The organism is Clostridium paraputrificum AGR2156 (assembly GCF_000424025.1).
Taxonomy (GTDB): domain Bacteria; phylum Bacillota; class Clostridia; order Clostridiales; family Clostridiaceae; genus Clostridium; species Clostridium paraputrificum.
In genome coordinates this window covers 346027-576712 of the sequence record NZ_AUJC01000001.1, presented here as the reverse complement: position 1 = coordinate 576712, position 230686 = coordinate 346027, and the positions used below count along the sequence as shown (strand labels likewise).

General features: G+C 29.5%; 221 protein-coding genes, 5 tRNA genes, 1 pseudogene, 2 riboswitches and 1 other annotated feature (2 of these 230 running past the window's edge). Of the genes and pseudogenes, 177 read left to right on the top strand and 50 right to left on the bottom strand.

The genetic code is table 11. The features are described 5' to 3' along the window. Positions 1-805: the start of a cohesin domain-containing protein gene (locus tag G594_RS0102785; protein WP_027097169.1), read on the bottom strand. The gene continues 2033 nt to the left of window position 1, outside the view; the window shows 805 of its 2838 coding nt (coding positions 1-805); the start codon lies at positions 803-805; the stop codon falls past the left edge of the window. Positions 806-1032: 227 nt separating this feature from the next. Here G594_RS0102785 and G594_RS0102780 point away from each other — a divergent pair, with 227 nt between their 5' ends. Genes G594_RS0102780 through G594_RS0102760 form a run of 5 tightly spaced genes read left to right on the top strand, consistent with a single transcriptional unit; the run spans position 1033 to position 6982 of the window. Next, entirely contained in the window at positions 1033-2154 is a 1122-nt protein-coding gene (locus tag G594_RS0102780) for a glycosyltransferase family 4 protein (protein WP_027097168.1), read from the top strand. A 4-nt stretch (positions 2155-2158) separates the two neighbouring features. Then, entirely contained in the window at positions 2159-3325 is a 1167-nt protein-coding gene (locus tag G594_RS0102775; protein WP_027097167.1) for a glycosyltransferase, read from the top strand. A gap of 50 nt (positions 3326-3375) precedes the next feature. Beyond that, complete coding sequence (locus tag G594_RS0102770) at positions 3376-4359, top strand: SDR family NAD(P)-dependent oxidoreductase (RefSeq protein WP_027097166.1); 984 nt, start codon at positions 3376-3378, stop codon at positions 4357-4359. Between the two features lie 17 nt (positions 4360-4376). After that, a complete protein-coding gene (locus G594_RS0102765) occupies positions 4377-5483 on the top strand; it encodes an ATP-grasp domain-containing protein (RefSeq protein WP_051195885.1) in 1107 nt (368 codons plus the stop codon). Next, complete coding sequence (locus G594_RS0102760) at positions 5483-6982, top strand: flippase (protein WP_027097164.1); 1500 nt, start codon at positions 5483-5485, stop codon at positions 6980-6982. Before G594_RS0102765 ends, G594_RS0102760 begins: the two co-directional genes overlap by 1 nt. A 165-nt stretch (positions 6983-7147) precedes the next feature. Here G594_RS0102760 and G594_RS0102755 read toward each other — a convergent pair whose 3' ends face one another. Together G594_RS0102755 and G594_RS0102750 are read right to left on the bottom strand one after the other, a co-directional pair. Then, positions 7148-8926, bottom strand: coding sequence for a hypothetical protein (locus G594_RS0102755; protein ID WP_027097163.1), 1779 nt, complete (start codon positions 8924-8926; stop codon positions 7148-7150). A 21-nt stretch (positions 8927-8947) separates the two neighbouring features. Continuing rightward, positions 8948-9604 carry a hypothetical protein gene (locus G594_RS0102750; protein ID WP_027097162.1) on the bottom strand — a complete coding sequence of 219 codons (657 nt, stop codon included), beginning with the start codon at positions 9602-9604 and terminating at the stop codon, positions 8948-8950. Between the two features lie 181 nt (positions 9605-9785). On the opposite strand from G594_RS0102750, the gene galE reads away from it, so the two are divergent. The 4 genes from galE to G594_RS18210 all read left to right on the top strand — a co-directional run bounded on the left by galE (position 9786) and on the right by G594_RS18210 (position 14675). Continuing rightward, positions 9786-10796, top strand: coding sequence for a UDP-glucose 4-epimerase GalE (galE, locus tag G594_RS0102745; protein ID WP_027097161.1), 1011 nt, complete (start codon positions 9786-9788; stop codon positions 10794-10796). A 21-nt stretch (positions 10797-10817) separates the two neighbouring features. Next, on the top strand, positions 10818-11924 hold the full coding sequence (locus tag G594_RS0102740) for a glycosyltransferase family 4 protein (RefSeq protein ID WP_027097160.1): 1107 nt from the start codon (positions 10818-10820) through the stop codon (positions 11922-11924). Positions 11925-12058: 134 nt separating this feature from the next. Then, a complete protein-coding gene (locus G594_RS0102735; protein ID WP_027097159.1) occupies positions 12059-12958 on the top strand; it encodes a transposase in 900 nt (299 codons plus the stop codon). 346 nt (positions 12959-13304) lie between these two features. After that, entirely contained in the window at positions 13305-14675 is a 1371-nt protein-coding gene (locus G594_RS18210) for a sugar transferase (protein WP_034865806.1), read from the top strand. A gap of 29 nt (positions 14676-14704) precedes the next feature. Here G594_RS18210 and brnQ read toward each other — a convergent pair whose 3' ends face one another. After that, positions 14705-15952, bottom strand: a complete 1248-nt coding sequence (gene brnQ, locus G594_RS0102725; RefSeq protein WP_027097158.1) for a branched-chain amino acid transport system II carrier protein — start codon at positions 15950-15952, stop codon at positions 14705-14707. Positions 15953-16187: 235 nt separating this feature from the next. On the opposite strand from brnQ, the gene galU reads away from it, so the two are divergent. Continuing rightward, positions 16188-17054, top strand: a complete 867-nt coding sequence (gene galU, locus G594_RS0102720; RefSeq protein WP_027097157.1) for a UTP--glucose-1-phosphate uridylyltransferase GalU — start codon at positions 16188-16190, stop codon at positions 17052-17054. Between the two features lie 23 nt (positions 17055-17077). Here galU and trpS read toward each other — a convergent pair whose 3' ends face one another. Together trpS and G594_RS20050 are read right to left on the bottom strand one after the other, a co-directional pair. Next, positions 17078-18082, bottom strand: coding sequence for a tryptophan--tRNA ligase (trpS, locus tag G594_RS0102715; protein ID WP_027097156.1), 1005 nt, complete (start codon positions 18080-18082; stop codon positions 17078-17080). Between the two features lie 113 nt (positions 18083-18195). Next, positions 18196-18363 (bottom strand): hypothetical protein, encoded by a 168-nt coding sequence (locus tag G594_RS20050; protein ID WP_155849278.1) that lies wholly within the window; start codon positions 18361-18363, stop codon positions 18196-18198. Positions 18364-18503: 140 nt separating this feature from the next. Here G594_RS20050 and G594_RS0102705 point away from each other — a divergent pair, with 140 nt between their 5' ends. Next, on the top strand, positions 18504-19058 hold the full coding sequence (locus tag G594_RS0102705) for an ECF transporter S component (protein ID WP_027097155.1): 555 nt from the start codon (positions 18504-18506) through the stop codon (positions 19056-19058). Positions 19059-19112: 54 nt separating this feature from the next. Here the strand turns inward: G594_RS0102705 and G594_RS0102700 are convergent, their stop codons facing one another. Next, on the bottom strand, positions 19113-19274 hold the full coding sequence (locus G594_RS0102700) for a zinc-ribbon domain-containing protein (RefSeq protein ID WP_027097154.1): 162 nt from the start codon (positions 19272-19274) through the stop codon (positions 19113-19115). Positions 19275-19423: 149 nt separating this feature from the next. Next, complete coding sequence (locus G594_RS0102695; protein WP_027097153.1) at positions 19424-20506, bottom strand: GerAB/ArcD/ProY family transporter; 1083 nt, start codon at positions 20504-20506, stop codon at positions 19424-19426. Between the two features lie 93 nt (positions 20507-20599). Here G594_RS0102695 and G594_RS0102690 point away from each other — a divergent pair, with 93 nt between their 5' ends. The 5 genes from G594_RS0102690 (at position 20600) to tyrS (ending at position 26501) form a co-directional block, all read left to right on the top strand. Further along, positions 20600-22021, top strand: coding sequence for a spore germination protein (locus G594_RS0102690; protein ID WP_027097152.1), 1422 nt, complete (start codon positions 20600-20602; stop codon positions 22019-22021). After that, complete coding sequence (locus G594_RS0102685) at positions 22002-23117, top strand: Ger(x)C family spore germination protein (protein WP_034865805.1); 1116 nt, start codon at positions 22002-22004, stop codon at positions 23115-23117. Before G594_RS0102690 ends, G594_RS0102685 begins: the two co-directional genes overlap by 20 nt. Positions 23118-23251: 134 nt before the next feature. Continuing rightward, on the top strand, positions 23252-24331 hold the full coding sequence (locus G594_RS0102680; protein WP_027097150.1) for a sensor domain-containing diguanylate cyclase: 1080 nt from the start codon (positions 23252-23254) through the stop codon (positions 24329-24331). Between the two features lie 396 nt (positions 24332-24727). Then, positions 24728-25138, top strand: coding sequence for a hypothetical protein (locus G594_RS0102675; RefSeq protein ID WP_027097149.1), 411 nt, complete (start codon positions 24728-24730; stop codon positions 25136-25138). A 142-nt stretch (positions 25139-25280) separates the two neighbouring features. Continuing rightward, a complete protein-coding gene (gene tyrS, locus G594_RS0102670) occupies positions 25281-26501 on the top strand; it encodes a tyrosine--tRNA ligase (protein ID WP_027097148.1) in 1221 nt (406 codons plus the stop codon). A gap of 74 nt (positions 26502-26575) precedes the next feature. Here the strand turns inward: tyrS and G594_RS0102665 are convergent, their stop codons facing one another. Next, the gene (locus tag G594_RS0102665; protein ID WP_027097147.1) at positions 26576-27205 is read right to left on the bottom strand and encodes a GntR family transcriptional regulator; all 630 of its coding nucleotides are present in this window, start codon (positions 27203-27205) and stop codon (positions 26576-26578) included. 128 nt (positions 27206-27333) lie between these two features. Here G594_RS0102665 and G594_RS0102660 point away from each other — a divergent pair, with 128 nt between their 5' ends. The 3 genes from G594_RS0102660 (at position 27334) to G594_RS0102650 (ending at position 30224) form a co-directional block, all read left to right on the top strand. Next, a complete protein-coding gene (locus tag G594_RS0102660) occupies positions 27334-29202 on the top strand; it encodes a hypothetical protein (RefSeq protein ID WP_027097146.1) in 1869 nt (622 codons plus the stop codon). 64 nt (positions 29203-29266) lie between these two features. Next, positions 29267-29530, top strand: coding sequence for an EscU/YscU/HrcU family type III secretion system export apparatus switch protein (locus G594_RS0102655; RefSeq protein ID WP_027097145.1), 264 nt, complete (start codon positions 29267-29269; stop codon positions 29528-29530). Between the two features lie 7 nt (positions 29531-29537). Beyond that, entirely contained in the window at positions 29538-30224 is a 687-nt protein-coding gene (locus G594_RS0102650) for a metallophosphoesterase (RefSeq protein ID WP_027097144.1), read from the top strand. 52 nt (positions 30225-30276) lie between these two features. On the opposite strand, the gene G594_RS0102645 is transcribed toward G594_RS0102650, so the two are convergent. Together G594_RS0102645 and G594_RS0102640 are read right to left on the bottom strand one after the other, a co-directional pair. Further along, on the bottom strand, positions 30277-31239 hold the full coding sequence (locus G594_RS0102645; protein ID WP_027097143.1) for a methyl-accepting chemotaxis protein: 963 nt from the start codon (positions 31237-31239) through the stop codon (positions 30277-30279). A 75-nt stretch (positions 31240-31314) separates the two neighbouring features. Beyond that, positions 31315-31989 carry a DUF2225 domain-containing protein gene (locus G594_RS0102640; protein ID WP_027097142.1) on the bottom strand — a complete coding sequence of 225 codons (675 nt, stop codon included), beginning with the start codon at positions 31987-31989 and terminating at the stop codon, positions 31315-31317. Between the two features lie 135 nt (positions 31990-32124). On the opposite strand from G594_RS0102640, the gene yjbM reads away from it, so the two are divergent. The 13 genes from yjbM to G594_RS0102575 all read left to right on the top strand — a co-directional run bounded on the left by yjbM (position 32125) and on the right by G594_RS0102575 (position 46643). Next, positions 32125-32919: a GTP diphosphokinase gene (yjbM, locus tag G594_RS0102635; protein ID WP_027097141.1), complete on the top strand. Its 795-nt coding sequence runs from the start codon at positions 32125-32127 to the stop codon at positions 32917-32919. Between the two features lie 109 nt (positions 32920-33028). Continuing rightward, on the top strand, positions 33029-33808 hold the full coding sequence (locus G594_RS0102630; protein ID WP_027097140.1) for a hypothetical protein: 780 nt from the start codon (positions 33029-33031) through the stop codon (positions 33806-33808). A 15-nt stretch (positions 33809-33823) separates the two neighbouring features. After that, positions 33824-34900, top strand: a complete 1077-nt coding sequence (locus G594_RS0102625) for an AAA family ATPase (protein WP_027097139.1) — start codon at positions 33824-33826, stop codon at positions 34898-34900. 17 nt (positions 34901-34917) lie between these two features. After that, on the top strand, positions 34918-36264 hold the full coding sequence (locus G594_RS0102620; RefSeq protein WP_027097138.1) for a vWA domain-containing protein: 1347 nt from the start codon (positions 34918-34920) through the stop codon (positions 36262-36264). 63 nt (positions 36265-36327) lie between these two features. Then, on the top strand, positions 36328-36984 hold the full coding sequence (locus G594_RS0102615) for a hypothetical protein (RefSeq protein ID WP_027097137.1): 657 nt from the start codon (positions 36328-36330) through the stop codon (positions 36982-36984). Between the two features lie 242 nt (positions 36985-37226). After that, positions 37227-38261, top strand: a complete 1035-nt coding sequence (locus G594_RS0102610; RefSeq protein ID WP_027097136.1) for a galactose ABC transporter substrate-binding protein — start codon at positions 37227-37229, stop codon at positions 38259-38261. A gap of 88 nt (positions 38262-38349) precedes the next feature. Next, positions 38350-39849: a galactose/methyl galactoside ABC transporter ATP-binding protein MglA gene (gene mglA, locus G594_RS0102605; RefSeq protein WP_027097135.1), complete on the top strand. Its 1500-nt coding sequence runs from the start codon at positions 38350-38352 to the stop codon at positions 39847-39849. Between the two features lie 16 nt (positions 39850-39865). Beyond that, positions 39866-40888, top strand: a complete 1023-nt coding sequence (mglC, locus tag G594_RS0102600) for a galactose/methyl galactoside ABC transporter permease MglC (protein WP_027097134.1) — start codon at positions 39866-39868, stop codon at positions 40886-40888. Between the two features lie 8 nt (positions 40889-40896). Beyond that, positions 40897-41064, top strand: coding sequence for a hypothetical protein (locus G594_RS20045; RefSeq protein WP_155849277.1), 168 nt, complete (start codon positions 40897-40899; stop codon positions 41062-41064). A 163-nt stretch (positions 41065-41227) separates the two neighbouring features. Continuing rightward, positions 41228-42826 (top strand): response regulator, encoded by a 1599-nt coding sequence (locus tag G594_RS0102590; RefSeq protein WP_027097133.1) that lies wholly within the window; start codon positions 41228-41230, stop codon positions 42824-42826. Between the two features lie 9 nt (positions 42827-42835). Further along, complete coding sequence (locus G594_RS0102585; RefSeq protein WP_027097132.1) at positions 42836-44620, top strand: sensor histidine kinase; 1785 nt, start codon at positions 42836-42838, stop codon at positions 44618-44620. Beyond that, entirely contained in the window at positions 44613-45572 is a 960-nt protein-coding gene (locus G594_RS0102580; protein ID WP_051195884.1) for a substrate-binding domain-containing protein, read from the top strand. Before G594_RS0102585 ends, G594_RS0102580 begins: the two co-directional genes overlap by 8 nt. Positions 45573-45599: 27 nt before the next feature. Beyond that, on the top strand, positions 45600-46643 hold the full coding sequence (locus G594_RS0102575; protein ID WP_081663516.1) for a galactose ABC transporter substrate-binding protein: 1044 nt from the start codon (positions 45600-45602) through the stop codon (positions 46641-46643). 45 nt (positions 46644-46688) lie between these two features. Here G594_RS0102575 and G594_RS0102570 read toward each other — a convergent pair whose 3' ends face one another. Continuing rightward, positions 46689-47021 carry a HesB-like protein gene (locus G594_RS0102570; protein WP_027097129.1) on the bottom strand — a complete coding sequence of 111 codons (333 nt, stop codon included), beginning with the start codon at positions 47019-47021 and terminating at the stop codon, positions 46689-46691. A 208-nt stretch (positions 47022-47229) separates the two neighbouring features. On the opposite strand from G594_RS0102570, the gene G594_RS0102565 reads away from it, so the two are divergent. After that, a complete protein-coding gene (locus tag G594_RS0102565; RefSeq protein ID WP_027097128.1) occupies positions 47230-47985 on the top strand; it encodes a methyltransferase in 756 nt (251 codons plus the stop codon). A gap of 97 nt (positions 47986-48082) precedes the next feature. Here G594_RS0102565 and leuS read toward each other — a convergent pair whose 3' ends face one another. Further along, complete coding sequence (gene leuS, locus G594_RS0102560; protein ID WP_027097127.1) at positions 48083-50530, bottom strand: leucine--tRNA ligase; 2448 nt, start codon at positions 50528-50530, stop codon at positions 48083-48085. Positions 50531-50583: 53 nt separating this feature from the next. Next, positions 50584-50789 (bottom strand) — a binding site (T-box leader). A gap of 48 nt (positions 50790-50837) precedes the next feature. Further along, positions 50838-51734, bottom strand: a complete 897-nt coding sequence (locus G594_RS0102555; protein WP_027097126.1) for a TraB/GumN family protein — start codon at positions 51732-51734, stop codon at positions 50838-50840. 415 nt (positions 51735-52149) lie between these two features. Between G594_RS0102555 and G594_RS0102550 the strand changes: the two genes are divergently transcribed. Next, the gene (locus G594_RS0102550) at positions 52150-52512 is read left to right on the top strand and encodes a YccF domain-containing protein (protein ID WP_027097125.1); all 363 of its coding nucleotides are present in this window, start codon (positions 52150-52152) and stop codon (positions 52510-52512) included. A 47-nt stretch (positions 52513-52559) separates the two neighbouring features. On the opposite strand, the gene G594_RS0102545 is transcribed toward G594_RS0102550, so the two are convergent. After that, positions 52560-53888, bottom strand: a complete 1329-nt coding sequence (locus G594_RS0102545) for an amino acid permease (protein WP_027097124.1) — start codon at positions 53886-53888, stop codon at positions 52560-52562. Between the two features lie 272 nt (positions 53889-54160). On the opposite strand from G594_RS0102545, the gene G594_RS0102540 reads away from it, so the two are divergent. Both G594_RS0102540 and G594_RS0102535 read left to right on the top strand, forming a co-directional pair. Then, positions 54161-54703, top strand: coding sequence for an NADH peroxidase (locus G594_RS0102540; RefSeq protein ID WP_027097123.1), 543 nt, complete (start codon positions 54161-54163; stop codon positions 54701-54703). A gap of 243 nt (positions 54704-54946) precedes the next feature. Beyond that, positions 54947-55489 (top strand): NADH peroxidase, encoded by a 543-nt coding sequence (locus G594_RS0102535; protein ID WP_027097122.1) that lies wholly within the window; start codon positions 54947-54949, stop codon positions 55487-55489. Positions 55490-55513: 24 nt separating this feature from the next. Here G594_RS0102535 and G594_RS0102530 read toward each other — a convergent pair whose 3' ends face one another. After that, positions 55514-56461, bottom strand: a complete 948-nt coding sequence (locus G594_RS0102530) for an alpha/beta fold hydrolase (RefSeq protein WP_027097121.1) — start codon at positions 56459-56461, stop codon at positions 55514-55516. 162 nt (positions 56462-56623) lie between these two features. Between G594_RS0102530 and cls the strand changes: the two genes are divergently transcribed. From cls to G594_RS0102470, 12 genes are all read left to right on the top strand, one after another. Next, a complete protein-coding gene (gene cls / locus G594_RS0102525) occupies positions 56624-58057 on the top strand; it encodes a cardiolipin synthase (protein ID WP_027097120.1) in 1434 nt (477 codons plus the stop codon). A gap of 90 nt (positions 58058-58147) precedes the next feature. Further along, positions 58148-58279 (top strand): hypothetical protein, encoded by a 132-nt coding sequence (locus G594_RS20620; protein WP_271804954.1) that lies wholly within the window; start codon positions 58148-58150, stop codon positions 58277-58279. 113 nt (positions 58280-58392) lie between these two features. Beyond that, positions 58393-59406, top strand: a complete 1014-nt coding sequence (gene aroF / locus G594_RS0102515) for a 3-deoxy-7-phosphoheptulonate synthase (RefSeq protein WP_027097119.1) — start codon at positions 58393-58395, stop codon at positions 59404-59406. A gap of 18 nt (positions 59407-59424) precedes the next feature. Further along, positions 59425-60489 (top strand): 3-dehydroquinate synthase, encoded by a 1065-nt coding sequence (aroB, locus tag G594_RS0102510; protein WP_027097118.1) that lies wholly within the window; start codon positions 59425-59427, stop codon positions 60487-60489. Further along, complete coding sequence (gene aroA / locus G594_RS0102505) at positions 60489-61787, top strand: 3-phosphoshikimate 1-carboxyvinyltransferase (RefSeq protein WP_027097117.1); 1299 nt, start codon at positions 60489-60491, stop codon at positions 61785-61787. The genes aroB and aroA overlap by 1 nt, the downstream gene beginning before the upstream one ends. Further along, positions 61765-62859, top strand: coding sequence for a chorismate synthase (gene aroC / locus G594_RS0102500; protein WP_027097116.1), 1095 nt, complete (start codon positions 61765-61767; stop codon positions 62857-62859). The genes aroA and aroC overlap by 23 nt, the downstream gene beginning before the upstream one ends. Further along, the gene (gene pheA, locus G594_RS0102495) at positions 62847-63986 is read left to right on the top strand and encodes a prephenate dehydratase (protein ID WP_027097115.1); all 1140 of its coding nucleotides are present in this window, start codon (positions 62847-62849) and stop codon (positions 63984-63986) included. Before aroC ends, pheA begins: the two co-directional genes overlap by 13 nt. 10 nt (positions 63987-63996) lie before the next feature. Then, positions 63997-64803, top strand: coding sequence for a shikimate dehydrogenase (gene aroE, locus G594_RS0102490; RefSeq protein WP_027097114.1), 807 nt, complete (start codon positions 63997-63999; stop codon positions 64801-64803). 15 nt (positions 64804-64818) lie between these two features. Next, on the top strand, positions 64819-65334 hold the full coding sequence (locus tag G594_RS0102485) for a shikimate kinase (RefSeq protein ID WP_027097113.1): 516 nt from the start codon (positions 64819-64821) through the stop codon (positions 65332-65334). 4 nt (positions 65335-65338) lie between these two features. Continuing rightward, a complete protein-coding gene (aroQ, locus tag G594_RS0102480) occupies positions 65339-65767 on the top strand; it encodes a type II 3-dehydroquinate dehydratase (RefSeq protein WP_027097112.1) in 429 nt (142 codons plus the stop codon). A gap of 124 nt (positions 65768-65891) precedes the next feature. Then, a complete protein-coding gene (aroF, locus tag G594_RS0102475) occupies positions 65892-66905 on the top strand; it encodes a 3-deoxy-7-phosphoheptulonate synthase (RefSeq protein WP_027097111.1) in 1014 nt (337 codons plus the stop codon). A 20-nt stretch (positions 66906-66925) separates the two neighbouring features. Then, positions 66926-67759 (top strand): prephenate dehydrogenase, encoded by an 834-nt coding sequence (locus G594_RS0102470; protein ID WP_027097110.1) that lies wholly within the window; start codon positions 66926-66928, stop codon positions 67757-67759. A gap of 105 nt (positions 67760-67864) precedes the next feature. Here G594_RS0102470 and G594_RS0102465 read toward each other — a convergent pair whose 3' ends face one another. Next, positions 67865-68398: a class IV adenylate cyclase gene (locus tag G594_RS0102465; RefSeq protein ID WP_027097109.1), complete on the bottom strand. Its 534-nt coding sequence runs from the start codon at positions 68396-68398 to the stop codon at positions 67865-67867. Between the two features lie 168 nt (positions 68399-68566). On the opposite strand from G594_RS0102465, the gene deoD reads away from it, so the two are divergent. The 4 genes from deoD (at position 68567) to G594_RS0102445 (ending at position 72964) form a co-directional block, all read left to right on the top strand. Then, a complete protein-coding gene (deoD, locus tag G594_RS0102460; protein ID WP_027097108.1) occupies positions 68567-69274 on the top strand; it encodes a purine-nucleoside phosphorylase in 708 nt (235 codons plus the stop codon). A gap of 35 nt (positions 69275-69309) precedes the next feature. Continuing rightward, the gene (gene srtB / locus G594_RS0102455; protein ID WP_027097107.1) at positions 69310-70083 is read left to right on the top strand and encodes a class B sortase; all 774 of its coding nucleotides are present in this window, start codon (positions 69310-69312) and stop codon (positions 70081-70083) included. 158 nt (positions 70084-70241) lie between these two features. Next, positions 70242-71849 (top strand): Na/Pi cotransporter family protein, encoded by a 1608-nt coding sequence (locus G594_RS0102450; protein WP_027097106.1) that lies wholly within the window; start codon positions 70242-70244, stop codon positions 71847-71849. A gap of 74 nt (positions 71850-71923) precedes the next feature. Then, entirely contained in the window at positions 71924-72964 is a 1041-nt protein-coding gene (locus G594_RS0102445) for a nucleoid-associated protein (RefSeq protein WP_027097105.1), read from the top strand. Between the two features lie 59 nt (positions 72965-73023). On the opposite strand, the gene G594_RS0102440 is transcribed toward G594_RS0102445, so the two are convergent. Then, positions 73024-74064, bottom strand: coding sequence for an FAD:protein FMN transferase (locus G594_RS0102440; RefSeq protein WP_027097104.1), 1041 nt, complete (start codon positions 74062-74064; stop codon positions 73024-73026). 104 nt (positions 74065-74168) lie between these two features. Beyond that, the gene (locus G594_RS0102435; protein WP_027097103.1) at positions 74169-74615 is read right to left on the bottom strand and encodes an FMN-binding protein; all 447 of its coding nucleotides are present in this window, start codon (positions 74613-74615) and stop codon (positions 74169-74171) included. Positions 74616-74971: 356 nt separating this feature from the next. Between G594_RS0102435 and G594_RS0102430 the strand changes: the two genes are divergently transcribed. The 4 genes from G594_RS0102430 to G594_RS0102415 all read left to right on the top strand — a co-directional run bounded on the left by G594_RS0102430 (position 74972) and on the right by G594_RS0102415 (position 78878). Next, positions 74972-76843, top strand: a complete 1872-nt coding sequence (locus G594_RS0102430; RefSeq protein ID WP_027097102.1) for an FAD-dependent oxidoreductase — start codon at positions 74972-74974, stop codon at positions 76841-76843. A gap of 128 nt (positions 76844-76971) precedes the next feature. Next, positions 76972-77370 (top strand): NusG domain II-containing protein, encoded by a 399-nt coding sequence (locus G594_RS0102425; RefSeq protein WP_207735469.1) that lies wholly within the window; start codon positions 76972-76974, stop codon positions 77368-77370. Between the two features lie 12 nt (positions 77371-77382). Next, the gene (locus G594_RS0102420; RefSeq protein ID WP_027097100.1) at positions 77383-77901 is read left to right on the top strand and encodes a Gx transporter family protein; all 519 of its coding nucleotides are present in this window, start codon (positions 77383-77385) and stop codon (positions 77899-77901) included. A gap of 11 nt (positions 77902-77912) precedes the next feature. After that, a complete protein-coding gene (locus G594_RS0102415) occupies positions 77913-78878 on the top strand; it encodes a polyprenyl synthetase family protein (RefSeq protein WP_027097099.1) in 966 nt (321 codons plus the stop codon). A gap of 8 nt (positions 78879-78886) precedes the next feature. On the opposite strand, the gene G594_RS0102410 is transcribed toward G594_RS0102415, so the two are convergent. Then, entirely contained in the window at positions 78887-79774 is an 888-nt protein-coding gene (locus G594_RS0102410; RefSeq protein WP_027097098.1) for a LysR family transcriptional regulator, read from the bottom strand. Positions 79775-79902: 128 nt separating this feature from the next. Between G594_RS0102410 and G594_RS0102405 the strand changes: the two genes are divergently transcribed. Then, positions 79903-81042 (top strand): ABC transporter substrate-binding protein, encoded by a 1140-nt coding sequence (locus G594_RS0102405; RefSeq protein WP_027097097.1) that lies wholly within the window; start codon positions 79903-79905, stop codon positions 81040-81042. Here the strand turns inward: G594_RS0102405 and G594_RS0102400 are convergent. Then, positions 81031-82158: a glycosyltransferase family 4 protein gene (locus tag G594_RS0102400; protein WP_027097096.1), complete on the bottom strand. Its 1128-nt coding sequence runs from the start codon at positions 82156-82158 to the stop codon at positions 81031-81033. The two genes, G594_RS0102405 and G594_RS0102400, sit on opposite strands and share 12 nt — an antisense overlap. A 121-nt stretch (positions 82159-82279) precedes the next feature. Here G594_RS0102400 and G594_RS0102395 point away from each other — a divergent pair, with 121 nt between their 5' ends. The 3 genes from G594_RS0102395 to G594_RS0102385 are packed head-to-tail and all read left to right on the top strand — an operon-like array spanning position 82280 to position 85093. Further along, entirely contained in the window at positions 82280-83275 is a 996-nt protein-coding gene (locus G594_RS0102395; protein ID WP_027097095.1) for a CotS family spore coat protein, read from the top strand. A 41-nt stretch (positions 83276-83316) separates the two neighbouring features. After that, entirely contained in the window at positions 83317-84021 is a 705-nt protein-coding gene (locus G594_RS0102390) for a hypothetical protein (protein ID WP_051195883.1), read from the top strand. 16 nt (positions 84022-84037) lie between these two features. Continuing rightward, the gene (locus G594_RS0102385) at positions 84038-85093 is read left to right on the top strand and encodes a CotS family spore coat protein (protein ID WP_027097093.1); all 1056 of its coding nucleotides are present in this window, start codon (positions 84038-84040) and stop codon (positions 85091-85093) included. 54 nt (positions 85094-85147) lie between these two features. On the opposite strand, the gene G594_RS0102380 is transcribed toward G594_RS0102385, so the two are convergent. Then, positions 85148-86278: a glycosyltransferase family 4 protein gene (locus tag G594_RS0102380; RefSeq protein ID WP_027097092.1), complete on the bottom strand. Its 1131-nt coding sequence runs from the start codon at positions 86276-86278 to the stop codon at positions 85148-85150. 104 nt (positions 86279-86382) lie between these two features. On the opposite strand from G594_RS0102380, the gene G594_RS0102375 reads away from it, so the two are divergent. The 12 genes from G594_RS0102375 (at position 86383) to rho (ending at position 99758) form a co-directional block, all read left to right on the top strand. After that, entirely contained in the window at positions 86383-87381 is a 999-nt protein-coding gene (locus G594_RS0102375; RefSeq protein WP_027097091.1) for a CotS family spore coat protein, read from the top strand. 273 nt (positions 87382-87654) lie between these two features. Beyond that, complete coding sequence (gene yabG, locus G594_RS0102370) at positions 87655-88518, top strand: sporulation peptidase YabG (protein ID WP_027097090.1); 864 nt, start codon at positions 87655-87657, stop codon at positions 88516-88518. Positions 88519-88759: 241 nt separating this feature from the next. After that, the gene (locus G594_RS0102365) at positions 88760-88996 is read left to right on the top strand and encodes a Veg family protein (RefSeq protein WP_027097089.1); all 237 of its coding nucleotides are present in this window, start codon (positions 88760-88762) and stop codon (positions 88994-88996) included. 379 nt (positions 88997-89375) lie between these two features. Then, positions 89376-90938, top strand: a complete 1563-nt coding sequence (locus tag G594_RS0102360) for a DUF3794 and LysM peptidoglycan-binding domain-containing protein (protein ID WP_027097088.1) — start codon at positions 89376-89378, stop codon at positions 90936-90938. Positions 90939-91123: 185 nt separating this feature from the next. Beyond that, positions 91124-91969 carry a cyanophycinase gene (locus G594_RS0102355; RefSeq protein WP_027097087.1) on the top strand — a complete coding sequence of 282 codons (846 nt, stop codon included), beginning with the start codon at positions 91124-91126 and terminating at the stop codon, positions 91967-91969. After that, on the top strand, positions 91941-94556 hold the full coding sequence (gene cphA / locus G594_RS0102350; protein ID WP_027097086.1) for a cyanophycin synthetase: 2616 nt from the start codon (positions 91941-91943) through the stop codon (positions 94554-94556). The genes G594_RS0102355 and cphA overlap by 29 nt, the downstream gene beginning before the upstream one ends. A gap of 133 nt (positions 94557-94689) precedes the next feature. After that, entirely contained in the window at positions 94690-95532 is an 843-nt protein-coding gene (gene ispE / locus G594_RS0102345) for a 4-(cytidine 5'-diphospho)-2-C-methyl-D-erythritol kinase (RefSeq protein ID WP_027097085.1), read from the top strand. Between the two features lie 57 nt (positions 95533-95589). Continuing rightward, a complete protein-coding gene (gene spoIIR / locus G594_RS0102340; RefSeq protein ID WP_027097084.1) occupies positions 95590-96228 on the top strand; it encodes a stage II sporulation protein R in 639 nt (212 codons plus the stop codon). A gap of 87 nt (positions 96229-96315) precedes the next feature. Next, complete coding sequence (locus G594_RS0102335; protein WP_027097083.1) at positions 96316-97296, top strand: queuosine synthesis; 981 nt, start codon at positions 96316-96318, stop codon at positions 97294-97296. A gap of 12 nt (positions 97297-97308) precedes the next feature. Beyond that, entirely contained in the window at positions 97309-97728 is a 420-nt protein-coding gene (locus G594_RS0102330) for a YwiB family protein (RefSeq protein ID WP_027097082.1), read from the top strand. Between the two features lie 238 nt (positions 97729-97966). Continuing rightward, a complete protein-coding gene (locus G594_RS0102325) occupies positions 97967-98254 on the top strand; it encodes a hypothetical protein (RefSeq protein WP_027097081.1) in 288 nt (95 codons plus the stop codon). A 115-nt stretch (positions 98255-98369) separates the two neighbouring features. Further along, entirely contained in the window at positions 98370-99758 is a 1389-nt protein-coding gene (rho, locus tag G594_RS0102320) for a transcription termination factor Rho (protein ID WP_027097080.1), read from the top strand. Between the two features lie 15 nt (positions 99759-99773). Here the strand turns inward: rho and G594_RS0102315 are convergent, their stop codons facing one another. Together G594_RS0102315 and rpmE are read right to left on the bottom strand one after the other, a co-directional pair. Further along, on the bottom strand, positions 99774-100889 hold the full coding sequence (locus G594_RS0102315; RefSeq protein ID WP_027097079.1) for an MGDG synthase family glycosyltransferase: 1116 nt from the start codon (positions 100887-100889) through the stop codon (positions 99774-99776). A 133-nt stretch (positions 100890-101022) separates the two neighbouring features. Beyond that, entirely contained in the window at positions 101023-101235 is a 213-nt protein-coding gene (rpmE, locus tag G594_RS0102310) for a 50S ribosomal protein L31 (RefSeq protein ID WP_027097078.1), read from the bottom strand. A 174-nt stretch (positions 101236-101409) separates the two neighbouring features. On the opposite strand from rpmE, the gene G594_RS0102305 reads away from it, so the two are divergent. From G594_RS0102305 to mreB, 26 genes are all read left to right on the top strand, one after another. Beyond that, the gene (locus G594_RS0102305; protein WP_027097077.1) at positions 101410-102000 is read left to right on the top strand and encodes a thymidine kinase; all 591 of its coding nucleotides are present in this window, start codon (positions 101410-101412) and stop codon (positions 101998-102000) included. 12 nt (positions 102001-102012) lie between these two features. Then, positions 102013-103803, top strand: a complete 1791-nt coding sequence (gene prmC / locus G594_RS0102300) for a peptide chain release factor N(5)-glutamine methyltransferase (protein WP_027097076.1) — start codon at positions 102013-102015, stop codon at positions 103801-103803. A 62-nt stretch (positions 103804-103865) separates the two neighbouring features. Continuing rightward, the gene (gene prfA / locus G594_RS0102295; RefSeq protein ID WP_027097075.1) at positions 103866-104948 is read left to right on the top strand and encodes a peptide chain release factor 1; all 1083 of its coding nucleotides are present in this window, start codon (positions 103866-103868) and stop codon (positions 104946-104948) included. A gap of 57 nt (positions 104949-105005) precedes the next feature. After that, positions 105006-105593: a hypothetical protein gene (locus tag G594_RS0102290; protein ID WP_027097074.1), complete on the top strand. Its 588-nt coding sequence runs from the start codon at positions 105006-105008 to the stop codon at positions 105591-105593. A 17-nt stretch (positions 105594-105610) separates the two neighbouring features. Next, the gene (locus tag G594_RS0102285; protein ID WP_027097073.1) at positions 105611-106660 is read left to right on the top strand and encodes an L-threonylcarbamoyladenylate synthase; all 1050 of its coding nucleotides are present in this window, start codon (positions 105611-105613) and stop codon (positions 106658-106660) included. 12 nt (positions 106661-106672) lie between these two features. After that, complete coding sequence (locus G594_RS0102280) at positions 106673-107107, top strand: arsenate reductase/protein-tyrosine-phosphatase family protein (RefSeq protein ID WP_027097072.1); 435 nt, start codon at positions 106673-106675, stop codon at positions 107105-107107. 60 nt (positions 107108-107167) lie between these two features. Further along, positions 107168-107617, top strand: coding sequence for a ribose 5-phosphate isomerase B (gene rpiB / locus G594_RS0102275; RefSeq protein ID WP_027097071.1), 450 nt, complete (start codon positions 107168-107170; stop codon positions 107615-107617). A gap of 16 nt (positions 107618-107633) precedes the next feature. Next, the gene (gene upp / locus G594_RS0102270; protein ID WP_027097070.1) at positions 107634-108263 is read left to right on the top strand and encodes a uracil phosphoribosyltransferase; all 630 of its coding nucleotides are present in this window, start codon (positions 107634-107636) and stop codon (positions 108261-108263) included. Between the two features lie 264 nt (positions 108264-108527). Further along, positions 108528-109022: a deoxycytidylate deaminase gene (locus G594_RS0102265; protein WP_027097069.1), complete on the top strand. Its 495-nt coding sequence runs from the start codon at positions 108528-108530 to the stop codon at positions 109020-109022. A 24-nt stretch (positions 109023-109046) separates the two neighbouring features. Continuing rightward, positions 109047-110195 (top strand): non-hydrolyzing UDP-N-acetylglucosamine 2-epimerase, encoded by a 1149-nt coding sequence (gene wecB, locus G594_RS0102260; protein WP_271815509.1) that lies wholly within the window; start codon positions 109047-109049, stop codon positions 110193-110195. 117 nt (positions 110196-110312) lie between these two features. Continuing rightward, on the top strand, positions 110313-111494 hold the full coding sequence (locus tag G594_RS0102255) for an acetyl-CoA C-acetyltransferase (RefSeq protein ID WP_027097067.1): 1182 nt from the start codon (positions 110313-110315) through the stop codon (positions 111492-111494). A gap of 588 nt (positions 111495-112082) precedes the next feature. After that, a complete protein-coding gene (locus tag G594_RS0102250; RefSeq protein ID WP_027097066.1) occupies positions 112083-112439 on the top strand; it encodes a hypothetical protein in 357 nt (118 codons plus the stop codon). Between the two features lies 1 nt (position 112440). Then, positions 112441-113124, top strand: a complete 684-nt coding sequence (locus G594_RS0102245) for a F0F1 ATP synthase subunit A (RefSeq protein WP_027097065.1) — start codon at positions 112441-112443, stop codon at positions 113122-113124. A 27-nt stretch (positions 113125-113151) separates the two neighbouring features. Next, positions 113152-113370: an ATP synthase F0 subunit C gene (gene atpE / locus G594_RS0102240; RefSeq protein ID WP_027097064.1), complete on the top strand. Its 219-nt coding sequence runs from the start codon at positions 113152-113154 to the stop codon at positions 113368-113370. Positions 113371-113417: 47 nt separating this feature from the next. Continuing rightward, complete coding sequence (locus tag G594_RS0102235; protein WP_027097063.1) at positions 113418-113897, top strand: F0F1 ATP synthase subunit B; 480 nt, start codon at positions 113418-113420, stop codon at positions 113895-113897. 2 nt (positions 113898-113899) lie between these two features. Further along, entirely contained in the window at positions 113900-114439 is a 540-nt protein-coding gene (locus G594_RS0102230) for a F0F1 ATP synthase subunit delta (RefSeq protein WP_027097062.1), read from the top strand. Positions 114440-114449: 10 nt separating this feature from the next. Further along, on the top strand, positions 114450-115964 hold the full coding sequence (atpA, locus tag G594_RS0102225; RefSeq protein WP_027097061.1) for a F0F1 ATP synthase subunit alpha: 1515 nt from the start codon (positions 114450-114452) through the stop codon (positions 115962-115964). Between the two features lie 37 nt (positions 115965-116001). Then, positions 116002-116853, top strand: coding sequence for an ATP synthase F1 subunit gamma (gene atpG, locus G594_RS0102220; protein WP_027097060.1), 852 nt, complete (start codon positions 116002-116004; stop codon positions 116851-116853). A gap of 16 nt (positions 116854-116869) precedes the next feature. Next, positions 116870-118261, top strand: a complete 1392-nt coding sequence (atpD, locus tag G594_RS0102215) for a F0F1 ATP synthase subunit beta (RefSeq protein WP_027097059.1) — start codon at positions 116870-116872, stop codon at positions 118259-118261. 13 nt (positions 118262-118274) lie between these two features. Beyond that, the gene (gene atpC / locus G594_RS0102210; protein ID WP_027097058.1) at positions 118275-118682 is read left to right on the top strand and encodes an ATP synthase F1 subunit epsilon; all 408 of its coding nucleotides are present in this window, start codon (positions 118275-118277) and stop codon (positions 118680-118682) included. A 146-nt stretch (positions 118683-118828) separates the two neighbouring features. Continuing rightward, on the top strand, positions 118829-119470 hold the full coding sequence (locus G594_RS19500; RefSeq protein WP_027097057.1) for a hypothetical protein: 642 nt from the start codon (positions 118829-118831) through the stop codon (positions 119468-119470). Between the two features lie 21 nt (positions 119471-119491). Then, positions 119492-120745 (top strand): UDP-N-acetylglucosamine 1-carboxyvinyltransferase, encoded by a 1254-nt coding sequence (gene murA / locus G594_RS0102200; protein ID WP_027097056.1) that lies wholly within the window; start codon positions 119492-119494, stop codon positions 120743-120745. 181 nt (positions 120746-120926) lie between these two features. Then, entirely contained in the window at positions 120927-121970 is a 1044-nt protein-coding gene (gene spoIID / locus G594_RS0102195) for a stage II sporulation protein D (RefSeq protein ID WP_027097055.1), read from the top strand. A gap of 148 nt (positions 121971-122118) precedes the next feature. After that, positions 122119-122823 (top strand): M23 family metallopeptidase, encoded by a 705-nt coding sequence (locus G594_RS0102190; RefSeq protein ID WP_027097054.1) that lies wholly within the window; start codon positions 122119-122121, stop codon positions 122821-122823. A 98-nt stretch (positions 122824-122921) separates the two neighbouring features. Continuing rightward, the gene (spoIIID, locus tag G594_RS0102185) at positions 122922-123173 is read left to right on the top strand and encodes a sporulation transcriptional regulator SpoIIID (RefSeq protein ID WP_027097053.1); all 252 of its coding nucleotides are present in this window, start codon (positions 122922-122924) and stop codon (positions 123171-123173) included. A gap of 88 nt (positions 123174-123261) precedes the next feature. Beyond that, positions 123262-124296 (top strand): rod shape-determining protein MreB, encoded by a 1035-nt coding sequence (mreB, locus tag G594_RS0102180; protein WP_027097052.1) that lies wholly within the window; start codon positions 123262-123264, stop codon positions 124294-124296. A 55-nt stretch (positions 124297-124351) separates the two neighbouring features. On the opposite strand, the gene yyaC is transcribed toward mreB, so the two are convergent. Continuing rightward, complete coding sequence (yyaC, locus tag G594_RS0102175) at positions 124352-124891, bottom strand: spore protease YyaC (protein WP_027097051.1); 540 nt, start codon at positions 124889-124891, stop codon at positions 124352-124354. A gap of 106 nt (positions 124892-124997) precedes the next feature. Between yyaC and G594_RS0102170 the strand changes: the two genes are divergently transcribed. The 6 genes from G594_RS0102170 (at position 124998) to metK (ending at position 127633) form a co-directional block, all read left to right on the top strand. Further along, a complete protein-coding gene (locus G594_RS0102170) occupies positions 124998-125462 on the top strand; it encodes a hypothetical protein (protein ID WP_027097050.1) in 465 nt (154 codons plus the stop codon). A gap of 165 nt (positions 125463-125627) precedes the next feature. Further along, positions 125628-125712 (top strand) — tRNA-Tyr (locus tag G594_RS0102165). 7 nt (positions 125713-125719) lie between these two features. Continuing rightward, positions 125720-125795, top strand: a tRNA-Val gene (locus tag G594_RS0102160). Positions 125796-125823: 28 nt separating this feature from the next. Beyond that, positions 125824-125898, top strand: a tRNA-Thr gene (locus G594_RS0102155). A gap of 3 nt (positions 125899-125901) precedes the next feature. Continuing rightward, positions 125902-125986: transfer RNA gene (locus tag G594_RS0102150), tRNA-Tyr, on the top strand. Between the two features lie 293 nt (positions 125987-126279). Then, a riboswitch (SAM riboswitch) is annotated at positions 126280-126381 on the top strand. 76 nt (positions 126382-126457) lie between these two features. Further along, the gene (gene metK / locus G594_RS0102145; RefSeq protein ID WP_027097049.1) at positions 126458-127633 is read left to right on the top strand and encodes a methionine adenosyltransferase; all 1176 of its coding nucleotides are present in this window, start codon (positions 126458-126460) and stop codon (positions 127631-127633) included. A 40-nt stretch (positions 127634-127673) separates the two neighbouring features. On the opposite strand, the gene nagA (G594_RS0102140) is transcribed toward metK, so the two are convergent. Then, complete coding sequence (nagA, locus tag G594_RS0102140; RefSeq protein WP_027097048.1) at positions 127674-128810, bottom strand: N-acetylglucosamine-6-phosphate deacetylase; 1137 nt, start codon at positions 128808-128810, stop codon at positions 127674-127676. A gap of 103 nt (positions 128811-128913) precedes the next feature. On the opposite strand from nagA (G594_RS0102140), the gene recD2 reads away from it, so the two are divergent. The 12 genes from recD2 to G594_RS0102070 all read left to right on the top strand — a co-directional run bounded on the left by recD2 (position 128914) and on the right by G594_RS0102070 (position 146932). After that, positions 128914-131136, top strand: a complete 2223-nt coding sequence (gene recD2 / locus G594_RS0102135; protein ID WP_027097047.1) for an SF1B family DNA helicase RecD2 — start codon at positions 128914-128916, stop codon at positions 131134-131136. Between the two features lie 16 nt (positions 131137-131152). Beyond that, positions 131153-132154: a hypothetical protein gene (locus tag G594_RS0102130; protein WP_034865804.1), complete on the top strand. Its 1002-nt coding sequence runs from the start codon at positions 131153-131155 to the stop codon at positions 132152-132154. After that, positions 132136-132777: a ComF family protein gene (locus G594_RS0102125; RefSeq protein WP_027097045.1), complete on the top strand. Its 642-nt coding sequence runs from the start codon at positions 132136-132138 to the stop codon at positions 132775-132777. Before G594_RS0102130 ends, G594_RS0102125 begins: the two co-directional genes overlap by 19 nt. A 685-nt stretch (positions 132778-133462) precedes the next feature. Beyond that, entirely contained in the window at positions 133463-134005 is a 543-nt protein-coding gene (gene hpf / locus G594_RS0102115; RefSeq protein WP_027097044.1) for a ribosome hibernation-promoting factor, HPF/YfiA family, read from the top strand. A gap of 185 nt (positions 134006-134190) precedes the next feature. Continuing rightward, positions 134191-136716, top strand: a complete 2526-nt coding sequence (secA, locus tag G594_RS0102110; protein ID WP_027097043.1) for a preprotein translocase subunit SecA — start codon at positions 134191-134193, stop codon at positions 136714-136716. A 59-nt stretch (positions 136717-136775) separates the two neighbouring features. Then, a protein-coding gene (prfB, locus tag G594_RS0102100; protein WP_099313579.1) for a peptide chain release factor 2 occupies positions 136776-137877 on the top strand; the annotation gives its coding sequence in 2 pieces (ribosomal slippage) (positions 136776-136853 and positions 136855-137877; 1101 coding nt in all). A gap of 26 nt (positions 137878-137903) precedes the next feature. Then, positions 137904-138560, top strand: coding sequence for an HAD family hydrolase (locus tag G594_RS0102095; protein ID WP_027097041.1), 657 nt, complete (start codon positions 137904-137906; stop codon positions 138558-138560). 58 nt (positions 138561-138618) lie between these two features. Beyond that, positions 138619-139110 carry a TVP38/TMEM64 family protein gene (locus G594_RS0102090; protein ID WP_242829698.1) on the top strand — a complete coding sequence of 164 codons (492 nt, stop codon included), beginning with the start codon at positions 138619-138621 and terminating at the stop codon, positions 139108-139110. Between the two features lie 123 nt (positions 139111-139233). Beyond that, entirely contained in the window at positions 139234-139941 is a 708-nt protein-coding gene (locus tag G594_RS0102085; RefSeq protein ID WP_027097039.1) for a GNAT family N-acetyltransferase, read from the top strand. Between the two features lie 17 nt (positions 139942-139958). Then, positions 139959-140903, top strand: a complete 945-nt coding sequence (locus G594_RS0102080; protein WP_027097038.1) for a hypothetical protein — start codon at positions 139959-139961, stop codon at positions 140901-140903. A 300-nt stretch (positions 140904-141203) separates the two neighbouring features. Further along, positions 141204-146222 carry a S8 family serine peptidase gene (locus G594_RS0102075; protein WP_027097037.1) on the top strand — a complete coding sequence of 1673 codons (5019 nt, stop codon included), beginning with the start codon at positions 141204-141206 and terminating at the stop codon, positions 146220-146222. Between the two features lie 152 nt (positions 146223-146374). After that, positions 146375-146932 (top strand): GNAT family N-acetyltransferase, encoded by a 558-nt coding sequence (locus tag G594_RS0102070; protein WP_027097036.1) that lies wholly within the window; start codon positions 146375-146377, stop codon positions 146930-146932. Positions 146933-147060: 128 nt separating this feature from the next. Here the strand turns inward: G594_RS0102070 and G594_RS18200 are convergent, their stop codons facing one another. Beyond that, a complete protein-coding gene (locus tag G594_RS18200) occupies positions 147061-148428 on the bottom strand; it encodes a M28 family metallopeptidase (protein WP_034865803.1) in 1368 nt (455 codons plus the stop codon). A gap of 66 nt (positions 148429-148494) precedes the next feature. Next, the gene (locus tag G594_RS0102060; RefSeq protein ID WP_027097035.1) at positions 148495-148830 is read right to left on the bottom strand and encodes a hypothetical protein; all 336 of its coding nucleotides are present in this window, start codon (positions 148828-148830) and stop codon (positions 148495-148497) included. Between the two features lie 363 nt (positions 148831-149193). Here G594_RS0102060 and G594_RS0102055 point away from each other — a divergent pair, with 363 nt between their 5' ends. After that, positions 149194-149607 (top strand): hypothetical protein, encoded by a 414-nt coding sequence (locus G594_RS0102055; protein ID WP_027097034.1) that lies wholly within the window; start codon positions 149194-149196, stop codon positions 149605-149607. Positions 149608-149658: 51 nt separating this feature from the next. Here G594_RS0102055 and G594_RS0102050 read toward each other — a convergent pair whose 3' ends face one another. After that, positions 149659-150462: an MBL fold metallo-hydrolase gene (locus tag G594_RS0102050; protein WP_027097033.1), complete on the bottom strand. Its 804-nt coding sequence runs from the start codon at positions 150460-150462 to the stop codon at positions 149659-149661. Positions 150463-150605: 143 nt separating this feature from the next. On the opposite strand from G594_RS0102050, the gene G594_RS0102045 reads away from it, so the two are divergent. The 3 genes from G594_RS0102045 (at position 150606) to G594_RS0102035 (ending at position 154597) form a co-directional block, all read left to right on the top strand. Continuing rightward, positions 150606-151328, top strand: a complete 723-nt coding sequence (locus tag G594_RS0102045; RefSeq protein ID WP_027097032.1) for an HAD family hydrolase — start codon at positions 150606-150608, stop codon at positions 151326-151328. A 77-nt stretch (positions 151329-151405) separates the two neighbouring features. After that, complete coding sequence (locus G594_RS0102040; protein WP_027097031.1) at positions 151406-153577, top strand: Tex family protein; 2172 nt, start codon at positions 151406-151408, stop codon at positions 153575-153577. A 113-nt stretch (positions 153578-153690) separates the two neighbouring features. Then, positions 153691-153807, top strand: a riboswitch (FMN riboswitch). A gap of 202 nt (positions 153808-154009) precedes the next feature. After that, positions 154010-154597, top strand: coding sequence for an ECF transporter S component (locus G594_RS0102035; RefSeq protein WP_027097030.1), 588 nt, complete (start codon positions 154010-154012; stop codon positions 154595-154597). A gap of 281 nt (positions 154598-154878) precedes the next feature. Here G594_RS0102035 and G594_RS20035 read toward each other — a convergent pair whose 3' ends face one another. After that, positions 154879-155037 carry a hypothetical protein gene (locus G594_RS20035; protein ID WP_155849276.1) on the bottom strand — a complete coding sequence of 53 codons (159 nt, stop codon included), beginning with the start codon at positions 155035-155037 and terminating at the stop codon, positions 154879-154881. A gap of 129 nt (positions 155038-155166) precedes the next feature. Beyond that, the gene (locus tag G594_RS0102025; RefSeq protein ID WP_027097029.1) at positions 155167-156522 is read right to left on the bottom strand and encodes an aminotransferase-like domain-containing protein; all 1356 of its coding nucleotides are present in this window, start codon (positions 156520-156522) and stop codon (positions 155167-155169) included. Positions 156523-156693: 171 nt separating this feature from the next. On the opposite strand from G594_RS0102025, the gene G594_RS0102020 reads away from it, so the two are divergent. The 7 genes from G594_RS0102020 (at position 156694) to G594_RS0101990 (ending at position 167101) form a co-directional block, all read left to right on the top strand. Continuing rightward, entirely contained in the window at positions 156694-157998 is a 1305-nt protein-coding gene (locus G594_RS0102020; protein ID WP_027097028.1) for a 6-phospho-beta-glucosidase, read from the top strand. A 51-nt stretch (positions 157999-158049) separates the two neighbouring features. Continuing rightward, a complete protein-coding gene (locus G594_RS0102015; protein ID WP_027097027.1) occupies positions 158050-159378 on the top strand; it encodes a PTS sugar transporter subunit IIC in 1329 nt (442 codons plus the stop codon). 69 nt (positions 159379-159447) lie between these two features. Then, complete coding sequence (locus G594_RS0102010; RefSeq protein ID WP_027097026.1) at positions 159448-160341, top strand: ROK family protein; 894 nt, start codon at positions 159448-159450, stop codon at positions 160339-160341. Next, on the top strand, positions 160338-161075 hold the full coding sequence (gene chbG / locus G594_RS0102005) for a chitin disaccharide deacetylase (RefSeq protein WP_027097025.1): 738 nt from the start codon (positions 160338-160340) through the stop codon (positions 161073-161075). The genes G594_RS0102010 and chbG overlap by 4 nt, the downstream gene beginning before the upstream one ends. 154 nt (positions 161076-161229) lie before the next feature. Then, positions 161230-163257, top strand: coding sequence for a C40 family peptidase (locus G594_RS18195; protein WP_027097024.1), 2028 nt, complete (start codon positions 161230-161232; stop codon positions 163255-163257). Between the two features lie 299 nt (positions 163258-163556). Next, on the top strand, positions 163557-165353 hold the full coding sequence (locus G594_RS0101995) for a S8 family peptidase (protein ID WP_027097023.1): 1797 nt from the start codon (positions 163557-163559) through the stop codon (positions 165351-165353). 8 nt (positions 165354-165361) lie between these two features. Beyond that, positions 165362-167101 (top strand): S8 family peptidase, encoded by a 1740-nt coding sequence (locus G594_RS0101990; protein WP_242829690.1) that lies wholly within the window; start codon positions 165362-165364, stop codon positions 167099-167101. 77 nt (positions 167102-167178) lie between these two features. Here G594_RS0101990 and G594_RS0101985 read toward each other — a convergent pair whose 3' ends face one another. From G594_RS0101985 to agaV, 3 genes are read right to left on the bottom strand one after another with little or no spacing between them, the layout of a single operon-like run. Continuing rightward, entirely contained in the window at positions 167179-168006 is an 828-nt protein-coding gene (locus tag G594_RS0101985) for a PTS system mannose/fructose/sorbose family transporter subunit IID (protein ID WP_081663508.1), read from the bottom strand. Then, complete coding sequence (locus tag G594_RS0101980; protein WP_027097020.1) at positions 167996-168811, bottom strand: PTS mannose/fructose/sorbose/N-acetylgalactosamine transporter subunit IIC; 816 nt, start codon at positions 168809-168811, stop codon at positions 167996-167998. The genes G594_RS0101985 and G594_RS0101980 overlap by 11 nt, the downstream gene beginning before the upstream one ends. 22 nt (positions 168812-168833) lie before the next feature. Beyond that, positions 168834-169310 (bottom strand): PTS N-acetylgalactosamine transporter subunit IIB, encoded by a 477-nt coding sequence (gene agaV / locus G594_RS0101975; protein WP_027097019.1) that lies wholly within the window; start codon positions 169308-169310, stop codon positions 168834-168836. Positions 169311-169661: 351 nt separating this feature from the next. On the opposite strand from agaV, the gene G594_RS0101970 reads away from it, so the two are divergent. Continuing rightward, the gene (locus G594_RS0101970; RefSeq protein WP_027097018.1) at positions 169662-170828 is read left to right on the top strand and encodes an AraC family transcriptional regulator; all 1167 of its coding nucleotides are present in this window, start codon (positions 169662-169664) and stop codon (positions 170826-170828) included. A 125-nt stretch (positions 170829-170953) separates the two neighbouring features. On the opposite strand, the gene yajC is transcribed toward G594_RS0101970, so the two are convergent. The 3 genes from yajC to G594_RS0101955 are packed head-to-tail and all read right to left on the bottom strand — an operon-like array spanning position 170954 to position 172891. Further along, positions 170954-171232, bottom strand: a complete 279-nt coding sequence (gene yajC, locus G594_RS0101965; protein WP_027097017.1) for a preprotein translocase subunit YajC — start codon at positions 171230-171232, stop codon at positions 170954-170956. A gap of 2 nt (positions 171233-171234) precedes the next feature. After that, a complete protein-coding gene (locus tag G594_RS0101960; RefSeq protein ID WP_027097016.1) occupies positions 171235-171666 on the bottom strand; it encodes a PTS sugar transporter subunit IIA in 432 nt (143 codons plus the stop codon). 46 nt (positions 171667-171712) lie between these two features. Then, on the bottom strand, positions 171713-172891 hold the full coding sequence (locus G594_RS0101955; RefSeq protein WP_081663505.1) for an SIS domain-containing protein: 1179 nt from the start codon (positions 172889-172891) through the stop codon (positions 171713-171715). A 171-nt stretch (positions 172892-173062) separates the two neighbouring features. On the opposite strand from G594_RS0101955, the gene nagA (G594_RS0101950) reads away from it, so the two are divergent. Genes nagA (G594_RS0101950) through gatY form a run of 3 tightly spaced genes read left to right on the top strand, consistent with a single transcriptional unit; the run spans position 173063 to position 175597 of the window. After that, positions 173063-174202, top strand: a complete 1140-nt coding sequence (nagA, locus tag G594_RS0101950; protein WP_027097014.1) for an N-acetylglucosamine-6-phosphate deacetylase — start codon at positions 173063-173065, stop codon at positions 174200-174202. After that, complete coding sequence (locus G594_RS0101945; protein WP_027097013.1) at positions 174202-174726, top strand: hypothetical protein; 525 nt, start codon at positions 174202-174204, stop codon at positions 174724-174726. The genes nagA (G594_RS0101950) and G594_RS0101945 overlap by 1 nt, the downstream gene beginning before the upstream one ends. A gap of 19 nt (positions 174727-174745) precedes the next feature. Then, positions 174746-175597 carry a tagatose-bisphosphate aldolase subunit GatY gene (gene gatY, locus G594_RS0101940; protein WP_027097012.1) on the top strand — a complete coding sequence of 284 codons (852 nt, stop codon included), beginning with the start codon at positions 174746-174748 and terminating at the stop codon, positions 175595-175597. A 159-nt stretch (positions 175598-175756) separates the two neighbouring features. Here gatY and G594_RS0101935 read toward each other — a convergent pair whose 3' ends face one another. Continuing rightward, positions 175757-177388: a GxGYxYP domain-containing protein gene (locus G594_RS0101935; RefSeq protein WP_027097011.1), complete on the bottom strand. Its 1632-nt coding sequence runs from the start codon at positions 177386-177388 to the stop codon at positions 175757-175759. 170 nt (positions 177389-177558) lie between these two features. Between G594_RS0101935 and G594_RS20725 the strand changes: the two are divergent. From G594_RS20725 to G594_RS0101905, 7 genes and pseudogenes are all read left to right on the top strand, one after another. Next, positions 177559-177747 (top strand): annotated as a pseudogene (locus tag G594_RS20725) (immunoglobulin-like domain-containing protein); the annotation flags it as partial. A 6-nt stretch (positions 177748-177753) separates the two neighbouring features. Further along, the gene (locus G594_RS19495) at positions 177754-178584 is read left to right on the top strand and encodes an NPCBM/NEW2 domain-containing protein (RefSeq protein ID WP_027097010.1); all 831 of its coding nucleotides are present in this window, start codon (positions 177754-177756) and stop codon (positions 178582-178584) included. Then, a complete protein-coding gene (locus G594_RS19490; protein WP_027097009.1) occupies positions 178581-178799 on the top strand; it encodes an NPCBM/NEW2 domain-containing protein in 219 nt (72 codons plus the stop codon). The genes G594_RS19495 and G594_RS19490 overlap by 4 nt, the downstream gene beginning before the upstream one ends. Beyond that, positions 178796-178984 (top strand): hypothetical protein, encoded by a 189-nt coding sequence (locus G594_RS19485; protein ID WP_027097008.1) that lies wholly within the window; start codon positions 178796-178798, stop codon positions 178982-178984. The genes G594_RS19490 and G594_RS19485 overlap by 4 nt, the downstream gene beginning before the upstream one ends. Positions 178985-179041: 57 nt before the next feature. Beyond that, on the top strand, positions 179042-179575 hold the full coding sequence (locus G594_RS19480) for a leucine-rich repeat domain-containing protein (protein ID WP_027097007.1): 534 nt from the start codon (positions 179042-179044) through the stop codon (positions 179573-179575). Positions 179576-179762: 187 nt separating this feature from the next. After that, positions 179763-180746, top strand: a complete 984-nt coding sequence (locus G594_RS0101910) for a 1,4-dihydroxy-2-naphthoate polyprenyltransferase (protein ID WP_242829689.1) — start codon at positions 179763-179765, stop codon at positions 180744-180746. 146 nt (positions 180747-180892) lie between these two features. Further along, positions 180893-181045 (top strand): zinc-ribbon domain-containing protein, encoded by a 153-nt coding sequence (locus G594_RS0101905; RefSeq protein WP_027097005.1) that lies wholly within the window; start codon positions 180893-180895, stop codon positions 181043-181045. Between the two features lie 90 nt (positions 181046-181135). On the opposite strand, the gene G594_RS20275 is transcribed toward G594_RS0101905, so the two are convergent. After that, on the bottom strand, positions 181136-181300 hold the full coding sequence (locus G594_RS20275; protein ID WP_167539545.1) for a hypothetical protein: 165 nt from the start codon (positions 181298-181300) through the stop codon (positions 181136-181138). Positions 181301-181570: 270 nt separating this feature from the next. On the opposite strand from G594_RS20275, the gene G594_RS0101895 reads away from it, so the two are divergent. The 8 genes from G594_RS0101895 (at position 181571) to G594_RS0101860 (ending at position 189356) form a co-directional block, all read left to right on the top strand. Next, the gene (locus tag G594_RS0101895; RefSeq protein ID WP_027097004.1) at positions 181571-183649 is read left to right on the top strand and encodes a molybdopterin oxidoreductase family protein; all 2079 of its coding nucleotides are present in this window, start codon (positions 181571-181573) and stop codon (positions 183647-183649) included. Between the two features lie 13 nt (positions 183650-183662). Then, entirely contained in the window at positions 183663-184079 is a 417-nt protein-coding gene (locus G594_RS0101890) for a 4Fe-4S dicluster domain-containing protein (protein WP_027097003.1), read from the top strand. Continuing rightward, positions 184076-185299, top strand: a complete 1224-nt coding sequence (locus tag G594_RS0101885) for an NAD(P)/FAD-dependent oxidoreductase (RefSeq protein ID WP_027097002.1) — start codon at positions 184076-184078, stop codon at positions 185297-185299. The genes G594_RS0101890 and G594_RS0101885 overlap by 4 nt, the downstream gene beginning before the upstream one ends. 118 nt (positions 185300-185417) lie before the next feature. Beyond that, positions 185418-185849: a hypothetical protein gene (locus G594_RS0101880; protein WP_027097001.1), complete on the top strand. Its 432-nt coding sequence runs from the start codon at positions 185418-185420 to the stop codon at positions 185847-185849. Beyond that, on the top strand, positions 185803-186417 hold the full coding sequence (mobA, locus tag G594_RS0101875; RefSeq protein WP_027097000.1) for a molybdenum cofactor guanylyltransferase: 615 nt from the start codon (positions 185803-185805) through the stop codon (positions 186415-186417). Before G594_RS0101880 ends, mobA begins: the two co-directional genes overlap by 47 nt. 113 nt (positions 186418-186530) lie before the next feature. Then, positions 186531-187862: an FAD-dependent oxidoreductase gene (locus tag G594_RS0101870; RefSeq protein WP_027096999.1), complete on the top strand. Its 1332-nt coding sequence runs from the start codon at positions 186531-186533 to the stop codon at positions 187860-187862. A 71-nt stretch (positions 187863-187933) separates the two neighbouring features. Beyond that, positions 187934-188416, top strand: coding sequence for a GNAT family N-acetyltransferase (locus tag G594_RS0101865; RefSeq protein WP_027096998.1), 483 nt, complete (start codon positions 187934-187936; stop codon positions 188414-188416). 211 nt (positions 188417-188627) lie between these two features. Continuing rightward, positions 188628-189356: a DeoR/GlpR family DNA-binding transcription regulator gene (locus G594_RS0101860; protein WP_027096997.1), complete on the top strand. Its 729-nt coding sequence runs from the start codon at positions 188628-188630 to the stop codon at positions 189354-189356. A gap of 241 nt (positions 189357-189597) precedes the next feature. On the opposite strand, the gene G594_RS0101855 is transcribed toward G594_RS0101860, so the two are convergent. Together G594_RS0101855 and G594_RS0101850 are read right to left on the bottom strand one after the other, a co-directional pair. Next, complete coding sequence (locus tag G594_RS0101855; RefSeq protein WP_027096996.1) at positions 189598-190194, bottom strand: 4Fe-4S binding protein; 597 nt, start codon at positions 190192-190194, stop codon at positions 189598-189600. After that, positions 190194-190394 (bottom strand): 4Fe-4S binding protein, encoded by a 201-nt coding sequence (locus G594_RS0101850; protein ID WP_027096995.1) that lies wholly within the window; start codon positions 190392-190394, stop codon positions 190194-190196. Before G594_RS0101850 ends, G594_RS0101855 begins: the two co-directional genes overlap by 1 nt. A gap of 136 nt (positions 190395-190530) precedes the next feature. Between G594_RS0101850 and G594_RS0101845 the strand changes: the two genes are divergently transcribed. Continuing rightward, the gene (locus tag G594_RS0101845) at positions 190531-190851 is read left to right on the top strand and encodes a rhodanese-like domain-containing protein (RefSeq protein WP_027096994.1); all 321 of its coding nucleotides are present in this window, start codon (positions 190531-190533) and stop codon (positions 190849-190851) included. Positions 190852-190864: 13 nt separating this feature from the next. Beyond that, positions 190865-192565 (top strand): FAD-dependent oxidoreductase, encoded by a 1701-nt coding sequence (locus G594_RS0101840; protein WP_027096993.1) that lies wholly within the window; start codon positions 190865-190867, stop codon positions 192563-192565. A 39-nt stretch (positions 192566-192604) separates the two neighbouring features. On the opposite strand, the gene G594_RS0101835 is transcribed toward G594_RS0101840, so the two are convergent. Continuing rightward, positions 192605-193258 carry a Crp/Fnr family transcriptional regulator gene (locus G594_RS0101835; protein ID WP_027096992.1) on the bottom strand — a complete coding sequence of 218 codons (654 nt, stop codon included), beginning with the start codon at positions 193256-193258 and terminating at the stop codon, positions 192605-192607. Positions 193259-193397: 139 nt separating this feature from the next. Between G594_RS0101835 and G594_RS0101830 the strand changes: the two genes are divergently transcribed. Beyond that, a complete protein-coding gene (locus G594_RS0101830) occupies positions 193398-194000 on the top strand; it encodes an HAD family hydrolase (protein WP_027096991.1) in 603 nt (200 codons plus the stop codon). 204 nt (positions 194001-194204) lie between these two features. Here G594_RS0101830 and rimI read toward each other — a convergent pair whose 3' ends face one another. From rimI to tsaE, 3 genes are read right to left on the bottom strand one after another with little or no spacing between them, the layout of a single operon-like run. Beyond that, on the bottom strand, positions 194205-194645 hold the full coding sequence (gene rimI, locus G594_RS0101825; RefSeq protein WP_027096990.1) for a ribosomal protein S18-alanine N-acetyltransferase: 441 nt from the start codon (positions 194643-194645) through the stop codon (positions 194205-194207). After that, a complete protein-coding gene (gene tsaB / locus G594_RS0101820; protein ID WP_027096989.1) occupies positions 194638-195342 on the bottom strand; it encodes a tRNA (adenosine(37)-N6)-threonylcarbamoyltransferase complex dimerization subunit type 1 TsaB in 705 nt (234 codons plus the stop codon). The genes rimI and tsaB overlap by 8 nt, the downstream gene beginning before the upstream one ends. Further along, positions 195339-195800, bottom strand: a complete 462-nt coding sequence (gene tsaE / locus G594_RS0101815) for a tRNA (adenosine(37)-N6)-threonylcarbamoyltransferase complex ATPase subunit type 1 TsaE (RefSeq protein WP_027096988.1) — start codon at positions 195798-195800, stop codon at positions 195339-195341. Before tsaE ends, tsaB begins: the two co-directional genes overlap by 4 nt. Positions 195801-196033: 233 nt before the next feature. On the opposite strand from tsaE, the gene G594_RS18185 reads away from it, so the two are divergent. The 5 genes from G594_RS18185 (at position 196034) to G594_RS0101790 (ending at position 199315) form a co-directional block, all read left to right on the top strand. Further along, positions 196034-196924, top strand: coding sequence for a metal ABC transporter substrate-binding protein (locus G594_RS18185; RefSeq protein ID WP_051195881.1), 891 nt, complete (start codon positions 196034-196036; stop codon positions 196922-196924). A gap of 145 nt (positions 196925-197069) precedes the next feature. Beyond that, positions 197070-197144 (top strand) — tRNA-Trp (locus G594_RS0101805). A gap of 433 nt (positions 197145-197577) precedes the next feature. Next, positions 197578-197742: a hypothetical protein gene (locus G594_RS20030; RefSeq protein ID WP_155849275.1), complete on the top strand. Its 165-nt coding sequence runs from the start codon at positions 197578-197580 to the stop codon at positions 197740-197742. Positions 197743-197896: 154 nt separating this feature from the next. Next, a complete protein-coding gene (locus G594_RS0101795) occupies positions 197897-198379 on the top strand; it encodes a GNAT family N-acetyltransferase (protein ID WP_027096987.1) in 483 nt (160 codons plus the stop codon). A gap of 189 nt (positions 198380-198568) precedes the next feature. Beyond that, complete coding sequence (locus G594_RS0101790; RefSeq protein WP_027096986.1) at positions 198569-199315, top strand: polysaccharide deacetylase family protein; 747 nt, start codon at positions 198569-198571, stop codon at positions 199313-199315. Positions 199316-199466: 151 nt separating this feature from the next. Here G594_RS0101790 and G594_RS18180 read toward each other — a convergent pair whose 3' ends face one another. The 3 genes from G594_RS18180 to G594_RS0101775 all read right to left on the bottom strand — a co-directional run bounded on the left by G594_RS18180 (position 199467) and on the right by G594_RS0101775 (position 203713). After that, complete coding sequence (locus G594_RS18180; protein ID WP_242829688.1) at positions 199467-200162, bottom strand: IS3 family transposase; 696 nt, start codon at positions 200160-200162, stop codon at positions 199467-199469. Positions 200163-200527: 365 nt separating this feature from the next. Next, the gene (locus tag G594_RS0101780; protein WP_027096985.1) at positions 200528-201832 is read right to left on the bottom strand and encodes an MATE family efflux transporter; all 1305 of its coding nucleotides are present in this window, start codon (positions 201830-201832) and stop codon (positions 200528-200530) included. Between the two features lie 405 nt (positions 201833-202237). Next, entirely contained in the window at positions 202238-203713 is a 1476-nt protein-coding gene (locus G594_RS0101775; RefSeq protein WP_027096984.1) for a helix-turn-helix transcriptional regulator, read from the bottom strand. Positions 203714-203998: 285 nt separating this feature from the next. Between G594_RS0101775 and G594_RS0101770 the strand changes: the two genes are divergently transcribed. The 18 genes from G594_RS0101770 to G594_RS0101685 all read left to right on the top strand — a co-directional run bounded on the left by G594_RS0101770 (position 203999) and on the right by G594_RS0101685 (position 224824). Continuing rightward, positions 203999-205030, top strand: a complete 1032-nt coding sequence (locus G594_RS0101770) for an HD domain-containing phosphohydrolase (RefSeq protein ID WP_027096983.1) — start codon at positions 203999-204001, stop codon at positions 205028-205030. After that, the gene (locus tag G594_RS0101765; protein ID WP_027096982.1) at positions 205014-207101 is read left to right on the top strand and encodes a hybrid sensor histidine kinase/response regulator; all 2088 of its coding nucleotides are present in this window, start codon (positions 205014-205016) and stop codon (positions 207099-207101) included. The genes G594_RS0101770 and G594_RS0101765 overlap by 17 nt, the downstream gene beginning before the upstream one ends. 33 nt (positions 207102-207134) lie before the next feature. Next, on the top strand, positions 207135-207491 hold the full coding sequence (locus G594_RS0101760; protein ID WP_027096981.1) for an Hpt domain-containing protein: 357 nt from the start codon (positions 207135-207137) through the stop codon (positions 207489-207491). Continuing rightward, positions 207488-208267: a response regulator gene (locus tag G594_RS19475; protein WP_051195880.1), complete on the top strand. Its 780-nt coding sequence runs from the start codon at positions 207488-207490 to the stop codon at positions 208265-208267. The genes G594_RS0101760 and G594_RS19475 overlap by 4 nt, the downstream gene beginning before the upstream one ends. 116 nt (positions 208268-208383) lie before the next feature. Beyond that, positions 208384-211167, top strand: coding sequence for a sigma-54-dependent transcriptional regulator (locus G594_RS0101750; protein ID WP_027096979.1), 2784 nt, complete (start codon positions 208384-208386; stop codon positions 211165-211167). Between the two features lie 252 nt (positions 211168-211419). Beyond that, the gene (locus G594_RS0101745) at positions 211420-211725 is read left to right on the top strand and encodes a PTS sugar transporter subunit IIB (RefSeq protein WP_027096978.1); all 306 of its coding nucleotides are present in this window, start codon (positions 211420-211422) and stop codon (positions 211723-211725) included. Between the two features lie 25 nt (positions 211726-211750). After that, positions 211751-213076: a PTS sugar transporter subunit IIC gene (locus G594_RS0101740; RefSeq protein ID WP_051195879.1), complete on the top strand. Its 1326-nt coding sequence runs from the start codon at positions 211751-211753 to the stop codon at positions 213074-213076. Positions 213077-213109: 33 nt separating this feature from the next. After that, positions 213110-213418 (top strand): PTS lactose/cellobiose transporter subunit IIA, encoded by a 309-nt coding sequence (locus G594_RS0101735; protein ID WP_172458910.1) that lies wholly within the window; start codon positions 213110-213112, stop codon positions 213416-213418. A gap of 95 nt (positions 213419-213513) precedes the next feature. After that, a complete protein-coding gene (gene bglX / locus G594_RS0101730; protein ID WP_027096975.1) occupies positions 213514-215718 on the top strand; it encodes a beta-glucosidase BglX in 2205 nt (734 codons plus the stop codon). Positions 215719-215734: 16 nt separating this feature from the next. Beyond that, a complete protein-coding gene (locus G594_RS0101725; RefSeq protein WP_027096974.1) occupies positions 215735-217159 on the top strand; it encodes a 6-phospho-beta-glucosidase in 1425 nt (474 codons plus the stop codon). A 288-nt stretch (positions 217160-217447) separates the two neighbouring features. Next, complete coding sequence (locus G594_RS0101720) at positions 217448-218002, top strand: accessory gene regulator B family protein (protein ID WP_051195878.1); 555 nt, start codon at positions 217448-217450, stop codon at positions 218000-218002. A gap of 22 nt (positions 218003-218024) precedes the next feature. Further along, the gene (locus G594_RS20615; RefSeq protein ID WP_271806361.1) at positions 218025-218150 is read left to right on the top strand and encodes a hypothetical protein; all 126 of its coding nucleotides are present in this window, start codon (positions 218025-218027) and stop codon (positions 218148-218150) included. 21 nt (positions 218151-218171) lie between these two features. Next, positions 218172-219431, top strand: a complete 1260-nt coding sequence (locus G594_RS0101710; RefSeq protein ID WP_051195877.1) for a sensor histidine kinase — start codon at positions 218172-218174, stop codon at positions 219429-219431. 221 nt (positions 219432-219652) lie between these two features. Then, positions 219653-220915: a sensor histidine kinase gene (locus tag G594_RS0101705; RefSeq protein ID WP_051195876.1), complete on the top strand. Its 1263-nt coding sequence runs from the start codon at positions 219653-219655 to the stop codon at positions 220913-220915. 284 nt (positions 220916-221199) lie between these two features. After that, the gene (locus tag G594_RS0101700) at positions 221200-221772 is read left to right on the top strand and encodes a sigma-70 family RNA polymerase sigma factor (protein ID WP_027096970.1); all 573 of its coding nucleotides are present in this window, start codon (positions 221200-221202) and stop codon (positions 221770-221772) included. Beyond that, a complete protein-coding gene (locus G594_RS0101695; RefSeq protein WP_027096969.1) occupies positions 221765-223054 on the top strand; it encodes a hypothetical protein in 1290 nt (429 codons plus the stop codon). The genes G594_RS0101700 and G594_RS0101695 overlap by 8 nt, the downstream gene beginning before the upstream one ends. Before the next feature lie 80 nt (positions 223055-223134). After that, positions 223135-223641 (top strand): RNA polymerase sigma factor, encoded by a 507-nt coding sequence (locus G594_RS19470; RefSeq protein ID WP_081663494.1) that lies wholly within the window; start codon positions 223135-223137, stop codon positions 223639-223641. Between the two features lie 19 nt (positions 223642-223660). Further along, positions 223661-224824, top strand: coding sequence for an anti sigma factor C-terminal domain-containing protein (locus G594_RS0101685; RefSeq protein WP_027096967.1), 1164 nt, complete (start codon positions 223661-223663; stop codon positions 224822-224824). 41 nt (positions 224825-224865) lie between these two features. On the opposite strand, the gene G594_RS0101680 is transcribed toward G594_RS0101685, so the two are convergent. After that, positions 224866-225714 carry a S66 family peptidase gene (locus G594_RS0101680; RefSeq protein WP_034865802.1) on the bottom strand — a complete coding sequence of 283 codons (849 nt, stop codon included), beginning with the start codon at positions 225712-225714 and terminating at the stop codon, positions 224866-224868. Positions 225715-225840: 126 nt separating this feature from the next. On the opposite strand from G594_RS0101680, the gene G594_RS0101675 reads away from it, so the two are divergent. From G594_RS0101675 to G594_RS0101660, 4 genes are all read left to right on the top strand, one after another. After that, a complete protein-coding gene (locus G594_RS0101675) occupies positions 225841-227613 on the top strand; it encodes an aminopeptidase P family protein (protein WP_027096965.1) in 1773 nt (590 codons plus the stop codon). Positions 227614-227797: 184 nt separating this feature from the next. Beyond that, the gene (locus tag G594_RS0101670) at positions 227798-228931 is read left to right on the top strand and encodes a site-2 protease family protein (protein WP_027096964.1); all 1134 of its coding nucleotides are present in this window, start codon (positions 227798-227800) and stop codon (positions 228929-228931) included. Next, positions 228924-229427 carry a hypothetical protein gene (locus G594_RS0101665; protein WP_027096963.1) on the top strand — a complete coding sequence of 168 codons (504 nt, stop codon included), beginning with the start codon at positions 228924-228926 and terminating at the stop codon, positions 229425-229427. Before G594_RS0101670 ends, G594_RS0101665 begins: the two co-directional genes overlap by 8 nt. A 94-nt stretch (positions 229428-229521) precedes the next feature. Further along, entirely contained in the window at positions 229522-229707 is a 186-nt protein-coding gene (locus G594_RS0101660) for a hypothetical protein (RefSeq protein WP_027096962.1), read from the top strand. A gap of 151 nt (positions 229708-229858) precedes the next feature. Here G594_RS0101660 and G594_RS0101655 read toward each other — a convergent pair whose 3' ends face one another. After that, positions 229859-230551 (bottom strand): GntR family transcriptional regulator, encoded by a 693-nt coding sequence (locus tag G594_RS0101655; RefSeq protein ID WP_242829687.1) that lies wholly within the window; start codon positions 230549-230551, stop codon positions 229859-229861. Between the two features lie 124 nt (positions 230552-230675). On the opposite strand from G594_RS0101655, the gene G594_RS0101650 reads away from it, so the two are divergent. Beyond that, positions 230676-230686, top strand: the 5' end (the start) of a protein-coding gene (locus tag G594_RS0101650; RefSeq protein WP_027096960.1) for a glycoside hydrolase family 1 protein. The gene runs 1387 nt beyond the window's last position; 11 of the gene's 1398 nt are visible here — the first part of the coding sequence; it begins with the start codon at positions 230676-230678; its stop codon lies beyond the right edge, outside the window.

Sequence of the window (230686 nt, the reverse complement as noted above, 5' to 3'; positions counted from 1 at the left end):
AAAACAATTTTTGATTTACAGTTGTAGATGAGTAAGTATCAACAGAGTACTTAACACCATCCACATAAACATTAGCAATTCCTTTATGTTCATTAGCTAAACCATACCACTTAAAACCAGAACCATTAAATGAAAAACTTATAGTAGCGTTCTTTTGATTTGAATATTTAGAACTGCCACCACTATAAGAAGGTAATGATTCAGTAGTCCAGTTACCAGAGTAATGTACAAGGGGATTATTTTCTTCATAGCTATTTATAGTGCCGTTAATAAAAGAAAAACTATTATTATCTGAGTTATACGACACTGGATTTCCAGACTTATCAGATAATTTTATAAGAGAATTCTTATTATTTAAACTAAAATCGCTATTCTTATTTGTAGTAATTAAATTTAGTTTACCTTCTTTTAAAATTTTTGCTTTTATTTTTACAATCGATCCGCTACCTGATATTGGACTGTTATTGCCTGTTGAAGTGAACCAAAAATAAGCATGTCCTTTTTTATTACTTACATTTGTTGTTACTTTACTATTAATAAGAGAGCCTGGTTCAATAGAAATAACATCTAATAAATTAGAGTCGTATAGTAAATCCCATGAACCACCATATAAGTTGTTGATATTAGAAATATTTACCTCGATATCTATGGTATCTCCAACAAGTCCATTACTAGATAAAGCATAACTTAAGGTTGGAGTTGTAGATGCATATGTTGGAATGCTTCCCAAACAAAAGTTTACAATGAATAATATCAAAAAAGTAAAAGAAATATATAATTTATGTATTGCTTTGTATTTTTTCATGTTTCCACCCTTTCATACTATATGATGTTAATTTATATTATAATATAAATGCAGACAAATATATATAATCATCTATTATTATACAAAAAAATACTTGTGTTATATATAATTACAGTTATAAATAAATACATCATTATAGTATACAATTTTTTTGTTATGTGTTAATAGTTATGCGGATATGATATAATTTAATGGTATTTAAAAATATAAGAAAATGGTGAAGTTTTATGAAAAAATGTATTCATATTTTGTTAAGAGATAAATTAAGTGGTGCTGAAAAGATGGCATTAATTTTATGTGAAAATTTAAATCGGTATGAACCAATAGTTATTTGTGGTGGCGATAATTTAAAAAAGGTTTTTGAAGATAAGGGAATTGAAAGTTATTCACTAGAATTTTCAGTTAAAAAAATTTTGACATATATAAAAAAGCTAAAAAAAATAATTGAAAAAAATAATGTTACTATAATACATGGACATGATAACTATGCATCTATAGTGGCATATTTAATAAAAAGAATATATGGACTTAATATAAAAGTTATTTCTCATATACATAGTTGTTATCCGTTCTTAGAGAGTGGGGGAATTGCTAAGAAAGTTGATAGTGTAGTAAGACCAAAATATGATTTTAATATTATATGTGGTAAAGATGTTGAAGAGTATTACTTTAGGTATGCAAATTATATTGATAAGAATAGATGTACAGTTTTGTCTAATGCTATAGATTTACTGTCTATAGCCAATTATTCTTCTTCGGTAAATATAGAGAGCTTAAAGAAAGAATTAAATATAGATAAAAAAAATAAGGTTATTGGATTTGTAGGTAGAATTTGTGATATAAAAGGTATAGTACCTTTTATAAAAGCATTAGGAACTAACAAAGAGAAATTTGATGATAGTGTTATCCTTTTAATAGGTAGTGGCGAGCAAGAAGAAGAAGTGAAAAATTTAATTAATGAACTTGATTTGAATGATATTGTAATTATGTTGGGATATCAGACTGATGTGTACAAATATTATCCGTTAATGGATATTTTTATACTGCCATCTAAATATGAAGGTTTACCTATGGTAATTTTAGAAGCTATGGCATTTAAAAAAGCAGTGGTTGCAATGAATGTAGGTGGAATTGGAGAAGTAATCACTGATAAAACTAATGGGATTTTAATTTCAAAAGATAACTATTATGAATTTGTTAGTAGATTGGCTTTATTAAAAAATGATAATGAGTTAATTTTAGAGATGTCTGAAAATGCCTATATGAATATAAAAGATAATTATGATATAGAAGTATATGATAAAAAGTTAGAAAAAATATATGATATGTTTATTGCTGGGAAGGAGTAACAAAGTGAAAAATTTAGCTATATTAATACCTACGTTATCTATAGGTGGGGCTGAAAGAGTTGCTGCAAATTTATCAATTGGATTGAGTAGGTATTATAATGTTTTTATTATAGTTTATAATAGAACTGAAAATGAATATGCTCACAATGATAATATAATTTGTCTTGAAAGTAAATTCTATAAAGGTGTATTAGGTAAAGCTTATGGATTTTTCAAAAAGATTTTTCAAATTAGAAAGATAAAAAAAGAGTACAATATAGATATATCATTAAGTTTACTTGATATGCCTAGTATTCTTAATATATTAAGTAGATATAGAGATAAAGTTATTGTATCAGTAAGAAATTATAAATCAAGAGAGGTTAATGGGATTACTGGCAAAATTGACAAAATGATGATTAGTACCTTTTATAATAAAGCTGATTTAGTTATAGCTTGTTCTGAGCTAATTAAGGAGGATATGATAGAAAATTTCAATGTAAAAAGAGAAAAGATTATAACTATATATAATCCATATAATATTGAAGATATCAAGGAAAAGTGCAAGGAAGAAATTAGTGATTATGATGTTAATAATAAGAAGTTTATTGTTAATGTAGGTAGATTAACTAATCAAAAAGGTCAAGATCACTTATTAAGAGCGTTTAAGATAGTAAAGCAATCAATAGCAGATATAAATCTTGTTATTGTAGGAGTGGGAGAGTTAGAGGAAAGCTTAAAGAAATTAGCAATAGACTTAGGAATATTTGATAGTGTATTTTTCGTTGGATTTGAAAAAAATCCATTTAAGTTTATAGATAAATCTGAAGTATATGTTTTAAGTTCGCTTTTTGAGGGATTTCCTAATACAATGTTAGAAGCTATGATATGTGGAGCACCTATTGTTTCTACAGATTGCAAGTCAGGCCCAAGAGAAATATTATGTGATATATATGATAAGAATAAAGTATATAATAAATTTACAGAGGCGGACTATGGAATTATAACTCCAGATTTCGTGGAAAGTAATAATATTGAAAGTTGTGAAAAAGAGCTCGCTGAAGCAATAATATTATTATTAAAAAATGATGAACTTAAAAAGCATTATTCTAAAAAAAGTAAAAGTAGAGGGGATGAATTCTCCTTAAGTTCTATTTCGGATAAATATTATTCAGAATTGGAAAAGCTATAAAAGTAGTTACTTAATTATTATTTGTTAGGCAATAAGAGGAGGAAAATAAAGTGAAAACAATTTTAGTTACTGGTGGAGCAGGTTTTATAGGCTCTACATTAAGTGAAAGACTAGTATTAGAAGGAAACAGGGTTGTTGTTATAGATAACTTTAATAGCTTTTATGACCCTAGTATAAAACATTCTAACATTGCAGCTGTTAGAGAAGCTATGAAGAATAATAATATATCATGTGAAAATTTTATACTTTGTACAGGAGATATAAGAGATGAGGCATTCTTAGCTAAGGTATTTTCAGAGAATAAAATAGACTCTATAGTACATTTAGCAGCTATGGCAGGGGTAAGACCATCTATAGAAGATCCTAAGTTATACTATGATGTAAATATAGTAGGTACGTTAAATATATTGGAAGAGTGTAGAAAAAATAATATTAAAGAGGTTGCATTCGTTTCAAGTTCATCTGTTTATGGTAACAATGAGAAGGTACCATTTGCTGAAACAGATCCGGTAGATAATCCAATATCTCCTTATGCATCTACTAAAAAGTCAGGAGAATTATTATGTTATACATACCATCATTTATTTGATATAAGTTTTGCCTGTTTAAGATTCTTTACTGTATATGGACCAAGACAAAGACCAGATTTAGCTATTAATAAATTTACAAAGCTAATTTTAGAAGACAAGGAAATACCGTTTTTTGGAGATGGAAGTACTTCAAGAGATTATACTTATATAGATGATATTGTAGATGGTATCATTAAAGCTACAGAGTGGTTAAGTGCAGGTGAAGAAAAGAAGTATGATATATTCAATTTGGGTGGAGACAAAACTGTATCGTTAAAGAGAATGGTAGAAGTTATTGAAGAAACTTTAGGTAAAAAGGCGAGAATAAATCAGTTATCTATGCAACCGGGAGATGTTAATAGAACATGCGCTGATATTTCTCATTCAAAAGAAGTATTAGGTTATTCGCCTAAAACAACATTTGAAGAAGGAATATCAAAGTTTGTAAAGTGGTTTAAGAAGTAAAAAATTGGGGGATTTATATGAAGATAAAAAGCGTTTTTATCAATAAGTTTGTAAGGAATATTGCATTTAAGTTTAAGATTAATGACTTGAAATATGTGGAGGATTATGATCAATTAAGTACTGCAGAAGATATTTTATTAAGTGACAATGTTAAAAAGAATATTAACATAGGGATTGTTAAGGATATAGATTCTGCACCATACTATACTAAGTTTGAAAGGCTATTAAAGAAAAACAATATAAACTATAAATTCTTTAATATACATAGTGCAAATTGGTTAGGGGATGTAAAAGAGTTTGATTGTGTAATTTGGAGACCTTTATCGGTTCCATGGGAGCTAGAAGAAGCTAGGGAGAAAATATATATATTAGAGAAGTATATGGGGAAGGTGGCTTATCCTTCTTATTCAGAAATACTTTTTTATGAAAACAAAACATATCAGTATGATTTGTTAAAGCTAAAAGGGTTTCCTGTAATAGATACATTTATTTCCTATGATTATAATGAGTGTATAGACTATATTAATAATAAGTTAGTTACACCATGTGTATCAAAAATAAAAGCAGGTTCAGGATCAGAGGGAGTTGAATTGGTTAAGAGTAAATCCCAAGCATTATCGATAATAAAGAAAGCTTTCTCGGATGGAGCAAAAACATATTGGCCATTTATTAGGCAAAAAAATTATATATATTTTCAAAGTTTTGTAGAAAACTATGGATTTGATTTGAGAATAATAGTTGTTGATAAGGATAATATATTTGGATATTTTAGAAATACTGTAAAAAATGAATTTAGAGCTTCAGGATATGGGATTGTAGAAAAGAAAAATTTACCTATAGAAGCGGTTAAAATTGCATTAAAAGTAAAAGAGGGATTAGGTTTTAATAATCTAGCAGTAGATTTTCTACAATCAAAAGTAGATGATAAATTTTATATAATAGAGTGTTCTAATTTTATTAGAATTGATACAGATATTCAGTTGGAAGTAAGTTCTATTGCGGGAAGATATTCTTATAATGAAAAAGAAGATAATGTTACCTTTAAGGAAGGAAGATATTGGATACAAGAGCTAATATTAAAGAATTTGATAGAAAGTAATTTTTCTGATGGAAAGGTAGAGTAATGAGTAGTAATAATGAATATTTAGGAAAAGCTGCGAATGAAGCTAGTAAAACCTTTATTATAAAAGTAATAAGTTATGTTATAGCTTTTTTATCACAAATATTATTTGCTAACATGTTAGGTTCAGATCTATTAGGATTATATCAAACTTGCATGAATATTGTCATGATGTTACTAATGATAAGTGTATTTGGTATGGATAGCGCAAATATTAGATTTATAAGCCAACATAATAATAATGGAGAAAAGGGGAAAATTAAGTCTTACTTTTGGTATTCAATTAAGATGACAACCATATTTTCTTTAATATGTAGTTTGGTTTTAATAATCTTTAGAAGTTATATAGCTGAGAATATTTTTAATGAATCAAGATTGATAAATATATTGCCGGTTTTTGGATTTGTATTAATTACATATTCTTTAATCGAAGTAATAGGTGGATATAGTAGAGGCATAAAATCTTCATCAGATTACTTTTTATCTCAGGAATTTATTAATAAAATAGTTAAGGTGGCTATTTTTGTATTATTGTATTTAGTTAACTTTAGATTATTTGGATTGATAATTGGTACTATTTTGGGATTTATAGCATCATTAGTATATTTGTTCATTAGAGTAAGAAAATCCTCAAGTTTTTTATTTAATAGGGATATTCATAAAGAAGAAATTGATAAAAAACAATTTTGGAGATATTCTTTTTCAATGTCAGTAGTATATTTTACGAACTATCTGATGTTATATGTAAATTCAACTATAGTTGGTATGTTTTTAACTTCATCGGAGGTAGGGATATATAGTAATGCTCAAACGTTATCTTCATTTATAATATTTATATATGTTTCCTTTAATTCTATATTCGTATCTATGGTTTCGGAATTATACTATAATAAGGAATATGAACTATTAAATAAATTATATATAGATATAACTAGGATAATTTTGGTTTTATCTATACCAATAGTGTTAGTAATGGTATTCTATTCAAAATCAATATTATCTATTTTTGGTGGCGAATTCGTTGGGGGAAGTACTGCATTAATAATCCTAGTGATCGGTCAATTAGCGAATATTATAGTAGGTCCTAATGAATCGTTATTATCAATGAGTGGCAATCAAAGATATTCAATGATGAATGGGGTAGTAATTGCTTTTGTTAATATCTCTTTAAACTTTATATTGATACCCAAGGTAGGCATAGTTGGTTCTGCAATTGCAGGAGCAATTGCAGTGTTTACAGGTAATTTGTTAAAAACTATTCAGGTAAAGAAAGTTATGAATATGGTGCCTTATGATAAAAGTATATATAAGGTAGTTGTTGTAATTGTAATAGATACTATCATTCTAATTTTATCTAGAATGTTGTTTAAAGATACTTTTATTATGGCGGCTATAGTAGGTGTAACAGTTTATATTATGTCACTATTAATATATTACAAACTTGGGTTGACTGAGAGTGAGTTAAGCCTTATGCAATCTTTAATTAATAAGATAAAGAAATAAAAAAAGTATAATCTTTACCATATATAGTATAGTGGTCGTTAAAAGGTAAGTTATAAGCATTTAAATTAATAAATTAAAAAGCTGATTTCTGCCAAATGCAGAAGTCAGCTTTTAGTTTTTTTTACTCTTGATATAGGTATTACTCTATAATAGGAGTTTTTTATTTTAATTAAGTTTTTTTAGTAAATTAGAATTACCAAATAACTTACATATTCCAAGTGATATTAATAGATATTGATATGGAAGTGTCTGTAGCTGTATTCTTAAGAACCAGCCACCATATTCAATTCTATAAATAAGTATTAATCCAAATATAAATGCCAGTATTGATATTACAAATTCTCTATTTACTTTCAAACCTTTTATAATACCAATAATGAATGCAGGAAATGAAATTATAAGGAATAGAGTTTCAGGGTATAATCCTCTTAAACCAATTAGTTTAACTGATTCATATAGGTTGGCATTTGTATTTGATAGAAAATCTAAGTTAACAATACTTAAAAACAATCCTTTAATTAAATTAGATATACCTAAGGAGTTTATATAGTTTTCAATCATAGAAATAATATCAATAGAATATACAGTAGTTATTAGTCTTAATACCAAGGCAACAGATAAAAATATAGTAGATAATGTTATCATAATACTAATTTTTTTTCTATTAGATAATTTTAATATAGTATAAAAAATACAAATACCAATTAAAATTAGCGCAGCAAATTTTCTTAAGAACCAAAGTGATACAACCCCTAAAAATAGGATAAAGATGTTAGAAAAGTTTCTTTTTAAACCATATTTGTTGAGCTTTATAGTTTGTAATATTATTATACACATGCATAAAGAAATAAGAATATCTCTTAATGCAAAGTTAGAGAATAATGCGAAAGTAGGCATAATACTCATAATTATAGTAGTTAAATTTGAAACTTGCTTATTTTCTGTTATTGAAAAACTTAAATCATAAGTTATAGGAATAAGTATTAAGCTAAAACATACATTTATTATTTTTACAGTAATAAAGAAGTCTTTTCCTGTTAAAGCGTTTATAAATCCTAAGAATAGATTATAACCGTACTGGTCAACTCCTGTAATAGCCTTTAAATCTGGCCAAGAGAAGTTTCTTAAATAATTTCCTATAGTATCACCTGAAGAGTAATAAAAAATTTCATCTGGTTGCAAATAAGAATAAATACTACCATATTTAAATAAGTTTAAGGTCATTAAAGCTATACCTATAATCAATCTTATTGAAATTGCTAATATTAGTAGTTTAACAATATTATCTTTAATATTTAATTTTTTTGAATAATGATAGATTAATGATGCTGTAAATAGAATAGCTGACATCATTAATGATAAGTTAAGTAAAGTTGATAATATAAAAAATATAGCGTATATTATAACATTTCTTTTATTTATTAATGATTTTTTTTCGCTATTAAGTAAGCTTACTAGTAATAAAGAAGATATAATCAGAACGAGAGTTTTTATATAATTCCAAATTATATTATTTATATTTGAACTTATATATAGATAGTCGTTATTTTCTATATGAGAAACATGATATAATTCTGGGATTTTCTCTAAAAGTATGTCTTTAAATGTAGAATATATTTTATTTGTTGTATTGTCATCGATATAGTTATGAGACTGTATTGATATTTTGTATTGATTTTCTCCACCTGAGATTGGAGTAATATCTACACTTAAGTTTTTATCTGAATAACTTTTTTTGAAAGTTGTATTTAATGAATTTATAGTCTTTAAAAGAGATTTATCTACGGAATTCGAAACTTTATAATTAGGGAAGTAATAAAACCTTACTTCCATTTCTTTTAAATATTTTTTTGGAGTTATTATACCTAAAATAAGAGGTAATAATAATATAATACATACTAATAATTTGTATTGAGAAAATATATATTTTATAGTTTTTTTCATGTTCATCACCTTTAATACTTTCTAATTAGTAAATTTATTAATAAGTTCTGTATAAAAATTCGAAGATTTTTTTATAGATAAATAAGTTTTTTGTTCAATTATGTTATTTTCTTCATCCTTAAGCTGTAAAAACATTAAATTAGAATTTTTGCTAGCTTCATTTTTAAATACAATTCCCATAAAAGAAGGATCTTCTAAAATAAGCGATTCTATATTATTTGAAGAAATTATATTATCTTGTGTTATGTAGTTATCTTTTTTCAATAAGTTAAATGCTCTATTGGATAATAATAGCTTAAAATCGTTTTCTCTGTGATTAGGATTATTTAATATATTTATTATATCTGTAAAAGATAAATTTGAGTCTATTGTAGAGTTATATATTAAATATACAGAGTCAGATGAATATGGTAAGTATGTATATTCGGAGCTTTCTGTTTTTCCATATTCAAGAGTAATATCAGCATATTTAGAATCTGAAACATATTGAACTGTTGTACCTAAAGAGTCAGCAACTTCCTTTAATTCATTCTTTAGAACATCATTATTTGTTGTTTTTAAATAAACTTTAAGAGTTTCTATATTATCAGAGGCTATATTCTCTATTTCTGGCATCAAAATGAATAGAGCAGCTAAAAATATAATTAACGATACTAATAGATTTTTTATATTCTTCATATTTTTTCTCCTAATTTACAATTTTTATATACTACGTTTAGAATTATAATTGATTTTCAAATATATAACAAGTTGTTAACCTAATATATAAAAAAAAATGTATGTTATAATAAAAAAAAATATTTTTGTGGTATTATATAAATAGAATATATAACTTTTTAGAATATGTGGAGGTGCAAATATGGCAGTTTTAGTAACCGGAGGTCTTGGATACATTGGTAGTCACACTGTAGTTGAATTGTTAGAAAATAATGAGGAAGTTGTTATTGTTGATAATTTACTAAATAGTAAGTTAAGTGTAAAGGATAGAATTGAAGAAATCACTAATAAGGGAGTTAAATATTATAATATTGATTTAGTAAATGAAGAGGATGTTAGAAAGGTTTTTAACGAAAATAGAATAGAGTCGGTAATACATTTTGCTGCCTTGAAGGCTGTAGGTGAATCAGTAGAGAAGCCTATAGAATATTTTCATAATAACTTAGTAAATACTTTAGTAGTTTTGAAAATAATGAAAGAATTTAGTGTTAAAAATTTTGTGTTTAGTTCGTCTGCAACAGTTTATGGTAATGCAAAAGAGATGCCTATAAAAGAAAATTTCTCTCTTAGCGTTACTAACCCTTATGGAAGAACAAAATTAATGATTGAAGACATACTTAGAGATGTTTACTTTAGTGATAATTCATGGAATATAGCTATTCTAAGATATTTTAATCCTGTAGGGGCAAATAAAAGTGGTCGTATAGGCGAAGATCCAAATGGGATACCAAATAATATTATGCCATATATTACAAAAGTAGCAATTGGAGAATTAAAACAAGTTAATGTTTTTGGTAACGATTATCCAACTATAGATGGTACAGGAGTTCGTGACTATATACATGTAGTAGACTTGGCTAAAGGGCATATTAAAGCATTAGATAAATTAAAATCTAATTGCGGTTTGGTAACCTATAATTTAGGTACTGGTAAAGGTTACAGTGTTTTAGAGCTTATAAAAGCCTTTTCTGAAGCAAGTGGAAAGGAAATACCTTTTGAAATAACTGAAAGAAGAGCTGGAGATGTTGCAATTTGTTATGCAGATCCAAGTAAAGCAAATTCAGAACTAGGTTGGAAGGCTGAAAGAGATATAAATGATATGTGTAAAGATTCATGGAAGTGGCAAACAATGAATCCTATGGGATATCAATAATAGAGGAAAAGTGGAGATTATATGAAGAAGATATTATACGTTTCTAGAGATTTAACGCATATGTATTTTCATATAAAGTACTTAATGCATTTAAGGGATAAAGGATATGAAGTTCATATAGCATGCAATATAAATAAGGATATAGATGAATTTATTAGTGAAGGCATAAAAGTTCATAATATAGATTTTGCAAGAAGAACTATAAGTAAAGATCATTTGTTGGCGTATAAACAGCTGAAACAATTACAGAATGATGAGAAATTTGATTTGGTTCATTTTCATACTCCAATAGCAGCATTTATAGGAAGAGCAGCTTTAAGAAAGTTTGATGTTAAGACAATATATACTGCACACGGATTACATTTCTTTAAAGGATCGCCTATAGCTAATTGGATAATATATTACCCATTAGAGAAAATAGCAGCAAGGTGGACAGATGCTATTATATTAATAAATAAAGAGGATTTTAATCTTGTAAAGAAAAATTTCTCTTTAAGAGGTAATAAGATATTTTACATTAATGGAGTGGGCATAAATGTAAGTGACTTTAACCATAGTGATAAAGAAATATATATATATAAAGAAAAGTTATTCATATCAGATGATGAGTTTGTAGTTACTTGTGTAGGGGAATTGAATAAAAATAAGAATCAAATTCAATTGTTAAAGGCCTATAACATGTGTAGAAATAAAGATAAAATTAAAGTTTTTATTGTAGGTGAGGGAGACCTAGAGCAAAATCTAAAGGAATATTGCAAAAATAATAGTTTGAATAATGTTACCTTTTTGGGGTATAGAAGAGATGTAGCACAAATACTTAGTGTTTCTGATATATTAGCTTTAGTTTCTAAGAGAGAGGGGCTGCCTAAAAGTTTAATGGAAGGAATGGCCGCTGGTGTTGCTTTATTAGGAAATAATATAAGAGGTACACGAGATGTTATATCTAAAAATAATGGATATATAGTTGAAGTAGATGATTATAAAACTTTAAGTGCAAAAATAGACTATATGTATGAAAATATTGATAAGCTAAAAGTTATAAAGCAATACAATAGGACAGATGCAGAAAAGTATGATATAAATATAATAAATAAAGATTTAGATGATATTTTAAGAGATATGATATAAAGTTATAAAATAAGGAGAAAGAGGTTATCTTTCTCCTTATTTTCAGACTGCTGACAAAGTGTCAGCAGTCTTTATTTTTATTTAAAGTTATGATAGAATCTCAAAGTTATAATTTAAGATTTTAGGAGAAAATTATGATTCACGAGAGAGAAAAAGTTCAAAATGCTATGGAAATAGTTATGCTAGAGCAATTAGTTCCACAAGACCATATTTTAAGGAAAATTGATAGATATATAGATTTTTCATTTATAAAAGATCTAACTTATGATTTGTATTGTCATACAAATAGTCGACCAGGTGTAGATCCAATTGTTTTGTTTAAAATGCTTTTTATAGGGTATTTATTTGGCATTCGCTCCGAAAGGCAGCTAGTAAAAGATATTGAAGTTAATTTAGCATATAGGTGGTTCCTAGGATATTCTACTAATGCTATTTTTAAAGGACTTGTTGATAGAGATTTACTCCCTGTAGTTGCATATAGACGATCGCCTCATAAAAAAGGAATGTTTACTAAAAATAAGTTTATATATGATTTTGATAAAGATATCTATATTTGTCCTAATAATTTTGATCTTATATATAAAACTACGACTCGTGAAGGGTATAGAGAATATAGGTGTTTTGAAGAAATATGCGCTAATTGTCCAGTAAAAGATAAGTGTATTAACGAAAAAAGTAAATATAAAATAGTTAGGCGTCATGTATGGGAAGACCATAAAGATGATAATAAAAGCTTTTTAAAAACAGAAAAAGGTAAAAATATATATAAAAGAAGAAAAGAAACAGTTGAGCGAAGCTTTGCGGATTCCAAGAATCTCCATGGGCTTCGCTATGCGCGTATGCGCGGAAATGAAAATGTTCGAGAACAATGCTTGCTAACAGTAGATGTTCAGAACATGAAAAAGATAGCTACTAAGCTATTTTCTAGATTTAAAGAAATCGGTATTGATTTTTTATGTTATTTAGAAAAATACTTATATAATTTTTCATTAATTTATGCCTATAATTATGCAAGAAAAACCCTCTGTTTTTAACAGGGGGGTCAACAAACTGAAAATAAGGAGAAAGAGGTTATCTTTCTCCTTATTTTATAAAAAAGTATTTTACAATTGAATGTTAATGTACTGACATTGTCTTTTTAGTGAATATATGTTACGATAAAAATATTGATTCTAAGTAATGAATCTGTTAAGATAATATGAAAAAAAGCTTTGTTTTTCATATAATTACTCGTTTTTTTAAATTATATAGTTTTTATGTTTTATTCAATTCTTTTCTTAGTTGATATTGATTTTATTGTAAAACTTATTATGTTTCTTTTAGTTTTAAAGAGTAATAGTCAAATGACTTAACAGATAAAATAATACAATGGAGGTATTTATGAAAGAAAAAGTAATGGGATTAAAAAGAACTGTCATGTTTATAACGACAGTTATAATTCTGCTAGCCACAACACTTTCCTTTTATTATATATGGGATAAATACTATAGTGAAACAATAATAATACCTTTTTATAAAAAGGGTAATTTTTTAATGGTAGCACTTTATTGCTTACTATTATATATATTTACAAAAATCTATAATGGATATAAGGTTGGATTTTTAAAACTTTCAGAAATAATATATTCACAGGTAATTTCAATGATGTTTGTGAATTGTATTACATATATTCAAATAAGTCTAATAGGAAGAGCTTTTTTGAACATAATTCCAATGATAAAGTTAACTATATTACAAGGAATAATAATTACTTTATGGGCAGTTATATCAAATAAGATATATTTTTGGATTTATCCGCCAAGAAAGACAATGTTGATTTATGATGGATCTGATTCAGAAGCTATAATGAAGAAGATGATTAATCACAAAGAAAAGTTTACTATAACTCATAAAGCGTCTATAAAAGAAGGAGTTAAACATATATGTGATTCTCTAGAGGATTTTGATGCAGTAGTTATTAGTGGAGCAGATGTTAAGGATAGGAACTACATAATCCAATACTGTTACGAGAGAAGTATTAGAGTTTATATAATACCTACAGTAGAAGATATTATAATAAGCAATAGTAATACAATACATCTGTTTGATACTCCAATGTTTTTACTTAGAAATAGGGGATTATCACCAGAAAATAGATTTGCTAAAAGATTAATAGATATATTATTCTCAGGATTTGCTTTGATCATATTGTCTCCTATTATGATTATAGTTGCGTTATTAATTAAGTTATATGATGGAGGGCCAGCTTTATTTAAACAAAAACGTCTTACTATAGATGGAAGAGTTTTTGAAGTGTATAAGTTTAGAAGTATGATTGTTGATGCTGAAAAAGATGGTGTTGCTCGATTAGCTAGTAAAAATGATAATAGAATAACTCCAATAGGTAAGTTCATTAGAGCGGTAAGATTAGATGAACTTCCACAGTTGCTAAATATTTTAAAGGGAGATATGTCTATAGTTGGACCTCGTCCGGAAAGACCAGAGATAGCTAAAGAATATGAAAAAACAATGCCTGAATTTGCATATAGACTAAAGGTTAAGGCAGGATTAACAGGATATGCGCAAATATTAGGAAAGTATAATACAACACCAAGAGACAAGTTGTTATTAGATATGATGTATATTGAAAAGTATTCGTTATTTCTAGATATTAAGCTTATGTTAATGACTATAAAGATTTTATTTATGTCTGAAAGCACAGAAGGTATTGATGAGGGGACAATATTACCATCAGATTTGAAAGAGAAATAATAAAAAAATAGACCCTAGGGTCTATTTTTTTATGACTTTTTTAAGGCGATATTACCTATTAATATAGCAACTATTGTTGGAATTAACCAAGCAAATCCTAAACTAGCTAATGGAATGAAACTTAAATCAAAAACTTTTATTTCAGCTAAAATACCAAAAATAAGAGAAGTATAAATTCCAAGCCTTATAGCTTTAATATTTGTAAGATACTTATTTAATAATGTTGTAACAATTAATGTTATTGCCACAGGATATAGTATGTTAAGAATAGGGCCAGATATTTTTATAATATTATCAACACCTAGTGCGCCAATTACTATACTTATTAGAGATATTACTACTGCATTAACTTTGTATGGAAGTTTTCCTTTTGATACTTTTTCAAAGAAGCTTGATCCAGCTGTTAGTAAACCAATAGATGTTGTTAAACAAGCAAGACTCATAGCTATTGCAATTATTGTTCTTCCTATATTGCCCAATACTCCATGAGCTATAAAAAGTAGTAATGAAGTTTTTGAAATATCTGTAGATACAAGTGTAGTTGTTTGCGCACCAAGTATAGTTAGTCCACCATAAACAAATGCTAAACCTAAAGCAGCTATTATACTAGCTCTTAAAGCCATAGGAACCATTTGATCTTTATTATAACCTTTTTCTTTTAAAGTATTAGTTATTACTGCTGCAAAAAGTAATGCAGCTAAAGCATCCATAGTTTGGTATCCTTCAATTAGTGAATTTGATAGAACAGATGCAGCACCAGTAGTGCTGATTTCACCAAGAGGAACTATGATACCTTTAATAATTACAAAAGAAAGTATTACTATTAATGTTGGAGTTAAATATTTACCAATTGTATCTATAACTGAAGATTTGTTTAAAACAAAAATCAGATTAAAAGCAAAGTATATAATCATAAATAAAATTGGTGAGAATGATGGAAATAATGGTTGTATAGTTATTTCAAAGGTTGTTGCTGCAGTTCTAGGAATACCTAGCATAGGTCCTATTGCAATAAATAAAATTGAAGCAAAAATAATTGAAAATTTAGGTCCTATTTTAGATGCTATTGTTTCAAAGGTTCCATCCCCTTTTAAACAGGATAATATAGCTAATAGTGGTAATCCTACCCCTGTTATTATAAATCCTAGCATTCCAATTATATATTCACTTCCTATAGCGTGTCCTAAGTATGGAGGGAAAATTAAATTTCCAGCACCAAAGAACATAGCAAATAGTGCAAAACCTATAATCAATATATCTTTATTTTTATTATTCATCTTAAGTCCTCCTTCAACAATGACTGTACTATTAACAATAGTACCATTTAATTTTATGAGTATCAACAAAAAGATACAATATAAGACAAAAAACTGAGAAATTAATATTAAAAATAATATGTTTTTATTAAAATGTAAAAATATATATAGTTATTTGTTTGATTATATTTTGTTAACATAATTATTTAAATATGATAGAATATAATTGTATGTAAAAGAAGGAAGGGGAAGTATTATGAAAGTTAAAAAGGCAATAATACCAGCTGCGGGATTAGGAACAAGATTTTTACCAGCTACAAAGGCACAACCAAAGGAAATGTTACCAATAGTTGATAAACCAACAATACAATATATTATAGAAGAAGCTATTGCATCAGGAATAGAAGAGATACTTATAATTACAGGAAGAAATAAGAAGTGCATAGAAGACCATTTTGATAAGTCAGTAGAACTTGAAATGGAGTTAGAGAAAGCAGGAAAGTCAGAATTACTTGAGTTAGTAAGAGATATATCAGATATGGTTGATATTCATTATATAAGACAAAAGGAACCAAAAGGATTAGGTCATGCTATTCATTGTGCAAAGACATTCGTTGGTAATGAACCATTTGCAGTCCTATTAGGTGATGATGTTGTTGATAGTGAAGTACCATGTTTAAAGCAATTAATAGACTGTTACTCAGAGTATAAAACTACCATATTAGGAGTTCAAACAGTTCCAGAAAGTGAAACTAATAAGTATGGTATAGTAGATGGTATTCATATAGAAGATAGAGTATATAAGGTTAAAGACTTAGTAGAGAAGCCATCAGTAGATGAAGCACCAAGTAATGTTGCTATCTTAGGTAGATATATAATTACTCCTCAAATATTTGAAATTCTTGAGAATACAGAGCCTGGAAAGGGTGGAGAAATCCAATTAACAGATGCCCTTAAGACTTTAATTAGCCAAGAAGCTATGTATGCATATAATTTTGAAGGAAGAAGATATGACGTAGGAGATAAGCTTGGATTCTTACAAGCAACAATTGAATTTGCTCTTAAGAAAGATGAATTAAGAGATAGATTTTTAGATTACTTAAAAAGTAGAGATTGGGAATAAAAAAGGAAGGTGAAAACCTTCCTTTATTTTTGTATGAATCCAACTTTCTTTTGCATTTTTCTTAAAGTTTTATTTGCAACATAAGATGCTTTTTGAGCACCGCTTTGATAAACTTCTTCAAGATATTTTTTGTTAGATAAAAGCTCTTTTACTTTTTCTTGGATTGGAGATAGTTCTCCTATAATAGCTTCAGCAACATCTCTCTTTAAATCAGCATATCCTTTTCCTTCATATGATTTAACTAAATCTTCAGGTGAGATACCTTTAATAGCTGATAATATATTTAATAGGTTTTTAACTCCTGGTTGTTCATCTGTATAGTTTATAATTCCTATACTATCAGTAACTGCTCTGCTAATCTTTTTTCTTATTATGTCAGGAGAATCCATAATTAAAATAAATGAGTTTGGATTGTCTGATGACTTAGACATTTTTTTATTAGGTTCTTGTAAGTCCATAATTTTAGCTCCAGCCTTAGGTATATACCCTTCTGGTATTTTAAATGTAGGACTGTAGGTATTGTTAAACCTTTCAGCTAAGTCTCTAGTTAGCTCTAAGTGTTGAGTTTGATCTTTACCTACAGGTACTAAATCAGTATTATATAGAAGAATATCAGCTGCCATTAGTGCTGGATAAGTAAATAACCCTGCACCAATAGATGAACCCATCTTTTGAGATTTATCCTTATATTGAGTCATTCTACTTAATTCACCCATATAAGTGTTACATGTTAATAACCAACAACATTCAGCATGTGCTGGAACATGTGATTGGATAAACAATGTATTTTTTTCTGGATCTATTCCAGCAGCTATATATATTGATAAAAGTTCTAAAGTTCTTCTTCTTAAATCAGCAGGAGTTTGTCTAACCGTTATTGCGTGCATATCTACAACACAGAAATAACAATCGTATTCGTCTTGTAGCTTAACCCAGTTTTTTAATGCTCCAAGATAGTTGCCTAAAGTTAAGTCGCCAGATGGCTGAATGCCGCTAAAGATTATTTTTTTGTTAAGGTTTTCTGACAATAGAAACACCCCTTTCTAAACTTAAATGTAATAACTATATTATAGGATTTACCAATATAACTGTCAATTAATCAGAATTTAGTATAAAATAAAAAGTCAACTTTAATAGTTGACTATTGATAGTGCTTTTTTTCTTTTCTTCTATTTTGGATGAGAGATAGTATAAAAACACCAAATGCAATTATGATTATTAGATTAATTGAAACTTCTCCATACTCTAGTATAAGAAATGATAGAGCTAGAAAAATTATTAATCCCAGTAGCCATTTAGCTACCTTCATAAATATCCCTCCTTACATGTATTAATATTATTATGTGCATAATCTTAAAAAAGATACATAAACATTGTATCGGTATATTTGCAAAAGATGTTTGTTAAAAATATAATGCTTTATATAAATAAGTTAAGGGGGTTAGATATATGTATAATATTAATAGTAAAACTAGGGATTTAATTCTTACAGCTTTAATGATTGCATTTGTATTTATAGCAACTATGATTATAAAGATACCTACGGTAGGTGGTTATGTGCATCTTGGGGATTGTATGGTGTTTTTATCAGTTGTAGTACTTGGTAAAAAAAGAGGGGCTTTTTCAAGTGCTATAGGTATGGCTTTAGTTGATATTACATCAGGCTACTATGTATGGGCACCATTTACATTTGTTATTAAATGGGGAATGGCATATATAGCTGGAGCTATTCTTGAAAAGTTAGACAATGGGGAAGAGCATAAAGTAATAAAAAAAGATGAAGTTATTGCCTTTTCTATAGGTGGTATATTTATGGTAATAGCCTACTTTTTAGCAGGAACTATTATAGCTGCTTTTTTAACAGGTAATGTAGGATTAATTCAGGGGCTGGTATTAGCAGCTAAAGATATAGGTACTAATATTGTTCAAGTTTCTGTTGGAATAGTATTAGCTATGCCTTTAAGCTTGATATTAATACCTATAAAGAAAAGAATATTTAATTAGAATATATAAAAAAGCTCTAGTCAATATTGACTAGAGCAAAATAAACATATTAAATTATCTTCTAGAATTCATTTTTTGAGCTTTTCTTGCTCTTCTGCAATCAGGGCATCTTACAGGATCATTTTCAAATCCTTTTTCTTTAAAGAATTCTTGTTCACCTACAGTAAATACGAATTCCTTTCCACAATCTTTACATATAATCTTCTTATCTTCCATTGATAAACCTCCTTAAAATTCATAGGATTATTTGACTTGATAATAATACCTCTCTTGAATTTTGAAGGGAAGTCTTAGTATCAGATAGAAAAATACCTACTTATTTTTATTATATTTATTATACCATAATTGGAATTAAATTCAACAAACTATTTGTATATTTTAACAGATTTTTTGTGTTTAAAGTAATGGGTAGTAAAGGCTATTACAGGGATTATGCTAAATGGTATAAGCAAAAATCCTTGCAATAATTTCAGTGAATAAAAAAGAAAGTACTGACCTTCTGTTAAGTACCATGAACATATAAAAACAAGAACACTGAATATGCCTATAAATATTTTTTTATTTTTTATTTTATCTTCATATAGTAATAGGATTCCATAAGAAGATAATAGGTATTTTATAAACCACATGCATACGCTTCTAAATATATAAAATATTTCACCAAATTCTAAAAAGTGTGCAATTTGTACCCTTTGAGCTTCAACATATTCTGGGTAGAATATATTTCCTGCTCTTGCAGGACCAAAGAAAGTAATTATAGAAATAAGTGAGCTTATAACTAGAGAAACACAAATAATTAAAGAAAGAGAAACATCTGTTTTTAACCCTTTTTCCTTTGTTAAGAATTTTAAGAAAGGAAAAGAGATAGCTACTGAAGAAAGTGAACCAAGAACTAAAAATATACATATCCAATTTCCTTTAGTCATACCTTCTCCTAATATTGGAAGTAAATAATTAAAATCTAGATATTTACTTACTAATGCTAATAAAGCGACATCCCCAACTAATGTAAGTGTTACAGTAATAATTACTAATATTAGAATTGTGTTCATTTGCTTTGTTAATATATATGCTGCAGGAATTATCAAAAACAATAAGCAATACCAGTTAGGCGTAGAAAGAAAGAAATTAGTGTGTATAGAACTTGCCTCTACAGAAGCAGATTCAACAGCACATGAAAATAAACCTACTGCAAATATAAACATATATATTTGGCCTAACCAATTGGATGATGAAAAGAAAATATCTTTTATATTAAATGTTTGAGATTTAATGCAAATATTTAAAAGATACATTGTAATAATTATAAAAATTATTGAAGCAAAAAAAGCAAGAATCCAAGTATCTCTTCCCCCTAATCGGACAAATATAGAACTATAGCTTCTAAGGGCTATCATGCTACATCCTAATATAAAAAACATAAAATGTTTACTTGATAATTTATCCATAATTAATACTGCCTCCTTTTAATTCAACATTAGTATTAACAAAAAAGGGAATATTAAACCTTCATAGAGGAATAATATCTTTGGGTGATGCTTATGAAAAAAGATGTAGAATATGTTAAAAAGAGATTTGAGGGTGCATTTGACGTAAAATATAGGGAGATCATGACTTCATTAGGATTGTGCACTTTAGTCTTTATAGATGACTTATGTAGTGTTCAATTTATAAGTGAGTATATTGTTACGCCTTTAGGCAAGAAGGATTATAAATGTTGGAGTGTGGAAGATGTAATTCCTAATGTTTTAGGGATAAATATTGCAAACTACGCAAAGGATGTTGAAGATGCAATTCTTCATGTGTTATCAGGAGACGTAGTTTTATTATTTAATGACCATGAAAAAATAATTTATTGTGAAGTTAAAGGTTTTGTAAGAAGAGGTGTTGGTATACCAGTTACAGAATCAGTAGTTAAAGGGCCAAGAGAAGGGTTCACAGAGTTATTTGTAGATAATGTTTCTTTAATTAGAAGAAAAATAAAGAACTCTGATTTAAAGTTTGAACCTATATATGTCGGTAATAGGAGTCAAACTGTTGTCTGTATTTCTTATATAAAAGGAATTGCACCAGATTATTTAATTGAACATGTAAAAGAGATAGTAAATAAATTAGATTTAAAATTTATATTAGATACTAATTATATTGAAGATGCCCTTAGAAAGAAGAAAAGTGTATTTGATACAGTAGGATATACTGAAAAGCCAGATGAAGTAGCAGCTAAGATGTTAGAAGGGAGAGTTGCCATATTAGTTGATGGGACTCCCTTTGTTATAACTGTACCATATTTCTTTTTGGAAAATTTTCAAGCACCAGACGATTACTACTTAAATAAGTATTTTGTGAATTTCACAAGAGTAATTAGGTGGATTGCATTTTTCTTAGCTACATTTATGCCTGGTTTGTATGTTGCAATATTAACTCACCATTTTGCATTAATACCGTCCTTATTTGTATTTAGGTTGGCTGTTTCTAGAGCAGGAGTTCCATTACCTACAATAGTAGAGGTATTAATCATGATGGTGGCCTTTCAATTAATAAAGGAAGCAGGATTAAGGCTTCCGCAGCCAATTGGTGGAGCAATGAGTATAGTTGCAGGTTTAATATTAGGTGATGCTGTAGTTGGTGCAGGTATAGCATCAAGAATAACAATAATTGTTGTAGCAATTAGCACATTAAGTTATTTCTTAACACCTAAGTTATATGGAGCTATGTCCATATGGTCTCTTATTATAACTGTGGTAAGTTCTATGTTTGGATTGCCAGGATTCTTTATAGTGGCTTTAGTTTTAATTGCAAAATTAGCAGATTTAGATACTGGAGGATATTCTTATTTGTTCCCTCTTGGTAGCGTAGAAACATATAAGTTTAAAGATATTATATTTAGAGGGGATTTAAGGCATATATCACAACATGTAGTAGAAAAGGGAGGGGAAGATAATAATGAAAAGAAAACTAGCTAGCATTTTATCTATTATTATCTTTTCAATTTTATTTATAGGTTGTTTTAACTATAGAGAAATAAATAAAATTACATTTGCAACATCAATAATATTTGATAGAGATGAATATGATAATGTGATTTTGTACATAGACTGTGTAAGACCATATAGAAATGCCAATGAAAGTTCAGATAGAGGTAGAAGAGTTATTTTTAAGGGAACAGGTAAAACTTCATTGGAGGCTATTAGGGAAATGAACGTAAAATCAAGTAACAGAATAAACTTTAGTCAAGTAAGAGCTTACATATTTACAGAACAAGCAGCAAGAAAGGGTGTAAAAAAGTATATTGACTTAATTAATAATGATCAAGAGTTTGGGTTTAAACCATATATGTTTACGTATTTTGGAGATGTAGATACATTACTAGATGTTACTAGTAATGATGAAGAATATCTTGGATTATATTTAGATCAACTAGTAGAGAAAAATAGAAATAATGCAAAAGTAATTAGCGCAAATGTTAATGATTATATAACAAAAAGTTTAGTAGCAAGTAATATAAGTTATATGGGGGCTTTTATTATAAATGAGGATGCTTTAGATAAGAAGATAGAGTTAAATGGTGGAGTTATAATGAAAGATAACCATATGATAGATAGATTGGAACAAAAGGATGTAGTAAGTTATAATCTTTTAACTAGGAGAGTAAATGATGGGACTTTAGAAATTCCTAATCCAGATGAAAAAGATAAGTTTGTTACACTAGATATATTAGAAGATAATCTTAATACAAAGGTAAGAATAGATGGGGATAAAGTAATATTAGAAAAGAATATAAATTTAAAGGTATCTATAGGTGAAATACAAGGAAGCTTGATTGTTGATGATGAGGCTTTAGAAACTTTAAAAGTTGATGAAGAAGAAAAAATAAAGATATATTTAAATGATTTCTTTAAAAATTATAAGGAAAAAGGAATAGATATATTAGGAGTTAGAAGGTTGGTAGAGGAATATTATCCTGTAAATAGTGTTGAGGATATATTAGGTTCCACAGAATTAAAATTAAATATTGACCTGGTGATAGATGGAAGCAGTTTGGTTAGAGATAGTTTATAAAAATCATATAATTAAAATAAATTTTAATAAAAAATTAGATGTTATTGAAAATAAATGGTAAATAAAGTATTATATATGTATATGGAGTGATTAAATTATATTATAGTTCAATCCATATTAGGTGGGGTGTTAAAATGGGAGAATATAAAGAAAGATATGAGAAGTTAAAGAAAGAATATGAAACATATCAAAGTTTTGTTGAACTGCAAATGCAAAAACTATCTAATAGAAATATGAAGTTAGAAAAAGATATGAATGCTTTAACAAATATTGTTGAAATAAGTAAGTATATAAATTCATTTTTAAGTGATGAAAATTTAATTGCTATGATAAATGATATGATTCTTGGCTTATTGGGAGTTTCTAAATCAACAATTTTACTAGAGGAGAACGGTGAATTAGTGGTTAAAGCTACTAATATAAAAGAAAAGGATATTTGTTGGAGCAATGATGAATATAATTACATAAGGATAGGAAAGAGTTATCTTATAAATTCTAAAGAAGCACTAAGAGTTTATAGTGAATATGATTTGGAAATACGATCAGCAATGGGGATGCCTATTAAAATTAGGGATAAATTTATAGGTTTCATAGTTGTAGAACATAGCGTTTATAATTTCTTAGATTTAGAGCATGAAAAGTTTTTAAGGTCAATAGCAAATCAAATTGCTGTTGCAATAGAAAATTCTATGCTTTATAGGGAGTTACAGCAGACTGCAAAAATGGATCCATTACTTGGTGTGTATAACAGGAAATATTTCTTTCAAGTTGCAGAAAAGCATAATAAAGAAAATCCAGATAAAGAATATGCAATAGTAATGGTTGACTTAGATAACTTTAAAAAGTTTAACGACACATATGGGCATCAATTTGGAGATGAAATATTAATTAGAACAACTGAAGTTATAAAAAATATGTTAGAACCTGATGATATAATAGCACGTTATGGTGGTGAGGAGATTATAATATATATTAATAACGTCTTAGGTGTAATGGATGTTTATAATAGAATAGAGACCATCAGAGAGTGTGTTGAAAATAATAATGTTATAAAAGATAATATAGCAAGAAGTATTACAGCAAGTTTTGGAATAGGATATTATCCTAAGGATGGAAAAGATATAAGTGAAGTAATAAAAGTAGCAGATAAGTTTTTATATAGAAGCAAAGCAATGGGAAAGAATATGGTATTAATATCAGATTTTTTGAAGTAGAAAAAAGCACTCTTAATTTATAGGAGTGCTTTTATTGTTTAGATAAGTAAAATAGATTTTTAAATATGAATTCAAATGATAAATATTTTTGAAAAATGGGAATATATATTAGTAAGGGGAGTAAAAATTTCCTGATAGAAAATGCAGGTATAATTTATATTGATAAATATTATCCTGTTTGAGGTAAATAGAATAGGTGAAAAAGTAGCCGTATATCAAGTGGTTATTTAGAGATCAATAACTGTATAGAGGTGATTATGAATTAGGAAATTAGGGGAGTATTTAATGTATTAGAAAAAAAGGATATTTTTTAATTTAAATTGTAAAAATATTCTGAATATTATATAATTAGTCTAACGATTTATATCGTAAAAAAATAAATAAGGAGTGGTCCTAATGATTCAAGTATTTTGTAACAAGAGAGGCTCAGGAAAAACTAAGAAGCTAATTGATTTAGCAAATGGCCAACTATTAAGATCTAAGGGGGATTCAGTTTATATTGATGATGATTCCAGTTACATTAGGCAGGTGGACAGAAGGATTAGGTTTATATCAACAGGGGAATTTGGCATAATGGATTGTGAAAGTTTCTATGGTTTGATTTGTGGGATTATTTCAGAAAACTATGATATAGAAAATATCTATATTGATGGGGTTTTAAACATTGTTTCATGTGGTATAAAGGATACAGCTTATTTATTTAAAAAAATATATGATTTATCAAATAAATACAATTTTAATGTGTATATGAATATTAATTATGCAGAGGAAGAGATACCGGAGTTTATTAAAGAATACGTCGCTTAAAATGAAAACAATTACGTTTTATATAGATTAGGTATAAAAGAGAGGGGGAAGCCCTCTCTTTTTCTTTCTTGATAAAAGAGGGCATTAAGGTTATACTAATAAATATATATTCAAAAATGGAATTGTATTAGGAGGTAAAAAAATGTCTAATGTATTAGATGAGTTATTGGACCGTGGATACATAAAGCAATTTACTCATGAAGCGGAAACAAGAGAGTTGCTAGAAAAGGAGAAAATAACTTTTTATATAGGATTTGATCCAACAGCTGATAGTTTACATGTTGGTCACTTTATTGCGTTAATGTTTATGGCTCACATGCAAAGAGCTGGACATAGACCAATTGCTTTACTTGGTGGTGGAACTGCTATGGTAGGAGACCCAAGTGGTAAAACTGATATGAGAAAGATGCTTACAAAAGATCAAATACAACATAATGTTGATTCTATTAAGAAGCAAATGGAAAGATTTATAGACTTTTCAGATGATAAAGCTATATTAGTAAATAACGGAGATTGGTTATTAAATCTTAACTATGTTGATTTCTTAAGAGATGTAGGTACTCACTTCTCTGTAAATAGAATGTTATCAGCAGAATGCTTTAAACAAAGATTAGAAAAGGGATTATCTTTCTTAGAATTTAACTATATGCTAATGCAAGGATATGATTTTTACGTATTAAATCAAAAATATGGATGTAAAATGCAATTAGGTGGAGACGATCAATGGTCTAATATGATTGCTGGTGTTGAGTTAGTTAGAAGAAAGGCACAAGGGGAAGCTTTTGCAATGACTTGTACTTTACTAACTAATAGCCAAGGTCAAAAAATGGGAAAAACAGTAGGGGGAGCTTTATGGTTAGATGCAGAAAAAACATCACCATTTGATTTTTACCAATACTGGAGAAATGTTGACGATGCAGATGTAGAAAAGTGTTTAGCATTATTAACATTCTTACCAATGGATGAAGTAAGAAGGCTTGGTTCACTTGAAGGGGCTCAAATAAATGAAGCTAAGAAGGTTCTTGCATATGAAGTAACTAAGTTAGTTCATGGAGAAGAAGAAGCTAAAAAAGCTCAAGATGCAGCTAATGCTTTATTCTCTGGTGGAGCAGATATGAGTAATGTTCCAACAGTTACTGTATCAAGAGATGTACTAGGAACTTCACTTCTTGATGTTTTAGCTAACAATAAGATAGTTCCATCTAAGTCAGAAGGTAGAAGATTAATCCAACAAGGTGGTTTATCAATTAATGGCGAAAAGGTTGCTGAGGTAGCTAGAGCATTAACGGAAGAAGACTTTAAAGATGGTTCTGCCTTAATAAAAAGAGGTAAAAAGAATTATAACAAAATTGAATTAGCATAGTTTATTTTATATGAATTTAATAAAAAAGTGGGCTATTGCACTAAATAATTAGTGTAACAGCCCTTTATTAATTTCTATTTTACTTGTGAAGTTATATAGTTATTTACATTTTCAATTACTTCGCTTTCACCTACATAAACAATAATATCTCCATTTTTTATAGCGAGATAAGGTCCTGGTGACAGATATAATTTACCTTCTCTCTTAACTCCAATTATTGTAGCACCTGTATTATTCCAGAAATTAAGTTCACCTAAAGTTTTTCCAATAATTAAGCTGTTAGGTTCTACTAAGCTTTCATAAGGAACTATTAATCCTACATTTCTAAGTTGGGTAGCAAATTCAATAAGATCATTAATTTTATTTTCAAGTTTACTTTCAAGTTTCTTTTTATCTTCAATTAATGAATATATATCATGCTTAATTGTAGCAAATTCATTTTTTGTTTTAAATTTTTCAAGAAATGAACTAGCATTGGTTTTACTTTTTATAGTTATACCACTTTTCTCTTCAACAACTACTACGTCCATATCTTGTAGTAAAGCGATAGATCGTCTTATAGTCTCAGGAGAAACATTATAAATGCCAACTAGAGTTGAACGACCAGATAGCTTTTTACCTTCAATAAAGTCACCATTTACTATTCTTGATGCTATATCTAATGCAATCTTTAAATAGGCAGGTGAATTTGTTCGCCTTGACATGATGATACCTCCACATAACTTTTATATAATAAATTCTACCATATAAGAATTAGAAATAATAGTATGTTAAATATTTACTACTTAAGCACGATAAATATAATATCAAATAGAGAATGAGGGAATGAATTATGCCTGCAATTTGGAATGTAAATAATAGTTATAATGTAAATAATAAAAAATATTCAAGTAAGTTAACTTTTGAAGTAGGAGAAAAATTTAGTGGGAAAATTATTTCTAAGGGTGAAGGAAATGAAGCCACAGTAAAACTTGCTGATGGATGGCAATTTTCTGCAACTATAGATGGAAGTATAGAAAGTGAAGAAAATGTTCCTTTGCAATTGCAAGTGGAAGGATATGAAGATGGAAAGTTAAAATTAAAAATAGTTAAGAAAGAAGCAGATTCTAATAATCTTGCCAATGATAGCCTTTCAGAAGTTATAGATAAAGAAGGGTTAGGTAAAGAGGATGTAGATATACTAAAAAAAATGATGAAACATAATATACCATTAACTAGAGAAAATATAACTTTTGTTAAGAGTTTACTTCAATTTAATACAAAGATTAATATGGACAATAATGAGATTGATAATTTTATATTAAAATATATTGACAGTAAAGGAATAAGTGGAGAAAGTGAACAAGGAAAACAAATAATAAATACTCTGAAAGAGTTTTTTGTTAATTTTAAGAATATGAAGCCAGAAGAAATATTATTTTTCTTGGAGAATAATATTGAATTAACCTCTGAGAATATAGAAAGCTATAACAAACTATTTAGTTCTAATGGAAATACAGTAAAAGAATTTTTTGATAATATAAAAAATGATTTTGCTGGTATTGAAGTGGAAATGAAAGAATTAGAAGACAATATTTCAAATTCTAAAGTTGGAGAAAAACATTTAGATAACTCTATTAAGGCTTTAGGGGAAGAAATAAATAAAGATAAGCTAGGATATAATTCTTTAGTATCTAAGCTATATGATTCTAATGATATGTCAAAATCAAAAGTAAGTATGTTGGCAGTTTTGAAGTCTATGACTGGTGGAGATGACAATTTATTAAGGGAGCCTATAAAAGATATTTTAATAGGAAAAAAAGAGCAGTTTACAACAAATGAATATAATACTGCTTTAGGTAAGATAAATAATTTATCAGATGAAGATTTTATTAATATAGTGAAAGATGTATTAGGGAAAAGTGGGGAGATAAAAGAAATTTCAAAGGATACTGTTAATATTATTTTACGTAGCTTTTTTGGTAAAGATATAGAAGTGGGAGAAGTAGAATTAAGAAAGATACAAGATGTTATAGAATATAAATTTCAAGAACTTGAGTTAAATAATGAAGGGGTTAATGAAGAGAAGCTAATAGGTAATAATATTGCTAACAAAACAATAACTACATTGGAACAAGAAGTTATTACAGGGGGGCACAAAAAAATACTATCTGCAAATGAGCTTATAAAAAATGATATTAACAAAAAGATAGATGGTATAAAGGACATAATAAAAGAACTTTTAGTAGCATCTAAGGGGGAAGGTGAAGGGGCAGATAAAGTGATTCAATTACTTAAAAATAGTATAAGTGAATTTAAATTGTTTAATACTATCAGTAATGAGTATTATTATTTAGATGTTCCAATTAATAGAGAAATGACTGAATATCCTTGTAAGTTAATTATCAAGGATAATAGAAAAGATGGCAAAAAGATTGATAGAACGGATGTTAAAATAGTGGTAACAGTAAAAACAGTTAATTTAGGAGTAGTAGATGGATTCTTGTCTGTAAAAGATAAGGGATTAGATGTTGAGTTAAAATGTGATAAAAATTATATGAAGGTTTTAGAACTATCAAAAAGTAAATTATCAAATGATTTGCAGAAATTAGGATTTAATATTAATATTAAAGTATCTATGAGAGAAGAAGATATAACCTTAGCTAGTTGTAGAGAGTTCTTTAACGATAAAGCCGTGAGTGGAATAGATATTAAGGTTTAGAATGTTGATTGACCATATAGGGTTAAGGATATAATATAAAAGAGAATCATTTTAGGGGGATAACATGAAACAAAGAAGAAAGGCTGCAGCTTTAACTTATGAACAAGGCTTTGATGCACCCATTGTTAGTGCAGCAGGGGTAGGAGTAATAGCGGATAAAATAATAGAGAAAGCAGAATCAAATGATGTTCCTATTGTTTATAACAAAGAACTTTCAGATCTTTTATGCAATGTAGATGTAGGGGAATATATTCCACCAGAGTTATACGATGCTGTAGCTCATGTTATTGCTTATATTACTGATTTAGATAAACTAATAGAAAGGTGATTACTTAATGGCAATTTATGCTATATCAGATTTACATTTAGCTTTCAGTTCAGATAAACCTATGGATATATTTGGTGAAAAGTGGGTACAACATGATGAGAAAATAAAAAATAATTGGATAGAAAAAGTTACTGAAGATGATTTAATCCTAATTGCTGGAGATATATCTTGGGCTATGAATCCAAGTGAAAGTAAGGAAGATTTAGATTGGATTGATAAGTTACCTGGAAAAAAGATTATTTCCAAAGGAAACCATGATTATTGGTGGGGAAGTATAACAAAATTAAATAAATTATATGAGAGCACCAAGTTTATTCAAAATAACTTTTATGTATATGAAGATTATGCGATTTGCGGTACTAGAGGATGGATATGTCCAGGCTCAGATAAATTTACATCAAAGGATGAAAAAATATATTTAAGAGAATTAATTAGATTAAGATTATCTTTAGATGCGGCTAAAGGCGCTGGATATCAAAAAATTATAGTGATGTTACATTACCCGCCTACAAATGAGAAGTTTGAAGAGTCTGAAGTGCAAAAAATATTAAAAGAATATAATGTAGAGAAAGTAATTTATGGTCATTTGCATGGGGTGGCGTTATCACGTGTTCTAAATGGAAATATTGATGGGATTGAATATATATTAACATCAGCAGATTTTATAAATTTTTCTCCTAAAAGGATATTATAAAAGAAGGTTTGAAATAAACCTTCTTTATTTATATATTTATATGTTTATATATTTATTCAGCAACTTTTTTTGCTAATGAATTTAAAGTTGAATTAAATTCTTCTATGTTACTTGTTTGAAGATCCATTGTTGCAGCAATCTCTTCAGCTAAGGCAGTATGTTCTTGAGAGATAGAATTTGCTTTTTCTACTGCAGTTAATACTTCTTCCTTTTGAGCTGAAGCCATGGCAAGATTTTCTATACAATCATTAATTTCATTAGTAGCATCATCTATAGAAGACTTTATACATTGGAAGCTATCTTTTGTTTCAGTTAAAGTTTCTTGTTGAATATTTATAGCTTCATTTCCTCTATTCATTGCTGCGGAAGCATTAAGTATATCCTTTTTAATTTCTTCAAGTATTTTAGTTATGCTTTGTACTGCTTGTTTAGAATTATCTGCAAGCTTTCTAACTTCCCCTGCAACTACTGAGAAACCTTTACCAGCTTCACCTGCTCTAGCAGCTTCTATAGCAGCATTTAGAGATAGTAAGTTTGTTTGTCCTGCTATTTGGCTAATGGAATCAGTAATTGTATTAACAGATTCTAACTTAGATACTAATTCGTTTACTGTTGAACTTGATACAGTAAATGCACTTTGTAGGTCATTTAATGATGAATCTAATTTTTCAATAGAAGTTATACCTTTATTGGATAGTTCATCAGTATCATATACTTTAATTTGAACATTAGTTACATTATAAGCTAACTTTTCCATGTTATCGCTGAAGTCTCTAAGTATTGTTGCAGCAGTATCAATCTCCTGACTTTGAGAAACAGTAGCGTTACTTAAAGTATTTACTGAATCAGTTACCTCATTTATTGATGAAGCAATATTATTGCTTGTACTTCTTAAAGAATTAATTTCTTGTTTTACTTGATCTGTTATTACAGATGTAGTGTTTGATTCAGTAGTAGTATTTTCTACTGGTACATTAGAAGTAGGTATAGTTTTTTTGTTTGTAAATAGTCCCATAATAATCCTCCCTTTATATTCCTATAAAATGTATTATAACATAAAGTAACTAAATAAATTACAAATTTCTCTAGTTTAATTACCTTTTATTGAATCTTTACCTGTTCTTGCAAGTTCTTTAAGTCGATAGGAAGCGCCAATTGTAGTGATTACTTTAGAATACCATTGGAGAGCTGTATCATTATTATTTAATCTCCTATTCAAGTCACCAATTAAATAAGTTAGTGAATCACGATCAAGTCCATACATAGGAAAGTTTTCATTAATATAAGCTTTTTCAAATGCAGTTAATGCTTGTGAAATATATTTTAATTCTTCTTCGGTATTATTTAATAATCTATACATCCAAGATATTTTTAATAATATCATTCCTATTGTGCTATTTTGTTTTTCCATAGACAAAGCAGTAATAAGAGCTAGTTTATACTTTTCAATAGCTAGTTCTTCAGTCATAATATCTGGATATATTCTAGGCTTCCATTTAGATGTTATATTTTTTAAAACTAAATCTTTTTGGTAACTCTTTATTTGATGGAAATCTACTTTCATTGCTGAATATCCACAAGAGTTACATATCCACACATCATAAAAATAAGGGTTAATACCTTTATATCGTATAAAAAAGTCACTATCTTTAGATAATATTCTTGGAGATTTAGATTTTACACATTTGATTTTAAATTTACTTGAACAAACAGGGCAAGTTATTGCTTTGTCAAAAGTATGTTCTAGTACATCTAGTTGTTTCATTTACACACCTCTACATATTTCTATAATATATACTAAATTATAACATATTAAAAAATCTATTAAAGATAAAAGATTATCTACAATATTATAAGTTTTTGATATAATGTATCTGAAGGAATATACGAGGGTGATTTTATGGCTATTAATGATTGGAAGAGTTTTCTTATGCCCTATGAACAAGCAGTAGAGGAATTAAAGGTAAAGCTGAAAAGTATAAGAAAAGAGTATAGAAGAAAAAATGAATATTCTCCTATAGAGTTTGTAACGGGTAGAGTGAAAGAAGTATCTAGTATTTTAGAAAAAGTAAATAAGTTTGGAATTCCTATAGATAGAGTTGCATATGAACTAGAGGATATAGCAGGAATAAGAATAATGTGTCAATTTGTTGATGATATAGATACTGTTGTACAAATACTACGTGGTAGAAGAGATATGCAGATATTATATGAAAAAGATTATGTAATGAATGTTAAGCCTAGTGGATATAGAAGTTATCATATGATAATTAAGTATCCAGTAAATATGGCAAGTGGACCAGTAGAGATTTTAGCAGAATTTCAGATAAGAACTCTATCTATGAACTTCTGGGCAACAATTGAACATTCTTTAAATTATAAGTATAAGCAACAAATACCTAAGGAATTAAAAGATAAACTAAAGAGTGCTGCAGATGCTGCTTTTAGGCTTGATGAAGAAATGCTTGAAATTAAAGATGAAATTAAGGATGCTCAGAAGTTATTTGAAGTTAAGTCAGATATTATATCTAATATTATGAGTGGTATTCTTACACTAACATCTTTAGGTAGAGGAGCAGAAGCCAGTAGGCATGAAAAGGCTTTAAATAAATTGATTGAGGATGGAGAAGTGTGGGAATTAAATAATCTTCTTTATGCTATAAAGAAAGATATAGAAAAGTATAGAGACAGTTAGAAAAAGTTATTGCAAATTTGCAATAACTTTTTATTTGTTAATTCTATTACTTGATAATAATTATTAAATAATATAAAATTATAATATATTATATTTTGGGAGAAAAGCAATGGAAGATAAAGTTTTATTAAAACAAGTAAAAGAAAATCCAATGATTATAGAAAACTTAGAAAATCCAAGTTACGAGATTTTAGAGGTGGCAGTTAAGAAAAGTGGAATTGCTATTAAGTTTATAGATAATCCATCTTTTGAGTTAAAAAAGGAAGCAATAAAAAGCAATCCTTTATCAATAGAATATATGGAGAATTTAGAAGAAGAGCTTCAAATAATGGCTGTAAGACTTCTTTGGAATTCACTAAAATTAATAGAAAATCCATCATATAAAGTGCAGGAAGAGGCTGTAAAGACAAAGGGGTGGGCAATTCAATACATAGAAGCTCCAAGTGAGGAACTATGTATTATCGCAGTTGAAAAAGATTATGATTCTATTAAATATATAAAAAATCCATCTGAAGAGGTGCAGCTAAGAGCTATTGATAATTACTGGGGAGCTATAAGATTTATAGATAATCCTTCAATAAGAGTAAATAGAGAAGCTATAATGAAAAGTGAGGAAGCAATTCACTTTATAAACAATTATGATTTGGATGATTTAAAGATTTTTATTGGTGATAACATAAATATAGTAAAGTACCTTTATGAATCAATAGAGCCTGAGTTAGTGGTTGAAGTATTAGTAGAAAAGTTAGAAAAAGACGATATAGATGAAGAATATATGAGAAGCTTCTTAGATTTAGAGGTGCTTGAGATGGATAAAGGTAAATTAGTATGGGATTTTGGTAGTAAGAGGGCTAAAAAACTAGTGGTAGATCACATACTTTCAAAATAATCAGGAGGAAGAAAAATGAAGTTTACAGAAGTATTAGACACAATTAAATTAGTAATAGAATCTAGAGAAGTACCTCTTGTTATAGGTGAAAGTGGAATAGGGAAAACTGCTTTAGCTCATAGAGTTGCTAAAGAATACAATTATCATCTAGTGACTATTGATGCTAACCTTTTAAAAGAAGGAGAAATTGGAGGTCTTCCAACAGTAATAAATGGGTTTACAGTATATGCTACTCATCACAAATTAGCTGAAATAAGCGAAGCAGTTAAAAAAGGGGAGGAAGTATTATTATTTATAGACGAATTAAATAGATGTGACCATGCAGTTCAGCAAGAACTTATGAACTTAATTCTTAATAGAGAAATTAATGGATATAAATTAGATAAAGGTGTAAATATAATTGCTGCAATGAATCCATCTAACAGATATGAAGGGTTTTATGAAAGTGAATATCAAGTTGTAGATATGGACCCGGCTCAAGAAGATAGGTTTGTTTGGTTACAAATGGAGTCAGATATTAAAGAATGGATAAAGTGGGGAATGAATAATGGAAATATATATCCTGATATAATTGAGTTTATATCTACATTTCCAGAATATCTTCATACACCAGGTTCAAGAGAAAGCTTAAAGGCTACTCCAAGAAGCTGGGAGAGAATATCAAAGGCTTATAAGTTATATAAAGCTAAAGGTTCTAGCTATTCAATAAATACATTATTAAACGTAGTTAGAGGAAATGTAGGTGAAAGTATAGCAACAGATTTTGCTAATTATATCTCTAATATTAAAAAGCCATTAATATCAATGGAAGATTTATTTGCTCATGAGGTTTTACCAGTTGAATTAAGAGATGATTTATTAAATGAGTCACATTCAAGACTATATATTTTAGCTAAAAATTGCTTAAACTATTTAGGGGATAATATGAAAGATTCAAATATAGAGTTATTCTCTGATTTATTAATGGTATATCCTAGAGATTTAAGATTAGGAATAATGAAAGAAATAAAGAAGGATTACCCTAAAGATTTATATGAAAAATTATTAGATTGTGATGGATTTATAGATGCTTTCTTTAATATTTATCTATAGTCTGAATAGGTGATAATATGACATTTATAGAAGAAAGAGATGCCTTGTTTAGCAAGGCATTAAAAATTGAAAAAAATGAAGATATAAGGGATGATTTTAAAAGAGAGTTTTTTGATTTAGTTGGAAAAGTAATAATAGATATGCTTAGTAGTGAAGATAATTTCTTTGGTGGCTTTATGATAAAAATTGAAAGAGAGATAAGAGTTGATATTACATGGCCATTAGCAACAGTACCAAAGATAAATGGGTTTACTATGTACTTTAATCCATTATTATTTTTACAATGTGATAAAAAAGAAATGGCAGCTTTATTTAAACATGAAATATATCACATGATGTATATGCATTATGAAAGAGTAAATAATCTGAAAAATAAATATAGCAATGAAGTAATATCGATGGCTATAGATATTTCTATAAATCAGTTTGTAAAGAACATGCCAATGGAAGCTTATAGGATAGAGAGAGTAAATAGAGAATTTAATATTGAATTGAAAGAGAACAGAAGTATTGAGGAGTACTCAAAAGAAATTCAGAAAGCTATTGAGGAACGAATAGAAAAGTCATCAAAGGACAAAAATAGTGATACTTTAGCAAGGGAGGTAGATATAGCTAAGGCTCATGAAATTTGGGATAACATAGATGTAAGTGATAGTAGTGTAAAAGAAAATGTAAAAAAGATAGCTTTAAGTCTGAAAAGTAGTGGAAAACCAGATGAAATATTAAAGCTAATAAGTAAATTTGAAGAAAAAGAAGAATTGTCATGGCAGAATATACTTAAGAGAATGATTCCTACTGTTAAATCAGGTTATAGAAAAACAATAACAAGAAGAGATAGAAGACAGCCTGATAGGATGGATTTAAGGGGAAAGCTTGCAAATCATATTCCTGAATTAATTATAGCTATAGATATTAGTGCTAGTATGACTGATGAAGATATAAGAAAGATAATGGTAGAAATATTAGCTATAGTAAGAAATAGAGAAGCCCAAATTACTGTGGTAGAATGTGACAATGAGATTAGAAGGGTATATGCGTTAAGGTCTCCTAAGGATATAAAGCCAAGGTCAGAAAAAAATGGTTCAACTGCATTTTCTCCAGTTTTTCAATATATTAGAGAAAAGAATTTAAGTGATAGCATTGTCATATACTTTACTGATGGAGTTGGTGAAAAGGAATTAAAGGTTAAGCCATTAAATAAAGGGATTATTTGGGTATTAACTGGGGATGAAGAGTTTTCACTAAAGAATCCATTAGGCGAAATACAAAGAATAAATAAAAAAAGCAAGGTAAATGAAGACAAAGTTTTTGCCTTAGATTTAGTAAGAGAAGTTGTAAGAGATATGAACAGAGAAACAACTTAGAAAGTAACTATGGTTAAAAGGGGAGTTTTATGATAAAATTAAATAAAATAGGGGGGATATAATATGTTTAAGAGGGTCAGGAGACCAGGTGACTATATGTTATTTGTAGTTCTTGTTTTATTGGTGAGTTTTTTAGTAAACGTTTATATTTCTATAGATAACTATAAATTTAGATACAGGGTTGGTAGAGAATCATATACTAATATAGAAAAGATTAAATCTACAAATAAAACTAATAACGAAATACTAAATAATGCTATAAAGGCCGGTTGCCTAGATAACATGGAGTTATTAAAGTTATACAAAAACTATGGTGAATTATCTGATAGTATGGTTAGCCTTTGGGATGAGTATTCTTTTTATGAAGAGAACATATTCATATTAGATTTTGGTAAGAAAAAGATAGATAAAAATAATGTAGTGTTTAATGATATATATGGAACCATAGAAGAATACTTTAGAAGTTTAATGGACGAAGAGATGAAAACTCAATCATATAAAGTTGAATTAACAGGAAAAACATTAGAAAATTTTAATTCTGTTTTAATAATATCTAATAAGATAGATAGCTATTACGATGAATTTTATGCTAAAAACTTATCTTCAATCGATATAGAGGATAGAGAAAAAGCTATTATAAAAAAATATTACTGGATAGATATGTTAGAAGACATAAATGAAATTAATCAAAAGTACATAAATAGTGATTTTACACTTTAGAGAGCTTTAAGGCTCTCTTTTTTTATTACCTTAAGTACGATGGTAATAGATATTTATATTTCTGTTACTTGGAGTACAGCGACGGAACAAGCAAAATAAATATCGGCCTCAGCTTTTATATAACATCTTAGAAATTCGATAAAAGTGTTAAGAATTTTGTATGGAGTAAAAAGGAAATTAGAATTAAAATGAAAACGTAATCAAGATTTCAAAAGATTTCAATTATGGATGGAGGGTAAAAAATGAGAAAGATTAAAAAATTACTTGCTATGGCTACAGCAACTTTAATGATTGGTGGCTTATTCGTTGGATGTGGAGGTAAAGATGGTGGAAGTACAGCATCTGGTGATCCAGTAAAGGTAGGAGTATTCCTATACAAGTTCGATGATACTTATATTTCAACAGTACGTCAAAGCTTACAAGAAATTCAAAAAGAAAATGAAGGTAAGGTTGAATTTGAATTTATTGATGGTAAGGGTGACCAATCAATACAAAACGATACTATAGATACAATACTACAAAAAGATATTGATTTATTAATGGTAAACCTTGTAGATACTGGTGCAGCACCAACAGTAATTAAGAAGATACAAGATGCAGGAAAACCAGTAGTTTTATTTAATAGAGAGCCGGCTACAGAGTCTATAAAAGCTTATGATAAAGCTGTATTTATAGGAACTAATGCACAAGAAGCAGGTGTTTTACAAGGTAAAATTCTTGCAGACCAATGGAAAGCTAATCCATCTTTAGATAAGAATGGTGATGGAGTAATGCAATATGTAATGCTTAAAGGTGAACCAGATAATCCAGAAGCTATTGCAAGAACTAAGTACTCTGTATCTACTATAAATGATGCTGGAATTAAGACAGAAGAATTAGCAAACCAAGTTTGTAACTGGCAACAAGATTTAGCTCAAAACAACATGGAAGCATGGTTATCAAGATATGGTAACGGAATTGAAGTGGTTATTGCTAATAATGATGGTATGGCTCAAGGTGCAATAGCAGCTCTTCAAGCAGCTGGATATAACAATGGTGATGCAGCTAAGACTATTCCTGTTGTAGGTGTTGATGCAACAGCAGCAGCTCAAGATTTGATAGCTAAAGGATTTATGACAGGTTCTGTTCTTCAAGATGCTCCAGCTATGGCAAAAGCTCTTTATGAATGTGGTATGAATTTAGCATCTGGTAAGAGTGCTACAGAAGGTACTGACTATAAGTTTGATGATACAGGTGTAGCAGTTCGTATTCCTTATCAAGAATATATAAAGAAGTAGTCTTTAAAGAAGTTAGTTAAAAGTTACACTATATTTTTAAAATATAGTGTAACTTATAAAATATGCAAAAAGAGTGGTGAAAGCAGTTATGGAAAAATCGAAGTATGTGTTAGAGATGATTGATATATGCAAAAGCTTTCCAGGGGTAAAGGCCTTAGACCATGCACAACTTAAGGTACGTCCTGGTACTGTACATGCCTTAATGGGCGAAAATGGTGCAGGTAAATCGACATTAATGAAATGTTTATTTGGTGTTTATATAGAAGATGAAGGTGAAATTCTTATAGATGGAGGAGAATGTAAGTTTTCAAATCCAAAGCAAGCGATGGAGAATGGTGTTTCAATGGTACACCAAGAATTAAATCAAGTTTTACAAAGAGATGTAATGGATAATATATGGCTTGGAAGATATCCAAGTAAAAATGGAATTGTAAGTCAGAAAATAATGTACGAAGAGACTAAAAAAATCTTCGATGATTTAGAGATAGATGTTGATCCAAGAGAAAAAATGGCCAAGCTTTCTGTTTCACAAAGACAAATGGTTGAAATAGCGAAAGCAGCTTCATATAATGCTAAGATTTTAGTACTTGATGAGCCTACTTCATCTCTTACTCAAGAAGAGGTTGATCATTTATTTAAAATAATGAATAAGCTTAAGGCAAAAGGGTGTGGTCTTATTTACATATCTCATAAGATGGAAGAAATTCTTCAAATTTCAGATGATGTTACAATTATGAGAGATGGAAAGTGGATAGACACGTTGCCAGCAAAAGAGCTAACAACAGATAAAATTATTAAATTAATGGTTGGTAGAGATTTAACTCATAGATTCCCTCCTAAAACTAATAAGCCAGGAGAAACAATATTAGAAGTTAAGAATCTTACAGGTGCATATCAGCCATCAGTAATTGATGCATCATTCAAGTTAAGAAAAGGAGAAATTTTGGGTGTTGCAGGTCTGGTTGGATCTAGAAGAACTGAGTTAATAGAAACTATATTTGGTATAGCTCATAAGAGTAGTGGGGAAATTTTACTACATGGAAAACCAGTAAATAATAAAGATTCAAGAGCAGCAATTAAAAATGGATTTGCATTATTAACCGAAGAAAGAAGAGCAACAGGTATATTTGGTGGCTTAGATATAAAGTTTAATGCAACAATAGCCAATATTGATAGTTATAGTAAGTTTGGTGTCTTAGATAATAAAAAAATGACAGAAGATACGAAGTGGACAATCGATAGTATGAAGGTTAAAACTCCAACTCAAAAAACTGCCATTAGAAGTTTATCTGGAGGTAATCAACAAAAGGTAATCATAGGTAGATGGCTATTAACCAATCCAGAAATATTATTGTTAGATGAGCCTACTAGAGGTATTGATGTAGGAGCTAAATACGAAATATATCAACTAATAATTGATTTGGCTAATAAAGGTAAAGGTGTAATTATGGTATCTTCAGAAATGCCTGAGTTATTAGGTATATGTGATAGAATTCTTGTAATGTCAAATGGAAAAGTTGCAGGAATAGAGGACACAGATAAATTAGATCAAGAAAAGATAATGACTTTAGCAGCTAAATATATTTAAGATTGAGGTGTAGAAGATGGAACAAGCAAAAATAAACAGAGAAAAGGTAACGAATTTTTTAGTTAATTATGCTTTATATATAGTTTTAGCAGCAATGATAGTATTCTTTATAATAAAGGAGCCATCATTTTTATCAATTAGCAACTTTACAAAGATTTTAAGCCAAGCATCAACTCGTGGTATCTTAGCACTAGGGGTTGCAGGACTTATAGTATTACAAGGTACAGACTTATCAGCAGGACGTATTTTAGGGCTAACAGCAATTGTATCAGCATCACTTTTACAATCTACGACTTATGCTGCAAGAATGTATCCTGATTTACCAGCATTACCATTAATACTACCATTATTAGCAGCAGTAATTATAGGTGGTATTTTTGGAGCAATTAATGGATTTGGTGTGGCTAAACTTAAAGTACATGCCTTCATTATTACATTAGGAACTCAGCTTATTGCTTATGGTATATCATGTCTATATATAGATAGACCTCCACTAGGAGCACAACCAGTTGCGAATTTAGATGAGAGATATACAAATTTTGTTAACGGATCAATTAAGTTAGGACCAATTGAACTTCCTTATTTAATAATATATTTAGCAGTTGTAGCAGGAATAATGTGGTTTATTTGGAATAAGACAAAGCTTGGTAAGAATATGTTTGCAATAGGTGGAAATCCAGAAGCAGCAGCCGTATCTGGTGTTAACTTAGCTAAGAATATAATGATAATATTCATAATTTCAGGTATTCTTTACGGTGTTGCTGGATTCTTGGAAGCAGGTAGAGCTGGTTCAACTACTACAGCTACTGGTTTAAACTATGAACTTGATGCTATAGCAGCCTGTGTTGTAGGTGGTGTGTCATTTACAGGTGGTGTAGGTACAATACCTGGAGTATTAATAGGTGCAGTACTTCTTCAAGTTATCAACTATGGTCTTAATTTCATTGGAGTTAATGCTTATTGGCAATTTATAATAAGAGGTTTAATTATTATAGTAGCAGTTTCATTGGACGTTAGAAAGTATCTAACTAAAAAGTAGGTGATAGTATGAGTAATGAAGTTACAGATGAAAATGTACCAGAAAAAGAAGTAAAAAAAGATTTTAGAGATTGCTTATATGGAAAGATAGATGTATCTGTTGAAAGCGTTGACAAATTTATAGTTGGAGTTCTAGTTCTTTTAGGGTTCTCAATATTATTTGGAGCAATATTTTAATAGATAGTAGAAGTAGAGGATTTTATATTCTCTACTTTTTGTCGTATAAAAATAAGTTTAATATAAAATTATTACGTTGAATATATATTAATGTGATGAGATAATATTTTCAGGTATAAAATGTATCAAAAGAAAAAATCTATCATAAATAGGAGGTAGGTTCATGAACTTGTATAAGGTATTGATAGTAGATGATGAGGAAGAAATAAGGCATGGAATAATAAAGAAGATTGATTGGGAGAAGTATGGATTTACAGTAGTAGGTGATGCTGAAAATGGAAAGGATGCCATAGATAAAGTTGAAAAGTTTCAGCCAGATATAATTATGACAGACATTAAGATGCCTTTTATGGATGGATTGGAATTGGGGGAATATGTATATAAGGAATCTCCATCAACTAAGATTATAATTTTTTCAGGCTCTGATGATTTAGAATATGCCCATAAAGCTATTAAAATAAATGTAGTTGAATATGTTTTGAAACCTATAAATTCTATAGAATTAATTGAGGTTTTAAAGAAGTTAAAGAATACTATGGATGAAGAGTATAATGAAAAAAAGAATTTTGAGAAGTTAAATAAATATTATCTTGAAAGTCTTCCAATAATGAAAGAAAAGTTTTTGGTTGGGACTATAGAGGGAAGAATAGAAGGTAACAGTTGGGTACAAGCCGGTAAGAAGGTTGGAGTAGAGTTTAATTTTCCATACTTTGCTATTGGTGTTCTATATAACGATAAACTTATAGTTAGTAATGAGCATAAAGAAAACGATTTTGTTGATATATCAATTAAACAAATAGTTGATGAGATATTAGTTAATTATTGTGAAACTATTAGTTTTATCTATTCTGGAAAGGTTATCATAATTAGTAATTTAGATAATAAAGATGGAATTATAAATTTGATTAATGGATTGAATGAAGTTTGTAAAAATTGTGAAAGAGTATTAGGGCAGAAAGTATCCGCCGGCATAGGACAGATAGTTAGAGAGTATGAGGGAATTAGATTTTCCTATAAAATGGCCAGAAATGCACTCCATTACAGAATGGTATTAGGAACAGGAAAAGCTATATATATTGAAGATGTGGAACCAGATAATTCAGTTCAACTTCAATTTGATGAAAATGATGAGAGAGAGCTATTAAATGTTATTAAGTTAAAATCGGGTGGAGAAATAAAGGACTCTATAAGCAACTTATTTTGTAGAATAGAAAAGCTGCTATTGCCTTTTAATAAGTACAAAATTTATTTTATAGAAATAACAACATCCTTATTAAAAGTGGTACAAGCTTACAATATTAAAGTGGAAGAGATTTTTGGGGAAGGTTTTAATTGTTATAGTCACTTAGATGATTTTAATTCTATAAATCAAGCTAAAGAGTGGTTTATAGAAAAATCAATAAGAATTAATAATTTAATTAAAAGAGAAAGAATGGATTCTTCCAAATTATTAATTGAAAAAGCAAAGGAATATATTAACCAAAATTATAGTAATCCTGAACTATCTGTTGAAGCTATTTGTTCTCAGCTACATGTTAGTCCAACCTATTTTTCTACTTTATTTAAAAAGGAGACTGGTAGTAATTTTATAAACTATCTAACAAGTATCAGATTAAATGAGGCTGTAAATTTACTTAATACAACAGACTATAAGTCATATATGATAGCAGAAAAAGTTGGATATACTGAAGCTAATTATTTTAGTTATGTATTTAAAAAGAAATTTGGAGTATCTCCCTCAAAGTATAGAAACGTTAAGTAGGTAATAACTATGAAGAAGATAAATTTATATAAAAACAAAAGTATACAATACATAATTTCCATATCATTCACAATAATTGCTGTAATAGGAATGATTACATTAGGTGAAATTTTATATATTAGATTTGTTAGATTAAATGAAGAAATAATATCTAAGAATAATAAAGCTATAGTTAATCAGGTAAATTTAAATTTAGATAGCTACCTAAGAAATATAATGAAAATATCTGATGGAATGTACTATAACGTAATTAAAAAAGTAGATTTTTCTAAAGATAGTATAGATAATGAATTGAATTTATTATATGAAACTAATAAAGATTTTCTTGTAAGCATAACGTTATTTTCAAAGTATGGAGAAATAGTAGCAGGATATCCTTTTAAGGAATTAAAAGAATCCATAGAGCCTAGAGATAATGCTTGGTTTATTAATGCTGTAAATAAAAAAGAAAATCTACATTTTTCTACGCCACATGTACAGAATCTTTTTGTAGATCCATCATATAGATATCGGTGGGTTGTTTCATTAAGTAGGGCTGTAGAGTTAACCTATAATGGTGAGACAAGCCAAGGTATATTATTAGTAGATATGAATTTTAGTGGGATAGAGCAAATATTTAAAAATATAGATATAAGTAAATCAGGATATGTTTATTTAGTAGATAGTAAGGGGGAGATAATTTATCATCCAAGGCAACAGCTTATCTATTCCAATTTGATGAATGAAAATAATGAGGAAGCTGTAAATTATGAAGATGGAACTATAGTAGAAAGTTTTAATGATGAAGAAAGAGTAGTTACAACAAAAACTGTTGGGTATACTGGGTGGAAGATAGTAGCAGTAACCCCTATGAAAGATATTACAGAAAATTATAGCCATATGAGAATATTTTTAGTTCTAATTATATTCTTTGGTGTATTAATATTAACAATAATAAATATAGTAGTATCATCTAGAATAGCAACTCCTATAAAAAGTTTAGAAAATAAAGTTAGAAAATTTGAAGAGGGTGTAAGAAATATTGATTTTTCTACATCAGGTTCATATGAAGTAAAACACCTAGGTAAAGCTATAAACTCAATGGTAGCTCAGATGAATTTACTCATGGATAATATAGTTAGAGAGCAAGAGTTAAAGAGAAAGACTGAACTAGATGCTCTTCAAGCGCAAATAAATCCTCATTTCCTTTATAACACATTAGATTCCATAGTGTGGATGGTAGAAGGGGAAAGGTATGAAGGAGCAGTAACTATGGTTACAGCATTAGCAAGATTTTTTAGAATAAGCTTAAGTAAAGGAAAGAATGTAATAAAGCTAAAGGATGAATTAGAGCATGTAAGCAATTATTTAACAATACAAAATATACGTTATAAGAATAAGTTTTCATATAAAATACAAGCTGAAGATGATGTTTTAGATTTAGCATGTATCAAATTGGTAGTACAACCGTTAGTAGAAAATGCTATATATCATGGTATGGAGTATATGGATGGGGATGGAGAGATAGATATTAAGGCTTATAGTGAAAATAATGAGGCTATTATTGAGGTGAGGGATAATGGACCTGGAATGACAGAAGATATTGTAGAATCATTGCTTAAAAAGGTACATGCTAGCAAAAAAGGCTCTGGTGTTGGAATAAGAAATGTTAATGAAAGAATAAAATTATATTTTGGATCTATATATGGACTAGAGATTAATAGTGAGCCAGATGAGGGAACCTCTATAAAAATACACATACCTATAATAAAGTATGATGACTATGAAAAGGGGGGAAACAAGAAAAATGAGTAAACAAAAGAAGAAGATATTTGTAATTTTTATAGGAATAGCAATAATACTATTTTTGTTTATTCTAGACTTTTTATTAAGACGTGATAATAGAGAAGTAATATATAATATTGCTTATATATCGGATACAAGCAAGAGTGAAGATATAAAAGTAATAGCAGAAGGTATAAATCAAGCTGCCAAAGACATGAGAGTAGAAGTTAAAAGTTATATTTTAGCTAATGATAATGAAGTAGAAGCTCAAATAGATTTAATAAAAAAAGAAGTTAAAAGTAAGGTGGATGCAATATTATTGGATCCATCAGATAGTAATAAGTTAACTGAGACGATTAAAGAAGTATATAAAGATGTTCCTATTGTCTTAATAAATTCTGAGATTACTGATTTTGAGAGTATGCCTATAATATCCTGTGATAATGAAGAAGTTGGTAAAGAGATTGCAGATGAAATTATTAGAAACGGAAATACAAGAAATAACATAGGAATAATAGTAACTAATAAAAATAAAAGTAATTTGCAGGATATGTACAGAGGATTTTTATCGGAAATGAACTATAGTAAAAATAATTGTAAAGAGTTAAATGTAGAGAGAAATATTGGTACTTTTGGTCAACAGATAAATAGTTTTATAAAGTCAGAAGATATAGATGTTTTAGTTACATTTGAAAGAGATATATTAGAAGAATTAGCTCAGATTAAAAAGGGAAATAAATTAGAGTTAGAGTTGTATGGAATGGGGAGAACAAACAAAATATTATCTTATTTAGAAGAAGATATCATTAATTCAGTTGCGGTACAAAATGAATTTAATTTAGGCTATTTGGGGGTAAAGATAGCTGTAGATAAACTAAATAATAAAGATACTAGTGGCAAAACAATAGACTTTTCTATTATTAATAAAAGTAATATGTATTGGAATGATAATCAAAAAATACTATTTCCTTTTATAAAATAGAAATAATATGGTTAGGATGGTATAAAGATGAGAAAGAGTATGAGAAGATTTATATTAGTATTATCAACTATTTATATGTATAGTTCATTAATTTCATGTAATAGCCGTAATAATGAAGAGGAAGATTTAAATGATATAAAAATAGGAATAAGCGTATATGAGCAAGATGACATTTTTATTTCTAGCATTATATCTAATATAGAAAATATAACAAAAGAAAAAAGAAGTGAGGGGAGTTATAGTATAACTTTAAATGTAGAGGATGCAAAGTCTAACCAATATAATCAAAATGAGCAAGTCGATATGTTTATTGATCAAGGATATGATGTAATGTGCATAAATCTTGTTGATAGAAGATCTGCGGCAACAATAATTAATAAAGCAAAAAATGCTAATATACCAGTTATCTTTTTTAACAGAGAACCAGTAGAAGAAGATATGAATATGTGGAATAAAGTATATTATGTTGGTGCGCAAGCAGAACAATCAGGGATGATGCAGGGAGATATAGTAATAGAAAAATATAAAAATAATCCAAGTGATGTTGATAAGAATGGTGATGGAAAAATACAGTATGTTATGTTAGAGGGAGAGCAAGGACATCAAGATGCTTCAATAAGAACTGAATATAGCATAAAAAGATTAGTAGACAATGGAATTAAAGTAGAAAAGTTAGGTAGTGAGGTTGCTAATTGGTCAAGAACTGAAGCGTCAGAAAAAGTGGCCAGATGGATTGAAAAATATAACGATAAAGTAGAACTTATTATTAGTAATAATGATGATATGGCTTTAGGAGCAATAGATGTATTAAATAAGTCTAAAATTAAAAATAATATGCCTTTAATTGTAGGAGTAGATGGAATTAAGGATGCTCTTAAAGCAATAGATAATGGAGAAATGACAGGGACAGTAATTAGTGATGCCTATAAACAAGGTAAAGCTATATTTGATACTGCTTTGAGAGTGTCATCAGAAAGTATATTAGATAAGGATAACGGTATAGATGCAAGATATATAAGAATTCCACATGTAATTGTTACAAAAGAAAATGTAGGGGAATATATTAGATAGAGTAAAGGATGTTGCTAAAATTGCAACATCCTTTTTATGCTTAAATTAGTGACAACCGCCACCGCAGCTTCCACATCCGCTACCTTCTGGAGCGATTACTGGTTTTAATGAAAGTCCTCTACCTTGATTTTCTTCGCTTGAAACGATAATGAATCCACCGAATTCATCAACTAAGCTCTTTTCCATAATAAAAGTAATGTCGTTAACAACTTCTGTTACATCTGCATCTGTTGCTTCACTTACAGAAATATTAAAAACAGGACCGCTACATGCATATCCTCCTAAGTTGATTCTAATATTATAAGATTCAACTTTATTTTCGTCTAAGAATTCTTTAAATTCTTTATATGCTTCTTCGTTTATAGTTATATTTTTCATTAACTTCACCTACTTATAATTTCTATTAATTGATAATATATATCACTACAACTAGTATAACATAACTTCAAATTTTTTCAAGAAGTTTTTATATTAATACTATTCATAGTTATTAGTTATGGTTATAATATTATCATGTATAGTTTAACTAATATGTAAAGTTATTATACTTGAAATACAAATAACTACAGCAAGGGGAATTGATTTAATGTTACCGTATAATAAAGAATTTATAATAGATAAAATAAAAGAGTATGAAGATAAAATAGATAGTGGAGCAATAGGGGGATTTGAAATTTTAAAAAGAGATTCTTTAAATGGTAAAGTTGAAGGATACTTATATACGAAATATGATAATATTACTGGACCAATACCAGAGTTAATAGGAGAGAATAAGAGAGTTTGGATGAGATTAAGTCCTAAAGAAATAGAAGGATCATACGAATTTATAAAATTTGCAACTGGTAAAGTTGGTATTGTAGGTTTAGGATTAGGATATGTAGCTCAGGAGTTAGCTAAAAAGCAAGATGTTGAAAAAGTAGTTGTGTATGAAATTAGTGAGGATGTAGTTGAGCTTTATAAAAGAAATTTTGGAGAAAATGAAAAGATAGAAATTATAGTAGGTGATGCATTCAATGCATCAAAAGATAGCTTTGATTTCTTTTATACAGATATATATGAATATAAATTATCTATGCAGGTAGTAGAAGATTACATTAAGCTTAATAAATTACATGATATTAAAGAATATTCCTTCTTTGGGATGGAACACTTTTTATTGAGCTGTAAATATGATGAAATAGTTTGGGTATATGTACCAGAGACATGGATGGCTATGTGTAAGGATTTATCAGAAGCATTAGATCAATCAGGATATATTAAGTTCTATGAGCAGTTAGATGAAGAACTAGTAAGTAAGGTTTTAGCTGGATTTAAAGAAGTACTTAATCAAGGGATGGAATAGTTAATAGTAGAACAACCATTAGTTACGGCTATAATTAATGGTTGTTAGTACACAAAGATAAAAGAGTGTATCTAAATTTTTAGATACACTCTTTCTATTACTTAACAACTATATTAACTAATCTACCTTTTATAACAATTACCTTAACAACTGTTTTTCCTTCAGTATTTTGTTTAATAACGTCATCGTTTAAAGCAGCTGCTTTAATTCCTTCTTCATCAAGGTCAGAAGCAACATTTATTCTATTTTTTATCTTACCATTAATTTGTATAGCTATTTCTACTTCATCCTTAACTAAAGCCTTAGGATCAAAAGTCGGCCAAGCTTCATTAAATACTGATGTAGCGTTGCCAGCTAAGTTCCATTGTTCTTCAGAGAAGTGAGGAGCAAATGGTGCAAGTAATCTGATGAAGTCTAAGATAACTTCCTTTAAGAAATCAAGATTCTTAGTTTCTTCTTGCATGTATTTTGATAATGCATTTACGAATTCCATCATTCTTGCTATAGCTGTGTTAAATTGCATCTTATCTCCATCTTCAGAAACACCCTTTATTGCAGTATGTCTCCAGAAGTTTAGTTCTTTTTCAGCCTTATCTATAGTAGACTTACCATTTCCAGCTTTAATAGCTTCATTAGCAGAATCAAGAGTTCTTTCAATTCTATCTACGAATCTAGCAACAGACTTAATTCCGTCATCACTCCAAGCTCCGCCTTCTGTGTAAGCAAAACCAAACATTAGGTACATTCTAAATACATCAGAACCATGTTGCTTGATATAATCATCAGGAGAAATTGTGTTTCCCTTAGATTTACTCATCTTTAGACCATCAGGTCCTAGGATTAATCCTTGGTGAGTAAGAGATGTAAATGGTTCATCAAATGTTAAGTATCCCATATCTCTTAATGCCTTAGTTATGAATCTAGCATAAAGAAGGTGCATACAAGCATGTTCAGGACCACCAACATATTTATCAACTGGTAGCATTTTATTAATTATTTCGGGATCAAATGCTTTTTCTGAATTTTTGCTATCAGGATATCTTAAGTAGTACCAAGATGAACATACGAAAGTATCTAAAGTGTCACATTCTCTTGTAGCTTCTCCACCACATTGTGGACAAGTACACTTCTTAAATTCTTCACTCTTAGCAAGTGGTGATTTTCCATCTGGAGCAAATTCAACATCATAAGGTAACTTAACTGGAAGTTGATCTTCTGGGACTGGAACAGTTCCACATTTATCACAGTAGATCATAGGAATTGGAGCTCCCCAGTATCTTTGTCTTGAAACTAACCAATCTCTTAATCTAAAGTTAACCTTCATTGAACCTAAGTTTTGAGAAGCTAGTTTTTCAACTATCTTTTCCTTAGCTTCAGCTGTTTCTAATCCATCAAATTCACCTGAGTTAACTAAAACACCATGTTCGCAGTATGGAAGTTCAGTTTCTTCACCTTTTTTAGCTGCAATAACTCTTTCAATTGGTAGATTAAACTTTGTAGCAAAAGCAAAGTCTCTTTCATCATGAGCTGGAACAGCCATAACTGCACCTGTACCATAAGTTGCAAGTACATAGTCAGAAATCCATATTGGAACTTCTCTACCATTGATTGGGTTAATAGCGTAAGAACCAGTGAATACCCCAGTTTTTTCTTTAGTGATTGATTGTCTTTCAATTTCACTTTGCTTAGCAGCAAGTTCTTTATATTCTTCAACAGCAGCCTTATTCTCATCAGCAGTAAGTTTATCTACTAGCTTATTTTCTGGAGCTAAAACAACATAAGTTACACCATTTAACGTATCAACTCTTGTAGTAAATACATCAAAGCTTAAATCAGAGTTTTTAACTTTGAAAGTAACTTCTGCACCAGTAGATCTACCAATCCAGTGCTTTTGCATAGCTACAGTTTTTTCAGGCCAATCTAAATCATCTAATTTATCTAATAATTCATCAGCATAATCAGTTATTTTTAAGAACCATTGAGTAAGTTCTTTCTTAGTAACTTCAGTATTACATCTTTCACAAGCACCATCAACAACTTGTTCGTTAGCTAAAACTGTATTACAAGATGGGCACCAGTTAACAGGTGCATTCTTTCTGTAAGCTAATCCTTTCTTATAAAGTTGAAGGAATAACCATTGAGTCCACTTATAATATTCTGGATCACAAGTCACTACTTCGCTTTCCCAGTTAAACATAGCTCCCATAGCCTTCAATTGTTCTTCCATAGTTTTTATATTCTTATAAGTTGAATCTTGAGGGTGAATACCGGTCTTTATTGCAAAGTTTTCAGCTGGTAAACCAAAGGCATCAAATCCCATTGGTTGGAATACATTATAACCTTGCATTCTCTTAAGTCTAGCCCAAGTATCAACTGGTCCATAGTTAAACCAGTGACCAGCATGTAACTGGCTACCTGAAGGATAAGAGAACATTTCTAAAGTATAAAGTTTCTTATCTAAATTTTCAGGATTAAACTTATATAATTCTTCTTTTTCCCATTTTTCTTGCCATTTTTTATCAACAGCAGTTCCGTAGTTTCCCATTAAAAAATCCTCCTTAAAATCTGTAATAAAAATAAAAACCCTTCATCTCTATATTAAGAGACGAAAGGTAAAATTTCCGTGGTACCACTCTTATTAGGATAAAAAATATCCTCACTCAATAACTATATCGGGCTTACCCGTACTTGTTTTTACAAGTATGCTCATAGACAAGTTCCCAAGTTTACAACACTATTTTCCACCAACCAACAGCTCTCTAAAGTTATAATTAAATGGTACTACTTCTAATCAACGCACTAAAATATTCAATAGTATAAATAATTATATATTTTATATGAGTTAAAGTCAACTATAGTCTATTTATAGTGTAGCCTCTCTTTTCTAATTCTTTTAAAACGCTATCTTCACCAATAAAGTGCTTGCATCCAACAGCTATAGTATGATTTTTTCCATCTTCCACTAGCTTATCAATATTTTCTGCCATTTTTATATTTCTTTGAGTAACTAAAGCATCATAGAATTCAGGAACTTCCTTCTTCATATTTGCAACATCTTCTTCTAGAAATTCTATATTCCCATCAACATATGCGTTAAAAGTATCTTTTAGATATTTAATAGTTTCTTCTTTTTTTGTAGAATCAGCAACTGTTGATATAGTGGCTTTTACATCATCCCAAGTATATAAGTTATTCAATAAATCAAGTTGGAAGTCAACACTTTCAAGTTCATGAAGTTCAATACCTTTTTCTTGAGATTTTTTTATTAGTAGTTCATCAAAAGAAGTAGTATAATTTTCTCCTTGATACATAGTGCTTTCAAGTATAGATACTATACCAGCAGGAGTTAATACAGATAAAGCACTAATGTTCATATTAGATGGTGCCAATATTTCATTAACTTTTTTTATTTCATCCTCAGTCAATTGATTTTTAGCTGTTTTATCAGAAGTGTTTAGCAATTTATCTTGAGAAGCATTAACTTTAGCCATATCAGTAATATCAGCTTCTACAGATAGAACATCTGTATTTTTTAGTATTTTAGTTACCTTTTTATTAAAGAAGTTATGAGTACTAGGAGCAGGATGCATAGTACCAATTAAATTAATTGTTATATCCCCTTTAGTAGCAGTCCATAAATATCCTTCAGCTACAGGTGTTTTATCTCCACATCCAATTAAACCGACAAGTGTAAAAACACCTAGTAATAAAGTAGTAAATGGTTTTATAAGCTTTTTAGTAATCTTCATGTTATATTCCCCCTATAATCAAATCGATAAGTTTATTATACCAAATATTTACATGGGGCACATGGTTTTATACATTCCCAAGTGTATTAAATAATGCAAATATTACAAACAGATATTATAAAAAGTATAAGCTTAGACAAAGTTTTTCTTGGAATAGTATTTAGAACATTTAATTCTGTAATTTTTTCACAAAATTTAAATCATCTATCATCTGAATTTCTTTTCCTTTATATTAAATAAATTAATCTTTTATATATGATATCCTTTAATATTTACATTGTATGAAAGTACTTTTGTATATTCAGTCGTAAAAAGTTAAGTGTGTTTCAAATTTTTATATTATATTAAGAAAAAGTTTATTCAAAACTTAAAAATGTAGTATATAATATATAAATAAAATCGTAGGGGGATAAAGATGAGTTGTTTAGGCAATATTATATGGATTATATTTGGAGGATTCTTTAATGCATTGGGATGGTTATTTGCAGGATTACTTTGGTGCTTAACTATAGTAGGAATACCAGTTGGATTGCAATGTTTTAAAATGGCAAGTTTACAATTTGCACCTTTTGGTAAAGAAGTAGTTACTGTAAGCGATAGTGCAGGAAATCTACTATTGAATATATTATGGTTATTATTTGGTGGTTTAGCGTTATGTATAGGTAATTTAGTAAGTGCAGTTTTATTATGTGTAACTATTGTAGGAATACCATTTGCTGCACAATGTTTTAAGCTGGCAAAGTTATCATTAATGCCTTTTGGAAAAGAAATTAGATAAAATAAAAAAATAGCTGTAGTGCATATATTGCACTACAGCTATTTTTATTAATTATTATTATCTTGTAATTTTTTATATACGTAAAATGGTATTCCTATAAGCATTAATATAAACACCCACATTGCAGAAACAGATCCTGATCCATAGATTATATATAGTGAATATGCAAATGCTAATAAGGAAAAGAAGGCATGCTTTATAAATCTACCAAAGCTTAATCTATTTCCTGATTTATATGTAAGGATAATTTCAGCACAAGCACTTAAAGCATAGGCTGGAATAAATGATAAAGTTGCAAGATTTATCATAAAGTCGAAAGCTGAAGTTAAACTTGAAACATAATTAGCAATTAAAAGTATGTTAGTACAAAGTGAGGATATAAATAAAGCTACTACAGGAGTTTTAAACTTTGAATGTAATTTACTGAAGAATTTAGGAAATAATCCATCAGTACCGGCAGCATAAGCCATTCTTGCTGTTGTCATTATCCAACCTGAACAAGCTCCAGCAGCTGAAATAACTACTCCAAGAGATATAAATGTTCCACCCCAAGTGCCTCCAGTTATATTATTTATTATAGATGATAAAGGTGCATTAGATGAAGCAAGATCTGCTTGTGATAATCCACCCATAGCTAAAATTGAAAGCAATAAGTATATAATAGAAGCAAAAATTGTTCCAATTACTGTACTTCTTCTAATATTAACTTCAGGATTTTTTATTTCACCACCTGAAACAACAGCACTTTCTAATCCAACAAATGACCATAAGGTAACAGCTATTGCAGGTGCAAGGGATCCTAATCCAGTAACCTCAGAAGAAGAATAAGTCTTAAGATATTCAGGGTTAAATCCAATTACAGCTATTATTAAGAATACAAGTATAACTAGTAATTTTAATGTAGTAGTAATTATTCCAATAATTCCAGCTTCTTTAACACCTTTATAATTTATATAGGTCATTATCCATAAGAATGCAGAAGAAACTAAAAAAGCAATTAATCCATTTGAAGATAGTATTGGAAAAAAAGGAGTTAAATATCTAATTATTGCTGTTATTATAGCAGCATTACCAATCCATGAACCAATCCAAAATGTCCAAGCTACTAAAAATGCAGTAAATTCCCCAAATGCTTTATGGGTGTATACTATAGGACCACCTGTTGCAGGGTACTTGGTTCCTAAGTTAGCAAAAGAAAGAGCTAGTAGAACAGAACCTATTCCTGTAATTATCCAAGCAAGAATTGTTGTTGTTGGGTTTGCCACTTGAGCAAGACTTTGGGGGGAAGTAAAAATACCTGATCCCATCATATTTCCGACAACAATAGCTGTAGCTGCAGTTAGTCCAAGTTCTCTTTTTAAATTATTATCTTCCATATTTTTCTCCTTAGTTTAATATGATTAATTTATTAACAATAAAATTATATCTTCATATATAAAAGATGTCTATTAAAATAATTATTTGCAAAAAATAAGAATCCTATTATATAATAGGATAAAAATAGAAAAAAATAATGAAAAAAAGTGTTTACAAACAATAATTATTATTATATAATAACAAATGTAGAGCAGAAGAGAATAAATATTAAGAAACAAAAGATGAATTTTAAAAGTTAATTAATGTTGTATATATAGAGGAGGAGAATGATATGAAAAAATTTGTTTGTACAGTATGTGGATATGTTCATGAAGGAGAAAGCGCACCAGAAAAGTGCCCATTATGCGGAGTAGGACCAGAAAAGTTCATGGAACAATCAGAAGATATGGCATGGGCTGATGAGCACAGAGTAGGAGTAGCTAAGGATATAGATCCAAGAGTTATAGAAGGATTACAAGCTAACTTTATGGGAGAATGTACAGAAGTAGGAATGTACTTAGCAATGTCAAGACAAGCTGATAGAGAAGGATTCCCAGAAGTTGCAGAAGCATATAAGAGAATAGCATTTGAAGAAGCAGAACACGCTGCAAAGTTCGCTGAGTTATTAGGAGAAGTAGTAGTAGCAGATACTAAGACTAACTTACAAATGAGAGTTGATGCAGAGCACGGAGCTTGCCAAGGTAAGAAAGATTTAGCTACATTAGCTAAGCAATTAAATCTAGATGCAATTCATGATACAGTTCATGAAATGTGCAAAGATGAAGCTAGACATGGTCAAGCATTCAAGGGATTATTAAACAGATATTTTGGTTAATAAATAGAGAAAGATAGACGAACCAATCGTCTATCTTTTTTTGATTTGAATAAGAAAATCCTTAACTTCAAATTAGAGTATTTTCTAATGAAATTGAAAATAAAAAAATAATATAAAAAAATAACAAAAAAACTATTTACAAGTAATAATTATTATTATATAATAAAAAATGTAGAGAATAACAAAAAGATTTTACTAGATAAGATTAAAATATAAGGTTTAAAATATAGGAGGAGAAAAGATATGAAAAAATTTGTTTGTACAGTATGTGGATATGTTCATGAAGGAGAAAGCGCACCAGAAAAGTGCCCATTATGTGGAGTAGGACCAGAAAAGTTCATGGAACAATCAGAAGATATGACATGGGCTGATGAGCATAGAGTAGGAGTAGCTAAGGATATAGATCCAAGAGTTATAGAAGGATTACAAGCTAACTTTATGGGAGAATGTACAGAAGTAGGAATGTATTTAGCAATGTCAAGACAAGCTGATAGAGAAGGATTCCCAGAAGTTGCAGAAGCATATAAGAGAATAGCATTTGAAGAAGCAGAACACGCTGCAAAGTTCGCTGAGTTATTAGGAGAAGTAGTAGTAGCAGATACTAAGACTAACTTACAAATGAGAGTTGATGCAGAGCACGGAGCTTGCCAAGGTAAGAAAGATTTAGCTACATTAGCTAAGCAATTAAATCTAGATGCAATTCATGATACAGTTCATGAAATGTGCAAAGATGAAGCTAGACATGGTCAAGCATTCAAGGGATTATTAAATAGATATTTCGGTTAGTAAATAGAAAAAAGTCCTAGAAGATTAATCTTCTAGGATTTCTTTTATTGCAATTAAAACAACATCTTGGTGAGTATGATGAATAAAGTGATCGGCTCCCTTAACAAATACTTGCTTACTCCTTGAAGACCAAGTGATTAAGTCTTTTTGGGTGTTAACCCAAGCGGCCTTTTCTTCTTTGCTGAAGTTTTTTTCATTTTCTGCTGTTAGAATAATTAAAGGTATATCTCCAATAGACTGAGATTTATCTAATACTTTAGTACAATTAGAAGATAAGTTCTTAAGTTCGTTAATCATATCTTCATTCCAAAAGTTTCTTGTAAATAAAGCTTTTTTTATTCTATTTACTTCATCAGCCATATTATTAATTTGAAGTTTATTTTTAAAATAGGGAGTTAAAGTTAATAATCTTAAGATACCAGTATATTTTAAAATTTGTAGAAGGCGAATTGATATAATGCTTGTTTTTTTCTTGTGTTCTATGAACCAAGGATTTAATGCATCAATCATAACTATTCCTTTTACTTCGTTAGGATATAGTTGAGCAAAACGTAATGCCTCTAATCCTGCCATAGAGTGGGCAACTATTACATATGGAGGAGTGTGACCTGATGCTTTTAGAGATTGTCTTAAATTTTCAACAATGGCATCTATATTAGCATCATATTCTACATTGTCACTAAAACCATATCCATACCGTTCAAATAATGCTGTTTTTGAGAACTTAGATACATTTTCTTGAAGCTTATAGTAATCACAATAAGGGCTAGTTACTCCATGACCTGATGTAAATACTACAGTATTGTTTCCATTTCCTTTAGAAAATATATGAGTATTACCGGTGTTTAACTTTATCATATCTCCCGGAGCTTTCAGATTTTTATTTTCAAGAAAGGATAAGAGTTCCTCGCATATTAAACCTATAATTAATAAAATGACAAAAACTAAAAGAATGTATAATAAAATAATCATAATAAACCTCCTATATAATGTAATTTTAGTATACTTTCAATTTACAAAATATGTCAATAAAGTTAATGGAAAGTTTACATAAGTTATATATTTAAATTTGATTACTATATTCAAAAAAGATATAATTTTAATAATTAGTATAATTAGGAGGATAGAATTATTATGAAAATAGCAATTGCTATAGGTATTCTTATTCTAGTGATGAATATAGTCTTTTCTTTCTCTCTTATTTTTATAGAAAGAAAAGATCCAACAACAACATGGGCATGGTTGTTAATAATGATATTACTTCCTGGAATAGGATTTATTATATATCTTCTTCTTGGTCAAAATCTTAGTAGAGAAAGATTGTTTAAAGAAAAAACAGTTCTTGATGAAAATAAAAGAAGGGAATTATCTATTCAGTTTACTGAGTCCAGTGAAGGTCATTCTGGAAATGATGAATATTTAGATTTAATGAGAATGAATTACAATCATTCTGGAGCTAAATATACTATAGGAAATGATATTGAAATATATTATGATGGAGAAGATAAATTCGCAAGGTTATTAGAAGATTTAAGAGGTGCAAAGAAATACATACATATTCAATATTATATATTTAGAAAAGAAAGTATAGGCAGAGAGATAATAAAAGTATTAGAGGAGAAGGCTGCTGAAGGTGTAGAAGTAAGATTTTTAGTTGATAGTATGGGCTCATATAAACTTACAAAAAGAAGTTTAAAAAAGTATATACTAAATGGAGGGAAGTTTGAAATATTCTTTCCAGGAATATTACCTCATATAAATACCCGTATTAACTATAGAAATCATAGAAAAGTTGTAGTTATTGATGGTGAATATGGCTATACTGGTGGCTTTAATGTTGGAAAAGAATATGTTAATTTAGATGAAAAAGTAGGATTTTGGAGAGATACTCACGTAAGAATAAGAGGGGAAGCAGTAAATGATTTAAATGAAAGATTTCTTCTAGACTGGTGTTATGCTTCTGGAGAAAAAATAGATGATTTTACAGTATTTTATCCCAAATATCCTTACAAAGATGGAGATAAAGGAATACAAGTAGTTACAAGTGGACCTGACCATAAAGAAGAGTATATTAAGCATGCTTACATTAAAATGATTAATAATGCTAAAAAGAATATATATCTTCAAACTCCATATTTTATTCCCGATGAACCTATGTTAGAAGCATTAAAGTTAGCGGCTTTGTCAGGTGTAGATGTTAGAATAATAATACCAGGAAAGCCTGATCATATATTTATGAAATGGGCTGCAAGTTCATATATAGGAGATATTATTGAAGCTGGTGGTAAGGTATATACCTATGAAAATGGATTTATACATTCTAAAACTATTGTTGTTGATGGGCAAGTGGCTAGTGTAGGAACAGCTAATATGGATATACGAAGTTTTAAGTTAAATTTTGAAGTTAATGTCTTTATATATGATGCAAATGTAGCAAGGGATATGGAAAATCAATTTTTTGTAGATATAAATGATTCAGAGCTAATTACTAAAGCAGAATATAATGGAAGGAGTAACTGGCTTAAAATGAAAGAATCTATAATAAGATTACTTTCTCCAATTTTGTAAAAAAATATAAAAAAATATTGACACTGGAAGTGAGTTTGATATAATTAATGAAAAAAGATACCGTGTTTTTCACATGGGATGGAGGATATTATGAAAGGAATTATAGAAGCATTAGTGGCAAAATTTTATAGCTTTATATACTTTATATTCTGGGGCTTTTACTTTAGCGCTGGCTACTTCTTCTGCAAAAAAATAAATAATTCTTTTCAAATGAGTATTTAATAATTTAAGTTAAGGTTGAATATTTTTATATGTAATTATTAGAGAGAGCTCATTAAAGGCTCTCTTTTTTATTAAATAAAATTAAATATTATATATTTTAAGGGGGCAAAAACATGATAGTAATTTTAAAACCAAACACAGAGCAAAAAGAGATTGACAGATTAACAGAGGCTCTTAAAAACAAGGGAGTTGAGGTTAATCCTGTAGTAGGAAAAGATTTAATTATATTAGGGTTGGTTGGAGATACAAGTAGATTAGATCCTACACAAATAGAAGCAAATAGAAATGTAGAAAGAGTAATGCATGTAGCAGAGCCTTTCAAAAAAGCTAATAAAATGTTCCACCCTGAACCAACAATTGTTGATGTAAAAGGAAATAAGATAGGTGGAAAGAAGCTTGCTATGATAGCAGGGCCTTGCTCAGTTGAAACAGAAGAACAAATTTGTTCAATTGCTGAAGATGTTAAGAAATTAGGGGCAAATTTCTTAAGAGGTGGAGCATTCAAGCCTAGAACTTCACCATATTCATTCCAAGGATTAAAATATGATGGATTAGAATTACTAAAGATAGCTAGAGAAAAGACAGGACTTCCAATAGTAACGGAAATTATGTCACCATATGATATAGAGGTATTTGAAGAGAACGTTGATGTCATTCAAGTTGGTGCAAGAAATATGCAAAACTTTGATCTTTTAAGAGAATTAGGAAAGACATCAAAAACTATTCTTTTGAAAAGAGGATTATCTGCTACTATAGAAGAATGGTTAATGTCAGCTGAATATATAATGGCTGGTGGCAATGAAAATATAGTTCTTTGCGAAAGAGGTATAAGAACATTTGAGACATATACTAGAAATACATTAGATTTAAGTGCTGTTCCAGCAGTTAAAAAATTAAGTCACTTACCAGTTGTAATAGACCCAAGTCATGCAGCAGGAAAGTGGTGGATGGTAGACCCACTATCAAAAGCAGCAGTAGCTATAGGCGCAGATGGTTTAATAATTGAAGTACACAATGATCCAGCTAATGCATGGTGCGATGGACAACAATCAATTAAACCAGATGTATATGGTAATTTGCTAGAAGAATTAAGAGTTATTGCTAAAGCAGTGGGAAGAGAAATTTAATTAGAAGGATGATTATAAGTGAAAAAAAATTTATTTGTTGATCTAAAAGAAAATAGCTATAACATCTTAATAGAAAAAGGATTGTTAAACAAGTTAGGTGAAGAACTTAAGAATATATATTTTGGTGAAAAGATATTTATAATTACAGATGAAAATGTAGATAAGTATTATGGTTCTAAGGTTAAAGATGAATTAGATAAGATCGGTTATAAAACTAGAAAAATGGTTTTAGCTCCAGGGGAGAAGACCAAGTCATTTAGCACATTACCAAGTATATATAATGAACTTTTAGATTTTAAGCTAACTAGAAAAGAACTTATAATTACTTTAGGTGGAGGCGTAATTGGAGACTTAGGAGGCTTTGTAGCCTCCACTTTCCTAAGAGGAGTTTCATTTATACAGATTCCTACATCTTTGCTTGCTCAAGTAGATAGTTCTGTAGGAGGTAAGGTTGCTGTAGACCTGGAAAAGGGAAAGAATTTAGTAGGAAGTTTTTATCAACCTAAAGCAGTTTTTATAGATCCTGATGTACTTAATACCTTGCCTGAAAAATTTTATAAAGATGGGATGGCAGAAGTAATTAAATACGGATGTATTAAGGATAGAGATTTCTTCTATATGCTTAAATCATTAAAATCAAGAGAAGAAGTTATGAATAATATAGAAGATATTTTATATAAATGTTGTTATATTAAAAAGTCTGTTGTAGAAAGAGATGAAAAAGATTTAGGAGAAAGAATGCTTTTAAATTTTGGTCATACCTTAGGTCATGCAATAGAAAAATATTATAATTTCACTGGATATAGTCATGGTGAAGCAGTGGCTATTGGAATGTATAATATTTCTTTAAAAAGCGAAGATGAGGGGATAACTGAAAAAGGTGTAGCTGAAGAAATAAAAGAAATTCTTATAAATTATGACCTTCCATATAAAGTTGATATTAAAGATAATAATAAGATTATAGATACTATTTCTTTAGATAAAAAGAATATAGGAAATGTTTTAAAGGTAATTTTATTAAAGAGTATAGGTGAAAGCATTATATATGATACAACATCAGATTTCTTTAAGGTGGTGAGATAGTGGCAGATATAAAGGTATATCCAAGTAGACTTAATGGAGAAGTGAAAATTCCACCATCAAAGAGTATGGCACATAGAGCTGTAATATGTGCGGCATTAGGAGATGGACTAAGTAAAATTAGTAATATAGATTATTCAGATGACATAATAGCAACTATAAATGGGATGAGAGCTTTAGGAGCTGTTATTGAGGAGAAAAATGAATGTTTAGAAGTAAGAGGGATTAACTCTAAAGAGTTAAGTGTTAATAGAGATTTTGAAAGGGTAGTGGACTGTAATGAGTCTGGATCTACATTAAGATTTTTAGTACCTATTTCTCTAGCATTTGAAGGTGTAACAAGATTTGTTGGAAGAGGGAACCTTGGAAAAAGACCGTTAAAGACGTACTATGATATTTTTGATAGTCAAGGCATAGAGTATAGCTATTTAAATGGTGTTTTAGATTTAGTTATATCGGGGAAATTAAGGGCAGGAACTTATGAAGTAGAAGGAAATATAAGCTCTCAGTTTATAACAGGTTTGCTATTTACATTACCATTACTAGATGGAGATTCTAAAATTTCTATTACAACAGAGCTAGAATCTAAAGGATATTTAGATTTAACTCTTTCTGCTATGAAGGACTTTGGCATAAAAGTTATAAATAATGAATATAAAGAATTTATTATTAAAGGTAATCAAAGGTATAGAAGTAGAGACTATAGAGTAGAGGGAGACTATTCTCAAGGTGCATTCTTTTTATCAGCCGATGCTTTAGGAAATGAGGTTACAATACTTGATCTTAAAGAGGATTCTCTTCAAGGTGATAGAGAAGTGGTTGATATATTAGAAAGAATGGGGGTAGTAATAGAAAAGACTAATTTAGGAATGAATGGACAAGTTAAGCATTTAAACTCTACATTAATTGATGCATCTCAATGTCCAGACATTATACCAGTATTATCAGCTGTGGCAGCATTAAGCAATGGGAAAACAGAAATTATTAATGCAGGAAGACTTAGAATTAAAGAATGTGATAGACTTGCAGCAGTTACACAGGAATTAAATAAATTGGGAGCTAAAGTTACTGAAAAGTCAGAGGGATTAATTATAGAAGGTGTTGGGGAACTAGAAGGTGGAGTAGAAGTTTGGAGTCATAAGGATCATAGAATAGCAATGACTTTAGCTATTGCTTCAACAAGATGTAAGGCTCCTATTATTATAAAAGACTATGAGTGTGTATCAAAATCATACCCACACTTTTTTGAAGATTTTAAGAAGCTAGGAGGAAGATTAGATGAGTGGCATATGGGGAAATAACATAAAGGTATCCATATTTGGAGAGTCTCATGGAAATGCTATAGGAATAACTATAGATGGTCTTCCTTCGGGAATAGAATTAGACTTAAATAAAGTAGATGATGAAATGAAGAGAAGAGCACCAGGTAGAAGCAAATTATCTACTCCTAGAAAAGAGGGTGATGTTCCTGAAATTTTAAGTGGGTTCTTTGAAGGCAAAACAACTGGGACACCTCTTTGTGGAATGATAAGAAATAGAGATACAAGATCAAAAGACTATGGGAAGTTAAAGGATTTAATGAGACCAGGTCATGCCGACTACACAGGTAATATAAGATACGCTGGTTTTAATGATTACAGAGGGGGAGGGCACTTCTCTGGAAGAATTACAGCACCTTTAGTATTTGCAGGAGCTATATGTAAACAAATATTAGAAGCTAAAGGGATATATATTGGTGCTCATGTAAAGAAAATTAAGAGTATAAGTGATGAATCATTTGATTATACCGACATATCTAGAGAACTATTAGATGAACTTAGGAAGAAAGAATTACCTTTATTAAAGCCTGAAAAGGAAGAGGAAATGAGAAAGGTTATTTTGGAAGCTAAATCTAATGGAGACTCCGTTGGAGGCGTAATTGAATGTGGTGTCATAGGGATAGAAGCAGGACTTGGTGATCCGTTCTTTGATTCAGTTGAATCAACATTATCGCATCTTTTATTCTCAGTTCCAGCAGTTAAAGGAGTAGAGTTTGGATTAGGTTTTGATATTGTTGAATTATATGGATCAGAAGCTAATGATGAGTTTTACTATAAAAATGAGGAAGTAAAAACAAGAAGTAACAATAATGGTGGAGTACTAGGAGGTATTACAAATGGTATGCCTATTATATTTAAATGTGCTATAAAGCCAACTGCATCTATAATAAAGGAGCAAAATACAATAAATATAAGAGAACATAAAAATGAATCTTTAATCATTGAAGGCAGGCATGATCCTTGCATAGTTCAAAGAGCTATACCCGTAGTTGAGGCTGTGTGTGCAATAGGAATTCTTGATTTAGTAAAGGGGCGATATGGATGGGAGCTTTAGATGACTATAGAAAAGAGATTGATGATATAGATAGAGAGCTTACTAGTTTGTTTGAAAAAAGAATGAACGTCGTACTTAATGTTGCTAAGTATAAAAAAGATAATAAATTAGAAGTTCTTCAAAAAGGAAGAGAAGCAGAAGTAATACAAAAAGCAGTAGATACATTAAATAATAAAGACTATTCAGATGAAGTAGTTAGATTTATGAATGCGACTATGGAAATAAGCAGAGGGCTGCAAAAAAGAAAAATCCAAGATGAGGAAAAGTTTAAGGATATAAATATAGAAAGAGAAAGTATTAATAAAAATAAGAAGGTGGGATTTCCAGGAGTAAGTGGTGCATTTACAGAAGAGGCTTTAATAAAGTTCTTTGGAGAAGAATGTGAAAGAGGTGCTTATGAAGAATTTGAAGATGTGTTTATTGCTCTTCAAAATAGAGAGGTAGATTATGGAATTATTCCTATAGAAAATTCTTCAACTGGAGGAATATCTGATACTTATGATTTGTTAAGAAAGTATGGATTCTATATTTTAGGTGAGGAATGCATTAGAATTGAACAGCACTTAGTAGGATTAGAAGGTTCTATAGTAGAAGAAATAGATGAAATATATTCCCATCCACAAGGTATTGAGCAAAGTAGTGAATTTTTAAAGCAGTATCATCATTGGAAACTTATACCTTTCCATAATACCGCAATAAGTGCAAAGCTTATTAAAGATCTTGGTGATAATACAAAGGCAGCCATTGCAAGTAAAAGAGCAGCTGATATTTATGGACTTAAAGTAATAAAAGAATGTATTAATAATCAAAAGGATAATTTTACAAGATTTATTGTTATATCAAGAGAGCTTAAGGTGGTAGAAGAGGCAAATAAGGTGAGTGTAGTCTTCTCACTTGAAAATGAAGCTGGAACATTATATAGATTATTAAGGCATTTTGCAGAAAATAATATTAACCTTATAAAGATAGAATCTAGACCAATGAAAGATACTTCCTGGAGATATTTCTTATACTTAGATTTCGAAGGAGATATAGAAGGTAAAGAAGTTAAGAATGCGCTAAGACTTATAGAAGAAAATTCAGCATACTTTAAATTGTTAGGTGCTTATGAAAGAAAAACTAACTAAGGAGTGTAGTATGGAGTTTTATGGTTTATTAGGAGAAAAGCTATCTCATAGTTTATCACCACAAATTCATAATAGAATATTTGATTTAATAGGAATTGAAGGGGCTTATAAACTATTCCCTATACCTAAGGATAAGGTGAAGAAGGTTGGAGAGAGTATAAAGATATTTGGAATAAGGGGTATGAATGTAACAATTCCTTATAAAAAAGAAATTATGGATCAGCTAGATTTTATATCGGATGAATCTAGAAAGATTGGGGCAGTAAATACTATAAGTTTGGAGAATGGAAAACTTTATGGTTATAATACAGATTATTATGGATTTGGCCTTATGCTAGATATTAGTAAAATTGAAGTTAAAGATAAAAGAGCAGTAGTACTAGGAACAGGTGGAGCTGCAAAAGCAGTTGTTACGTATCTTCAAGACAAAGGAGTAAAGGAACTATTTGTAGTAAGTAGAAATAAGATGAAGAATAATTGGAGTGGTGAAGTTAATCTAATAGATTATTCTGACTTACAGAGTTTAGAAGGTGACTTACTTATTAACACAACTCCAGTTGGTATGTATCCTAATGTAGGAAAATCTCCTGTGGGTGAAAATGTTATAAAAAGATTTGAAGCTATAGTTGATTTAATATATAACCCAAGAGAGACAGAATTGTTGAGGCTAGCTAAATTAAATGGTAAAAAAAGTTGTGATGGATTATATATGTTATTAGGTCAAGCAGTGAAGGCACAAGAAATATGGCAAGACATGAATATAGATAATAAGGTAACAAATATTATTTATGAAGAACTTAATGGTGAATTCAACTAGAAAAGGAGAATTTTCATGAGTATGTTAAAGGATAGGGTATTTTTAATAGGAATGCCTGGGTGTGGAAAAACTACAATAGGTAAAGTACTTGCTAAAGAGCTAAATTATACATTTTATGATATGGATAAATATATAGTAGATATATCAGGAAAAGAAGTCCATGAATTGTTTAATGAAGGTGAAGAAGTATTTAGAAAGTGGGAGACAGAAGCTTGTAAAGAGCTTTCTAAAAAGAGAAATAGCATAATTTCTACTGGGGGTGGAGTGATAAAAACTTCCATAAATAGAGAAATACTAAGAAGTAATAGTTTAGTAGTGTTTATAGATAGACCTGTTGAAAATATTATTGGAGATGTAGACATAAATACAAGACCTTTATTAAAAAATGGAGCTGGTGAAGTTTATAAGCTATATGAAGAAAGATATGAATTATATAAAGAAACTTCACATATAAAAGTTTTAAATGATGGATTTATAAGAGATACCATTGATAATATTAAGAAAAGCCTTAATGGTAGAATCAAGGAGTAAAGTTATGAAGATTATGGTTATTAATGGTCCTAACTTAAATATGTTAGGTATAAGGGAAAAAAATATTTATGGAACAAAAGATTATAAAGATGTATGCAAATATATAGTGAATGAAGGTGAAAAAAGAGGTCACCAAGTAGAAATTTTTCAAAGTAATATAGAAGGCGAAATTATTAATTTTATTCAGAAAGCTTATTTTGAAAAATACGAAGGGATAGTAATAAATCCAGGCGCGTTTACTCACTATAGTTATGCCATTCATGATGCAATTAAAGGAGTGGACATACCAACTATTGAAGTACATTTATCTAATGTACATAAAAGAGAAGAATTTAGAAAGATTTCAGTTACTGCACCAGCATGTGTAGGTCAGATAGCTGGTTTTGGAGAAGTTGGATACATACTAGCAATTAATGCATTAGAAAGTATGTAAAAAAACTAATATGTAGGATAGTAGGATTGTTTTATACACCTTTGTGGCATTATAATTTATAATATGTAATTTAAATGAAGCAAAGGTGGTAGTAATAAATATGGTTAGTATAGGAGGAATAGATATGATTATTATAATGAACCCTAAATGTGGAGATGAACAAATTAACAAGGTGGTAAATATAGTTGAAGGAAAGGGGTTACAAACCAACCTTTCTAAGGGATCAACTTATTGCATAATAGGATGTGTTGGAGATACTGGAATATTAGATCCAGATAAGATGCTTAGAATTGATGGCGTTGATAAAGTATTAAAGGTACAAGAGCCATTTAAGAAAGCTAATAAATTATTTAAGCCAGAACCAACAATAGTCGATGTTAATGGAGTTAAAATTGGTAGAAGCCATTTGGGAATAATGGCAGGTCCTTGTTCTGTTGAAAGCGAAGAACAGATTGTAGAAGTAGCGAAGAGTGTTAAAGTATCAGGTGCAAACTTCTTAAGAGGTGGAGCTTTCAAGCCAAGAACATCACCTTATAGCTTTCAAGGTCTTGAGTTAGAGGGACTTAAGCTATTAAAGGTAGCTAAACAGGAGACTGGTCTTCAAATAGTAACAGAAATAATGTCTACAGATTATATTGATGATTTTGTAGAAAATGTAGATGTAATTCAAATAGGTGCAAGGAATATGCAAAATTTTGATTTATTGAAGCAAATAGGTAAAACTAATAAACCTATACTTTTAAAGAGAGGTTTATCAGCAACTATTGAAGAATGGTTAATGTCAGCTGAATATATAATGGCTGGTGGTAATGAAAATGTTATTCTTTGTGAAAGAGGAATAAGAACATTTGAAACATATACTAGAAATACTTTAGACTTAAGTGCAGTTCCAATGGTTAAGAGATTATCTCATTTACCTATTATAGTGGATCCAAGTCATGCAGGAGGATACTGGTATCTTGTGGAGCCACTTGCTAAAGCAGCTATTATGGCAGGAGCAGATGGATTAATGATTGAGGTTCATAATGATCCAGAAAATGCTTTAAGTGATGGTCAACAATCTATTAAGCCTGAAAGCTTTAAGAACTTAATGGATAAGGTTAAGGTTATAGCAAAGATGGAAGGTAAAGATATTTAATCTTATTAGGGGGATTATAGATGAATATTGTTATAGTAGGTCTTGGGGTAATTGGTGGTTCCTTTGCCATGGGACTAAAAGAGGCTGGATATAATAACGTATTTGGTGTCGATGTAGATGAACATACATTGACTAAGGCTAAAAGTCTAGGGCTAATAAAAGAAGGGTGCAAGACTGGAGAAAGTTTTTTTAAAGAAGCTGATTTGACCATACTAGCAATTTATCCTAAGTTAGTTAAGAAGTTTATTGAGGACAATAAGGAGAATTTCAAGCCTGGCTCTGTAATAACAGATGCAACTGGTATAAAAGAAATGTTTATAAAAGACATTATTGAAATTTTACCTAAAAATGTAGATTTTATTTTTGGACACCCTATGGCTGGTAGAGAAAAAAAGGGAATAGATTTTGCAACTAATGATGTGTTTAAAGGAGCAAATTATATAATAACTCCAATAGAAAGAAATAAAAAAGAAAATTTAGATTTAGTAGAAAATATAGCATTGAAAATGGGATTTAAAAGAGTAAAAAGGATAACTCCAGAATTTCATGATGAAATGATAGGTTTTACATCACAATTACCACATGCTATGGCTGTAGCTCTAATTAATAGTGATGAAGAAGGTAGAGATACAGGAAGTTTTATTGGGGATAGTTATAGGGATTTAACTCGTATTGCTAATATTAATGAAGAATTATGGAGCGAACTTTTCCTTGGAAATAAGAATAATTTGTTGAAAGCTATCAATAATTTTGAGTTAGAGCTAGATTTGATAAAAAAGGCTATACATGATAACGATAAAGAGACTCTTATGAAGTATTTTAGAAAATCTTCTGAAAGAAGAGAGAAACTTTAATGTATAATTATAAAATAAATAATGAATAACTTTGGTGAAAACTCCGCTTTTGCGGAGTTTTTATAAATAAAAAGAGAAATTGCATTAGCAATTTCTCTACCTTAATTATTCATTTTCTTCAATTAATTCATATATTGTTTTAGAAGTTGTATCTTCCATAGTATATCCTAATAACCTAACTATTCTTTCCAACTTTTCTTCTGAGTCAGTTTCTATTTCTATATATGGAAAGGGGCAGAATGTAGTATCGTTTATGTCAATTTCTACTAGTCCATCTTCTAATTGATAGCTTTCCCTATATTTCTTTATAGATTGATGTAATTTTAGTCCTAGTACTTCATACATTCCTTCTGCTGTTTTTTTATTATCTACTTCAAATTCATATTCTTCCATCTCTTTAAATTTACCTTGGGAAAGCATTTTTTTTGCTGTTATGTAAATAACTTCTTTATTATTTAATATATCAGATACAGTTCTAATTCTAGCATATCCTTTTTCAGCTAATAGTCTTCCGTCTTCAAAGTCATATATATCGTTTATTTGATTTTCAGCCTTAACTTTAAGAGCACCATTTTCAACAAGTGTGTTTCTAATGGCAGCTACATCAATTTTTATTATTCTAGTTTCTAGTTCTTTCATAATAATCTCTCCATTAAATTATTTTATTTACTATTATATCATATAGTTTTTCAAATTTAACAATTTCTAGTCTTGTATTTAACTTTAAAAGGAATTAGAATTTACATATTAAAATAGGATATAATAAAAACAAAGAATTTATTACATTTTTGTTAGGAGGATTTTATTATGGCTAAACATTTACACATAATGGCTGAAGAAGGAGCTATAGCAGAAACTGTATTATTACCAGGAGATCCATTGAGAGCAAAGTTTATAGCAGAAAATTATTTAGAAAATGCAAAGTGTTATAATGAAGTTAGAGGAATGTATGGATATACAGGAACATATAAAGGTAAAAGAGTTTCTGTACAAGGTACAGGTATGGGATTGCCATCTCATTCTATATATGTTAATGAGTTAATTAGATTTTATGGAGTTAAGAGATTAATAAGAATAGGTTCAGCAGGATCTATGAATGAAGATGTAAATGTTAGAGACATAGTTTTAGCGCAAAGTGCATCAACTAATTCAGGAATTAACAGAAGAAGATTTCATGGAATGGATTATGCTCCAACAGCTAGTTTTGATTTATTATTAGAAGCATATAATATTGCAAAAAGTAAGGGAGCAAATGTAAAGGTAGGGAATATATTATCATCTGATTTATTCTATGATGATACTGATGTATCCATAAAGCTATGGGCAGATTATGGATGTTTAGCAGTAGAGATGGAAAGTGCAGAATTATATACATTAGCTGCTAAGTATAGTGTAGAAGCTTTATCAATACTTACGATTTCAGATCATATTTTTAAGGGAGAGGAAACTACTCCAAAAGAAAGACAAGATAGCTTTACTGAAATGATGGAGATAGCATTAGAGTTAGCTAAATAGTATTTATAAATAAAAGGATATTTTGGGGGATTTATATGAGTAAAAAATGGAGAGAAGTTATTAGAAAAATTATTTTTGTTATTGCTTTGATAGTTTTTATATGGTCAGCTTATGAGCTATTTACTATTTTTAATGAGTATAGGAAAAATGCTAGTAGTTATAAGGATATTGAACAGTATGCTCCACAGGTAGTAGAGAATAATGATAATAATCCTAAAGATAAGGAAGATGTTAAAGCATATGTATTTAAGGAAGAAGATTATAATAAGCTTTATGAGATAAATAATGAATTTAAAGGATGGATTATGATACCTGGCACTAAAGTTAATTATCCAGTGCTTCAGGGAGAAGATAATGATTATTATCTTACTCATAACTTCAAGAAAGAATATAATGCTGGTGGAGGAATATTTATATCTTGTGATAATCCAGACCCTTTCAATGAAAAAAATACAATAATACATGGACATTATATGAAGGATAAGAGTATGTTTGGTTCACTTCATAGCTATAAGGATAGTGAATTTGCAAAATTAAATAATAAGTTTTATATAACTACAAAAGATGGAACTTTAGAGTATGAGATATTTTCAATATACATTGAGCAAGCAAATACTAATCCATATAGATTTAATTTTAGTTCAGATGAAGAGTATGTAAAGTATTTGAATGAACTTAAGAACAAGTCTATGCATAAACTTGTGGATTATGAACTTACAAGTGAGGATAAAATAGTAACTTTGTCAACATGTTCCTATGAACAAGAAAATAATAGGCTTTTAATCCATGGAAAACTAATAAATAAATAGATTTAAATATATAGTTTAAATAAAAAATGTAGAAAGTCGTAGGTGTTTCTACATTTTTTTATGTTCTAATTGTTAAATTCACGTTATAATATTGTTAGAAAAATTAAAAATGTATTAAGAATAAGTTAAAAAGAGCATTTTGAAGGAGAGATATTATAGTGGACAAGTTCAATATGATCATTGAATTATTTGGAGGATTAGGTTTATTTCTATTTGGTATGAAACTGATGGGAGATGGCCTAGAGAATGCAGCAGGAAATAAGTTGAAAAATATTCTGGAAAAGGTTACTAGTAACAAGTTTATTGGAGTATTAGTTGGAGCAGTTGTAACTGCTGTAATACAAAGTTCAAGTGCAACAACTGTAATGGTTGTAAGTTTTGTTAACGCTGGATTAATGACTTTAAGCCAAGCAACAGGAGTAATAATGGGTGCATGTATAGGAACTACTATAACAGCACAAATGGTTTCTTTTAATTTAAATCAATTAGCACCTATTTTCGTAGGTATTGGTGCAATAGCTCTATTATCAGTAAAGAAAAAGAAATCTAAAGATTTAGCTTCTATTGTATTAGGGTTTGGTATTTTGTTCTTAGGGATGGGTATAATGTCTGGTGCTATGAAGCCATTAACACAATCAGATGCCTTTAAGAATGTTGTTGAAGTAATGGGAAGTAATAGATTCTTAGGCGTTCTAGCAGGACTTGGAATGACAGCTATAGTTCAAAGTTCATCAGCCACTACAGGTATGCTTATAGCTCTTGCAACAACAGGTTCTATAGATATACATGTAGCCTTACCTATCATATTAGGATGCAATATAGGAACATGTGTAACAGCATTATTGGCTTCAGCTAGTGCTAATAAAAAAGCAAAGAAAGCTGCAATAATACATTTATTATTTAAGGTGATAGGTGTAATAATAGTATTACCATTCTTAAATTATCTTGCTATTATAGTTGAGTATATAAATCCTACAGATGTAGCAAGACAAGTTGCTAATGCACATACTATATTCAATGTTTCTGTAACATTAATCCTATTGCCATTAAGTGAGTATCTTATAAAGATTGTAGATGCTATGATGCCGGAGAATGAAGAGGATGAAGTAGAAACAGATAGATCAATATATCTTGATAAAAATTTACTAGAAACTCCTATATTAGCTATTGGACAAGCTTATAAAGAGACAGTTAGAATGGGTGAGATAGCAAAGAAGAATATTGAAGAGGCAATGGATGCACTTTTAAATAGTAATGAAGAAAAAGTAAAAGAGGTTTATAGGAGAGAAAAGGTAATAAATAATTTAGAACAAGAAATAACAGACTATCTTGTATTATTGTCATCACATGAATTACCAGAGAAGGACAGTAAAATATTAAGTGCTACATTCCACGTTATTAATGATATAGAGAGAATTGGAGATCATGCTGAGAACATAGCTGATATGGCAATTGAAAAGATGAATAAAGAAATATCTTTTGGAGAAGAAGCTACTGAAGAAGTGGTATCAATGTATAATAAGACACTAGAGGCATTAACTTTAGCTATAGAGAGTTATAAGAATGAAGATAGTGAGGGTGCAAAAAGTATTTCTGTTATAGAAGAAAGAATAGATAAGTATGAAAAGAAGCTTAGAAATAATAATATTAAGAGATTAAATGAAAAATCATGTAATGCTAATTCTAGTACAATGTTCTTAGATTTAATAAGTAATTTAGAAAGAATAGGAGATCATTCTAATAATATTGCTGAAGCAATTATGTAGTTAAGACTCTTTACCTTGTTAATATAAATTTTCATTGTTAAAATAATAATGGAATAATAATAGAGGTGAAGATAATGGATTACGTTAATGACATAAATATAAATGAAGCTGTTATTCATATATTAGATAACAATAGCATAGAGCCTATCTTAAACGAATATAAGTTAGAGATGGAAGAAGATACATATAAATTTATATATAAACATATAGAGAAATGTTTTAATGATGAAGAATTAAAATATGCTAAATTTAATGAAGAGAGAAATATTGTTAAAGAAATTGGTCAAGATTATCTTAATGGAGAGAATAATGATTTAATTACTCTTTCTAAAGAATTGTCTAGGCAGTTATTTTCTATAATGAAGGGAAATGTAAATATACCTTCTTGTGATTTAATTGTGGCATCTATAATAACAGACCAAGGCCCTATGATTGCTATATTAAAGATGGATTATGTAAAGAATTTTACTCATGAAATAGAATTTGTTGATGATAAGATTGGAATTGGTATAGTTCCACAAGCAGCAGGTTTACCTGGAAGTGGTCAGAAGATACAAAAAGCAGCATTTATAAAACCTATAAAAGAAGAAGATACATATAATTTAATGGTGCTAGATAAACAGAAGAAGAGCAAAGAAGAAGATGAATATGGGGCTAATTATTTTATAAACAGCTTCTTAGGTTGTACTATTGTAGCTAATGAAAGGGATATGACTAAAACATTTTTAAAAGCTGCAGAAACATGGACTAGAAAAAACTTTTCTGAAGATGCTGTTACTGCAGAAAAGGTAAGAACGACTGTAAAGGGAAAACTTAAGGAAGAGGATATAGTTAACATAGATGAACTATCTCATGAATTGTTTAAGGATGAGCCAAAAGCAAAAGAAGAGTTCTGCACTTTTGTAAAAGCTCAAGGATTAAATGATGATGTTCAAGTAGATAAAACATGGGTAGAAAAGAAACTAAAAAGAGTAAGGCTTAAGATAGATAAGGATATAGATCTTTACATAAATGAAGAAGTGTATCATGATAATAATAGATTTGAAATTCAACGTAATGGAGATGGAAGTATAAACATGATAATAAAACATGTTATGAATTATATAGAAAAATAGGTACAAGGTACAAAAAGCTCGCCGAATGGCGAGCTTTTTTCCTTACCTTTTTACCTTAATTAGTTCATTATCTCAAAATCATCATTTGTTAATTTAAATATTTCTTGAGAACCTTCTGTTAAGTAAATCTTATGGTCCTTTGTGATAAAGATTGCTTCTGTATCAGGTTGTGAGTTTATAAATTCCAATCCTTTAGTTATTCCCATAGAAAAAACTGAAGTAGAAAGGGCATCGCCATCTATAGATTTATCACTAATTATAGTAACTCCAGCTATTTCATTATCATAAGGATATCCGCTTTCTGGAGATAAGATATGATGATATTTCACTCCGTCTTGTTCTATGAAACGTTCATATATTCCAGAGGTAACTATTGACTTATCTTTTACATTTATGGATCCTACTATTTCTCCACGAGTTTGATCAGGGTTTTGAATTCCTATTCTCCATAGTGTATTTTCAGATTTTTCGCCTAATGCATAGATATTTCCTCCTAAGTCGATAATAGCTTTTTCTACGCCTTCATCTTTTAGGGTTTGAGCAATAACATCTGCAGTATATCCTTTTGCTATTCCCCCTAAATCTATAATCATACCAGGTTTTTTTAAAAATACAGTTTTTTCAGAATCATTAATTTCTACATCTTTATAGTTTATGTATTTAAGGGTTCCTTTTATTTCATCAAGTGTAGGGACTTTTGCTTCTGGTAGTCCTATACTCCATAGTTTAACTAGGGGACCAATAGTTATATCAAAGGAGCCATTGGTAAGACTAGAGTATTCTAAACCTTTTTTTATTATATTATAAGTATCATCACTTACTTTTACAGGTTTTATTCCAGAGTTATTATTAACTTCATCTAGCTCAGTACCATCCATATTTATACTAACAAGTTGTTCTATTTTTTTTACTTCTTCAAAAGCCTTATCTATTATTTTTTCACTTTTATTATCATATAGGGTAACTGTTACAACAGTTCCCATGAAATATTCAGTTTTAGAAAGTGGTTTTGAATCATCTTTACTATTAGTACATCCGATAAGAGAAAAAATAAGAAAAATTCCTATTAATAAGCTGATTACTTTATTTCTATTTTTCATAAGTTACCTCCTAAGATTTATTATATTTAGTATTCCCAAAGATAATATAATATGTAGAAAAAAAGACCTTAGGGAATCCCTAAAGTCTTTGAATATGGATTAAACTATTCCACTATAGCCTTTTCAGTATTTCCAGCTGTAGCATTTTCGATAGCTTTAGCAGCTAATTTCTTGAAATTATTGCTTGAGCTTGTAGCACCAGTGAAAGCATCAACTTCTGCAGATTGCTTTTCAACGATAGCTTTTTCTAATGCTGGGAAAGCTTCTTCAGGGTTTGTAACCTTTCCGAATTCTTTCATCTTCTTGTTGTATTCTGCATCAGATTGCTTTGAAGCTCCTTCAGTGCTTATTTCATCATAGTCAGCAGCAACAATCTTACCATCTTTAACTTCTAAAGTTAAAGTTGACTTGTATCCGTTTTTATCAGCTGCAGCAGCTTCAACTTCGTACTTACCATCTTTCATTCCTTCTTCTTTGCTTCCGCATCCTGCTAAAACAGCAACAGAAAGCATTGTAGCAGCAACTAAGCTTAAAATTCTCTTTTTGTTCATGAGTAAAATCCCCCTTAAAAAAATAACATTTTTATATTACGTTAAAATTATGACAAGTGAATGTCGAAAAAGTTTTCAAATTCGACATTACTAGTTAATTATACACAAAAAACAAACTAATGGGTATTAAAATAAGTTATGGTACATTAATAATTCTTATAACAAATTTGATTTAATTAAAGAAAAAGGTAGTAATATCAATGGGTTTAGGGAATTTGTATAAAAAAGTAAAAATATAAGAGGTATATGATACTAGTTTATTCTTATAGACATACCATATAGAAATCTATAGAATCAGATTTGTTGTTTTGGTTAAGTTTTATTTTTAACAAAAAATTTATATATGAGGTGAAATTATGTCAGATAAGAAAAACATCCTTATATTAGGTGCTGGATATGGTGGAGTCCATGTAGCTAAAAAATTAGCAAAAAAATATAAGAAGAATAATAATGTAGAAATTACATTAATTGATAAGAATCCATTCCATACATTAATGACTGAATTACATGAAGTAGCAGGAGGAAGAGTTCATCCTGAATCAGTTCAAATTGAATTAAGTAAAATATTTGCTAGAACAAAGGTTAATGTTGTTACTGATTTAATAGAAAAAGTTGATACTGATAATAAAACAGTAAAAACTACAAATGGTAACTATACTTATGACTATCTAGTAGTAGGTACAGGAAGTGAACCAGCATTCTTTGGTGTTCCAGGAGTAAAAGAAAATGGATTTACTTTATGGTCATTTGAAGATGCTATGAAAATTAGACATCACGTTCAAAAAATGTTCAAGCTTGCAGCTAAAGAAAGAAATGAAGCTAAGAGAAAAGAAATGCTTACATTTGTAGTGGCTGGTTCTGGTTTCACAGGAATAGAAATGGCTGGAGAACTTTTAGAGTGGAAGACTAGATTAGCTAAAGAACATAATGTTGACGAAAATGAAGTAAGACTAATGGTTGTTGAAGCTATGGGAACTATTCTTAACATGTTAGATAGAAAACAAGCTGATAAGGCTGAAAAGTACATGGTTAAGAAGGGAATGACTATTCTTAAGAATAGCCCAATAGTTGAAGTTGCTCCAAATAAAATAGTGTTAAAGAGTGGAGAAGAAATCGAAACTAACACATTAATTTGGACATGCGGTATTCAAGCAAATGAAGAAGTTAAAGAATATGGGTTAGAAACTGCAAGAGCTGGTAGATTAGCTACTAACGAATTTATGCAAGCAGTTAATAAAGAAGAAGTATTCGTAGTTGGTGACTTAAACTACTATGAAGAAGAAGAAGGAAAAGGAACGCCTCAAATAGTTGAAGCTGCAATTCAAACTGGTGATGTTATCGCTAAGAATATAATAGCTTTAATGGATAAGAAGAAGGATTTAACTAAGTTTAAATCAAACTACCATGGATTTATGGTATCAATAGGTGGTAAGTACTGTGTTGCTAACTTAGCTGGAATCAAGCTTGCTGGATTCTTTGCAATGATAATGAAGCATTTAGTTAACTTACACTACTTATGGGGTGTTAACAATGTTAATGCTTGTTATCACTACCTACAACATGAATTCTTCTCAATGGAAGATAACAGATGTATAATGAGAGGTCATTTATCATCTAAGTCAAATAGATTATGGTTAGTACCATTAAGATTATATATTGGTGTACTTTGGTTATTAGAAGGTCTTAAGAAATTTGTTGGTGAAGGAACATGGGAAAATCATGGAATAAAAGCTTTATTTAATGGAAACATGGTTGGTGGAGACAGCTGGTTAAAGGCTGGAAACATTAAAATGCCATTTGCTTGGTTACAAACTGCTGCTGATTCAGGTGCTTCTGCATCAGGAGAAGCAACAACTGAATTTGCAACTCCAATATTAGAAAAAATGCCTAAGTTCTATGAAGCAATAATGCAAATATTTATACCAAACCCAGAAATAGCTGTTTGGTTCCAAAGAATCGTTGTTATAACTGAAATTGGTATAGGTTTATGCTTAATCGCAGGATTATTCACATTCTTAGCTTCAGGAGCATCTGCATTTATGGTATGTAACTTTGTTCTTTCAGCTATGGCAGGATGGGATATACTATGGTTCTTCTTCGGTTCAATTGCTTTAATGGGCGGAGCTGGTAGAACATTTGGATTAGATTATTATGTTATGCCATGGATAAATAAGATTGCTGGTAACTGGTGGTTAGGTAAGAGAGTTCCAGTTTATAAACAAAAATAGTAATTTGACATAAATAAGGATAGGATGGTAGATAACCATCCTTACCTTATTTTATTTTTGAAGTTATAATAAGATAGACAAGCCTATGTTATATAAATAACATAAGGATATAAAGGTGAGGATATTTTATGTTTAAAGATAAGAATATTTTTAAAAAATGGGATATTATAATAATAATTCTATTATTATTAGGATCATTTACACCTGAAATAATTTTGGGTGCAAAAATGAAAAAAGATTATAATATTACATACGCTGAAATTACTATAGGTGGCAAGCTATATAAAAAGGTAGCACTTACGGGACATAAGGGAGAAGAAACTATAGAAGTAAACACTAAGTGGGGTAATAATTTGATACTTGTAAAAGATGAGCAGATAGCAGTAGTAGATGCAGATTGTTCAGATCAGGTATGTTTAGAGCCAGGATTTATATCAAAACCAGGCCAAAGCATAGTATGCTTACCTCACAGAGTAATGGTACAAGTTATCGGAGAAAATGACGATGATATAATACTTTCATATTAGGAGAAAAAACAAATGAAGAGAAGTAGAAAAATTGTATATATAGGTCTATTAGTATCTCAAGCACTTGTTTTACATATTTTTGAAAATATGATTCCAGTACCCTTTGTTACTCCAGGGGCAAAACTTGGACTAGCCAATCTTGTGACAGTTTTAGCTTTATATACTTTAAGCAAAAAAGAAGCATTGTTGGTGCTATTTTTAAGATTAACTTTAGGGTCTATCTTTGGTGGAAGTCTTTCAGCATTTATGTACAGTGCTGCAGGTGGAATTTTAAGCTTTTTATCTATGGTTTTTATAAAAGAAGTATTTAAGGACAAGATAAGTATAATAGGTGTTAGTGCATCTGGTGCTGTATTTCATAATATTGGACAAATTTTAGTAGCTTCTGCAATTGTACATAATATAGGTGTTACACTATATTTACCGGTATTATCTATAGTTGGTATAGTAACTGGAATATTTATAGGAATTACATCAAATTATTTAGTTGAACATTTAAAAAAAATACCATATTTCAAACAAGTTACATGAGGTAAATAGATATGGATAAGATTTGGGATAACTATGTTGAAGTAAAAAGAGAATTAGAAGACATAGTTGCTTTAATGAAGAAAGAAACAAAATGCAAAGATAAAGTTATAGAAAATTCTATAAAAGATTTAATTGAATCAGGCGGCAAAATGGTTAGACCAGCCTTTGTTATAATTGGATCTCACTTTGGTAATAGAGATAAGGAAAGAGTAAAAGCTTTAGGTGCTGTATTAGAATTATTTCATATGGCAACCTTAGTTCATGATGATGTTATAGATGATGCTAAGTTAAGAAGAGGTAATGAAACAGTTCAATCAAGGTATGGAAAAGATTATGCAGTTTATATAGGAGATTACCTATTCTGTGTATGTTTTAAGATATTAGCTAGCAATGCATCTTTAGCAAGCATAAAAATGGATTCTAAGTCAATGTCTAGAATTTGTATGGGTGAAGTTAATCAACTTAATTCTAGATTTTCTACTAAGTTGTCAGTAAAGGATTATTTAAGTAGAATATCAGGTAAAACCGCAGAATTATTCTCATTGTCTCTATATTTAGGAGCAGCTGAAAGTGGTTGTGAAAAAAAACTTGCTAAAAGATTATGGAATATAGGACATAATATTGGAATGGCATTTCAAATTATTGATGATGTTTTAGATTATGTAGGTAATGATGAGAGTATTAAGAAGTCAGCAGCAAATGATTTAAAGCAAGGTATTTTTACCATACCATTTATTTATGCTTATTATAATGATAAAGATGCTTTTAAGAAATACTTAGAAGCTGATTCTATAACTAATAATGAAGTAAAAGAAATAATTGAATTGGTAAAGCAAAATAATGGAGTAAATAAAGCGATAGATTTAGCTCAAAAGTATACGGACAAAGCTTTTAAAGATATAGATAAGCTGCCTGAAAATGAATATAAAGAGGTGCTAAGAGCACTTGCAGAAAAATTAATACTTAGAAAATATTAAAAGGATTCTTAAGATTTTAAGAATCCTTTTATTGTTGATATTAATTTGTTGATAAACAATTTTTCTCTCTTATAAAGTTGCTCTTCAAAGTTTATATACATTGAAAGAGGAAATTCTAAGCCTTCGATGTCAATAATTTTATATCCTAAATCTTTGTATACAGAATTATATATCCCATATGGGATTGCGGATATAGCCTGTATATTCTTAATTCCTATTATAGCAGATTGATAGGAATCAGTTGAAAATAGAATATTTAATAATTGAATATCATAATCTAAGTTTTCTAGTTTTGATGCAAGCATATCTCTAAATTTTAAGTTATCATTAACCATTATAAAAGGAGTATTCATAAACTTGTTAATGGTTAAGTTATCACTTTTAAATGTAGAGTCAGCTACAAAAACTATTCTATCTGAGTATATTTCCTTTGAAACTATAGAATTTATATTATTGTAATTATTGTATGATATATTTATATCTGAAATATTATGTATTATATTATTAGAATTATCTTCAGAAGATGTGATTTTTATAATATGATTTGGGAATGATCTTTTTATCTTACTTATAGCAGAAGGTATTAATGTAGATGTTAAGATATTTATCCCGTCAATATTAATGTGACTTTCTTGTGAATTTGAACTTTCAACTTCATATAGCATTTTTTCATAGGTATTCAATATAACTTTGCAATGTTTGTATACAATTTCACCCTCAGTTGTTAAGGTTACACCTTTATTACTTCTAATAAATAATTTGGCGTTTAAACTATCCTCAAGCTTTAAGAGCTGTTGACTTAAGGCTGATTGTGATATATGAGAGGATTTCGCTACTGTTGAAATACTCTTTGCTTTTGCAACTTCATAAAAGAATCTTAAGTTTTCTATATGCATAAAGACTCTCCTATAATATTTATTTTTCTTTAGTGTGTTTACTTATTATAATAAAAGTATTAGATAATGTAAAGAACTATGATGTAGAATAAGTTTATAATATAATTTAATAAGGGAGGTAGGAGAGTATGAAAAAGGTTAGATATTTTATTATTATTATTTTTATAGTATTAAGCATTTTTTTATTAAATAATATAAGAAGTAGTAATAAAGAGGAAAATATAAAAGGGAATATAGTGATTTGGGCAAATGAAGACACATATGATTATTTATGCGAATATTCTAATTTATTTATGGAATCATATGATAAAACTAAGATTGAAATATCGTTAATATATAGTAGTAATTATAAAGATAAGATATTATCTTCCATAAATGATAATTCAACTCCCGATATAATCCAATTATCCACTAATGAGTCTAGAAGGTTAATAAAAGAGAATGATTTAAGAAAATATATTTCAGAAGAAAAAGGTATAGTAGATAATTACTCAAGTAACTTCTCAGTTGCAAGAATTAAAGAGGCCAATGATAAGGAAGGATTGGTGGGAGTACCGTTAACATCAAGACCTTTAGCATTATATTTAAGAGAAGATATGTTGGCACAGTATGGGTATACATATGAAGATATCAATACCTGGGATGATTTAAAAAGAGTTGGTAAAGATATTTTAGAGAAAACCTCTGGAGAGGTAAGAATACTTAATGGAGTAGGTCAAGATTATGAAGATATAATTTCACTACTTGTAATGCAAGCAATGGAAGGGAGTAATGATAAAGGAAAGATAGAAGAACTAGTTAAAACTAAATTAAGTGAAATAAGCAATATTATGAACACAAAGGTAGATGGTAAGTTTTTAGCTAGAATATCATCAATAAATTCTATGAGAGAACTAACAGCTTTAGATGTTCCATGTGAGTGGACTGTTAATAATGCACCAGCTAAATTAAATGGAAGTAATAAATTTTATGTAGCAGAGGGATATAACTTATTAGTGTTAAATGAATCTGAAGAAAATAGTGCTCTTATTAAGAGGTTTTTGGAGTTTTTAGCTACAAATACAGAAGAATCTATTAAGTATGTTAAAGAAGGTAAGTTTTTTTCCAGTTATTTGTCTACTTATAAAAATAAATCAATAGAAGAGTCAATAAAGAATTTTAGTGGAAAGAGCCCTCTAGTTGTTATGAGCAACATATATGAGAAGGCTCCTGAAATAAATGATTATGAATTATATTTAGAAGTAAAAAATAAAATTTTAGGTCAATGATTTAAATATATCTCTATAGGCCTCTAAAGTAGCATTAGCAGTTTGTCTCCATGAAAATTGGAGACTTCTTTTATACCCTTTTTCAGAAAGCTCCTCTTTTTTAGAATCATCATTTAATAGTTTTAGTAAATTATAACTAAGCTCATCTTTGTTAAAGGGATCAATTAATATAGCTGCATCCTTAGTAACTTCAGGAATAGAAGTTAAATTTGAAGTTATTACAGGGGTTTTGCAGCTCATGGCTTCTAAAGGAGGTAATCCAAATCCTTCATACAAGGAAGGGTATATAAAAGCTTCAGCACCACTATATAATATTGGTAATATTGAATCGTCTAAATAGCCAGTAAATAAAATGTGCTCCTGTAGACCTTCCTCTAGAACTATATCCCTTAAAATATTACCCTCATCTCTTATTGCACCCCCTAATAAAAGCTTATGAGGCTTCTTCAGGTCCTTTATAATTTTACCAAAGGATAATATTAATTCCTTAACGTTTTTTCTGGCACTAAATCCACCTAGATAGAGAATATAGGGGTCATTTATTTTTAAGTTTTTACTTATATAATTTTTGCATACATCCTTAGGTATAGGTTTAAAGTTTTCATTAGTAGCTAATGGGGTTACGTAGATTTTATCAGGAGATATATTAGGGAAGAATCTTAAAATATCTCTCTTAGAGTACTCTGATACAGTTAGTATACCTTTAGCTGATTCTATTATATTTGGCATATCTTTTAAGAATCTATTTAAGTAACCTCTTCCAACAGTTTCTGGCATTGTATATGGAATTAAATCATGTATTGTTACTACAACATCTAAGTCCCAGTTAAAAGGGTAGCCTATGCCATTTTGTGGGATGTGGAATAGGTCTATATCTTCCTTTTTCATTAGGTTAGGGGTGAAGTATGTTTCGTAAAATCCACCATATCTTCCAGAGGTATAAAAGAGCTTTGTGTTATCTCTTATAAATTTAGCATTCTTTTTTCCAGTCCAAATTAAATTAAATGTATCTTTAGTATTATTATTTATCATATTTATAATCAAATTCTTTGTATAAGTACCTATACCAGATCCTGAGTATAAGTTTACTCCTCTAGAATCAATACCTATTTTCATAAGGTCACCTCTATAAATTTTTATAGTATAAAGTATTAAAAGGAAATTGATTTGGTGAATGAAATCACACAGAAAAGATACCATACATATAATAAATAGAATTAATCCTTAGGTGAAGTGCATGAATGAGGAAGAGATAAAAAGAATTATCACCCTTAACTATAATTTGGACATTAAATCTATAGAAAAAGTTAAAAACACCTATAAAGTAAATGCAAAGGAGGGGATGTATTGTGTAAAAGTAATAAAATATCAATTCCCTCATTTTTATTTTATTTTATCAGCTATACTTCATCTTCAGCAAAGGGGATTTGATAAAATCCCAACTATTTTAAAGACTAAGGGAGATGAATATTATATTGAACTTTTAGGAAGATTTGCTTATTTAACAGAGTGGATTCCATCTAGAGAAAGTAATTATGATAATCCCATTGAGCTTGATTTAGTGGCACAGAAATTAGGTGAGTTGCATGAGTCTAGCAAAGGTTTTACTATAACAGATAGTATGAAACCTAGAATAGGGTGGTTTTCTTGGTTAAAGGTTTTTGATACTAGAAAAGATGAAATGTTAGATTTTAAACATCGCATTAGCCAAAAAGCCCATAAATCTGACTTCGACAAGATATACTTAGAAAATATAGAGAGTGAAGTAAACAGAGCGGAGCAGAGTGTAAGGGAGTTATCTAAATTAAATTACTATGAACTTATGGAAAAGGAAATGTTTAAAAGAGGATTTTGTCATCATGATTATGCTAATCATAATGTCCTTATAGATAATAAGGGAGAAATAAATATTATTGATTTTGATTACTGTATTTTAGATACTCATATACATGATTTATCATCACTATTAATTAGAGCCATGAAAAATGGAAAGTGGGATAAAAATAAAGCAGAAAGAATAATTAATAATTACTGTAAGACATCTGGTTTGATAAAAGAGGAACTTCCATTAATGAAAGAGTTTATTAGGTTTCCTCAAGGCTTTTGGCAACTAGGTATACAAATGTATTGGGAACAACAGCCGTGGGAAGAGAAATTCTTTATTGAAAGGCTTCAGAAGTATCTAAATGATAGAGAAGAGAGAGAACAGTTTGTTGAAAGTTTTTTTTCTTAAAGGAGGGGGTTAGTATTAAAGAATTAACTCTAAAAGATTATTTGTTAGAAAATGATATTGTAGTTACAGAAGAATACTTCAGAGGATATAGAGGTGTTACAGAAGAGGATATTTCTTGTCAATTTATTGTGATTCAAAGTGTTCATAAGGTATTAGCAGGATATTATTGTAGTGGCCTTACTAGAATTAATAGTAGTATTGGTAAAAGAGTAGAGAGTATAAAAGTAATGCAAAAAAGATTAAATAAAGATATAGCTTTAAGAGGGGATATAAAAGAGATAAATTGTATGGATTTATTTATTTTGGAGAATGGAGAAAAGTTATTAAATAGAGTAGGTAAAGCTATTGAAGATTTGAATCAAATTGATTATTTAGGAATTATAAAAAGAAGTATGAAAAAAAATGAAATTTGCTTAGGAAGAGTGGATGAAGGAAACCTTAGAATAGTTGAAACAATTGAAGTTGGAAGCTTAAAAGGGGCAACCTATAATCTTGTTGAAGAAGATATTTATAATTATCTAAAAAGGATAAAGAGAAGAAATAAAAAGAGAGATTTAGATAAATATATTGATGAATATATAAGGTTATCTCATCTAAATAAGCATAGTAAGGATTATATTTCTATATTACTATCAATTCCATATGATAGTTTAAAGCAATGGTATAGATATAAATATAATAAGAAAAATCTACTTCCAGAAGAGTACTTAAAAAATATTAAAGCATCAATGGAGTATGAAATATAAAATAAGAGGTGAGAGAATGATTAGAGTTAGATATCCTGAAAAGAAGTATCTATCCACATATGATTTAAGTTTGGACTTTTTTGATGAATTAGGTTTAGAGGTTTTGGATGTTACACCTTTAAGAAAGGTATTTATTCTTCATACTGATGAAGGCAAAAAGATATTAAAGAAGATGGATTTAAGTAAAGAAAGAATTGATTTTATTAATATATGTTTGAAAAATATATATAAAGAATTTCCTTATGTGATATCTTTTAGAACCTTTGAAGATGGTAATGTATATAAGAAGTGGAAAGGTGATTACTATTTAATTATGGATCTTATTGAAGGCAGAGAGGTTACATTTACTAATCCTATAGAATATGAGATGAGCGGTAGATTATTAGGGGAAATGCATTTAGCCTCACAAGCTGGGCTTGTAAAAATAGAAGAAGAGCTGAACTGTAATGCAAAAGAATTAATGGAGGAAAGTTTAGTTAAGAAATTTAGTGATAGTTTAGAGGATATAAAGTATATAAAAAAACTGGTTAAATCATATAGGTTTAAAAATGAATTTGATAAAGAATTTTTAAAGGTAGTAGATGATTATATAAAAGAGATTGAAAGAGCTGCAGAATTATTATCTTTTAGTGTTTATAGCTCTTATAGGGAAAATAGTAAAAATATAGTGGTATGTCATAATGATTTAGCTGAGCATAATTTCTTGATTAAAGATGATGATATGTATTTAATTGATTTTGATTATTGCTCGATAGATCTTAGAATTATGGATTTAACGGATTTAATTTTAAAGGGGATAAAGAATGCTGCTTTTGACGTAGATAAGGCGGTAAATATAATAGAAGCATATAACGAAGTATGTCCTTTAGAAAAAGAGGAGTATAAATTTATTTATATATTACTTTCTTATCCAAGAGATTTTTATTCTATAGTTAGAGATTATTATCATAAACAAAAAGATTGGGATGAAGAAGTATTTATAAGTAGATTAAATAATAAGCTTATGAATGAGGAATTTAGACATGAATTTCTAGTTAAATATAAAGAAAAATATAAAGAGTTATTTTATTAAATAATTAATTTAAAAAGGAAGACTTTTACGTCTTCCTTTTTATTAACTCGTTTTTTAACGATGTTCATTATTAATCATTGTCTTATAGGCGTTAGTAGTTAATTGGGCGGTCTTTTGCCATGAGAAATTCATACTTCTCAATAATCCTTTCTTAACCATGGTAAGCATTAAAAGACTATCATTTAATACTCTTTCAATTGCATAGCTTAAATCATCAATATTGTAAGGATTAATTAGTAGAGCAGAATCATAGCAAACTTCTGGAATAGAAGTTATATTTGAGGCTATAACAGGTGTTCCACATGCCATAGCTTCAAGTGGTGGAAGACCAAAACCTTCATAAAGAGAAGGATATACTAAAACTTCAGCACCATTATAAAATATTGGTAGGTCTTCTAATGGAATAAAATCAGTAAATATAACATCATTTGAAATTCCTAAATCATCAGCCCTTTTTTGATATTTAGGATAGGAAAAGCCTTTATTGCCTGTAATGACTAATTTAGAATTTTTTCTTTTAGCAGGTGGGATTAAAGAAAAAGCTTCTATTAATCCTATAATATTTTTACGAGGACTAAATCCACCAACATAAAGAACAAAATTATCTTCTATACCATATTTATCTTTTATTATTTTTTTGCATTTACATTTACTTAGTGGTTTATAAATATCCTCGGCAGCTAAAGGGGTGACGAATATTTTTTCTTCAGGAAAATTAAATTCTTTAGCAATATCCTTTTTAGAAAATTCAGACACAGTTATTATACCTTCACATTGCTTAAGCATGTTGGGTAATTCATTATTAAATATTTTTAGGTATCTGTCACTTACAGTTTCAGGCATTCTTAAAGGAATTATATCATGTAATGTGATGGCCTTTAGGCAATTTATATTTTCTGAAAGTCCAACACCATTTTGAGGAACATGATAAAGCTCCATACTATGATCATCTAGGATATTAGGAACGCTAACTTCATCCCAAAAGTTTTCCTGTAAATTTGCTTTTACTGGTTCAACACGAAAATTATCATTTAAATTTTTTAAAGAAGAACCATCTGGCAAAAAAATTAGATAATCATTATCTTTGTCTACATTATTTAAGCTGGAAATAAGTTGATGAGTATAGGTGCCTATACCAGTCCCCCTGTACCATTTTGCGGCCCTGCCGTCTATGCCAATCTTCATGATGTATCCTTTCATAGTACTCTCGCTCTATTATATTAAAATGAGTTAAGTTTTGTTAATAAAAGAAATAAAAGGTACATATAAATATAAAGGAGGTGAGGACTATGATGAGAGAATTTGAAATAGAAAGACAGTTTGACATTAAAATTGAGGTATTAAAAGCAAACAAAGGAGTCTACTATTTAAGGACTAACAAAGGAGAAAGGTGTTTAAAAAAGATTAACTACGGGCCTCAAAAATTACTATTTGTATATGGTGCGAAAGAACATCTTATTAAAAATGGTTTTAATATGGTTGATAGATACTTCTTGAATATAGAAGGAGAACCTTATGCACTAGTTAATGAAGACTTATATACACTTTCTGAGTGGTTAGAAGGTAGGGAGTGTGACTTTCATAATGTGGAGGAAGTAAAGCTTGCAGCTAAGACATTAGCCACTATGCATGAAGCTTCTAAGGGATATGATCCTCCTGAAAACTCAAAGTTAAAAAGTGATTTAGGTCGTTGGCCACATCTAATGGAAAAAAGAATTAAGTCACTAGATAAAATGAGGGATATGATAAGAAAGAAAAATAACAAGAGTGAGTTTGACCTATTATACTTAAAATCTATGGAGTTTTACAAGGAAATGGGTAAAAAGGCGTTTGATACCTTACAAGGTTCAGCCTATTATGATTTATGTTCAGTAACAGAAAAAGAAAAGAGTTTTTGCCATCATGATTTTACCTATCATAATATAATCTTAGATGATAATAATGACGTTCATGTTATTGATTTCGATTTTTGTAAGCGTGAAGTTAGAACCTTTGACATATCTAATTTTATGATTAAAGTACTTAAAAGGGTTGATTGGGATATTAATTTTGCAAAAGCAATAGTTGAATCCTATAACTCTGTATCACCATTATCAAAAGAAGAATATCAGGTTTTATATGCATATTTACAATTTCCTCAAAGATATTGGAGATTAGCAAATAGGTACTATTACAATGAAGTGAATTGGGGACAAGGTACCTTTACTAATAAACTTCAAAGTATAATAAATGAAAAAGAAAAATATTTGAAGTTATTAGATGACTTTAAATCTGAATATGAGTTGTAAAAAAAGATGACCAGAAGGTCGTCTTTTTTTACGTTTTGAAAATATAAAAAGTTGCGAGTAGAAAAACCTTATGAATAAAGAGAGTGAGTAGTGAAAATATGCTAAGATATTGACCAGTGTCCAATTACTTAGGATAAAAATATATAAATATATAAATATAAAAATATATGAATATTAGAAATTATGATTATTTATTTTTATAAGCTTTTGGACAAAGGAACAGTTTCTTGTTTGCTTTCATATAATAGTAACAACAATAAAAGTGAGGAAGCTATGGTTATAGGAGATACAGTAGTTAGAAAATCTTATGATAGGGATATTACTTTTAAGGTAATTGATATTAGAGAAGAGAATGGAGAGCCAGTATATATTCTTAAAGGCATTAGCATAAGAATAATTGCTGATTCAAAAGCAGAGGATTTAGAGACGGTAAATGAAGATTATGTTGGAACACAAGAAAAAATACTTAATAGTAGAGTTTCAAAAGCAATTAAGAATGCAGTAGCTCTTAGAGGGGATGTGTTAACTAGAATGAGTAAATCCCCAAAACTCATGACCAGTAAGGAATTAATGTTTGGTAGGCCGGGTAAGATACTTCATGTGGATGGAGATAGTGAGTATATGGAGACTTGCTTAAAGGTATATAAACAATTGTCTTTGGATGCTGTTGGTAAAGCAATTAGTGAGAGGCAGCAACCAGAAGTTATTGTAGATCTTGTAAAAGAAATTAAACCAGACATAGTAGTACTTACTGGTCATGATGGTGTTTTAAAAAATGCAGATAACTATTTAGATGTGGAGTGCTATAGAAATTCCAAGTATTATATTGAAGCAGTGAAGGCTTTAAGAAATTATAATGCAAGTTACGATGAATTAGTTATTTTTGCAGGTGCATGCCAAAGTTGTTATGAATGTATGTTAGATGCTGGAGCTAATTTTGCATCTAGTCCTAATAGAGTATTAATTCACTGTTTGGATCCTGTGTTTGTATGTGAAAAGATAGCCTATACAAGAATTGATCAAGTTGTTTCTATAACTGATGTTATTGAAAACACAATTACTGGTATAAAGGGGATTGGAGGTTTACAAACTAGGGGCAAGTATAGGGAAGGATATCCTAAATCTCCATATATATAAACTAAATATATTTTAAAGTAAATTTGAATCTAGTTTATTAGATAATATAAAAGTTATCTTTAATGTTATATCTTTTTTAATTGATGCATAAAAATAGTCTTCTTTTAGAATAATATAAAAGTAAGTAAAAAAAATTACAAAATATATTGACAAATAGTGTTTAGAAATGATAAAATATTAAATTTCTATTGACATAAAACTGGAAAAGATGTATACTAAAGTCAGGAAAGAGGGTGTTTGAATGGAAAAGATTAAAACTATTGCTACCATTAAAAAAGACATCGAAAGGCACTTAGGTGAGAAGGTTACATTAAAGGCTAACGGTGGACGCAAAAAGATTTTAGTTAATGATGGAGTATTAGAAAGCGTTTATCCTAGCATTTTTGTAATTAGATTAGAAAGTGACACCCAAAGGACAGTGACATATAGTTATTCAGATGTGTTAACTAAGACAGTTCAATTGGTATTTCCAAGTTAACTAATAAACTTCGATTTTTAAATCGGAGTTTTTTTCTTTTGTTAACATTTTTAGATTAACTATATAAGAAGAGCATATTTCCAAGTGCGGTATAGATATAAATATAAATAAAAAAAGAAAGATGGTGGGTTTCCATCTTTCAACTATGGTATAAAAGGGTATTGAGAATTTATGAGAGGTTATATGGTCAATAACCAAGATAATATTACGACAAATAAAACTAATTGTCAACATAATTTTAGTGAAAAATACGAAAAAAATTTAATAAATAGACAGAATTCGATTACATTTATAAAGTTAAACATAAATTTAAATTTAAGTCATAAATCTCCCGTGTGAATTATATAAATAATAGTAGGTATTTTATGGGAGGGATAAAATGTCAAAGATAGATGTTATAAAAGAAAATGTTCAATTTCAACAATTGATAAGAGAAAATGGCTCAACATCAATATTGAAAGATGAGTATTTAATTCCTGATACTCATCCAGATGTACAACAGATTCTATCAGTAGAAGCTAGACCTGTTATTAGTAATAAAGAGGTTTTAGGGGATAAAGTCATGGTGGAAGGTAAGGTAGAATATTCAGTGCTTTACATTCCAAGAGAAGATAATATGATGGTTAATTCTGTGAGCTATGCTGAGAAGTTTACTAATTACTTGGACCTTGATGAAGGAGAACATAAAGTTATTTGTGAAGTAGAATGCAAGGTAGAACATATTGATGCTAATATTATGAATGAAAGAAAGATAGCTATTGAAGGCGTTATTGACCTAGACTGGAAAGTTTATAAAAGTGTTGAATTTGATTTCGTAAAAGACATAGAAGGTACTGAAGGTGTAGAAGTATTAAAAAATACAGAATCGATCAACAGGTTAGTAAGTAGCAAAGAGGTTGACCTTATAGGAAAATCAGTTCTAAGAGTTGGCATGGATAAACCACAAGTTTCAAAAATCCTTAAATGTTCTATGACCCTTCATAAAAGAGAGGTTAAAGTTGCAGAAGATAAGGTTTATTTAGGATGTTACTGTAAGTTAAACATATTATATTTAGGTGCTGATTCTAAAGAAATAGTAAGCCTACAAGATGATGTGTACCTTTCAAAAGAAGAAGAAATGGTTGGTGTACTATCTAATATGTTACCATCAGCTATTTATGAAATAAAGAATACTGATATAGGTCTAGAAGAAGATGACCTAGGCGAAACTAGAATAATGAATATTGAATTTTTGGTAAAATGTAGCATTAAGGTATTCTCTGATGAAGTATTAGAAATAATTAAAGACGCTTACTCTCCAAAATTCCCATTAGAACTTAGAAAAGATAGCTATGAAATAGGAGTTATTCATGGGTCTCAAGCTACAGAGGCTATAATAAAGGATAATATTACAGTAAAGGAAGGTGATTATAAGCCTGAATTTATTGTGGGAGCAACAGGAAGTATAATAGTTACAGACAAAAAAGTTACAGATGATAAGGTTACAGTAGAAGGCGTAATTAAGGCTAATGTTATATATAAGACAACAGATGAAGAGGTTGGCTATTCACAAATAAGTGGTGATATACCATTTACTGTTGTATTAGATATTAATGGAGCTAAAGAAGGTATGAAAGCAATAGTTAATAGTAATCTAGAAGCTATTGATGCATCTATAGAAGCCAATACAGTTGCCGTTAAAGCTACAATATCTGTAGGGGCTAAACTTTCCTATGAAGTAAATAAAGAATTTATTTCTGATGTAATTGAATTAGATGAAGAACCTAAAAAGAAAAAGGCTAGTATTACTATATATGTTGTTACAAAGGGAGATACTTTGTGGTCATTAGCAAAAAAATATAATACAACTGTGGATGCTATAGTTAAGATGAATTCCATAGAAAATCCAGACAGTATTGAAATTGGAGATAAGTTAATAATACCTGGACGAGCAATTTTTTAATACTTAAAACTAGAGTCAAAAGGTAGGTTAAAGGCATATAGGCTTTTAATCTGCCTTTTTTATGTCTAAGAAAGTAGAATGTATATTTTAGAATGGTATAGATGAAATTTTTATTTTATATACATTTTTGAATAATTACTTAGAGCAATGGAAACAATAACAAATGCATGATTTGAGGTGATCTAATGAATAAAAAATTAAGTGGAAATTTAATTATTATCGGAGGAGCTGAAGATAAAGAGGGTAGAAAAGAAATATTAAAAAAAGTATGTGAATGTATTAAGAAGGAAGATGATGATTTAGTTATTGCAACAGTTGCAACAGAATATCCAGAAGAAGCAGCAGAAAAATATAGAAAAGCATTTGGAGAGTTGGGAATTTTAAACATAGATATATTAGATATAAGTAAGAGAGAAGATGCATTTAAGAATGAGAATGTAGCCATGATAAAAGATGCATCATTAATTTTTTTTACAGGAGGAGACCAGCTTAGAATAACTAGTCTTATTGGAGGATCTCCAGTTTATGATGCTCTTAAGGAAGTGTCAGATAACGGAATATATATAGTCGGGACTTCAGCAGGAGCTTCTGTTATGAGCGATACTATGATAATAGAGGGAAATGATGAAGAAGCACCAAGAAAGTGTACATTAAAGATGTCTCCAGGGCTAGGCTTAATAAATAATGTAATAATTGATCAACATTTTGCTCAAAGAGGTAGAGTAGGAAGATTATTATCAGGAGTTGCTCAGAATCCAGAAGTGTTGGGGATAGGAATAGATGAAAATACAGCAATTATTGTTAATAAGAATGGAAATGTGGAAGTTATAGGAGAAGGGGCAGTATATTTTATAGATGGAAGCCAAATATCGTATACAAATGTATCAGAGCAATATTCTGAAGAGGTATTAAGCATATACAATGTTAAGCTTCATGTTTTAAAAGAAGGAAATAAATTTGATCTTGTTAGAAAGGTACCTTTTGAGGAGGATTTAATTAACAATGAAGATAATAAGTCAGAGAGTATTTGAAGGGAAAAATATATACTCTCATAAAAAATGTATTAGATTAGATGTTGATTTATGTGGTTATTCTGAAATTCCAAGTAGGAATATAGATGGGTTTAATGAAGGATTATTAAAAATTATTCCAGAGCTATATGAACATAGATGCGGAATTGATGAAGAACATGGATTTGTTAAAAGATTAAAAGAAGGAACATATCTTGCTCATATTTGTGAGCATATAATAATAGCTATTCAAAATAAGTTAGGAATAGAAGTTGCATATGGTAAGTCTAGAGAAATAAAAGGGGACATTTACTATATTATATTTCAATATGAATATAGGAATACAGCAGTGGAAGTAGCTAGATTAGCTATTGATATAATAAATTCTCTAATAGATAAGGAAGCTATAAATTACGAAGCAAGGTTTAAATTATTAAAAGAGTTTATGGTTAAGGAGAGTGTAGGCCCTAGCACACAGTCTATTTTGGATGCAGCTAAGAGGTATGGAATACCTTTCTTTGAACTCGGAGATAGTGGACTCTATCAAATAGGGTATGGAAAACAAGGAAGAATTATTGAGGCAACAATAGGTGCTAATACTAGTTGTGTTGCATCTGATATAGCATCTGATAAACTTCTTACTAAGGAGCTTTTAAAGAGACAAAATGTTCCTGTTACAGAAGGAGATAAAGTATGTAACATAATAGGGGTATTGAAAGAGGGAGAAAGAATAGGATATCCACTTGCTATAAAACCTAGATTTGGGAGTAAAGGTAGAGGCGTAATAATTAATATAAGAAATGAGAATGATTTAGTAAGACATTATAATTTGTTAAAAAATGAATTTGATGATCTATTGATAGAAAAGTATATTGAAGGTAATGACTATAGAATTTGTGTTGTTGATTATAATGTAGTGGCAGTCTCATTAAGAGTACCTCCTTTTGTAGTTGGAGATGGAGTTAATAATATAAAAGAGTTAATTAGAAAGCTTAATGATGACCCTAATAGAGGGTATGACCATGAAAAACCTTTAACTAAGGTAAAGATAGATAATCAAATAATAAATGAGTTAAATAACCAAGAGGTTACTTTGTCATCTGTGCCTGAAAAAGGAAAGAGAATATTCTTAAGAGCAAATGCAAATCTATCAACTGGTGGTATGGCTATAGATTGTACAGATGATATATGTGAAGAAAATAAAGAAATATGTATACGTGCTGCTAAAGCTATAGGATTAGATATATGTGGAGTTGATATTAAAACTGATGATATATCTAAACCTTTGTATGGTAGAGGAGCAGTTATGGAAGTAAATTCAGCTCCTGGAATAAGAATGCACTTGTATCCTAGTGAAGGAAAACCAAGAGATATAGGTGAAGCTATATTAAATATGCAATATAATGGAGTACCTAGTAATATACCTGTTATATCTATAACAGGTACTAATGGAAAAACGACAACTACTAGGTTGATATCTCATGTATTGCAACAAATGGGACATAAGGTGGGAATGACATCAACTGAAGGGATATATGTTGATGGGAAATGTATAGATAAAGGTGATGATACAGGATATAACAGTACTAAAACAATACTTGAAAACAAGGATGTAGAAGTTGCTGTATTGGAGGTTGCTAGAGGAGGGCTTATAAGAAAAGGGTTAGCCTATGATGTAGCGGATGTGGCTGTTATAACTAATATTACAGAAGACCATTTAGGAATTGATGATGTAAATGACATTGAACAATTAGCCTTTGTAAAAGCATTAGTAGGTGAAGCTGTTAAAGAGGATGGATATGTTGTCATTAATGCGGATGATAAATGGAGTAAAAATATATTAAGTAGATTTAAATCTAAAAAGATTTTCTTTTCTAAAGATAGCGATAATCCACTAATTATAGAAAATATAAAATCAGGTGGAATAGCTATATATATTAAAGATAATACCCTTACAGTTATGAATAATAATAGAGAGTATAAGATTTTAAATGTTAATAATATTCCAATAACATTAAATGGTGTACTTGATTATAACCTAGAAAATGTCATGGCAGCATGTGCAGCGCTTATAGGATTAGAAATTGATTACTGCATGATTGCTAAAGGCTTTAAATCTTTTAAGCTGAATGACAGTTGTAATGCTGGGAGGTTTAATATATATGATATAGATGGAGTAAGAGTTATTCTAGACTATGGCCATAATATTGATGGTTATAAGAGAGTGCTAAAAGCTTTATCTAACATAGATATAAAAAATAATTTAATAGGTGTTATTGGTGTGCCTGGAGATAGAACTAATAAGATGATGAAGGATATAGGTAAGCTATGTGGTGAATCTATGGATAGGGTTATTATAAAAGAGGATAAGGACAGAAGGGGAAGAGAGATAAATGAAGTTGCTAAGCTGATTGAAGAAGGTGTTAATGAAAGCAACTGCAAAGATTGTAGAGTAATTTTGAATGAGGTTGAGGCTCTTAGAAAGGCATTGAGTTCCAGTATTATAGGAGATACTATTATAGTATTTTACGAGGAGTTAGAGCCACTTGTAGAATTAATTAAAGAATATAAACATGAAGAGGATAATTTGAATTTAGCAAATCTCTAAATAGGATTATAAGAAATGGATCATTTTCGATTTAGAAAATGTCCATTTTTTGGATTTATGTATAAAACTTTAATATTTTTTTTCTATATGATAAAATTTATTTAATTATATATAGGAGAAAGGAAAGAAGCACATGAGAGAAAAGGCTTATGCGAAAGTTAATATTACCTTGGACGTTGTGGGGAAAAGAGAAGACGGATATCATTTGCTGAAAATGATAATGCAAAATATTGATATTTATGATGTTATAACAATAGAAAAAATAGAAAGTGGAATTGAAATTACATGTAATAAGCCTTATGTTCCAACAGATGAAAGAAATTTAGCATATAAAGCAGCTAAACTATTTAAAGATACATTTAATATTACGTCAGGGGTATCAATAAATATAAAAAAGAATATACCCGTAGCTGCAGGCCTTGCAGGTGGTAGTACAGACTGCGCAGCTGTATTAAAAATAATGAATAAGTTATTTCAAGTGAATGCAGATAATGAAAAACTAATGGAATTGGGAGTGAAATTAGGTGCAGATGTTCCTTATTGTATTGATGGTGGAACAGCTCTTTGTGAAGGTATAGGGGAAGTGTTAACTACTCTTAAACCATTTAAAAATCATATAATTGTTTTGGTTAAGCCACCATTTGGTGTTTCTACTAAAGAGGTATATAAGAATTTTGACTTAGGTAGAGTTAAAAATCATCCTGAAACTGATAAAGTTATTGCTTATATGAATGAAGATAACTTATATGAAGTAGCAAAAAATATGAAGAACTTACTAGAAAATGTAACATTAAAAAAACATAAGATTATTTCTTCTATAAAATCAGAAATGGAGTCTTTAGGAGCTATAAAGGCAATGATGAGTGGTAGTGGGCCAACAGTTTTTGCATTCTTTGATGATATGATGAAAGCACAAAGATGTTATGATGAAATGAAAAAGAAATATAATGATACTTTTATAACAAGAACCGTATAAATGTGTATAAAAAATCTTCTTATGGCAACAATTTAAACCATAAGGAGGTTTTTTATTATGAAAAAGAGAATTACTTTAGTCTTGTTAATTATTTTATGTACAAGCATTATAAGTGGATGTACAAATTTAGACTATGATAAAGATGGACAAACTGTATATAATTATGAGGATGTAAAGGATACATTAATAAGGTTTCATGTAATAGCAAATAGTGATACTGATGAGGATCAGAGTTTAAAGCTAAAGGTTAGGGATGAGGTTATTAATTATTTATATCCATATTTGAAGGACTCTGATTCAATAGAAAAATCAAGAAGTATCCTTTTAGAAAATGAAAATAAGGTAAAAGAAATTGCCAATAAAGTAATAACTGATAATGGCTATAATTATAATGTTAAAATTGAGTTATCTCATGAGAATTTTCCAGAGAAGTCTTATGGTAATATAACTTTACCTCAAGGTCGATATGAAGCTTTTAGAATTATTATAGGAAGTGGACAAGGGAAGAACTGGTGGTGTGTTATGTTTCCACCTTTATGTTTTATAGATGTCACTAAAGGAAAGGTGGAAGAAGATAAGAGTAAGGAAACTTTAGATTCTCAAATATTAAGTGATAAGAAAACAGAGGAAACAGAAGAAGATAAACCTGTAATCAAGTTTAGGATAGTGGAGTTTTTTAAAAGTATATTTGGGTAAAATTACAATAAAAATAAATTACCACTTGATTAATAAATGTAATAATCATAAACTATAATTTGAATAAAGTTTTAGGAGGAAAAGAATATGACTAGAGCATTAGCAATGATTTCAGGTGGTTTGGATAGTATTCTAGCTGCAAAGTTAATAAAAGATCAAGGTATAGAAGTGATAGGAATATGCTTTAAATCATATTTCTTTAATGAAGAAAATGCAATAAAGATGACAAAGCAAATAGGAATCAGACTTGAGGTTGTAGATTTTTCAGAAGAGCAATTTGAAGTGGTGAAGAATCCAAAGCATGGATGGGGGAAAAATATGAATCCATGTATTGATTGTCATTCTTTAATGATGAAACATTCAGGAAGATTATTAGAAGAGTTTAATGCTGATTTTATAATAACTGGAGAAGTATTGAATCAAAGACCTATGTCTCAAAATAGACAAGCTTTAAATATAGTTAAAAAGGAATCAGGATTTTCAAATAAAATATTAAGACCACTATGTGCTTTGAACCTTGATCCAACAGAGATGGAGATTAATGGATTAGTTGATAGAGAAAAGTTATTAAAGATTTCTGGTAGAAGCAGAAAACCACAAATGGAATTAGCAGAAAAGTGGGGGATAAAGGAATATCCATCTCCTGCTGGTGGTTGTAAACTTACAGAACCTAACTATTCTCTTAGATTAAGAGATGCTTTAAATAGAAACGAAAATCTAACTCAAAAGGAGATAGATTTATTAAGATTTGGTAGACATTTTATATCTTCTAATAATGTTAAAATAATTGTTACTAGAACTGCAGAAGAAGGAACTGAAATAAAGAAAATATTAAGTAAGGAAGATTTAGTGTTTTTACCATCACATTTTAATGGAGCTATGGCAATAATTCATGGTGATGCAAAGGACGAAGATAAAGAGCTAGCATGTAAGTTAGTTTCAAGATATAGTAAAGGAAGAGATGAAGCTGAAGTGGATGTTAAGTTTGGAAACTTTGGTACTCCATTTAAAAATGAGTTGAGAGTAAAGCCAGCAACTGAAGAAGAAGTTTCTAAGTATTTGCTTTAATAGGAGGAACATATGGAAAAGAAAGCGATTATAAGTATAGTCAGTAATGCTAGTATGGAAGATGGAGACGTTATTGAAGTAGTTTCTCCAGGAAAGTACATAAAAATGGATAGCGGATATAAAGCTGTTTATGAAGAAACAGAGATATCTGGTATGGAAGGAACAACTACAATTTTAACAATAAAAGATAAGGAAGTATTATTAGAGAGGGAAGGAACAACTAGCACAAAGATGTTGTTTAATGAAAAGGAACCTTCAGTATCTTTATACAATACTCCTTATGGAATGATGGAAATAACAATTAACACAAAGAAATTAAACGTTGAAGTTAATGATAATGGGGGGAATATTAAAATAGACTATGATATGGCTATTGCAGGTCAAGAAGTTTTAACAACCTCTTTATCATTAAATGTAAGGGCTAATAAGTAAGGTAATATATATGGAGAAATTGTTTGTGCAATTTCTCTTTTTTAGTATCTAGACCAGTTATAAAATTTTAATTAACTTTTCTTTTTTATGACTTGGAGCTTGCGACGGAACGAGTAAAATAAATATTCACTCACCTTTTTTATTGACAAAAATATATAAAAGTCTTTTATAGTGATTAGTATTTATATTAAATGGAAATAATTTCTTATAGGTGATAATTGTAAGGGTGGTGTTTATTATGAGTTTAGAAGATAGGTATTTAAAAATATTACATGTACTATGTACGTATTATGGGATGAGTACAGATGATTTGATAAAGCTTCTAGAAGAAAGAGATAATAAATACTTACTATTATTATTACTAAAGAAATATAAATGTATGGATCAAGAAAAAGTTAAAGAAGTATTTAATGTTAAGAATAAAAGAACTATAACTAATAATGTGAGAAGAGCAGAGGAAAAATTATTAATAAATAGAGACTTTAGAAAAAAGTTTTTTGAAATGGAAGAAGACTTGTTAAAATAGCCATTAATGATATAATTATTTTATAATCGTAGATGCATATCTATTTTCATCTCAAGTGCATTCGAAATTATTTTCACTAAGTTATTAATAATTTTATATTTTTGGAGGTGTCAATTTGACCAAAGAACAATACGAGGATATGACTTTAGTAGAGTTAAAAGAAGTGGCTAAGTCATTAGAAATTAAGAACATATCAAAGTTAAAAAAGAGTGAACTTATAGATCAAATAATAGCAACAAAAGCTCATGCAATAAAAAAGGATGGGGTAGTTTTAAGAGAGAAGATTTCTCCTAAAAATAATGTTGTTAATAGTACTAATAGGGAAGAAGTAAGAAGTAGTGAGAAAAAAGAAGAGCTGAAAGCTATGATAAATGATTCTCATATGGCTAGAGGAATACTTGAAATATTAGAAAATAATAATTTTGGATTTTTAAGATGTAAAAATTATTTAACAAGTAGTGAAGATATATATGTTTCTCCATCCCAAATAAGAAGATTTAACCTGAAAACTGGAGATGAAGTTATTGGGAAGGTTAGAGAAGCTAAAGAGGGAGAAAAGTTTAAAGCTTTATTATACGTTGAAAAGGTAAATGGAGAACATCCTGAGAAGGCTATAGGAAGAAGAGCTTTTGAAAATTTAGTTCCAATATATCCAGCAGAAAGAATTAGATTAGAGGGAAGTAATCCTTTAGATTTATCATCTAGAATGATGGATATAATATGTCCTATCGGTAAAGGACAAAGAGGAATAATCGTAGCACCTCCTAAGGCAGGTAAAACTACACTTTTAAAAAAGATTGCTCAAAGTATAACTAATAATAACCCAGAAGTTGTATTGATAGTGTTACTTATAGATGAAAGGCCAGAAGAAGTTACTGATATGCAAAGAAGTATAAATGGAGAGGTAATTTATTCTACATTTGATGAAGAACCGCAAAATCATGCAAAAGTATCACAAATAGTTTTAGAAAGAGCTAAGAGAATAGTTGAGCAAGGTAAGGATGTCGTAATCCTATTGGATTCTTTAACAAGGTTATCAAGAGCATATAACTTAACTATTACTCCAACAGGAAGAACTTTATCAGGTGGGTTAGATCCAGGAGCATTAATTATGCCTAAGAAGTTCTTCGGAGCTGCTAGAAATATAGAAGGAGGCGGTAGCTTAACAATATTAGCTACAGCACTTGTTGATACAGGTTCAAGAATGGATGATATGATATTTGAAGAATTTAAGGGTACTGGTAATATGGAAGTACACTTAGATAGAAAGCTTCAAGAGAGAAGAATATTCCCTGCTATAGATATTTATAAGTCTGGTACAAGAAAAGAAGATCTATTATTAACAGATGAAGAAAAAGAAGTGGCATATTCAATTAGAAAAGTTATGTACAGAGATGGAAATATTGAGAATATAACAGAGAAGCTAATTAATATGTTATCCAAAACAAAAAACAATAAAGAATTTATACGTATATTTGAAAAAAGTGATATAGATAAGAAATAAAAAATAACTGGAAACTTAGTTTCCAGTTATTTTTTTTTCTATAAGATTGTTAGCTAAATCTACTATTGCTTTTATTGTATAGGTAGAAGCTAATTCTTTTAAATTTTTTTTAGCATCAATTAAATATTTGGGATTATCAATTAACATATCTATGAGATTATTAATTTCTTTAACATTATTTATATAATATGCATATCCATTAGATGTTAAAAATTCAGTATTCTCCATTTCTTGTCCAGGAATTGCAAATGGAATTATTAAAGGAAGATTTTTTACTATTGCTTCACTTACAGTAAGCCCACCAGGTTTTGAAATTATTAAATCTGAATATTCCATAAATGAAGCTATATCATTTGAAAAGCCTAAAATATGAAGTTTCTTATCTATATAAGTGTTTTGAGATTTCTTTAATAAAGAGTATTTTAGTTTTTTATTTTTTCCACATACAACTGTTATTCTTAATTTATGTTTATTATTTAAAAGCTCATCTAAGACATAAGATATATTTTTTAATCCCATACTGCCGCTCATTAATAATAAATTGAAGTACTCATCATCTTTAATTTCAGGTATCGTTTCATTTCTTTCAAAGAAACTTTCTCGTATAGGTATACCATAAGGAAAAATCTTTGAAGAATCTATACCTTGTTCTATAAGAGAGTTCTTAGTAAATTTACTACCAGTTATATAGGCATCAACAGATGGATGAATATATGTATAGTGTGCTTTGAAATCAGTAACCACAGAGATAAATGGTATCTTCATACCTTTTTTCTTTAATCTAGATATTATGTTAACGGTAAAAGGATGAGTACCAATTATTATATCAGGTTTTTTATCTTGAATGAGTTTGCTTAATTTTTTATCTGTTCCTCTAAAAACTAAAGGTAAAAACTTATATATAAATTTATGGTCAGTTAATTTATAAGCCCAGCCATATATCTTAGGAAACTTTGATGCAGATATTTCATAACCTTGAACTATAATGTCATTTAGAAACTTATTATTCCCTTCAAGGAAGTCATGCTTAATACATGTAAAGCCTTCAGATTCAAAAGTTTCTAATAATGAATTTGCAGCTTGATTATGCCCTTGACCTGTAGAAGTAGTTAAGATTAAAATTTTTTTCATTTAATTCACTCGCTTTTATCATGTTATATAATTCCTAGGTATAGTTTAACATGATTTATGTAAAAAATCTCAATGTTAAAGTAATTTTAAGAAAAAGAAAATGGGAAAGACTAGTAGTCTTTCCCATAATTTCTTACTTACCTTGGTTAAGGTTAAATCTCTTATTGAACTTGTCAACTCTTCCGCCGACGTTCACAGCCTTTTGCTTACCAGTGAAGAATGGGTGGCATTTAGAGCATATTTCTACTTTAAGTTCGTCTTTAACTGAACCTGTTGTAAAAGTATTTCCACATGCACACTTAACCACAGCGTCGTGGTGGTATTCAGGATGTATGCCTTCTCTCATTTATTTCACCTCTTTCGAAATTGTCCACTAAATATGAACATCTTAAATAACTATTAGAGTATATCACAAGGTATATTTCGAGTCAAGAAGAGGTAATTTTTAAAAGTACTTTTTAATCAATTTGTAAAATGCTATAATTTTTATAACAAAAGATAAGAGGAGAGATTATTTTAGATGAGTAAGTTATATTTTAGATATGGTGCTATGAATTCAGGTAAATCAACTCATTTAATGCAGGTGGCATATAACTATAAAGAAAGAGGAATGAGAGTTTTATTAATCAAACCTTCTACTGATAAAAAGGGTGGAGATAGACTTGTTTCTAGATTAGGTGTTGAAGTAAAGGTTGATATGATTGTAGATAAAGATACAAGTATTCTTAGTGAAGTTAAGGAGAATATAGAATTAGGTGGAAAATTAGATTGTATATTGGTGGATGAGGTACAATTTATGAAAAAGTATCAAATAGATCAATTATTTGAGATAGCTGTTACCTTAGAAATTCCAGTAATATGCTATGGACTAAGAACCGACTTTAAGATGGAAGGTTTTGAAGGAAGTGAAAGACTTCTTTTAATTGCTCATAGTATAGAAGAAATGAAGACTATATGTAAATGTGGGAATAAAGCTTTATTAAATGGTAGAAAGATTAATGGAAAATTTGTTTTTTCAGGAGATCAAATAGCTATTGATACAGTAGATAATGTCGAATATGAATCTTTATGTGGACAATGCTACTATAAATATAAAAATGAAGAGAAGTAAGTGAGTGATAATATGAAAAGAAAAGATGTTGGGGGGCAAGCTGTTATTGAAGGAGTAATGATGAGAGGCTCTAAAGGAATGGCAATAGCAGTAAGAAAAGAAGATGGAGAGATTGATGTTAAAGTTGAAAAAGTAGTACCATTAACTAAAAAATATAAGTTCTTAAATATTCCACTTATAAGAGGGATATTTGTATTAGTTGATTCATTAAAAATAGGAATGGATTCTTTAAATCATTCAGCTTCATTTATTGAAGAGGATGAAGATTATGAACCAGAATCAAAATTTGAAAGGCTATTAGATAGGTTTGAAGGATGGCTTAGAAAAAAATATGGAGAAAAAGCTGAAGATATAATTATGAGTATAACAATGGGGATAGCATTTTTACTAGCTATTGGATTGTTTATAGGATTACCTACAGCTATAGCAACTATATTTAAAGGATTTGGTATTTCACCTATATTATTGAATTTAATAGAAGCTGCTATAAGGATATCAATCTTGATAATATATATATGGGGAATTGCAAAGTTAGATGATATGTATAGGGTATTTCAATATCATGGGGCAGAACATAAAACTATTTTTTGTTATGAGGCTGAAGAAGAACTTACAGTTGAAAATGTAAAGAGGTTTTCAAGATTTCATCCAAGATGTGGTACTAACTTTTTATTTTTAATTATGTTTGTAAGTGTGTTTATTTTCTCATTTACAGGATGGGGAGGATTTTTACAGAGGATAGCATTAAGGATATTATTAATACCAATTGTAGCTGGAATAACATATGAAATTATAAAGTGGTTAGGTAAAAGCAATGGTGTTATAGCTAGAATAATTTCTTATCCAGGACTAAAACTTCAGGGGTTAACAACAAGAGAACCAGATGATAAACAAATAGAAGTTGCAATAGCTTCATTAAAAGCAGCTGAAGGTATCGAAGAGAGGGAAAAGACAATAGGTGAGCTTTTAAATGAGGGGACTAAAATACTAGGAGATGCTGATATAGATACATCTAGATTAGATTCACAATTATTACTTGGAAAAGTTTTAGAAAAGGATAAATTATATTTGATTACAAATTCTACAGAAAAGGTATCAAATTCAAATAAGATAAAATATTTTAATTTAATAAAAAAACGTCAAGATAAAATGCCTGTTAGATATATACTAGGAGAATGTGATTTTATGGGGTTAGACTTTTATGTAGAAGAAGGAGTGCTTATCCCAAGAAGTGATACTGAAGTGCTGGTAGAAGAGGTTCTGAAATTAATTCCTATAAACAAAAAATTAGAAGTATGTGATTTATGCTCTGGAAGTGGCGCAATTGGAATTTCATTAGCCCATTATAGACCTGATATTAAAGTTGATGAGATAGATTTATATCCAGTTCCAGAAAAGGTGACTAAAAAGAATATAATAAGGAATAATTTAGAAGATAGGGTGAGCTTTATAAAGAGTGATTTATTAGATGAAGTAATAAAAGTAAATAAAAGATATAATATCATTGTTTCAAATCCTCCTTATATAAAAGAAGAGGAAATAGAAACACTAATGGAAGACGTAAAGGATTATGAACCTAAAACTGCTTTAAGTGGTGGAGATGATGGTCTTGTATTCTATAGAAAGATTGTAGAGCAAAGTAAAGAAACCTTATTAGAAGGTGGAATGCTTTGTTTTGAAATAGGATATGACCAAGGTGAAAGTGTAAAAAACTTGTTAGAAGAAAATAGATTTGTAGATGTTAAGGTGGTAAAGGACTTAGCAGGATTAGACAGAGTAGTATTAGGAAAGTTTGCTTGTTGAAAATAGCGAAGATTATATGATATAATACTAAAATGTGAAAAAATGAAGTACGGAGTGATATCATGTTATTAGATAAATTAGCTTTCATAGAAAATAAGTATGATGAATTATCTGTAAAGATAAGTGATCCATCAATAATGGCCAATCAAAATGAATGGAGAAAGCTTTGTAAAGAGCATGCCGAGTTAGAAATAATAGTTAATGCATATAGAAATTATAAACAAGTTACTGAGGATCTAGAGGCTAATAAAGAGATGTTAGCAGAAGAAAATGATAAAGAAATGAGAGAAATGCTTCAAGAAGAAATTTCTGATTTAACTGCTAGAGAAGAAGAATTAGAAAGAGAAATTCAAATTTTATTATTACCTAAGGATCCTAATGATGATAAGAACGTATTCGTCGAAATTAGAGGAGGTGCTGGTGGAGACGAAGCAGCTCTATTTGCAGCAAACCTATTTAGAATGTATACAAGATATGCAGAAAACAATAGATGGACTGTTGAATTAATGAGTGCTAATGAAACTGACATTGGTGGTTTTAAAGAAGTAGTATTCATGATTAAGGGTAACGGAGCATATTCAAAGCTTAAGTACGAAAGTGGAGTTCACAGAGTACAAAGGGTTCCAGATACTGAATCAAGTGGTAGAATTCATACATCAACTGCAACAGTTGCAGTTTTACCAGAAGTTGATGACGTAGAAATAGAAATTAACGAAAAAGATTTAAAGATAGACGTATTTAGAGCATCAGGAAACGGTGGACAATGCGTTAATACTACTGACTCAGCTGTAAGAATGACTCACTTACCAACAGGTTTAGTAGTTTCATGTCAAGATGAAAAGTCTCAGTTAAAGAATAAAGAAAAAGCTTTAAAAATATTAAGAGCTAGACTTTATGAACAAGCAGAAGCAGAAAGAAATGCAGGCATTGCTGAAGATAGAAAGAGTCAAGTTGGTACAGGGGATAGAAGTGAAAGAATAAGAACTTATAACTATCCTCAAGGTAGAGTTACAGATCACAGAATAGGATTAACTCTTTATAAGCTAGAGGCCTTCTTAAATGGTGATATAGATGAAGTGGTAAATGCACTTATAACTGCAGATCAAGCTGAAAAAATGAAACAAATGGGAAATACAGATATGTAATATTAAAGAAAGCCTTGCATTTAAAAATGTAGGGCTTTTATGCTAGTGGGGGATGGTATGAATATATATAAGGCAATAAAAAGAGAAAAGAAGTTCTTAAAAAAGTTTTATATTTTAATGATTGTTCTTGCTATTACTTTACCTATTATTCTATTTTTAACTGGACTTAATAATACATTTTATTTAAGTTATCTGTTATTTATTGAATTTCTTATATTTGTTGCTGTTATAAATAAAATGAATTATTATAAATTAGAATATAGTTGTAGCAATAATAAATTAAGATTTAAGAATGGATTGCTTTCAAATGAAAGTGTGATTTTGTGTGATAAGGTTGCTTTAGTACATACTGAAAAAATGGAAGAAGATATGGATATTATTATTGTAACTACAGTAAACTTTAAGAATAAGTCCTTAAAACCAATAGGTTCTATATTTTTAAAGAGATATCCTCTAGCATCTGAGGAATACAAGAGAATTAAAGAACTTCAGCCAGAGAACATATATTATTATCAAGTAATAAGAAGAGGCGGCCTTAAGAAGTATATGATTTTAGATACGATATATAAAAATTGTGTGAGAGCTACATATACTGATGAATGTATTCAGAATATAAAAATAGCAAGAGGACAAACTTTAGTGTAAAGAAGGAAGGAATAAACTTGGAAACAAAAGTAGCCATAGTTAATGATTTAGAAAATGATTTAATATACATAAAAGAAGCAGCAGAAGTAATAAAGTCTGGGGGGATTGTAGCATTTCCAACAGAAACAGTATATGGATTGGGAGCTAATGCTTTAGATGAGAATGGAGTTCAAAAAATATTTATTGCAAAAGGTAGACCTCAGGATAATCCTTTAATAATTCATGTTGCAAGTAAAGAAATAAGTGATTTGGTAGAAGAAGTTCCAAAGGTAGCAAAAAAGATAATGGATAAATTTTGGCCAGGACCAATAACTATTATAATGAAGAAAAAGAGTATAATTCCTAATGTAACTAGTGCTAATTTAAATACTATAGGGATAAGAATGCCAAGTAATGACATTGCACTGAAACTAATAGAACTTGCAAATACACCTATTGCAGCACCTTCTGCGAATATTAGTGGAAGACCAAGCCCTACGGATATTGAAAGATGTGTAGAAGATTTAATGGGAAGGGTAGACTATATTATTGGTGGAGAAAAGAGTGAAGTAGGAGTAGAATCAACTATAGTAGACTGCACAGTTACTCCTCCTATAGTATTAAGACCGGGTGGCATAACATTAGAGATGCTAAGAGAAATTGATCCTAATATAGAGATTGATAAAGCTATAATGCAAAAACCAAGCGAGGATTTTAAGCCAAAGGCCCCTGGAATGAAATACCGTCATTATGCACCAAATGCAAAAGTTAAAATTATAAAAGGAAATAGAAAAAAAACTGTTGAAAAAATTAATGAGATGGTACACAATTATATAGATGAAGGTAAAAAGGTTGGAATTCTATCTTCTAAGGAAAACTCGTCTTACTATAAATTGGGTGATGTACTAGTAGTTGGAAGTAAGGAAAATCTATCTGAAGTAGCTCAAAATTTATTTGAAGCACTAAGAAGTTTAGATGATAAAAAGGTTGATATAATTCTTGCAGAGGCTTATGAAGAAGAAGGTGTAGGCTTAGCTATAATGAATAGATTACAGAAATCTGCAGGTTTTGATATTATAAATGTTTAGTTGGAGGTAAATATGAAAGTTCTCTTTGTATGCACAGGAAATACTTGTAGAAGTCCTATAGCAGAAGCTGTTTTTAACAGCTTAAATACAGATGATAATATTACCTCAAATTCAGCTAGAATATCAATTATACCAGGAAGCAAGATAAGTAAGGAATCAGCTGAATTAATTTATAAAGGACTTAAACTTGATTTAAAAAATAAAAAAGCTAAACAAATAGAGAATGAATTACTAGAAGAATTATACTTAGTTTTAGCAATGACTAAGTATGTGAGAGATCATTTAATAAAATATTATAAGAATAAGATATTTATATTATCTGAGTATGTTGGCGTAGGGGATAAAATTAAAGCTCCTTACGGTGGCACAGTTTCTGTTTATAAAAACACTTACAATCAGATAAGAGAATCAGTATCTTTATTATTGTCAAAAATAAAGAAAGATTAAGGTATGTATATACCTATTCTTTCTTTTTTTATGAATATACATAGCAATGGAGGTGGCACTATGAAGATAGCTTTAGGAGCAGATCATGGTGGATTTGAATTAAAAGAGGAGATTATATCGTACCTAAAAGATAATGGGTATGATGTAGAGGATTATGGAACGTATTCTAAAGAGTCATGTGATTATCCTGACTATGCATTAAAGGCAGCAGAAGCTGTTGCATCAAAGGAATGTGATCTTGGAATTCTAATTTGTGGAACAGGAATAGGTATAAGCATTGCAGCTAATAAGGTTCCAGGAATAAGGGCGGCTTTATGCTCAGATACTTTTAGTGCACATGCAACAAGAGAGCATAATGATGCAAATATATTAGCTTTAGGTGCAAGAGTTGTTGGACCTGGATTAGCACTAGATATTGTAAAAACATTTTTAGGTGCTAAATTTGAAGGTGATAGACACTTAGCAAGAATAAATAAAATAACTGAGATTGAAAAAAAATATTATAAATAACTTGGAGGGATAAGAAATGAGTAAAGTAGTTGAAATCAATCATCCGCTAATACTACATAAGTTAGCATTTATTAGAAGTAAGGATACAGGGGCTAAAGACTTCAGACAATTAGTAAGTGAAGTTGCTATGTTAATGGGTTATGAAGTAACTAGAGATTTTAGCATGGAAGAAGTAGAAATTGAAACACCAATTTGCAAGACTAAATGTAAGATGTTAGCAGGTAAGAAGGTTGCTATAGTTCCTATATTAAGAGCTGGATTAGGTATGGTAGATGGAATGCTAAGTTTAATTCCAGCAGCTAAGGTTGGACATATAGGCTTATATAGAGATGAAGAAACTTTAAAGCCAGTTGAGTATTTCTGTAAGTTACCACAAGATATAGCTGAAAGAGAAGTAATAGTTGTTGACCCAATGCTAGCAACTGGAGGTTCTGCAGCTGATGCATTAACTTTATTAAAGGAAAGAGGAGCTAAGAATTTAAGACTTGCTTGTTTAATTTCATCTCCAGAAGGAATAAAAGCAGTACAAGAAGCACATCCAGATGTAGACATATACGTAGCTTCAATAGATGAACAATTAAATGAAAAAGGATATATAGTTCCTGGTCTTGGTGATGCGGGGGATAGACTATTTGGAACTAAATAGTTAGTAGATAATTAAATAGCTAAGGGGGAGAAATTGCTTTGCAATTTCTCTTTATTTTTGCTGTCTAGGAATATATAAAATCAAGGATTAAGTACTAAGGGAATATATATTTATTTTCTGTGACTTGGAGCTTGTCACGGAACAAGCAAAATAAATATTTACGCAACCTTTTTGTGAAAATATACAGTGATTTACAGAGATATTAAACTAATATATAATTTAATAAGAATATAAAAATTATATTTAGTAAATAAGGAGTAGGTTATGAGAAGAAGAGATAAGGATAATTATTATCTTGATATAGCGGAAACTGTGGCAGAAAGAGGGACATGCTTAAGGAGAAATTATGGATCTATAATAGTAAAAAATGATGAAATAATTTCTACTGGATATACTGGGGCACCAAGGGGAAGAAAGAATTGTATAGATATGCAAACTTGCATTAGGGAAAAATTAAATGTTAAAAGAGGCACTCATTACGAGTTGTGTAGAAGTGTACATAGTGAAGCTAATGCCATAATTAGTGCTTCAAGAAGAGATATGATTGGAGCAACATTATATTTAGTAGGTAAAGATGCTAATACTAAAGAGTATGTAAAAGATGCAAATTCTTGCTCGATGTGCAAAAGAATGATAATAAATTCAGGCATAGAAAATGTAATTATTAGAGATAGTAAAAGTGAGTATAGAGTTATAGATGTTTTATCATGGGTAGATGAGGATGATTCATTAGCAATAAGTAAAGAATTTGGATATTAACAATTATATTTGGAGGTAAGTGAATTGAAAAAGAAGATTATTACCATCTTTGGAACAAGACCAGAAGCCATTAAGATGGCACCGTTAGTTAAGGAATTAGAAAAAAGAGAAGAAATAGAATCTAAGGTATGTGTTACTGCACAACATAGAGAGATGTTAGACCAGGTTCTAGAGTATTTTGAGATTAAGCCAGATTTTGATTTGAATATAATGAAAAGTAAACAATCTTTAACTGGTATTACTAATAGAGTGCTTGAAGGATTAGAAGAGGTTTTTATAAAAGAAAAACCAGATATGATATTAGTTCATGGAGATACAACAACTACTTTTGCAGGTGCATTAGCAGCATTTTATCAACAAATAAAGGTTGGTCATGTTGAAGCAGGATTAAGAACTTTTGATAAGTACTTTCCATTTCCAGAAGAAATGAATAGAAAGCTAACAGGGTCATTAGCTGATTTACACTTTGCACCAACAAAGGGGTCAAAAAACAATCTTTTAAGAGAAGGTATAAGCGAAAATGATATCTATATTACAGGAAATACTGTAATAGATGCTATGCTTCATACGGTTAAGGAAGATTATAAATTTGAAAACGAAGAATTAAATAAAATAGATTATGTAAATAAGAAAGTAATAATGATAACTGCCCATAGAAGAGAAAATTGGGGAGAAGGAGTAGAGAATATCTGTACAGCATTAAATAAAATTGTAGAGGATAATAATGATGTGGAATTAGTTTATCTAGTACATTTAAATCCTGTAGTAAAAGATGTTGTTCATGAAAGATTAGGTGGAAACGATAGGATTCATTTATTGCCACCATTAGACACAAAAGAAACACATAATTTAATGAATAAGTGTTTTATGGTAATGACTGATTCAGGTGGATTACAAGAAGAAGCACCACACTTAGGAAAGCCGGTTTTAGTTCTTAGAGATGTTACAGAAAGACCAGAAGCAGTGGCATACGGTACAGTAAAATTAGTTGGGACAGATATAGATAAAATTGTAAGTGAAGCTAATGAATTAATTCAAATTAAAGAAGCTTATGAAAAAATGAGTAAATCAGTAAACCCATATGGTGATGGAAAGGCATCAGAGAGAATTGCAGATGCTATATTACGATATTTTGATTTAAGTGATAAAGAAGTAGAGGAATTTAAGAGGTAGTTTGTTTAAAATTTAACAAAATTTCCTTGAAAAATATGTGAAAAATGGTATAATTGTAATTGTGTTAATAGTTTAACAAAGATAAATGAGTTTTTTTGAATTTAGGAGGTATATGAAATGAGAGAAGTAGTTATTGCAAGTGCAGCAAGAACAGCTTTAGGTTCATTTGGTGGAACTTTAAAAGATGTTCCAGCAGCAGAATTAGGAGCTATAGTAATTAAGGAAGCAGTTAAGAGAGCAGGAATAAATCCAGAACAAGTTGAAGAAGTAGTAATGGGGAATGTTATTCAAGCAGGTCTAGGACAAAACGTAGCTAGACAAGCTACTTTAAAAGCTGGATTACCAAATGAAGTACCAGCTATGACAATAAATAAGGTTTGTGGTTCAGGTTTAAGAACTGTTGCATTAGCAGCACAAATGATTAAGGCAGGAGATGCTGATATCGTAGTTGCTGGTGGAATGGAAAATATGTCTGCGGCTCCATATGTTTTAGATAAAGCAAGATGGGGACAAAGAATGGGTGATGGAAAATTAGTTGATACAATGATAAAAGATGCTCTTTGGGATGCATTTAATAACTACCATATGGGAGTTACAGCTGAAAATATAGCTAAACAATGGGGATTAACTAGAGAAATGCAAGATGAATTTTCAGCATCTTCACAAGCTAAGGCAGAAGCAGCAATAAAGGCTGGAAAATTCAAAGATGAAATAGTTCCAGTTGTTATTCCACAAAGAAAAGGAGATCCAATAATATTTGATACTGATGAATTCCCAAGATTCGGAACAACTGTTGAAAAGTTAGCTAAATTAAAGCCAGCGTTTGTTAAAGATGGTACAGTTACAGCAGGTAATGCTTCAGGAATTAATGATGGGGCAGCTGCATTTGTTGTTATGAGTGCAGAAAAAGCAGCTGAATTAGGGGTTAAACCTTTAGCTAAGATTGTTTCTTATGGCTCTAAGGGACTAGATCCAGCAATAATGGGTTATGGACCATTCCATGCAACAAAGAAAGCATTAGAAGCAGCTAATTTAACTGTTGAAGATATGGATTTAATAGAAGCTAATGAAGCATTCGCAGCTCAAAGTTTAGCGGTTGCTAAAGACCTTAACTTTGATATGAGCAAGGTTAATGTAAATGGTGGAGCTATTGCTTTAGGACATCCAGTAGGAGCTTCAGGAGCTAGAATATTAACAACTTTACTTTATGAAATGGAAAAGAGAGATGCTAAGAGAGGTTTAGCTACACTTTGTATAGGTGGCGGAATGGGAACAGCTCTTATTGTTGAAAGAGTATAGTATACACATATTTTGAGGAATGTATTAGAGGTATTCTAATACATTCTTTTTGTATATAAGAAAGTTCAAAATATAACCATAATCTAGTATTTTTCGATATATATAAAGAAGTAAATTGTTAAAAACTTGAGCATTTTCTATTAAAAATATTGATGTATTAAATAATCATAGGAGTATTTCTAAAGAAAGCAACATTTATTTTAAATAAATAAATGAATAAATAGGAATAATCTATTTCAATATAATAATGAAAAGGTAGAGTAAATGGTAGTTAATACACTATAACTATGAATAAATTTAGAAAATATAATAAAATATTTAAACAAAGTATTAAATGAAAATGTTATCAAGTAAACTTGCATAACATTTAAATTTTCAGAATATTAAGACAAATGAATAATTATGAATAAATTTATGTATTATTGTTGAAAATAGGAAGACTATCGATGTTTGTTAAGAGAATGGCTAATATTACATGTATAAATTCAAAATTTAAACAATTTTAAGTTTATTTAAGTAAAAATAAGGTTTTCTTAAAGTTTATAGTGGGGCTATAATACATAAGGGTAAGCGAGAGGGGAGTGCTCAATGAGTAAAGAGATGAATAACTTGGAACGAAAAATCACAAAATATGATATGCTAGTTGGTTTATTTATGTCTTTAATTATTAGCTTAGTATTTTCGTTTAAGCCTGCAATAGTTTTTTTCTTGGGTGTAATAGTTGGAATGCTAAATTATTTGGCAATATCATTCTCTACTAAAAGGTGGCTTCATAAAAATAAAATATTAATCTTAACAACATCTATTCTTAGAGTTCTTTTAGTATTAATAGTTATATTACCATTTATCCACAATATTATACTAGTATTGTCATATTTAGTTGGAATAATACTAGACCAAGGAATAAGACTTTATTGTACATTAACAGTGGAAGGAAGTGTTTAGGTTGGAATCAGTAGCACCTATCTTTTCCTTTAATATCGGAGGTTTCCCCATAAACATTACAAGAGACATAATTGTTCAATGGGCGGTAATTCTGATTTTAGGAATCGCAGCCTATATTTTAACAAGAAATCTTAAAAGGGTGCCAGATAAGAGACAGGTAGTATTAGAAACCCTATATACTACTATAGAAGGACTTGTTAAAAATAATATGGGCGAAAGTTATGTGGGATATATTCCTTATGTTGGAACTTTAGTTATATATTTACTAGTTCTTAACTTGATGGGAATAATAGGAATCGCGCCACCAACTCAAAACTTAAGCGTTACCTTAGGACTTGGGTTAACATCATTCTTAGTTATTAACTATACAGCAATTAAGAGAAATGGTGTGTGGGGTTATACAAAAGGCTTGGGAGAACCATTCTTAATGATGCTTCCATTAAATATTATGGAAAGAGTAATGTTGCCAATATCATTGGCCCTTAGACTTTTTGGTAATATGATGGCAGCTACTATGCTTATAGAAATGATCTATGAAGCTTTAGGTTCAATAGGAATGCTAGCTCAAATAGGAGCACCAATTATAGCACATGGATACTTTGATTTATTTGATGGAAGCATTCAAATGCTAGTATTCACAATGCTAACAATAATAAATATTAAAATGACAGCAGAACATCATTAGAATGTAATTTTGAAGGAGGAAATTTAAATGGATTTATCAGTAATTGCAGCAGGTATCGCTGTATTATCAGGAATTGGAGCAGGTATAGGAATTGGTATAGCAACAGGAAAGGCAACAGAATCAATTGCAAGACAACCAGAAGCAGCAGGTAAGATTCAAAGTGCTTTAATATTAGGTGCAGGTCTTTCAGAAGCAACAGCTATTTACGGGTTAATAGTAGCTATCATGTTAATAGTTATAAAATAGTTTAAGAAGAGTTGATATTATTGACTCCGAAGGGAGGCTGAGAGAATATGGATATAGATCCATCAGTTCTATTAATGACGTTAATAAACTTTTTTATTTTAGTACTAATACTTAAACACTTCTTTTGGGAAAAAATTCGTATTGCTATACAAGACAGAGAAGATTTTATACAAGAACAATTGTCAAATGCAGAGGATGAATCTCAAAAGGCAAGATTATATTTAATAGAAAATGAACGAATTCTTAAGTCTTCTAAAGAAGAAGGTAAGAAGATAATAGAGAAGAAAAAACAAAAAGCTAATAAAGTATATAGTGAAATTGTAGATGATGCTAATAAAGAAGCTAAGGCTATAGTTGATAGAGCAAGGTTAGAAATAGAAAGAGAAAAAGAAAAAGCTCAATATGAAATAAAGAAACAAGTAGTTAATTTAGCAATTGAATTATCTACAAAGGCTCTAGAAGAAAAGCTTGAAGATAGTACTCAAAGGGAATTAATAGGCGATTTTATAACTAAGGTAGGTAGTTAAATATGTATGAATATTTAGATAGGAGATATGCCTTAGCATTATATGAAGTAGCCAAAGAAAAAGACAAAGTAGATGAGTATATTAATGACCTTAGAGAAATTTGTGACTTAATAGAAAATAATAAGGATTTTTATGAGGTTGTAAAACATCCTCAAATAAGTACTAAAAATAAAAAGAGAACATTTATAAATATTTTTAAAGGAAAAATAGATGAAGAATTACTTTCATTTCTATTGATACTTATAGAGAAAGATAGAATATTGTACTTAAGAGAAAAGCTTAACGAAATGGAAAAGATTGATCTTGAGAGAAAAAATATTCTATCAGCAGTGGTGAAGACGGCAGTACCATTATTAGAGAGTGAAATTTCTAATTTACAAGAAAAACTTGAAAAGCAGTATAATAAGAAAATTATTATGACTACAGAAATAGATAAGAGTCTTCTAGGTGGAGTATACGTAAGAGTTGGAAATGATGTTATTGATGGAACAATAAAATCTAAACTAGAGGAAATGAAAGACATAATGCTTAAGAGAGAATAGAGGTGAGTCCATGAATATAAAACCAGAAGAAATTACTTCAATTATAAAAAAAGAAATTGAAAGATATGAAAAGCATATTCAAAAAGTAGATTCTGGTACAATAATCCAAGTTGGTGATGGTATCGCTAGAGTATATGGATTAGATGATTGTATGGAAGGGGAATTATTAGAGTTCCCTAATAATGTATATGGTATGGCTCTTAACCTTGAACAAGACAATGTAGGTTGTGTTCTACTAGGGTCAGAAGAAGGAATCAAAGAAGGAGATATAGTAAAGAGAACTGATAGAATAGTTCAAGTTCCAGTTGGTGAAGAATTAATAGGAAGAGTTGTTGATTCATTAGGTAATCCTATTGATGGAAAAGGACCTATAAAAACTAGTAATACTAGAGCAATGGAAATTCCAGCTCCATCTATTATTGACAGAAGTTCAGTTAATGAACCACTACAAACTGGTATTAAAGCTATAGATTCTATGATTCCGATAGGTAAGGGACAAAGAGAACTTATAATTGGAGATAGACAAACAGGAAAGACTGCTATAGGGATTGATACAATTATAAATCAAAAAGGTAAAGATGTTATTTGTATCTATGTTGCTATAGGTCAAAAACAATCTACAGTTGCTCATATAGTTAATACATTAACTGAAATGGGAGCTATGGACTATACAATAATAGTAAGTTCTACAGCATCAGATACAGCACCATTACAATATTTAGCACCATATGCTGGATGTAGTATGGGTGAGTATTTTATGCATCAAGGTAAGGACGTACTAATTATTTATGATGATTTATCTAAGCATGCAGTTGCTTATAGAACAATGTCATTACTTCTTAGAAGACCACCAGGAAGAGAAGCATATCCTGGAGATGTATTCTATATTCATTCAAGATTGTTAGAAAGAGCAGCTAAGTTGTCAGCTGAAAATGGAGGAGGATCACTAACAGCTCTTCCTATAATAGAAACGTTAGCAGGGGATGTTACAGCATATATTCCAACTAATGTAATTTCAATTACAGATGGTCAAATTTTCTTAGAATCAGATTTATTTAATCAAGGTCAAAGACCAGCAGTAAATGCAGGTATTTCTGTATCAAGAGTTGGTGGTAATGCTCAAATTAAAGCAATGAAGCAAGTTTCAGGTACTTTAAGATTAGAATTGGCGCAATATAGAGAACTTGCAGCATTCTCTCAATTTGGATCGGATTTAGATAGAGATGCTAAGAGAAGGCTTGAAAAAGGTAAGAGATTAATTGAAGTATTAAAGCAAGATCAGTACGAACCAATGGCTGTTGAAAAGCAAATTGTTATTTTATATGCAACAGTTAATGACTTCCTTTCAGATATAAAAGTTAGTGATATAAGAAAGTTTGAGAAAAGTTTCTTAGAATATATGGATACTCATCAAAGAGAATTATTAAAGAAAATAGTAACAGAAAAAGTTTTAACTGATGAAATAAAGAAAACATTAGAAGAAACAATCGTTGAATATAAAAAGATATTTTTACAAGAGGCATAGCTTTTAAAAGCTATGCAATTCTTTAGGAGGTGGAATAATGGGAGCAGCTGGACTTATAGAGATAAAGAGAAGATTAAAGTCCGTAGAAAGTACCAAGAAAATAACAAATGCAATGGGACTTGTTGCCACTTCTAAATTAAGAAAATGTAGAAAAGAGTTATCTATAAATGAGCAATATCTAGAAATAGCTGAAAAAACCATGAAGTCTTTAGCAAGAATATCAGAAGAAAAACTTACTACTTCATATTTTGATGGAAATGATGGTAATTATAAGCTTTATATAATAATCACTTCTGATACTGGATTATGTGCTGGATACAATAATAATGTAGTTGCTTTTTTAGATAGCTTAATCAAGGATGATAAGGATAATTGCAAAATAATTAGTGTAGGTAGTAAGGGAATATCTTATTTAAGAAGGAACGGATTAGAAACTATAGATGAATATGTTGATATCCCTGATATACCAACTATAAAAGAAGTTAAATTAGTTTATGAAAAAGCTTTAAAGCTTTTTGTTTCAGCTGAAGTTTCAGAGGTTAATGTTGTATATACAGAATTTATATCTCCTATAAAACAAGAAGTTAAGAGCGAAAAACTATTGCCTGTTGAAAGAGCAGTAGGAGAGGTAGGAGAACAAATAGTAGAACCTGATTTAAAAACTGTTCTTACAGATTCTTTAGATATATATCTAAAAGGAAAGCTAAGGGCTTTAATGTTAAGTGCAAAATGCAGTGAACAAAGTGCTAGAATGCAAGCTATGGATGGAGCAACAAGCAATGCAAATGATATAATTCAAGAACTTAATATAAGATATAATAGAATTAGACAAAGCATGATTACTCAAGAAATTTCAGAAATAGTTGGAGGAGCAGAAGCACAAAAATAGTAAGGAGGTATATTAGATGCCTGGCAAGATAGGAAAAGTGGTTCAAGTAATAGGACCAGTAGTTGATATAAAGTTTAATTCAGACTCTCTTCCTAATTTATATAATGCTATTCATATAAATATGGGAGAAGATGTATTAGTAGCTGAAGTTGAGCAACATATGGGAGATGATATAGTAAGAGCCATAGCAATGGAAGCTACTGAAGGACTAAGAAGAGGTATGGAAGCTGTAGATACTGGTAGACCAATAGCAGTTCCAGTTGGTGAAGAAGTACTAGGAAGACTATTTAATGTTTTAGGAAAAACTATGGATAATGCTGGAGATGTAAATGCAAAAGAAGAATATCCAATCCACAGACCAGCTCCTAGCTTCAAAGATCAATCAGTTGAACCAGAAATGTTTGAAACAGGAATAAAGGTTATTGACTTACTAGCTCCTTATCAAAAAGGTGGAAAAATAGGTCTTTTTGGTGGAGCAGGTGTAGGAAAAACTGTTCTTATTCAAGAGCTTATTAATAATATAGCTAAAGAACATGGTGGATTATCTGTATTCACAGGTGTTGGTGAAAGATCAAGAGAAGGTAATGATTTATACCATGAAATGAAGGATTCAGGGGTTATAGAAAAGACTGCATTAGTGTTTGGTCAAATGAATGAACCACCTGGAGCAAGAATGAGAGTAGCTTTAACAGGACTTACAATGGCTGAATATTTTAGAGATAAAGGCCAAGATGTACTGTTATTTATAGATAATATATTTAGATTTACACAAGCGGGTTCAGAAGTATCAGCTTTATTAGGAAGAATACCATCAGCTGTTGGATATCAACCAACTCTTGCAACTGAAATGGGTGCTCTTCAAGAAAGAATTACATCTACTACTAATGGGTCTATAACATCAGTTCAAGCAGTATATGTTCCAGCAGATGACCTTACTGACCCAGCACCAGCTACTACTTTTGCTCACTTAGATGCAACAACAGTTTTATCAAGAAGTATTTCAGAATTAGGTATTTACCCAGCTGTTGATCCATTAGAATCATCTTCAAGAATTCTAGATCCGAGAGTTGTTGGTAAAGAGCATTATGAAGTGGCAATGGATGTAAAGAATATACTTGAAAGATATAAGGAATTACAAGATATAATTGCTATTTTAGGTGTGGATGAATTATCAGATGAAGATAAAGCAGTAGTTTCAAGAGCAAGAAGAATTCAAAGATTCTTATCACAACCATTTACAGTAGCAGAACAATTTACGGGAATGACAGGTAAGTATGTTCCAATAAAAGAAACTGTAAGAGGGTTTAAGGAAATTTTAGATGGAAAATATGATGATATACCAGAATCAGCATTCTTATTTGTTGGTACTATAGAAGAAGCTCTTGAAAAAGCTAAAACATTAGGATAAGAGGTGGAGGAAAATGGCCAAAACCTTTATATTAAAAATTTTAACTCCTAGTAAGATGGTTGTAAACGAAGAGGTAGAAAAAGTATTTGTAAATACAATTAATGGTATGGTTGAGTTTCTACCTAATCATGCACCTATTATAATGAGTACAGTACCAAGTGTTACTGTGTTTTATGATAAAGTAGGAAATAAGAAAGAGCTATTTACATCTAGAGGAGTAATTAATTTAAGCAATAATGAAATAATGTTTTGTAGTGATGCAGCAGAATTAGTTGAAGATATTGATTTAGCTAGAGCAGAAGAAGCAAAAGGAAGAGCTGAAGAAAGATTAAAAGATTCATCTAAGTTTGATGTTGCAAGAGCACAGGCAGCATTAATTAGAGCAAATATAAGAATAGGTTTAAAAAAGCATTCAATTTAATGAATGCTTTTTTTTATGTAAAAAATTATATTTTTTTGACAATCTTTCACAAAAAAATACGACTTTTATATACTAATAGTAAATAAAGTAATTGTATAAAAAATGGAATAAATGACCATAATTATGAAGGAAAGGTGGGGGTATATGTGAAGGTTAGAGTATGCCTTGTATTAAGTTTCCTTTTTTCTGTTATTTTTATTAGTGCTTTTCCTATAGTTAGTTGGTCATGTAATGATTTTTATTCTATTGAAAAATTAATAAAAGAAGAAAGTACCTTTGTAGAAAGTGGCGTGAAGATAGAATATGAAAGCAATATTTCACTAGAAGATACTTTAAGTTTAATACAAAAGAAAATAAAAAAGCATTATAGTTCAAGTGTTTCTGAAATAACTAATGATGGTATTTCTATAAAGTGCAATAATATAGAAATAAATATTATTGTTTATGAAAATAAGGGAAAAACATTAGTAGATGCGGTAATAACTAATTTTAGTAAAGACAAAAAGTTATTAAATTTAATACAAGATTTATCACAATTACAAGTTAATACTTCAAGTAAACCTAGATATTTTAAATATATAAAGGGAAAAATAAATAATACAGAAGAAGGATTAGATATTATTAATAAAGTACAAAACATAAAAGACATAAATGCCCTAGATATCCATAATGGTTATGTTGGAACAGCTAAATTACAAGATGGAGAAAGGGTCAATTTTGCAGTAAGTAACTACGATAAAGGGACTTACTTAGTTATTGGTACACCAATAATTTTTTCAACATACTAATAAGTCATTATGGAGGAGAATATGGAAAAGATAGTAGTTAAAGGTGGAAAGAAACTAAGTGGTGAGGTAAACATAAGCGCAGCGAAGAATTCGGTTTTGCCTATAATTGCAGCAACAATTCTTTCAAAAGAGAATATTGAATTAGAAAATATACCTATGCTAGAAGACGTTTTGGTTATATGTAACCTACTTAGTGGTTTAAATTGCGATTTAGAAATAATGGATGAAAAGATAAAAATAAATACAAGTAAATTGATTCCTGTTGATGCTAATAGTGAATTAATAAGGAAAATGAGAGCTTCATTTCTAATAATGGGTCCTATGTTAGCAAGGTTTGGTTATTGCAAATTATCACTTCCAGGAGGATGCAATATAGGTAGTAGACCTATTGATCTTCATTTGAAAGGCTTTAAAGCCTTAGGAGCTGAAATAAATATTGGACATGGATATGTAGAAGCTAAGGTAGATAGATTAAAAGGAAATAGAATTTATTTAGATTTCCCTTCAGTTGGAGCAACTGAGAATATAATTATGGCTGCTGTATTAGCAGAAGGAACAACTATAATTGAAAATGCTGCAGAAGAACCTGAAATATGGGATTTAGCAGAATTTTTAAACTCAATGGGAGCTAATATAGTCGGTGCTGGTACAGGAAAGATTACAATAGAAGGTGTAGATCATTTAGGTGGCATTAAATATAAACCAATATATGATAGAATTGAAGCTGGCACATTTATGATAAGTGCTGCAATAACAAACAGTAGAATTAAAATTAATGGTATAAATGGAGAACATTTAAGACCATTAATAGAAAAGTTAAAAGAGTGTGGAATTAACTTTGAAGAATTAGGAGAATCTGTAATAGTTGATGGAACAGGTCCTAAGAAGCCTGTAGATATTAAAACTTTACCTTATCCAGGGTTCCCTACAGATATGCAACCTCAAATGATGAGCTTGCTATGCTTAATTGAGGGGTCTAGCATAGTAACAGAAACTATATTTGAGAATAGATTTATGCATGTAGCAGAGCTTACTAGAATGGGAGCTAAAATAAAAATAGATGGTAGAACAGCTTTTATTGAAGGTGTTAACAAACTAACTGGATGTGAGGTTAAAGCTACAGACTTAAGAGCAGGAGCTGCTATGATATTGGTTGGATTAGTAGCTGAAGGAACAACAGAAATAGGAGATATTTATCATATAGATAGAGGTTATCAAGATATTGAAAAGAAATTCAGAGGTCTTGGAGCTGATATTGAAAGAATTAAGTATTAAAAAGGAATTATAATTTTTTTATAAAGAAGCTATATCGTTAAGATGTAGCTTCTTTTATGCAAAAATATATAAATATATATTCTTATGTATATATTAGAAAATAATAAAGCTTATTGAGAGTAGTGATAAGTAAAATTATGTAAGCATATAATTAAAGGAAATTATTTTTTAGGAGGGAGAAATGAATTATAATGGTGCGAAAAATGAATTTAAAGTTATTTCTTATATAAGCATATTTATAATTTCCTTTACAATAATAATTTGTAGTATATTCATTGCATCTCCATTTAAACGTACAAGCTCTTTTGAACTTAGCGATGATACTATAAAGTATGTTAAAGATGAAGGGGTAATAGTTAAGGGCGATGATAAAGTAAAGGTATATAATACTATCACAGGAAAGGTAGAAGAAATAAGTTTAGAAGATTATATAGTTGGAGTAGTAGCTGCAGAAATGCCTGCAGAATTTAATGAAGAGGCAATAAAGGCTCAATCTATAGCAGCTAGAACTTTTTATTTTTCTAAGAGAATTTCTCCTTGTAAATCAGCTAAAGAGCATGGAGCAGAAATTTGTTCATCAACTCACTGTCAGGCATATATGAGTAAGGATGAAAGAATGCAGAAGTGGGAAAGTGCGAAAGCAGAAACTTATTGGGAGAAGATTGTTAGCTCTGTTAAAGCTACAGAGGGTGAGGTTATGATATATGGCGATGAGATAGTTAAGTATCCTCAATTCTTTGCTATAAGTGGAGGTAAGACAGAGGATTCCTTAGAAGTGTTCTCAGGAGATATTCCTTATTTAAAATCAGTAGATAGTTCTTGGGATGAAGATGCTACAAAATATAGTACAACAAAGGAAATTGGATTTGATGAATTTGTAAATACAATAAATAAAACATATAAGGATTCTGGAGTTACAAAAACAAATTTAAAAGATAAGGTAAAGATAGAGTCTAGAACTAATGCGGAGTATGTAAAAAGTATAGCATTAGGAGAAAAAACAATTTCGGGAATTGATTTTAGAAAATTATTTGATCTTAGGTCATCAAATTTTACAATAGAGTATGGTAATGATGTGGTTAAAATTAATTGTAAAGGCTATGGGCATGGAGTTGGAATGAGCCAATGGGGAGCAAACTTTATGGGCAAGGACGGAAAGAATTATAAAGATATATTAAAACATTATTATTCAGGAATAGAAATTGAAAAAATAGTATATAAATAGCGATTAAAAACTTTTAATAAGGTAAGGATATAAGATAAGTCAAAGGCTTATTTTATATCCTTATTTTTTTAAAATAAAAATAAATAAAATATGGATAATATGTATTATTTTATACAAAAAGGAAACAATAGAAAAAGGAGGTGTTTATATGGACAAAAATAATTTACAAAAGGTAAAAGATTTTTTTAGGAAGGAGGGTTTTTACGTAGTACTTTTCCTATGTTTGTGTATTATCACAACACTTGGAACTGTATATTTTAAGAAATCACGTAATTTACAAACAGATCCTAAAAAAGAAGAGAATAATAAAGAAATTTCGTTGAATGTTGATGATAAAGATGTAAGTAATAACATGCAAAATGCAGAAAGAGTGGAGAGTACAACTAATAAGAATACCGAAAAGACTACTGCTGTATCAAATACTACGGAAGTGAAATTTGTTAATCCAATCTCAGGAACTTTAATTAGAGAGTTTAAGACAACTCCTCAAATTATTGATGATGAAGGAAATCAACGTGTTTTATCTGGAGTAAATATTAAATCTAAGATAGGTTCGGAAGTAAAAGCAGCAGCAGAAGGTGTTGTAGAAACAGTAGGTGTTGGCGATGTTGAAGAAGGAACAAGAGTTGTTATCAAGCATGCTAATGGATTAAAGACTGTTTATGCTAATCTTGATCCTAAAGTTAATGTTAAGGCTGGAGATAAGGTAACATCAAGCACTGTTATCGGTAAAGTTGGAAATACTGTAAAGATATTTGGAGATAAGTTTGGTGAATTTTTAAATATACAAGTAATAAATTCACAAGGAAAACAAGTAGATCCATTAAAGTATTTTTCATATAAGCTAAAGTAATTTGTTAGAAATAATATTAATCAGTCATTCCTTGAAAAAGGAATGACTGGTCAATAATTAAAAAGAATAAAGAAATAAAAAATGAAGGAGGTAGCATTTTGAAAGACTATATTGAAGAAAGAGTTCTTGAGGTAGCACAATATATAATTGATTCAAAAGCTACTATTAGGAAAACTGCTAAAGTTTTTGGAGTAAGTAAAAGTACAATTCATAAAGATATGACAGAGAGATTACCAAAAATAAATCCAATTATTGCAGAAAAAACTCATAGTATTTTAGAACTTAATAAAGCAGAAAGACATATTAGAGGCGGAAAAGCCACTAAATTAAAGTATAAAGCTATTGAATGATAGGAATATTCCATATATAATAAAGAATAGGCAGAATTTTGAAGAAATTGTTATCTAAATGTAATTTTTATATATGGGAGTGAAAAAAATGTGGTTTTGGAGATCAGGGGTAGAGCTGGGAATAGACTTAGGTACAGCTACTGTGCTTGTTTATGAAAAAGGTAAAGGTATTATATTAAAAGAACCATCAGTTGTTGCTATAAACAAAATTAATAATAAGGTATTGGCTGTTGGGGAAGAAGCAAGAAAGATGATTGGAAGAACACCAGGAAATATAGTAGCAGTTCGTCCATTAAGAGACGGGGTTATTTCTGATTATGATGTAACTGAAAAAATGTTAAAGGCATTTATAGTTAAAGCTGTTGGTAAGAAAAATATGGTTGCTCCTAAGGTAATGGTTTGCATTCCTTCACAGGCTACAGAAGTAGAGAGAAGAGCCGTAATAGATGCAGCAAGAAATTCCGGAGCAAAGAGAGTTAATCTGATAGAAGAGCCTTTAGCAGCAGCAATTGGTGCAGGATTAGATATAACAAAGCCAAATGGATCAATGGTAGTTGATATTGGTGGGGGGACATGTGATATAGCTATAATTTCTCTTGGTGGTATCGTTGTTAAATCATCAATAAAGAGTGCTGGAGATAAATTTGATGAAGCTATCATAAAGTATGTAAGAAGTAAACATAAAATTATGATAGGAGAAAAGACTGCAGAAGAATTAAAGGTTACAATAGGTTCAGCCTTTAAAGGGGGCAGAAATTTAACTTCAAGTATGAAGGGTAGAAATTTAGTTACTGGTTTACCAGATGAGGTAGAAATAACAACTGAAGAAATTCGACAAGCATTACAAGAACCTGTTACTTTAATAGTAGAGGCTGTAAAAGCAGTGTTAGAAAAAACTCCTCCAGAATTAGCGGCAGATATTATAGAAAAGGGAATCCTTTTAACTGGTGGAGGTGCTTTATTAGACGGATTAGACAAGCTTATTGAATTTGAAACTGGAGTAAGTGCTATAGTTGCAGCTGACTCAGTTGAATGTGTTGCAGAAGGAACTGGAAAGGTTCTTGCTTATTTTGATAAGTTGGATAATAACTTGAATAATCAAGAAGTAATTTTAATAGAGTAACATAAAAAGTGAGAAGCTTTATAGAGTTTCTCACTTTTTATATATAAGAAAATTATTATGTTTTTAAATTTATTCCTTTGTTTAAATAATATGCATGTATAATTCCTCTTGAAATAACTTTGGCCATATCTAGAACTAGAGATAAGCGAATAGATCTAGAAGAAAAGAAGTCAGCATTATCACTTGAGTCTATTATACCTATTATAGAGGCCATACCTACATCAGGAAGTGTCTTTCCTACTCCTTTTCCAGGATGTATAGCATAGTCTCTAGTATGAATTTCACCTATTGATTTATTTTCACCTAAACAAGCATCAATACCGATTATGCAAGCATCAGGGTGTAATTTATTTATCTCTTCCAATCGTTTATCTATATTTAAAGCATGAATGGGATTTGATATAGTACCATAGATTGGTAAAGGAAAGAGATTCTCTTCTAATATAGTACCAACTAAAGGTCCTAAACAATCTCCAATACATTTATCAGTTCCTATACAAACTATAGCTGTATTATCCTTTATAAAATCTTTTATTCCTTCTGCAATTTCATAATAAGCAAGTGCAGATCTATAATGAACCTTCCTTTTATTCAAGCCATAACACCCCCTTCAATAATATATGAGTGGGAGTTAATAAATAGTATATAAGAATAAAAAAATGCTAAGTGGCAATAAATCAAATATGAAGGGAGTGAAAAAAATGAAAAAAGTTTTTGTTGGATTAGTAATTTTTTTGGCAAGTTTTATTACTATATATACTATTTTTATATGGGAACCAAAGTCAGTAGCAGATATTGTGAACTTAGGTGGAGTTACAAATGAAGATGTTAAAAGTGAAAATGATGAAAAAGAAGTGGAGAGCAAGAAAAAAGAGGAAAGTAAAGAAGTATCTGTTGATGTAAATCCTATATTAAAGGTAAGTGTAGAGGATATATATAATGAAATGCCTAGGAAAGATTATGAAGAACTAAAAAAGGTTATTACAACAATGTCAACAAGTGATATAGGTATGATAGAAGATGCTATAAATAGTGAAGATAAGGAAAGTGGAATTACAAATGCTATATCAGTTTTAAAGACTAGATTAAGTAGCGAGGATTATGAGAAAATAAAGAGTATATTATCTCCATATGTAAATTTTAATAATATCAAAGAAAATGTGTAGAAAAAACGGATGTAATATTAAATGAGAGTAAAACCGATAGATGTAGAGTAAATTAAGGATAATCTTGATATATGCATTCATTTGAGAGTTGAAATATAAGAGCATAGAATATATACTAACTATTGTTGATTCGGTGCTTACAGCATTTGAAGAAAACTAAAAATTGGAGGAGTTCCCGAGTGGCCAAAGGGGGCAGACTGTAAATCTGTTGCGATTCGCTTCGATGGTTCGAATCCGTCCTCCTCCACCATTTAAATGGGCGCATAGCTCAGCTGGGAGAGCACCTGCCTTACAAGCAGGGGGTCACAGGTTCGATCCCTGTTGTGCCCACCATTTAAAACTTAAAAAATAAATATAATATGCTGGCATGGCTCAACGGTAGAGCAGCTGACTTGTAATCAGCAGGTTGTAGGTTCGATTCCTATTGCCAGCTCCAAATGGAGGAGTTCCCGAGTGGCCAAAGGGGGCAGACTGTAAATCTGTTGCGATTCGCTTCGATGGTTCGAATCCGTCCTCCTCCACCATTTAAAAGCAAGTTTACTTGCTTTTTTTAATGTCTATAAAAGTATAAAATTCTAATAGTATGAGAGGGGTGGATATTTATTTCCGTGTGACTTGGAGTTTTGTGACGGAACAAGTAAAATAAATATCTACTCCACATTTTTTATTCCTTAAAAGTTGATAATGTGTATTAAGTTAATAAAATCTGTGGATAGAAAAAAAGCTTCTGTGGATAAAAGTTGAAATTATATAATAAATACTATTGAGTTTAAAAAAATAATATGTTACAATAAGTTTGCAAAAATTAAATAAAAAACTCTTATCAAGAGAGGTGGAGGGAAAGGGCCCGATGAAACCCGGCAACCTGTTATATTACAAGGTGCCAATTCCTGTAGATTTTTTATCTACGAGATGAGAGAGATTATATAGTAAAGTCTCTTCTTATCGAAGGGTTTTTTTATTGCCTAAAAACATTTGGAAGGAGAAGACAAATTATGAAAAGATTATTTACATCAGAGTCAGTAACAGAAGGACATCCAGATAAAATATGTGATCAAATATCTGATGCAGTGTTAGATGCGATTTTATCAAAGGATCCAAATGCAAGAGTAGCATGTGAAACATGTACAACAACAGGATTAGTAATGGTAATGGGGGAAATAACAACAAATTGTTATGTTGACATTCCTAAAGTTGTTAGAGAAACAATAAGAGAAATAGGTTATGATAGAGCTAAGTATGGATTTGACTGTGATACATGTGCAGTTATGACTACTATAGATGAACAATCAGCTGATATAGCAATGGGAGTAGATGAAGCTTTAGAATCTAAAAAGGGTGATAAGGATGATGTTGAAGCAGTAGGTGCTGGAGACCAAGGTATGATGTTTGGTTTTGCAACAAATGAAACTCCAGAATTTATGCCACTACCAATAGCTATGGCTCACAGACTTTCTAGAAGACTTACTGAAGTTAGAAAGAATGGAACACTAGATTATTTAAGACCAGATGGTAAAACACAAGTAACAGTTGAATATGAAAATAACACAGCTAAGAGAATAGATGCAATAGTTATTTCTACTCAACATGGTGAAGAAGTTACTTTAGAACAAATAGAAAAAGATTTAATGGAATACGTAATAAGAGAAGTGGTTCCAGCTGAATTATTAGATGAAAACACTAAATATTATATAAATCCTACTGGAAGATTCGTTGTAGGGGGGCCTCAAGGAGATTCGGGATTAACAGGAAGAAAGATAATAGTTGATACTTATGGAGGAATGGGAAGACACGGTGGTGGAGCATTCTCAGGAAAAGATCCAACAAAGGTTGATAGATCAGCAGCGTATGCAGCAAGATGGGTTGCTAAAAACTTAGTAGCCGCTGGCCTTGCAGATAAGCTTGAAATACAATTAGCTTATGCTATAGGTGTTGCAAAGCCAGTATCAATAGAAGTTGAGACATTTGGAACTGGAAAAGTTGATGAAGAAACTATAATTAATATAGTTGAAAAGGTATTTGACTTAAGACCAGGTGCAATAATTAAAGAGTTAGATTTAAGAAGACCAATCTATAAGCAAACTGCTGCTTATGGACATTTTGGAAGAACAGACTTAAATCTTCCATGGGAACAATTAAACAAGGTTGAAGAAATTAAAAAATTATTATAGAAAAAAGACTTATTGCAATAATTTGCAATAAGTCTTTTTATTATTTATTATAAACTTTTTTTCCCTTAACGAAAACTTTTTGAATTTCTATATCTTCATTAAATAATATAAGGTCAGCATCATAACCTTCTTTTATCAAACCTTTATGATCTTCAACATGACAGTGTTTTGCACCATTGTAAGTAGCCATTCTTACAACTTCATTTAAAGGATAATTTGAGTTGCTATATATATTCTTAACAGCTTTATCAAGAGTAAGAACAGAACCAGCTAAAGTTCCATCTAATAATCTTGCAGCACCATTTTTAACTATAACATCTTGACCACCTAAAGAATATTGGCCATCTGGCATACCACAAGCTTCCATAGCATCACTAACTAATAAAACTTTATCAGTTCCCTTTTGCTTATAGGCTGTTCTTAAAGCAGGGTAAGAAATATGGATACCATCAGAAATTGTTTCTGTAGTTATATCAGTATCGAATGTAGCACCTACAACACCTGGTTCTCTATGAGTAAAAGGAGTCATTGCGTTGTAAAGGTGAGTTGAGTGGCATGCACCACATTTTATTCCCTCTATAGCTTCATCATAAGTAGCTTTTGTGTGCCCCATAGATACTGTAACACCATTGTCAGAAAGATACTTTATTAATTCTTTTGCACCTTCAACTTCAGGAGCCATTGTGATAGATACAACAGCATCACCATAGTCACCAACTATTTTGTTATAGTTTTCTACTGATGGCGCAAGTAAGAAGTTTGGATTTTGAGCACCAATTGCTTTTGGGCTTATGAAAGGTCCTTCTAAGTGAGCTCCTAATACATTAGCACCTTCAGTTCCTTCTTCTTTAAGCTTTTTAATAACTTTCATAGATTTTCTGATATCTTCAGCAGCAACTGTCATTGTAGTTGGTGTAAAAGATGTTGTACCATGTTCAACTATTGTTTTTGCAATTGTATTTATAGATTCAACAGTACCATCCATGGTATCGCAACCACCAGCACCGTGAATATGAACATCAATAAATCCTGGTGAAAGGTATAAACCTTCAGCATCTATAACTTCTGTATCGTTAACGTTAGAAGGGTTAATTTCTTTAATCTTTCCGTTTTCAATTAGTACAGAACCTTTTTCAATTTTGTCTAAATAAATAATATTACAATTTTTTATTAGCATTAAAACACCTCCATCAATTTTTAGAAACTTTATAATCCTATGATATAATTATAATATATATAGTCAAGAATAAAAATAAGTTTATTGGATATGGAGAGATAATATGGAAGTCTTAGAAGGCTTTGTTGAAGTAATACTTTTTAAAAGTGGTGATACAGGATATGTAGTATCTAAAATTAATATAGAGAATAAGCCTATAACAGCTGTAGGAACAATTCCTTACTTAAGAGAAGGTCAACATGTAAAGTTAACTGGTACTTGGATAATGCATAAACAATTTGGTAAACAGTTTAGTATTAGTAAATGTGAAGAGATTATGCCAACTACAATAGATGGTTTAGAGAAGTATTTATCATCTGGAATAATTAGAGGAATTGGTCCTGTTACAGCAAAAAAAATCATTGACCATTTTGGTGAAGAGGCCATGGATATATTAGATAATAATATTGAAAGAATAAAAGAGATTGATGGTATTGGAGAAAAGAAATTTAGCATTATCTATGAATCATATTTAGAACAACATGATTTAAAAGATATAATGATATATTTTCAAGGCTTTGGCATAACTCATGGGCAGTGTTTAAAAATATATAAAAGATTTGGACCTAATGCTAAAGAAATTGTTCAGAAGGACCCCTATATTCTTTGTAGAGAAATAAAAGGAATAGGTTTTGCTACAGCAGATAGAATTGGGTCAATGATAGGAATAAATAGAGAGTCTGATTCTAGAATAAAGAGTGGAATAGACTTCGTAATAAATAGATTCTGTGCTGCTGGAAATACATATATGCCTAAGAATAAGGTTATAGAAGAAACTAAAGAACTTTTATTGGTTAAGGAAGAACTAATAGAAGGAAATATATATAATGCATTTTTAGAGAAAAAGCTAATAGTACAAAAAATAAATGATATAGAATGTGTATTTATACCTATATTTTATTATAGTGAATTAGGTATAACAGAAAGAATAGCAAGGTTATCAATTCAAAACTATCAAACTATAAATACAGATATAGAATTTGAAATTTCTTTGTTTGAAAAGAAAAGTGGTATTAACTTTGCAGACTCTCAGAAGGAAGCTATTATTGGAGCTTTTACTGATGGAATAGAAATAATAACTGGAGGTCCAGGAACAGGTAAAACAACAATTATAAAAAGCATAATTGAAATTTATGAAAATGAGGGAATGAAAGTACTTTTAGCAGCCCCAACAGGAAGAGCGGCTAAGAGAATGACTGAATCAACTGGAAGAGAAGCAAAAACCATACATAGATTATTAGATATAGGGGCTGGGGATGAGGATACACCTTTAGATGATGAATCAGATGAACCCTTAGATGGAGATGTAGTAATAATAGATGAAGCTTCTATGATAGATATATTTTTAATGCACAGCTTATTAAAATCCATAAGAGTTGGAACAAGGCTTATTATAGTGGGAGACGTTGATCAATTACCATCAGTAGGGCCTGGAAATGTATTAAAGGATTTAATAAATAGTGGTTTAATCAAGGTTGTTAGATTAAAAGAAATATTTAGACAGGGAGCCGAGAGTTTAATTATCACTAATGCACATAGAATAAATAATGGAGAGATGCCATATTTGAATCAAAAGAATAAAGATTTTTATTTTTTAAAGGAAGAGAATATAGATAATATACTTTCTGTTACTTTAGACTTAGTTAATAGGAGATTGCCAAACTTCAATAAGTCATGGGATAGAAGAAGAGATATTCAAGTTTTAAGTCCTATGAAAAAAGGAGTTTTAGGAATAATAAATTTGAATGAAAAAATACAAGAAATATTAAATCCACCCTCAAAGGATAAAAAAGAGAAAAAGATAAAGAATCTTGTTCTTAGAGAAGGGGATAAGGTTATGCAAACTAAGAATAATTACTTAATAAAGTGGACTTCTATAAGTGACAAGGGAGATCTTGATGGTGAAGGTGTATTTAATGGAGATATGGGATTTATTCAAAGTATTGATAACGAAAGAGGAAGTATTACAGTAATATTTGATGACGAAAAAAAGGTAATATACGATGCTGAAAATATTGATGAATTAGAATTGGCTTATGCAATTACAATACATAAAAGTCAAGGAAGTGAATTTAAGGTTGTAATTATTCCATCATTTATGGGATCACCTTTCTTGATGAATAGAAATTTAATATATACTGGAATAACCAGAGCAAAGGATCTAGTAACAGTGGTTGGATATCCAAGGGCACTTCAATACATGGTTACAAACACTAATAGTACTGAGAGATATTCATCACTAGAGAACAGAATAAAAGATTTACTTAATAGTGATGTAATAGAATAAAAAAAGAGAGGGTAATATGGTTATATTTAATAAAAATATATCAGAAGAGATAGTAGATATTTCTAGAAGAATATATAGTTGGTATAAAAGTGGTATAAAAACTTTATCTATAAGTACATGTCCTTTTAATACAAATACAATTTTTGTAGATATAGTAAGCTATTTTATTTCCATGAGAAAGAAAGTTTTATATATATCAGATGAAGGGTATCAAGAAAAGAAACTATTAGATGGATTAAGTAATAAGTATAAACATATGACTTATTGTAAATTAGAAAGTGGTCTTGGAGAATGCGATATTAACTTTGTAAAGTATAAACATATAAAGGATATAGAAGGAAAATACGATTTAGTTATTTTAGATGATATATCAAATTTTTCTACTATAGATAATAGAAAGTTAAGAGATATTTATAACTTTATAATTAGCAAGTCAGAAAGAATAATAGTATATTCCTTAGAAGAGGTAACTATGTTAGGAGATAAAATAGAATGTACTCCTATAGTTACTAAAAAGCCATTTATAGAGCCTAGAGTTATAAATACTAGAATTGATTTAAATAAGGATATTCCATATATTTTATATGATTATATAAAATGGTTTAAGGATAATAAAAGAAATTTAGTCATATATGTTCCTAATAGTGAAGCTTTAGAAAATGTATATGAATATTATTTAAATAAGCTTAAATTAAATAAGGTTCAAATAAAAAAAGTATACAAAGATAAAAGTAATAAGATAAATGTTTTAAAAGTAAAAGATAAGGCAACATTTATAATAACAGATTTTAAGGAGATATCTTTAGAGGGGACTAACATTGGAGATGCTATAGTACTATTTGCAGATAGTAATGAGTATAGCTATAAACAACTTATGTATATATGTGGTCAAATATCAAAAACATTAAGTAAAACTTCAGAGATATTATTTATAGCAAATGAAGTAAATAATACTATAGATAGGGTTAGGGATGTATCTAGAGATTTTAATAAGATGTTATGGGAAAAAGGATTATAAAGGTTTTATCAATAATAAAAAGAAGTTTATTGGAAATAATTTATCCAAGGGATAGTAAGTGTATAGTATGTGGTGAAGAAAATACCTATGGTTTATGTCATAAATGTAAATTTTCAATTACATATTGTGATAATGGGGAGCTTTGTCTTGGATATTATAAAGGTGTATTAAAGGAATTAATATTAAAGTTTAAATTTAAGGGAAGATTTGATGCAGGAGAAGAACTAATTAAGCTAGTTGAGGAAAGACTGGTTAATTTTATAGAAAAGGATTATATAATAACATATATTCCTATAGGAAAAGAAAGTCTTAAGATAAGAGGTTTTAACCAATGTGAGTATTTAGCTAAGGAATTAGGATTAAGAAATAATTTTACCATATTAAATACTTTAAAAAGGGTGAAAGATAACAAGATACAGAAGACTTTAAAAAGAGAAGAGCGATTAAAAAATATTAAAGGTGTATTTGAAGTTATTAATAGAGAAGAAGTAAAAGGAAAGAAATTTATAATATTGGATGATGTAATTACAACAGGTGCAACTCTTCATGAAGCAGAGCGAGTATTAAAAGAAGCAGGGGTTGTTCAAATAAAATTGTTGACTATGGCAAAATCGTATGTATAATATTAATGTAAGCTAGGTCTGTGGTTGAAAGTCGAGGCTAGTCGCAGGCAAAACGATCCACGTAACTCAAACAAAGTTTTGATGAGCATGGTGCGGTATAGAAGTAAGTCCTACCAATTTTAATTGAGAGGGTTAGTAGTGAGAGGGTAATTCTGGGTAGCGAAATCTCCAGTAGGCGAGTGTGGGGGCAAAGACCAGGTCAGCTAGCTTAACAAGAGTAGTAGTGATGCTGCTCTTTTTTTATTGCCTGAAAAAGTTAAGAATGTAAGAGAGAATAAAGATAAAATAGATAAGATAGATAATAAGGATAAGGTGGAAATTTTGATATAGTAAAGTTTGTGAAAAATGGGCAAGCTGATTGCAGTGGTTTCTTAGCTAAACCTATTGAAATAATTAGTTAATTGTCCAATATGAACTTTTGTATCTTCAATAAAAATGCTGTTAGCAGAGTTTTGAGTATAATTATTTATTAGATAATTAGTGCATTATGTCAAATGATAAAATGTATACATATTTTGCAAAAAAAAGAGGAATATTAAGATAGTTGAAGTAGTATGATTGAAGTAAGAGAATATTCTGAAAATTTAAAGTTGCTATATTTTCAGATGTTATGTAAAATTAAAATATAAAAAACAACTTAATAAAGGTCTAAAGAATCATAATAATTATGAGAGGGGCTGGGCTTATGAAAGTGACAGTAATAGCAAAAAATATTGAATTAACACCTGCGTTAAAGGAAATGGTAGAAAAAAAGATTTCTAAGCTAGAAAAGTATTTTGGACCTAATGTAGAAGCAAGAGCTACATTAAGTGTACAAAAGAATAGACAAAGAGTAGAAGTGACAATTCCATTTAACGGGGTTATTCTAAGAGGAGAAGAAGTCACAGACGACATGTATAAGTCAATTGACCTTGTAGAAGAGAAGCTTGTAAGACAAATAAGAAAACAAAGAACCAAGCTTTCTAGAAAGAATAATTCAGGGTCATTAAGGTATCCAGAATTTAATTCGCTAGAATTTAAGAATGAAGATACTGATGAAGATACCTCAAGAATTGTAAAGACTAAGTCTTTCAATGTAAAACCAATGTCTGCGGATGAAGCTGTACTACAAATGGAATTATTAGGACATAGCTTCTTTGTATATCAAGATGCTGATACAAACAACGTAAGTGTTGTTTATAAAAGAAAAGATGGAAATTATGGTTTAATAGAACCAGAATATAAATAAAGCGTGTATACTCCATAGGGTTAAGGAGAAATCCAAAGGCTCTATGGAGTTTTTGCATTTATGTTAATAAATAGTTATAATTGTTGTATATATATAAGTTACAATGGTATAATTTATAAATATAGAAATTAGAATATGAAATTATATAGTAACGTTATTAATAATATAGTTGAAAGGATGAAATTATGGGACTTTTTGGAGGATTGTTCAAGTCATACAGTGAAAGAGAAGTTAATAGAATAAAACCTATTGTTGATAAGATTGAAGCTTTAGATGGGTCAATGTCTAAGTTAACAGATGAAGAATTAAAGAATAAAACTGTTGAGTTTAAAGAGAGATTAGCAAATGGAGAAACTCTTGATGATATACTAGTAGAAGCTTTTGCAACTGTTAGAGAGGCATCTTGGAGAGTTCTTCAAATGAAACATTATAGAGAGCAACTTATTGGGGGAATTGTACTTCACCAAGGAAGAATTGCGGAAATGAAAACTGGTGAAGGTAAAACCTTAGTTGCTACATTACCTGCGTATTTAAATGCCTTATCTGGAAATGGAGTTCACATAATAACAGTTAATGATTATCTTGCAAAAAGAGATATGGAGTGGATGGGACAAATCTACAACTTTTTAGGTTTAACTACAGGTGTTATTGTTCATGAACTTACAAATGACCAAAGAAGAGAGGCATATGGTTCTGATATTACTTACGGAACAAATAATGAATTTGGTTTTGACTACTTAAGAGATAACATGGTTATTTACAAAGAGGAAAGAGTACAAAGACAACTTAACTTCTGTATAGTGGATGAGGTTGACTCTATTCTTATCGATGAAGCTAGAACACCACTTATAATTTCAGGAGCAGGTGAAAAATCAACTGAATTCTATAAAGTAGCAGATTACTTTGTAAAGACTTTAAGAGAAGAAGAAGATTATACAATAGATGAAGAAGCTAATGCAGTTATGTTAACTGATGCAGGTGTAGAAAAAGCAGAAAGAGCATTTAAGCTAGATAACTATGCAGATGCTGACAATATGGCTCTTCAACACTATGTAACTCAAGCCTTAAAAGCTAACTACTCTATGAGAAGAGATAAGGATTACATGGTTAAGGATGGAGAAGTTATCATAGTTGATGAATTTACAGGAAGACTTATGGAAGGTAGAAGATATTCAGATGGTCTTCATCAAGCTATTGAAGCTAAAGAAGGAGTTAAGATTGCAAGAGAATCTAAGACTTTAGCTACAATTACATTCCAAAATTACTTTAGAATGTATAATAAATTATCAGGTATGACAGGTACAGCGTTAACAGAAGAAAATGAATTTAGAGAAATTTATGGACTAGATGTTATAGTTGTTCCAACACATAGACCAGTACAAAGAGTAGATAATGCAGACCTTGTATTTAAAAATGAAAAAGGTAAGTTTAATGCAATAGTTGAGGATATAATAGAAACTCATAAGACAGGTCAACCAATTCTTGTTGGTACTGTAAGTATTGAAAAGTCAGAAGAATTATCAAAAATACTTAAAAAGAGAGGAATTCCTCACCAAGTATTAAATGCTAAGTATCATGAACAAGAAGCAGAAATCATATCCCATGCAGGTGAGTTAGGGATGGTAACTATAGCTACTAACATGGCTGGTAGAGGTACTGATATTAAGCTTGGAGAAGGTGTAGTTGAAGTTGGTGGTCTTAAGATCATTGGTACTGCAAGACATGAGTCTAGAAGAATTGATAACCAATTAAGAGGGCGTTCAGGAAGACAAGGAGATCCAGGTTCTTCTACATTCTATATATCATTAGATGATGACTTAATGAGAATCTTTGGTTCTGATAAGATTCAAGCAGTTGTTGATAAGATAGGATTAGAAGAAGATGATGCTATAGAAAATAAGATAATTACTAAGCAAATAGAAAATGCTCAAAAGAAGGTTGAAGGTAATAACTTTAACATAAGAAAAACATTATTAGGATATGATGATGTTATGAATATGCAAAGAGAAGTTATCTACAAGCAAAGAGCACAAGTTTTAGAAGGCGAAGACTTAAAGGATCAAATTCTAAATATGACTTCAGATGTCATCTCAAATGCCGTATTAAGCCACTTAAATGGTGTTGAGGGTGACGATGTTGAAGTTGAAATGAAGAAGCTTATAGCATATTTAGATGATATATGTGTTCCAGATAACAGAGTAACTGTTGAAGAATTAATGAAGATTACTAATGATGAAATCATTGAAAAGTATAAGAATATAGCAACTGAAATTTACAATGGAAAAGAAGAAGAATTTGGTTCTGAAAAGATGAGAGAAATTGAAAGAGTAATTCTTCTTAGAACAGTTGATTCAAAGTGGATGAATCATATTGATAACATGGACCACTTAAAGCAAGGTATGGGATTAAGAGCATTTAAGCAACAAGATCCTGTTCAAGCTTATCAAATGGAAGGTAGTCAAATGTTTGATGAAATGATTCAAGGAATCAAAACTGATACAGTTAAATATATCTTCCATGTTCAAATGGAAAAGGCTCCAGAAAGAGAAAGAGTAGCTAAGGAAACTTCAGCTGTTCATGCAGGAGCTGATGGGGATTCAAAGTCAACAAAGAGAGAGCCTGTAAGAAAGAAAATAGAAATTGGTAGAAATGAACCATGTCCATGTGGTAGTGGTAAAAAGTATAAGAACTGCTGTGGAAGAGAAGCATAGAATATGTATAGGCTAACCATTTGATGGTTAGCCTTTTTAATAGTGAAGGAGATGATTATATGATAATTGAGCTAGAAAAGGAAATGAGTAAGGTTCCTAGCTTAAAAGAGACTATAGAGGAAATGGGGGCTTCACTTTGACAAGGAAGCTTTAGAAAAACAATTAAAAGAATTAGAACTTCAAATGCAGGAAAATGGATTTTGGGATGATATAAAAAGGGCAGAAGAAGTTACAAAAGAAAGTAAAAGAATTAAAGATAAAGTTTCTAGACATGATGATTTTGTAAGAAGAGTTGAGGATATAGATGTTCTTTATGAGCTTATGGAAGAGGATGATGAAGAGTCAGCACAAGAAATAATCTCTGAAGTAAGGGAATTGGAAAAGGAACTTTATCAATATAAAATAGAGATATTATTATCAGGAGAATATGACGGTAATGATGCCATCTTAACTTTGCATGCAGGAGTAGGAGGTTCAGATGCTAATGATTGGACTGAAATGCTTCTTAGAATGTATATAAGATGGTGTGAAAAGAAAGGGTATAAGGTTGAAACTTTAGACTTATTAGAAGGTGATGAAGCTGGTATAAAGAGCGTTACCCTAAGAGTTAAAGGTGAGAATGCCTATGGATATTTAAAAGCTGAAAAAGGCGTTCATAGACTTGTAAGAATATCTCCTTTTAATGCTAATGGTAAGAGACAAACATCCTTTGCTTCACTTGAAGTATTACCAGAGCTTACAAAAGAACAAGATATTGATATAAAGTCGGATGACTTAAAGATAGATACTTATAGATCAGGTGGAGCTGGTGGTCAACACGTTAATAAAACAGAATCAGCAGTAAGAATAACTCATATTCCAACTGGAATAGTTGTACAATGCCAAAATGAAAGAAGTCAATTTGCTAATAGAGATACTGCTATGGCTATGTTAAAGGCAAAGTTAATAGAGTTAAAAGAAAGAGCACATAAAGAAAAAATAGAAGACTTAACTGGAGATTTAAAGGATATGGGATGGGGAAGTCAAATAAGATCTTATGTATTCCATCCTTATAGCATGGTTAAGGATCATAGAACTAATGTGGAAACATCAAATGTTAATGGAGTTATGGATGGAGATATTGATTTGTTTATAAATTCATATCTTTCAAGTAGTAAATAAACTCAGATAAACTAAGGAGGCTATATATGAGAAGGGTGAATGGCGTAATATTTGATATGGATGGTCTTATTTTTGATACAGAAAGACTATCATTTAATGCATGGAGAGATATTTGTGCAGAAATAGGATATGAGATGGATAGAGCTTTCTACTGTACTTTAATTGGAAGAAATCTTAAGGGATTTGGAAAGCTTATGATAGAAAAATTCGGTGAAGATTTTCCGCTAGAAAGCTTATATGAGAAAAAGATAAAGCATCAAATGAAGGCTATTGAAAAAGATGGTATACCACTAAAAAGAGGAATTCATGAACTTTTAAATTACCTTAAGGAGAATGGGTATAAGGTTGCTGTTGCTACTTCTACTTCAAGAGATAGAGCAGAGTATTTACTTAAATTAGGCGGTGTATTAGAAAAAGCAGATTATGTTATCTGTGGGGATGAAGTTGTAAATTCTAAGCCAGACCCAGAGATATTCTTAAAAGCTGCAGAAAAGCTAGGAGTAGAACCAAAAGAGTGTATGGTTCTAGAGGATTCGGGTGCTGGAATAGAGGCAGCTTATAGTGCAGGAATGTTAGGAGTAAATATTCCAGATATGAAGGAGCCAGATGAAAATATGAAATCTAAATCATATAGAATATGCGAAAGTTTATTAGATGTAATTGATATATTAGAAAATGTTTAGTATTGATAGTGTATTAGAGATTTTAGGACAATATAGAGAATTTGCAATTTTTATATCAATAATAATTAGTATTATAATTGCTTTACTAGGAGTAGTTCCATCCATATTTGTAACTGGAGCTAATATTATATTTTTTGGACCAATTTGGGGATTTATAATATCCTTACTTGGTGAAAGTATAGGGGGATATATAAGCTTTAAAGTTTATAGGTTAGGTTTAAAAAAAAGTATTACCTCTATATTAGGAAAGTATAGGTTAGTTGATAATTTAGTAAAGAGTAAAGGGTGGAAAGCTGGTGTTCTTATTTTTGAAGGAAGATTAATACCATTTATTCCTTCAGGATTTATAACTTTAGGAGCAGCATTAAGCAGTGTAAATTCATTTATATTTGTTGTAACAACTTTTTTAGGAAAGATACCTTCAATAGCCTTAGAGGCTTTGGTAAGTTATGAATTCATAAATACAAATGAAGGTAGTATTAAACTTATAATTACTATAATTGCTTTAATTCTATTATGGTTAACTATTAAAAAAGGAAATAACAGTTAAAGGGAAGTTATCAAGAGATGACTTCTTTTTTATTTAACAAATTTGCATAGTATTTACCTATATTAAAAGTTTATAAAAGATATTAATATTTTGTGGTAAAATATGTTTATAGGAGAGGGTGTTATGAGAAAAGCAGTAGAATTATTAATGAAGAATTTTATGTTGACAGTAGATATGCTAGAACCTATTAGAAGAGGGAGTGCAAAGATTCTTTATTTATCTTCGAAAGGAATATTGATATATGAAAAGGTCTCTAAAGCTTATATGATGTATGCATCAGATGAAAAGATAACTAAAAATATAGTTAATATAATTCCTAAAGACGCTGAATTGATAGTTGGTCATAAGGAGTTAGATTTTAGGTTGTTAGAAGATAGATTTAAGTTTGATGAAAAGATGGTGTGTTTTAATGTAGTATATAAGAAGGAAGAACCAATTGATATTGGAAATTCAGAAGTGACAGTAAAGCTATTATCAAAAGATTATGCTTATAAAGTTAGTGAAGTATATTCTAAATCTACAACTGTATTAGATGGATATATAGAAGATAGAATAAGAAATGAGGCAGTATATGGAGCTTTTATTGATGGAGATTTATGTGGTTTTATTGGTTATCATAAAGAAGGCTCAATAGGTATGCTTGAGGTGTTACCTGAATATAGGGGAAGGGGTATAGCATTAAGACTTCAGGCTGTAGCTACAAACAAAAGAATAAAGTCTGGAGCTTATGCTTATGGACAAGTTATAGAAGATAACATTAAGTCTTTAAATTTACAGAAGAAATTAGGCTATGACATATCAGATGATAAAGTATACTGGTTGATTAAATAGTTATAGGGGGGATATAAGTGTTTGAAGATATTAATAGAGAACTAAGAGAATGTAAGGATAATATTTTATTAAAGGAAACTTTAGAAGAAAAATTAGTTACTTTAGAAGATACCTACTATAGAAAGAATAAGGTATTAGAGGGGTTAGAAGAAAAGCTGAATAAAGAGTTTAAGGATGTAGAGAAATTCAATAAAATATCAGTGGCTAATATAATAAGTACTATATTTAATTATAGGGAAGAAAAGTTATACAAGGAAGAGCAAGAATATTTAGAGGCAAAGTTAAGATACGAAGAATATAGAGTTACTGTTGAAGAGTTAAAGAATGATTTAGAAACTACAAAAAGTAGAATAAAATCTATTAGTAATTATGAGGAAAGATATGAAGAGCTTATTCAAGAAAAGTCAGAGCTATTAAAGGGAATAGACTTAAATAAGAGGTTAGAGATTGAAGAAATAGAAGCTTCAATAAACAGATATGTAAAAGAAGGTATAGAGATAAAAGAAGCAATAGATGAAGCTATTAATTGTGATTTTACAGTTAATTCTGCATTAAAATATCTTAATGATGCATCAGGGTTGGCAACTTGGGATGTATTAGGTGGAGGAGCTATTACATCTATTATGAAACATGATGCTGTTAACTCAGCTAAAAAAGAAATAGAGAGATTAGGTTATGCTATAACAAAGCTAGAAAAAGAGCTAAGTGATATTAATATGATAAGTATATCAGGAAATTTTAATAATATAGAATCAAGTTATTTGGTAGATGTATTCTTTGATAATATATTTACAGATATAAGTGTAAGTAACAAAATAGATTCATCTTTAGGTAGCGTGAGAAATGTAAAAAATAAATTAGATAGATGTAAAGAAGAATTATATGAAAAAGAGAAAAATAATAACAAAGAAGTTATTAAGCTTAGAGAAAAGTATAAAGAATTAGTAGAAAGTTATATATAAGTTTGAATATCAGAAAGAGAGAAGTTTTTAAATTTCTCTTTTTTTGCTGTATAGGAAAAATAAAATAAATATCAACCCAACCTTTGTGTGTGGTAACAGATTGGTAAATATCTTATATAAAAATAATCTTAAATTATTGATAGATTTAGAATACATATATTGTAAAATAAAACAAAAATAGTATAATTATAAAATAGAAAAATAAACATGTACTAGCTTAATTGCTATTCATCATTAAAAATTATCATTACTTAATTTAAGTAATGTTTATATATAAATATTATTAATGGGGAGGTAATTATGAGGGGGAAAAACAAGAAGTTCTTATCATTGCTTACGGCTATTGCGTTAGGAACTACTATGATTCTCGGTAATGGAGTTAAGATTAGTGCTAAAGAAGATTTAGCATCAAAACTTAAATCTGAGTTATTAAAACAGATGAGAGAATCACAAGGAGAACTTTCAGAGCATAGCAAAGGCCAAAGTGAATTTGGAAAAGACTTTGATGAGAATGGCAATAAGCTAGACGAAAATGAGGAGATTAGAGTTATAGTTCAGTTAAAAGATTCGCCTGCTATTATTTCAGAATCTAATGGTTATGATTCTAATGTAAAAACTAAGGAAAACACAGTTAAAGGTGCCCAACAAAGTGTTATAAAGAAGGTAGAAGCAATAACAGGAACAAAGGTGAAAAGAAGCTTTGGATATTTAGTTAATGGTTTCTCAATAAGTACTACAAGGAAAAATGTAGATAAAATTAAATCTATATCAGAAGTTAAGTCTGTAACTGAGGTTAGAAGATATTATCCAACCATGGCATATGCAGATGAGATAACAGGAGCTACTGGTGTATGGAATGAATTAGGTTATAAGGGTGAAGGAATGGTAGTGTCCATAATTGATAGTGGTATTGATTATAGGCATAAGGATTTAAAGGTTACAAATAATGATGTTAAGTTAACACAAAGTAATATGAATACTGCTATTGAACAACTTGATTACGGTAAGTACTTTACCAATAAGATTCCATATGGATATAACTATGCAGACGGAAATAATGACATTATTGATGTTGGAGCTGCAGGAGAACATGGTATGCATGTAGCTGGAATTGTGGGAGCTAACGGATCCTCAGATGAAGTAGAAGGATTAATGGGTGTTAAGGGGGTTGCCCCAGAGGCACAACTTCTAGCAATGAAGGTATTTTCTAATAATCCTGAAATAAAAGGAGCATATGATGATGATATAATTGCTGCTATTGAAGACTCTGTTAAATTAGGAGCAGATGTAATTAACATGAGCTTAGGATCAGATGCAGGTTTTAGTGATCCTGATGATCCACAAGAAGTAGCCATAAAGAATGCTACAGATAAGGGTGTTTTATGTGTAATATCAGCTGGTAATGCACAAGTATCTACAAGTTCAAGCTCATGGGAACAACCTCATAACTTATTTGGAACTATTGATACAGGTTTAATAGGTTCTCCATCAACAGCTTCTGATGCTTTATCAGTTGCATCCATGGAAAATACATCAGCAATAGGGCCAGCATTAACTTATACAACAATTGGCAATGCTACTGGAAAAGTTCAATATTCAAAGGTAAGTGGATGCAAGTATGATTCATTATCTAATAACCATGAATTAGTTTATTGTGGTATAGGTAGCGAAAGTGATTGTACAAACTCAGATGGTAAAATAGCTTTAATTATTAGGGGAGATATAAGTTTTTCAGAAAAATATAACAATGCTATAAATGCAGGTGCTTCGGCAGTTATTATATATAACCATGCAGATGGTGGAAATGAAACTATCTCTATGGCAGTTGATAATGTTGTGGCTGATAAACCTATATTTAGTGTAGGATATTCAGATGGTGAAAAGTTAAAATCTCTAATAACATCAGGGGATAGTACAATAAAGTTTGAGCAAGGTGGAGCGTTATCAAGCGAAAATATAGATAAGGGTGATATGTCTCAATTTACTTCATGGGGCCCAACATCAAGCCTAGAATTTAAGCCTGAAATAACTGCACCAGGTGGAGATATTTATTCTCTTGCAAATAATAATAGTTATCAAAGTATGAGTGGTACATCTATGGCAGCACCACATACTTCAGGTGCTCAAGCATTAATTATTCAGGGCGTTAAAGCTAATGGACTAAATTTATCAGGAAGAGATTTAGTTACATTTGCAAAGAATACTGCAATGAATACATCAGTTCCTATGACTGACAAGTATGGAAATGGAACAATTCCTTATTCTCCAAGAAGACAAGGAGCTGGGCTTTTACAAATAAGAAATGCAATAAATAATAAGGTAATAGTTACTAATTCTAATAGACAAGCATCTGTAGCGTTAAAGGAAATTGGAAATAATACAAGCTTTACCTTAAATTTAAAGAATTATGGAAATGAAGAGATAACTTATTCTATTCCAGAAGTTAAGGTATATAGTGAGGTAACTGATGAAGTTGGATATATTCATGAAGTTGAACTTGAAGGTGCTTCAATAACTTTTGATAAGTCATCAGTAACAGTACCAGCGAATGGAACTGCTACAGTAATTTGCAATTTAAATCTTTCATCAGTTGTTACAGCACAAAAGTTTGTTGAAGGATTTGTAAAATTTGTAGGTAATGAAAATGTACCTTCTTTAGTAATGCCATTTATGGGCTTCTATGGAGATTGGTCTGCTGAAAAAATAGTAGATGATCCTGAATACACTGATGGATCAACTTCTAGTATTACTGCAGAAACAGCTTTAATTGGAGTTTCCGGTGAAAATTTATCTTATATTGGAGCAGTTAGCAATGGACAATATACAGTATTTGATAAGAGTAAGATGGCCTTCTCTCCTAATAATGATGGTACTTTAGATGAAGTAATGCCATATTTATATATGCTTAGAAATTCTAAAGAACTTAAGATTCAAGTTTTAGATCAAAATGGAGATATTTTATCTGAAATATATAAAGAAAATAATGTTAGGAAGAATCTTCTTGAAGAATATATTAATGGAACTAGTGGTCCTAAGCTAGTTAGTGAAGGAGCTTGGGATGGAACATTATATAATATGAATACTGGTAGATATGAAAATGTTGAAGACGGTAATTATTATATTAGAGTAGTTAATAAAGTTGATTTACCAAATGCAACACCTCAAAATTTAGATATGCCAATTATGGTAGATACAGTTGCTCCAGAAATAGATATTCTTGGAGTTGAGAGTATTGCAAGTGATAATAATAGTGTTAACTATGTTTTAAAATGGAAGTCTAATGATGAAGCTTCAGGATTAAGTGATATTTTCGTAGTTATAATTGGAGATAAAATGCTTGTATTATCTGAAGATAATATAAGTAAAGATTCTAATGGTAACTACTATGCTATAATTCCTTTTGCACTTGAAACTACTAATGATGTAGTAGTTGCTACAATGGATAATGCAGGTAACTTTGGATTAGATGAAGAGGTTATTTCAAATGTTACAAATGCAGATGTTAAATTTACTAATATATCTAATGGCATGATTATTTCAGCAGATATGTTAGCTGATGGTAAGTATATTGTAAATGGTTTAGCTAATGATTCAGTGGGAGTTTTAAAGATAAATGGTGAAGATGTAGAAATAGAAAATAATAGATTTAATTACCCATTATCAGTAGCTGAGGGAGTTAATGAAGTAAGTCTGTATGCAGAGGATAGGGACGGAAATACTATAGTTAGAACAAGTATACTAGTATTATTAGATACTATTGCACCAGCTCTCTCTGTTACACCGGACATAGGAACTGTATCACCTTACTATACAACTACAGAAGATTCTATAAATCTTCAGGTATCAGTTTCTGAAATAAATGAGTTTACTGGAAATTATGTTGGGGCATACCTAGGAGTTAATAGTGAAGATTTACAACCTATATCCTTAGATGCAAATGGAAAAGGAAGCGTGGAAGTGAATCTTACAGATGGATTAAATGGTATATCTATAATAGCAGCAGATGCAGCTGGAAATATATCTTATAAAGATATGGTTATTTCTAGGTATAGTGAAGATAATAACTTATCAGTTGAATTCTATAATTTAGAAGCGCTTAATTTTATTTCAGCTCAATTAACAGAAAATGATTTTTATACAATTGAAGGTAAGTTAAGCAATAAACCTGGAGTCTTTAAGATTTCTGGAGAAGATGTAGCTGTAAAGGATGACTTAACATTTGAATTTAAGCAAAAACTAGAACAAGGCACAAATAGGATTAATGTTTATTTGGAAGATAAGGACGGAAAAGTTATTGTTAATAAGAACTATAAAGTTCTTTATGATTCAAAAGCACCATCAGTATCATTTGATTTAAATGTTAGAGATGATAATAAAGTTTACACTAACAATGAAAATTTCACTTTAAAAGGAAATGTTACAGATAGTCTACATGGATATTCCCTATATATAAATGGTGAAGCAGTATTAACTTTAGATCAAATGTTTGTAGAGGGAGAAGATAAATTACAAAGAGAGTTCTCTAAGGATATAAGATTACAACAAGGTGTTAATAATGTGTTAGTAGAAGTTGTTGATATGATGGGAAATAGTGTTGCTCAATATATTCCTGTTATATTAGATAAGGAAGCTCCAGTAAAGCCTTCTATAAACTTAAGCACTACAGAATTAACTAATAAACCTGTTAATGTAACAATTAGCTCTAATGAAACTCAAATTGATAAGATTGAATACAGTTTTGATGGAGAAAATTATACTGAATATAACGGACAATTCTCAGTAGGTATATCTTCTAAGATATATGCAAGAGTAACTGATTACGCAGGTAATGTAAGTGAAGTTGCATTAGCTGAGGTTAAGATAGATACTGAAGCTCCACAAGTAAACATTACAAATATAGGTGAAGGACAAGAATTCACAGAATCAGTAACACCTAATGTTGTTTGTAATGATGAAGAAGCTACAATTACTCTTTTATTAAATGGAAATTCATATTATGGAGAGGAAATTACAGCTGAAGGAGAATATATTTTAGAGGCTTATGCTACAGATAAGGCTGGAAATAAATCTTTAGTTGTTACAAGACACTTTAAGATTGTTTCAGATTCTGCTGTAATAACCCCACCTAGTGGAGGAGATACAGATAATCCAAGTAAGCCTGGAGATTCAACAGAACCTGGTGATACAAATAATACTCAAGGAATACCGTCAAAAACTGGAGACAGTAATTCAATGACAGTAGTAATAGTACTTGTTGCTTTAATGCTATGCTCTGGAGCAGCAGTAGTTGTTATTAGAAAGAAAAAGAAAGTAGAATAAAAGGAAGCTACCTTGGGTAGCTTCTTTTTTTGTGTAGGTTATTAAGAAATCATAGAAATACATATTATTTTCATTTCATATTAACCTATTTATATAATTATGTATTTATATATTTATGGATAAAAATGGTATAATTATTTTGGAGGTGTAGTATGAAGAATTTAGGTACGGTAACATTAGAAACTAATCGATTGATTTTAAGAAAATTTAACATGGATGATGGAGAAGTAATGTTTCATAATTGGGCAAGTGATAATGAGGTTACTAAGTATTTGATGTGGCCTGCCCATAAGAGTTTAGATATATCTAAAGAATATATAAAGTCTTTAATAAGTAATTATAGTGATCCAAAAACTTATGATTGGGGGATAGAGCTAAAAGAAATTGGTCAGGTAATTGGTTCAATTGGGGTAGTTAGATTGAATGAAGAAGTAGGAAGTGCTCATATAGGATATTGTATTGGAAGACGTTGGTGGAATAAAGGAATTACTTCTGAAGCTTTTTCAGCGGTTATAAAGTTTTTAACAGAAGAAGTTGGAGTAAATAGAATAGAGTCACGTCATGATACACGCAATATAAATTCTGGCAAGGTGATGGAAAAGTGCGGTTTAAAGTATGAAGGGACTCTTAGACAATCCGATATAAATAATCAGGGGATTTGTGATGCAGCATGGTATTCCTTATTGAAAGAAGATTATAAAATGATATAGGAAAATATAAAATCAAAGATAATAATTTTATATTTTCCTTACATTTAGTAGAAAGGGAATAGATATTTATTTTTCTGTGACTTAGAGCTTCCGACGGGACAAGGAAAATAAATATCCACTCTACTTTTTTAAGCACTTAAATCTTCATCTTTTATTACAATATGTTTTAATTTAACTAATCCAATAAGTAATAAGGCAATAGAAGTTAAGGCAAAAAGGATTAGTGTTTTTGAGTTATAGAAAATTAATATTATATTATTGTAAGCATAATTTATTGTCTTGCACTCTACAACTTCATAGACTTGAGAGATTCCTTTAGTTGATATTTTGTCTACAGTATCATTTGGAGTGTGAATATTGGAGGTATTAGAATGAGATAATGTTAATGAGTCAAAGCCATCATTACAGAAGCTAGCATGATCACTTGAATCTTGATAAGTAACCTTATTTTCAATATCAAAGTTATAACATATTTCAGTTAAGCTATCTATTAAAGGAGTAGTTTTATCAAGATTAGATGCACTACTCATCATAGTTATTGGGTAATCTTCACACCCTATCATATCAAAATTGATTACTTCTGCACCATTTAATTCATCCTTATATTTATCTGCAAAAGCTTTAGAACCCAGTAGACCAAATTCTTCTGCATTTAAAGCAACGAATATAATATCACGCTCTGGAAGCCTTAAAGTAGAAAAGGTTTTTGCTAGTTCAAGCAAGAAGGCTGTGCCTGATGCATTATCTAGAGCTCCAGAATAAACTGTTCCTAAGCTATCAGCACCTAAATGGTCAAAGTGTGCAGTAAATACTAAAGGCGGTAGGTCTTTCGAGGTGCCTTCTATCATACCACAAACGTTGTATATAGTTTTTTCTTCAACCTTATATGGCAAACTTACATCTAAGGTATATCCCATTCTTATACCATCTAGTATTGCGTTAAAAGTATCAATATTTATCTCTATAACAAAAGAATATGGAGCATCATTCCAAAAAGAGCTTCTAAAGGAGGCTTCTTTATTTAAGTTAGAGGTAAAAAAGTATGTTTCATTATTTTTATGGAATGCAAATCCGCTTTTATAGATGTCATACTTATCATTCTTTGTAAATTGAATGGAGGTTATTTTGAAATTAAGCATGTCCTCTTTGAATTCATCGCCTAATTTAAACTCTTGCACAACAGATTCTCCTGCCAACAATTTAAGAGTAGGGGTACCTCCTGTGAAAATAGGAGCATTTACATTAAAGCTTTGTTTATATTCATTATTTAAAGGTTTTAGATTAAGTTCTTTAAATAGTCCTTCTATTTCATTTGCAACTCTTTCATTTTCAGAGCTTCCAGCAAGTCTTCCTTTAAGTTCTTTTGAAGAAAGATATTCTATATTTTTTTTTACATTTGAAGGATTGAAGTTGTAGTAACTACTTTTGAAAAATATACAAACTATGAGTCCAGTTAAGGAAAGTAAGGTGGCAATGCTGTAAATAATTTTTTTCATAATAAAACCCCGAGTTAATAGTTATTCATTTAATACTATTAATTCAGGGTGAATATTATGATTATGTTAGTCTGGTCTTTTATAGAGCATATCCATTAATGCGTAAACAACTGTAAGTAGTAGTGAGGCATATATAATCATATTTAATTTTCCGTAAATAATTTTAAGAACTATTCCTACAGTGATTGCAGTCAAAATTAAATAGTTTATAAACTTATTTAATCCAGATTTGCTTGTACATATTACAGATGTAGAAGAAAAAACTATTAAAACAATTGTTATAAAAGACAGGGAATTCCCTAAAATATTACTAAATTCTATTATTCTAAAATAATCTAATACTAAGAGGCTTATTAAAAAAAGTAATGCCAGAGAGACTATTTTTTGTATCATTTTATTCATAAAACCACCTACTGTAAAATATTTACAATCTATATTATATCAGAAGGTTACATAATATGAAAGGATAAGTTCTACTTTATTTTTTATAAATTCTAAGGGAAAATAAATTTGTAATTTTTTATCTTTAGTATGAGTGTATGGATATTTGCTTTAATGTAACTTGGAACTTTGTGACGGGACAAGCAAAATAAATATTTACTCTATGTTTTTTATTGTGATACGTGCATATCTCAAATGTTATTTTCGTTATTTAGCATAATAATTTAGAATAATTTATTCATCAGTGTGTTGTGAAAAAAAGTAATAATGTACTATATTTGTATAGGGTTGTGTGTTATTAAATATTGAAAGGTTGGGTGCTGTATGAAAAAGATTCTAACTATAGAATTAGTTGTAGTTGGTATGCTAGGAATTTGCTTTTTTATTTCTAAAGGAAGTAGTGAGTTAAAGGGTACTTATATAAGTAGTAATCAGGATAATAACTATATAGTACAAATAACTGTTGATAAAGAATCTAATACCTTTGTTGAATATATCGATCAAAGAGAGGTTGATAGGGGAACTATTTCTAAAAATAGTAATAGTAATTATACCTTTAAAAGCAATAAACAAGAGTTTGAAGTAGTGTTAAAAGGTAATAATAGTTTTGATGTTTTGATAAGTAAAATCAATGGAGCTGAACCAATTAGCCTTAAGAATTCAACTGATGTAAATACCTATTTTTCAACAAACTTTGGAGATGAAGAGAAATATAATAACTTAATATCTTCTAGATAAGAATGTGATGATAAAGACTAGAAAATGTTTAACTTTTCTAGTCTTTTTATTTTATAGTTCAATAATATCTAAATCATCTGGAACATAGATAGTTCCATTAAAAACTTCTTTACCTTCCCTAATATAGCGTTCTTTTCTTGTAGCTAAGTTTTTATCTTCAGCATGATATAGAATTACAGTTCCTACATTAAGTTTTGCTGCATTTTCACAAGCATCCTTTGATGTAGCATGATGCTTTTCATAAGGTTTGAAAATTTCTCTATCCTCATAAGAGCAAAAGGCTTCATGCATAAGATAATCTGTATTTATACAGTAATCTTTAACATACTCTCTATAGGGCTCGTCACCAAGAAAAGTAAGAGATTTACCATTTAGAAGATAAGTTTTAAATCCATGTTGAAGTTGTTTAGTACTCTTTATATCAAAAAATATAGTTTTTCTTCCAAGTATTTTAGTTTCGTCACCATTATTTATTGGGATGAATAGTATTCTGTTATCAAATAATTTTGTGAATTTATTTTGTAGTACATAAAAGCTTATTCCCTTGATAGCATCTATTGAAGATTGGTGACAGTATATATTTAAGTTTCCTTCATATTTTCCATTGAGGATATTATTACATACAGCCCTTATAATCCATATAGAACCTAATACATGGTCGTTATGGTTATGTGAAATAAACATATTATGAATTTTATTAATAGTAATTCCTGATTTCTCTAAGTTAGTAAGAATAGTATTCCCCCCACCACAATCAACTAAAAAGTACTCATCATTATTAGAAATAGTAAAGCAAGTATTATAGCATTTAGTAACCATAGCAGAGCCTGTACCAAGCATGTTTATCTTTTCCATTAACAATTTCTCCTTTGTAGTATAAATAATAATTATTATAAAGACAGTAAGAAAAAATAACAAGAAAGAAAAAAAGTAATTTCAATAATATTGAAAAAAATGATATTATAGGATAGTAAAAGGGTTTGGAGGGGGAGGAATATATGGATTATCCAAAGATGATACTTTTTGACTATGGACAGACTATTATTGAAGAAGAAAAATTTAATAGGTTAGAAGGATTAAAAGTTCTTTTAGATAAAGCAACTAAGAATCCTAATAATATTAGTGCAGAAGAATTATTTGATTTTTATACTGAGCTAAATATTGAAATTGGAAGAGAAGGGGATAGCAAAAAGTTTTTTTATAGTATAGAGGTCCATAATTATTGTTTTCAAAATTATTTATATGATTATTTTGGGATTGAGTTTGATCTTACTCCAAATGAGATGGATAAAATATTCTGGGATGCTTCAGCGCCAGGAAAACCAGTAGAAAACATTGGGTTTTTGTTAAACTTTTTACATGAAAAAGGAATAAGAACTGCTGTTATTAGTAACTTAAGCTATAGTGGCGAAACCTTGAAAAATAGGATAAATACCCTTATTCCTAATAATCATTTTGAATTTATTATTGCATCAAGTGAATATATGTTTAAGAAACCTCATAAAAAAATCTTTGAATTAGCACTAAGAAAAGCTAATTTAGAGAGTATGGATGTATGGTTTTGCGGTGATAATGTAATTGCTGATGTTGAAGGAGCTAGTTTAAGTGGCATAAAACCTATATGGTTTAAAGGAGCACTTAGGGAAGAAAAATATACACCAATGGTTGATTATATAGAAATTAATGATTGGATAGAGCTTAAGAAGTTATTAGAAGAGTAACTATTATTTTCAAAAGGAATAAAAAAGTTTATAATAGAAAAATACTATTAAATATAGGTAAATCTTAGGAGGAAAAGATGATAAATATTGAAGAAAGATTAGCCAAGGAATTAGGGTTAAAACTTGGAGTGGTAAATAATGTAGTTGAGATGTTAGATGAAGGAAACACAGTTCCTTTCATAGCACGTTATAGAAAAGAAAAAACAGGTGGGCTTTCAGATGAAGTGTTAAGAAAGTTTTCTGAAAGATTAACTTATTTAAGAAGCTTAGATGAAAGAAAAGCCGATGTTTCTAGGCTTATAGAAGAGCAAGGAAAGTTAACCCAAGAAATAACAGAAGCATTAGGGAAAGCTGAAACTTTAACAGAAGTGGAAGATATATATAGACCATATAAGCCAAAGAAGAGAACAAGGGCAACTATAGCTAAAGCGAAAGGATTGGAGCCATTAGCTAATCTTATATTAGAAGGTGCTTTCAAAGGAGATGTACTTCAAGAAGCTTCTAAGTATATTGACGAAGAAAAGGGAGTTGAAAAAGCAGAGGATGCAGTATCAGGTGCCTTAGATATAATTGCAGAAGGAATTTCAGAAGAAGCTAAATACAGAAAATTCATAAGAGAATTAGTAATGAGAGAAGGGTTAATAGAATCTAAAGGCTCTTCAGAAGAAACAACTCCTTATGAAATGTACTATGACTATAGTGAAGAGGTTAGAAAGATACCTCCACATAGAATATTAGCTATTAATAGAGGAGAAAAAGAAAAGATTCTTTCTGTTAAGATAACAATTGGAGAAGATAAGATTATATCTTACTTGGAAAGAGAAATCCTTAAGGGAAATGAAGTTTTAGATGAGCAGTTAAAGTTAGCAATTAGAGATGCTTACAAGAGATTAATATTCCCTTCAATAGAAAGAGAAATAAGAAATGAATTAACTGATAAGGGTGAAGAAGGAGCAATTTTAATTTTTAAGGAAAACCTTAAGGCTTTACTTATGCAAGCTCCTATTAAGGGAAAAACTGTTATGGGATATGACCCAGGATTTAGAACAGGATGTAAGATAGCAATATTAGATAGTACAGGTAAATTCCTTGAAAATGTAGCAGTATATCCAACAGTTCCAAAGAGAGATATTGTAGGAACTAAGAAGACATTAAAGGAATTAATATATAAATATGATGTAGATGTTATTTCTTTAGGAAATGGTACAGCATCAAGAGAATCAGAAGAAGTTATTGCAGAAATGATTTCTGAAATTAAGAAGGAAAGTGGAAAGGAAGTAGCTTATGTTATAGTTTCAGAAGCAGGGGCCTCAGTTTATTCAGCATCAGAACTTGCAACTAAGGAATATCCTGATTTAGATGTTACTGTAAGAGGAGCAATATCCATAGGTAGAAGATTACAAGACCCTATGGCAGAACTTGTTAAGATTGATCCTAAAGCAATAGGAGTTGGTCAATATCAACATGATGTCACTCAAAAAAGGTTAGAGGAATCTTTAAAGGGGGTTGTTGAAGATTCAGTAAATAAGGTTGGTGTAGATTTAAATACAGCAACTCCAAGCCTTTTAACATATGTTTCAGGTATAAATGCAGCTATAGCTAAGAATATAGTTGATTATAGAGATGAACAAGGTGGTTTTAAAGCAAGAAAAGAGCTTTTAAAAGTTAAGAGATTAGGTCAAAAGGCATATGAGCAATGTGCTGGTTTCTTAAGAGTTCAAGAAAGTAAAGAACCTTTAGATAACACTGCTGTTCACCCAGAATCATATAAGGAAGCTAAGGAACTTATAAAGCTATTAGGATATACCAGTGAAGATTTAAAGAACAATAAGCTTTCTGATATTGAGGATAGAGTTTCAGAAAAGGGATTAAAGAATATAGAAAAAGAACTAGAAATTGGTGAAATGACATTAAAGGATATAATTAAAGAACTTCAAAAGCCAGGTAGAGACCCAAGAGATGAAATGCCAAAACCTATTTTAAAGACTGGTGTCATTAACCTTGAGGACTTACAACCAGGTATGGTTCTTATGGGAACTGTAAGAAATGTTTCTGATTTTGGTGCTTTTGTAGATATTGGAGTTCACCAAGATGGATTAGTTCACAAGAGCCAAATGGCTAATAGGTTTGTAAAGCATCCGCTTGATATTGTTAAGGTTGGAGATGTAATAAAGGTTAGAGTAATGGAAGTAGATACAAAGAGACATAGAATTGCTTTGACTATGAAAGATATTAAGGAAGATGAGTAGAATACAATGTTTAGAGAGAAGTCTAAGGAAACTTCTCTCTTTTAGTTTATAAAAAAATATAGTAATAACTTGAATATGCTTGTACATATATGTATAATATATTTGTAAATTAAATAAATCTTCAGGGCGGGGCGTAATTCCCCACCGGCGGTAAAGCCCGCGAGCTATTTTTTAGCAGATTCGGTGAAACTCCGAGGCCGACAGTATAGTCTGGATGAAAGAAGGTAACGTATTAGGATTTAGTAGAGCTAGCTCTATAATAAATGTATTTTTGTAGCCCTGATAATTATTATCAGGGCTTTTTTATTTTTAATCATGTTTTTATGCAATAAAATGTATAAATAGTTTTCCGGAGGCTATATTAAACATGATTAAAAGGCTAAATTCTAATAAGCTACCCCAGAAGATTAACTTTTGGGAGGAGAAGGGAAAATGAATACTTCAAAAAATCTTAGTAAATTTGTTAAAATTGCATTACTTAGTGCAATTGCAGTGGTAATTATGCTTTTTGAAATACCACTAATACCATTATTTCCATGGTTAAAGATGGACTTGAGTGAGTTACCAGTTCTTATAGGAGCTTTTGCCTTTGGACCAATGTCAGGTGTTATTATAGAAGGTTTAAAAATACTTTTAAATCTATTAATTACAGGCACTGGAACAGGTTTTGTAGGGGAACTTGCAAACTTCATAATAGGTGTATCTTTTGTAGTGCCAGCAGCAATGATTTATCATAGAAATAAAAGTAAGAAGAGTGCTATTATTGGAATGATAGTTGGTGGACTATTTATGGAGGTAGCGGGAATTTTAGCAAATATATACTTGTTACTGCCTGCTTTTGGTATGTCAGGAAAGATTGATATAACTCAATATGTAATGGTAGGCTTAATACCATTTAACGGACTAAAAGCTATTTTGGTATCGGCAATAACTATGTTAGTATATAAGAAATTATCTGTAAGTATATTTAAAGTTGATCCAGGTTTTGATAAATCTAAAGAATTAAGAAAAGAAAATTAGGGGAAATGCAAAGGACTGTATTGTTTATACAGTCCTTAATTTATTAAAAAATTATGTTTTTTAATAATGCAGTACTATTTTAAAAAGCTTCCGTTAGAAAGCCACTTACTTTTTGGTGAAAGTAATTTTGCTACTTCTAATGCTTCCTAACGATTTTCTGCTGTATCACTTATAACAACTCCATCATCAAAGGTAATGTTTAGAGGCAATGAATTATTTATAAAGTCATAAAGATCAATAATAATAATCTTTTTTTAGTAGATAACTGCTGTAAGTTCCTTTTATAGATATAGAGGTTTTTTCTGAATAATTTCATTATCTATTTTCCATTGCACCCCATTTATCACAAGGTCAATATTTTTCTTTAGTGGTCTTGAATATAAGGCTATAAATACTACTATTAAGGTACAAATAACCAAAGTTAATAGTTTAATTTTCAAAAGAAAGTCCCCTTTTTTATATAGATATACATATGTTGTAAAGTAAAAAAGAATAAATAGCTAGAAAAATGCAGATATACTTTTTGAGGTAGAGAGGATATATGATGAGAGAGAAAAACCACTCATTTTTTATGAGTGGTATTGCTTTGTAATGTTTAAAACTTCTTCATAGATTATATTTAAAGCTGTTTCTAATCTAGTCTTATTAATTCTTGCAACGCTAATTCTTATACTATTATCAAAGTTATTAGAGTCATAAAAACTTTCTATATTTGATTTTATATGTACATTTCTATTACGAAGATTTTCTATTAGTTTATTACAATTTATTTTAGGTGAAAGTTTTAATGTAGAGTAATATCCTGAGCTTGCTCCAATAAGCTTAATTAATTTCCAATCCCATTTCTTTGTAATTTTTCTTATTAATTTTAGTTTATTATTAACTGTAGTTGATATGGCAAGTGTATGTTTATCAAAAAGTGAACTTTTAATATAGCTTTCTAAGGTCGCCTGAGAAACAAGGGATGGCATATAGTATGAGTAATAGTATGAGTAGCTTATTCCTTCATTATAAGCATCAATTAATTCATCAGGAATAATTGCAACACCTATCCTTATATATGGAATACACTTTGTATAGCTTTTTAAATAAATGCAATTTTTAAAGTTAGAGTAATAGTAAATTGGGCAATATCTTGAAAGATTACTGGAATCTGCAAAATAGTCATCTTCTACTATAAATACGTTATACTTATGTGCTAAATTAATTATAGCCTGTACGTGTTTATTACTATAGTGCGTTCCTAGAGGATTATGATTTCTAGGAGCTGTATAGAAAAATTTTATTTTATCATTCTTAAAAATTTGTTCAAGTTCATTTAAGTCAATTCCATCTTCATCTCTTTTTATAGTTTTTACCTTTTTGTTTTCAAACTTTAAATATCTAACAAAAAAAGAATAGGATGGTTCTTCGATAAGAATTGTATCATTACCATTTGGAAAAGGCATTTGAGAAAGTACGGTTAGAACTTGTAGTATTCCCTGGGCAAGATAGATATTCTTTGTATCACAGTAAACATGTTGTTTTGCAAGATGATCCGGAAGAATTTTACCTAAAGATGGAGAACCAGCAAGGCTAAGTTCTAATGAACTATTACTATACAATTCGATTGCAGTATTTAAACAATGCTTTATTTCTTGTATTGGAATTGAATTAATTGTTGGATTACCTGAAGAAAGATCATATATAGATGAGTTTTCATCACCTTCTATTATCATACTATCAACAACATAAAATCCACTTTGAGGAAAGGAATAAACAAGGTGTTCTTTACAAAGGGAATCATATGCTTTAATAATTGTTCCTTTACTACAATTATATTTTTTACAAAGTGAGTTAATTGAGGGAAGTTTTCCTCCACTAGGAACTTTATTTTCTATAATTAATTTTTTTATATCTTTTGCTATTTTTATATAAAGATTCATTGTCGCCTCCAGAAAAAACTATAAAAGTACTTAAAATAATTATATATAGAAAGTATGAAAATGTATACACTTCTCTGCAACTATACTAGTACAGTTGTACTTTCATATCATTGAAAACCTTTTATTTATGTCTTATCATAACAAATATAAGATGGAAAAAAGGAGGAAAATATGGATAAGTTAAAAGTTGTTACAATAGGTGGGGGATCAAGTTATACTCCTGAATTAGTAGAAGGTTTTATAAAAAGATATAGTGAATTTCCTTTAACTGAACTTTGGTTAGTTGATATAGAAGAAGGAAAAGAAAAACTTAAAATAGTTAGTAATTTAGCAAGACGTATGGTAGCTAAGGCTGGATTACCAATAAAGATATATGACACTCTTGATAGAAGAGAAGCACTTAAGGATGCAGATTTTGTTACAACTCAATTAAGAGTAGGAACAATGAAAGCTAGAATAAAGGACGAAAGAATTCCTTTATCTCATGGAGTAATTGGACAAGAAACAAATGGTGCAGGTGGATTATTCAAAGCCTTAAGAACTATACCAGTAATTTTAGATATTATAAGGGATGTTGAAGAGCTTTGTCCAAATGCATGGATTATAAATTTTGCAAATCCAGCAGGAATAATTACAGAGGCGGTTTTAAACTATACAAGTTTTAATAGATTCTTAGGATTATGTAATGTTCCTATAAATATGAAGTTTGGAGTTGCAGATTTGTTAAAAGTAGAAAGAGATAGGGTTGAGGTTGACTTTGCTGGCTTAAATCATATGGTTTACGGATTAAAGGCGAAGTTAGACGGAGTAGATGTTACTGAGGAAGTGGTTGAAAGATTAGCAGAGTCTTCAATGACAATGCAAAACATAAAAGACCTTCCATTTAATGCTGATTTTATACGAGCTTTAGGAATAATTCCGTGCCCATATCACAAGTACTACTATAAGACAAAGGATATGTTAGAAAGTGAGTTAGAAGAGTTTAAAGAAGGTAAGGTTAGAGGGCAAGTTGTAGAAGCATTAGAAGCTGATTTATTTGAATTATATAAAGATGAAACATTAGATGTAAAACCACCTCAATTAGAACAAAGAGGAGGAGAATATTACAGTGATGCAGCATGTAATTTAATTAGCTCAATATATAATGATAAGCATGACATTCAAGTTGTTAATACAAGAAATAATGGTACTATAAAGAATTTTAAAGATAATAATGCAATTGAAGTAAGTTGTGTAATAACTAAAAATGGTGCAAGGCCAATGTCGGTTGGATATTTACCAGAGGGGATAAGTGGACTAGTTTCACAAATTAAAGATTTTGAAGTATTAGCTGCTAGAGCAGCAGTTAATTCAAGCTACAGAGATGCATTAAAAGCTCTTTGTATAAATCCATTAATACCTTCAGATGATCTTGCAAAGGTAATCTTGGATGAAATGCTGGAAGCTCATAAGGAGCATTTAGGGGACTTTAAATAGTCATTAGACACGAATGTGTTTGATTAAATAAATAAGAAAGAGGGGATGGAAATGAACACGTTACTAAACAAATTTTCTAATTGGTTGGAAAAGGCAATTCTACCTGTTGCCGAAGTATTAGGTCGTCAAAGACATTTAGGGGCTTTAAGAGACGGTATTATTACTCTTATGCCAGTTACTATGGTAGGAGCTATTGTTGTATTATTAAAAGACGTTATTTTGACAGCGGATTCTTTAGCGGGAACAAAATTAAATAGTATTACTTTTTATGCAGAAGTCATTCAACCAGTATTAGATAAGACTATACTTCCTGTTCTTAATCAAATGTGGTGGGGAACATTAGCACTAGGTATTATTTTTACTGTTTTTACTATTTCATATAATTTGGCAGGATTCTATAATGTGGACAAATTATCTGCAGGTGTAATAGCTACAGTATCTTATCTTATTTTAACACCACAAGCAGTTGAAGGAGCACCATGGGGGACACTTTCCTGGACATATTTTAACTCGGAAGCTATGTTTACTGGTATTATAGTTGCATTTTTATCTACAGAAATATTTAGATGGGTAGTACAAAAGGGGTGGACCTTTAAGATGCCACCACAAGTTCCACCAGCAGTTTCTAAAGCATTCTCAGCTATTATTCCAGCGGCAGTTGTATTTACTGTATTTGGTATAATAGCTGCAATATTCTTAGTTGGAGTAGGTACACCAGTTAAGGAGTTTATAAATCAAACTATACAAAGACCGTTAACAAGCTTAGGACAATCTCCAGTTACAATAATTATTTTAACATTAGTATCACAACTTTTATGGTTCTTTGGATTACATGGATCAAATATTGTAGGACCAGTATTAGATACATTATATAGTCCAGCGTTACAAGCTAACTCAGAAGCTATTTTGATTCATAATACAGAGCCAATTCATGCAATTACAAGAAATATAATAGACATATATGGAATGCATGGTGGATCGGGTTCAACTTTAGGATTAGTAATTGCTTTAATGATCTTTTCAAAGAGACAGGAGCATAAAGAATTAACTAAATTAGTTTTAGCACCATCAGTATTCCAAATTAACGAACCAGTTATTTATGGATTACCTATAGTGTTAGATCCAATTTTCTGTATACCATTCATATTAGTACCAACTATATCAGTATTTGTTGGTTGGTTCTTTACGGCCATAGTACCTATAGCAGGATATGTTTATATAGCGCAACCATGGGTTACACCTCCAGTTATTAGTGCATTTGTAGCCACAGGAGGAAGTATTGGAGCAACAGTAATAGCAGCATGTACATTTATATTTTCAATAATTGCTTATGCACCATTCGTAATGTTAGCTAATAAACAAAGAGTAGAAGAGCAATAAAAATTAAAACTACAGTCTATCTAGATTTTATAGGTAGACTGTAAATTGATTTATAAAAGGAGTAGAAATATGGGCAGATACCTAGGAATTGATGTTGGTGGAACAGAAATAAAGTATGGAATTTTTGATGAAAATGGTAATGAGTTCATAGAAGAAAGTGGTTCAGCAAAAAGTGTTAGGGATGATTTAGATAAAATAATTGATATATTATCAAGAATGATAAAAAGTGCTAAAGAAATTGATGGGGTAGGTATTAGTATTCCAGGTGGAGTCGATAATGAAAATGGAGTTATTATTGAAGGAGGAGCAATACCTGTTTTAGCAGGAGTTGATCTTATTGGAATACTTAATGAAAAAACGGGATTTAATGTTGCTATTGAGAATGATGCCAATTGTGTTGTACTAGCGGAAAAGTGGATAGGTAACGGAAAAGATTGTTCAAGTTTTGTATGTATGACAATAGGAACTGGAATTGGTGGAGGAATGTTTATAAATAATAAAATCCATGTAGGAAAAAACTTTTTTGCTGGAGAATTTGGGTATATAATAATAGAGGACTTTGAGGATTATAATAATATACCTACATTAAGTTTTTCTTCTGCTACAGAACCTTTATTAAAACAGGTAGCTTTAGCTAAGGAAATGAAATTTAAAGATATAAATGGTTTGAAAGTATTTAAAATGATAGAAAATGGGGATGAAGTTGTAATAGAGGCTTATAGAAAATGGCTAAGAAAACTTTGCATAGGAATAAATAATGTTGGATTTTCAATTGATCCAGAAAAATTCTTAATAGGTGGAGGAGTAAGCGGGGCTCCAAGACTTATACCTGATATTAAAGAAGAGTTAAGAAAAATTAATCCATATACAGAAAGGTGGAAGATAGAAACATGTAAGCACTTTAATTCATCGGGAAAAATAGGAGCTGTATATAATTATTTAGTTAGGAATGATTTGGTATGAGGTTAATAGTAAATGCTGATGATTTTGGTATATCAAAAGCAATTAATTTAGGGATTATTGAAGCGTATAATGAGGGAATTGTAAAATCTACTACTTTAATGTGCAACATGGAAGCTGTAGATCATGCAATTAAATTAGCAAATGAAAATCCAGGGATAGGGGTTGGAATACACTTCGTTTTAACTGCTGGAAAGCCTTTAGCTCAGGGAGTAGATTCATTAGTGGATGAAGAAGGGAACTTTCTAAAGAGTGAAGGAATTGAAGAAAAATCAAAAAAAGATGATATAAGAAAAGAACTAGAGTGTCAGTTTAATAAATTTTTATCTTATGGAATAAAGCCAACACATATAGATACTCATCATCACGTTCATAGAATAAAGAAAGTTTTTGAAGTGGTTGAAGAAATTGCTATTAAAAATAATTTGCCAGTTAGATTAATGGGTGAAACTTATGATAGTATGTATAAAGAAATAAAATCTACAAGCAAGTTTAGTGAATCATTTTATGAAAAAGAAATGGTTACTGAAGATAACTTAATTAGATTACTAGAAGAATATAAAGATTTTGAAACAGTTGAGCTTATGTCTCATCCAGGATATTTGGATCAAAATATATTAAATAGGACTTCATACACAATAGAAAGAACTATTGAATTGGAGACATTAGTAAGTAGAAAGGTAAAAGAATATATTAAGGAAAATAATATAGAACTAATAAGTTTTAGTCAATTATAGATAGGAGTATGCAAATACTCCTATTTTTTTATTATTTCCTAGGAAATTATTACGAATAAGTTACAAAAAAATAAAAAAAATTAATGTAAAATGATATGAATTAAAGTATAATTAAAGGTAATAAGGATTATTTTGTCAAGGAAGGCGTTTAAATATGGAAAAGAGAAGAGTTTTGAGGTTTGTTGCAGCAGCATCTGCTGTTACAGGTGGAGTTACTTTAACAGGCAATGTTGTAAGTGCATCACCATTACCAAGTGATAACAATACTAATGGGCAATCTATTTTAAGTAATCAAAGAAGTATGGAAAAAGGACAAGTAAATAGTGACGTTACTTTAAACTTAAGAGTTAGATCTGATGCAAATACATCATCGTCTATTTTAGGGTACTTAAAGGCAGGAGATACTTTTGAGATAACGGGAGAAAAGGGAAATTGGTACAAGATTAACTTTAATGGAAAGAGTGGATATGTCTCAAAGGATTACACTCATAAAGTATCTAATTCTAATGATAATACTACAGCTGCATCTAAGGGAAAGGCAGTAAATTTAGGAAATTCTACTTTAAGAATAAGACAATCAGCAAGTACATCTTCTGCTATTTTAGGAAGTCTTAGAGAGGGTGAAACATTTGATATAATAGCTAAAAGTGGACAATGGTATAATATTAAAACAGCAGGAATAATTGGTTTTGTCCATGGAGATTATGTACAAGTTATAGAAAATAATTCATCAAATACACCAACAAATCCATCACCTGGAGTAACAGTTACAAAAGGACAGGTTTATGGGGTAGAAGGAAGTAACTTAAGAGTTAGAACAGCACCAAGCTTAAGTGCATCTACTTTTGGATATCTTCTAAATGGAGAAGTAGTTGAAATAATTGGAGAGAGTGGAAACTGGTATGCTATTAAGTATAAGGGTGAAACCGGTTATTGCTCTAAGGATTATGTGAAAAAAATTAGTAATAGTACATCAGATAATAATTCAAATGGTTCTACTAACACAACGCCAAGTACACCAAACACACAAACTACTTTTAAAGGTGAAGTGATAAATGCAGATGCTGGGTTAAGAGTAAGAGCGGGAGCGTCAACTAGTTCATCAATACTTGGACATATTTATACTGGTACTAAAGTAGATGTTATAGGTGAAAGTGGTAGTTGGTATAAAATAAATTATAACGGTAAAGAAGCTTACGCAAGTAAGGATTACATAAAGAAGGTTACAGATAGTAATTCAAATAATAATAACAGCGGTTCCCAAGTTACATCTAAAAAGGGAGAAGTAATAAATGCAAGTGCTGGATTAAGAGTAAGATCAGAAGCAAATACTAATTCTTCAATACTTGGATATCTTTATACAGGAGACAAAGTAGATATAACAGGTGAAAGTGGAAACTGGTATAAGATAAATTACAACGGAAAGACGGCTTACGTAAGTAAGGAATATGTCAAAGAAGTTAGCGAAGGAAATTCTAATTCAGGTGGAAGCGATTCACCAGTAATCGAGAATAAAAGAGGTAAAGTGTATAATACTGGAGGTTCAGGCTTAACTGTAAGAACTGAAGCTACTACAAGTTCTTTAGTGTTAGGATATCTACTTGAAGGTCAAGTTGTTGAGATAACTGGAACATCAGGAGAGTGGTATAAAATTATCTTTAATGGTAAGCCTGGGTATGTTAGCTCAAAGTATATAAAGATAGTTGAAGATTTAACTGAAGATGAAAGCAGTTCAATTTATGAAAAGGCTTTTGCTGCTATGAAGGCTCAACTAGGTAGCCCATATGTATGGGGAGGCTCAGGGGAGTATTTAACAACAGCATCATTAAACTCTTTAAAAGCAAAATTTCCAAATGAGACTGCCAAAGGGTGGTATGTAAGAGCTGAAAGATATGTAGATAAAGGTTATAGATCATTTGACTGTTCAGGCCTTATGCAATGGGGATTTAGACAAGCTGGTGTTGTAATAGGAAGAACTACTTGGGCTCAAATAGGTGAAGGAAGAGAAGTATCTTTGAGTGACATAAAGCCAGGAGATTTACTTTTTTATTCAAGCTTAGATCACGTTGGTATGTATATAGGAGATGGTAAGTGGATAGAGTCTCCAAACACAAATGCCGATGTAAGAATAGTTGATGTCCCATGGAGTAGAGTTACAAGAGCAAGAAGAATAATTGAATAATAAGCTTTCATTAGAGAGCTTTTATAATAAGAAAGAGGAATCGTTTTAAGATTTCTCTTTCTTATTATAAGCTATTAAAAATTGAATTTGGATAAACATATAAATGGTGTTTGTAATAAGTAATATAGAGAATTTAACAAGAAGATAAAAATAAATAAGAATGAGCCTAGATTAAATAATGATTTAGGTTCATTCTTATTTATTTGGAAAAACATATAATTAAGATGCATATATAAATAGTTTTCCTATAATAATCATATTATTAAATATATATTAAAGTAATAAAAAGGGATGTCATTATGGAAGAGAAGAAAAGTAGCTGTTGGAACTATTTTAGCGAAGATTCACCTGATTTCATAGTTGAGTATAGAGGGAATTTTAAGGAGGAGATTGATAGAGTTGATTATGCCTGTGGTGATGAAATTACAAAAAACATAGGTGTAGTATCTACTGCCTATGAAAATATAGAACGGTTAAAAAAGGATGTACCATCAATTATATTTATAGAAATAAGGGCCCCATATGTACTACAAGAGATAGCTCCCAATGATATAGAAGGAGTTGTGGAAATCAAGAAAAATCCTTATTTGGGACTAAGAGGTAGTAGAGTTTTAGTAGGCATAGTTGATACTGGAATAGATTACTTAAATAATGAATTTATTAGGGAAGACGGAAGAACAAGAATATTAAGTATATGGGATCAAAGTATTCAAGGCGCATCTAGTAAAGATGTGTTTATAGGAAGAGTATTCTCAGAAGAGGATATAAATAATGCCATTAATCTTTTAAAAAGTGGTGGGGATCCATATAGTATAGTCCCAACTAAAGATGAGGTTGGTCACGGAACAAAGGTCGCTAGTATAATAGGTGCTAGGGGATATGACGAAGAAGTAGAAGGAATAGCACCTGATTGTGAGTATGTAGTAGTAAAGCTTTTTGAATCTTTATATTATAGAAAAATGTTACTAGAAAATGGAGTTGAATATAAGCCAATCTATAATGAATCTGAAATATTAGCAGGAATAGAATATCTAAAGAATTATTCAATAAAGTCAAAAAAACCTATGGTGATTTGTATACCCTTAGGAACAACAGAAGGGTCACATGATGGAAATAATTTATTATCTAGATATATAACTTCAATTGGGAATATAAGAGGAATAGTAGTTGTAGCTGGAGTTGGAAATGAAGGGGCATCAAGCACCCATGTATCTGCTAATTTAGCCAGTGTAGGTGATACTAAGGAATTTGAACTAAAAATTCCTAAAGAGATTAAAACTCTATCTATAGGTGCTTGGGTTAAAAGACCCAATAAGGCATCGGTTAATATAATTTCGCCAACAGGAGAAGCCTCAAGATTTATACAGCCTAAGATTGGTAAAAAGGAGCAGGTGAAATTCATTTTTACTAATACAACATTAGAAGTATACCACTTTGCACCAGAACGTTTCACGGGACATCAATTAGTTATCATGTACTTTAATAGTATAAAAGCAGGATTATGGAAGTTACAATTTAAAGGTGAATATGTTATTGATGGAAGAGTAGATATTTGGTTACCCCCAAAAGAAATGTTACCTCAAGGAACAATATTTTTGACTCCAGATCCATATACTACATTAACTATTCCTTCTACAGCAAGAAAAGTAGTTACACCTAGTTTTTATAATAGTATAAACGATACTTTTATATCTGATTCTGGAAGAGGATTTAATAGTAATAATCTAGTTAATCCTGATATTACTACACCAGGTATAAATATTAGAACAACATCAGTTGGTGGAAAAAAGTCAACATTGTCTGGAAGTTCAGCAGCAACTGCTTTAACTAGTGGAGTTTGTGCATTATTGCTCCAATGGGGAATTGTAGAGGGGAATGATAAGACGATGTATTCAACGAAAGTAAGAACATATTTGATGTACGGTGCAGATAGAAGTTTAAATATTGAGTATCCAAGCAAGGAAATTGGATTTGGAAAGTTAAACTTATTGGGAACATTTCAATTTATTAGTGGCGTGTATACAAACAATGGTAATAGAAGCAGTAATGGAGAAAAAGAATTTTATATAGGAAGTCTATTTATAAGACTACCATGAGTTAAGAGGTGATTAAGATAGGAAATATATATAATACACCTAAAAAGGTTTTTGATACGGAGACTTACCTAAATATTGTAGTTCAGTATCAGGGGAATATAGTTGAAGAGGTTTCTAAAAATCCAGATTATTATGTAACTGTTATAAACGATAAATATGCAATATTATCTTTTAAGTCAGATAAAAGTAGTAATTTTGATGAAAGTAGTAATTTAGAAAAAATAAAATTTGATTCAATTGTTTATATAAAAGAGCCTGAATTTTATACATTACAAAGTATATCTCCTATTGATGCTGCTCAAATACGTTCGTTTCAAATTTCTCAGACTTTAAGCTTAACTGGAAAAGGGATATTAGTAGGGATTATAGATACAGGTATAGATTATTTATCTGAAGATTTTATGGATGAATATGGAAAAACAAGATTGCATTGTATTTGGGATCAAACTATTATGTCAGAGAAAGAAGATACTAGAATTCCAGGTGGAACTGTTTATTTTTCTGATAAAATAAATGAAGCAATTAATTTATGGAGAAAAGGTGGCGACCCTTATGAAATAGTACCAAGTAGAGACGAAGTTGGACATGGTACTTCTATGAGTAGTATTATTGCTGCAAGAGGTAGTAAACATAGACTAAAGGGAGTGGTTCCTGAGTGTAATTTAGCAGTTGTAAAGCTTGCAGAAGATAAAATAGCTGAAAAGAAATTTAAAGCTGAGGTGCCTGTATATAATATAACTTCATTATTTACTGCCATACAGTATTTGTACGATCATGCTCAAAATGAAAAAATGCCATTAGTATTATATTTACCATTAGGAACTAATTCGGGAAACCATAAGGGAAATGGGGTTTTAGAAGAGTTTATTGAAGATATGTCAATGAATAGAGGAGTTATATTTGTAACTGGAGTTGGAAATGAAGGCTCAGCAAGAGGGCATGTGTCCGGAAAATTATCATATTCAGGAGAAAGAAGTTCAATTCAATTAGATGTAGTTGAAGATATGGATTTTTTATCGGTAGAGTTTTGGATAGATTCACCTAATATAATGACAATTGAAGTTATTTCACCATCAGGAGAAAATACTGGCATAACACCATCAATTATAAATTCTAAAGATTATTATACATTTATTTTTGAGAATACATCTATAGCAGTTAAATATTATATTCCGGAAGAGTTATCAGGAGATGAATTAATAAGTATTAAGTTTAAAAATATAAAAAAGGGTATATGGTTATTTAGGTTAACTGGTCAATTTATAACTGATGGAATATACAATGGATGGCTTTTACAAAGTGGAATTATTAATTCTAAAGCTTTTTTTAATCCTTCTGACCCATATGGAACAATTATGAATCCTGCATCATCAAAGTATATTGTAACAGCAGCGGTTTATAATCAAAATAATAATAATTTGGTAAATTTTTCAGGGGTTGCTAATAAGTATGATTATATTGACAGAATAGATTTAGCAGCAGGTGGTATTAGTACTTTAGCTTTATATCCTGGTGGAAAAGAGATATATGTAAGTGGGAGTAGTGTTGCTGCAGCAGTGTTAGCAGGGGCATGTGCATTGTTGTTAGAATGGGGAATAATAGAGGGAAATGATCCATATATATATTCTCAGACTATAAAAACCTATATAATTAGAGGGGCATCAAAGAGACCAGGTGATATTTATCCTAATCCACAATTAGGATATGGCTTATTAAATCTTCTAGGTATATTTCAGAATATGACTTAAATTTTAGTAATATATTATTTAAATCAAAAGGAAGTTGTATTATTTACAACTTCCTTTTTAAATCTAAATTGTTCGTATTAAACAGCGAATATTCCGAAGAATCCTCCAATAATACCAATTAAAAGTAGAAGACCTATACAAGCAACAGGGCTCCATTTTCTCTTTTTAATTAAGTAGTATAGCATTAGTGTTAATCCTAATGGAATTATTTTTGGTAATACACCATCTAATATACTTTGGATAACGATTGGTTTATCACCATTTGCTATTTCTATTGCTAATGATGTAGCACCATAGTTAGAAGTTAAAGCACCAACTATAAATACACCTAACATAGAAGCAGAACGAGTAAATTCTTTAGCATTTTTAGTTAATATATCGATTGCTTTAGAACCTAAGTTATAAGACCAATGCATTAACCAATACCTGGCTATAAATTGAACTACGTTAAATATTAATAAGAATAGTATAGGACCAGCTAAAGATCCACCTATTGCCATATTAGCAGTAATACCAGCTGTAATTGGAACTAGTGTATACCAGAAGATAGCATCTCCAATACCACCTAAAGGTCCCATTGCAGCAACACGGACAGCACGAATAGTAGCTGTATCAGCCTTTTGTTGCTCTAATGATAATATAATACCCATAACGAAAGTAACTAAGAATGGGTGAGTATTAAAGAAATCTAAATTATGTGTCATTGACTTAGAAAGGTCATCTTTATTAGTATGGATTTTCTCTAATCCAGGTAATATACCATATAACCATCCAGCAGCTTGCATTCTTTCGTAGTTGAATGAAGCTTGCAAGAATAATGAACGCCAAACCATCTTATTAAGCGTTTTCTTATCAAGCTTTGGAGCAGGAGTCAAATCTTTATATAATGTGTTATTAGATTCCATCTTCGTCATCGCCTCCTCTTACAGATATTTCACCAGCAGTAGATTTAATTTTTACATTAGTTTGGAAGTCATAGATAGCTACAGCTATACCAATAAATGCGATTAGTAATAATGCTGAACCAGATAATGATTCTATGCTACCTATGATAGTTGCAAGTGCAAATCCACCAAAGTAAATTCCCCATAGGTCTTTAGATAACATGATACGTAAAAGAATAGCAAATCCAACGTAACGCATCATTCCTCCAGCAGCGCTAAGTCCATCCATGAACCAAGAGTATTTATCTGATAAGTTTGATAATGTAGTACCTAATGCACTACCGCCTAATAAACCAGCTACAACTACAACAGCAAAGAATAATCCTAAAGCAGCCATTGCACCGTAGTTTAATTTTTCAATTCCCTTTGTATCAGCGTTTTCAGCATATTTATCTGCTTTTGACATTAATGGTGACATTAATGTGAATACGAAAGTAACACAATATTGTCCTATTAAAGAGAATGGAACAGCTAGTCCAACAGCGGCAGCTGGTTCTAACCTAGATGAAATGGCAAATATAACAGCCATTATTCCTCCGATAACTGCATTTGGTGGTTGAGCACCTCCAACTGGCATGTTACCTATTGTCATTAATTGATAAGTACCACCTACAATAAGTCCTGTTTGTAAATCTCCAAGTATTGCACCGATAACAGCACCAGATACAATTGGTTGATATAATGATTCCAAGAAGTTGAATTGGTCAATACCTGCTATAAAAGCAAATAATGCAACCAGAAGAATTTGTACAACATTAAAATCCATATGACATTCTCCTTTCTAAAATTTATTTAAATATCTTTTCGATATTTTCTGAGTTTTCAGTAGGAACTCTTCTAATTTCAAGCTCTACTCCTAATTCTTTTAATTTTCTAAATGCTTCTACGTCTTTGTCATCTACAGCAACAGATCCTGCAACTTGTCTCTTTCCTTGAGACATATGCATATTACCAATGTTAACCTTTTTTATTGGAACTCCGCCTTCAACTAAAGTTAGAACATCAGAAGGAGTTTCACATACAATAAAAATAAGTTGTTTAGCACTAGCTTTATGAATTGTGCTTATTGTTTTTTCTAGTGTCCAGTAACGAGTTGCAGCATAGGCTGGAGCAGCCATATCCATTAACCCTTGTCTAAGCTTGTCCCTAGCTACAACATCATTGGCTACTAAAATTAAATTTGCTCCAATAGAACTACACCATTGTGTTGCAACTTGTCCGTGAATTAATCTGTTATCGATTCTTGTTAAAAGAATATTTGGCATATTTTCACCTCCATTAATTAGTTTGTAAAAAGTTATCTACTCTTTGATAATAATTATAGGAGAAAGATTAAAAGGAATCTTTACACTTTTTGGTATATATTTTATTTTTTTTAGTAACGTTTACAAATGTAAAGTTTGGAAGTATAATCTTATAAAAGTATATAGAAATTTAATAAAATTATATTTTATAATAAAATGGAGTGTGTTAACATAAGAATATATAGTTGAAGAAAATGTTAAGTTTGTAGTTTTTAGGAATTAACTGGTAAGAAAATTTAAAACTTATGTTGGGGAAGTATGGGAATTTATTAAAGGATATTGTAGATATATTTAATAGAGAGGTGATTTATTATGTATAATAAAACATCAAGTCCTCAATTTAGAAAGTACGGTTCTATTTATGATGAGACTAAAAACGTACAAAGTGATGACTTAATACGAAAAAAGATTGTGACAAGTGATAGGGTAATTTCTAGCTTATATAATTTTTCTGAACCAGTATATATTGAAGTGATAGAGGGAATAGCGTCAATATTAATAAGTGATTCAAGTAATGGGGAATTTAAGCTTTTTGCAATTCATAGAAATTTAGAAATAAAAGCAAATATGTTTTTTAACATAATTCCTTTAACAGAGCAAACTACATTTAACTTAGTAATACATTCTAACTATAATCTTAATATTGAGTTTTTAAATCCACCATATGTTTATAATAGGATTTTATCAACAATAAATATTCCTGAAATTATAGCTTATTATTATACTATTAAGAGCCCAAATTATAAGTTTAAGGGTGAGAGTCATAATGTATATGAGCTTACATTTGTTGATAATGGTACGTTAGATACATCAATTGATAATGTGGATTATACTTTGAATCCCTATGATTTAATAATTTATGGTAAGAACCAATTTCATACACAAACAGTAAATAGTGATTCATCATGTTCTTATTTAACTGTTATGTTTAATATGGAATGTGAAGATGATAGCCTAATTTGTAATAAAGTTTTTCATTGTAGAAAGGAGCTTTACAAAGCTATAAGAGTTTTTTCGAAAAATATATCATCTACCATACCATATTCAGAGAATTTAATTTTAAGTAATTTTCATGAGATAATTATTAGGTTATTTCAATATGATTATTTAGGAGAAGAACAGTCCAAGCTACCTACTGAAGTTCAGCAGCATTTTCAAGATGAATTATTAGAAGGAATAGTAGATTATATTAACAAGATGGTTTGTGAGCCAATCACGGTAGAGGAACTTTGTAGTAAGTTCTCAGTATCAAGATCATCACTGCAAACATTGTTTAAAAATAATTTAGATACATCTCCTAAAAAATATATTAATGATTTAAAATTATCAAAGAGTAAACAATTAATAAAAGAAAATAAATATACTATTAGTGAAATAGCATTTATGCTAGGGTTTAATTCGATACATTATTTTTCTAGAGCTTTTACACAACATTATGAAATGAGTCCTAGTGAATATGCACAAACAGTTTTTAAATAGTATGTAAAGTTATTTATACCTCTAGAATAAAAAATAAAATTATATCTGTTTGTTTTCTTGATTGCATACATTTGCAAAAGTTAGAAAATGCTAAAAAAATCGACGGCTTTACAGTCGTCGATTTTTTATACAGTACCTTGAATTGCATATCTAGATACTGTTATTATTACATTTTTAGCAACCTCAATTTCAACAGTTTCTTTTCCTACCCTAACTAATTTTCCATAAACCCCACCACAGAACATTACTTTCATTCCAGGCTTTAAATCTACATGTAGATCATTAAGTTCTAAACGTCTTTTCTTTACATTTTTTGCTGATATAAAGAATAGTATTAGAGCAGCGATTCCAGCTAATACAGCAATAGTTATACAGGTCCAAGCAACAACTTCCCAGTTTATCATTACTAAATCCCACCTTCACAGTCAATATCTTCATGAACTAGAAATTCAAATTTTACAACCCCAGATTTACCAACTTCTAGAGCTGTTTCAGATAAAGAATATAAGTCATCTATAATATCTTTTGTCATAGAAATTTCAAGAGCCATAGGTAGGTTTGTGCCACCTACTACTTCCATTGGCTTTTCTATTTTTGTTTTTAGTTCAACTAAAGTTTTAAATGGTGAACCTCCAGCCAAATCACTAAGAGCTAGAATGCTATCACAGTTGTCTAAATTTTTTAAAGAATTAAGATACTTGTCCATTAAACTTTCAGTTGAATCTGTTTCTATAAAATCAACATATTCGATGTTTGAAGCCTCGCCAGCTATTAATTTTAATGATGTACGAAGACCAGATGCAAAATTCCCATGACCACTAATTATTAATCCTACCATAAAATCCTCTCCTATACTAAATTATACTTTAGTTTATATCCATATACTAAATGCAAGTATACGGATATAAAGTAACACCTTTAACTACACGATTTACTTCTCCTGATGGACAAGGGTTGTCTGGAGTCAATCCAATAGATAAAGATTTTAATACTGATAATGTTTGAGCAAATGTAATATAAGCTAATCCTAGTTCAGCATTATTTATATTAGATTTAATATTGTAAGGAATTATGTAATCAGCTAAGAAAGCTAATTCATCAGAAGGATTGTTAGACACTATAACTAACTTATTGTTCTTTCTTTGATTACTAATTTCTTTTATTAAATCTAATTCATATTTATAAGTATGTTTATCATCACTTACATATACAACTGTTAATGTAGACTCATTGATTATTGATTTTGGTCCATGTCTAAAGCCCAATGGAGTATCGAATACTGCAACTGTTTTTCCAGCAGTTAATTCAAGCATCTTTAATGATGATTCTTGAGATATACCTTTTAAGGTATTGCTTCCTAAGTAAACTATTCTTTCAAAATTGTATTCATCTACTATTCTTTTAGCTACGTCATATCCACTATTTAAGAACCTTTCAACAGATGAACAGATATCATTGATTACTGTTGTTTTTTCGCTTAACTTATCAAGATTAAAACAAAGATATGCAGCTAAATACATATTTGAAAAACTTGATGTCATAGCAAAAGATTGATCATGTGTTTCATCAGTAAGATTTATTGCATAGCAATTATCTAGTTCATCTGCCATTTTTGATAGGGCGCCATTTTTATTACAAGTAATAAATAAGTTATAAAGTTTTTTACAAACAGCACTAGCAGCTTGTACTGCACCTATAGACTCTGGTGAATTACCAGAACGACCAAAGCTTATTAATAAAGTTGGTTTGTTTTTTGATAAATAGTTTTCTGGAGATGCAACTATATCAGTTGTTCCATAAGATTTTACTTTATTATTTAGTTCCTTATTTAAATAAGGATACAATGAATTTCCAATAAATTCGCTGGTACCTGCTCCAGTTAATATAACATCGAAATCATCACATTTAATAACTTCATCTATAAAAGCTTTTATTGAGTCTTTACTTTCTGCAATTTGAGATAATGTTTTTTTCCATGTCTTAGGTTGTTGATAAATTTCATTTAATGTATTAGTTGAAGAAGTTTGATTCATTTTTTCTTCATTGATATTGAAAATGTTCATATACATCCCCCTTTTTATTTTGAATATAGATTTATTAATTTTAATTATAATTGAGAGTTTTTTTTATACAATGCAAGTACTGAAAGATATAATATGTATGTTAAAAAGTGCAAATATTCGATGAATAAACCTAGGTATAATAGATGTAAAGTGGGATAAGGAGGGAATAGGATGTTAATACAAAGTAAAAGGGTTTGGATAGCAGATCAATTTATTCCAGCCCAAATTGAAATTGATGATAATAAAATAACGGATATTTATAACTATAATGAAAAAGTGGGAGCTTTTGATTACGGAGATAAAAGAATTCTTCCAGGTTTTATAGATATTCATTGCCATGGGGCCTATGGATTTGATACTAATGATGCTAATGCCCAAGGACTTAGAAAGTGGACAAAGGGGATAGTAAATGAAGGGGTAACTTCCATATTACCTACAACAATAACTCAAAGTAAAGAAGTTCTTACTAATGCTTTAGCTAATGTGGCAAAAGTTGTAGAAGAGGGGTATGAAGGTGCAGAAATATTAGGAATACATTTTGAGGGACCATATCTTGATATGGAGTATAAGGGAGCTCAACCCAAGGAGTATATTACTAAGCCTACAATTAAGGAATTTCAATATTATCAAAAGGTGGCAAAAGGATTAATAAAATATGTAACTTTAGCTCCAGAAGTAGATGATGAACATGAATTAACAGAGTACTTATTTAAAAATGGAGTGGTAGTTAGTATGGGTCATTCAGCAGCTACATATGAAGAAGCAATAATGGGATTTGCACATGGTGCAAGGTCTCAAACACATGTATATAATGGCATGACTCCATTTAATCATAGAAAAAATGGACTGGTTGGAGCAGCCTATAGAGTTAAGGGAATGTATGGAGAAGTAATTTGCGATGGAAATCATTCAACTGTAGCAGCATTATATAATTTCTTTAATGCTAAGGGGCCAGATTACGGGATTATGGTTACTGATGCTCTAATGGCAAAAGGATTTGAACCAGGTACTAAGTTTATATTTGGTGGAAATGAAATTGAAATATACGAAGATGGTAGTGCTCATTTAGTTGAAACAAAGGGGTTAGCTGGCTCAACATTAAGAATGAATGAAGGTCTTAGAATATTAGTTGAAGAGGCTATGGTTCCTTTTAATTATGCTATTAATGCATGCACAATTAATCCTGCAAAGTGTTTAAGGATAGATATGCATAAGGGAAGAATTGGTGTTGGGTATGATAGTGATCTAGTGGTACTTAATGATGATTACTCAGTACATCAAACATATTGTCTCGGAAAGGTGATGTTGTAATGAGAAAGAACACATCTAGCTTAGCTGGTCCTAATATTTACTTAGATAGATATGGAAATGCTGTTTATTACAATATTTTTAATAAGACAGCTTATCTTGTAGATAAGAATAGTGAACAAAAATTTAGGTTGATTTATTATAGATATTCGCTAATTGTAATTGTTCTTGTTTTATTAGGAGATTATTTTAAGTCATTAGAAAATACTCTTTTAGTAGGTATTGGAGCAATGGTATTAAGCGAAATATATTTTAGAGGATACTTTCTTAATAAATTGAAGGTGGTAAAAAACTTTAATAAAGAAAATAAAACTTCTAAGTTATATCAAATAATAAACAGTAAAGAAAAAGATAAGGCAGTTATGAAGGCATGTGCATATGTGCTTTTTGGAATTCTTATTGTTATAAATGCAATACAACAAAATTTTAATTTTATATTTATAGCTTTAAGCGCATTAGTTGCAATATATAGTGTGTATTCAGCAGTAATTAATATGATTGCTTTTTCAAAGATGAAAAAGTTATAGGTTTGGAAGGAGATTTATTATGGAATTAACTACAACAAAAAAGATTTTAAAAGAAGCTCAAGAGGGGCATTATGCAATAGGAGCATTTAATGTTGAAAATATGGAAATGGTAATGGCGGTTATTAGTGCAGCTGAGGAAATGAATGCGCCAGTTATTATGCAAACTACTCCATCTACAGTAAAGTATGCGGGACTTGATTATTTCTTAGCAAATGTTAGAGTAGCAGCTAGCAAAGCAAATGTACCAGTAGTTATGCATCTAGATCATGGATCAAGCTTTGAATTAGCTTCACAGGCTTATAGATCAGGCTATACTTCCATTATGATAGATGGATCTCATAGTGATTTTGAGAGTAATATAGAAATATCTAAATCAGTTGTAGATATGTGCAAGCCTTCAGGTATAGCAGTTGAAGCTGAGCTTGGTAAAGTTGGAGGAAAAGAAGATGACTTAGATGGTGGTGATGGTGATGCATATACAGACCCACTTCAAGCTAAGGAATTTGTTGAAAGAACAGGGGTTGATTCACTAGCAGTTGCAATAGGTACTGCTCATGGAATGTATAAGGGTGAACCTCACCTAGATTTAGATAGATTATCAGAAATAAGAAAAGTTGTATCAGTTCCACTTGTATTACATGGTGGATCAGGAATTCCAGATGAAAAGGTACAAGAATCTATTAGAAGAGGAATTTGTAAGGTTAATTATGCAACAGAACTTAGAATAGCTTTTACAAATGGAGTTAATAAGTATCTTGCAGAAAAACCTGATACAATAGACCCTAAAAAATATAATAAGGCTGGAATGGAAGAAGTCAAAGCTTTTGTAAAAGAAAAAATAAGAGTATGTGGATGTGAGAATAAAGCATAGATAGATAGTAATTAAGCCTCTAATAATAATTTATATATATTTTCTTGATAGGTTATTAGGCCAAACTTATTAGAAAGAATTAAGGAAAGAAATTCATTTGCGATTTCTTTCCTTTTATTTTGCTTATTTAGGGTATCCTCTATAGAGGACTGAATATAATTATGAGTTGGGTTTTACATTTTCATTAATAAGTTTCATAAAAGTATTTGGAGTTACTATTCTAACTTTTGGATTTTGATTTAATTTAGTAATCACATTATTAACGTTATCCATAGTATTACTCCATACATGAACGTAAACAAAGGAGTAGGAGTTAGGGTTTTTTATGTCTGTGTATCCTAAGTTAATTCTTTTATTAATATTATCAACAATGTTAGTTTCACTTTCTAAGCCCCACCAAAGCAAATCTCGACAGGAAACTATAGGTTTATTATTAGACCATACTATCTTACCTTCATAGCTATTATTTTTATAATAGTTAAGATATAAAAGCCCATGGATATTATCATGGCAGGTGTATTTATCCCAGATATTTGTTTTATATAAAGCTTCATCATCTAATATAAGAACATAATTTTGATCTACCTTTTTCATATATTCACTTAGTGTATTAGTATAACTATCTAATTTGTTTATAGGAAATTTACTAGGATACATATATCCGTTACCAGATGGTGAGGTTACAAAGTTATCAAAGTATTTAGAGGAACCTGCACTCTCATAGTACTTATGGAAAACTGTTGGTGCTAAGTAGTAAAGTGATTTATTTATAGACCAACCTAAATTGAAATCTCCTCTATATGGGGAACCAAACCAATTTTTTGAGCTATAATTACTTCCAAGCATCCATTGCTGATTATCACCATCAGACATAATAAATGTAACATAATGAACTCCATCTTCCCCTTTAAAGTTACTCTCTTGCTTTTGTTTTCGTGGGATAGAAGTATAAGAGCTTAGTACAGAAAGATTATAAGACCAATCAGCAGCAGTTACATCTATTCCATGCTTAGAAGCTATGGTTACGTTAGTATGTTCATCAGGTCCCCAACCTAAACAGTGACCATTATCATCCATGGATTTAAAAATTGACTCTCTAAATGAGAAGTCATTTACATTATCCTCATAAAAAACTAGTGATTTTGATGTTATAGCATAATCCCTTAAGGCCAGGGGTTTATCTGGAGATATTTCTATAACTGTAGAATGATTTAATCCTGAATTCCAAAGGGTATTGAATGCCCAATATTTATCTGTATCTCTACAGTCTTTAACTAACTTTGTTAAGCCTTGTTCTTTTACCTTCTCTTCTATAGCTTCATCAATAGCAAGGGAGTTTTTTAATGAAGCAAGGGAGCAGGCGTTATTTATAGAGGGAGGATTAAAGGTTGTATATAAAATGTACCCATCTACATATGATTTAAAAATTTTTAATAACTTCCAAGGATCTTTTATTAATTTGTATTTAACATTATAGTTTTTCTTTAAATCTTCAAGCCATAGTTTGTAATCAGGTTCAGAATCACTAAGTATATAAATTTGTTCATTGGATTTAGAAGAAACTATTCCTTGAAGAGTAGTAATCATTGTTTGTTCTGCCTTAGTCATATCATTTTCAGAAATAACATAAAGTTTTTTTGGTATAATTGAATTTTTAATATAGGAACCAGAATTATCTATAATAGAGTAGTTAAAGGTTTGTATATAGGTATTAAATTTATGGTGAATAGGTTCAATGAAGTAGATTAGTGTTAAAAGAATAGTAGAAAATATTTTTAGATATTTTTTCATATGTAAACACATCCTATGATAATGATTTATATTTATTAGGATTAGTTACTTAAAAAGAATATATTCATCTTTTTGTTTCTAAGGTTAATTAGTATCAGCGCTTTTATTTGTTATGCACAAATACTTATTTATGAGGATAATATAGAGCTACTCTTTTAGAGTAGCTTTGTATAACTTATATTAAATTAAACAGTGAGTTTGACTTACCTTCTGGCGTTACTGCAAATGACCAAGAAGATGCTAATATAACTAACAAGGTTAATATAGATAAGGGTGACTTTAATGTAAGTAGACCAGGAAAATATACTTTAACTTACTCTATAACAGATAATGATGGAAACGTAATAACTAAAGATAGGGAAGTTGTGGTTTATAGTGAAAGTAATTATTTATCTGATTTAGACTGGGAATCTGCAGTATCAGGATGGAAGAATGTAAATAAAGATTCAGCAGTTAATTTAAGTGAAAAAATAAAGCTTAAGATTAATGGCGAAATAAAAGAATTTGATAAGGGTATAGGAGCTGCAACAAATGCAGAAATAGTATATAAATTAGATGGAAATTATACTAATTTATCAACATATTTGTGTACTGATAAAAACTGCGATGATAATAGAACTACTATAATATTTAAAATATTTGCAGATGGAGAAGAAGTTTATTCTTCAGATGTAATAAGAAAGGATAGTGAAGCAGAATTTGTGAATCTAGATGTTACAGGAGTAAAAGAACTTAAACTAGTAGCAGATGATGCAGATAAAAATGGTCTTGGAGATTTTGCTTCATGGGGAGACACTAAAGTGTATACCACAAATGCAAAACCTAAGTTAACTATCCCAAAGTCCTTATCAACTAAACTTGGAGAAGAAATTGATTTAAATGAAGAATATAGTGCAATAGATGCTGAAGATGGAGATATAACTTATAAGGTTGAAGTATCTGGCAAAGTAAACTTTAATAAAACAGGAAAGTATCCAATAATTTATAAGGTAACTGATACTGATGGTAATGAAGTAGTTAAAACTAGAACTATAGCAGTAATTGATATGAATGATTACAGCTACTTAACAGACTATGACTGGAAAGCTGCTCAATATAACTATACTGTACCCAAAAAGGATATATCTATAAGTGGTAATGCTTTAAGATTAATAGATGAAAATGGGAAAGAAATGTCATTTGAAAGAGGGGGATGAGCTCACTCAACTTCAACAATACATATGATTTAACAGATAAAGATTATGTATACTTCAGTTCATATGTAGGTGTAGATAGACAAATGTATAATACAGTAGGATCAGTTTCATTTGAAGTATATGTAGATGGTGAGAAGAAATTTGATAGTGGACTAATGACTTCAAAGGAGTCAATGAAGTATTTAGAAGTTGATATAATGGAGTTAAAGAATTGAAGCTTGTAGTAACTGATGGTGGAAATGTATTAGATCATGGTACTTGGGGAGATGCTAAACTTCATTTTGCAAATGATGTACAAGGTGATTATGGAGAATTAGAGCCGTTAGTACATGAAGTTAAGGATTATGAGCAAGACATATATATAGTGAGGAATCTTTTAGGGTATTACAGGAGACCTTAGAGAAAGCTGAAGAGATGTTAGTCGATAAAATAAGTACTCAAAGATGAAATAAACTTAATGGTTGATGAATTAAAATTAGCTATATCTAACTTAGAGGAGAGAGTAGATTTAAATGAGATTATGACTATTAAAGATAAGTCTTTAAAAGATAGTATCAAGAGAGAACTTAAGTTATCAAGTGATAATATAACTATTGGTGATATGTATAAATTAACAAAGCTATCAGTAGTAGGTTCATGGATTTCAAGTTTAGAAGGCTTACAATATGCTAAAAACTTAGAGGAACTAGATATATCATATAATGAAATTAAGGATTTATCACCATTTAAAAATCTTAAAAAGTTAACTAATTTAAATGGAAATACTCAAATAATAACAGAGGGTATGCTTTATGCAAAAGATAATACAATAACTTTATATTATAGAGTTTTAAACAGAAATGGTGAGAGGTTAAAACCAAGAGAAATAATTATAAGAAGTAATAAAACTTTTGAAGTTGTCGATTTAACTTTAGAAGAATTAGTAGATGAAAATGGAGTTATTTTTTTGATGTTTCAAACCTTGATAAGGCTGTTTATAGTATGTATATAATATATGAAGATAAAGCGGATAACTTCTTATCTCAATCGCTTTATATGTTTGACGTAAAATAGTAAATATGCAATCCTACTTAGATTATATAAGTTGGAGTGTAGTTAATTATGGTATGAATTAAAAAAGTGACTTCTTCGCTAAAGGGTGGAGAGGCCACTTTTTTTATGATATTATAAAGTGAAAAATGAAGAAAATTAAAAGAAACGAAGGAGGAATATTGTTAATGGGAATAAAAAGTTTTTTTAGGCTAGTAGAGATTCAAACAAAGGTTGCAAGTGTAATTCCATATATTTTAGGTACAGTTTTTGCATTATATAAATTTGATAATTTTAATGTAAAACAAGCAGTGTTATTCTTTTTATCAATGATAGTTTTTGATATGACTACTACAGCAATAAACAATTATGTAGATTATATGAAAGCTATTAAAAAAGAAGGGTTCGGATATGAAGAGCATAATGCTATAACTAAGTATAGGCTAAAGCCGAAAAGAGTTTTAGGAATTATAATAACAATGCTGATAATATCAGCTGCTTTAGGAATAATGTTATTTTTAAATACTGATATAGCAATTCTTATAATAGGAGTAGTATGCTTTGGTATAGGTATATTTTATTCATTTGGTCCTATTCCAATTTCAAGAACTCCATTTGGTGAAATATTTTCAGGTCTAACAATGGGATTCTTTATAACATTTTTAGCGATATATATACATATATTTGATCAAGGTGTATTAAACATTAATATAAGTAATTGGAGCGTAAGCGTATTAATTGATATAAAAATGATAATGTCTATATTCATAATTACTATTCCAGCAATTACAGGCATATCAAATATAATGTTAGCAAATAATATTTGTGATATAGATGATGACTTCGTAAATAGAAGATTTACATTGCCAATATACATAGGTAAAGAAAAAGCATTAAAATTATTTAGAGCATTATATTACATAGGATTTATAGGTATAGTTGTTGGTATTGTTCTTGGAATTTTACCAATAGTATCAATACTGGTATTAGTAGCTATAAAGCCTGTTAATGTAAATATCAAAAGATTTTTCGAACTACAAACAAAAAAGGATACTTTTGTATTAGCTGTTAAGAACTTTGTAATAACTAATGTTATTTATATAGCTACTATAATTATAGGATGCCTAATTTAAAATAAATGTTGCTATTTGGAACAGAACATGATATACTAAAAAAGTAGCAAAGATGCTAACAAAAAAGGTTTATATAGATAGATAGTTTCTCGAAAATTAGAGATTATTATATCCATGTACATTCTTTAATTTTAGGAGGAATATTTATGACAGATAAGACATTAGTATGTAGAGATTGTGGAAGTGAATTCGTATTTTCAGTAGGAGAACAAGAATTCTACAAGGAAAAAGGATTCGAAAATGAACCAACAAGATGCGTAGCTTGTAGAAGAGCTAAAAAAGAACAAAATAGAAGATAATTTTAGATTTTTTAGGTTGTAGTTAAAACTACAACCTTTTTTATTTTTTAAAAAATTATAATTACAATTAAATCACTAACTTTATTTAATCTATTCCTTTTCTTTTTCCTTTTCCTTATTTTTGTCTACTCCACATGAAACCCAAGGATAATCAGGATTTCTTGGATCACATGGCTTTGATGTATCAACCTTCTTTTCTTCTTCTAAAACTTGACCGTAAAAATTGGATTCATTTAAAGTTTCTTTATCCTTCATAAAAAACATCTCCATTCATTTAAAATCTCAATATATTTTTTCTTTAATAATATTATATTCAAAAGAATAGTGATTCATTAATAATTATAAAGTTTATAAAATACTTGTATTTATGAAGAGCTAAGTTATATCGTATTTCATAGAATTATCACTGTAGCCAATTTATATGAACTCCATCTTAATTGATGTTTTATAATGATTGGTATAAATGCTTAAATTACTACAAAGACTAAATTAAGAAATTTAATGAAATGGAGTTGTATAGTGGATATGAAGAAAGTTCAATCAACTTGTAATTATTGTTCAATAGCTTGTAACATTGACTTCAATGTAGAAGATAATGAAATAGTTTCTGTAGTACCAACACAAGGATATCCAGTAAATAATGGTTTCTGCTGTATTAAGGGATTAAACTTAGATAAACAAAATACTAAATTTCCTAATCCTGTTTATCCTTTAATAAGAGGTAAAGATGGAGATATGGAACAAATATCTTGGGATGAAGCATTTAAGGTAATGGCTTCTAAAATAAAAGAGCTTCAAGATAAGTACGGAAGAGAAAGTGTAGCATTTATAAGTACAGGTCAACTTACAACAGAAGAAATGGCTTTGTTAGGTCATATAGGTAGAAACTATCTTGGAATGAATGGTGATGGTAATACACGACTATGTATGGCTACTTCAGTAGTTGCACATAAGCAAAGTTATGGTTTTGACGCACCACCATATACTTTTGATGATTTAGAATTGTCAGATACTTTAATATTCATTGGAGCAAATCCAGTTGTAGCTCATCCTATTCTTTGGACTAGAGTTAGAAATAACAAGAATAATCCAAAGATAATTGTAATAGATCCAAGACAATCAGAAACTGCAATTAGAGCAGATGAATGGATAGATATTAAGCCAAAAGCAGATTTAAGATTACTTTATACATTAGCTAATTATCTTATAGAAAAAGATTGGATAGATAAAGATTATATAGAAAAGTATACAGAAGATTTCGAAGGCTTCAAGGAGCATGTTAAAAAGTATACTTTAGATGAAGTAGAAGAAAAAACAGGAATATCAAAGGGAAGAGTTGAGAAATTAGCAGAAACAATTCATAAAGGAAAGAGAGTGTCTTTCTGGTGGACTATGGGGGTAAATCAGTCTTATCAAGCAGTTAGAACAGCGCAAGCAATAATTAATCTTGCAATTATGACTGGAAATATTGGAAGGCCAGGAACAGGGGCTAACTCTATAACTGGTCAATGTAATGCTATGGGATCAAGATTGTTTAGTAATACCACAGGTTTTTATGGTGGTGGCGATTATGATAATGAGAATAGAAGAAATGCAATATCTAAAGCTTTAGATATGCCTGAAGAAATGCTTCCAACAAAACCAACAATTCCATATGATCAAATAATAGAAAGATGTATTACTGGCGAAATAAAGGGATTATGGATTGTTGCTACTAATCCAATAGTTTCATGGACTAATAGTAGAAAGTTTAGAGAAGCCACTGAACATTTAGAGTTCTTTGTTGTTCAAGATATTTATGATAATACTGAAAGTGTTAAGATGTGCCATTTATTATTACCGTCTCAATCTGGACTTAAGAAAGAAGGTGTTTTAATAAACAGTGAAAGACGTTTATCAAGGGTGGTTCCAGCTTTAAGAAAGGAAGAGAATGAATATACTGATTATGATATCTTCTTAGGAGTAGGTAAGGCTCTAGGTATGGGAAAATATTTAGATAAGTGGAAAACACCTGAAGATGCCTTTAATACAATAAGGGAATGTACCAAGGGAATGCCTTGTGACTTCACAGGAATTGAGTATGATATGTTAAAAGACGGTGATGGAATTCAATGGCCATTTAAAAAGGGTGATGAATTAAAGAGTAATCAAAGAAGACTATATGAAGATAATAAGTTCTTTACTCCTAGTGGGAAAGCTAAGTTTATATATGAAGAGGTAGCAGAAGAAAATCCAAAGCCAAGTGAAGATTATCCATACTATTTTAATACTGGAAGAGGAACCGTTGGTCAATGGCATACGCAAACAAGAACTAATGAGATTGAGTTTGTAACTGCAATAGTTCCAGGAGAAGCTTATATAAATATTCATCCAGAATTAGCAGAAGAGTATGGAATTAAAGAGAATGATAAGGTTATTGTAAATTCACAAAATGGAGAAAGTGCTACATTTATAGCGAAGCTTTCTAGGACAGTTAAGAAAAATCATATATATGCGCCAATGCATTACATTGAATGTAATAAGATTACTCCATCAGTTTATGATCCTTATTCAAAGGAGCCTTCATATAAATTTATTCATGTAAATATTAATAAGGCAATATAGGAGGGGATAGTAAATGAAAAGGATTAAAATAGATAGGAAGAAATGTATTGGATGTTTAACATGTACTACAGCCTGTATTGTTTCCCATGGAGGACATGATACAAGAAATAGAATAGCTATTAATAGTGATGGAAGATATTCGCCTATTTTTTGTAGACATTGTGATAGACCAGAATGTGTTTATACCTGTATGTCTGGTGCTATGAGCAGGGATAATGAAACAGGATATGTTTTATATGATGAATCAAGATGTGCACATTGTTTTATGTGCATAATGGCATGTCCTTATGGAGTTCTAAAAACTGATGCTAGAACAAATCACATTATTATGAAGTGTGATATGTGTAGGAATACAGAAGAAAAATATCCTCAATGTGTCGCAAGGTGTCCTACAAATGCTATTACTTTAGAGGAGGTACAAGAAATATGAGGTGTGTAGTAGTTGGTGCTTCAGCAGCTGGAATTAGCTGTGCAAAGACTTTACGAGAATTAAATAAAGATGTTGAAATTACCTTGATCTCTAAGGATGAATATGTGGTTTCTAGATGTATATTGCATCATTATATTGAAGATGTTAGAAGTATTGACGATTTGAATTTTGCTCCTTATGACTTCTTTAAAGTTTATGGTGTTAAGTGGATTAAAGGTAGAGAAGTAACCAAAATAGATCCAAAGGAGCATAAGCTTAGTTTAGACAATGGTGAAGAGGTTGAGTATGATAAGGTATGTCTTGCAACAGGTTCATCATCTTTTATTCCTCCTATTGAAAATCTAAGAGAGGCTAAAAATGTTGTAGGGCTTAGAAATTTAGAAGATGCTATTTTGATAAAAGATTTATTACCCAATATTAAGGATGTTATAGTTTTAGGTGGAGGATTAGTAGGAATAGATGCAATAGCAGGTTTACTAAAGTATGATGTAAAAATTCATTTGGTAGAAATGGGAGATAGAATTCTTCCCCTTCAATTAGATCATTATGCAGCAGATGCTTATAACAAAAGGTTAGAAGAAAGAGGAGTAGACTTAAGATTTGGTGTAAAAGCTGAGAAACTTATAGTTGATAAAGATAATAATCCAAAGGAACTCGAGTTAAATACAGGAGATAAAGTCCCTTGTGATTTAGTAATTGTAGCAACAGGTGTTAGATCAAATGTAGGTTTTATAAAGGATGCAGGGATAGACTGTGATAAGTTTGGGTTAGTTATAAATGAAAAAGGTGAAACAGATACTAAAGATGTTTATGGTGCAGGTGACGTTACTGGGCGCAATCCTATATGGCCAACTGCTGTTAAGGAAGGAATAATTGCTGCTAGTAATATGCTTGGAAGGGAATTATTTATGACAGACTTTTTTGGAAGCAAGAATACTATGAATATATGTAATTTAGCTACAATGTCTTTAGGGACAGTAATTAAGCCTGATGATAGCTATGAAGAAGTTATTGATGTTGAAGGCGAAGATTATAAGAAGATAATTCACAAAGAAGGAAAGATTTATGGTGCTATCATTCAAGGTGATTTATCTTATTCTGGTGTTTTAACCCAACTTATTAAAGAGAAAATAGATGTATCTAGAGTTAAGAAACCTTTATTTGATATTGATTATGCAGACTTTTTTAATATAAAAGAGAATCTTGAATTTACTTATTAAAAGTTGAGCTTACAATTAAAAGTAAATAATATTGTGTTAAAAGGGAAGTTGTTAATAGCAATTTCTCTTTTTTTATGAATAGAAATATATCAGAGAAGTAATTTGGGGGAATTGTAATATGAGCAAATATCAAAATGATTTAAATAGAGTACCTGTGGCAATAATTATTAAAGATGGGGGAGAAGAAGTAGGAAGATATATAACAGAAAAAGTAATAGATTTTGGAGGAGAAGTTATTAAGGAAGATAATTTATATAATAACTTTAATGCAACTATTATTTATACATCTAATTTAGCTAAAGTAAGAAAAGAAGTAATTAATAAAAATTTCCATCAAGTCTTTTGGAAAAAAGATTTAAGTAAAACAGACAATATATTTATAGCTTTTGATTCAAAGAGATATATTTTGGGGCTTAGCGGATGTTTAAATGCCCTAAAAAAAACTATAGATAAAAACTTAGAAAGTATGATAAATCAAATTAAATTAATAAAGGATGGTAAACATGTTGATAAAAAAGACTGCAATTATTCTATGTGGGGGAAAAAGTAGTAAAGGATATAAAAATAAAGCCTTTTTGAGGATAGGAGAGAAAAATTTTTTAGACATTATTATAGAGAAGATATCAAACTTTGATGAAATTATAATTTCGTGTAGCAATAAAAAAATATTTAGTAATTATAGTGGTATATCAAAAATAGTTGAAGATGATATTCAAGATATAGGTCCCATTTCAGGAATGTATAAATCTTTAAATGAAAGCAGAAACAGCAAAGTGTTAATGCTTTCAAGTGACATGCCATTAGTAAGGGAAGAATATATAAAAAAACTGGGTATATATGAATTTGATGAAGATGCTTTAATAACTTTTACTAATGGTTCATCCCAGCCTCTTTGTGGAGTGTATGATAAAAAAATAAATAATATAATAAGATCTTTAATTGAAAATAAAAATTATTCAGTTAAAGAATTATTAAAGTATATAAGCGTTAGATATATATTTCCTAAGGAGAGTACTTTCTTTAGAGATGTCAACAATTTGGAAGATTACATAGATATTTGCTCTAAGAGTATGCAAATGAAAGAAATTAGGAATAATAGCTGCTTTATAGTGAGATAATAGATATGTAACAGGGATAATGACAAAAAATTAACATTTACAAAAAGTTATTTAAGATATAAAATTAAGGAGAATTATTATTAATAGAAATAAATTATCCGAGGAGGAAAGCAATGAAAGTTGTAGTTGTAGGTTGTACTCATGCTGGAACAGCAACAGTAGTTAATTTAAAGGAAATGCATCCAGAATGTGATGTTACTATATATGAAAGAAATGATAATATTTCTTTTCTTTCTTGTGGAATAGCTTTACAAGTTGGTGGAGTAATAGCTGAACCAAAGAAATTATTTTATAACTCTCCAGAAAAATTAGCTAAGTCTGGTGTAGTAACTAAAATGAAACATGATGTATTAGATATAGATTTTGATAATAAAAAGTTAAAGGTTAAGAATTTACTAAATGGAGAAGAATTTGAAGATTACTATGATAAGTTAGTTTTAACTATAGGATCATGGCCGATAGTACCTAAGTTTGAAGGTGGAGATTTAGAAAATATAGTTTTATGTAAGAATCATGACCATGCAGAGATTATTGTTAAAAAGACAGAACATGCTAAAAATGTAGTTGTTATTGGTGCTGGATACATAGGTGTTGAACTTGCTGAGGCTTTTGAATTAAAGGGAAAGAAGGTTACTTTAATTGATGCTGAAGAAAGAATAATGGCAAAATACTTAGATAAGGAATTCACAGATATAGCTGAAAATGAATTTAGGTCTAAAGGAGTTAAATTAGTTCTTGGAGAAAAGGTTGCAAGATTTGAAGGAGAGAATGGTAAAGTTCAAAAAGTTGTAACTGATAAGGGAAGTTATGAAGGAGATTTAGTTGTACTTTGTATTGGATTTGCTCCAGCAACTAAGATCGTTCAAGGTAAGTTAGATACATTAAAGAATGGTGCAATAATAATTGATGAATATATGAGAACAAGTAGGGAAGATGTTTTTGCAGCTGGTGATTGCTGTGTTGTTAAATATAATCCTGCTAATGAAGAAAGATATATTCCTCTAGCTACAAATGCAGTTAGAATGGGGACTTTAGTAGCGAGAAATATTGAAAATCCTACACTTAAGTATATGGGGACTCAAGGAACTTCAGGTATAAAAATATATGACCAATGTATTGCATCTACTGGAATGACAGAAGAAGTAGCTAAGGCTACAACTAATTTTAATATTGCTTCTGTTTCAATTAGAGATAATTACAGACCAGAGTTTATGCCTACTTTTGAAGAAGCAATGGTTAAGCTTGTATATAATAAAGATACAAGGGAAGTATTGGGAGGTCAAATTATATCAAAGATTGATCTAACACAAATGATGAATACTTTATCAGTAGTAATTCAAAATAAAATGACAGTTGAAGAATTAGCAATGACTGATTTCTTCTTCCAACCACACTTTAACAAACCATGGAGCTTATTAAATGCTATTGCATTAGAAGCTTTATAGAATAAAAATGGCTAGGATAAAAATCCTAGCCATTTTTTGTTATAATTAAAAAAAGAAAGAGGGGGTTATTTATGATTAGGGAAGTGAAGTTAAGTGATGCAAAGGCGATAGTTGATATATATAATTACTATATATTAAATACTAATATAACCTTTGAAGAAAAACAGTTAACGGTGGATGATATGGAAGAAAGAATAATTGAAAAGACGGCTAAGCATCCTTGGATTGTTTATGAAATGAATGGACAAGTTGTTGGATATGCATACTTAAGTGGATGGCATAGTAGATCTGCTTATAGATATTCAAATGAAGTGTCTATTTATTTAGATAGGAATGAAAAGGGTCATGGTATAGGAAAGGAACTGTTTGCCAACTTATTAGAGATTTCTAAAGACTATGGTGTACATACTATTGTTTCAGGAATAACAATTCCCAATGCAGAAAGTATATCGCTTCATGAAAAGTTTGGGTTTAAAAAGATAGCAGAGTTTAAGGAAATAGGATTTAAAAATAATAAGTGGTTAAACGTTGGATATTGGCAAAAGATTTTATAGGAAAATGGCGATGATAAAAAGAGAGCTTCAATTAGCTCTCTCTTTTAATATATTACGCTAGGAATCTAAATGTCCTATTACGCTATATTATAATCAAATTATATACTTAAAAACGATAAAAAACAATAACAAGTAATAATAAACAATAAAAAATAATAAAAGTTAATAAAGTGTGATATAATTAAGTTAATACATTCAAGGGGATGATTAGATGTTTTTAGAAGAACGTTATGATAAAATTATCAAAATGGTTGAAGATAAAGGAAGGATGTCTGTTAAAGATCTATCTTCAATTTTTAAAGTGACAGAAGATTGTATCCGTAAAGATTTAAGAGAGCTAGAAAAGCGTGGAAAAGTAAAAAGGGTTCACGGAGGAGCTATAACAAATAGAAGCCATAATGACATTAAACATATAAATGAGAGAAAAGAAATAAATAGTGGTAAAAAGCAAGAGATAGCTAAAAGAGCCTTTAATGAGATAGAAGACGGGGACATTGTATTTTTAGATGTTTCTTCAATAAATCTAGAGCTTGCGAAAATAATTGGGAGTGGTTCTAAAAAAGTAATTGTAGTATCTAATATGCCACAGGTAGCAACCGTATTAAATGATAGCAAAGATAATATTACTTTAATTATAGTAGGTGGAGAATTTAGTAAAAAGGTTGGGGCAATGATTGGCGCATTTACTAACCAATATATTAGTCAGTTTACCTTTGATAAGTCCTTTGTAGGAGTTTGTGGAATAAATGAAGAAACAGGTTGGGTGAGTACATTAAATATGGAGGACGGAGCTACAAAGAAAACAATAATAGATAATTCTAATAAGAGCTATTTAGTTATGGAAGAAGAGAAGTATAACTATGATGAATTCTATAAATTTGCTAAATTAGATGATGTTTCAGGAATAATAACTGAAGATAGAATTATTTATAAATTTTAATAAAATAGTATTAAAATTTATCCTCCTAATATGCTCGGGTCAAATATCAATTAATTTAATTATATCAAAGACTGTGAAAAAGTAACTTCTGCTTTCTCCTAAAAGCGAAGTTACTTTTTTAATTTACAAGATTTAATTTATATAATATTCTTTTGGTATTAAAAGCCTATTTCTTTACGATTTTTTGTATATTATCATTATTTCTATAATAAATGGAATCTAAAATTCATTTAAGAAATGATTAAATAGATAAATGCAACACTTTTCTGTTTTTTAGTAAACAAATTCCTTGAGTCATAGTTCCCATAGGACAATATACACACCATGATCTAGGTTTAAATAAGACCATAGTTATCAAACCTAATATAGTTGAAGTTGCCATAACACTATAGAATCCAAAAGCAAATTGAGCAACCCAAGGAGATATGAAGGAAACATTTCCCCAGTTCCAAGGAAGTTTAAATGTCCATAAAATTGTTATAGCTTCTTTCAAAGAGGAAGTGCCCTGGAATACTAAATAAGTGTTAAATAGCATGTTAATAAACATTGTTAAGAAGAATATTAAAAATCCATATCTAAACCATTTGGCTTTTAGAAATTTTGGAATAGGTTTATTTCTAGATAGTTTAAACTTTGCTCCAAGTAAATTTAAAAGTTGTCCTCTTCCACAGTATTTATTACAATAGGTCTTTCCTCCACCAGATAGAGACATAATTATAGGTATAAGGAAACATAATAATCCAAGCCAAGCAAATAGAATGTTAAATATTCCAAGAATTAAATATATAGATGAAAGTATCCACATATAGTCATACCAGTATTTTTTCTGCTTTTTCATTAATTTACCTCCAAGTTAGTTATTTCAATTATTGAAGCGGGACATATTCTTTCGCATTTACCACATCCAATACATTTTGATAAATTAACTTCTGCATAAAGTCCCTTAAAGATTGAAATAGCATTTAATGGACAATGTTTTTCACACTGACCACAAGCTACACAATAACTTTTGTCTACAACTGCTTTCTTTTTTAACATAAAATTCTCCCCTCAATATTAATTTTTTTTATAATACTTAAAAGAAAAAATATCTTCTGTGATAAAGTCACATAAAAAAAGTCCAGTTTGGAATATAACAGGAGTATAAGATAAATTTAAAAGGAGAAATAAAAGTATGTTTTCGTTATTTGGAAAAAAAGATTTTAAAAGTGTTAATGTTAATGATTTAGATAATATATTAGGAAAAATAAATTTAATTGATATTAGAGAACCTTATGAGGTTAAAACAAGAAGCTTAAAGGGTTCAAAAAATATACCAATGAATAATTTATTAAAAAATCCTGAAAAGTATTTAAATAAAGAAAAAGAGTATTATATTATGTGTCAATCAGGAATGAGAAGTAGTAGAACTTCAAATATTTTAAGTAAGCAAGGATACAAAATTATAAATGTTTCTGGCGGTATAGGATTATATGTAGGAACAAAAATAAAATAGGGGGAATATTAAGATGAAAAAGAAGATATTAATTGTTGGAGGAGTAGCTGGGGGAGCATCAGCAGCTGCAAGATTAAGAAGATTAGGTGAAGAAGACGATATTATAATGTTTGAAAGAGGGCCTCATGTATCATTTTCAAATTGTTCTTTACCATACTATTTAAGTGGTAAAGTAGATAGTAGTGAAAAGTTAGTGATGATGAGCCCTGAAAAATTTAAAAAGCAATATAAGATAGAGGCAAGGGTTAACAATGAAGTTATAGATATAGATAGAGAAAAGAAAGAGGTATTAGTTAGAAATGTATTAACAGGAGAGGGATATACTGAAAGTTATGACAAGCTAATTTTATCTCCAGGTGCTAAACCAATTGTACCTAAAATAGAGGGAATAGATAAGGTTAAGATATTTACTATAAGAAATGTTGTAGACATAGAATATTTAAATAGATATATAAAAGAAAATAATCTTAAAAATATTGCTGTAATAGGGGGAGGCTTCATAGGAGTAGAGGTGGCAGAAAATCTTAATGAAGATGGTTTTAATGTTACATTAATTGAAGCATTACCTCAAATTTTAAAACCTTTTGATTATGATATGGTTCAAATATTCCATAAAGAAATGATGGACAAAGGAGTAGATTTACTCTTAGGAGATAAGGTAAGTAGCTTTGATAATAATAAGGTAATATTAGAGTCTGGAAAAGCTATTGATACAGAAGCTGTTGTTATGGCTATTGGAGTGGCTCCAGATGTTGAATTATCAACTAATGCTGGATTATTACTTGGTGAAACAGGAGCTATTAAAGTTGATGAAGATTATAGAACTAATGATGAAGATATTTATGCAGTAGGAGATGCTATAGAAGTATTTAATCCATTAACAGAGAAGATGAGCAAAATATCTTTAGCAGGACCAGCGTTGGTTGAAGCTAGAATTGTAGCAGACCATATTAATGGAAGAGAAACAAATAATAATGGATTTATAGGTTCATCTGCAATAAAGGTGTTTGATTATAATGGAGCATCTACAGGGTTAAGTGAAGGATTAATTAAAGCCTTAGATATGAATATTAATTATGAGGTTGTAAGAATAATAGCTAATGATAAGGTTGGAATTATGCCAGATAATTCTCCAGTACATTTTAAATTATTATTTGAAAAACCTACAGGAAGAGTTTTAGGTGCACAAGCTATAGGAAAAGGAGATGTAGTAAAGAGAGTTGATATTATAGCAACCACAATTGCTTTTGGTGGAACTGTAAAAGAACTTAAGAACTTAAATTTATGCTATGCACCACCTTTGGGAACAGCTAAGGATGTAGTAAATTATGCTGGATATGTTGGATCAAACTTATTAGATGAAGAGTTTAAACAAGTTCAAATTACCCAAATAAGAGATTTATTAAAGAATGAAGAGTTTATTATCGATGTCAGAGAAAAGGGAGAGTATGAAAGAGGCCATATAAAAGGTGTTAAAAACATTCCATTTAGTGAAATAAGAGATAGATTAGATGAAATACCAAAGGATAGACCAGTTTATCTTCACTGTAGGACAGGTCAAAGAAGTTATAATGTAGCCCTATTGCTTCAAAGCTTAGGTTATAAAGAGATATATAATGTAGCAGGAAGCTTTTTAGCATTAAGTTTCTATGATTACTTTAATGATAAGACAACTGGTAGAGAAAAGATAGTTACTGAATATAATTTTAGTTAATGATTTCATATGAAAATAGGAGGTTATCTTTATAACTTCCTATTTCTCTTTATTTAAATCTATTATAGTAATTGATCCACGAGAAAGCTTAACCATTCCTTCTTTTTCAAAGTATTTAAGCATTCTGGAAACAACTTCTCTTGCTGTTCCTAAATCATTAGCTATACTTTCATGGGTAATTTTTATAGTTTTTTCACTAAAACCTTCAAGGTATTTTATTAGCCTTTTATCAAAACTAGAAAATACAATATCCTGCATAATCCACATAACTTCAGAAAATCTTGATTGGGTTAAGTCTAGGATATATTTATTAAGGGACATATTATTTTTTGAAATCATCTCTAAGTAATGACTAGGTAATACTATGGCTTCAGTATCTTCTAGAGTATCTATGTTTATATTAAAATGTATATTTTTAAAAATGCAAGAAGCTGATAATATACAAGAATCGCTTTTTTGAAGCTTATATAAGGTTATTTCTTTACCTTCATCAGAGGTTAAAAAGGCTCTAAGAGTTCCACTAACTACAGTTATAAAGCCATTACAATCTCTATCAGAAAAATAAAGAGAATTATCTTTGGAATATCTTGCAAGAATAGCTTTAGAGTTAAAGAGTTCTTTATCTTCTTTGGTTAACTTACTATAAAATTGTGTATGTTTCTCTAAAAAGTCTATATAAAATTTATTTAACATTATATTATCTCCTAATATTTAGCTAATGTAATTATATGAGTAAATAATGAAAAACTCAAGTATGGGGTTTGATATTTAATATTAAAAACTAGGATTGTATAGTAATTAAAGTTATAATACAAATAGAGGGGGATGGGAAATGGTTAAAAACATAATTTTTGATTTGGGTAATGTAGTTCTTAAATATGATAATTTAGCGTATTTGAAAAGTAAAATTGAAGATGATGACAAGATAGACAAGCTACGTGATATCATATTTGGAGGTGTAGAGTGGATTATGCTAGATGAAGGGACAATAACAGAGGAGACTGCTATTGAACAAATTTGTAGAAATAATCCTGAGTTAGAAAAGGACGTTAGAAATGTTTTTGACAATTGGTATTCCTTGTTAGAGCCAATAGAGTCAACAGTAGAAATAATTAGTGAGTTAAAAGAAAAAGGATATAATTTGTTCTTTCTATCTAATTTTCATGATAAAGCATTTCAAATTGTAGCTGAAGAATATAAGTTTTTTAGATTATTTGATGGTGGAGTAGTATCTTATAGAGAGAAAATAATTAAACCAAATTTAGAGATATATAGAAGATTATTAGATAGATATAACTTAAATCCTGAAGAATGCATATTTATTGATGATGTAAATGAAAATGTTATTGCTGGAGAACAAGTTGGAATAAAAGGAATTCATCTTAAAGATGTAAGTATTTTAAGAGAAGAACTAGAAAAATATTTAGTGGAATGATTAGGAGAAATGGCTGGGCCATTTCTCTTTTTGGTTATGAAGATAATAAAGATAAGGATATTCTGCTAGTGCTAGAATTTCTACAATATCTGTATTATCTTCAGTATTATAATTATCCCTATTATCCTAAAAACTCCCTTTAAGTGAGTTCATCTTAATCCTTATTATTTTTATTATCATAATTATCTCTATTATTCCAAAAAGTTATCTATACCACATTATAATAGCATCTTCATTATTGTCTTTATAATATTTCTTACGTATACCTTCTTCTTTGAAATTATATTTTTTATAAAGATTTTGTGCAGGGGTGTTTGAAGCTCTAACTTCTAAAGTAAGAGAGTTACAACCCCAATTTTTACAGTGTTCTATTAAAGAAGAGAGAAGTATGTTACCAATTCCTCTTTTTCTAAATTTTGGGTGTACAGCAATATTGGTAATATGTCCTTCGTCAACAATTGTCCAAACACCAGCAAAACCAATAACCTTATTATTTTCTTTGGCAACAAGGTATTTAGCTAAAGGATTAAAAAGTTCCTTTTTAAAAGATTCTTTACTCCAAGATTCCTTTAAAGATAAAGAGCTAACTTCTAAAACAGCTTCTAAATCACACTCTTCCATTAAAGTAATAGATATATTACTCACTCATTCTCATCCTCTTTTCTAATTCTCTTTCAGCTTGAGGTTTCTTTAAATAAGCAGGAGCAGAGTTTGGATCATCTTTAAATCCTTGTTTTAAAAGATTAAGACCTAACTCACCTATAGATGAAGCTCTAGTTAAGCTTACATGGTTAGGTGCAAATTTTGCATTAGGGAAGTTTGCCTTAATATATTCCTTATGCTTAAGTAATCCGTCACCAGTAAATATTACTTCTTCATTTTTTTCTTTTAGAATTTCTAATAGATAAGGAAGTTCCATAGGGGTTGGCTCCATTATATTTTTAAATTCGCCATCTTCATTTTTATAAAGAGCAGTATAAACATTTTCCCTTAATGCATCCATAATTGGACAAATTATTCCACTAAAGTAAGAAAGGTTATAAGCTAACCCATCAAGAGAAGAAAGACTTATATAAGGCTTGTTTGCTCCAAAACTTAATCCCTTAACTGTAGCCATACCTATTCTTAAACCTGTAAATGAACCAGGCCCTTTAGAAACAACAAATCCATCAATATCATTTATTGTTAATTCACAATCCTTTAAAAGATTTTCAATCATAGGCATTAATAACACAGAATGTTCCCTCTTATCATTAATAACATATTCACCTAATAAAGTATCATCATTAAGTAGTGCAACAGTAGCTACCTTAGATGAAGAGTCTATACTTAAAACTATCATATTTTTACCTCCTTTACGTAATCATATCTATCTCCATAAGGGGTGATTTTAATATTTCTAAAATCATCTCCTTTAGATAAGTCCTTTGAAATGTGAATATGTATGTATTCTCTTGGTAATATTTCCTCTATGTAGTTAGCCCATTCTATAATAGAAACAGCATCTGAGAAAATATAATCATCAAATCCTATTGCATAAATTTCATCAGGATCGCTAACTCTATAAACGTCAAAATGATTTAATTTTAAACGACCACTTTCATATTCATTTACAATAGTAAATGTTGGACTAGTTATATTTTCGTTTATATCAAGACCTTTAGCTATCCCTTTTGTTATGTGAGTTTTACCTGTACCAAGGTCACCAGTTAAGCAAACAATATCACCAGGATTTAAAAGTTTACCTAAGTTGAAACCAATTTTGGTAGTTTCATCTATACTTTTTATTTCAAAAATCATATATAAAATCCCTTTCAAAAACTATTCTATCTTATTATTCTATCCAAAAAGCAGATAAAAGAAAAGTGTTTATGCCCTTACCACATATTAAAGGTTGAAAATTTTTTGAGGAAAGTGTAAAATTTTTTTTATATGAACAGAAAATTTGTAATAATTTTGTATACATTTAAATTTCATATGTTGATATAATATGTAATAGGGAATTAACTGGTAAAGGCCAGGGGGTGATATTATTGAAGAGAGTTACCTTTGGAATGTTATTAATAACATTTCTATTATTTTTGGGGATAGGAGTTTCTTCTAATCCACTAATAGCAAATACTGTTGATAGAGAAGATACAAGCAGAGATGTTTATTTAAATATTATCACTTGTAATAAGATACAATATGAAATGGTAAAAGATATTGTTGGAAATAAGCATAATGTTGAATATATGTTTAATGATGAACAAGCATCTAAGGATTTTAAATATACAGATGAAACCATAAGTAATATTTCAAATATGGATTTGTTCTTTTATAATGGAAATATAATGGAACCTTGGCATGATGAGTTGATTTCAAGTCTTAATAAGGGCAACTTAGGAATTATTAATTCTTCTAGAGGTATTAGAACAATTAATCTTACAGGAGAAAACTCGGGTAAGGAAAATCCGTATTATATGGTTGGATATGATGAGTATAAGATAGCATTATATAATATAAAAGTTGCTATTCAGGAGAAAGATCCGAAAAATAGGGAGCTTTATGAAGAGAATTACAATAAGGTTATTAAGAGTATAGATGAAGTATTAAAAACATATGATGATAAAAAGTCAGTTGTAAAGGAATATAGTTATATTGCTTTAGATGATAAGCTAGATTATTTCTATAGAAATATAGGTATATCTCCAATAAAACTTAATGGTAAAACTATAGACGATGTTATTAAGGAAAATAGGATAGATCCAGCTAAGGTAATAGTTTTAAAAGATAAGGAAACAGTTACTGAAGATATAAATTTTAATATTATTGAATTGAATGGATATAGTGGAGCTAATTCAGCTAGAAAAGTATTATTGGATAATTATAATGTATTTTATAATTATTTTTCGGTTAAAGAGAATAATGATGGGCATGAATAGATTTTATTCATGCTTTATTTTTATAAGTTCAAGATGTAAAAGTTATGAAAGGTTATATAATCATTTAATAATTCAGAAAGAAATATTTTTTGAACAAAAAAGTTGATTTTTAAATAATATTATTATATAATCAAACTTGTCTCAAAGGGGTATGGCTCAACGGTAGAGTAGTGGTCTCCAAAACCATTGGTTGTGGGTTCAAATCCTACTACCCCTGCCACAAAGATCGTAAGCGAAATGCTTACGGTTTTTTTATTTTGTTATTATTGTAAGTATTTAATGAAAGAAATTATTAAATTATGTTGAAGACTAGGATAAAATAAGTATCCTAGTTTTCTATTTTTTTATAAAAGGATAAAAAAACTATTATTGTGTGATAATTAATCTTATCTTGTTGAAAGTTATATATATGTAATTATTGTTACAATTTAATTACAAAAACAAAATTATAAGAATGAAAAAATATCGATTTTATAAATATTTATATAAAAAAGTTACAGAATGTTAAATGGGTATTGTTGTAACTATTAATAAAATAAACAATAACGCTTACATAGTAAAAATGTATAAATTACAAATATAAGCAAAAGTTGACTAAATATTCTATATAAATATAATTAATACTGATAAACTAAAGGAGGATGAAGATTTAGATGGAGGAGATCCGAGAAGAATTAGGTATAATTGTTGGGGACCTATACATCAAATATGGAGGGACAGAAGAAATTTTAAAATTAAATAGTATTTTAGATACTCTTGTATTATTAGAGATGAAAAAAATTAATAAGGACATTTGTGAGCTACAGACATCCGTTTAAGATATTTGTTTAGAGTTAGTTAGTGGATACAATCTATTGACTAGCTCATTTTTTTATATAAGAATTAAGTTGACAATATTACAGGCTAAGTATTTAATAGTGTTTATAATAAAAAACTTAGAGTTTTTTAGATAGGATGAAAAGGAGAATTTATATGGAAGTTAGAGAGGCAATTAACGAAGATTTAAATGAAATAATAGCTATTGAAGAAGAGTGCTTTCCAGAATCAGAATCAGCAAAGGAAGAGGATATTAGAAAAAGATTTTTTGCATTCAAAGAAAATTTTTTTGTAGCTATTGAAGATGGTGAAGTAGTAGGCTTTATTAATGGATGTACTACAAATTCACCAGAGTTACCTGACGAATTGTATCATGATACTTCCCTTCATAATCCCAATGGCGCATATCAAACCGTATTTGGATTAGATGTATTACCTAAGTATCGCAGAAACGGCATTGCAGAAAATTTACTAAATTACTTTATACAAATTTCAAAGGCACGTGGGAAGAAGGGAATTGTACTTACTTGTAAAGATTACTTAGTGCATTATTATAAAAAGTTTGGATTTGAGCATAAAGGTGTTTCAGCTTCCTCACATGGAGGAGCTAAGTGGAATGATATGGTATTAATTTTTTAATTTTCTTACCTTTAGTACGAGTGGGGTGGATATTTGTTTCAATGTGACTTGGACCGTAGTAACGGGACAAGCAAAATAAATATCCACCCCATCTTTTTATTTATTAAATAAAAAATGAATTAAATATATGAAATGGTACAAGATAAATTGTAATGGGTTTTAATCTATAAGTAATAAGGAGGAAAAAAAGTGAAATACAGAGTAAGGAGATCTTTATTATTTTCTTTAGGTATGCTTATTTTAACCTTTATGTTTGGTGCAAGTGTTCCTAGTGTTAAAGTTTTTAATATAGAGGATCAGACTTATAATGAAGACTATGCTAATAAAAAAATTATATATCTAACCTTTGATGATGGACCAAGTTCTAAGGTAACAGATGGGGTGTTAGAGGTATTAAAAGAAAAGGATGTAAAAGCAACATTTTTTCTTATTGGAAATCAAATAAAAGATAAAGAAGATGTAGTAAAAAGAATTTATAATGAGGGGCATGGTATAGGTTTGCATACATATAATCATAAATTTAAGTATGTTTATCGTAATGAGGATACATTTATAAAAGAGATGGTTGAATGTAGGAATGAGATAAATAGAGTAGTTGGGATTTCTCCTAATATAATTAGATTTCCAGGAGGAAGCTACAAACACTTAAGTAAACAGTTTTTATCCAAGTTGCATGATAATAACTTTAAAGTTTATGATTGGAACTTAGATAATACAGATGGAATGAATCAAAAACTTGATCCTAATGTTTTGTATAAGAAGGCTATTAAGGGAAGTGAAAATTTACATCCTATAATATTACTAATGCATTGCACAGATATGAATAAAAATACTTACAAGGCTCTTCCAGATATAATAGATTATTATAAAAATGAAGGGTATCAATTTAGAGTTATAGATGAAAACACACCAGAGATGTATTTTAGGATTAAATAATATAAAAAGAAAGTACCACATTATTAAAGAATAAAGTGGACCCTAAGTCAAGGTCACAATAAAAAAGTTAAGAAGCTAATAAAAGATGATTTCTAAATTGTTTATGGGGCATCTTTTTTTAGCTACATTGATATCTATAGTTATTGTAATATTAAATATAGTTATCTATAGAATAAATTACATCCTCAAGCATTTTATAACTGCTAAAATCAATTTTATCTTTCATATGTCCCCAAAATGATTCTTGTGGAGCATTATCCCAACAGTTTCTAAGACGGGACATAGATTGTCTTAATTTATTTTTCTTCAATAGTCTATGGAATTTAGGACTTGTGTAATGTACACCTTGATCTGAATGAATAAATGCATTCTTATGTAAATTGTTTTTATGTTTTGATATTAATTTATCTATTGTAGTTGTTGCGATATCAAGAGTTATTGAATTTGAGACGTGATAAGCAAGTATTTCGTTGCTACTACTATCTTTGATGGTAGACAAATAAGCCATATGATTATCTCCATATGGTATGTATGTAATATCAGTTAATAATACTTTACCAGGTATACCTTGTTTGAAGTTACGTTCTAATAAGTTTGGAATAACCCTATGTTCATTTGTTGCTTTTGGCATTCGGCGATACGGATTAGCTTTTCTTATCGGATATTTAATATCATATTTTCTAATTATACGTTGAATTTTCTTTCTACTATAAATAATAGAAAACTCACCTTCTAAAAGAATCTTTATTGAACGAAATCCTTTCTTATAATCTTTGTATTTTGAAGCTTTAAGTATATTATTTTTAGCTTCTAGATATTTAAGTTCTCTATCTTCTTTCTTATCCAAAGTATTTAAATAATTATAATATCCCGAACGTGAAATATTTAGAAGGTTGAAAAAATAGGAGACCATATTTTTAAAACCATTGCTAGATATAGTCTAATTTATTAATTTAAAAGTTTCGTTGCTATTTAATTTTATTCTGTTGTTTACCAGTCTCCTTTCTGTCACGTCTAATTTTTTAGAATTTCTACCTGCTCTTCTAATAGTTTGATTCTAGCTTCTTCATCAAATGTTATTTTGCTCATTTCGTATTCCTCCAAGATATTAATATTATAAATAAAAAGGCACCTATAAACGAGGCGCTTTTTTTCAAAGTGTACTGCTTACAGGTACCATTTTATAATATGTGGTACGTTTTATTAACTAATTTACATTCTTGATTTTAAATAAAGTATTACACCTAATATTGAAACTAAGCTTTCAGTAATAGGAAAGGCTAGCCACACACCAGTTATGTCTGCTAATGCAGATAGTAGAAAAGCCATAGGAATTATAACAATTAATCCCCTTAATAAAGAAATAATTTGAGCTAAAAAGGCTTTTTCCATAGAAGTAAAAAACATAGGTAGAATAATATTAAATCCTACAAATATTATAGCTATAAAATAAATTTTTAAGCCATTTGTTGCAATACTCTGTAGTACAAGGTTATTTTCACTATTAAATATTTTAGCAATTGGGTCTGCTAAGAAAAATATAATTAGATAGATTATGCATGAAATAATAGACATAGTTATCATTGCATATTTAAATATTAATTTAATATTTTTTATATCATTATGTCCATAAAATTTGCTTATAAGTGGTTGAATTCCTTGGGCAATACCAGTATATACTGCTATAACTACAAGAGATAAATTTGCAACTATTCCATATGCAGCAACACCTGCGTTACCTATGAGATTAAGTATGATCATATTAAAAACAATGATTACAATTCCAGAAGAGACCTCTGTAACTAACGATGGAAAACCTAATGATAAAGTATTGAGTGACATCTTAATGCTAGGTTTTATTTTTATAAAATGAAATTGATTTTTTTTCTTTATACGGTGTAGGGATAGTATAAGTATACTAATTATAGGAGCTAGTCCTGTTGCAAATACAGCTCCAAATATTCCAAGTTGTAATGGAAATATAAATATATAATCTAAAATTATATTAGATAAGCTTCCACCTAGCATTGCATACATTGATAAATTTGGATTGTTATCATTTCTTATGAAGCAAATTAGTACATCATTTATAATGAAAGCAGGAGCAAATATAAGGATGCATTTTAAATATATATTTGTCATTTTAAAAACATCAGAATCTGATCCTAAAACAGTAGTTAAAGATTTAGAAAGAAAAATACCAACTAGTACAAATACAATAGATATAACAGTGGCTAAATAGAAAGTGTTTGTGAATATGGTATTTGCATTTTTTCTTTCTTTATTACTTTTAAAAATTGAATATTTTGTGGCACCACCTATTCCTAACATTAAACCGCTTCCGTGAATAAAGCTATATACAGGTATAGCCAAGTTAAGTGCTGTTAAACCATTTCTGCCTAATCCTTTTGAAACAAAAAAGGTATCTGCTAGTATATAGCATGATAATCCAATCATACCTAAAACATTTAATGTACAGTAGCGGCTTAATTCCTTAAGTTGAGATTTATTTTCCATATAGACCTCCCCAAAAATAAAGCGCCAGAATATCCTATCTCCAAAGGCCTAAGGATAGGATAGCTGACGCTTAACATATTTACCCGGCGGCAAATATGTATCTTGTATTTACTTACCAGAAATTGTAACATAACATTTAAAAAATGGCAATGTAATCTAGGTGATTTATCTTTGTACAAAATAAAAGTTCTTATATTTTTGTATTTATATATTTATTTGGTAGAAGTCATAAAAAGTTTGAGAGTTAGTCTTCAAGTTATATTATTGATAGTAAAATTACTGGAGTAAAAGCAGAGGAAAGTAGTAAATAATTTTATAGTTAAGGAGCGTTGCTTAAAAGATATGTATTAATAAAAAAGTTGGATGGTAAATAATATAATTAACCATCCACTATGTTAAGTATTTTTATAAACTTTTTAAAAAGTTAGCTATATATTCTTTTGATTTAAAGTTATCTGGTGTATTTAAGTATGTATTCTCTAGTAAGAGCGAAATAGAATTAACTAAAAGAGTATTTGTAGTAAATTTAAAATCTAAAAAATTATTCTTATAATTAACAAGTAAAAATTCATTTTTCTTGCACCAACAGTAGAATAAATTATTATTCAATTTAGATGTATCAGGAATAAGACAAAAGTTACAAGAGTCAGTACTGAATAAATAATCTATTAAACAAGAAATATGTTTTTTAAATTGTCTTTTGGTAAGGATCAGTTTTGGCACTAGCTCTGACATACTTTCATATATAATAGTTTCCTTGTTTGAAAACTCTATAAGATCATTAATAGAATAAAAATCTATAGCGAGAAGGTTAGAATTCTTATATAATGAATTCTTAATAGATTTAAAACAATTGAAATGAAATTCTATATCTTTTTCGTTATCAACTGAATTACAAAGTATTTCGTAATATAGTTCATCGTTCATTATATATGGTATTGGAAAAGAGCTATAGTTATAATGAGTATTTTTAATAGAATCCTTATTAGGTAATTGAATGCTATTAACCTCAAATTTATCTAAAACTTCAGAAATATTTATGTTGTGAAAGGTTGGATATGATCTGGAAAGTATATTTTTACCCCATCCTGTATAAAATTTTATGCTAATTGGATCCTTAAATAAAGCACTATAAAACTGTGTTTCATTGCCAACTATTTGGTTTGAAGACATAAATACTCCATTATGTTCCGTTATGTGAAAAGAATAATTGTAATAGTTATCAAGAGAATCAACAAAATATGAAAAATTACAATTTTTATGATTTATTAATGAAAATAAATAAAATCCTAGCGTTGAGCTACTACTATTTGAATATACAAAGTTCAAATGACAGCCCATATCTAAAAGCATTAAAGTTTTTTTTAACCATTCATTTCTGAAATATTTATTATTCATCATTAAATCTAATGACTTACAAAATACAAATAATAAATTTTGAGGTTTCCCATATGAAATAGATGAATTTAGAAAATTAAGAATTCCTAAAAGTGCGTTCTTTTCATCATCATAAATTGATATATTAGCTGAATATATAGAACCATTGTTAATAGAATTATCAATAATTTGTTGGTAGTTACTAATATCGTCAAAGATAAATTTTTTTGTTGAAGCTATTAATGAAGAAGTATTACCTAATAAATTATTAGGTGTGTGATAAATTGATGAAAATAATTTCTCAAGGAATTCGATTTCTAGCTCTCTATTTCTTTCAATTAAATAATCAATAGCATTATCAAAGTAAGCAGCATTAGTATCTATTTTTCTTGAACCATTTTTCCATTTACTTACTAAGCTTCTATCTACATTTAGAGCTTGTGCCATTTTCGATGGAGAAATTTTCAAGCTTTTTAATAAGTAACTAAATCCATTAGAATACATTTTATCTCCTCCATTTTCAAAATAATTAAGAGTATATTATAAGATAGCTTACAGATATTATCAATATGTATAGATAGTAATTGGTAAAACACTTTTTGGATTAACATAAATAAGAATATCGGGATAGTAATAATAATATATTTGTATTCACAAAGTGTCACAGTGAATAAAAATGACAAAGGTTTAATGAAAAGTTTATTTTTAATATAATTTAATAAGTATGACAATTGATTAATAAGTTTGTTTTATTTTGGAAAGTTGGTTTGTTTACATAAGGAGAGTATTATGAAAGACTTTAATTTATTTTATATAGATGATTGTAAAATTAATCATGATGTTATTGCTTCATTTTTAAAGAATATAGATATTAATATAGAATACTTTTATGATGCAATATCAGCTCTAAAGTGTGTGAATTTGAAAAAACCTGATATTATTATTGTTGATTATATCATGCCTAAAATGAATGGACTAGAATTTATTAAGAATGTTAGAAGTTTAGATAAAAAGGTACCTATTATTTTAATTACTGCTGCTAGTGATGAGTCTATAAAGTTAAAAGCACTAGAAAGTGGAGCTACAGAGTTTTTATACTTACCATTTAATAAATATGAATTTATTATGAGAATAAAAAATTTATTAGAGTTAATAAAGTATCAAAGAAGGGTTGAAAACAAAGCTTCCATATTAGCTCGTGGAATAAAAGAAGCTACTGCAAGTATTATGGAGCGCGAAAAAGAAACCTTAGAAGTATTAGTAGAAACAGCTAAAAAAAAGGATTCGGATACGGGAAACCATGTAGTAAGGGTAGCTAAATATTCAAAATTATTAGCTAGGGTATTAGGTATGAGTGAAGAAGAGCAAGAAGAAATATATTATGCAGCACAGCTACATGATTTAGGTAAGATTGGAATAAGTGACCAAATAATAAATAAAAGATGTCAATTAACATTAGAAGAGTTTGAAATAATGAAAACTCATACAATAATAGGATATGATATATTAAAAAATCGTAGCAGTAAATATTTAAAAAAAGGAAGTATAGTAGCTTTATCTCATCATGAAAGATACGATGGGTTAGGGTATCCAAATGGATTAAAGGGAAATGAGATACCTATTGAGGGAAGAATAGTAGCTATAGCAGATGTATTTGATGCATTATTAATGAAACGAAGTTATAAGAATAGTTGGTCTATTGAAGAGGCAATAGATTATATAAAAGGGAAAAGTGGAACTCAGTTTGATCCTTATTTAGTTGATAGATATATAGATAATATTGAAGAAATAAGGAGAATTAGTTATGAATTTAAGGATTAAATCCAATAATTATTGGACGAAAGAAATTTTTTTTATTGGAGTCTTTTCAATTCTAATACTAATTTCTATATTCTATATATTACTAGTAAAGTTAAATTTAAATCTTAATCGAAAAAAATATATAAGGTCTATATCTGAAGCACAGCTTAGTTTAGTAGAAAATAAACTTGAGACAAGCATTAAATCACTATATCTTTTATCAGATTTTATAGATATATATAGTCAGGAAACTAATAAAGATAAAAAAAATAAATTATTGAAGGATATATTAATAGATACTAAATTTTATGATATTGGATTTATTAATTTCAATGGAAATATAGTAACTGCTAATAATAGCGATATTAAAAGCAAAAGGTTTTTCAATGAGATTATAAATGGAAAAAAATATGATTTTGAATATGCATTTGATGAAGAAATTAATGAATATATATTTTACATAGCTGTACCTGTATATGAAGGAGAAAAGTTTACGGGAGTTCTTTTTGCTAAAGAGATAGTTAGTGAAATAGAAGGATATGAAAGTTATGAGGAAGATGTTAGTGAATTAGATAGATATATTATTCATTCAGATGGAACTATTATTTATAGAGATGATTTTAGTAGTTTTGAAACTGGAGAAAATTTATTTGATGAATTAAAGAACTATAATAAGGTTAATGAAGTTTTAGATATACAAGATAAAATAAAAGATAAGCAAAGTACAACTAACTTATTAAATTATATGGATAAAACTCAAATTCTAAGTATTTATCCTGTTAAATTGACAGAAGATTTTTATTCTATTATATCTATTGATTCTAAATCTATTGAGAACAGTGTTATTGGTATTGAAAAAGTAAGTTTTATTTTAATAATACTATTTTTATTTTTAATAGGATTTAGTTTATTTATATTACTAATATATAGGGAAAAAAATAAAGAATTAAAAGAAGAAAATTATAGAAAGAAAAGATTCTTATCTAATATTAGTCATGAGATAAGAACACCAATGAATGGAGTTATTGGTTCTGTAGAACTAGCTTTAAAGAACAAAGATAATCAACAAAAATTACAGTATTATTTGAATAATACACTAATTGCATCTAATAATTTATTAAACTTATTTGATGATTTATTAACCATGACTAAAGGAAAGTTAGGTGAACTTAGACTATATGAGGAATGTGTAAGTGTTAGAGAAATAATTCAAAAGGTAAACTCAATAGTTTTACCAATTTTAGAGCAAAAGAAAAAAAGATATACCATAGATATAAGTTCTTTAGAGGATATTAGCGTAATATGTGATGAAAACAAGATAGTACAGATATTAATTAATTTAATTATTAATTCGTCAAAGTTTACTGAAGAGAATGGAGAAATCCATTTATCTATTCAACTTAAAAAAGTTAAATCTAATAACATCGGCCAATTTGTATTTTCAGTAGAGGATAATGGAATAGGAATGACAAAAGAATTTATGCATAAGATGTTTCTTCCTTTCACTCAAGCAGATGAGTTCAATTCTAAACATAATGGTGGAGCAGGTTTAGGTTTATCAATAACAAAATCAATTGTGGATTTAATGGGGGGAGAAATTGAAGTAGAAAGTGAATTAGCCCATGGAACTAGATTTGATATTACATTACCATTAAAAATTGTAGATTCTAATTTTATAAATGCAGGTTGTTACAAAAATTTTTCTAATATAGGACAAGGCAAAAGAGTACTACTTGCTGAAGATGATGAGATAAGTAGAATTATAGAATGTGAACTTTTAAATAGTCTGGGGTTTGAGGTTGATGCTGCTATTAATGGAAAAGAGGCATATAAAAAGTTTATTGATTCAGATAAGGATTATTATGATCTTATATTAATTGACCATATAATGCCAGAAATGAATGGTTATGAGTGCTGTAATAAAATACGTAATAGCAATCATTGGAATGCAGAAAGTATTATAATACTTGCTATGACTGCAGGTTCATTAAATAAAAGTGAGAAATTAATTAGTAAATCTGGGGTAAATGATTCTTTAACTAAGCCAATTAATAAGAATTTATTTATAGAAAAGTTAGAAAAAGTTTTTTAATAAACATTTAGGTATAATTGAGGGGAATGAATAATGAAATTTAGATTTATATGTTATACAGATGCAATGATAAGATTACAAGGAGATAATGTACTGTTTTTTAATTTGTTGAAAAAGTTTAGTGAGAGTTATGTGGAGTATATAAAGAGGATAGAATTTTTAATTAATAATTCAGATTATATGGAGGCATATGAAGTTGTGCATTTAATTAAGGGAACTGCTGCTAATTTAAGTATGAAAAGTTTAGAGGTGGTAAGTGAAAAACTTTGTTATGCGTTAAGTGATGCAGATGAAGTTGCTATTGAAAGTTATTTAGTTAAGTTTAAAAGAGAGTTCCAGTATGTTTTGGATGAAATAAAGGAGTATTTAAGTGTTGGAGGTGACTTATGAAGAATGTTTTGTTTTTGCTAAATAACTTACATGGGTATGTAAATATAATTCGTGAATTAATGGACTCTAATATTAATGTTAATATAATTAGCGCTTATAATACTCAGATTATTTCAGCTTTACCTAAGGATTTTTATGAAATAATAATTGTTGAAGATATTAATGAAAATAATTTTTCGCTTAACTGTGCCAAATTATTAAAAAGAACATGTAAAGAAAGTGATATAATACTAATTTCTGATAATAAGGAAGCTTACTTAGATACAGAAATATTAAAAATAATATCTAAAAAGTTTTTCTTAGAGAGGTATAGAAAAGTATTAGAGTCATGTAAAGTTAAATTGGTAGAGAATATTAATAATTCTAAGATAGAAATTAATAAATCTATTGAAGAAAATAAGAATATTATTATAGTTGATGATGATTCAATTTCATTAGCTATATTAGATAATATTCTAACTATAGAAGGATATAATGTAGAGCATTTTGACTCAGCAAATGATGCTATAAGATATATAAGTTTTATTGAAAATAGTAAAAAGAAAGTAGATTTATTTATATTAGACTTAATTATGCCTAATATAGATGGTTTTAAACTATTAAAGAAAATACGAGAATATAATAATTTTAGAAATATTCCAATATTAATTGTGTCATCAATAAGTGATAAAAGAGTGGTAGCGCAAGCGGCTAAATATGGGGTAAGTGGATATATATTAAAACCGTTTAATAGAATTGATGTTAAAAGGAAAGTAAAGTCTGTAATATATCAATAGATTTAATAAAAGGGGTAGTTTAATACTACTCCTTTTATAGTAAGTATATAAATGATATAATCTCTATGTAAATATTTACTTTGTGTTTATAGCAAAAGATAATAGGGGGTAATAATATGAGGGAAAAAACTAGCGAAGATAGTATCTATAATTTTATTACTAACGTCTGTAGAGAACAGGAAAGAAAAAATGGAATTATAACTGGTTGTGATACCAATTATATTGCAGAGGGTATGAAGTTAAAAAGGTCCAATGTAAGTGCCGTTTTAAATAAGTTATGTAGAGAAGAGAAACTAATAAAAATAAAAGGGAAACCTGTTATCTATAAAATAACTGAAGAATCATTAATTGAAAATAAGTTAGATAAAATTCATGTAGATGAAGTTTCTGTATTTGATGAATTAATTGGAAGTGAAGAAAGTTTAAAGGGATGTATTTTACAAGCTAAAGCAGCTATAATGTATCCCCCAAGGGGATTACATACTTTGTTGCTTGGAGAAACAGGGGTAGGGAAGACACTATTTGCAGAAACAATATATAAGTATGCTAAATCAACTAAAGTATTAGATGAAGAAGCCCCTTTCATTTCTTTTAACTGTGCTGATTATGCAAACAATCCTCAATTATTACTCTCTTATTTATTTGGTGTAAAAAAAGGAACATATACAGGAGCGAATGAAGATAGAGAGGGGATTGTAGAAAAGGCAAATGGAGGAATACTATTTTTAGATGAAATTCATAGATTACCTCCAGAAGGGCAAGAAGTTTTATTCTATCTAATTGATAAGGGGGAGTACCGTCCTTTAGGAGAGGTAGAAAAATATAAAAAGGTTGATTTACTAATTATATGTGCAACAACTGAAAAGAAAGAGAAAGTTTTATTAAGTACATTTAGTAGAAGAATACCTATGACTATTGCCATACCATCTCTTACAGAAAGAACATATAAAGAAAGATTTAAGTTAATAAGTGAATCATTTTATATGGAAGCAAAGAGAGTTAATAGAGAGGTAGTAGTAACGCCTGAAGCTATAAAAAGCCTTTTATTATACAATTGTACAGGAAATGTTGGACAACTTATGAATGATATTCAGCTTGGTTGTGCTAATGCCTTTTTAAGCAGTATGGTAAATAGAAATAAAGAGATAGTAGTAGATATTAATCAATTCCCTAATCATGTAAAGATGGGAATATTAAATTATAAATCAAATAAAAAAGAAATAGATAAAATAGTCATTGAAAAGAGTTTATTTAAGTTTACAAGGGATAGAGAAAAGCCAATTGAAACTATAAGAGAATCGGAAGATAGTCTTATTACATTATATAACAATCTCGAAAATCGTATGGAACAGCTTAAGAATAGAGGCTTAAATAAAAATGATATATATATGATTATGAGCATGGATATAGATAAATATTTTAAAAATTATATATATAAAATTTCTACAGATATTAATAAAGAAGAAATATCTAAGATTGTAGATAGTGTTCTTATAAAGATGGTAGAAGATTTCATGGAATGTGTAGGAATAAGATTAAAGAGGGTATTCACAAAGCAAATATTTTATAGTCTGTGTCTTCATATTAGTACTTCTATTGAAAGAATTAAGCAAGGAAGATTTATTGTTAATCATAAGTTACAAGAAATACAAACAAATCATAGTAAAGAATTTGAAATATGCTTAGAGTTGGCGCACAACATAGAAAAGGTATATGAGATTAGTATTCCTAAGGATGAGGTTGCTTTTATAACAATGTTTATAACTGAAGAATATACCAATAGTAATGAATATATAGATAATAAGCCAAGAGTGCTTATTGCTATGCATGGAGAGAGTACAGCAACATCTATGAAAAATGTTGTTAATAGGTTACTTGGGAGCAATAATACTTATTCGTATGATATGGATTTAGATAAATCTACAAAGGAAGCTTATGAAGAGATAAAAGAAATAGTTAGAAATATCGATGAAGGTTCAGGAGTAATTCTTTTAGTTGATATGGGATCTTTAGATAGGTTCGGAGATTTAATTTATAGTGAAACTGGAATAAAGGTTAAAGTGATAAATATGGTAAGTACTCTTATTGCCATAGAAGTTGAAAGAAAAGCACTGATCAATAATGATATTGAAGAAATATATAGGGAAACTATTGATAATATTAAATATACATTTAGCTATGATGATACAAATTATAATAGGCATGAATATAAGAAAGAGAATATAATAGTTACTTTGTGCATTACTGGCGAAGGCGCTGCAGTTAAGCTTAAGAGCATGATAGAAAATAATAAGGTAGTTAATGATAAAAACATTGATATTTATGCTATGTCTATACTAGATAGAGAAGATATGTTAATTAAGATAAAAAGACTTTCTAATGAAAAAAATATTATAGCTATTGTAGGGAGTATAAATCCAGATATATATGGAATACCATTTGTTCCATCAAGTGAATTATTTAGTAATAAAGGATTTAATAAAATAGAAAAACTTATTGATATGGAGTCTTCTAAGTTTACATCTGTAAATAAAGATAAAGATGATGCAGAAGATATGTGTGGCAAAATAATTGAGGCATTTAAAGGTGAAATAAAAACTTATGATTTAGCTTCTACTAAAGATGAGCTAATTCAATTTATTTATAATGTCGAAGAAAAGTTTGGATTAACTCTGAATTTAGATACCATAGTAGGTGCCATAATGCATATGATATCTAGCATTGATAGAATTAAACTTGGGGAACATGTGGAAAAGTATATAGCTATAGATAAACTTTCAATAGATAAAGAAGAGATAAGTAAAATAAAAGAAATTTTAAAGCCCATAGAAAAGAAATGTGATATGGAATTTGTTGATGATGAAATTTATTATGTATACACATTAATTAAAAACCTATAGTATATGTGTATAAAATAATGTGTATATTTAAAATTGTGATGTGTATATTTAGGGGTTAATCAGTATAATTAGGAAAGCATGTGAAATTAATAAAAAATATTAATATTTAGAGATGTTGTAAATACAAGGGTTACAGCATCTTTTTTTATTTTTATATAAGAAAAATAAAGCAGTAGAAGTGTATGGCATGGATATTGCTATATAAAAGTAATGTAAATGATATCATTAACGTTTGGTTTGGAGGAATTATAAATGAAAATTTTATTGGTTTGTGCAGCTGGAATGTCTACAAGTTTAGTAAAGAAAAAAATTGTTGCTGCTTTTGGTCCAGAAGAAGAAGGATGGACAATAAATGCAGAAGCATATGAAAAACTAGAATCAGTAATAAAAGATTACGATGCTATATTACTAGGACCACAAATTGCTTATAAAAAAGATCAACTTTTAGAAATAGCTAACAATTACAATAAGCCACTTAGTACAATAAGCCCAGTTGATTATGGTATGGGCAATGGAGCTAATATATTAAAACAAATTAAGAAAATGATTAATAAATAGTCTTATATGATAGGAGGAAATAGAAATGAATAGTTTTATGGAAAAATTAGAAAATGGGTTAAATAAATATTTAATGCCATTAGCAGACAAAATAAATAGAAATAAAGTAATGACAGCAATTAAAGAAGGGATGATGTCTTCATTACCTGTAACGCTAATAGCATCAGTAGCACTTATCTTAAGTAATTTTCCATTCTTAAGTGATTTTGCACCAAGCGTAGATGCTATATTAAAGAAGATATTTGCACCTATAAGTCCTGTTACATTGGGGTTACTAGCAATATATGTAATTGTAGGTACAGCAAGAAGTTATTCCAAGCAAAAAGATATAGATCCACTTTATGGTATTATGTGTGCTTTAGCTTCATTTTTATTAGTAACTCCATTTACAGCAGTTTCAGATGTAGTTGTAAATGGTGAAACTATTAAAGGGGCAATTGTAAATGGACTTATTCCAACTAATGTATTAGGAGCATCAGGTGTGTTCCCAGCATTATTAATTACTTTTATATCAATAAGCGTTTTAGCATATCTGCATAACAAAGATTTTACAATAAAAATGCCAGACTCAGTTCCTGAAAATGTAGCAAAACCATTCTTATCAATTATTCCATTTGGTGGTGCTATATTAGTTGCACTTGCTATTAGATTAATATTTGAAATGACTTCATTTGGTACATTACAAAACTGTGTTGATACAATTATTACAAAACCATTCTTAAGTTTTGGTAATAACATATGGGTATTCTTATTTATACTTATCGTAGCTCAAGTACTTTGGTTCTTTGGAATTCATGGAACAAACTTAGTTTTAAATACTGTATGGCAACCAATTGCAATGGTAGCAATGGCAGCAAATTTAGAAGCATTTAATGCAGGAGAACCATTACCATATGTTTTAACAGCAGCATTTACTTGTTTTACAGGACAAGCTAAATTATCAGAAATAGTTGCTTTATGTGTTGTAGGTAAGTCAAAACAATCAAAGGCTATAGGTAAATTATCATTAGTACCAGCACTATTCAATATACACGAGCCATTTGTATTTGGTTTACCAGTAATCATGAATACTACATTAATGCTTCCATGGATATTTGTTGAAGCACTACAAGCGGGATTAGCATATTTATTAGTAATTTTAACAGGAGCAATTCCAATATTCCAAGCACCATGGACTTGTCCTCCAATTATACAACAATTAATTGCAACTAACTTTAATCCTTGGTCTGTAGTTATAACAATAGCAACTTTTGCATTAGGATTTGTTATATGGATACCATTCATGAAATTATTAGATAAGCAATACTTAGCAGCTGAAAAAGAACAAGAAACTTCAGGAGACTCTGTATAACCGCAAAACTGTTTAGAACAAGGAGAAAATATAATGGATCAAGAATTAATAGCACTAAATTTAATATCAAACTCTGGAACAGCAAGAACAAAGGCATTTGAAGCACTTCACAAGGCAAGAGAAGGAAAATATGAAGAAGCTAAAATTTTATTAAAAGAATCTGAAGAAAGTTCTTTACTTGCCCATAATGCACAAACCGAGTTATTACAAGCAGAGGCGAATGGAGATAATTCTAATTACAGTATTATTATGGTTCATGCTCAAGATCATTTAATGACATCCATTTTAGCTAAAGAGTTAATAGAAGAGATGGTAACAATGTATAAAGAATTGAAAAAATAAAATAACTTTAAGGGGTAGAACTACATTTCAAAAAATTTAATGTAATTTCTATTCCTTAAAAGGCTATATAAATAAATATTTAAGGCGGTGTAGCAATGAATAAAGTAGAATTACAAAAAATATTTGATGATTTAACATTAAAAGAAAAAATATATCAATTAGTTCAATTATCAGGAGAATTTTTCAAGTCAGACACTTTAGCAGTAGGGCCAAAACAAAAGTTAGGTATAGATCAAGAAGTAGTAGATAATGTGGGATCAATATTTAATGTATTTGGAGCAGAGCAATTAATAAAGATACAAAAAGAATATTTAGAAAAGAGCAGACATAAAATTCCACTATTATTTATGGCTGATATTATAAATGGCTATAAGACAACTTATCCAATACCACTTGCTTTAGGATGTACATGGAATCCCGAATTAGTAAAAGAAGGTATGAGTAATACAGCAGAAGAAGCAGCAGTTACAGGAATTCACATAACATTTTCACCTATGGTTGACTTGGTTAGAGATGCTAGATGGGGAAGAGTAATGGAGTCTACAGGTGAAGATAATTATTTAAACTGTGAATTTGCAAAAGCATTTGTTGAAGGATATCAAGGGGATTTAAATCCAGATAAAAATATAGCATCTTGCGTAAAACATTTTGCAGCTTATGGAGCACCAGAAGGTGGTAGGGAATACAATACCGTTGATATGTCTGAAAGAAGATTAAGAGAAGATTATCTGCCAGCTTATAAAGCAGCTGTTGATAGCGGATGTGAGCTTGTTATGACATCATTTAACACAGTTGATGGTATACCAGCATCAGGCAATAAGTGGCTTATGAGAGATGTGTTAAGAGAAGAATGGGGCTTTAATGGAGTAATAATTTCAGACTATGCTGCAATTCAAGAACTTATAGCTCACGGAGTTGCAGAAGATGATAGAGAAGCAGCAAAGCTTGGAATAGAAGCTGGTGTTGATATAGATATGAAGACACCTGTTTATTCAAATCAGCTTGAAGGTTTAGTTAAAGATGGGGTTATTAGCGAAGAATTTATTGATGAAGCAGTATGGCGTATTTTAAATCTTAAAAATAAGCTAGGTTTATTTGAAAATCCATATAGAGGAGCAAATATTGATAAAGAAAAAGAAGTAATCTTATCACCAGAAAAACGTAAGCTTGCTAGAAAGATTTCAGGAGAGTCAATAGTATTACTTGAGAATAATGGTGTATTACCACTTTCAAAGGATAAAAAGGTTGCTGTTATAGGGCCATATGGTGAAAGTAGAGTGTTGTCTGGTTCATGGGCTATTAACAGTAATCCAAAGGATGTTATTACTCTTATGGATGCAGTAAAGGAAAAGGTATCAGAAGAGAATTTCACTTATGCAAAAGGATGTGAAATGATTGAAGATAAGTCTATATTAGGTGGATTTGGTAGAGCTGTAGAAGAAGAAAAAATAGAAGTTGATCCACAAAAAGATATGGATGAAGCAATTGAAGCTGCTAAGAAATCTGATATTGTTATTATGGCTTTAGGTGAACATCCTCTTCAAAGTGGAGAAGGCGGAAGTAGAACAGAATTATCTCTAGAAAAGATACAGCTAGATTTATTAGAAAAAGTAAAAGAGTTAGGAAAGCCAGTGGTCTTAGTTGTATTTAATGGAAGACCACTTGTGTTAACTGATGTAGTAGGGAAAGTTGATGCAATTGTAGAAGCATGGTTTCCAGGAACAGAAGGGGGAAATGCAGTTGCAGATGTTATATTTGGAGATGTGAATCCATCAGGAAAATTAACTATGAGCTTCCCAAGGAGAGTAGGGCAAGTACCTCTTTACTATAATGAATTTAATACAGGGAGACCAGTAAAAACTTCTATTCACAATTCAAGATTTACTTCTAGATATATAGATGTAGAAAACAGTCCGTTATATCCATTTGGATATGGATTATCTTACACTAAATATGAGTATGGGGATATTAACTTAAATTCAGATAAACTAACTAATGATAGTGAAATAATAGCTACTATAAAGGTAAAAAATGTAGGTAGCGTGGCAGGATTAGAAACAGTTCAATTATATATTCAAGATATAAAGGGTAGCGTAGTAAGACCAGTTAAGGAACTTAAAGGATTTATGAAGGTTGAGCTACAACCAGGTGAAGAGAAAGAGTTTAAATTCACAATAAATGAAGAAATGCTAAGATTCTATACTGCTAGTATGGAATTTAAATCAGAACCAGGAAAGTTCAAACTATATATAGGATGTAATTCATCAGAAGTTAAAGAAACTAACTTTGAACTACTTTAATTAAGGGGGAGTTAATATGAGTTTTCCAGAAGGATTTTTATGGGGAGGAGCAACAGCTGCAAACCAATGTGAAGGAGCATATAACGAAGGTGGAAGAGGACTAGCAAATGTGGATATAACACCACATGGAAAGAATCGTTTTAAGGTTATGCTAGGTTTAGATAATACATTAGACTTTCATGAAGGAGAATACTATCCAGCTAAGGTTGGTATAGATATGTACCATCATTTTAAAGAAGATATAGCTTTATTTGGAGAAATGGGCTTTAAGGTTTATAGAATGTCTATAGCTTGGTCAAGAATTTTCCCAAATGGAGATGAAGAAACTCCTAATGAAGAAGGGCTAAAATTCTATGAAGACCTATTTAAAGAATGTCATAAATACGGAATTGAGCCTTTAGTTACAATAACACATTTTGACTGCCCTATTCATCTAATTAAGAAATATGGTGGTTGGAAAAATAGAAAGCTTGTAGGCTTCTATGAAAATTTATGTAGAGTTTTATTTACAAGATATAAAGGATTAGTAAAGTATTGGTTAACTTTCAATGAAATAAATATGATACTTCATGCACCATTTATGGGAGCAGGATTATTAATTGAGAATAAAGAAACAGAAATGAAGGATAAATATCAAGCTATTCATCATGAGCTAGTGGCAAGTGCTTTAGCAACAAAGATAGCTCATGAAATTGATCCTAATAATATGGTTGGATGTATGCTTGCTGCAGGAAATACTTATCCTTATACTTGTAAACCAGAGGATGTATGGAAGGCAATGGAAAAGGATAGAGAAGGTTATTTCTTTATAGATGTACAAGCAAGGGGACAGTATCCTAATTATGCTCTAAAGAAGATGAAAAGAGAAGATACTATGCCTGCAATGGAAGAAGGAGATTTAGAGCTATTAAAGAATAATACTGTAGACTTTGTATCATTCTCATACTATTCAAGTAAAGTTGCAAGTACTGAAGAAATGGCTCCAACCACTGAGGGAAATGTATTTGCATCTGTTAAAAATCCATATTTAAGTGCTAGCGAGTGGGGGTGGCAAATAGATCCACTTGGATTAAGAATTACATTAAATTCTATTTACGATAGATATCAAAAGCCATTATTTATTGTAGAAAATGGATTAGGGGCTAAAGATGTAATTGAAGAGGATGGGGCAATTAATGATGATTATCGTATTGAATATATAAGAGAGCACATTAAAGCTATGCATGATGCCATTGAAATAGATGGAGTAGAACTACTTGGATATACAACTTGGGGATGTATTGACTTAGTTTCAGCTTCTACTGGAGAAATGTCAAAACGATATGGTTTTATATATGTAGATAGAGATGATGAAGGAAATGGAACATTAGAAAGAAGAAAGAAAAAATCTTTTGATTGGTATAAAAAAGTTATTTCATCAAATGGTGAAAGCTTAGAATAATATAGAAAGTAGTTCATAAGTTCTTAAGCTTATGAGCTACTTTTTTATTAGATATGTTCTTATATTTATGTTAGCAATGCTAAAAAGTTTGGGAGTTAATTTATATTTAATTTTCGAGTTATATTACATAATAAATGTAATGAGAATGATGTAATATGGGTATAGGAAATGGAAAAGTTATTAATATATAAACACTAAAAAAAGTCGGGGAAATATTTCTAATATATTGTTAAAAATGAACAAAAATAGTATAATAATGTATAATGAAAATTGTTGCAAGGTGTACATATGATTGAAAAGATAACTAAAAGTATAATATGTTATATATCAAAGGATAATAGTTTTATTACAGATCAATTGGAAGAAATAGAATATAACTTAAAAGTTTTTTTATATGAAATAACTAAGATTGTTTTTGAAATTATATTATTTTATATTATTGGATATGGTAAGGAAGCTATTACTATAATTTTTGTTATGGTAATTACAAAACCATTTATAGGAGGATATCATGAAGATTCTCAGATTAAGTGTTTTATTGCAACACTTATAATAGAATTGTTAATAATAATTTTGGCTATAAATAATGAGTTGGATTTGACTAGTAAGTTAGTTTTAGGTGGAATAAATATATTTTGTGTTTATCATAGAGCGCCTGTTATTAATGATAAGATGCCCATGAAGAAGAAAGAGAATATAAGAAGAAATAGAAGGATTGGAGTTTTTAATGTATTAGTTTTAACTCTTTTAACACTTATATTTTTTAGTGCAAGGGTATCTTCAATAATAATGTGGACAATTACTATACAAATAATGTTAATGTTTAATAAAAGAATAAATTAATATTTAGAAAGGAGGTGTTATTATGAAATTAAGAAAGAGCTTAGGGTGTCTAATTTTATTTCTATCAGCTGTGTTTACAATAAATGCAGCATCTATGTTTGGTATAGCTGCAGAAGAAATGCCAGAATCTATGAGAAATAAGAGATAGAAGGTTTAGGAGAGATTAATTTTGACTTTAATTATAGCTGATATAATAAATAGTGTTTTTCAAGCAATGGTATTTGTAATAGTGCCAAATTCTTGTGTTGAAAATAATCATAAAAATAAAAAGAATAAACTTATTTTAGCTGTAGTTTTAGTTTCCTTAGGGTTGCAAATAGTAATGGAATGTATAGGAAACTCAAGTGTAAGTATTATTATGACCCATTTAGCACCGTTTTTTATAGTATGGATGTTCTATAGAGAAGATGGAGTTAGCGTAGCAATATCTTATAATATTTTATATTTAATATGCGGATTAATGGCTTTATTTAGTAGTTTTTTCTGTGAGATTATTAAATCCCAATTTCCAATAGAATATATAGAGATAAGTGCTTTATTATGTGTATATAGTATAAATTGCATATTTATTTTGTTAATTTTAATAAATAAGAATATATTTTATAAGATATATAGAACAATAAAAACAAGAAATATATCTATTGTATTTCTTATTTTGTTAACGTTTTTTTTAGATCTACTTCTAATTTTTACTAAAGTTATAAATTCTAGCAAAGAAGTTATATATACAAGTTGTGTATTAATAATAATAGTATTAGTTTTTATAGGAGCAACATTATATTTTGCAGCAATAGAAAGAAGAGCAAGAGAAATCGAGAAATTAAATAATGCTTTAGAAGGAAGAATAGAAGAGTTAAGAAAAGTAAAGCATGACTATGGGGCACAAATTTCATATCTTTATGGATTGCATTTAATGAAGCGTTACGAAAGAGCAGGAGAGCTATTAAAAGATATAATTAATGGACATAATAGTATAAATGATGCAATAGAAATATCAAATAATTCAGATTCAGTAATATCTATTATTACTAAGGGAATTAAGCACAATGGCATAAATATAATATTAGATGAGCAGGCAGATTTGAATAACATAGATATAACAGAATTTGAACTACAAAGAGTGTTATCAAATATTATTAGCAATGCGGTTACTGCAATGGATGGACAAGGTACGTTGGCTATTAGAACATATGAAAATTTTAATGATATAATAATATGTGTTAGAAATAATGGCCCTATGATTGGAAATATAATTATAGATAAAATATTTGAATCTGGCTTTTCTACTAAAAAGAATATTAATAAAGAACATGGATTTGGATTAGCTATAGTTAAAGAAACAGTAGAAAAATGTAATGGAAAAATATCAGTAACTAGTGATATTGAAAAAACAGAATTTATTATAATATTACCAAGAAAAAAGGTGTAACTTAGAAAAGAGAATCTAATGCAGGATTCTCTTTTTTGTTTATGAATAAAGTTGTGTTAATTTTACAATATTAAAAAAGTTTATTAAGTATATGTGAATTTTAAAAAATGATATAGAAAACAAAATATTTATGTCGGAAAAGATATGTTTTTGTTGACATAAGCTGCTATAAATGGTATTAATGAAGTGCAAACGATATAACAAGTTTAGGGGGATAGATTTTGATTTTAAATATAACGGACATAATAAACAGCATTCTTCAAGCAGTTGTATTTGTAATATTGCCTAATTATTGCGTAAAGGATAGATATAAAAGTAAAAAGGGTAGAAGTATATTAGCTGTTAGTTCAGTATGGCTAGGATTACAAATAGTAATGAAATTTATGGGTAACTCAAGCATAAGTATTATAATGAGTCATTTAGTACCTTTTGTTATTGTATTGATGTTTTACAGAAGGGATAAAATTAGTGTAACCATATCCTATAGTATTTTGTATTTAGTAGGTGGATTATCAGCCTTAATTAGTAGTAAGCTTTATTGGGCATATATTCAGCCTATGTTGCCTAAAGAGTATATAGAACTAGGAGTAGTGGTGTTTATATACGGTATAAATTATATACTTTTTTTATTAATTCTTATGAACAAGAAAATATTCTATAAATTATATAGAACAATTAAAAGTAGAAATATATCAATTATATTTTTAGTTTTATTGACAGTATTTTTAGATTTACTTCTATCTTTTGATAAGATAGTTAATTGGAGTGATGACCCTATATATAGAGGTTATGTATTTGCAATAATAGTATTAACTTTTGCAGGTGCAACATTGTATTTTGCTTCAATAGAAAAAAGGTCAAGGGAGATAAAAAAGTTAAATGATTCATTAGAAGAAAGAATAAAAGAACTAAATAAGATAAAACATGATTATGGAGCACAAATTTCATATTTATATGGATTACATTTAATGAAGCGTTATGAAAGAGCAGGAGAGTTATTAAAGGATATAATTAATGGACATAATAGTATAGATACAGCAATAGAAGTATCAAATAATTCAGATTCAGTAATAGCCATAATTACTAAAGGAATTAGACAAACAGGTATTAAGGTTATATTAGATGAACATGCAGATTTAAATGATATTGAAATGGCAGAGTTTGAATTACAAAAAGTTCTTTCTAATATTATTAGTAATGCTGTAACAGCAATGAATGGACAAGGTATATTAGCTATTAGAACATTTGAAAAATTTAATGATATAGTTATATGTATTCAAAATAATGGACCTATGATAGAAGATGAAGTAATAGATAAAATTTTTCAATCAGGATTTTCTACTAAGGATAATTCTAATAAAGAGCATGGGTTTGGGTTAGCCATAGTTAAAGAAACTATAGAGAAATGCAAAGGTAAAATATCAGTAACTAGTGATATTGAAAAAACAGAGTTTATTATAACTATACCAAGAAAAGATAAATAAGTTTATTGGAAATCGCTTTGCGATTTCTTTTTTTGTATATAAAAGTATAAAATTTTAATTGCCTACAAATTAAAGGAGTTATTATAATTTCTTTACAGTTAGTATGAGAGGGATGGATATTTGTTTCTATGTGACTTGGAGTACAGCGACGGAACAAGCAAAATAAATATCTACCCCACCTTTTTTATTTGAGAAGATATTTAATAAAGTTATATAAAAATAGTGTAAGATTTAATTAGGATATTCGTTATTAATAGTAGAGGCCTCTTGAAAGGAGTTTTTGTATGAAAATAAATGAAGAAAATTATTTAATAGAGCTCTGTAAGAAAAATGAAAAGGCATTAGAGTACATCATAGACAAATACTCTGCTATTGTAAACGGAGTTGTAAGAAAGGTATTACTTCCTTTAGAAAACAATGGGTTAATAGAGGAATGTATATCAGATATTTTCTTTAGTGTTTGGAATAACATAGGCAAGTTTAGTGGAGAAAATGAAAAATTTAAAAATTGGATAGCAGGAATTAGTAAGTACAAGGCTATTGATTATTATAGAAAGTATAGTAATGAAAAGTATAAGACAAGTGATATAGACAAGCATAATTTACAGGATAGTCAGTCTATAGAGGAAGATATAATTATAGGAATTGAAACTAGAAAGGTATTGGATTTAATAAACTTTCTTAAAGAGCCAGATAAAAGTATATTTGTTATGAAGTTTCTATTTGGATATAGTTCTAGAAAAATATCAGAAAAGTTAGATATAGGGGAAGGGACTATAAACACTAAGGTGAGTAGGGCAAGGAAGAGGCTTAGAGCTAAGTATACTACTTTAGAGGAGGTAGAAAATTATGAGTAATGATAATGATATATATAAAGTGTTAAATGATATAGAATTTGATATAACCTCAGAAATGGAAATACCTATGGATGATATTCAAAAGAAAAGGCTTAAGAAGCAATTAAAGAACAGAGTAAGTAGTACAAGAATGTCAAAGAGATTAAAGATTGCTTTAGTAGCTAGTTTAGCAGTTGTATTTATGTTGGTTTCACCAATGGGAAGGAATGTAGTAGCTAAGATAAAAGAAGCTTTATTTTTTAATCCAGGTTTAGGATTAGTTAGTACAAGTGAGGAAGTATACGTATTAAAGGAGCCTATAGTAACTAAAATTGATGGAAAAGAAGTTTTGATAAAGAGTGTAATTAGCAAAGAGAATGAAGTAAGCATAGGGATTTGGATAGAATATGATTTTAATAACTCAAAAATAGAAGAAGAAAAGTATATAAATTCTTTAAAGGATAAGTTCAGTATAAGACTTCCTAATGGAGAGTTAGTAAAAACAGAGATGTATTCAATAGGAAGTGGTGGCATAAGGAGTTCTTTTAATCAAAGCTATAAAACTGAAGGGATGGTTAAAGAGTTTACTTTGGTAAGTGATAATAAAGATGTTATTAGTATTTCATTAGTAGAAGGAGATAAGTTATATAAATATAGTGATGTTGGAGGAAATAGTAAAGATAGTGGAATTATGATTGGAGGTAATAAGTATATTTTTGAAGAAAATACTTATATATCTCTATGGAATAAGGAAGATATTAATATTCAATCTAATATTTTTTATCCTAAAGATTACTTTTCAATTTCAGACGATAAAGGTAAAGCTTATAATGTAAATTCTTCTAACTACTCAGGACAAGGAAATGAGTTTGTAATAGGCGGAGAAGTAAAATCAAATTTAAATATTAATATAAATAGAGTAGAGGTAGACTATAACTTAGTAAATATGCCAAAGATAAAAGTTAAGATTCCTGAAAAAGGAGAAACAATAGAGGTAAATAAAGAGATTTATTTAGAAGATATAGACGAAAAAATTTTATTGAAGTCCATAAAAGGAACAGAAGAATCAGTAGAACTATATTTTGATGTAAATAAGTTTAAAAAGGAAGATTCACAGATATTCTTATTAAATGCGAATTTCCGCAATCATGGTTGTAGTGGTTCAGCAGATGGTTCCCCTATAATTATGAATTTTGATTATGAAGACTTAAAACTATCAGAAAGAATAACTGGAAGGTTAGATTTCCAGATTGGTGGAGTAGATTTATATAAGGATGGAGATTGGAACTTTAAAATAAGATAAGGTTAATTAGTAGTAGTCTACAAAATAAATAATAGGCTACTATTTTTATTATATATCTTTATCCGTTATATAAGTGAGGGGTGGTGGTGATTATTGAGAGGCAAGTATTAGATACTTTGTATAAAAAATATTCAAATCAAATTTATCTTTATATATATTCCCTCTGTAAGGATAATCTATTGGCACAGGATTTAATGCAAGACACCTTTTTTAAGGCATTAATATCGATGGAGAGTAGTGATGAAGATATTTTACATTGGTTATATAAGGTTGCTAGAAATCTTTATATTGATCAGTGGCGAAAAAGGAAAAGATATATTGTTCAAGGAATCGAAAATATTGATATCTACAATGAAGATGATGTAATAGATAAATTACTAGTTGAAGAGCAAAAGATGATATTATATAAAGCTATATTAAAGCTTTCTACCAAGGAAAAAGAAGTAGTAGAGTTGTATTATTTTAGTGAATTGAACCAACAAGATATTAGCAATCAGCTTGGAATGTCGCTAGGAAATATAAGAGTAACCTTACACAGATCAAAGCTTAAGCTAAAGAAAATAATTACTGACCATAAGGATCTATAAAGTTAGGGAGGAGGATTTTATGGGGTATAAGGATATATTGAAAAAGTATAAAAGTGGAGAGTTAAATGAAGGGGAAAAAGCTAAAATAGAAGAAGAGATAGAAAAAGTTGAAGCTATAAATGAATATTTGAATGATAAAATTGATGAAGAATTATTTGGAACAAATAAAGTAGAAGAATATAATTTAGATGAAATGGGAAAAGAGCAAGATGAACTAACTATTAATATAAACAAAGCTATTAATAATAAGTTAAAAAAATATGCAATAATAGTAGCAAGTTCAGTAGTTACTTTTATTATGTTTATATATATTATCTTATCACCAATTATGAATTTAATATTCTATAATCCAGCTAAGGAGATTAAAGTGAATAATGGCTCTATTAATCAAATAGCTATACCTATATTTGCATATATGGATTTACATTCTGTGGATAGAGGATTTATTTATAAGCCCAAAATTGAAAAAGAGGGCTTTGGTAAGTATCAGATTACGTTAGAAACGCAACTAGATTCACATTTTGAAAAAAGAACAGCAACAATAAAAAGAGGAAGATTAGTAAATGAAGGTGATTACGGTTTTTTATATCCTGGAAGTGGAATGAAATGGGGAACATTTTCTTTTAATAGACAGGTAGGAAGTGATTATAAAAGTGAAGATAGAGCAAGGGAAATATTTGATGATTTAAAACCAACAACTAAAGTAAAGGTGGCTATTTCTTTTAAAAATAATATTACTGTAAAAGAGTTGTGTGATTATATGAAAAAGTATGATAAGGTAGGCTTCTTCTATGCACCAGTAAAAATAAGTGAAGTTGGCTATCAAGGGTACACTGGAATTACACTAGGCAGATCAGGATATGGAATGACTAATTTTTATGATAAAGAAAAATATCCATACCTTGATTTATTACAGTATGATGGTGTTGATATACCTCCAGAGATTTACGAAGAACACTTTATGACATTACTAAATTATATGAATGACCAAAAGAAGTTTAATAAGGTTATTAGAAGTTATTTTGATTATGAAAGTATAATATCCTATGTAGAGCAGTATGGAATATATAGCTATGGGGTAGTGGTAAAGGGAACAGTAGAGGAAGTTAAGAAGCTTATGGAAGATGAAAATTATGATGATATTTTTGTTCTAGATACCTGGTTAACAAGTTATACAAATTAGAAAAAAGCATGGCTATAATTAGTCATGCTTTTTATTGTAAATTAATTATTCTTAACTAATTTAATTTCTTTACCAATAGCCATACATTTAGAATTATTTCCATGACCGATATCCTCAGTTTTAACTATAGGCATATTTTTATCATTAACAATTTCTTTAACTAATTCCTCAATAGTAGGATTATAATTATTTTTCTCCATTTCAGTAAAAGTTCCAAGTATAATTCCGTTAATTTCTTTAAATGCTCCCATAAGCTTTAACTGAGTTAAAAAAGTTCTCATTTTAGCAACATCTCCACCAAGACTTTCAAGTAAAAGTATTTTACATTTGAAGTTAGGCATATATTTAGTTCCAGCTAGTTTTAAAGTACATCTAATATTACCTCCAATAACTATGCCCTCCATAGATTCTCCTTGAATCCATCTATAATCAATATTAAATAGATCATTATTAGAATCTTTAATAAAGTTACTAAATCTATTTAAGTTTTCCTTGTTAGCGACAATATGCCTAACTTGATAAAGGTAAGAAGTGTCACCAACTTGGGAATATATACTGTTTAAAATTACTGATAAATCACTATATCCTATAAAAGGCTTAGGATTATTTTTTATAATGTCAAAATCTATATACTCCAAAACTTCGTTAGCTAAGTCCCCACCAGAAACATCAAAAATTGCATCAATCGAAGAATCTTTATATAGTTTCATTAATTCTTTTCCACGTTCCTTGCCACTACCACTAGAAAGCCCATCATCTTTAACATAAATAGCTGAAGATAGGATTACATTTAACCCAAGAGAGCTAAGAATATCTAAAAGTTTATCTAGTGTAGGTCTTGCACTTTCTTGAAGACCATTTGAACAGCTTATTATTGCTACATTTTTCATTAAATTCACCTTCTTATAAAAGTTTTTATTCTATAATATCATAGTTTGTCATTTATCCTATATTTTTATTGATAGAATATTAATTAATTGTATAATAGAACTATAATTTACAATCATTGGGGAGGACTGAAAATGAGTAATTTAAATAATTTAAGAGAAGTCATGAAAAAAGAAAATGTAGATTATTACATAATTCCAAGTGGTGACTCACATCAAAGTGAATATGTTCCAGAGTACTATAAAGGAAGGGCTTATGTATCAGGATTCACAGGTTCTGCTGGTACTTTATTAGTTGGGATAGAAGAAAGTTATTTATGGACTGATGGAAGATACTTTATTCAAGCAGAAAAAGAACTTAATGGTTCAGGAATTAAGCTTATGAAGATGAATATACCTGGTTATCCAAGTTTAATTGAGTGGATAAAGAATAATGTTAAAGAAGGAAAAACTTTAGCTTTTGATGGAAGTACAATCTCTACTAATGAGTATAAAAATTATAAAGAATTGTCAGAAAAAAATGGATTTAATATAAAGATGGATAAGGACTTTTTAAATGAGATTTGGAGTGATAGACCAGAACTTTCAAAAGAAAAGATATTTATCCATGATATAAAATATTGTGGAAGATGTACTAGTGAAAAGTTACAAGAAGTGAGAGATGAAATGAAAAAACTAGAGGGAGAAAACTATGTAATTGCCTCCTTAGATGATATAGCTTGGCTATTTAATATAAGAGGGAATGATATAGCTTATAATCCTGTAGCTTTAGCTTATGCTTTAATAAGTGATAATGAAGCAGTGCTTTATATTGATGAGGAAAAGGTAGCTAATGATGATAAGAGAAGATTAGAAGCACAAGGTGTAACTCTAAAGCCATATAATGATATTTATAAAGATATAAAGAATGTAACTGAATCTATTATTATTGATGGTGCTAAAGTTAATGGAAAACTTTATTATTTAATTTCAGAAGATGTGAAAATAATAGAAAACTTAAATATTACAACATCTCTTAAGGCAGTTAAGAATGAAGTTGAAATAAAGAACATGGAAGTTTCTCAAGTGAGAGATGGAGTAGCCATGGTTAAGTTTATTAAATGGCTTAAAGAGAATGTAGGAAAAATAAATATGACTGAGATATCAGCATCAGATAAGCTTGAAGAAATAAGAGCTAAGGGAGAGTACTTTAAGGGATTGAGCTTTAATACAATAGCTGGTTATAAAGACCATGCAGCAATGATGCATTATTCAGCTACAGAAGAAAGCCAATATGAATTAAATAGTGAAGGAATGCTACTTATAGACTCAGGAGCTCAATATTTAGATGGAACTACTGATATAACAAGAACATTTATATTAGGATCAATAACTGAAGAAGAGAAGAGAGATTTTACTTTAGTATTAAAATCTCACATAGCCCTAGCTACAACTATTTTCTTAAAGGGTACTAATGGATGTAACCTAGATGCTATAGCTAGAAGACCATTATGGAAGTATGGTATGGATTATAAATGTGGAACAGGTCATGGTGTTGGATTCTTTTTAAATGTTCATGAAGGACCTCAAGGAATAAGGCCTTTTTGTAATACTATAGCACTTGAGCCAGGTATGATACTTACAAATGAACCAGGAGTTTATAAGGAAAATAAACATGGAATAAGAACAGAAAATACTCTATTAGTTACTAAAGCATTTAAGAATGATGAAATGGGAGAATTCTATAAGTTTGATACTATTTCATATTGCCCAATTGACTTAGAAGGGGTAGATGTTTCTTTATTAGATGAAGAAGAAAGAGAATGGTTAAACAATTATCATAGAACTGTTTATGAAAAGTTAAGTCCATATTTAACTGAAGAAGAAAAGAAGTTTTTAGAAAAGGAAACAAGAAGTATTTAAATAATAGAGATTAAAAAGAGAAATCCGTGAGGATTTCTTTTTTTATAAGTTTATCTTATGGAATAATAAAAAACAAATAATTGTTACCTTAATTCTATATTAAATTACTATTTATTTTTTTTGAAGTGGAATAAACTAATGTATAATTAAATAAGTGGAAATAATAAGGAAAAGTAGGGGGATTATGAATAAATCAAGTAGTGAAAAAAATAAAAATAAAAAAAGAATTTTATTCTTTATAGGCTGTATAGTTGTAGGTTTTTTGGGAGGAGTTTTTCTTGGAAAAACAATAAGTCTTAAGAGTATAGGTTTTAGACCAATTGATTTTTTTATAATATTAATATCTTTGTATGTGTGGATGTTTATATCAATTAATATTCATGAATTTGGTCATTTTATTTTTGGTAAAAAAGCGAAATATAAGTTGATTGGATATTCAATTGCTTGTTTTAATTGGTTTTACGAAAATGGGAAAGTAAAATTTTATTTGAAATTTAATAAAGAAATTGGTGGACTATGCTGCATGATGCCAACTAAAGAGAGTACTAGAAAGGATCATCTTTTATTTATTTCTGGAGGAGTTATTTTTAATTTTATAAGTATATTACTTATGTTGTGTGGATTGTTTTTAATGCCTTCTGGAAAAGTGCTATTAAAAGGAATATTAATTACAGGAATAGTTGTAACTAGCTTGTTAGCTATAATTAACTTTATTCCAATAAAATCTGTAGGAATAGCTACCGATGGTAATATTCTTTGGAGTATTTTAAGAAATGAACCTTCAGGACAAATTTACTTAAAAATTTTAGACGTAACTAATAAATTAAGGTTCGGAGTGAGTTTTAAAGACTTAGATTTAAACTTTGATATTAAAAGCAGTGAAAAAGTAGATGTGACAACAATACAAATAGTGTTATATGAATATTTTAAAGCTTTGGATTTAGACAATATAGAAGAAGTGAAAAACAACATAGAGTTTTTGGAAAATCATATTGATATTATTCCAGAGTACTCAAGACCAGGATTTTATAACGAATTTATATATTACTATTCTGCAATAGAATTAAGAGAAGAAAAAGCAAAAGAATATTTTACGAAAGCTAAAAAATTATTACTTAATGATAAAGATATCAATGGTAGAAGAACTTTAGCGTCATATAAGCTGTTTATTGAAAATGATTATGAGGAAGCAAAAATATGTTGTTTTGATGGATTATCAGTAAAGGATAAGTTCCCATTTAAGGGACAAGCGTTATTGGAAGAGAAACTTATTATGAAAATATTAAATAAAGTTAATGGGGGGAATAATAATGAATAACAAAAAGTATATTTTGGGGATTGCTTTAATTGTAATAGGTATATTAGGAATAGTAGACAAAATATTTAATATAAGGTTGTTTACTATGGAAACTTTATGGCCAATCTTTTTGCTAGTACCAGGATTGTCTTTTGAAGTGGCCTATTTTGCAAATAGGAAAAGCCCAGGAATGTTAGTGCCAGGAGGGATTCTAACTACATTAGGATTACTTTTCCTATTTGAAGAGATAACTAGATGGCGCTTTTCAGCTTATACTTGGCCAATTTATACTTTAGCTGTAGCAATAGGTTTATTTCAATTATATTGGTATGGTGGGAAACAAAAGGCTTTATTGATTCCTATTTGTATATTATCATTTGTTACCTTTGGTGCATTTTTTTCTATGATATTTGGAAATGTATTTCATTGGATGAATAGATCTTTAGTGTTTCCTATAATACTAGTTGCAATTGGATTATATATGGTTTTTTATAATAAAAAAGAAGAGGAAGAATAGAGAATTTAATGATTTTAATACAGTGATTTCATAGCATTAATATTTGTCCACTACAGATAATATAAGTGTAATCAAAATTGAGGAGGGATATATTATGAGCGAACATAATTGTCACTGTCATCATGATAAGAATCATGAACATCATTGCCATCACAACCATGGAGCAGATGATTTAAACTGTAACAGAGGAAGCATGGTAAATATCTGTAACTGTGGATGCGGACATGGAAAAGATGAAAAACCAAATCCAAAGAGTGCTACAAATAATCAATGGTCTTAAAGGCTGGTGATTAGAGTGAGTGAAAAAAAGTGTAAAAGCTGTTCAAGTCAGCAAGAATTAGAAAAAAAGAGAAATGGTAACGCTAAGAAAAATCATAAATAAAATAAAAGCTACAAAACAATCTGTTTTGTAGCTTTTACTTTATGAAAATTTATCTTTTTGCATAGTAAGTTATATTATTATCTCTATGTTTATTTATTGAATATTCATAAGGTCTTCCATTAGTTAAATAGCCTGTATTTTCAATTTGAAGGGCTAAAGAATCCTCTGGTAATTGCAAATATTCACAATCTTTTTTAGAAAGCTTTATAGCACTAATATTTTTAATAGCATGACTTACTTCGTAATCAAAGGAGTTTTCTACATAATGAAGTAAACTATGTAAACAGTCCTCTTCCTTTAAGTCTGGTAAAAGAGAATAAGGAATAAATGTTTCCTCTGTATGTGATGGAGTTGTAGAAACGTATCTTATTCTAATGATAGACCAAACTTTAGACCCTTCATCCAACTTTAACATGTTACATATCTCAGGCGTAGCTATTTCTAATTTGAATTTTACCACTTTAGATGTAACGGAACTTTCTCCATATAATTCAAGTAAAGATGAAAAGTTTAAACTGTGATTAGATGGTAAGGAGTTTATGTAAGTTGGACCACCATGAATTCTTCTTAAATATCCTCTTTCAATTAGATTTTCAGTAACTTTTCTAATAGTATGTCTATTACAGTTATATTTTATAGCTAATTGACTTTCTGATGGCATTCGTTCATCAACTTTATATTTTCCTAAGGTAATGTCTTCTATTATATCTCTTATTATTTCCTTACTTTTCAACAAAACCACCTCATAAATGCTAAATGTTTCATATTTAATTTTATCATTAGTAAAATTTATTGTATAGACAAATAGTTACTGTGGAATAAAAATTGTATAGAATAAAATTAAAGAAAGGGCAGGAGGTAATGGCATGGAAAAGAA

Excerpts from the sequence above, each read along its gene's own strand:
- G594_RS0102780 (WP_027097168.1), top strand. The coding sequence starts at position 1,033 with ATGAAAAAATGTATTCATATTTTGTTAAGAGATAAATTAAGTGGTGCT.
- G594_RS0102765 (WP_051195885.1), top strand. The coding sequence starts at position 4,377 with ATGAAGATAAAAAGCGTTTTTATCAATAAGTTTGTAAGGAATATTGCA.
- G594_RS0102760 (WP_027097164.1), top strand. The coding sequence starts at position 5,483 with ATGAGTAGTAATAATGAATATTTAGGAAAAGCTGCGAATGAAGCTAGT.
- G594_RS0102755 (WP_027097163.1), bottom strand. The coding sequence starts at position 8,926 with ATGAAAAAAACTATAAAATATATATTTTCTCAATACAAATTATTAGTA.
- G594_RS0102750 (WP_027097162.1), bottom strand. The coding sequence starts at position 9,604 with ATGAAGAATATAAAAAATCTATTAGTATCGTTAATTATATTTTTAGCT.
- galE (WP_027097161.1), top strand. The coding sequence starts at position 9,786 with ATGGCAGTTTTAGTAACCGGAGGTCTTGGATACATTGGTAGTCACACT.
- G594_RS0102740 (WP_027097160.1), top strand. The coding sequence starts at position 10,818 with ATGAAGAAGATATTATACGTTTCTAGAGATTTAACGCATATGTATTTT.
- G594_RS0102735 (WP_027097159.1), top strand. The coding sequence starts at position 12,059 with ATGATTCACGAGAGAGAAAAAGTTCAAAATGCTATGGAAATAGTTATG.
- G594_RS18210 (WP_034865806.1), top strand. The coding sequence starts at position 13,305 with ATGAAAGAAAAAGTAATGGGATTAAAAAGAACTGTCATGTTTATAACG.
- brnQ (WP_027097158.1), bottom strand. The coding sequence starts at position 15,952 with ATGAATAATAAAAATAAAGATATATTGATTATAGGTTTTGCACTATTT.
- galU (WP_027097157.1), top strand. The coding sequence starts at position 16,188 with ATGAAAGTTAAAAAGGCAATAATACCAGCTGCGGGATTAGGAACAAGA.
- G594_RS20050 (WP_155849278.1), bottom strand. The coding sequence starts at position 18,363 with ATGAAGGTAGCTAAATGGCTACTGGGATTAATAATTTTTCTAGCTCTA.
- G594_RS0102705 (WP_027097155.1), top strand. The coding sequence starts at position 18,504 with ATGTATAATATTAATAGTAAAACTAGGGATTTAATTCTTACAGCTTTA.
- G594_RS0102700 (WP_027097154.1), bottom strand. The coding sequence starts at position 19,274 with ATGGAAGATAAGAAGATTATATGTAAAGATTGTGGAAAGGAATTCGTA.
- G594_RS0102695 (WP_027097153.1), bottom strand. The coding sequence starts at position 20,506 with ATGGATAAATTATCAAGTAAACATTTTATGTTTTTTATATTAGGATGT.
- G594_RS0102690 (WP_027097152.1), top strand. The coding sequence starts at position 20,600 with ATGAAAAAAGATGTAGAATATGTTAAAAAGAGATTTGAGGGTGCATTT.
- G594_RS0102685 (WP_034865805.1), top strand. The coding sequence starts at position 22,002 with ATGAAAAGAAAACTAGCTAGCATTTTATCTATTATTATCTTTTCAATT.
- G594_RS0102680 (WP_027097150.1), top strand. The coding sequence starts at position 23,252 with ATGGGAGAATATAAAGAAAGATATGAGAAGTTAAAGAAAGAATATGAA.
- G594_RS0102675 (WP_027097149.1), top strand. The coding sequence starts at position 24,728 with ATGATTCAAGTATTTTGTAACAAGAGAGGCTCAGGAAAAACTAAGAAG.
- tyrS (WP_027097148.1), top strand. The coding sequence starts at position 25,281 with ATGTCTAATGTATTAGATGAGTTATTGGACCGTGGATACATAAAGCAA.
- G594_RS0102665 (WP_027097147.1), bottom strand. The coding sequence starts at position 27,205 with ATGTCAAGGCGAACAAATTCACCTGCCTATTTAAAGATTGCATTAGAT.
- G594_RS0102660 (WP_027097146.1), top strand. The coding sequence starts at position 27,334 with ATGCCTGCAATTTGGAATGTAAATAATAGTTATAATGTAAATAATAAA.
- G594_RS0102655 (WP_027097145.1), top strand. The coding sequence starts at position 29,267 with ATGAAACAAAGAAGAAAGGCTGCAGCTTTAACTTATGAACAAGGCTTT.
- G594_RS0102650 (WP_027097144.1), top strand. The coding sequence starts at position 29,538 with ATGGCAATTTATGCTATATCAGATTTACATTTAGCTTTCAGTTCAGAT.
- G594_RS0102645 (WP_027097143.1), bottom strand. The coding sequence starts at position 31,239 with ATGGGACTATTTACAAACAAAAAAACTATACCTACTTCTAATGTACCA.
- G594_RS0102640 (WP_027097142.1), bottom strand. The coding sequence starts at position 31,989 with ATGAAACAACTAGATGTACTAGAACATACTTTTGACAAAGCAATAACT.
- yjbM (WP_027097141.1), top strand. The coding sequence starts at position 32,125 with ATGGCTATTAATGATTGGAAGAGTTTTCTTATGCCCTATGAACAAGCA.
- G594_RS0102630 (WP_027097140.1), top strand. The coding sequence starts at position 33,029 with ATGGAAGATAAAGTTTTATTAAAACAAGTAAAAGAAAATCCAATGATT.
- G594_RS0102625 (WP_027097139.1), top strand. The coding sequence starts at position 33,824 with ATGAAGTTTACAGAAGTATTAGACACAATTAAATTAGTAATAGAATCT.
- G594_RS0102620 (WP_027097138.1), top strand. The coding sequence starts at position 34,918 with ATGACATTTATAGAAGAAAGAGATGCCTTGTTTAGCAAGGCATTAAAA.
- G594_RS0102615 (WP_027097137.1), top strand. The coding sequence starts at position 36,328 with ATGTTTAAGAGGGTCAGGAGACCAGGTGACTATATGTTATTTGTAGTT.
- G594_RS0102610 (WP_027097136.1), top strand. The coding sequence starts at position 37,227 with ATGAGAAAGATTAAAAAATTACTTGCTATGGCTACAGCAACTTTAATG.
- mglA (WP_027097135.1), top strand. The coding sequence starts at position 38,350 with ATGGAAAAATCGAAGTATGTGTTAGAGATGATTGATATATGCAAAAGC.
- mglC (WP_027097134.1), top strand. The coding sequence starts at position 39,866 with ATGGAACAAGCAAAAATAAACAGAGAAAAGGTAACGAATTTTTTAGTT.
- G594_RS20045 (WP_155849277.1), top strand. The coding sequence starts at position 40,897 with ATGAGTAATGAAGTTACAGATGAAAATGTACCAGAAAAAGAAGTAAAA.
- G594_RS0102590 (WP_027097133.1), top strand. The coding sequence starts at position 41,228 with ATGAACTTGTATAAGGTATTGATAGTAGATGATGAGGAAGAAATAAGG.
- G594_RS0102585 (WP_027097132.1), top strand. The coding sequence starts at position 42,836 with ATGAAGAAGATAAATTTATATAAAAACAAAAGTATACAATACATAATT.
- G594_RS0102580 (WP_051195884.1), top strand. The coding sequence starts at position 44,613 with ATGAGTAAACAAAAGAAGAAGATATTTGTAATTTTTATAGGAATAGCA.
- G594_RS0102575 (WP_081663516.1), top strand. The coding sequence starts at position 45,600 with ATGAGAAAGAGTATGAGAAGATTTATATTAGTATTATCAACTATTTAT.
- G594_RS0102570 (WP_027097129.1), bottom strand. The coding sequence starts at position 47,021 with ATGAAAAATATAACTATAAACGAAGAAGCATATAAAGAATTTAAAGAA.
- G594_RS0102565 (WP_027097128.1), top strand. The coding sequence starts at position 47,230 with ATGTTACCGTATAATAAAGAATTTATAATAGATAAAATAAAAGAGTAT.
- leuS (WP_027097127.1), bottom strand. The coding sequence starts at position 50,530 with ATGGGAAACTACGGAACTGCTGTTGATAAAAAATGGCAAGAAAAATGG.
- G594_RS0102555 (WP_027097126.1), bottom strand. The coding sequence starts at position 51,734 with ATGAAGATTACTAAAAAGCTTATAAAACCATTTACTACTTTATTACTA.
- G594_RS0102550 (WP_027097125.1), top strand. The coding sequence starts at position 52,150 with ATGAGTTGTTTAGGCAATATTATATGGATTATATTTGGAGGATTCTTT.
- G594_RS0102545 (WP_027097124.1), bottom strand. The coding sequence starts at position 53,888 with ATGGAAGATAATAATTTAAAAAGAGAACTTGGACTAACTGCAGCTACA.
- G594_RS0102540 (WP_027097123.1), top strand. The coding sequence starts at position 54,161 with ATGAAAAAATTTGTTTGTACAGTATGTGGATATGTTCATGAAGGAGAA.
- G594_RS0102535 (WP_027097122.1), top strand. The coding sequence starts at position 54,947 with ATGAAAAAATTTGTTTGTACAGTATGTGGATATGTTCATGAAGGAGAA.
- G594_RS0102530 (WP_027097121.1), bottom strand. The coding sequence starts at position 56,461 with ATGATTATTTTATTATACATTCTTTTAGTTTTTGTCATTTTATTAATT.
- cls (WP_027097120.1), top strand. The coding sequence starts at position 56,624 with ATGAAAATAGCAATTGCTATAGGTATTCTTATTCTAGTGATGAATATA.
- G594_RS20620 (WP_271804954.1), top strand. The coding sequence starts at position 58,148 with ATGAAAGGAATTATAGAAGCATTAGTGGCAAAATTTTATAGCTTTATA.
- aroF (WP_027097119.1), top strand. The coding sequence starts at position 58,393 with ATGATAGTAATTTTAAAACCAAACACAGAGCAAAAAGAGATTGACAGA.
- aroC (WP_027097116.1), top strand. The coding sequence starts at position 61,765 with ATGAGTGGCATATGGGGAAATAACATAAAGGTATCCATATTTGGAGAG.
- pheA (WP_027097115.1), top strand. The coding sequence starts at position 62,847 with ATGGGAGCTTTAGATGACTATAGAAAAGAGATTGATGATATAGATAGA.
- aroE (WP_027097114.1), top strand. The coding sequence starts at position 63,997 with ATGGAGTTTTATGGTTTATTAGGAGAAAAGCTATCTCATAGTTTATCA.
- G594_RS0102485 (WP_027097113.1), top strand. The coding sequence starts at position 64,819 with ATGAGTATGTTAAAGGATAGGGTATTTTTAATAGGAATGCCTGGGTGT.
- aroQ (WP_027097112.1), top strand. The coding sequence starts at position 65,339 with ATGAAGATTATGGTTATTAATGGTCCTAACTTAAATATGTTAGGTATA.
- aroF (WP_027097111.1), top strand. The coding sequence starts at position 65,892 with ATGATTATTATAATGAACCCTAAATGTGGAGATGAACAAATTAACAAG.
- G594_RS0102470 (WP_027097110.1), top strand. The coding sequence starts at position 66,926 with ATGAATATTGTTATAGTAGGTCTTGGGGTAATTGGTGGTTCCTTTGCC.
- G594_RS0102465 (WP_027097109.1), bottom strand. The coding sequence starts at position 68,398 with ATGAAAGAACTAGAAACTAGAATAATAAAAATTGATGTAGCTGCCATT.
- deoD (WP_027097108.1), top strand. The coding sequence starts at position 68,567 with ATGGCTAAACATTTACACATAATGGCTGAAGAAGGAGCTATAGCAGAA.
- srtB (WP_027097107.1), top strand. The coding sequence starts at position 69,310 with ATGAGTAAAAAATGGAGAGAAGTTATTAGAAAAATTATTTTTGTTATT.
- G594_RS0102445 (WP_027097105.1), top strand. The coding sequence starts at position 71,924 with ATGGATTACGTTAATGACATAAATATAAATGAAGCTGTTATTCATATA.
- G594_RS0102440 (WP_027097104.1), bottom strand. The coding sequence starts at position 74,064 with ATGAAAAATAGAAATAAAGTAATCAGCTTATTAATAGGAATTTTTCTT.
- G594_RS0102435 (WP_027097103.1), bottom strand. The coding sequence starts at position 74,615 with ATGAACAAAAAGAGAATTTTAAGCTTAGTTGCTGCTACAATGCTTTCT.
- G594_RS0102430 (WP_027097102.1), top strand. The coding sequence starts at position 74,972 with ATGTCAGATAAGAAAAACATCCTTATATTAGGTGCTGGATATGGTGGA.
- G594_RS0102425 (WP_207735469.1), top strand. The coding sequence starts at position 76,972 with ATGTTTAAAGATAAGAATATTTTTAAAAAATGGGATATTATAATAATA.
- G594_RS0102420 (WP_027097100.1), top strand. The coding sequence starts at position 77,383 with ATGAAGAGAAGTAGAAAAATTGTATATATAGGTCTATTAGTATCTCAA.
- G594_RS0102415 (WP_027097099.1), top strand. The coding sequence starts at position 77,913 with ATGGATAAGATTTGGGATAACTATGTTGAAGTAAAAAGAGAATTAGAA.
- G594_RS0102410 (WP_027097098.1), bottom strand. The coding sequence starts at position 79,774 with ATGCATATAGAAAACTTAAGATTCTTTTATGAAGTTGCAAAAGCAAAG.
- G594_RS0102405 (WP_027097097.1), top strand. The coding sequence starts at position 79,903 with ATGAAAAAGGTTAGATATTTTATTATTATTATTTTTATAGTATTAAGC.
- G594_RS0102400 (WP_027097096.1), bottom strand. The coding sequence starts at position 82,158 with ATGAAAATAGGTATTGATTCTAGAGGAGTAAACTTATACTCAGGATCT.
- G594_RS0102395 (WP_027097095.1), top strand. The coding sequence starts at position 82,280 with ATGAATGAGGAAGAGATAAAAAGAATTATCACCCTTAACTATAATTTG.
- G594_RS0102385 (WP_027097093.1), top strand. The coding sequence starts at position 84,038 with ATGATTAGAGTTAGATATCCTGAAAAGAAGTATCTATCCACATATGAT.
- G594_RS0102380 (WP_027097092.1), bottom strand. The coding sequence starts at position 86,278 with ATGAAGATTGGCATAGACGGCAGGGCCGCAAAATGGTACAGGGGGACT.
- G594_RS0102375 (WP_027097091.1), top strand. The coding sequence starts at position 86,383 with ATGATGAGAGAATTTGAAATAGAAAGACAGTTTGACATTAAAATTGAG.
- yabG (WP_027097090.1), top strand. The coding sequence starts at position 87,655 with ATGGTTATAGGAGATACAGTAGTTAGAAAATCTTATGATAGGGATATT.
- G594_RS0102365 (WP_027097089.1), top strand. The coding sequence starts at position 88,760 with ATGGAAAAGATTAAAACTATTGCTACCATTAAAAAAGACATCGAAAGG.
- G594_RS0102360 (WP_027097088.1), top strand. The coding sequence starts at position 89,376 with ATGTCAAAGATAGATGTTATAAAAGAAAATGTTCAATTTCAACAATTG.
- G594_RS0102355 (WP_027097087.1), top strand. The coding sequence starts at position 91,124 with ATGAATAAAAAATTAAGTGGAAATTTAATTATTATCGGAGGAGCTGAA.
- cphA (WP_027097086.1), top strand. The coding sequence starts at position 91,941 with ATGAAGATAATAAGTCAGAGAGTATTTGAAGGGAAAAATATATACTCT.
- ispE (WP_027097085.1), top strand. The coding sequence starts at position 94,690 with ATGAGAGAAAAGGCTTATGCGAAAGTTAATATTACCTTGGACGTTGTG.
- spoIIR (WP_027097084.1), top strand. The coding sequence starts at position 95,590 with ATGAAAAAGAGAATTACTTTAGTCTTGTTAATTATTTTATGTACAAGC.
- G594_RS0102335 (WP_027097083.1), top strand. The coding sequence starts at position 96,316 with ATGACTAGAGCATTAGCAATGATTTCAGGTGGTTTGGATAGTATTCTA.
- G594_RS0102330 (WP_027097082.1), top strand. The coding sequence starts at position 97,309 with ATGGAAAAGAAAGCGATTATAAGTATAGTCAGTAATGCTAGTATGGAA.
- G594_RS0102325 (WP_027097081.1), top strand. The coding sequence starts at position 97,967 with ATGAGTTTAGAAGATAGGTATTTAAAAATATTACATGTACTATGTACG.
- G594_RS0102315 (WP_027097079.1), bottom strand. The coding sequence starts at position 100,889 with ATGAAAAAAATTTTAATCTTAACTACTTCTACAGGTCAAGGGCATAAT.
- rpmE (WP_027097078.1), bottom strand. The coding sequence starts at position 101,235 with ATGAGAGAAGGCATACATCCTGAATACCACCACGACGCTGTGGTTAAG.
- G594_RS0102305 (WP_027097077.1), top strand. The coding sequence starts at position 101,410 with ATGAGTAAGTTATATTTTAGATATGGTGCTATGAATTCAGGTAAATCA.
- prmC (WP_027097076.1), top strand. The coding sequence starts at position 102,013 with ATGAAAAGAAAAGATGTTGGGGGGCAAGCTGTTATTGAAGGAGTAATG.
- prfA (WP_027097075.1), top strand. The coding sequence starts at position 103,866 with ATGTTATTAGATAAATTAGCTTTCATAGAAAATAAGTATGATGAATTA.
- G594_RS0102290 (WP_027097074.1), top strand. The coding sequence starts at position 105,006 with ATGAATATATATAAGGCAATAAAAAGAGAAAAGAAGTTCTTAAAAAAG.
- G594_RS0102280 (WP_027097072.1), top strand. The coding sequence starts at position 106,673 with ATGAAAGTTCTCTTTGTATGCACAGGAAATACTTGTAGAAGTCCTATA.
- rpiB (WP_027097071.1), top strand. The coding sequence starts at position 107,168 with ATGAAGATAGCTTTAGGAGCAGATCATGGTGGATTTGAATTAAAAGAG.
- upp (WP_027097070.1), top strand. The coding sequence starts at position 107,634 with ATGAGTAAAGTAGTTGAAATCAATCATCCGCTAATACTACATAAGTTA.
- G594_RS0102265 (WP_027097069.1), top strand. The coding sequence starts at position 108,528 with ATGAGAAGAAGAGATAAGGATAATTATTATCTTGATATAGCGGAAACT.
- G594_RS0102255 (WP_027097067.1), top strand. The coding sequence starts at position 110,313 with ATGAGAGAAGTAGTTATTGCAAGTGCAGCAAGAACAGCTTTAGGTTCA.
- G594_RS0102250 (WP_027097066.1), top strand. The coding sequence starts at position 112,083 with ATGAGTAAAGAGATGAATAACTTGGAACGAAAAATCACAAAATATGAT.
- atpE (WP_027097064.1), top strand. The coding sequence starts at position 113,152 with ATGGATTTATCAGTAATTGCAGCAGGTATCGCTGTATTATCAGGAATT.
- G594_RS0102235 (WP_027097063.1), top strand. The coding sequence starts at position 113,418 with ATGGATATAGATCCATCAGTTCTATTAATGACGTTAATAAACTTTTTT.
- G594_RS0102230 (WP_027097062.1), top strand. The coding sequence starts at position 113,900 with ATGTATGAATATTTAGATAGGAGATATGCCTTAGCATTATATGAAGTA.
- atpA (WP_027097061.1), top strand. The coding sequence starts at position 114,450 with ATGAATATAAAACCAGAAGAAATTACTTCAATTATAAAAAAAGAAATT.
- atpG (WP_027097060.1), top strand. The coding sequence starts at position 116,002 with ATGGGAGCAGCTGGACTTATAGAGATAAAGAGAAGATTAAAGTCCGTA.
- atpD (WP_027097059.1), top strand. The coding sequence starts at position 116,870 with ATGCCTGGCAAGATAGGAAAAGTGGTTCAAGTAATAGGACCAGTAGTT.
- atpC (WP_027097058.1), top strand. The coding sequence starts at position 118,275 with ATGGCCAAAACCTTTATATTAAAAATTTTAACTCCTAGTAAGATGGTT.
- murA (WP_027097056.1), top strand. The coding sequence starts at position 119,492 with ATGGAAAAGATAGTAGTTAAAGGTGGAAAGAAACTAAGTGGTGAGGTA.
- spoIID (WP_027097055.1), top strand. The coding sequence starts at position 120,927 with ATGAATTATAATGGTGCGAAAAATGAATTTAAAGTTATTTCTTATATA.
- G594_RS0102190 (WP_027097054.1), top strand. The coding sequence starts at position 122,119 with ATGGACAAAAATAATTTACAAAAGGTAAAAGATTTTTTTAGGAAGGAG.
- mreB (WP_027097052.1), top strand. The coding sequence starts at position 123,262 with ATGTGGTTTTGGAGATCAGGGGTAGAGCTGGGAATAGACTTAGGTACA.
- G594_RS0102170 (WP_027097050.1), top strand. The coding sequence starts at position 124,998 with ATGAAAAAAGTTTTTGTTGGATTAGTAATTTTTTTGGCAAGTTTTATT.
- metK (WP_027097049.1), top strand. The coding sequence starts at position 126,458 with ATGAAAAGATTATTTACATCAGAGTCAGTAACAGAAGGACATCCAGAT.
- nagA (WP_027097048.1), bottom strand. The coding sequence starts at position 128,810 with ATGCTAATAAAAAATTGTAATATTATTTATTTAGACAAAATTGAAAAA.
- recD2 (WP_027097047.1), top strand. The coding sequence starts at position 128,914 with ATGGAAGTCTTAGAAGGCTTTGTTGAAGTAATACTTTTTAAAAGTGGT.
- G594_RS0102130 (WP_034865804.1), top strand. The coding sequence starts at position 131,153 with ATGGTTATATTTAATAAAAATATATCAGAAGAGATAGTAGATATTTCT.
- G594_RS0102125 (WP_027097045.1), top strand. The coding sequence starts at position 132,136 with ATGGGAAAAAGGATTATAAAGGTTTTATCAATAATAAAAAGAAGTTTA.
- hpf (WP_027097044.1), top strand. The coding sequence starts at position 133,463 with ATGAAAGTGACAGTAATAGCAAAAAATATTGAATTAACACCTGCGTTA.
- secA (WP_027097043.1), top strand. The coding sequence starts at position 134,191 with ATGGGACTTTTTGGAGGATTGTTCAAGTCATACAGTGAAAGAGAAGTT.
- G594_RS0102095 (WP_027097041.1), top strand. The coding sequence starts at position 137,904 with ATGAGAAGGGTGAATGGCGTAATATTTGATATGGATGGTCTTATTTTT.
- G594_RS0102085 (WP_027097039.1), top strand. The coding sequence starts at position 139,234 with ATGAGAAAAGCAGTAGAATTATTAATGAAGAATTTTATGTTGACAGTA.
- G594_RS0102075 (WP_027097037.1), top strand. The coding sequence starts at position 141,204 with ATGAGGGGGAAAAACAAGAAGTTCTTATCATTGCTTACGGCTATTGCG.
- G594_RS0102070 (WP_027097036.1), top strand. The coding sequence starts at position 146,375 with ATGAAGAATTTAGGTACGGTAACATTAGAAACTAATCGATTGATTTTA.
- G594_RS18200 (WP_034865803.1), bottom strand. The coding sequence starts at position 148,428 with ATGAAAAAAATTATTTACAGCATTGCCACCTTACTTTCCTTAACTGGA.
- G594_RS0102060 (WP_027097035.1), bottom strand. The coding sequence starts at position 148,830 with ATGAATAAAATGATACAAAAAATAGTCTCTCTGGCATTACTTTTTTTA.
- G594_RS0102055 (WP_027097034.1), top strand. The coding sequence starts at position 149,194 with ATGAAAAAGATTCTAACTATAGAATTAGTTGTAGTTGGTATGCTAGGA.
- G594_RS0102050 (WP_027097033.1), bottom strand. The coding sequence starts at position 150,462 with ATGGAAAAGATAAACATGCTTGGTACAGGCTCTGCTATGGTTACTAAA.
- G594_RS0102045 (WP_027097032.1), top strand. The coding sequence starts at position 150,606 with ATGGATTATCCAAAGATGATACTTTTTGACTATGGACAGACTATTATT.
- G594_RS0102040 (WP_027097031.1), top strand. The coding sequence starts at position 151,406 with ATGATAAATATTGAAGAAAGATTAGCCAAGGAATTAGGGTTAAAACTT.
- G594_RS0102035 (WP_027097030.1), top strand. The coding sequence starts at position 154,010 with ATGAATACTTCAAAAAATCTTAGTAAATTTGTTAAAATTGCATTACTT.
- G594_RS0102025 (WP_027097029.1), bottom strand. The coding sequence starts at position 156,522 with ATGAATCTTTATATAAAAATAGCAAAAGATATAAAAAAATTAATTATA.
- G594_RS0102020 (WP_027097028.1), top strand. The coding sequence starts at position 156,694 with ATGGATAAGTTAAAAGTTGTTACAATAGGTGGGGGATCAAGTTATACT.
- G594_RS0102015 (WP_027097027.1), top strand. The coding sequence starts at position 158,050 with ATGAACACGTTACTAAACAAATTTTCTAATTGGTTGGAAAAGGCAATT.
- G594_RS0102010 (WP_027097026.1), top strand. The coding sequence starts at position 159,448 with ATGGGCAGATACCTAGGAATTGATGTTGGTGGAACAGAAATAAAGTAT.
- chbG (WP_027097025.1), top strand. The coding sequence starts at position 160,338 with ATGAGGTTAATAGTAAATGCTGATGATTTTGGTATATCAAAAGCAATT.
- G594_RS18195 (WP_027097024.1), top strand. The coding sequence starts at position 161,230 with ATGGAAAAGAGAAGAGTTTTGAGGTTTGTTGCAGCAGCATCTGCTGTT.
- G594_RS0101995 (WP_027097023.1), top strand. The coding sequence starts at position 163,557 with ATGGAAGAGAAGAAAAGTAGCTGTTGGAACTATTTTAGCGAAGATTCA.
- G594_RS0101985 (WP_081663508.1), bottom strand. The coding sequence starts at position 168,006 with ATGGAATCTAATAACACATTATATAAAGATTTGACTCCTGCTCCAAAG.
- G594_RS0101980 (WP_027097020.1), bottom strand. The coding sequence starts at position 168,811 with ATGGATTTTAATGTTGTACAAATTCTTCTGGTTGCATTATTTGCTTTT.
- agaV (WP_027097019.1), bottom strand. The coding sequence starts at position 169,310 with ATGCCAAATATTCTTTTAACAAGAATCGATAACAGATTAATTCACGGA.
- G594_RS0101970 (WP_027097018.1), top strand. The coding sequence starts at position 169,662 with ATGTATAATAAAACATCAAGTCCTCAATTTAGAAAGTACGGTTCTATT.
- yajC (WP_027097017.1), bottom strand. The coding sequence starts at position 171,232 with ATGATAAACTGGGAAGTTGTTGCTTGGACCTGTATAACTATTGCTGTA.
- G594_RS0101960 (WP_027097016.1), bottom strand. The coding sequence starts at position 171,666 with ATGGTAGGATTAATAATTAGTGGTCATGGGAATTTTGCATCTGGTCTT.
- G594_RS0101955 (WP_081663505.1), bottom strand. The coding sequence starts at position 172,891 with ATGAACATTTTCAATATCAATGAAGAAAAAATGAATCAAACTTCTTCA.
- nagA (WP_027097014.1), top strand. The coding sequence starts at position 173,063 with ATGTTAATACAAAGTAAAAGGGTTTGGATAGCAGATCAATTTATTCCA.
- G594_RS0101945 (WP_027097013.1), top strand. The coding sequence starts at position 174,202 with ATGAGAAAGAACACATCTAGCTTAGCTGGTCCTAATATTTACTTAGAT.
- gatY (WP_027097012.1), top strand. The coding sequence starts at position 174,746 with ATGGAATTAACTACAACAAAAAAGATTTTAAAAGAAGCTCAAGAGGGG.
- G594_RS0101935 (WP_027097011.1), bottom strand. The coding sequence starts at position 177,388 with ATGAAAAAATATCTAAAAATATTTTCTACTATTCTTTTAACACTAATC.
- G594_RS19490 (WP_027097009.1), top strand. The coding sequence starts at position 178,581 with ATGAGCTCACTCAACTTCAACAATACATATGATTTAACAGATAAAGAT.
- G594_RS19480 (WP_027097007.1), top strand. The coding sequence starts at position 179,042 with ATGGTTGATGAATTAAAATTAGCTATATCTAACTTAGAGGAGAGAGTA.
- G594_RS0101910 (WP_242829689.1), top strand. The coding sequence starts at position 179,763 with ATGAAGAAAATTAAAAGAAACGAAGGAGGAATATTGTTAATGGGAATA.
- G594_RS0101905 (WP_027097005.1), top strand. The coding sequence starts at position 180,893 with ATGACAGATAAGACATTAGTATGTAGAGATTGTGGAAGTGAATTCGTA.
- G594_RS20275 (WP_167539545.1), bottom strand. The coding sequence starts at position 181,300 with ATGAAGGATAAAGAAACTTTAAATGAATCCAATTTTTACGGTCAAGTT.
- G594_RS0101895 (WP_027097004.1), top strand. The coding sequence starts at position 181,571 with ATGAAGAAAGTTCAATCAACTTGTAATTATTGTTCAATAGCTTGTAAC.
- G594_RS0101890 (WP_027097003.1), top strand. The coding sequence starts at position 183,663 with ATGAAAAGGATTAAAATAGATAGGAAGAAATGTATTGGATGTTTAACA.
- G594_RS0101885 (WP_027097002.1), top strand. The coding sequence starts at position 184,076 with ATGAGGTGTGTAGTAGTTGGTGCTTCAGCAGCTGGAATTAGCTGTGCA.
- G594_RS0101880 (WP_027097001.1), top strand. The coding sequence starts at position 185,418 with ATGAGCAAATATCAAAATGATTTAAATAGAGTACCTGTGGCAATAATT.
- mobA (WP_027097000.1), top strand. The coding sequence starts at position 185,803 with ATGTTGATAAAAAAGACTGCAATTATTCTATGTGGGGGAAAAAGTAGT.
- G594_RS0101870 (WP_027096999.1), top strand. The coding sequence starts at position 186,531 with ATGAAAGTTGTAGTTGTAGGTTGTACTCATGCTGGAACAGCAACAGTA.
- G594_RS0101865 (WP_027096998.1), top strand. The coding sequence starts at position 187,934 with ATGATTAGGGAAGTGAAGTTAAGTGATGCAAAGGCGATAGTTGATATA.
- G594_RS0101860 (WP_027096997.1), top strand. The coding sequence starts at position 188,628 with ATGTTTTTAGAAGAACGTTATGATAAAATTATCAAAATGGTTGAAGAT.
- G594_RS0101855 (WP_027096996.1), bottom strand. The coding sequence starts at position 190,194 with ATGAAAAAGCAGAAAAAATACTGGTATGACTATATGTGGATACTTTCA.
- G594_RS0101850 (WP_027096995.1), bottom strand. The coding sequence starts at position 190,394 with ATGTTAAAAAAGAAAGCAGTTGTAGACAAAAGTTATTGTGTAGCTTGT.
- G594_RS0101845 (WP_027096994.1), top strand. The coding sequence starts at position 190,531 with ATGTTTTCGTTATTTGGAAAAAAAGATTTTAAAAGTGTTAATGTTAAT.
- G594_RS0101840 (WP_027096993.1), top strand. The coding sequence starts at position 190,865 with ATGAAAAAGAAGATATTAATTGTTGGAGGAGTAGCTGGGGGAGCATCA.
- G594_RS0101835 (WP_027096992.1), bottom strand. The coding sequence starts at position 193,258 with ATGTTAAATAAATTTTATATAGACTTTTTAGAGAAACATACACAATTT.
- G594_RS0101830 (WP_027096991.1), top strand. The coding sequence starts at position 193,398 with ATGGTTAAAAACATAATTTTTGATTTGGGTAATGTAGTTCTTAAATAT.
- tsaB (WP_027096989.1), bottom strand. The coding sequence starts at position 195,342 with ATGATAGTTTTAAGTATAGACTCTTCATCTAAGGTAGCTACTGTTGCA.
- tsaE (WP_027096988.1), bottom strand. The coding sequence starts at position 195,800 with ATGATTTTTGAAATAAAAAGTATAGATGAAACTACCAAAATTGGTTTC.
- G594_RS20030 (WP_155849275.1), top strand. The coding sequence starts at position 197,578 with ATGGAGGAGATCCGAGAAGAATTAGGTATAATTGTTGGGGACCTATAC.
- G594_RS0101795 (WP_027096987.1), top strand. The coding sequence starts at position 197,897 with ATGGAAGTTAGAGAGGCAATTAACGAAGATTTAAATGAAATAATAGCT.
- G594_RS0101780 (WP_027096985.1), bottom strand. The coding sequence starts at position 201,832 with ATGGAAAATAAATCTCAACTTAAGGAATTAAGCCGCTACTGTACATTA.
- G594_RS0101775 (WP_027096984.1), bottom strand. The coding sequence starts at position 203,713 with ATGTATTCTAATGGATTTAGTTACTTATTAAAAAGCTTGAAAATTTCT.
- G594_RS0101770 (WP_027096983.1), top strand. The coding sequence starts at position 203,999 with ATGAAAGACTTTAATTTATTTTATATAGATGATTGTAAAATTAATCAT.
- G594_RS0101765 (WP_027096982.1), top strand. The coding sequence starts at position 205,014 with ATGAATTTAAGGATTAAATCCAATAATTATTGGACGAAAGAAATTTTT.
- G594_RS0101760 (WP_027096981.1), top strand. The coding sequence starts at position 207,135 with ATGAAATTTAGATTTATATGTTATACAGATGCAATGATAAGATTACAA.
- G594_RS19475 (WP_051195880.1), top strand. The coding sequence starts at position 207,488 with ATGAAGAATGTTTTGTTTTTGCTAAATAACTTACATGGGTATGTAAAT.
- G594_RS0101750 (WP_027096979.1), top strand. The coding sequence starts at position 208,384 with ATGAGGGAAAAAACTAGCGAAGATAGTATCTATAATTTTATTACTAAC.
- G594_RS0101745 (WP_027096978.1), top strand. The coding sequence starts at position 211,420 with ATGAAAATTTTATTGGTTTGTGCAGCTGGAATGTCTACAAGTTTAGTA.
- G594_RS0101740 (WP_051195879.1), top strand. The coding sequence starts at position 211,751 with ATGAATAGTTTTATGGAAAAATTAGAAAATGGGTTAAATAAATATTTA.
- G594_RS0101735 (WP_172458910.1), top strand. The coding sequence starts at position 213,110 with ATGGATCAAGAATTAATAGCACTAAATTTAATATCAAACTCTGGAACA.
- bglX (WP_027096975.1), top strand. The coding sequence starts at position 213,514 with ATGAATAAAGTAGAATTACAAAAAATATTTGATGATTTAACATTAAAA.
- G594_RS0101725 (WP_027096974.1), top strand. The coding sequence starts at position 215,735 with ATGAGTTTTCCAGAAGGATTTTTATGGGGAGGAGCAACAGCTGCAAAC.
- G594_RS0101720 (WP_051195878.1), top strand. The coding sequence starts at position 217,448 with ATGATTGAAAAGATAACTAAAAGTATAATATGTTATATATCAAAGGAT.
- G594_RS20615 (WP_271806361.1), top strand. The coding sequence starts at position 218,025 with ATGAAATTAAGAAAGAGCTTAGGGTGTCTAATTTTATTTCTATCAGCT.
- G594_RS0101700 (WP_027096970.1), top strand. The coding sequence starts at position 221,200 with ATGAAAATAAATGAAGAAAATTATTTAATAGAGCTCTGTAAGAAAAAT.
- G594_RS0101695 (WP_027096969.1), top strand. The coding sequence starts at position 221,765 with ATGAGTAATGATAATGATATATATAAAGTGTTAAATGATATAGAATTT.
- G594_RS0101685 (WP_027096967.1), top strand. The coding sequence starts at position 223,661 with ATGGGGTATAAGGATATATTGAAAAAGTATAAAAGTGGAGAGTTAAAT.
- G594_RS0101680 (WP_034865802.1), bottom strand. The coding sequence starts at position 225,714 with ATGAAAAATGTAGCAATAATAAGCTGTTCAAATGGTCTTCAAGAAAGT.
- G594_RS0101670 (WP_027096964.1), top strand. The coding sequence starts at position 227,798 with ATGAATAAATCAAGTAGTGAAAAAAATAAAAATAAAAAAAGAATTTTA.
- G594_RS0101665 (WP_027096963.1), top strand. The coding sequence starts at position 228,924 with ATGAATAACAAAAAGTATATTTTGGGGATTGCTTTAATTGTAATAGGT.
- G594_RS0101660 (WP_027096962.1), top strand. The coding sequence starts at position 229,522 with ATGAGCGAACATAATTGTCACTGTCATCATGATAAGAATCATGAACAT.